Annotated in this window: 191 protein-coding genes, 4 tRNA genes and 2 riboswitches (1 of these 197 cut by a window edge); of the genes, 115 read left to right on the top strand and 80 right to left on the bottom strand. The window is 64.1% G+C overall.

The annotated features are described in order from the left end of the window. The 5 genes from V1479_RS13150 to gpt form a co-directional block, all read right to left on the bottom strand. Positions 1-729: ATP-binding protein (locus V1479_RS13150; protein WP_368803274.1), on the bottom strand; the 729-nt coding region annotated here is incomplete at its 3' end. A 300-nt stretch (positions 730-1,029) separates the two neighbouring features. Further along, a complete protein-coding gene (locus V1479_RS13145) occupies positions 1,030-4,848 on the bottom strand; it encodes a vitamin B12-dependent ribonucleotide reductase (RefSeq protein ID WP_368803273.1) in 3,819 nt (1,272 codons plus the stop codon). A gap of 688 nt (positions 4,849-5,536) precedes the next feature. Continuing rightward, on the bottom strand, positions 5,537-7,111 hold the full coding sequence (locus tag V1479_RS13140; RefSeq protein ID WP_368803272.1) for an inorganic phosphate transporter: 1,575 nt from the start codon (positions 7,109-7,111) through the stop codon (positions 5,537-5,539). A gap of 110 nt (positions 7,112-7,221) precedes the next feature. Further along, entirely contained in the window at positions 7,222-7,716 is a 495-nt protein-coding gene (locus V1479_RS13135) for an NUDIX hydrolase (RefSeq protein ID WP_173191887.1), read from the bottom strand. 160 nt (positions 7,717-7,876) lie between these two features. Then, entirely contained in the window at positions 7,877-8,374 is a 498-nt protein-coding gene (gene gpt, locus V1479_RS13130) for a xanthine phosphoribosyltransferase (protein WP_173191885.1), read from the bottom strand. Positions 8,375-8,531: 157 nt separating this feature from the next. On the opposite strand from gpt, the gene V1479_RS13125 reads away from it, so the two are divergent. Beyond that, a complete protein-coding gene (locus tag V1479_RS13125; protein WP_368803271.1) occupies positions 8,532-9,185 on the top strand; it encodes a LysE family translocator in 654 nt (217 codons plus the stop codon). A 60-nt stretch (positions 9,186-9,245) separates the two neighbouring features. Here the strand turns inward: V1479_RS13125 and V1479_RS13120 are convergent, their stop codons facing one another. Further along, positions 9,246-10,085, bottom strand: a complete 840-nt coding sequence (locus V1479_RS13120; RefSeq protein WP_368803270.1) for a universal stress protein — start codon at positions 10,083-10,085, stop codon at positions 9,246-9,248. Between the two features lie 243 nt (positions 10,086-10,328). Here V1479_RS13120 and V1479_RS13115 point away from each other — a divergent pair, with 243 nt between their 5' ends. Beyond that, complete coding sequence (locus tag V1479_RS13115) at positions 10,329-11,372, top strand: DUF2156 domain-containing protein (protein WP_368803269.1); 1,044 nt, start codon at positions 10,329-10,331, stop codon at positions 11,370-11,372. A 7-nt stretch (positions 11,373-11,379) separates the two neighbouring features. Here the strand turns inward: V1479_RS13115 and V1479_RS13110 are convergent, their stop codons facing one another. Continuing rightward, positions 11,380-12,123 carry a competence/damage-inducible protein A gene (locus V1479_RS13110; RefSeq protein WP_368803268.1) on the bottom strand — a complete coding sequence of 248 codons (744 nt, stop codon included), beginning with the start codon at positions 12,121-12,123 and terminating at the stop codon, positions 11,380-11,382. Between the two features lie 130 nt (positions 12,124-12,253). Between V1479_RS13110 and V1479_RS13105 the strand changes: the two genes are divergently transcribed. Beyond that, positions 12,254-13,219, top strand: a complete 966-nt coding sequence (locus tag V1479_RS13105) for an alpha/beta fold hydrolase (protein ID WP_368803267.1) — start codon at positions 12,254-12,256, stop codon at positions 13,217-13,219. A gap of 21 nt (positions 13,220-13,240) precedes the next feature. Here the strand turns inward: V1479_RS13105 and V1479_RS13100 are convergent, their stop codons facing one another. After that, positions 13,241-14,713 (bottom strand): PAS domain-containing protein, encoded by a 1,473-nt coding sequence (locus tag V1479_RS13100; RefSeq protein ID WP_173193587.1) that lies wholly within the window; start codon positions 14,711-14,713, stop codon positions 13,241-13,243. A gap of 295 nt (positions 14,714-15,008) precedes the next feature. On the opposite strand from V1479_RS13100, the gene V1479_RS13095 reads away from it, so the two are divergent. From V1479_RS13095 to ade, 5 genes are all read left to right on the top strand, one after another. Beyond that, a tRNA-Leu gene (locus tag V1479_RS13095) sits at positions 15,009-15,093 on the top strand. Between the two features lie 167 nt (positions 15,094-15,260). Further along, complete coding sequence (locus V1479_RS13090) at positions 15,261-16,223, top strand: DctP family TRAP transporter solute-binding subunit (RefSeq protein ID WP_280515789.1); 963 nt, start codon at positions 15,261-15,263, stop codon at positions 16,221-16,223. 98 nt (positions 16,224-16,321) lie between these two features. After that, positions 16,322-17,017 carry a TRAP transporter small permease gene (locus V1479_RS13085; RefSeq protein ID WP_173191874.1) on the top strand — a complete coding sequence of 232 codons (696 nt, stop codon included), beginning with the start codon at positions 16,322-16,324 and terminating at the stop codon, positions 17,015-17,017. Between the two features lie 10 nt (positions 17,018-17,027). Further along, the gene (locus tag V1479_RS13080) at positions 17,028-18,647 is read left to right on the top strand and encodes a TRAP transporter large permease (RefSeq protein WP_173191872.1); all 1,620 of its coding nucleotides are present in this window, start codon (positions 17,028-17,030) and stop codon (positions 18,645-18,647) included. 70 nt (positions 18,648-18,717) lie between these two features. Beyond that, on the top strand, positions 18,718-20,535 hold the full coding sequence (gene ade, locus V1479_RS13075; protein WP_368803266.1) for an adenine deaminase: 1,818 nt from the start codon (positions 18,718-18,720) through the stop codon (positions 20,533-20,535). A 12-nt stretch (positions 20,536-20,547) separates the two neighbouring features. Here ade and V1479_RS13070 read toward each other — a convergent pair whose 3' ends face one another. Both V1479_RS13070 and V1479_RS13065 read right to left on the bottom strand, forming a co-directional pair. Then, complete coding sequence (locus tag V1479_RS13070; RefSeq protein ID WP_368803265.1) at positions 20,548-21,717, bottom strand: alpha/beta hydrolase; 1,170 nt, start codon at positions 21,715-21,717, stop codon at positions 20,548-20,550. 79 nt (positions 21,718-21,796) lie between these two features. Next, on the bottom strand, positions 21,797-23,185 hold the full coding sequence (locus V1479_RS13065) for a TrkH family potassium uptake protein (RefSeq protein WP_438620524.1): 1,389 nt from the start codon (positions 23,183-23,185) through the stop codon (positions 21,797-21,799). A gap of 161 nt (positions 23,186-23,346) precedes the next feature. On the opposite strand from V1479_RS13065, the gene ilvA reads away from it, so the two are divergent. From ilvA to V1479_RS13040, 5 genes are all read left to right on the top strand, one after another. Continuing rightward, positions 23,347-24,603, top strand: coding sequence for a threonine ammonia-lyase IlvA (gene ilvA / locus V1479_RS13060; protein WP_368803263.1), 1,257 nt, complete (start codon positions 23,347-23,349; stop codon positions 24,601-24,603). Beyond that, entirely contained in the window at positions 24,600-25,139 is a 540-nt protein-coding gene (locus V1479_RS13055; protein ID WP_368803262.1) for a DUF1697 domain-containing protein, read from the top strand. The genes ilvA and V1479_RS13055 overlap by 4 nt, the downstream gene beginning before the upstream one ends. Before the next feature lie 41 nt (positions 25,140-25,180). Continuing rightward, positions 25,181-25,438, top strand: a complete 258-nt coding sequence (locus V1479_RS13050; RefSeq protein ID WP_368803261.1) for a hypothetical protein — start codon at positions 25,181-25,183, stop codon at positions 25,436-25,438. 327 nt (positions 25,439-25,765) lie between these two features. Continuing rightward, on the top strand, positions 25,766-27,169 hold the full coding sequence (locus tag V1479_RS13045) for a DEAD/DEAH box helicase (protein ID WP_368803260.1): 1,404 nt from the start codon (positions 25,766-25,768) through the stop codon (positions 27,167-27,169). 99 nt (positions 27,170-27,268) lie between these two features. After that, positions 27,269-28,480 (top strand): MFS transporter, encoded by a 1,212-nt coding sequence (locus V1479_RS13040; RefSeq protein ID WP_173191858.1) that lies wholly within the window; start codon positions 27,269-27,271, stop codon positions 28,478-28,480. Here V1479_RS13040 and V1479_RS13035 read toward each other — a convergent pair. Both V1479_RS13035 and V1479_RS13030 read right to left on the bottom strand, forming a co-directional pair. After that, positions 28,470-29,444 (bottom strand): alpha/beta hydrolase, encoded by a 975-nt coding sequence (locus V1479_RS13035; protein ID WP_368803259.1) that lies wholly within the window; start codon positions 29,442-29,444, stop codon positions 28,470-28,472. The two genes, V1479_RS13040 and V1479_RS13035, sit on opposite strands and share 11 nt — an antisense overlap. Positions 29,445-29,460: 16 nt before the next feature. Beyond that, positions 29,461-30,273 (bottom strand): SDR family NAD(P)-dependent oxidoreductase, encoded by an 813-nt coding sequence (locus V1479_RS13030; RefSeq protein WP_368803258.1) that lies wholly within the window; start codon positions 30,271-30,273, stop codon positions 29,461-29,463. Between the two features lie 183 nt (positions 30,274-30,456). Here V1479_RS13030 and V1479_RS13025 point away from each other — a divergent pair, with 183 nt between their 5' ends. The 6 genes from V1479_RS13025 to V1479_RS13000 all read left to right on the top strand — a co-directional run bounded on the left by V1479_RS13025 (position 30,457) and on the right by V1479_RS13000 (position 35,151). After that, on the top strand, positions 30,457-31,491 hold the full coding sequence (locus tag V1479_RS13025) for a cysteine synthase A (protein WP_368803257.1): 1,035 nt from the start codon (positions 30,457-30,459) through the stop codon (positions 31,489-31,491). Between the two features lie 188 nt (positions 31,492-31,679). Continuing rightward, positions 31,680-32,423, top strand: coding sequence for an alanyl-tRNA editing protein (locus V1479_RS13020; protein WP_368803256.1), 744 nt, complete (start codon positions 31,680-31,682; stop codon positions 32,421-32,423). An 11-nt stretch (positions 32,424-32,434) separates the two neighbouring features. Then, entirely contained in the window at positions 32,435-33,286 is an 852-nt protein-coding gene (gene sseA, locus V1479_RS13015) for a 3-mercaptopyruvate sulfurtransferase (RefSeq protein ID WP_368803255.1), read from the top strand. A gap of 1 nt (position 33,287) precedes the next feature. Continuing rightward, positions 33,288-33,818, top strand: a complete 531-nt coding sequence (locus V1479_RS13010) for a GNAT family N-acetyltransferase (protein WP_368803254.1) — start codon at positions 33,288-33,290, stop codon at positions 33,816-33,818. A 143-nt stretch (positions 33,819-33,961) separates the two neighbouring features. Then, complete coding sequence (locus V1479_RS13005; RefSeq protein ID WP_368803253.1) at positions 33,962-34,528, top strand: OmpA family protein; 567 nt, start codon at positions 33,962-33,964, stop codon at positions 34,526-34,528. Between the two features lie 149 nt (positions 34,529-34,677). After that, entirely contained in the window at positions 34,678-35,151 is a 474-nt protein-coding gene (locus V1479_RS13000) for a DUF1203 domain-containing protein (protein WP_368803252.1), read from the top strand. Between the two features lie 134 nt (positions 35,152-35,285). On the opposite strand, the gene ald is transcribed toward V1479_RS13000, so the two are convergent. Beyond that, on the bottom strand, positions 35,286-36,401 hold the full coding sequence (gene ald / locus V1479_RS12995; RefSeq protein ID WP_368803251.1) for an alanine dehydrogenase: 1,116 nt from the start codon (positions 36,399-36,401) through the stop codon (positions 35,286-35,288). 151 nt (positions 36,402-36,552) lie between these two features. On the opposite strand from ald, the gene V1479_RS12990 reads away from it, so the two are divergent. The 3 genes from V1479_RS12990 to V1479_RS12980 all read left to right on the top strand — a co-directional run bounded on the left by V1479_RS12990 (position 36,553) and on the right by V1479_RS12980 (position 39,977). Beyond that, entirely contained in the window at positions 36,553-37,026 is a 474-nt protein-coding gene (locus V1479_RS12990) for an Lrp/AsnC family transcriptional regulator (protein WP_173191847.1), read from the top strand. A 139-nt stretch (positions 37,027-37,165) separates the two neighbouring features. Beyond that, positions 37,166-39,142: a bifunctional 2',3'-cyclic-nucleotide 2'-phosphodiesterase/3'-nucleotidase gene (locus V1479_RS12985; protein ID WP_368803250.1), complete on the top strand. Its 1,977-nt coding sequence runs from the start codon at positions 37,166-37,168 to the stop codon at positions 39,140-39,142. A 91-nt stretch (positions 39,143-39,233) separates the two neighbouring features. Continuing rightward, positions 39,234-39,977, top strand: coding sequence for a sulfite exporter TauE/SafE family protein (locus tag V1479_RS12980; RefSeq protein WP_368803249.1), 744 nt, complete (start codon positions 39,234-39,236; stop codon positions 39,975-39,977). 20 nt (positions 39,978-39,997) lie between these two features. On the opposite strand, the gene V1479_RS12975 is transcribed toward V1479_RS12980, so the two are convergent. The 5 genes from V1479_RS12975 to V1479_RS12955 all read right to left on the bottom strand — a co-directional run bounded on the left by V1479_RS12975 (position 39,998) and on the right by V1479_RS12955 (position 44,806). Further along, entirely contained in the window at positions 39,998-41,314 is a 1,317-nt protein-coding gene (locus V1479_RS12975) for a TRAP transporter large permease (protein WP_368803248.1), read from the bottom strand. Continuing rightward, the gene (locus V1479_RS12970; RefSeq protein WP_368803247.1) at positions 41,307-41,924 is read right to left on the bottom strand and encodes a TRAP transporter small permease subunit; all 618 of its coding nucleotides are present in this window, start codon (positions 41,922-41,924) and stop codon (positions 41,307-41,309) included. Before V1479_RS12970 ends, V1479_RS12975 begins: the two co-directional genes overlap by 8 nt. A 30-nt stretch (positions 41,925-41,954) precedes the next feature. Then, positions 41,955-42,965: a TRAP transporter substrate-binding protein gene (locus tag V1479_RS12965; protein ID WP_368803246.1), complete on the bottom strand. Its 1,011-nt coding sequence runs from the start codon at positions 42,963-42,965 to the stop codon at positions 41,955-41,957. A gap of 124 nt (positions 42,966-43,089) precedes the next feature. After that, positions 43,090-44,346 carry a class I SAM-dependent methyltransferase gene (locus V1479_RS12960; RefSeq protein WP_368803245.1) on the bottom strand — a complete coding sequence of 419 codons (1,257 nt, stop codon included), beginning with the start codon at positions 44,344-44,346 and terminating at the stop codon, positions 43,090-43,092. 385 nt (positions 44,347-44,731) lie between these two features. Further along, positions 44,732-44,806 (bottom strand) — tRNA-Asn (locus V1479_RS12955). 170 nt (positions 44,807-44,976) lie between these two features. Here V1479_RS12955 and V1479_RS12950 point away from each other — a divergent pair. From V1479_RS12950 to ilvD, 10 genes are all read left to right on the top strand, one after another. Continuing rightward, positions 44,977-45,279, top strand: coding sequence for a hypothetical protein (locus V1479_RS12950; RefSeq protein WP_368803244.1), 303 nt, complete (start codon positions 44,977-44,979; stop codon positions 45,277-45,279). A 23-nt stretch (positions 45,280-45,302) separates the two neighbouring features. Then, entirely contained in the window at positions 45,303-45,791 is a 489-nt protein-coding gene (locus V1479_RS12945) for a CreA family protein (RefSeq protein ID WP_438620522.1), read from the top strand. Between the two features lie 154 nt (positions 45,792-45,945). Next, positions 45,946-46,019, top strand: a tRNA-Cys gene (locus V1479_RS12940). A 352-nt stretch (positions 46,020-46,371) separates the two neighbouring features. Beyond that, entirely contained in the window at positions 46,372-47,046 is a 675-nt protein-coding gene (locus V1479_RS12935) for a protein-L-isoaspartate O-methyltransferase family protein (RefSeq protein WP_368803243.1), read from the top strand. Positions 47,047-47,250: 204 nt separating this feature from the next. After that, positions 47,251-48,633 carry a TolC family outer membrane protein gene (locus V1479_RS12930; RefSeq protein ID WP_368803242.1) on the top strand — a complete coding sequence of 461 codons (1,383 nt, stop codon included), beginning with the start codon at positions 47,251-47,253 and terminating at the stop codon, positions 48,631-48,633. A gap of 171 nt (positions 48,634-48,804) precedes the next feature. Then, on the top strand, positions 48,805-49,440 hold the full coding sequence (locus tag V1479_RS12920; protein ID WP_438620521.1) for a PopZ family protein: 636 nt from the start codon (positions 48,805-48,807) through the stop codon (positions 49,438-49,440). A 151-nt stretch (positions 49,441-49,591) separates the two neighbouring features. Next, on the top strand, positions 49,592-52,492 hold the full coding sequence (locus V1479_RS12915) for a valine--tRNA ligase (RefSeq protein WP_368803241.1): 2,901 nt from the start codon (positions 49,592-49,594) through the stop codon (positions 52,490-52,492). A 294-nt stretch (positions 52,493-52,786) separates the two neighbouring features. Further along, positions 52,787-53,902 carry an OmpP1/FadL family transporter gene (locus V1479_RS12910; RefSeq protein WP_368803240.1) on the top strand — a complete coding sequence of 372 codons (1,116 nt, stop codon included), beginning with the start codon at positions 52,787-52,789 and terminating at the stop codon, positions 53,900-53,902. A gap of 264 nt (positions 53,903-54,166) precedes the next feature. Next, complete coding sequence (locus V1479_RS12905; protein WP_368803239.1) at positions 54,167-55,156, top strand: TerC family protein; 990 nt, start codon at positions 54,167-54,169, stop codon at positions 55,154-55,156. A 136-nt stretch (positions 55,157-55,292) separates the two neighbouring features. Beyond that, positions 55,293-57,128, top strand: a complete 1,836-nt coding sequence (ilvD, locus tag V1479_RS12900; protein WP_368803238.1) for a dihydroxy-acid dehydratase — start codon at positions 55,293-55,295, stop codon at positions 57,126-57,128. Between the two features lie 187 nt (positions 57,129-57,315). Here ilvD and V1479_RS12895 read toward each other — a convergent pair whose 3' ends face one another. Further along, positions 57,316-57,465, bottom strand: coding sequence for a hypothetical protein (locus V1479_RS12895; RefSeq protein ID WP_368803237.1), 150 nt, complete (start codon positions 57,463-57,465; stop codon positions 57,316-57,318). Between the two features lie 9 nt (positions 57,466-57,474). Here V1479_RS12895 and V1479_RS12890 point away from each other — a divergent pair, with 9 nt between their 5' ends. After that, positions 57,475-58,284 carry a tetratricopeptide repeat protein gene (locus tag V1479_RS12890; protein ID WP_173191816.1) on the top strand — a complete coding sequence of 270 codons (810 nt, stop codon included), beginning with the start codon at positions 57,475-57,477 and terminating at the stop codon, positions 58,282-58,284. 33 nt (positions 58,285-58,317) lie between these two features. Here V1479_RS12890 and xth read toward each other — a convergent pair whose 3' ends face one another. Together xth and erpA are read right to left on the bottom strand one after the other, a co-directional pair. Continuing rightward, positions 58,318-59,100 (bottom strand): exodeoxyribonuclease III, encoded by a 783-nt coding sequence (xth, locus tag V1479_RS12885; protein WP_368803236.1) that lies wholly within the window; start codon positions 59,098-59,100, stop codon positions 58,318-58,320. A gap of 4 nt (positions 59,101-59,104) precedes the next feature. Continuing rightward, complete coding sequence (gene erpA / locus V1479_RS12880) at positions 59,105-59,455, bottom strand: iron-sulfur cluster insertion protein ErpA (protein ID WP_173191812.1); 351 nt, start codon at positions 59,453-59,455, stop codon at positions 59,105-59,107. 96 nt (positions 59,456-59,551) lie between these two features. On the opposite strand from erpA, the gene V1479_RS12875 reads away from it, so the two are divergent. The 3 genes from V1479_RS12875 (at position 59,552) to V1479_RS12865 (ending at position 65,538) form a co-directional block, all read left to right on the top strand. Further along, complete coding sequence (locus V1479_RS12875; RefSeq protein ID WP_368803235.1) at positions 59,552-60,766, top strand: deoxyguanosinetriphosphate triphosphohydrolase; 1,215 nt, start codon at positions 59,552-59,554, stop codon at positions 60,764-60,766. Between the two features lie 62 nt (positions 60,767-60,828). Continuing rightward, on the top strand, positions 60,829-62,586 hold the full coding sequence (gene argS / locus V1479_RS12870) for an arginine--tRNA ligase (RefSeq protein WP_368803234.1): 1,758 nt from the start codon (positions 60,829-60,831) through the stop codon (positions 62,584-62,586). A gap of 102 nt (positions 62,587-62,688) precedes the next feature. After that, on the top strand, positions 62,689-65,538 hold the full coding sequence (locus V1479_RS12865; protein ID WP_368803233.1) for an SPOR domain-containing protein: 2,850 nt from the start codon (positions 62,689-62,691) through the stop codon (positions 65,536-65,538). A 67-nt stretch (positions 65,539-65,605) separates the two neighbouring features. On the opposite strand, the gene V1479_RS12860 is transcribed toward V1479_RS12865, so the two are convergent. Continuing rightward, positions 65,606-66,514, bottom strand: coding sequence for an SDR family oxidoreductase (locus tag V1479_RS12860; RefSeq protein WP_368803232.1), 909 nt, complete (start codon positions 66,512-66,514; stop codon positions 65,606-65,608). A 90-nt stretch (positions 66,515-66,604) separates the two neighbouring features. Here V1479_RS12860 and V1479_RS12855 point away from each other — a divergent pair, with 90 nt between their 5' ends. From V1479_RS12855 to V1479_RS12790, 14 genes are all read left to right on the top strand, one after another. Next, positions 66,605-67,165 carry a TetR/AcrR family transcriptional regulator gene (locus tag V1479_RS12855; protein ID WP_368803231.1) on the top strand — a complete coding sequence of 187 codons (561 nt, stop codon included), beginning with the start codon at positions 66,605-66,607 and terminating at the stop codon, positions 67,163-67,165. Between the two features lie 218 nt (positions 67,166-67,383). After that, on the top strand, positions 67,384-68,589 hold the full coding sequence (cml, locus tag V1479_RS12850) for a CmlA/FloR family chloramphenicol efflux MFS transporter (protein WP_368803230.1): 1,206 nt from the start codon (positions 67,384-67,386) through the stop codon (positions 68,587-68,589). Positions 68,590-68,673: 84 nt separating this feature from the next. After that, the gene (gene pip / locus V1479_RS12845; protein WP_368803229.1) at positions 68,674-69,630 is read left to right on the top strand and encodes a prolyl aminopeptidase; all 957 of its coding nucleotides are present in this window, start codon (positions 68,674-68,676) and stop codon (positions 69,628-69,630) included. Between the two features lie 27 nt (positions 69,631-69,657). After that, on the top strand, positions 69,658-70,677 hold the full coding sequence (nagZ, locus tag V1479_RS12840; RefSeq protein ID WP_368803228.1) for a beta-N-acetylhexosaminidase: 1,020 nt from the start codon (positions 69,658-69,660) through the stop codon (positions 70,675-70,677). A gap of 42 nt (positions 70,678-70,719) precedes the next feature. Beyond that, positions 70,720-71,532: a segregation and condensation protein A gene (locus V1479_RS12835; RefSeq protein ID WP_368803292.1), complete on the top strand. Its 813-nt coding sequence runs from the start codon at positions 70,720-70,722 to the stop codon at positions 71,530-71,532. Next, on the top strand, positions 71,525-72,259 hold the full coding sequence (gene scpB, locus V1479_RS12830; RefSeq protein ID WP_368803227.1) for an SMC-Scp complex subunit ScpB: 735 nt from the start codon (positions 71,525-71,527) through the stop codon (positions 72,257-72,259). The genes V1479_RS12835 and scpB overlap by 8 nt, the downstream gene beginning before the upstream one ends. A 134-nt stretch (positions 72,260-72,393) precedes the next feature. Next, positions 72,394-73,488: an ABC transporter ATP-binding protein gene (locus V1479_RS12825; RefSeq protein ID WP_368803226.1), complete on the top strand. Its 1,095-nt coding sequence runs from the start codon at positions 72,394-72,396 to the stop codon at positions 73,486-73,488. A 59-nt stretch (positions 73,489-73,547) separates the two neighbouring features. After that, positions 73,548-73,772 carry a twin-arginine translocase TatA/TatE family subunit gene (locus tag V1479_RS12820; RefSeq protein WP_173191796.1) on the top strand — a complete coding sequence of 75 codons (225 nt, stop codon included), beginning with the start codon at positions 73,548-73,550 and terminating at the stop codon, positions 73,770-73,772. A gap of 47 nt (positions 73,773-73,819) precedes the next feature. Next, on the top strand, positions 73,820-74,425 hold the full coding sequence (gene tatB, locus V1479_RS12815) for a Sec-independent protein translocase protein TatB (RefSeq protein ID WP_368803225.1): 606 nt from the start codon (positions 73,820-73,822) through the stop codon (positions 74,423-74,425). Then, positions 74,422-75,264, top strand: coding sequence for a twin-arginine translocase subunit TatC (tatC, locus tag V1479_RS12810; RefSeq protein ID WP_173191792.1), 843 nt, complete (start codon positions 74,422-74,424; stop codon positions 75,262-75,264). The genes tatB and tatC overlap by 4 nt, the downstream gene beginning before the upstream one ends. A gap of 100 nt (positions 75,265-75,364) precedes the next feature. Beyond that, positions 75,365-76,666, top strand: a complete 1,302-nt coding sequence (serS, locus tag V1479_RS12805) for a serine--tRNA ligase (protein WP_368803224.1) — start codon at positions 75,365-75,367, stop codon at positions 76,664-76,666. 2 nt (positions 76,667-76,668) lie between these two features. Beyond that, the gene (surE, locus tag V1479_RS12800) at positions 76,669-77,436 is read left to right on the top strand and encodes a 5'/3'-nucleotidase SurE (protein ID WP_173191788.1); all 768 of its coding nucleotides are present in this window, start codon (positions 76,669-76,671) and stop codon (positions 77,434-77,436) included. 5 nt (positions 77,437-77,441) lie between these two features. Next, complete coding sequence (locus V1479_RS12795; protein ID WP_173191786.1) at positions 77,442-78,089, top strand: protein-L-isoaspartate(D-aspartate) O-methyltransferase; 648 nt, start codon at positions 77,442-77,444, stop codon at positions 78,087-78,089. 111 nt (positions 78,090-78,200) lie between these two features. Further along, complete coding sequence (locus tag V1479_RS12790) at positions 78,201-79,823, top strand: peptidoglycan DD-metalloendopeptidase family protein (RefSeq protein WP_368803223.1); 1,623 nt, start codon at positions 78,201-78,203, stop codon at positions 79,821-79,823. 92 nt (positions 79,824-79,915) lie between these two features. On the opposite strand, the gene V1479_RS12785 is transcribed toward V1479_RS12790, so the two are convergent. Then, the gene (locus tag V1479_RS12785) at positions 79,916-80,791 is read right to left on the bottom strand and encodes an ATP-binding protein (protein ID WP_368803222.1); all 876 of its coding nucleotides are present in this window, start codon (positions 80,789-80,791) and stop codon (positions 79,916-79,918) included. Positions 80,792-80,972: 181 nt separating this feature from the next. Here V1479_RS12785 and yajC point away from each other — a divergent pair, with 181 nt between their 5' ends. The 7 genes from yajC (at position 80,973) to V1479_RS12750 (ending at position 89,341) form a co-directional block, all read left to right on the top strand. Beyond that, on the top strand, positions 80,973-81,311 hold the full coding sequence (gene yajC, locus V1479_RS12780; RefSeq protein WP_173191781.1) for a preprotein translocase subunit YajC: 339 nt from the start codon (positions 80,973-80,975) through the stop codon (positions 81,309-81,311). 52 nt (positions 81,312-81,363) lie between these two features. Further along, positions 81,364-83,922 (top strand): protein translocase subunit SecDF, encoded by a 2,559-nt coding sequence (secDF, locus tag V1479_RS12775; protein ID WP_173191779.1) that lies wholly within the window; start codon positions 81,364-81,366, stop codon positions 83,920-83,922. A 10-nt stretch (positions 83,923-83,932) separates the two neighbouring features. After that, entirely contained in the window at positions 83,933-84,322 is a 390-nt protein-coding gene (locus V1479_RS12770; protein WP_368803220.1) for an Mth938-like domain-containing protein, read from the top strand. Position 84,323: 1 nt separating this feature from the next. Next, positions 84,324-85,169, top strand: coding sequence for a phytoene/squalene synthase family protein (locus V1479_RS12765; RefSeq protein WP_368803219.1), 846 nt, complete (start codon positions 84,324-84,326; stop codon positions 85,167-85,169). Between the two features lie 82 nt (positions 85,170-85,251). Then, positions 85,252-85,689, top strand: coding sequence for a hypothetical protein (locus tag V1479_RS12760; protein ID WP_173191775.1), 438 nt, complete (start codon positions 85,252-85,254; stop codon positions 85,687-85,689). Continuing rightward, complete coding sequence (locus V1479_RS12755; protein ID WP_368803218.1) at positions 85,686-86,645, top strand: sterol desaturase family protein; 960 nt, start codon at positions 85,686-85,688, stop codon at positions 86,643-86,645. The genes V1479_RS12760 and V1479_RS12755 overlap by 4 nt, the downstream gene beginning before the upstream one ends. Positions 86,646-86,776: 131 nt before the next feature. Continuing rightward, positions 86,777-89,341 (top strand): outer membrane protein assembly factor BamB family protein, encoded by a 2,565-nt coding sequence (locus tag V1479_RS12750; RefSeq protein WP_368803217.1) that lies wholly within the window; start codon positions 86,777-86,779, stop codon positions 89,339-89,341. Positions 89,342-89,593: 252 nt separating this feature from the next. Here V1479_RS12750 and V1479_RS12745 read toward each other — a convergent pair whose 3' ends face one another. The 3 genes from V1479_RS12745 to V1479_RS12735 form a co-directional block, all read right to left on the bottom strand. Beyond that, the gene (locus tag V1479_RS12745; RefSeq protein WP_368803216.1) at positions 89,594-90,016 is read right to left on the bottom strand and encodes a VOC family protein; all 423 of its coding nucleotides are present in this window, start codon (positions 90,014-90,016) and stop codon (positions 89,594-89,596) included. A gap of 226 nt (positions 90,017-90,242) precedes the next feature. After that, positions 90,243-91,667, bottom strand: a complete 1,425-nt coding sequence (trmFO, locus tag V1479_RS12740; RefSeq protein WP_368803215.1) for a methylenetetrahydrofolate--tRNA-(uracil(54)-C(5))-methyltransferase (FADH(2)-oxidizing) TrmFO — start codon at positions 91,665-91,667, stop codon at positions 90,243-90,245. Between the two features lie 195 nt (positions 91,668-91,862). Continuing rightward, positions 91,863-92,003, bottom strand: coding sequence for a DUF1127 domain-containing protein (locus V1479_RS12735; RefSeq protein ID WP_173191768.1), 141 nt, complete (start codon positions 92,001-92,003; stop codon positions 91,863-91,865). A gap of 250 nt (positions 92,004-92,253) precedes the next feature. On the opposite strand from V1479_RS12735, the gene V1479_RS12730 reads away from it, so the two are divergent. The 4 genes from V1479_RS12730 to tig all read left to right on the top strand — a co-directional run bounded on the left by V1479_RS12730 (position 92,254) and on the right by tig (position 95,746). Next, positions 92,254-93,360 carry a DUF2157 domain-containing protein gene (locus V1479_RS12730; protein WP_368803214.1) on the top strand — a complete coding sequence of 369 codons (1,107 nt, stop codon included), beginning with the start codon at positions 92,254-92,256 and terminating at the stop codon, positions 93,358-93,360. Further along, entirely contained in the window at positions 93,357-93,935 is a 579-nt protein-coding gene (locus tag V1479_RS12725) for a GDYXXLXY domain-containing protein (protein ID WP_368803213.1), read from the top strand. The genes V1479_RS12730 and V1479_RS12725 overlap by 4 nt, the downstream gene beginning before the upstream one ends. Before the next feature lie 157 nt (positions 93,936-94,092). Then, positions 94,093-94,177: transfer RNA gene (locus V1479_RS12720), tRNA-Leu, on the top strand. 84 nt (positions 94,178-94,261) lie between these two features. Further along, positions 94,262-95,746 carry a trigger factor gene (gene tig, locus V1479_RS12715; protein ID WP_368803212.1) on the top strand — a complete coding sequence of 495 codons (1,485 nt, stop codon included), beginning with the start codon at positions 94,262-94,264 and terminating at the stop codon, positions 95,744-95,746. 405 nt (positions 95,747-96,151) lie between these two features. On the opposite strand, the gene phaC is transcribed toward tig, so the two are convergent. Continuing rightward, positions 96,152-97,984 carry a class I poly(R)-hydroxyalkanoic acid synthase gene (gene phaC, locus V1479_RS12710; RefSeq protein WP_368803211.1) on the bottom strand — a complete coding sequence of 611 codons (1,833 nt, stop codon included), beginning with the start codon at positions 97,982-97,984 and terminating at the stop codon, positions 96,152-96,154. Between the two features lie 115 nt (positions 97,985-98,099). On the opposite strand from phaC, the gene V1479_RS12705 reads away from it, so the two are divergent. The 3 genes from V1479_RS12705 to V1479_RS12695 all read left to right on the top strand — a co-directional run bounded on the left by V1479_RS12705 (position 98,100) and on the right by V1479_RS12695 (position 101,156). Beyond that, positions 98,100-98,504 (top strand): hypothetical protein, encoded by a 405-nt coding sequence (locus V1479_RS12705; protein WP_368803210.1) that lies wholly within the window; start codon positions 98,100-98,102, stop codon positions 98,502-98,504. A 71-nt stretch (positions 98,505-98,575) separates the two neighbouring features. After that, positions 98,576-99,793 carry an LL-diaminopimelate aminotransferase gene (locus V1479_RS12700; protein WP_368803209.1) on the top strand — a complete coding sequence of 406 codons (1,218 nt, stop codon included), beginning with the start codon at positions 98,576-98,578 and terminating at the stop codon, positions 99,791-99,793. A gap of 49 nt (positions 99,794-99,842) precedes the next feature. Then, on the top strand, positions 99,843-101,156 hold the full coding sequence (locus V1479_RS12695) for a homoserine dehydrogenase (protein WP_368803208.1): 1,314 nt from the start codon (positions 99,843-99,845) through the stop codon (positions 101,154-101,156). 9 nt (positions 101,157-101,165) lie between these two features. On the opposite strand, the gene V1479_RS12690 is transcribed toward V1479_RS12695, so the two are convergent. After that, positions 101,166-101,663 (bottom strand): LytTR family DNA-binding domain-containing protein, encoded by a 498-nt coding sequence (locus V1479_RS12690; RefSeq protein ID WP_368803207.1) that lies wholly within the window; start codon positions 101,661-101,663, stop codon positions 101,166-101,168. Positions 101,664-101,671: 8 nt separating this feature from the next. Further along, the gene (locus V1479_RS12685; protein WP_368803206.1) at positions 101,672-101,935 is read right to left on the bottom strand and encodes a hypothetical protein; all 264 of its coding nucleotides are present in this window, start codon (positions 101,933-101,935) and stop codon (positions 101,672-101,674) included. A gap of 113 nt (positions 101,936-102,048) precedes the next feature. Here V1479_RS12685 and V1479_RS12680 point away from each other — a divergent pair, with 113 nt between their 5' ends. The 3 genes from V1479_RS12680 to recJ all read left to right on the top strand — a co-directional run bounded on the left by V1479_RS12680 (position 102,049) and on the right by recJ (position 105,767). Next, entirely contained in the window at positions 102,049-102,543 is a 495-nt protein-coding gene (locus V1479_RS12680; protein ID WP_368803205.1) for a DUF2306 domain-containing protein, read from the top strand. 172 nt (positions 102,544-102,715) lie between these two features. After that, the gene (gene glpX / locus V1479_RS12675) at positions 102,716-103,693 is read left to right on the top strand and encodes a class II fructose-bisphosphatase (RefSeq protein WP_368803204.1); all 978 of its coding nucleotides are present in this window, start codon (positions 102,716-102,718) and stop codon (positions 103,691-103,693) included. Between the two features lie 292 nt (positions 103,694-103,985). Beyond that, a complete protein-coding gene (recJ, locus tag V1479_RS12670) occupies positions 103,986-105,767 on the top strand; it encodes a single-stranded-DNA-specific exonuclease RecJ (RefSeq protein WP_368803203.1) in 1,782 nt (593 codons plus the stop codon). Positions 105,768-105,834: 67 nt separating this feature from the next. Here recJ and V1479_RS12665 read toward each other — a convergent pair whose 3' ends face one another. From V1479_RS12665 to folE, 3 genes are all read right to left on the bottom strand, one after another. After that, the gene (locus V1479_RS12665; RefSeq protein ID WP_368803202.1) at positions 105,835-106,800 is read right to left on the bottom strand and encodes a patatin family protein; all 966 of its coding nucleotides are present in this window, start codon (positions 106,798-106,800) and stop codon (positions 105,835-105,837) included. A gap of 84 nt (positions 106,801-106,884) precedes the next feature. Next, complete coding sequence (hisI, locus tag V1479_RS12660) at positions 106,885-107,334, bottom strand: phosphoribosyl-AMP cyclohydrolase (RefSeq protein ID WP_368803201.1); 450 nt, start codon at positions 107,332-107,334, stop codon at positions 106,885-106,887. A gap of 19 nt (positions 107,335-107,353) precedes the next feature. Then, complete coding sequence (gene folE, locus V1479_RS12655; RefSeq protein WP_173191748.1) at positions 107,354-108,007, bottom strand: GTP cyclohydrolase I FolE; 654 nt, start codon at positions 108,005-108,007, stop codon at positions 107,354-107,356. A 237-nt stretch (positions 108,008-108,244) separates the two neighbouring features. On the opposite strand from folE, the gene V1479_RS12650 reads away from it, so the two are divergent. The 4 genes from V1479_RS12650 to thrS all read left to right on the top strand — a co-directional run bounded on the left by V1479_RS12650 (position 108,245) and on the right by thrS (position 111,511). Continuing rightward, entirely contained in the window at positions 108,245-108,691 is a 447-nt protein-coding gene (locus tag V1479_RS12650) for an iron-sulfur cluster assembly scaffold protein (RefSeq protein WP_368803200.1), read from the top strand. A gap of 9 nt (positions 108,692-108,700) precedes the next feature. Continuing rightward, positions 108,701-109,054: a membrane protein insertion efficiency factor YidD gene (yidD, locus tag V1479_RS12645; protein ID WP_368803199.1), complete on the top strand. Its 354-nt coding sequence runs from the start codon at positions 108,701-108,703 to the stop codon at positions 109,052-109,054. Between the two features lie 91 nt (positions 109,055-109,145). Beyond that, positions 109,146-109,331, top strand: coding sequence for a YegP family protein (locus V1479_RS12640; protein WP_173191742.1), 186 nt, complete (start codon positions 109,146-109,148; stop codon positions 109,329-109,331). A 182-nt stretch (positions 109,332-109,513) separates the two neighbouring features. Beyond that, on the top strand, positions 109,514-111,511 hold the full coding sequence (thrS, locus tag V1479_RS12635) for a threonine--tRNA ligase (protein WP_368803198.1): 1,998 nt from the start codon (positions 109,514-109,516) through the stop codon (positions 111,509-111,511). 38 nt (positions 111,512-111,549) lie between these two features. On the opposite strand, the gene V1479_RS12630 is transcribed toward thrS, so the two are convergent. Next, positions 111,550-112,500 (bottom strand): RgsD C-terminal domain-containing protein, encoded by a 951-nt coding sequence (locus V1479_RS12630; protein ID WP_368803197.1) that lies wholly within the window; start codon positions 112,498-112,500, stop codon positions 111,550-111,552. Between the two features lie 129 nt (positions 112,501-112,629). Here V1479_RS12630 and V1479_RS12625 point away from each other — a divergent pair, with 129 nt between their 5' ends. Beyond that, a complete protein-coding gene (locus tag V1479_RS12625; RefSeq protein WP_368803196.1) occupies positions 112,630-113,214 on the top strand; it encodes a nitroreductase family protein in 585 nt (194 codons plus the stop codon). Positions 113,215-113,216: 2 nt separating this feature from the next. Continuing rightward, the gene (locus V1479_RS12620) at positions 113,217-113,822 is read left to right on the top strand and encodes a flavin reductase family protein (RefSeq protein WP_173191735.1); all 606 of its coding nucleotides are present in this window, start codon (positions 113,217-113,219) and stop codon (positions 113,820-113,822) included. A 74-nt stretch (positions 113,823-113,896) separates the two neighbouring features. Here the strand turns inward: V1479_RS12620 and V1479_RS12615 are convergent, their stop codons facing one another. Further along, on the bottom strand, positions 113,897-114,517 hold the full coding sequence (locus tag V1479_RS12615) for an NAD(P)H-dependent oxidoreductase (RefSeq protein WP_368803195.1): 621 nt from the start codon (positions 114,515-114,517) through the stop codon (positions 113,897-113,899). An 80-nt stretch (positions 114,518-114,597) separates the two neighbouring features. Between V1479_RS12615 and V1479_RS12610 the strand changes: the two genes are divergently transcribed. Then, on the top strand, positions 114,598-115,218 hold the full coding sequence (locus tag V1479_RS12610; protein ID WP_368803194.1) for a TetR/AcrR family transcriptional regulator: 621 nt from the start codon (positions 114,598-114,600) through the stop codon (positions 115,216-115,218). An 18-nt stretch (positions 115,219-115,236) separates the two neighbouring features. Here the strand turns inward: V1479_RS12610 and V1479_RS12605 are convergent, their stop codons facing one another. The 3 genes from V1479_RS12605 to V1479_RS12595 all read right to left on the bottom strand — a co-directional run bounded on the left by V1479_RS12605 (position 115,237) and on the right by V1479_RS12595 (position 117,788). Beyond that, the gene (locus tag V1479_RS12605; RefSeq protein WP_368803193.1) at positions 115,237-116,343 is read right to left on the bottom strand and encodes a transporter substrate-binding domain-containing protein; all 1,107 of its coding nucleotides are present in this window, start codon (positions 116,341-116,343) and stop codon (positions 115,237-115,239) included. 135 nt (positions 116,344-116,478) lie between these two features. Then, a complete protein-coding gene (locus V1479_RS12600; RefSeq protein WP_368803192.1) occupies positions 116,479-117,336 on the bottom strand; it encodes an HpcH/HpaI aldolase/citrate lyase family protein in 858 nt (285 codons plus the stop codon). Further along, positions 117,336-117,788 (bottom strand): MaoC family dehydratase, encoded by a 453-nt coding sequence (locus V1479_RS12595; RefSeq protein WP_368803191.1) that lies wholly within the window; start codon positions 117,786-117,788, stop codon positions 117,336-117,338. The genes V1479_RS12600 and V1479_RS12595 overlap by 1 nt, the downstream gene beginning before the upstream one ends. A 117-nt stretch (positions 117,789-117,905) precedes the next feature. Between V1479_RS12595 and V1479_RS12590 the strand changes: the two genes are divergently transcribed. Continuing rightward, the gene (locus tag V1479_RS12590; protein WP_368803190.1) at positions 117,906-119,048 is read left to right on the top strand and encodes a DUF2336 domain-containing protein; all 1,143 of its coding nucleotides are present in this window, start codon (positions 117,906-117,908) and stop codon (positions 119,046-119,048) included. Between the two features lie 31 nt (positions 119,049-119,079). On the opposite strand, the gene V1479_RS12585 is transcribed toward V1479_RS12590, so the two are convergent. From V1479_RS12585 to V1479_RS12530, 12 genes are all read right to left on the bottom strand, one after another. Further along, entirely contained in the window at positions 119,080-119,403 is a 324-nt protein-coding gene (locus V1479_RS12585) for a BLUF domain-containing protein (protein ID WP_368803189.1), read from the bottom strand. 31 nt (positions 119,404-119,434) lie between these two features. Continuing rightward, positions 119,435-121,492: a DNA topoisomerase IV subunit B gene (gene parE / locus V1479_RS12580; RefSeq protein ID WP_368803188.1), complete on the bottom strand. Its 2,058-nt coding sequence runs from the start codon at positions 121,490-121,492 to the stop codon at positions 119,435-119,437. A 707-nt stretch (positions 121,493-122,199) separates the two neighbouring features. Next, a complete protein-coding gene (locus V1479_RS12575) occupies positions 122,200-122,733 on the bottom strand; it encodes a VOC family protein (RefSeq protein ID WP_368803187.1) in 534 nt (177 codons plus the stop codon). A 110-nt stretch (positions 122,734-122,843) separates the two neighbouring features. Continuing rightward, on the bottom strand, positions 122,844-125,645 hold the full coding sequence (gene gcvP / locus V1479_RS12570) for an aminomethyl-transferring glycine dehydrogenase (RefSeq protein WP_368803186.1): 2,802 nt from the start codon (positions 125,643-125,645) through the stop codon (positions 122,844-122,846). An 11-nt stretch (positions 125,646-125,656) separates the two neighbouring features. Then, positions 125,657-126,025, bottom strand: coding sequence for a glycine cleavage system protein GcvH (gene gcvH / locus V1479_RS12565; RefSeq protein WP_368803185.1), 369 nt, complete (start codon positions 126,023-126,025; stop codon positions 125,657-125,659). A 6-nt stretch (positions 126,026-126,031) separates the two neighbouring features. Further along, the gene (gene gcvT, locus V1479_RS12560; protein WP_368803184.1) at positions 126,032-127,135 is read right to left on the bottom strand and encodes a glycine cleavage system aminomethyltransferase GcvT; all 1,104 of its coding nucleotides are present in this window, start codon (positions 127,133-127,135) and stop codon (positions 126,032-126,034) included. Positions 127,136-127,282: 147 nt separating this feature from the next. Then, positions 127,283-127,369: riboswitch (glycine riboswitch) on the bottom strand. Positions 127,370-127,462: 93 nt separating this feature from the next. After that, complete coding sequence (locus tag V1479_RS12555; protein WP_368803183.1) at positions 127,463-127,846, bottom strand: helix-turn-helix domain-containing protein; 384 nt, start codon at positions 127,844-127,846, stop codon at positions 127,463-127,465. A 96-nt stretch (positions 127,847-127,942) separates the two neighbouring features. Beyond that, on the bottom strand, positions 127,943-128,776 hold the full coding sequence (fghA, locus tag V1479_RS12550) for an S-formylglutathione hydrolase (protein ID WP_368803182.1): 834 nt from the start codon (positions 128,774-128,776) through the stop codon (positions 127,943-127,945). 40 nt (positions 128,777-128,816) lie between these two features. Further along, positions 128,817-129,269 carry a YaiI/YqxD family protein gene (locus V1479_RS12545; protein ID WP_368803181.1) on the bottom strand — a complete coding sequence of 151 codons (453 nt, stop codon included), beginning with the start codon at positions 129,267-129,269 and terminating at the stop codon, positions 128,817-128,819. A 20-nt stretch (positions 129,270-129,289) separates the two neighbouring features. Continuing rightward, positions 129,290-130,093, bottom strand: a complete 804-nt coding sequence (locus V1479_RS12540; protein WP_368803179.1) for a hypothetical protein — start codon at positions 130,091-130,093, stop codon at positions 129,290-129,292. Between the two features lie 104 nt (positions 130,094-130,197). After that, a complete protein-coding gene (locus V1479_RS12535; protein ID WP_368803178.1) occupies positions 130,198-130,980 on the bottom strand; it encodes a DUF1353 domain-containing protein in 783 nt (260 codons plus the stop codon). Positions 130,981-131,059: 79 nt separating this feature from the next. Beyond that, the gene (locus V1479_RS12530) at positions 131,060-132,187 is read right to left on the bottom strand and encodes an S-(hydroxymethyl)glutathione dehydrogenase/class III alcohol dehydrogenase (RefSeq protein WP_368803177.1); all 1,128 of its coding nucleotides are present in this window, start codon (positions 132,185-132,187) and stop codon (positions 131,060-131,062) included. 218 nt (positions 132,188-132,405) lie between these two features. Between V1479_RS12530 and V1479_RS12525 the strand changes: the two genes are divergently transcribed. The 4 genes from V1479_RS12525 to V1479_RS12510 all read left to right on the top strand — a co-directional run bounded on the left by V1479_RS12525 (position 132,406) and on the right by V1479_RS12510 (position 138,083). After that, on the top strand, positions 132,406-133,194 hold the full coding sequence (locus V1479_RS12525; protein ID WP_368803176.1) for a YbaY family lipoprotein: 789 nt from the start codon (positions 132,406-132,408) through the stop codon (positions 133,192-133,194). 123 nt (positions 133,195-133,317) lie between these two features. Further along, positions 133,318-136,851 (top strand): DNA polymerase III subunit alpha, encoded by a 3,534-nt coding sequence (gene dnaE, locus V1479_RS12520; RefSeq protein WP_368803175.1) that lies wholly within the window; start codon positions 133,318-133,320, stop codon positions 136,849-136,851. Between the two features lie 178 nt (positions 136,852-137,029). Continuing rightward, a complete protein-coding gene (locus tag V1479_RS12515; protein ID WP_368803174.1) occupies positions 137,030-137,656 on the top strand; it encodes a LysE family translocator in 627 nt (208 codons plus the stop codon). A 196-nt stretch (positions 137,657-137,852) separates the two neighbouring features. Next, entirely contained in the window at positions 137,853-138,083 is a 231-nt protein-coding gene (locus tag V1479_RS12510; RefSeq protein ID WP_368803173.1) for an alpha/beta hydrolase, read from the top strand. Positions 138,084-138,120: 37 nt separating this feature from the next. Here V1479_RS12510 and V1479_RS12505 read toward each other — a convergent pair whose 3' ends face one another. Continuing rightward, the gene (locus V1479_RS12505) at positions 138,121-139,008 is read right to left on the bottom strand and encodes a PhzF family phenazine biosynthesis protein (protein WP_368803172.1); all 888 of its coding nucleotides are present in this window, start codon (positions 139,006-139,008) and stop codon (positions 138,121-138,123) included. Positions 139,009-139,100: 92 nt separating this feature from the next. On the opposite strand from V1479_RS12505, the gene V1479_RS12500 reads away from it, so the two are divergent. The 3 genes from V1479_RS12500 to V1479_RS12490 all read left to right on the top strand — a co-directional run bounded on the left by V1479_RS12500 (position 139,101) and on the right by V1479_RS12490 (position 143,065). Continuing rightward, entirely contained in the window at positions 139,101-139,958 is an 858-nt protein-coding gene (locus V1479_RS12500) for a LysR substrate-binding domain-containing protein (RefSeq protein WP_368803291.1), read from the top strand. A 176-nt stretch (positions 139,959-140,134) separates the two neighbouring features. After that, positions 140,135-141,793 (top strand): FAD-dependent oxidoreductase, encoded by a 1,659-nt coding sequence (locus tag V1479_RS12495; RefSeq protein WP_368803171.1) that lies wholly within the window; start codon positions 140,135-140,137, stop codon positions 141,791-141,793. 24 nt (positions 141,794-141,817) lie between these two features. Further along, positions 141,818-143,065, top strand: coding sequence for a DegT/DnrJ/EryC1/StrS family aminotransferase (locus V1479_RS12490; RefSeq protein ID WP_368803170.1), 1,248 nt, complete (start codon positions 141,818-141,820; stop codon positions 143,063-143,065). Positions 143,066-143,075: 10 nt separating this feature from the next. On the opposite strand, the gene V1479_RS12485 is transcribed toward V1479_RS12490, so the two are convergent. After that, a complete protein-coding gene (locus V1479_RS12485; RefSeq protein ID WP_368803169.1) occupies positions 143,076-144,329 on the bottom strand; it encodes an NAD(P)/FAD-dependent oxidoreductase in 1,254 nt (417 codons plus the stop codon). Between the two features lie 136 nt (positions 144,330-144,465). Further along, positions 144,466-145,065 (bottom strand): TetR/AcrR family transcriptional regulator, encoded by a 600-nt coding sequence (locus V1479_RS12480; RefSeq protein WP_368803168.1) that lies wholly within the window; start codon positions 145,063-145,065, stop codon positions 144,466-144,468. A 91-nt stretch (positions 145,066-145,156) separates the two neighbouring features. Here V1479_RS12480 and V1479_RS12475 point away from each other — a divergent pair, with 91 nt between their 5' ends. After that, complete coding sequence (locus tag V1479_RS12475; RefSeq protein WP_368803167.1) at positions 145,157-145,654, top strand: anthrone oxygenase family protein; 498 nt, start codon at positions 145,157-145,159, stop codon at positions 145,652-145,654. Positions 145,655-145,664: 10 nt separating this feature from the next. Here V1479_RS12475 and V1479_RS12470 read toward each other — a convergent pair whose 3' ends face one another. Next, positions 145,665-146,378 (bottom strand): DNA helicase, encoded by a 714-nt coding sequence (locus V1479_RS12470; protein WP_368803166.1) that lies wholly within the window; start codon positions 146,376-146,378, stop codon positions 145,665-145,667. A gap of 219 nt (positions 146,379-146,597) precedes the next feature. On the opposite strand from V1479_RS12470, the gene V1479_RS12465 reads away from it, so the two are divergent. The 6 genes from V1479_RS12465 (at position 146,598) to V1479_RS12440 (ending at position 151,312) form a co-directional block, all read left to right on the top strand. Beyond that, a complete protein-coding gene (locus V1479_RS12465) occupies positions 146,598-147,224 on the top strand; it encodes a class I SAM-dependent methyltransferase (RefSeq protein ID WP_368803165.1) in 627 nt (208 codons plus the stop codon). A 34-nt stretch (positions 147,225-147,258) separates the two neighbouring features. Then, positions 147,259-148,941, top strand: coding sequence for a cation:proton antiporter (locus V1479_RS12460; protein ID WP_368803164.1), 1,683 nt, complete (start codon positions 147,259-147,261; stop codon positions 148,939-148,941). Positions 148,942-149,019: 78 nt separating this feature from the next. Continuing rightward, complete coding sequence (locus V1479_RS12455) at positions 149,020-149,574, top strand: helix-turn-helix domain-containing protein (RefSeq protein WP_368803163.1); 555 nt, start codon at positions 149,020-149,022, stop codon at positions 149,572-149,574. 9 nt (positions 149,575-149,583) lie between these two features. Next, complete coding sequence (locus V1479_RS12450) at positions 149,584-150,120, top strand: GNAT family N-acetyltransferase (protein WP_368803162.1); 537 nt, start codon at positions 149,584-149,586, stop codon at positions 150,118-150,120. A 2-nt stretch (positions 150,121-150,122) separates the two neighbouring features. Next, entirely contained in the window at positions 150,123-150,578 is a 456-nt protein-coding gene (locus V1479_RS12445) for a DMT family transporter (protein WP_368803161.1), read from the top strand. An 89-nt stretch (positions 150,579-150,667) separates the two neighbouring features. Continuing rightward, a complete protein-coding gene (locus tag V1479_RS12440; RefSeq protein WP_368803160.1) occupies positions 150,668-151,312 on the top strand; it encodes a YiaD family glycine zipper/OmpA-like lipoprotein in 645 nt (214 codons plus the stop codon). A gap of 20 nt (positions 151,313-151,332) precedes the next feature. Here V1479_RS12440 and V1479_RS12435 read toward each other — a convergent pair whose 3' ends face one another. Together V1479_RS12435 and V1479_RS12430 are read right to left on the bottom strand one after the other, a co-directional pair. After that, on the bottom strand, positions 151,333-152,241 hold the full coding sequence (locus V1479_RS12435) for a pseudouridine-5'-phosphate glycosidase (protein ID WP_368803159.1): 909 nt from the start codon (positions 152,239-152,241) through the stop codon (positions 151,333-151,335). Positions 152,242-152,264: 23 nt separating this feature from the next. Beyond that, complete coding sequence (locus V1479_RS12430) at positions 152,265-153,218, bottom strand: carbohydrate kinase family protein (RefSeq protein ID WP_368803158.1); 954 nt, start codon at positions 153,216-153,218, stop codon at positions 152,265-152,267. A 278-nt stretch (positions 153,219-153,496) separates the two neighbouring features. Here V1479_RS12430 and recA point away from each other — a divergent pair, with 278 nt between their 5' ends. After that, positions 153,497-154,594, top strand: coding sequence for a recombinase RecA (gene recA, locus V1479_RS12425; RefSeq protein WP_173191672.1), 1,098 nt, complete (start codon positions 153,497-153,499; stop codon positions 154,592-154,594). Between the two features lie 184 nt (positions 154,595-154,778). Further along, the gene (alaS, locus tag V1479_RS12420) at positions 154,779-157,442 is read left to right on the top strand and encodes an alanine--tRNA ligase (RefSeq protein WP_368803157.1); all 2,664 of its coding nucleotides are present in this window, start codon (positions 154,779-154,781) and stop codon (positions 157,440-157,442) included. A gap of 15 nt (positions 157,443-157,457) precedes the next feature. Here alaS and V1479_RS12415 read toward each other — a convergent pair whose 3' ends face one another. The 3 genes from V1479_RS12415 to V1479_RS12405 form a co-directional block, all read right to left on the bottom strand. After that, positions 157,458-158,078 carry a DedA family protein gene (locus tag V1479_RS12415; protein ID WP_368803156.1) on the bottom strand — a complete coding sequence of 207 codons (621 nt, stop codon included), beginning with the start codon at positions 158,076-158,078 and terminating at the stop codon, positions 157,458-157,460. Positions 158,079-158,086: 8 nt separating this feature from the next. Next, positions 158,087-158,437 (bottom strand): hypothetical protein, encoded by a 351-nt coding sequence (locus V1479_RS12410; RefSeq protein WP_368803155.1) that lies wholly within the window; start codon positions 158,435-158,437, stop codon positions 158,087-158,089. Positions 158,438-158,736: 299 nt separating this feature from the next. Beyond that, complete coding sequence (locus V1479_RS12405; protein ID WP_368803154.1) at positions 158,737-159,951, bottom strand: NADP-dependent isocitrate dehydrogenase; 1,215 nt, start codon at positions 159,949-159,951, stop codon at positions 158,737-158,739. A 143-nt stretch (positions 159,952-160,094) separates the two neighbouring features. Here V1479_RS12405 and V1479_RS12400 point away from each other — a divergent pair, with 143 nt between their 5' ends. The 3 genes from V1479_RS12400 to murI are packed head-to-tail and all read left to right on the top strand — an operon-like array spanning position 160,095 to position 162,714. Next, a complete protein-coding gene (locus V1479_RS12400; protein WP_368803153.1) occupies positions 160,095-160,988 on the top strand; it encodes an alpha/beta fold hydrolase in 894 nt (297 codons plus the stop codon). 60 nt (positions 160,989-161,048) lie between these two features. After that, a complete protein-coding gene (locus V1479_RS12395) occupies positions 161,049-161,909 on the top strand; it encodes an RNA methyltransferase (protein ID WP_368803152.1) in 861 nt (286 codons plus the stop codon). Beyond that, entirely contained in the window at positions 161,902-162,714 is an 813-nt protein-coding gene (gene murI / locus V1479_RS12390; protein WP_368803151.1) for a glutamate racemase, read from the top strand. Before V1479_RS12395 ends, murI begins: the two co-directional genes overlap by 8 nt. On the opposite strand, the gene V1479_RS12385 is transcribed toward murI, so the two are convergent. Beyond that, a complete protein-coding gene (locus V1479_RS12385) occupies positions 162,687-163,151 on the bottom strand; it encodes a 6,7-dimethyl-8-ribityllumazine synthase (protein ID WP_368803150.1) in 465 nt (154 codons plus the stop codon). The genes murI and V1479_RS12385 overlap by 28 nt on opposite strands. Positions 163,152-163,233: 82 nt before the next feature. Continuing rightward, positions 163,234-163,378, bottom strand: a riboswitch (FMN riboswitch). A 266-nt stretch (positions 163,379-163,644) separates the two neighbouring features. Here V1479_RS12385 and rpsD point away from each other — a divergent pair. Together rpsD and V1479_RS12375 are read left to right on the top strand one after the other, a co-directional pair. Further along, positions 163,645-164,262, top strand: a complete 618-nt coding sequence (rpsD, locus tag V1479_RS12380; protein WP_173191654.1) for a 30S ribosomal protein S4 — start codon at positions 163,645-163,647, stop codon at positions 164,260-164,262. Positions 164,263-164,287: 25 nt separating this feature from the next. Continuing rightward, positions 164,288-165,856, top strand: a complete 1,569-nt coding sequence (locus V1479_RS12375) for a glycosyltransferase family 39 protein (RefSeq protein ID WP_368803149.1) — start codon at positions 164,288-164,290, stop codon at positions 165,854-165,856. A gap of 43 nt (positions 165,857-165,899) precedes the next feature. On the opposite strand, the gene V1479_RS12370 is transcribed toward V1479_RS12375, so the two are convergent. Further along, positions 165,900-166,925 (bottom strand): glycosyltransferase family 2 protein, encoded by a 1,026-nt coding sequence (locus V1479_RS12370; RefSeq protein WP_368803148.1) that lies wholly within the window; start codon positions 166,923-166,925, stop codon positions 165,900-165,902. 135 nt (positions 166,926-167,060) lie between these two features. Between V1479_RS12370 and ttcA the strand changes: the two genes are divergently transcribed. Beyond that, positions 167,061-167,915: a tRNA 2-thiocytidine(32) synthetase TtcA gene (ttcA, locus tag V1479_RS12365; protein WP_368803147.1), complete on the top strand. Its 855-nt coding sequence runs from the start codon at positions 167,061-167,063 to the stop codon at positions 167,913-167,915. Here ttcA and V1479_RS12360 read toward each other — a convergent pair. The 5 genes from V1479_RS12360 to V1479_RS12340 form a co-directional block, all read right to left on the bottom strand. Further along, the gene (locus V1479_RS12360; protein ID WP_368803146.1) at positions 167,912-169,153 is read right to left on the bottom strand and encodes a multidrug effflux MFS transporter; all 1,242 of its coding nucleotides are present in this window, start codon (positions 169,151-169,153) and stop codon (positions 167,912-167,914) included. The genes ttcA and V1479_RS12360 overlap by 4 nt on opposite strands. A 106-nt stretch (positions 169,154-169,259) precedes the next feature. Beyond that, positions 169,260-169,595 carry a Grx4 family monothiol glutaredoxin gene (grxD, locus tag V1479_RS12355; protein WP_173191637.1) on the bottom strand — a complete coding sequence of 112 codons (336 nt, stop codon included), beginning with the start codon at positions 169,593-169,595 and terminating at the stop codon, positions 169,260-169,262. Positions 169,596-169,682: 87 nt separating this feature from the next. After that, on the bottom strand, positions 169,683-169,916 hold the full coding sequence (locus V1479_RS12350) for a BolA/IbaG family iron-sulfur metabolism protein (protein WP_368803145.1): 234 nt from the start codon (positions 169,914-169,916) through the stop codon (positions 169,683-169,685). Between the two features lie 14 nt (positions 169,917-169,930). Continuing rightward, positions 169,931-172,132, bottom strand: coding sequence for a phosphoribosylformylglycinamidine synthase subunit PurL (purL, locus tag V1479_RS12345; RefSeq protein WP_368803144.1), 2,202 nt, complete (start codon positions 172,130-172,132; stop codon positions 169,931-169,933). Between the two features lie 137 nt (positions 172,133-172,269). Then, a complete protein-coding gene (locus tag V1479_RS12340) occupies positions 172,270-173,673 on the bottom strand; it encodes an aminotransferase-like domain-containing protein (RefSeq protein WP_368803143.1) in 1,404 nt (467 codons plus the stop codon). 90 nt (positions 173,674-173,763) lie between these two features. On the opposite strand from V1479_RS12340, the gene V1479_RS12335 reads away from it, so the two are divergent. Further along, entirely contained in the window at positions 173,764-174,009 is a 246-nt protein-coding gene (locus tag V1479_RS12335; RefSeq protein WP_368803142.1) for a DUF1127 domain-containing protein, read from the top strand. A 4-nt stretch (positions 174,010-174,013) separates the two neighbouring features. On the opposite strand, the gene V1479_RS12330 is transcribed toward V1479_RS12335, so the two are convergent. From V1479_RS12330 to purC, 4 genes are read right to left on the bottom strand one after another with little or no spacing between them, the layout of a single operon-like run. After that, positions 174,014-174,379 (bottom strand): hypothetical protein, encoded by a 366-nt coding sequence (locus V1479_RS12330; protein ID WP_368803290.1) that lies wholly within the window; start codon positions 174,377-174,379, stop codon positions 174,014-174,016. A gap of 29 nt (positions 174,380-174,408) precedes the next feature. Continuing rightward, the gene (gene purQ / locus V1479_RS12325) at positions 174,409-175,077 is read right to left on the bottom strand and encodes a phosphoribosylformylglycinamidine synthase subunit PurQ (RefSeq protein ID WP_368803141.1); all 669 of its coding nucleotides are present in this window, start codon (positions 175,075-175,077) and stop codon (positions 174,409-174,411) included. A 1-nt stretch (position 175,078) separates the two neighbouring features. Further along, a complete protein-coding gene (purS, locus tag V1479_RS12320) occupies positions 175,079-175,321 on the bottom strand; it encodes a phosphoribosylformylglycinamidine synthase subunit PurS (RefSeq protein ID WP_368803140.1) in 243 nt (80 codons plus the stop codon). A 20-nt stretch (positions 175,322-175,341) separates the two neighbouring features. Continuing rightward, a complete protein-coding gene (gene purC, locus V1479_RS12315; RefSeq protein WP_173191627.1) occupies positions 175,342-176,133 on the bottom strand; it encodes a phosphoribosylaminoimidazolesuccinocarboxamide synthase in 792 nt (263 codons plus the stop codon). Between the two features lie 260 nt (positions 176,134-176,393). On the opposite strand from purC, the gene V1479_RS12310 reads away from it, so the two are divergent. Together V1479_RS12310 and V1479_RS12305 are read left to right on the top strand one after the other, a co-directional pair. Continuing rightward, positions 176,394-176,714: a DUF1476 domain-containing protein gene (locus tag V1479_RS12310; RefSeq protein WP_368803139.1), complete on the top strand. Its 321-nt coding sequence runs from the start codon at positions 176,394-176,396 to the stop codon at positions 176,712-176,714. Positions 176,715-176,823: 109 nt separating this feature from the next. Continuing rightward, complete coding sequence (locus tag V1479_RS12305; protein ID WP_368803138.1) at positions 176,824-177,594, top strand: HpcH/HpaI aldolase family protein; 771 nt, start codon at positions 176,824-176,826, stop codon at positions 177,592-177,594. A gap of 4 nt (positions 177,595-177,598) precedes the next feature. Here the strand turns inward: V1479_RS12305 and V1479_RS12300 are convergent, their stop codons facing one another. Then, a complete protein-coding gene (locus V1479_RS12300; protein ID WP_368803289.1) occupies positions 177,599-178,147 on the bottom strand; it encodes an RBBP9/YdeN family alpha/beta hydrolase in 549 nt (182 codons plus the stop codon). Positions 178,148-178,288: 141 nt separating this feature from the next. Between V1479_RS12300 and V1479_RS12295 the strand changes: the two genes are divergently transcribed. Beyond that, positions 178,289-179,185, top strand: coding sequence for a VOC family protein (locus V1479_RS12295; protein ID WP_438620520.1), 897 nt, complete (start codon positions 178,289-178,291; stop codon positions 179,183-179,185). Between the two features lie 258 nt (positions 179,186-179,443). On the opposite strand, the gene purB is transcribed toward V1479_RS12295, so the two are convergent. The 4 genes from purB to V1479_RS12275 all read right to left on the bottom strand — a co-directional run bounded on the left by purB (position 179,444) and on the right by V1479_RS12275 (position 183,698). Continuing rightward, complete coding sequence (gene purB / locus V1479_RS12290; protein WP_368803137.1) at positions 179,444-180,751, bottom strand: adenylosuccinate lyase; 1,308 nt, start codon at positions 180,749-180,751, stop codon at positions 179,444-179,446. 77 nt (positions 180,752-180,828) lie between these two features. Further along, positions 180,829-181,554, bottom strand: a complete 726-nt coding sequence (locus V1479_RS12285; protein WP_368803136.1) for a DUF2259 domain-containing protein — start codon at positions 181,552-181,554, stop codon at positions 180,829-180,831. 61 nt (positions 181,555-181,615) lie between these two features. Beyond that, on the bottom strand, positions 181,616-182,629 hold the full coding sequence (locus V1479_RS12280) for a P1 family peptidase (RefSeq protein ID WP_368803135.1): 1,014 nt from the start codon (positions 182,627-182,629) through the stop codon (positions 181,616-181,618). 4 nt (positions 182,630-182,633) lie between these two features. Further along, a complete protein-coding gene (locus V1479_RS12275) occupies positions 182,634-183,698 on the bottom strand; it encodes a branched-chain amino acid ABC transporter substrate-binding protein (protein WP_368803134.1) in 1,065 nt (354 codons plus the stop codon). A gap of 161 nt (positions 183,699-183,859) precedes the next feature. Between V1479_RS12275 and V1479_RS12270 the strand changes: the two genes are divergently transcribed. From V1479_RS12270 to V1479_RS12235, 8 genes are read left to right on the top strand one after another with little or no spacing between them, the layout of a single operon-like run. Then, on the top strand, positions 183,860-184,357 hold the full coding sequence (locus tag V1479_RS12270; protein ID WP_368803133.1) for a flavin reductase: 498 nt from the start codon (positions 183,860-183,862) through the stop codon (positions 184,355-184,357). 16 nt (positions 184,358-184,373) lie between these two features. After that, positions 184,374-185,303, top strand: coding sequence for an AAA family ATPase (locus V1479_RS12265; protein ID WP_368803132.1), 930 nt, complete (start codon positions 184,374-184,376; stop codon positions 185,301-185,303). 6 nt (positions 185,304-185,309) lie between these two features. Beyond that, complete coding sequence (locus V1479_RS12260; protein ID WP_368803131.1) at positions 185,310-186,545, top strand: vWA domain-containing protein; 1,236 nt, start codon at positions 185,310-185,312, stop codon at positions 186,543-186,545. Between the two features lie 36 nt (positions 186,546-186,581). Then, positions 186,582-186,920, top strand: coding sequence for an XdhC family protein (locus V1479_RS12255; RefSeq protein ID WP_368803130.1), 339 nt, complete (start codon positions 186,582-186,584; stop codon positions 186,918-186,920). A 3-nt stretch (positions 186,921-186,923) separates the two neighbouring features. Further along, the gene (locus V1479_RS12250; protein ID WP_368803129.1) at positions 186,924-187,634 is read left to right on the top strand and encodes an XdhC family protein; all 711 of its coding nucleotides are present in this window, start codon (positions 186,924-186,926) and stop codon (positions 187,632-187,634) included. Then, positions 187,631-189,238 (top strand): NTP transferase domain-containing protein, encoded by a 1,608-nt coding sequence (locus V1479_RS12245; protein ID WP_368803128.1) that lies wholly within the window; start codon positions 187,631-187,633, stop codon positions 189,236-189,238. The genes V1479_RS12250 and V1479_RS12245 overlap by 4 nt, the downstream gene beginning before the upstream one ends. Before the next feature lie 42 nt (positions 189,239-189,280). After that, positions 189,281-190,177, top strand: coding sequence for an alpha/beta hydrolase (locus V1479_RS12240; protein ID WP_368803127.1), 897 nt, complete (start codon positions 189,281-189,283; stop codon positions 190,175-190,177). Positions 190,178-190,210: 33 nt separating this feature from the next. Next, entirely contained in the window at positions 190,211-190,633 is a 423-nt protein-coding gene (locus V1479_RS12235) for a DUF1330 domain-containing protein (protein WP_368803126.1), read from the top strand. A gap of 7 nt (positions 190,634-190,640) precedes the next feature. Here V1479_RS12235 and V1479_RS12230 read toward each other — a convergent pair whose 3' ends face one another. Together V1479_RS12230 and V1479_RS26205 are read right to left on the bottom strand one after the other, a co-directional pair. Further along, complete coding sequence (locus tag V1479_RS12230) at positions 190,641-191,675, bottom strand: DUF1176 domain-containing protein (protein WP_368803125.1); 1,035 nt, start codon at positions 191,673-191,675, stop codon at positions 190,641-190,643. A 63-nt stretch (positions 191,676-191,738) separates the two neighbouring features. Beyond that, positions 191,739-191,912 carry a DUF1127 domain-containing protein gene (locus V1479_RS26205; protein WP_497831760.1) on the bottom strand — a complete coding sequence of 58 codons (174 nt, stop codon included), beginning with the start codon at positions 191,910-191,912 and terminating at the stop codon, positions 191,739-191,741. A 210-nt stretch (positions 191,913-192,122) separates the two neighbouring features. Between V1479_RS26205 and V1479_RS12225 the strand changes: the two genes are divergently transcribed. After that, positions 192,123-192,599, top strand: coding sequence for a hypothetical protein (locus V1479_RS12225; RefSeq protein ID WP_368803124.1), 477 nt, complete (start codon positions 192,123-192,125; stop codon positions 192,597-192,599). Positions 192,600-192,658: 59 nt separating this feature from the next. On the opposite strand, the gene gloA is transcribed toward V1479_RS12225, so the two are convergent. Further along, positions 192,659-193,099: a lactoylglutathione lyase gene (gene gloA / locus V1479_RS12220; RefSeq protein WP_368803123.1), complete on the bottom strand. Its 441-nt coding sequence runs from the start codon at positions 193,097-193,099 to the stop codon at positions 192,659-192,661. A 221-nt stretch (positions 193,100-193,320) separates the two neighbouring features. On the opposite strand from gloA, the gene V1479_RS12215 reads away from it, so the two are divergent. From V1479_RS12215 to V1479_RS12200, 4 genes are read left to right on the top strand one after another with little or no spacing between them, the layout of a single operon-like run. Next, positions 193,321-193,914, top strand: coding sequence for a cold-shock protein (locus tag V1479_RS12215; protein ID WP_173191604.1), 594 nt, complete (start codon positions 193,321-193,323; stop codon positions 193,912-193,914). A 38-nt stretch (positions 193,915-193,952) separates the two neighbouring features. Further along, complete coding sequence (locus tag V1479_RS12210; protein ID WP_368803122.1) at positions 193,953-194,459, top strand: DUF192 domain-containing protein; 507 nt, start codon at positions 193,953-193,955, stop codon at positions 194,457-194,459. Positions 194,460-194,485: 26 nt separating this feature from the next. Further along, entirely contained in the window at positions 194,486-195,256 is a 771-nt protein-coding gene (locus V1479_RS12205) for an alpha/beta fold hydrolase (RefSeq protein ID WP_368803121.1), read from the top strand. After that, a complete protein-coding gene (locus V1479_RS12200; protein ID WP_368803120.1) occupies positions 195,253-196,119 on the top strand; it encodes an alpha/beta fold hydrolase in 867 nt (288 codons plus the stop codon). Before V1479_RS12205 ends, V1479_RS12200 begins: the two co-directional genes overlap by 4 nt. 33 nt (positions 196,120-196,152) lie before the next feature. Here the strand turns inward: V1479_RS12200 and V1479_RS12195 are convergent, their stop codons facing one another. The 3 genes from V1479_RS12195 to V1479_RS12185 form a co-directional block, all read right to left on the bottom strand. After that, positions 196,153-196,728 carry a putative glycolipid-binding domain-containing protein gene (locus tag V1479_RS12195; protein ID WP_244649003.1) on the bottom strand — a complete coding sequence of 192 codons (576 nt, stop codon included), beginning with the start codon at positions 196,726-196,728 and terminating at the stop codon, positions 196,153-196,155. Further along, positions 196,725-197,915 carry a winged helix-turn-helix domain-containing protein gene (locus tag V1479_RS12190; RefSeq protein WP_173191594.1) on the bottom strand — a complete coding sequence of 397 codons (1,191 nt, stop codon included), beginning with the start codon at positions 197,913-197,915 and terminating at the stop codon, positions 196,725-196,727. Before V1479_RS12190 ends, V1479_RS12195 begins: the two co-directional genes overlap by 4 nt. A gap of 100 nt (positions 197,916-198,015) precedes the next feature. Next, a complete protein-coding gene (locus tag V1479_RS12185; protein WP_173191592.1) occupies positions 198,016-198,819 on the bottom strand; it encodes an enoyl-CoA hydratase/isomerase family protein in 804 nt (267 codons plus the stop codon). A gap of 110 nt (positions 198,820-198,929) precedes the next feature. On the opposite strand from V1479_RS12185, the gene cysE reads away from it, so the two are divergent. Continuing rightward, a protein-coding gene (gene cysE, locus V1479_RS12180; protein ID WP_173191590.1) for a serine O-acetyltransferase crosses the window boundary here: on the top strand, positions 198,930-199,227 show its beginning. The gene runs 524 nt beyond the window's last position; only the first 298 of its 822 coding nucleotides appear in the window; the start codon lies at positions 198,930-198,932; its stop codon lies beyond the right edge, outside the window.

Raw genomic sequence — 199,227 nt, 5'->3', positions numbered from 1 at the left:
GCTCGCTGGCGCACTTCCGGGGAAAACTTGTTCGTCGTCTTGCTCATGATGGCTCCACCTTCTCAGGAGTTGGAGCCTCCGGCAAACCCGGAGCGGTTCACCTTCCATATAGGCCGTGATGCCACCACGGTTTCGTGCAGCCCGAATTTTGATGCTGGCCTGCGCCTTTTCTTCTCCTGCTGACACATGAGTGAAAACGACCTCAACCGGCGTCGAGGCCGTATCCGTCTTTAACTCGCTCTTGTGCGCAGTACGTAATGGCTCGCTAGAAGGCACGTAGTCCAGTCGCTCGAAAGAAATCATCTCTTTCGTGTTCTTCGGTGCGACGTAGCTGGCAGCTCGGGCAGCCCAATGCACCGCCTGGAGAACCGACGACTTCCCCGATCCGTTGGGCCCGACCAGAATAGTCACCAACCCAAGAGGAATTACAGCCTCCAGCGTGGCCTTGAAGTTGCGGACGGTGATCGACTCGAGACGCGTCCAGACGCGAGCGCGGCGAGATCTGGTATCCACCACTGTGAGCGATGGCTGGCTCTCAGCTAGCGCCGCGTCATATCCGGTTTCGGGTATATCGGGCACGAATGCGACCGCACTGACGATGTCGTTTGCCTGTTTGAGTTCCTGCACCTCGTTCGCGGCAGCATCCAGTGTTGGCGGCTCTACCGTTACGGTCGGCGTGGCCGAAACAGCATCAACGGACGCTTCGCGCTCGATTTCCTTTTCGTCCAAAGCAATCACTCCCCCACAATATCAAGAATGTAAGATGACAAATACCAAACGCCAATAGGTATCGATCGCAGATCCGGGCTTCGTTCACTGACACACAGACTATGCCGACTTTCGAGGTCCAAATATCGAGGTCCACTGACCTCTTTACCAAACCTGCCGCCTAGAAGCGGACATTCCGTTTTCCACCCGTAGCAGCCACTCTGCTTGGGCCGCGAAACAACATTAAACGCTCCCCAACACACTTCGGGCCCGGTCTTGCGACCGGGCCCGAAGTGTCAAGTCATTGCGTTCGTGCGCGGATCAGGAGCAGCCGCTCGTGGCGCCACAGGTGTCGCACTTTTCGCAGGTGCCGTTTCTCACCATGGTGAAGTTCTGGCACTCCGAGCAGGAATTGCCGGTGTAGCCCTGCATCATTGATTTCTGGCGGCGTTCGGCGGCCAGCGCCTTGGCTTCGCCGGCTTCTTTTGCCGCCGCGTCGGAGAAGAGGGCTTCCGTTCCGGTCGCACCTTCCTCGACGGCGATCTCCTCGGCCAGCTCCTTCGCGCGCTCCTCATAGTCGCGCTTGAAGGCGGTGGCTTCCTCGCGCTGCTCTGATGTGAGCGGCTTGAGTGCCGTCACCGTCGAGGCGGACGAGATCGCCCGCACGTTGGAACCCGCGGAAGCGACAGGAGCCGTGCGAACGGGGGAGGGACTCGAACCCCCAACCTGGCCCTTGGGCTCGGAGCCGCCGCCGGCAACGCTGGAGACCAGCTTGACCGGGGAGGCGCCGCGGGTCAGCCCCTTGGAGAAGGGCGTCGCCTTGCCTTCGTTGATGCCACGGCCGAGCGCGGTGTTGGAGAAGTCCGACGTGTCGACATGGGCGAGGTCGTTGCGGCCGATATAGGAGATCGCCAGCTCGCGGAAGACATAGTCGAGGATCGACGTCGCGTTCTTGATCGCGTCGTTGCCCTGGACCATGCCGGCCGGCTCGAACTTGGTGAAGGTGAAGGCCTCGACATATTCGTCGAGCGGCACGCCATATTGCAGGCCGAGCGAGATGGCGATGGCGAAGTTGTTCATCATCGCGCGGAAGGCGGCACCTTCCTTGTGCATGTCGATGAAGATTTCGCCGAGGCGGCCGTCGTCGAACTCGCCGGTGCGGAGATACACCTTGTGCCCGCCGACCACGGCCTTCTGCGTGTAGCCCTTGCGCCGGTTCGGCAGCTTCTCGCGCAGCGAACGCACCTCGCGCTCAACGATCTTCTCGATGATCTTCTCCGTCACCTGCACTGCCCTTGCGGCGGCCGGCGCTGCGACCAGCTCCTCGATCAGCTCGTCCTGGTCGTCATCCTCGTCCTCGATCAGCGAGGCGTTGAGCGGCTGGGACAGCTTGGAACCGTCGCGGTAGAGCGCGTTGGCCTTGAGCGCCAGCTTCCAGGACAGCATGTAGGCTTCCTTGCAGTCCTCGACGGTCGCCTCGTTGGCCATGTTGATGGTCTTGGAGATCGCGCCGGAGATGAAGGGCTGGGTGGCCGCCATCATGCGGATGTGGCTTTCCACCGACAGGTAGCGCTTGCCGATCTTGCCGCAGGGGTTGGCGCAGTCGAAGACGGGCAGGTGCTCGTCCTTGAGGTGCGGGGCGCCCTCGAGCGTCATCGCGCCGCAGACGTGGATGTTGGCGGCTTCGATCTCCTTCTTCGAGAAGCCGAGTGCCGGCAGAATCTCGAAGGCGAAGTCGTTGAGCTGGGCATCGGTGAAGCCGAGCACGTCGCGGCAGAAATCCTCGCCCAGCGTCCACTTGTTGAAGACGAACTTGATGTCGAAGGCCTGGCCGAGCGCGGCGTTGAGGGCCGCGATCTGCTCGTCGCCGAAGCCCTTGGCCTTCAGCGTCGACGGGTTGACGCCCGGCGCCTGGTTGAGGTTGCCGTGGCCGACGGCATAGGCCTCGATCTCGGCGATCTGCGCCTCGCCGTAGCCGAGCGTGCGCAGGGCCTCCGGCACGGCGCGGTTGATGATCTTGAAATAGCCGCCGCCGGCGAGCTTCTTGAACTTGACCAGCGCGAAATCGGGCTCGATGCCGGTGGTGTCGCAGTCCATGACGAGGCCGATCGTGCCGGTGGGCGCGATCACGGTCGCCTGGGCGTTGCGGTAGCCATATTCGGCGCCGAGGTCGAGCGCCTTGTCCCAGGCGGCGCGGGCATGCTCGACCAGCTCCTTCTGCGGAACGTGGTCCTCGACGAGCGGCACCGGGTTGACGGCGAGCTTCTCGTAGCCCTCGGCCTCGCCGTAAGCCGCGCGGCGGTGGTTGCGCATGACGCGCAGCATGTGCAGCGCGTTGGCCGGGTATTCGGGGAAGGCGCCGAGCTCGCTCGCCATCTCGGCCGAGGTGGCATAGGCGACGCCGGTCATCAGCGCGGTAAGCGCTGCACAGATGCCGCGGCCCTCGTCGGAATCGTAGGGGATGCCGGAGGTCATCAAGAGGCCGCCGATATTGGCGAAGCCGAGGCCCAGCGTGCGGTACTCATAGGAGAGCTTGGCGATCTTCCACGACGGGAACTGCGCCATCATCACCGAAATCTCGAGCACCATGGTCCACAGGCGCACGGTGTGCTCGTAGGCGGCGATGTCGATGGTGCCGTCGGCGTTGCGGTAGGTCAGCAGGTTGATCGAGGCGAGGTTGCACGCCGTGTCGTCGAGGAACATGTATTCCGAGCACGGGTTCGACGCGCGGATCGCACCCGCCGACACGCAGGTGTGCCAGTCGTTCATGGTGGTGTTGAAGTGCAGGCCGGGATCGGCGGACGCCCATGCGGCGTAGCCGATCTTCTCCCACAGGTCGCGCGCCTTGAGGGTCTTGTGGACCTTGCCGTCGATGCGGCGGATCAGGTTCCAGTCGGCATCGTCCTCGACGGCGCGCAGGAAGTCGTCGCTGAGCGAGACGGAGTTGTTGGAGTTCTGGCCGGAGACGGTGAGGTAGGCCTCGGAGTCCCAGTCGGTGTCGTAGGTGTTGAACTCGATCTGGGTGTAGCCCTGGCGCGCGAACTGGATGACGCGCTTGACGTAGTTCTCGGGCACCGCGTTCTTCTTGGCGGCCTTGATCTCGCGCTTGAGAGCCGGGTTCTTCGCCGGGTCGAAGCAGTCGCCATTGTCGGCCTCGCAGTTGACGCAGGCCTTCATGATGGCGGTGAGGTGCTGGCGCACGATCTTGGAGCCGGTGACGAGGGCTGCGACCTTCTGCTCCTCGTTCACCTTCCAGTCGATATAGGCCTCGATGTCGGGGTGGTCGGCGTCGACCACGACCATCTTGGCGGCACGGCGCGTGGTGCCGCCCGACTTGATGGCGCCGGCGGCGCGATCGCCGATCTTGAGGAAGCTCATCAGGCCCGACGACTTGCCGCCGCCCGACAGCTTCTCGCCTTCGCCGCGCAGCATAGAGAAGTTGGAGCCGGTGCCGGAGCCGTATTTGAACAGGCGCGCCTCACGCACCCACAGGTCCATGATGCCGCCCTCGTTGACGAGGTCGTCGCCGACGGACTGGATGAAGCAGGCATGCGGCTGCGGATGCTCGTAGGACGACTTGGACTTGGTGAGCTTGCCGGTGAAGGGGTCGACGTAATAGTGGCCCTGGCCGGGACCGTCGATGCCGTAGGCCCAGTGCAGGCCGGTATTGAACCATTGCGGCGAGTTGGGTGCGACGCGCTGGGTGGCGAGCATGTAGGCGAGCTCGTCCATGAAGGCGGCCGCGTCATCCTCGGAGGCGAAATAGCCACCCTTCCAGCCCCAGTAGGTCCAGGTGCCGGCGAGCCGGGTGAAGACCTGGCGCGCATCGGTCTCCGAGCCGTAGCGCTCGTCCTCGGGCAGGTCGGCCAGCGCCTTCTCGTCGGCGACCGAGCGCCACAGGAAGGAGGGGACGTCGTTCTCCTCGACCTTCTTCAGACGCGCGGGCACGCCGGCCTTGCGGAAATATTTCTGCGCCAGGATGTCGGCGGCGACCTGGCTGAACTGCGCAGGAACGTCGATGTCGGCGAGGCGGAAGACCACCGAGCCGTCGGGGTTCTTGATCTCGCTGACAGCCTTGCGGAATTCGATCTCCGCATAGGCCGACTGGCCAGCCTTGGTGAAACGACGTTCGATGCGCATCTTCTTCTGGTCCCTATGGTCTAAATATAGTGCCTTTCGACCGCCGACGCACCGCGTGCGCCGCAATCTCCTGACACAAGTCCGCCGCCTGCCGCCATCGCTGCCGATGACGACTCTCCCCTACCGCGAAACGCTTCCGGTTCGACGATGCCGCGAACGGCTTCCCCAACCTTCGAACGCCCCTTGGCGGGCCCCGTCTCCTGACGCCTGACTGTGATTCTCGCCGGTGAAACGCGTTCCCGACAATTCACATTATCTAGTACCGAGTGTGGGTGTAAACACTAAATATAGCGTTAACAGAAGATTTAACCACCCACGGCACAGCGCCCATGTCGCTGGTCCGACAGCGCGTGAAACGCGCGTCGGTCGGCCGCCGCGACAACGGCCGAACCCTCGAAAACAGGAACAAATCTGGAAAAAACGGCCAGGCTCGAAACTTTCCGGCCGCGCCCTCAACAGGAGCGCATGGCCCATAAAAAGCGACTCGCACCGTGCCGTCAAGAACTCGTTTCTGTAAGTTTTATGACCCCTACATCTTGTGTGGGAGAATGTGGATAGCGGGGAGAAGCGATTTGCCGGCTTGCCGTCCCGTAGCACCGCTGCCGCGCGGTTCAGTGGCATTTTGGCCACTCCACATGCCGTTACGGCAAGGGATTTTTCCCCAGGGCCGAGGTTGCGGATCGCCGGATCAGGCGATGACGTCGAGAATCAGAAAAATGCCCGCAGCCAGAAGTGCAGCGGCTGGCACAGTCGTGACCCAGGCGGTTACGATGGTGGTGACGTGGGCACGGCGCACCAGACGGCGGCGATTGATCTCTTCGCGCGAGACGGGCGGGCCGGTATCCTCGAGATCGTCCGTGGCTTCCGATTCCTGATCGTCGGGGCCGGCCGAGGCGTCGACCCCGCCGTTGCGCTCGGCACGCAGACGCTCAACCTTGCGTTCCATGTAGGCCCGGCGGCGTTTCGAGTTGGCGGTGTACCATTCGCGGAAGAAGCCGACGCCGAAGACCGCGCCGACGGCGATGTGGGTCGAGCTGACCGGCAGGCCGAACCACGAGGCGACGATAACGGTGAGCGCCGCCGACAAAGCCACGCAGAAGGCGCGCATGGGGTTCAGCTTCGTGATCTGGTCGCCGACCATGCGGATGAGCTTGGGGCCGAACAGCACAAGGCCGAAGGAGATGCCGGCGGCACCGATCAGCATCACCCAGAACGGGATCGAAACGGCGAACCCGAATTCATTGTCCTCGACCGCGTGCACGATCGCTGCCAGCGGGCCAACGGCATTGGCGACATCGTTGGCGCCGTGAGCGAAGGACAGAAGCGCCGCCGAGCAGATCAGCGGCACGTAAAACAGCTTGCGCAGCGACTGGTTGCGGTTCTCCATCGTCTCGGACTGACGGCGAACGGTAACGTTGAAGACCACCCAGGTCAGCGCGAAGCTTGCGAGGCCCAGCAAGGCAATATGCAGGCCCGACAGGCTGATAACGCGCCGAAGCCCCTTGGTGGCGAGATAGGCGGCGAAGGCGCCGGCCATCACAGCGATCAACAGAGGCACCCAGCGCCGTGCGGCCGCGATCTTGTCGTCCTGATAGATGATCGCCGTCTTGATGAAGGCGAGAAACGCGGCGGCTATGATGCCGCCAAGCAGCGGCGAGACGAGCCAGCTCAGGACGATGTTGCCCAACATCGGCCACTGAACGGATGCAATACCCGCAGCCGCTATGCCTGCCCCGACCACGCCGCCGACCACCGAGTGGGTCGTGGAAACCGGCGCGCCGATCCACGTTGCCAGATTGATCCACAAGGCGGAGGAGATGAGGGCGGCCATCATCAGGCGAATGAAGACAGCCGGATCGCCGATGGCGGCCGGATTGACGATGCCGCCGGCAATCGTGCCGACCACGTCGCCGCCCGCAATCAGCGCGCCCGCACTTTCGAAAACCACGGCGATGGCAAGCGCGCCGCCCAAGCTGAGGGCCTTCGCGCCGACGGCGGGGGCGACATTGTTGGCAACGTCGTTGGCGCCGATGTTGAGCGCCATGTAGCCGCCGATGGCCGCCGCAGCGATAATGATGACGCCGCGCGGCTCGCCAATGACGAAAAAGGATGCGACGATCGCGGTCAGCGCCAGAAACAGCAGGCCAAGGCCGGGCGCGACGAGGCCACGGGCAACGAAGCTCGTGGCTTCCTCGACATGCACAAGCTTGTCGAGATCCTTGTCGAGCGTTTCCTTGCGCGCTTCAGCGATGCTGTTGCTCATAATCGTTCCCAAGGCTCGGCCATGGCCGCCTGCCGACGGTCATGTGCGTTCCCCCGATCGCTTAGGCAACGATGTGGTGTATCACAAGCGCCGTATCGCGCGATGCGCCGTCAGGCGGCAGATTTTCGTGGATTAACGCCGAAATCCGCAATCAGTTCGCCCAGATCCTTTTCCTGAACGAGTCTCGCGGCATCCTGTGGCCGGAACCAGCGGCGAGTGCGCTTCTTGCGCTCCGGCCATTTGTCGGCCACCTGATCGACTTCCAGCGGGAAGACGTGCACCTCGCAGCGCCATTCCATGCCGGACGGCAGCATCTTGCCGTAATAGAAGCGGCCGACCTCATGGCGAGAGATAGCGCCGGAAACGCCTGCCTCCTCGGCGGCTTCGCGCGCGGCTGCTTCCTGAGGTTCCTCGCGCTTTTCCGGCCAGCCCTTGGGCAGGACCCACCGGCCGGTGCCGCGGCTCGTAACCAGCATGACCTCGAAACGGCCATCCTCGGTCCGGCGCCATGGCAGGGCCGCCACCTGCACACGACACGGCATGCCGCCGAAGAAGCGGCGAATGCTCTCCGTCAACTGCTTGCGTGTGCCGTGGCTGATGATCATCGACCGAAACCTCCGGGAGATTCGTTTGCCGTCTCAAAAAGTTTGCCTGCAATTATATAGAAGAAAAGGAGAAAATATGAAGGTTGGATAAAAATGCAGCTTCACGCCGCCGAAATCGGGCAGTGCGGCAAGTTTCGCGCAAGCTTCGAACAGGTTTCGTTCAGGCGCGAGGGTTCTCGGCGATCGGCTTCTGGTAGGTGAAGCCCATATCCCACGGGAAATAGATCCACGTATCCTGCGAGACCTCGGTGACGAAGGTGTCGATCATCGGCCGGCCCTTGGGCTTGGCGTAGATGGCGGCGAAATGCGCTTTCGGCATCATCGCACGCACGATCGCAGCGGTCTTGCCGGTATCCGTCAGATCGTCGACGATGAGGACGCCCGCGCCCTCGTTTTCCAGCAGAGAAGGGGTGATTTCCTTGAGGACCCTTAGTTCGCCCTGCTCGGTGTAATCGTGGTACGAAGCGATGCAGACCGTCTCGATCAGCCGAACGCCGAGCTCGCGCGAAATCACCGCCGCGGGCACCAGGCCACCCCTGGTTATGCACACGATGGCCTTCCAATCGCCGTTGATGCCGGCCAGCCGCCAGGCAAGCGCGCGCGCGTCGCGGTGAAACTGGTCCCAGGAAACGGGAAAGGCCTTTTCGGGAAGGGACATGAACGCACTCCGGCTCGCGTGGAATGCACCCGGGATTAGCCGGAAAGCCGCGCCCTTGGCAAGGGATCTCTGGCTTCGACAACAGATGCAAAAGCGTAATTGACAGCGCCTTTGAATGTGGGGCTTGCTGCGTGCCTGATCTTTCGAGGGACCCGCCATGGAAATCGTAATGCCTGGGGCCGCCAATCTCGGCCTGTTCTTCACTGCCGCACTGGTGCTGCTGATCGTACCGGGGCCGGCAGTGCTTTTCATCTTCGCGCGCTCGGTCGAGCAGGGGCGGATGGCCGGCATCGTCTCGATCCTCGGCATACACACAGCGACACTGGTGCATGTGTTTGCCGCGACGATCGGCCTGTCGGCAATCCTGGCCTCGTCGGCGCTCGCCTTCAGCATCGTCAAATATGCCGGTGCGGCCTATCTGATCTGGATCGGCCTGCGCAAGATTTTCGGACGCGCGGAGACCGTAGGCAGCGAGAACGGGACGCTTCCCAAGCGCGATAATCTGCGGCTCTTCCGGGAAGGGTTTATCGTCAACCTGCTCAACCCCAAGACGGCGCTGTTCTTCCTCGCCTTCCTGCCGCAATTCGTCGAGGTAGAACGCGGCCATGTCGGCATGCAGATTGCCGTGCTCGGCCTGCTGTTCACGCTGATCGGCATGGTGACCGACGGCTGCTATGCGCTTGCCGCGGGGTCCATCGGCAACTGGCTCAAGCAGAGCCCGGGCTATCTGAAGGCCGAGCGCTACGTCAGCGGTGTCGTCTTCATCGGGCTCGGGGTGACGGCTGCGTTTGCGGGCAACCAGAAGAAGTAGAACCGGAGCAGCGGGCGCTTCGACAGGCGGGGCCCGCTGCTCAAGCCTGCTGCAATTGCTCTAGCGGGACATCAGCGTGGCGACCGGCATCGACTCCAGCAGCGTGCGGGTCGCTCCGCCGAAGAAGAATTCCTTCAGCCAGGACTGGCTGTAGGCACCCATCACCAGCAGTTCCGCTCCGGTCTCGGCGATGCGGTTCTCGATCGCCTCGCCGGCGCCCACACCGCCCGACGCCTGGCTGGCGAAGGTGACGTTGGCGCCATGGCGCGCAAGGGCCGCAGCGATGTCGACGCCGGCCATGGCGCCATCCTGCTGGGCCGAATCCGTTGCGTCGAGCAAGAGGATTTCAGTCTGTTCGGCCTGCTTGATGAAGGGCAGGGCGTCGAAGGTTGCACGGGCGGCCTGCTGGGTGCCGTTCCAGGCGACCAGCACCTTCTTGAAATTTGAGTTCACGGAGACTGCATAGGGCACGAACAGGACCGGGCGGCCGCTCTCGAACAGCAGGGTCTCGACATTGGCGTGCGAACCGGAATTACCGTCCGGGTCGGCCTGCTGCACGATGATGAGGTCGCTGGCGCGCGCGGCAACGAGCGCGCTCACCGCACTGTCGCCCGACACGTTCTCCATCGCCTGCCACTCGAACGAAACGCCGTCACGGGTCGCGCGGGCATCGAAGAGCGCCTTGATTTCTTCGCTGCGCTGCTGGTTCTGCTCTGCGCTCGCGGCGATGAAGTCGGTATCCGGAAAACCCATAGGCGTGACGTAAGGAACCGGAATCGCCTCCGCATGGACGCCGATCAGGTGCGCGGAGAAGCGGTCGGCAAGCGGGAGCGCGCAATCGAGCACGCGGCCGGCATCGGCCTTGGATTGCAGCACGGCGAGGATGGTCTTGTAGGTCATGTCGGCCTCCGAAGCGTTGTGGCGGGCAGGCGGCTGCACCGTCATGGAGACAATCTGCGCCGCAGGTTCCGGTTCCGCCTTGCGCGGGATCAAACCGCAGGAGACGCCGCGTCGCAACTTTCCCCCAGAAGAATAGTGCTCCTGTCGCGCCGGCGAAAGGGGCAGCCCTTGCATGCCAGACGATGTTGTGGCGACATGATCCCAATCGTGCGTGGGACGGGCGCGCGAGCAGGGGAACGGCCGATGAGGAGCCTTCGCCTCGCGTTCGACGCGATGATGGACGCGCGGGCCGCGCCGCTCGAAGCGGCTGGCCCCGACAAGGTCGCGCGCCTTGCCCTGGTGCAGCGCCATGGCGATTTCTCGCAGGCCTATTCGACGGCGGTGCAGGAGGGTCTGCGCCATTTCGGCGACGGGCACGGCTATATCGCCTACGGCGCCAAGATGGGATCGCGGATCGCGCTCGGCGACCCCGTGGCCGAGCACGACCACTGGCCCGAGTTGATAGACCGCTTCATCGAGCAGGCTGGCCGGCCGTGTTTCGCGGAGATTTCCCACGAAACCGCGGCGATCCTGGCCGCCAGGGGCTACCGCGTCGCGCGGATCGGTTTCGATACGGCGCTCGATCTCGACTGGTACGATTTTTCGGGACCCAAGAAGGAAAAGGCGCGCTACGCGGCGCACTGGTTGAGGCGGAACGGCTACAGCATCGTCGAAGAACACGAGTTGCCCGGAGCGGCCGACGCCGTCGCGGCCCTGTCGGCGCAGTGGCGCTGCAGCCGCATCGTGCACCGGCGAGAAATGGCGTTCATGAACCGGCCTTTCCAGGCGACGCCGGATCCGCTGATGCGCCGCTTCCTGCTGCTGTCGCCGGAGGGCACGCCGGTTTCGTTACTCTATTTCGACCCGGTTTTCAGCGATGGCAAGGTCATCGGCTATGTGGCGGTGTTCAAGCGGCGGCTGCCAGATGCGACGCCGCATGCGGAAATCGGCATCACGAAGCACGCGGTGGAGATCTTCAAGCGGGAGGGGCGCAAGGTGGTGCTGCTGAGCCTGGCGCCGTTTGCCGACCCGCGCCCGAGTGGCTTTCCCGAGAGTGCTGCGTTCCGCTGGGCGATGGGGCAGCTATACCGGTCAGCGGCGGTGAACCGGCGGGTGTTCAACGTGCAGGGGCATGCGGAGCAGCGGCGCCGGCTCTACGGGCGGACGATTCCGCGTTATTTCGCATGGGGATGCGGATCGCCATTCCTGCACCTCGTGAGCCTGCTGCGGCTGTGCAAGGCGATCTGACCCGCAGTCAGGGCTTCGCCGGGCCGAGCGCCTCGACCATGGCACGCACCTCGGCGGCGGCGGCATCGAGCGTTTCCTGGGTTCGCGCGCGCACGACAAGCTCGGTCCAGAACGCTCCATCGAGATATTTGGGGTAGGAGCCGATGATCGTATCCGGATGCGCCTTCTGGATCTCGCCCAGCGGGCCGCCGATGACGCCTTCGCCGAACGGGCAATGGATAGCCGCCGACAACAATTTCTGCCCGGTCTTCAGCGTCGGCACGACATTGTCGAGCATGGCCTGGAAGATCGCCGGCACGCCGGCCATCACATGGACGTTGCCGATGCGGAAGCCCGGCGCCAGCGAGACGGGATTGTCGATGTGGTCGGCCCCGCGCGGCATGCGCGCCATGCGCATGCGGGCCTCGGTGAACTCGATGCCGCGTGTGGCGTAATGCGCTTCGAGCATGGCGTAGGCGCGGTCGTCATATTCGCAAGGGACGCCGAAGGCCTTCGACACGGAATCGGCGGTGATGTCGTCGTGGGTGGGGCCGATGCCGCCGGTGGTGAACACGTAGGTGTAGCGGGCACGCAGCGCGTTGACGGCGGGGACGATGTCGTCTTCCTCGTCCGCGACGATGCGCACCTCCTTCAGGTCGATTCCGATGGCGCTCATGACGTCCGCCAGATGGCCGATATTGCGGTCCTTGGTGCGACCGGAGAGGATCTCGTCGCCGATGACGATCATCGCGGCGGTTATGATTTCGGCCATGGAGCATTCCTTCACAGACTGGCGGCAGGCATAGCGCCGCGAGCGCCGTGCGGCAATCCCGATTGCCATCGGGGTGACCGGGGTTAGACTGGGTGCGCCAGTTCACAGTCCCCGAGAGTGCTCTTTTCCCATGTTCTCAGCCATCGTCGGCATCGTCATCGCCATCCTTGCAGCCGTCGTCATGGTCGCTGCCTATTTCTTCTGGATCACGCGTCGCCTCGCGCGCAATGCGGAACGTGCCGTGCCTGCCAACGGATCGTTCGTCACCGTCGACGGCAACCGCATCCATTATGTCGAGAGCGGCGAGGGAAGGCCGATCCTGATGATCCACGGCCTTGGCGGCACGCTGCACCACCTCCGGCGGCCGCTGATGAAAGAGTTCGGCGAAGGCTACCGGCTGATCGCCATCGACCGGCCGGGTTCGGGCTATTCGACACGCGGGGAGGGGCTGGACGGCAGGCTTGCAGAGCAGGCCCGCCAGACGGTGCGCTTCATAGAGACGCTGGGGCTGGAGAAACCGCTGCTCGTCGGTCATTCGCTCGGCGGCGCCATCGCGCTTGCGGTGGCACTCGACTATCCGGACACGATTTCCGGGCTCGCGCTCATCGCGCCGCTAACGCATTACGAGGAAGAGCCGCCGGAGGAGTTCAGATCGCTGGCGATCACATCGCCGCTGCGCCGGCGCATCATAGCAAACACCGTGGCGCTGCCACTGGCCGTCAAGAACGCCCAGAAGACGCTGGAGTTTGTGTTCGGGCCACAGCAGCCACCGGAAGACTACGCGATTGCCGGCGGCGCGATGGTCGGGCTGCGGCCGGGGCACTTTTATGCGACTTCCACGGACCTCGTGGCAGTTCGTCACGACCTGCCACGCCAGCAGACGCGCTATGGCGAACTCGCCTTGCCGGTCGGCATCCTGTTCGGCACCGAGGACAGGGTGCTCAACTACGAGCGGCAGGGGCTGGCGATGCAGGGCAAGGTCGCTGGGCTCGACCTGGAGATCGTCAACGGCATCGGCCATATGCCCCAATATGCGATCACCGCGCAGGTGGTCGCCTTCATCCGGCGCATCGCCGAACGTGCCTTCGCCAGCTGAAAGTCAAACCGGCTGCTGTGTCTAAGCGTCTTCGCCGACCGGCTCGTCCGCGTCATCCGGCAAGACGGCTTCGACTTCAAACAACAATCCCGACCTGCGGAAAGTCATCTGCGCCCGTCCACCGAGCGTCGTTGCCAGCACACCCTCAATGAGTTTCGACCCAAACCCTCTCGCTTCGGGCTCGCGAACCTCCGGGCCGCCCATCTCGCTCCAGAAGAATTTCAAGGTCCGGTGGCCGTTTCGTTCGATCTCCCAATGTATCGTGACCGAGCCGCCGGCGACTGAAAGCGCTCCATATTTGGAGGCATTGGTGGCCAGTTCATGCAGCGCGAGGGAAAAAGCGGAGACCGCCTGCTCGGTCAGAACGACGCGAGGACCACCGAAGCGGACGTCTGCTCCATTGAAGGGCTCCAGCGCCTCGGCGACGACGGTGCGCAGGTCGGCCGAACTCCAGCCTTCCTGCGTTAGTATGTCCTGCGCGGTGGAAAGGGCCTGGATGCGCCCGAATGCGATGGTCTTGGCTTCCTCCAGATCGTTGGCGGACCTTAGAGACTGGGCAAATACTGACTGGACCGTTGCCAGGGTGTTCTTGACGCGATGGTTCAGTTCGCGGGCGAGGAGCCTGCGATGCTCCTCGGCCTCCTTTCGCTCCGTTATATCCTGTGTGATGCCCGTCATGATGGGCGACGCGCCATCGCCAACCGACATCATCTGCCCCCTAGCTTCAATCCATCTGCGATCGCCATCGGGCGTACGGATACGGTATTCCACCCGCAGCTCAGTGCGGTTTTTCACCGCTTCTCTAATCGCGTCCTTCCACTGCTCGACATCCAGCGGATCGACCGCTTTCTCGAAATCGTCATAGGTAAACGGCTCATCAGTCTTGCGGCCGAAGTTTTCCTTGCAGCGAGAAGAGCTTACGAGCCGCTTTTCGTTGATATCGAGCGTCCAGGTGCCCATCTTGGCGGCATTCAAAATGAACCGTAGGCGGTCCTCCGATGCCGTCAGATCGAGAATGCGCTTCTCGATCTGATTTTCCAGCACTTCGTGCGACGAGTGCAACTCGGCGAGCCGATTGCGTTCCGGGCTGACATCGAACTGGCTCGCAAAGAAATATGTCAGCGCACCTTCTTCATCGAATACGGGCGAAATCAGCAGGCGATTCCAGAAGCTGCGCCCATCCTTTCGATAGTTGAGCAGATCTATCTCGATGGCTTCACGGCGGGCGATGGCGTTTCTGACCTTGGTGACATCGTCAAAATTGGTTCCGTCGCCCTGCAGAAAGCGGCAGTTTTTCCCCAAAATCTCTTCGCGTGTGTATCCCGTCAGGCGGGTGAAGGCGTCATTCGAAAAGACGATCGGATTGTCGGGCCGATGCGGGTCGGTGATCAACATCGGCATGCGGGTGGTGCGCACCGCCGCCGCGAACGGGTCCGTGGACGCCGCTACCTGATGCAACTCCTTCTCAATCCTGCCTTCTTCCCGACTGTTCATCACGTTCTCCGCCACGACCATGTCTACTCATTACGCAACAGGTGTGCCGGACACCATGCATTTTCGCACAGATTGGCTCACCGTAGCCGCCTGAGGCGTCATACGGCGAAGCCTCGACCATTCAACGCTTTCCACCGATCATCGGTTCAGCCCAGAGACATGTTTTTCCGGTTCCGCTTGCTGCATCGCGATTGGGAAGGGTGGGACCACACTCGGTGGGCCCGGCAAAACTCACACGCAATTTTACGCGGCTGCTGGTTGACTGACGCCGGCAAACCCAACAGAAGCAAGGCGTGCGGGCGTGGCGGAACTGGTAGACGCAAGGGACTTAAAATCCCTCGACTTCGGTCATCCGGGTTCGATCCCCGGCGCCCGCACCACTTCCGGGGAATTTCCCGCGGGCTGAGGGATTCGAACCGCCTTGATTGCGCATTGTGCCTTGCCGGGAAATCGGCAAGTATTGCCCGGCAACCATAAAAACACTCCGGGAGGTACCTGCATGAACATGCACTGGAAAATGTTCGCCGTCGCAACCGTAGCCGCCGGCATGTCGGCGTTTGGCGCGTCCGGCGCGCTGGCCAATTGCGACGACGGCGAAATGGTCATCAAATTCAGCCACGTGGTGGCAGAGAAGGGCCACCCCAAGGGCGAGGCGGCGGTGCTTTTCGCGCAGCGCGTGAATGAGGAGATGAACGGAACGGCCTGCATGGAGGTCTATCCGAACACGACGCTCTACGACGACGACAAGGTGATGGAAGCCTTGTTGCTCGGCGATGTGCAGATCGCCGCGCCGTCGCTGTCGAAGTTCGAGGCCTACACACTCAAGTACCGCGTCTTCGACCTGCCGTTCCTGTTCTCCAGCCTCGATGCGGTCAGCGGCTTCAACCAGTCCGATACGGGCAAGGGGCTGCTCACCGTCATGGAAGACGAAGGCTATACCGGCCTCGGCTACTGGCTCTCCGGCCTCAAGCAGTTTTCGGCCAACAAGCCGCTGCTGGTGCCCTCCGACGCCAACGGCCTGAAGTTCCGCATCCAGACGTCGGACGTCGCCGACGCGATGATCCAGGCGATCGGCGGATCGGCACAGAAGCTGGCCTTCAAGGAAGTCTATGGCGCGCTGCAGACCGGGGTCGTCGACGGTCAGGAAAACTCGTGGTGCAACATCTACACCCAGAAGTTCTTCGAGGTGCAGGACGGCATCACCGAGACCAACCACCAGGTGCTGGCCTATCTGCTTGTGACCTCGACCGAATGGCTGCAGGGGCTGGAGCCCGAAGTGCGCGACCAGTTCGTGAAGATTGCCGACGAGGTGACGCTGGCCGCCAACGCCGACGTGGCCAACAAGGAAGGCGCCTGCCGCCAGAACATCGTGGATGCTGGTGGTGAAATCCGCGAGCTAACGCCGGAACAGCGTGCAGAATGGGTTTCGACCATGAAGCCGGTGTGGGAGCAGTTCGAGGCCGACATCGGCAAGGACGTGATCGACGCGGCCGTGGCGTCCGGTTCCTGACAGAAATGACCATGGCGCGCCCGTCCGCGGGCGCGCCGACCATGGCCGGACGCAATATATAACGATAACCGCGCCGGCCCTTCAGAGGGGAGGATTACGTGGAGCTTCTGTGGCCGACGCTCGCGCTGCTGGCGCTGGTGGTCATCGTGTTCGCCGCCGAGCGGCGCTACCCAGAACTGGTGAGCAGGATCGAGGAGAACATCCTCGCCACGCTGCTTGCGATCATCACCTTCGTTTCCTTCACGCAGGTGATCGCGCGCTACGGTTTCAATACCGGCTGGAGCGGGGCGCTGGAGTTCACGCGCGTCATGTTCGCGTGGATGATCCTGTTCGGCATGAGCTACGGCATCAAGCACGGCGTGCATCTGGGCGTCGACGCATTCGTCAGGCTTTTGCCGTCAAACCTGTTCCGCCTGGCCGCGCTGTTTGCGGCGGTCTGCGTGTTCCTCTACGCCTTCGTGCTGCTTTATGCCGGGTGGCTGGCGCTGCTGGGCGTCGACGTGTCGACCAACTGGCGGCAGACCGGCGCGATCGGCTACTGGACCTTCATGTTCGACAGAGGCACCGGCCTCGACGACCTGAAATATCCGCTCTGGATGCAGGAGACATTCGGCCTTCAGGACCGGGTGCAGCGCTGGATTGCCTACATCATGCTGCCGGCCGGACTGGCGCTGCTGGCGCTGCGCGCGGTGCAGGGCTTCGTGGCGATCCTGCGAGGGGAACGCGAGATGCTGATTGCCAGCCACGAGGCCGAGGACCTGGTTTCCGAAGCCCGCAAGACGGCCGTGGACTGAGGTATCAGGCATGGAATCCGCGATCCTCTTCATCCTCGTCCTGTTCCTGCTCTTCATCGGCGCGCCGGTGGCCGTCGCGCTCGGCCTGTCGTCGCTGATCATCATCACCTTCTTTTCCAACGACTCGGTCTCGTCGGTGGCGCTGCAGCTCTTCACCGCGTCGCAGAACTACACGCTGCTTGCGATCCCGTTCTTCATTCTGGCCTCTGCCTTCATGTCGACGGGCGGCGTGGCGCGGCGCATCATCCGCTTCGCGATCGCCAGTGTCGGGCATTTCCGCGGCGGTCTCGCCATGGCGTCGGTGCTTGCCTGCATGATGTTTGCGGCCCTGTCAGGTTCGTCACCGGCCACCGTCGTGGCGATCGGCACGATCGCCATCGCCGGCATGCGGCAGGTGGGCTACAGCAAGGAGTTTGCTGCCGGCATCATCGCAAATGCCGGGACGCTCGGCATCCTGATCCCGCCGTCGATCGTCATGGTGGTCTATTCGGCGGCGACCGATGTCTCCGTCGGCCGCATGTTCCTGGCCGGCGTGGTGCCCGGCCTGCTGGCCGGCCTGATGCTGATGGTGGCGATCTATGTGGTTGCGCGCTGGCGCAACCTGCCGGCGGAACCGTGGAAGGGTTTTCACGAAATCCTCGAGGGCGGCAAGCAGGCCGGCTGGGGGCTGTTCCTGATCATCATCATCCTCGGTGGCATCTATGGCGGCGTCTTCACACCGACGGAAGCCGCGTCGGTCGCTGCGGTCTACGCCTTCTTCGTGGCGCTGTTCGTCTATCGCGACATGGGCCCGATGAAGGGCATACGGTGGATCGCCGAAACCGACAGCGACGGCGCGCGCGTCGGGTTTTCGGGCACGGTCTACGGGCTCGCCTTTTTCTTCGTGTGGATGATCCTGACCTTCTTCGCCACCGATGGCTGGGAGGGCGTCACGCTTTCGGGGCGGGCACTTGTCGGCGCGGTTCTTTCGCTCGTGCTGGCAATCGCCTATGTCGTCTGGCGCGATCCGCAGTCCAATCCGGGCAACATTCCAGCCTATCTCGTGCGCGGCCTGCCGATCTGGGGCCGCAATCTCTCGCTGATGGCGCGCAACTTCCTGCCCGCGTTCTTCAATGACGAGACCCGCAAGGTGATGGTCGATGCGGCGCGCACGACGATCATGCTGATGTTCATCATCGTCAACGCGCTGCTGTTCGCCCATGTGCTGTCGTCGGAGCGGATTCCGCAGACGATCACCGAGCTGATGCTCGGCGCGGGCTTCAACTGGTTCACCTTCCTGATCGCGGTGAACCTGCTGCTGCTGCTCGGCGGCCAGTTCATGGAGCCGTCGGGCCTGCTTCTCATCGTGGCGCCGGTCGTGTTTCCGATCGCGATGGAGCTCGGCGTCGATCCGGTGCATCTCGGCATCATCATGGTCGTGAACATGGAAATCGGGATGATCACGCCGCCGATCGGGCTCAACCTGTTCGTCACCTCCGGCATAACCGGCATGAGCCTGATCCAGGTTGTGCGGGCGGCGCTGCCGTTCGTGGCTGTGCTGTTCCTGTTCCTGATCATCATTACCTATGTGCCGATCATATCCACATGGCTGCCCTATACGCTGATGGGACCGGAGATCGTCACGCGGTAACAGCGACACGAAAGCGGCTGGCGGTTTGGCGCGAGACTTGGCACAGTCGGGCAAAAGGAGACACCACTCTATGCCCGCAGCCGCGAAATCCGCCTTCGACCGACCCAAATCCTGGAGCGAGGTCGCGCCGCGTCTCGTCGACGTGGCGACCGGGCGCAAGCCCGCCGATCTGGTCGTCAGGAACGGGCGGTGGGTGAACGTGCACTCCGGCGAGGTGGTGCCGGGCACCGACGTGGCCATCGTGGAGGGACGTTTCGCCTATTGCGGGCCGGATGCCTCGCACGCGATCGGCGAAGGCACCAAGGTGGTGGATGCAGGCGGCCGCTATCTGGTGCCGGGCCTGTGCGACGCGCATATGCATGTCGAAAGCGGGATGGTGACGGTGACGGAGTTCTGCCGCGCCGTCATCCCGCACGGCACTACGTCAATGTTCATCGATCCGCACGAGATCGCCAATGTGCTCGGTCTCGAGGGCGTGCGGCTGATGCATGACGAGGCGCTGGCGATGCCGATCAATGTGGGCGTGCAGATGCCGTCCTGCGTGCCGTCCGCACCGGGGCTGGAGAACGCGGGCGCGCAACTGACCGCGGCAGACGTTGCCGAGGCGATGACGTGGGAGAATATCGTCGGGCTCGGCGAGGTGATGAATTTTCCCGGCGTCGCCAACAACGACCCGGTGATGGTGGCGGAAATTGCCGAGACGGTGAAGGCCGGCAAGACGGTTGGCGGCCATTATGCCTCGCGCGATCTCGGGCTTGCCTTCCACGGCTATGTCGCGGGCGGTCCGGAGGACGATCACGAGGGCACGGCCGTCGAGGATGCGGTTGCCCGCGTGCGGCAGGGCATGAAGGCGATGCTTCGGCTGGGTTCCGCGTGGTACGACGTCGCCAGCCAGATCAAGGCGGTGACGGAGCTGGGGCTCGACCCGCGCAACTTCATCCTGTGCACCGACGACAGCCATTCCGGCACGCTGGTCCACGACGGGCACATGGACCGGGTGGTTCGCCACGCCATCGCGCAGGGGCTGAACCCGGTGACCGCGATCCAGATGGCGACCATCAACACGGCCCAGCACTTCCGCCTGGAGCGCGAATTGGGCTCGATCGCGCCGGGCAGGCTCGCCGATTTCCTCATCGTCTCGAACCTGCCGGAACTGACGATCGACGAGGTTTACGGGCGTGGGGTGCGGCTTGCGCGCAACGGACGGCTGGAAGCGGATATTCCGGCCTATGATTACCCAGCCAGCGCGAAGGACACGGTGAAGCTCGGCAAGGCGCTGACGGCTGCCGATTTCGACATCGCAGCGCCCGCAGGCGCCAACGAGGTGCGGGCGCGGGTGATCGGCGTGATCGAGAACCAGGCGCCCACGCGGGCGCTGGAGGCCGAGCTGGCGGTCGAGGACGGGCTGGTCGCGATGGACCGGCAGAACGACGTCTGCCAGATCGCACTGGTCGAGCGGCATCGCGGCACGGGTGGCGTCGTCAACGGCTTCGTCTCCGGTTTCGGCTACGTCAAGGACTGCGCGATGGCGTCGACGGTGGCGCATGATTCCCACCACATGATCGTCGTCGGCACCAACAAGGCGGACATGGCACAGGCGGCGAACCGGCTGGGTGAGGTCGGCGGCGGGGTTGTGCTGATCTCCGAAGGCAAGGAATTGGCGCTGGTTGAGATGCCGATTGCCGGGCTGATGTCGGCGGAACGCGCCGAGATCGTGGCGGAGAAGGCAGCGAAGCTGACGGCGGCGATGCGCGACATGGGCTGCTCGCTCAACAACGCCTACATGCAGCATTCGCTGCTGGCGCTGGTGGTGATCCCCGAGCTTCGAATCTCCGATGTCGGCATCGTCGACGTGACGAAGTTCGAGACGGTCGACCTGTTCCTCTAAAAGGCTGCTGGCCTAGCGCGCACCGCCGACGGCGACGTTGATGACCTCGAAGGGCGTGGTGATGATGATCTCGGCCGCCGAGCCGATCGTCTGGCCGAGGCCCTGCGCGAGGGTTTCGAGACGGCGGGTCACCTGATCGCCATCGCCGCCGAGGCTATCGTCCTCGTTGAGTCGCTGGCCGAGTAGCTGGATCAGAAGCGGATTGTCGGCAAAGCGGGCGTGATTGAGCCGGTCGCCACTCTCGAGCGCCGACACGTCGATCACGGTCACGCCGAGGCTCGCGAGGTCCTCGTCCTTGTCGTAGTCGCCGACGCGGGGACGACTGCCCGCAAGGATGGACGATACCAGCAATGCGCGGTCGTCGCGCGACACCATGACCAGGAAAGGCCGGTCCAGCTTGCCGATACGCTGAAGCTGCGTCTTGAAGACGTCGACATCGATGTCAGGCGACGCGAGCACCACGTCGCCAAGGGCGCCGGCCACGCTCTGGTCATCGGCGATGGCTATCTGGCGCAGGGCTTCCATCGTGACCCAGTTGCCCATCGAATGGGCGATGATGTCGATGCGCTTCGCGCCGCTGGCGCGGAGCAGGCGCAGCGTCTTTTCCAGGCCGTCGCGGGCGACGGTCGCGGAGTTGTTGTCGTAAATGTAGTCGACGGTGCGGCCGGTCGAGGCCCATGAGAACAGGACCGGCGTGCCGGCATAGCCGGAATCGTGGACGATCTGCGCGGCGCGATAGATCGAGCCGTCGAAAGCGGTGCGGTAGCCATGAATGAAGACCAGCGCGCGGCCATCGGTGCGCGCCAGGTTCTCGCGCAGGGCATTGCCGAAATCCTGCTCCTTGGGGAACAAGGCGATCTCGCTGGCGGCGAAGTGTTTGGACGCATCGCGCCGCGCACCGTTTCGGGGCCCCTCCAGCCTGCCTGAACTGTGGACGCGCGGTACCGTCACGTTAACGCGGGCAAAGCCGAGCTCGTCGCCGCGTCCGCCGCCATAGACCTCGGACGGATCGTCTGCCTTGGCGCGGGTCGTCGCGACCAGAATGTTGTGCGTTGCAACGATTGCGTCGGGTTCGGCCGCCAGCGCGTTCGTGAGGCTGCGCGATGGGCCGCCGGCGCAGCCCGACAGCGCCAGAACGAGGGCGGGAAACAACGCCATCAGTGCGCGCCGGAAAGCAGACACGGCAAACTCCAGTACCAACGTCCGTCTGCGGATAGCGGCTAAAGCCGCCCGCGTCCATCCGCAGTGGCAAAACTTCCGGTTACCGGCTCCAGAACGCTGGCGTGAAGATCACCAGCACGGCCAGGATTTCCAGGCGGCCGAGCAGCATGGCGAGCGACAGCAGCCACTTGGCCGAATCAGGCACGTTGGCGAAGTTGCCAGAGGGGCCAATCTGGTCACCGAGACCGGGGCCGACATTGGTCAGCGACGTCAACGCGCCCGTCAGGGCGGTCATCAGGTCGAGGCCGGTTGCGGCAAGCAGGATGGTCATGATCAGCCAGATGACGACGAAGGCCGAGATGAACAGCACGACCGCGCGCTGCACCGTGTCGTCCACCGGGCGATCGCCGTAGCGGACGCTGGCGACGCTGTTGGGATAGACGAAGCGGCGCAGACCGTTGACGAGCAGCTTGTAGAGAATGAGGAAACGGTATGCCTTGACGCCGCCGGAGGTCGAACCGGAACAGCCGCCCAGGAAGGTCGCGGCGAACGCGCAGCCGACCGCGAAGGGTCCCCACAGCGTATAGTCCTGACTGGCATAACCGGTAGTTGTGATGATCGACACGAAGTTGAAGGCGGCGTGGCTGAGCGCCACCGTGAACGGCATGCCGGTCGAAACGCGCAGATAGACCGCGACCGCCACGACGAAGGCGACGACGTAGCCAGCGAAGACGCGGATCTGCGGGTCGCGCAGCGCGTCGAGCCGGCCGGCGACAGCAAGCAGGATCAGGATCGAGAACGGCAGCGCGCCGATGAACATGAAAATGGTGCCGATCCAGAGGATCGCCAGATTGCCGGCATATTGGCCCATCGAGGCGTCATGGGTCGAAAATCCGCCGGTGGAGATCGTGGTCAGGGCGTGGTTGAGCGCGTTGAAGCTGCTCATGCCGGCGGCCGCGTAACACAGGCCGCAGATCAGCGTCAGCAGCGAGTAGATGGCGATCAGGCTCGTCGTGTAGGTAGAGAACCGTTCGAAGGGGCGGTCACCCATATCCGAAGATTCGATGCGGAAATAGGAGAAGCCGCCGACATTCAGGAACGGCAGCACGAACAGGCCGAGCGCGATCACGCCGAGGCCACCCATCCATTGCAGGATGGAACGCCACAAGAGGACGCCCGGCGGAAGGCCATCGAGGCCGACCAGAACCGTGCCGCCGGTGGTCGTGATGCCCGAGACGGTTTCGAAGAAGGCGTCGGCGACGCTGAGATCGGTCGAGGAGGCGAGCAGCGGTACAGCGCCAACAACGCAGGTGGTGAGCCACAGAAGGTTGACCAGCAGGAAGCCGAAACGCGACGAGATCGGCGGGGGGCGACCCTGGGTGGCCAGCGCGAGGCCCAGCGAAAGCCCGCCGGTGAACAGCGCGGAGAAGGCGAAGGTGCGCCAGTCGTCATTGCCGAAATAAAGATCGACCGCCGCCGGAATCAGCATCGCGAGCGAAAGATAGATCGCAAAGACCGAAGCGATATGAAGCGCGGCACGTATGGAAGAGTAATGCACGGGGGAAGAAGCCTCGACTCTGGGCGCGGCCGGAGAGTGGCGTCATCCGGCCGTTTGTGCAATAGGGCCCGCATAGCACACGGAGCCGCACCATGGCCGGATTTACACGCGATGTCGCCCGCGCGGCGGATGAGATGCGAGCGCTTTTCGAGGCGACGCCGCTTCAGGAGAATGACTATTTGTCGCGCAAGACGGGTGCGCGCGTGTTCCTCAAGCGCGAGGACCTGTCGCCCGTGCGCTCCTACAAGATCCGCGGGGCATTCAACTTTTTCCGCAAGGCGGTTGCTGCCGGACTATCGCCAGAGGCGTTCGTTTGCGCCTCTGCCGGCAACCATGCGCAAGGGTTCGCCTATGTGTGCCGGCATCTCGGCCGGCGCGGCGTCGTCTTCATGCCGGTGACCACCCCGCAGCAGAAGATCGACAAGACGCGCATGTTCGGCGGCGGCATGGTCGAGATACGGCTCATCGGCGACTTCTTTGACGAATGCTATCGCGCCGCGCTCGACTTCGCGGCAACCAGCGGCGGTCTGATGGTGCCGCCGTTCGACCATCGCGACATCATCGAGGGGCAGGCAACCGTGGCGCACGAGATCGCCGCGCAGATGCCGGAGGACGTCGAGCCGGACCTGATGGTGCTGCCGGTGGGCGGCGGCGGGCTGTCGGCCGGCGTGACGCGCTATTTCTCGGAGGGGGATACCGCACCCCGCTTCGCCTTCGTGGAGCCGCTGGGCGCGCCCAGCCTGAAGCGGAGCCTTGCGGCCGGCCGCCGGGTGAAGCTCGACATGGTGGACAATTTCGTCGACGGCGCGGCAGTGGCCGAGATCGGCAAGGAGAATTTCCGGCTGCTCAAGGGGTTCGACGAGGCGCAAGTGAGGCTGGTGCCCGAGAACCGGCTTTGCGCCACGATGATCGAGATGCTCAATATCGAAGGCATCGTGCTCGAGCCCGCAGGCGCGCTTGCGATCGATGCGCTCAAGGATTTTTCGCGCAAGGAGCTCAAGGGCAGGGCGGTCGTGCTGGTCGTTTCCGGCGGCAATTTCGATTTCGAACGGCTGCCCGACGTCAAGGAGCGGGCGCTGCGCTTTGAGGGCTTGAAGAAGTACTTCATCTTCCGCTTTCCGCAGCGGCCGGGCGCACTGCGCGATTTTCTGGAACTGCTCGGTCCCGACGACGACATCGCCCGCTTCGAATATCTGAAGAAGTCGGCCCGCAATTTCGGTTCGGTGCTGATCGGTATCGAAACGAAGGACGCGAAGAATTTCGACCTGTTGAGAAAGCGCTTCGCCGAAGGAGGCTGGGCTTTTCAGGACATCACCGAAAACGAAGTCCTGGCGGGGCTGATCATATGAGCGACACCGTCTACATCGTCCTTTTCCGTGGCGTCGGCGGCAAGACGCAGCTTCCGACGGCACCGTTGCGGGAGAAGCTGGCGGAGGCCGGCTTTCGCAATATCGCGACCTACATCAACAGCGGCAACGCGCTGGTGAAGACGCGTAAGTCCCGTGCGACGGCGGCGAAGGAGATCGCCGCGATCTGCAAGCGCGAGTTCGGATTCGAGAAGGACATCTATCTGATTTCTGCAGCGGAATGGGACGCGGTGATTGCAAACAACCCGTTTCCCGACGCCACGGAGACCCCGAAATTCCTGCACGCGGCGTGGCTGGCCGATGCGCCGGATCCCGCCAGACTGAAGGCGCTGCAGGATATTGCGCAGGGCCGCGACCGCATCGAGGTCGTCGGCAACGTCGCCTATCTGCATACGCCGGCAGGTTTCGGCACCTCCAAGCTTGCCGAGCGGTTCGACAAGGGCATCGGCGTGCCGAACACGGCGCGCAACTGGAACACCGTGCTCAAGCTGGCAGAGCTGGCTTGTGCAAACAACTGACATGCGGCACGGTCGAAACAGAGGAAATGGAGATCGCATACATGGATGCTTCTGAGGCCAAGGTATTCCCCTATTGGAGAGCCGTCGGGTCTTTCCTCCTTGACTTTGTTACGAGTTTTCTGGTCCTCGGCTACCTCTTCGCTTTTATGATAGGGCAAACGACGGAAGCAGGATTTCGTCTGACCGGCCTGCCGGCGTTCCTGGTAATCGTGCTGGTCGTCGCCTATTTCGTCGTCTTCAATCGTTTTCTTGGCGGCACAATCTGGCGCCGTATTCTCGGGGTGCCTCCAGTCCGCTGAGCCCAGCGACTTGCTGCGCTGCACAAGAAATCGGTTGCTTTCGAGGGCGAACTGCCCCATATGCGGGCCACGAGGCGCATGGGCCGGATCTGCCGGCTTTCCTTGAATGGACTGGTTGCGTCTGTTTTCTCCCTTTCCTGTCATCCGACATGGCGAGCGGCGAATGAGCCCCGCGGCACAAGGCACGCGGGCACGACAGCGCAGCCGCGCGGGGCCATGCCCCGCCGTCTTGTCGTTCCTTTACAGATTTGCTGCGGCAGGTTGCGCCCTGCCGCGATATTGCGCGGCCGCAGCCATGAGCTTCCGGCCGCCTGAAAGAAGAAGATTTTGACGAACGAAAACAACAACGCCGTGGAAACCAATGGCGGATTCGCTGCACTGGGCATTACCGGCGCGCTGCTGAAGTCGACCGAGAAGGCCGGTTTCACCGATCCGAAGCCGATCCAGGTGCAGGCGATCCCGGCGCAGCTCGAAGGCCGCGACATTCTCGGCATCGCGCAGACCGGCTCCGGCAAGACCGCCGCTTTCAGCCTGCCGATCCTGTCGAAGATCGTCGGGTTCGGCACCAAGCGGCTGCCGCGCACGTGCCGCGCCCTGATCCTCGCGCCGACGCGCGAGCTGGCCGTTCAGATCGAAGAGACGATCCGTACGCTGTCGAAGGGCCTGCATGTCTCGACCGCGCTGGTGCTGGGTGGCGTTTCGCGCTTCTCTCAGATCAAGCGCATGGCGCCGGGCATCGACATCCTGATCGCCACGCCGGGCCGGCTGACGGACCTTGTGCGGGAGGGCCAAATCAGCCTTGCCGATACCCGCTTCCTGGTGCTCGACGAAGCCGACCGCATGCTCGACATGGGCTTCATCCACGACGTCAAGCGCATCGCCAAGGCGACGCATCGCGACCGCCAGACGGCGCTGTTCTCGGCAACCATGCCGCATGAAATCGAACAGCTTGCTGCGGGGCTTCTCAAGAACCCCGTGCGTGTCGAAGTGGCGCCGCAGGGCACGACCGCAGGCGAGATCACGCAGAGCCTCGTGATGGCGCGCACCAAGCAGAAGCGTAAGATTCTCTCCGACATGCTCGCCGACGAGACGATGAAGTCGGTACTGATCTTTGCCCGCACAAAGCATGGCGCGGACCGCGTGACCAAGGACCTCGAGCGCGACGGCTTCGAGGCCGCCGTGATTCACGGCAACAAGTCGCAGAACGCCCGCCAGAAGGCGTTGAACGGCTTCCGCGAGGGCAAGGTGCGCATTCTGGTCGCCACCGACATCGCCGCGCGCGGCATCGACGTGCCGGGCATCAGCCATGTCGTGAACTTTGACCTGCCAGACGAGGCGGAAAGCTATGTGCACCGCATCGGACGCACGGGCCGCAACGGCGCGGACGGCATCGCGATCACGCTGTGCGATCCGACCGAAAGCTCGAAGCTGCGCCAGGTGGAGCGTATCATCCGCATGAAGCTGCCGGTGGCAGCCTCGCATCTCGACCAGCCGGATCCGGTTCGGCCGCGCGGTGAGCAGAACGCGCCGCGTCCGCAGGCGGCCAACGATGACCGGGACGCCGGCGAGACGGGCGAGCGCCGTCCGCGCAACGGACAGGGCAAGCCGAGAAAATTCGGCGGCAAGCCCGGCGGCAACAAGGCTTTTGCCGGCAAGCCGGGCGGCAAGAAGCCGTTCCGCGCAAAGCGCCGCAGCAATGGCGGACGCCGCCCCGCGGAACGCGCGGCCTAAACAGCGCTCGGGCTGGCCCAATTGCGCGGGCCGGCCCGATACTCTAAGGCGTTTCCTGTCGGCCGTCCGGCCGTATCGAGAGAACACGGGAAACGCCTCATGGCCGGATTGGCGGCGCTCGCGATCGCCTACGTCCTTTCGCAATTCTACCGCTCCTTCCTCGCGGTCCTGACGCCGGCCCTGATAACGGAACTGGGCGCGACGAAGGGCGACCTTTCGGTCGCGTCCGGCGCCTGGTTCGTGGCCTTCGCGCTGTCGCAGTTCGGCATCGGCGTCGCGCTCGACCGGTACGGGCCGAAGCGCACCGCAGCCACGCTGCTTGCGCTGGGCGGCGCCGGCGGCGCACTGGTTTTTGCGGGCGCGACCCAACCGTGGATGGTCATCGTCGCGATGACGATGATCGGCATCGGCTGCGCGCCGGTGCTCATGGCCTCCGTCTTCATCTTCGCACGCACCTATTCGCCGGCACGGCTGGCGATCCTGGTTTCCTGGCTTGTCGGGTTCGGTTCGTTCGGCAACGTGATCGGCGCTTCGCCGCTGGCGGCCGCCGCCGACGCCTTCGGCTGGCGACCGGTCATGCTGGGGCTTGGCGCGGTGACACTCGTGACCGCCGTAGCCGTGCTGTTCTTCGTGCGCGATCCGGCGCGGCATGGCGACGGGACGGCTGACAACGGCTTTGCCGGTTATCTGGAACTCTTCAGCCTGAAAGTGCTGTGGCCGATCCTGCCGCTGGTGGCGCTGAATTATGCGGCTGCCGCCGGCATACGCGGCCTGTGGGCCGGGCCCTATCTTTCCGATGTCTACGGCCTCGATTCACTGGCGATAGGGCAAGTGACGCTCTTCATGGCGCTGGCGATGGTCGTCGGCAGCTTTGTCTACGGCCCGCTCGATACGCTGTTCGGCACCCGCAAATGGGTGGCTGTCGGCGGCAATGCGATCGGCCTCGTGGTGCTGGTGGTGATTGCGCTCTATCCTGTGACCGACGTCGTCACCACGACCGTGTTTCTCGTGCTGATCGGATTGACGGGCGGCAGCTACGGGCTGCTGATGGCGCACGGACGCGCATTCCTGCCGCCGCACCTGACCGGGCGCGGCGTGACGATGCTCAACTTCTTCTCGATAGGCGGGGTGGGCATCATGCAGTTCGCGACCGGGGCCGTTGTTACCGCGAACACGGCCGCTGACGCGCCGGCGGCAGCCTATCAGTCGCTGTTCTGGTTCTACGCAGCCACGCTGGCGCTGTCGCTGGTCATCTATCTGGCCTGTCGCGACGCCAAGCCGGAAAAGGCGGCAGCGCAAGTCAGCGCCTGAGCGCTGAGATCCATTCGCTAATGCGCCCGGCCACGAGCGTGGTCGTCGACGGCGAGATGGCGTCGCCCGCAATGACGTGGTTGGACGGATCGTCGGAACTCTCGACGATCATCGTTTCGTGCGGCTTGCCCCAGCGGGCTGCTATGTCTCGGGTCAGTTCGGGACGCACGATCGCATCGGCATCGGAGAAAATGAAGAGCGCCGGCGCGTGGGCCCGCTCGACCACCGACTGCCGCGCAAGTTTGGTCAGGGCGGCCATCGGCAGCGTCGCAGCAGTCGGATAGCGGGTGGTCCAGTATCGCGCGTGCTCTTCGTTGACGGGTTCGAAGCCGCGTTCGGGGCCGACCACCATTTCCGCGATCTGCCTGCCCCAGGGCATGGTCAGCAGCCATGCGCCCGCGGCCTGCACGCCATAGTTTGGCGAAACGAGGACGTAGCCGGCGACATCGCGAGACAGTTCGGGCTGCGTCGCCGCCCAGGTGGCGAGTGCCGCGCCGGTGGACGTCGCTATGACGACGACCCTGTCGCCGATTGCCGGCCCTATGGCCATCGCCTCGGCGTAATCGTTGATCCAGTCGTTCAGCGAGGCTTCCGCCATTGCAGGGCCGTCGCGGCCATGACCGGCAAGCCGTGTGTAAAAGACATTCGCCCCGATCTCGGCGGCCACGCGGTCCGGCACCGGGCGCAATTCAGCTTTGGAGGCCGAAAAACCGTGGACGTAGACGATCGCCAGCGGAGTGCGGGCCTTCGATACGGGGTCGGCCCAGACGATTTCCTTCGCCAGTTCGGCGCGGAGATTGGGGACGTCTGCCTCCCGCGCGGCAAGCCAGGCGACGGGATCATCTCCGATCGCGGTTTCGTCGAACGTGATCGTCGTGTCGGTGGAGACACGCGGCCCAGTCAGGAACAGGAGGATCAGCGCGACCAGCGCGACGGCGGCGATGAGAAAGATCATCCGCACCATCGCCTCCGCTCCCGTTTCAACGCTTGGATCTGGTGCCGAAACGCCTGCCGTCCCAACCCGTGACGCGACGCATGATGCGATAGCGCAGTGCCTCGGGCAAGAACCGCATGATCCGGGTCGGCCAGACCATGCGGCGCGGGAACGCGATCTCGAAGCCGCCCTTGCGCAAGCCGCGGAGAAGCCGCCGGGACGCATCCTCGACGGCGAGCAGCCCCGGCATCGTGAAACGGTTCTTCGCCGTGAGTGGCGTGTCGATGAAGCCTGGGTTGACGATCTGCAGGCGGATGTTGAGCTTGTCGAAATCGTAGCGAAGCGACTGCGCCAGACTGTGGAGCGCGGCCTTCGAGCTGCCATACGCACCGGCCGCCGGCAGGCCGAAATAGGAGGTGACGGAGCCGATGATGGCGATCTGGCCGCGGCCGCGGTCGCGCATAAGATCTGCCACCGGCACGAGCCCGTAGATGACGCCCAGCAGGTTTACCCCGTAGGTGGTCGTGAAATTGTAGGTTTCCAGCCTTTCGCCATGTGTGGCCGAATAGATGCCGGCATTGAGCACGGCGAGCACGATCGGCCCGAGTTCCTTTTCGATCGCCGCGACCGTGCGCTCCATGCCGCGTTCGTCGGTCACGTCGCAGAAATAGGGAACGATACGGCCGCGCGCACCTGCCGCTTCCTCGACAAGCGTCAGTAGGCGTTCCTCGTCACGCGCCATCGCAGCGACCACGAACCCTTCTCGGGCGAGATCGAGCGCAAACTGCCTGCCTAGGCCGGTGCTGGCGCCTGTTATCCAGGCGACGCCGTCCTTTGGGTCGGCTCTGTACAGCGTCATGAAGGATTCCGAAGCTGGTTTCGCGGCAGGATGTGGTAACGACGCCGGCAACGCTTGGAAAGGCCGCCGGGCGACATTGGGTATCGGGATGCCGAAATAAGCAGGTTTGGCGCAAAATCCAACCTTGAAAGCAACCTTCCACGTTTCTAGGCTCGCGCAAAAGATGACGACAAGGAAAGTTTCATGACCAGTTCCGTGATCGATATCATCGGCAACACGCCGCTGATCCGGCTCAAGCGTGCCTCGGAAGAAACCGGTTGCGAGATTCTCGGCAAGGCCGAATTTCTCAACCCGGGACAGTCGATCAAGGACCGGGCCGGGCTGTTCATCATCCGGGATGCGGAGCGCAAGGGCCTGCTGCGGCCGGGCGGCGTTATCGTGGAAGGCACTGCCGGCAACACGGGTATCGGCCTGACCGTGGTGGCGAAGGCGCTCGGCTACCGCACCGTGATCGTCATCCCCGAGACGCAGAGCCAGGAGAAGAAGGACGCCCTTCGCCTACTCGGCGCGGAACTGATCGAGGTGCCGGCCGTGCCCTACAAGAACCCGAACAACTATGTGAAGGTTTCCGGGCGGCTGGCCGAACAACTGGCGAAGACCGAGCCCAACGGTGCGATCTGGGCCAATCAATTCGACAACGTGGCCAACCGCGACGGCCATATCAAAACCACCGCGCAGGAAATCTGGCGGCAGACGGATGGCAAGATTGACGGTTTCGTCTCCGCTGTCGGCACCGGCGGCACGCTTGCGGGTGTCGCGGCCGGTCTGCGCCAGAACAGCAACGCCGTGAAGGTTGCGCTGGCCGATCCGCTGGGGGCAGCGCTCTACAGCTACTACACGACGGGTGAGCTCAAATCGGAAGGCTCGTCCATCACCGAGGGCATCGGGCAGGGGCGTATCACCGCCAATCTCGAAGGGTTCGAGCCGGACTTTTCCTATCAGGTTCCGGACGAGGAGGCATTGCCCATCGTTTTCGACCTGGTGCAGGAAGAGGGGCTTTGTCTGGGCGGCTCGACCGGCATCAACATTGCCGGTGCGATCCGGCTCGCCCGGGATATGGGGCCGGGCCACACCATCGTGACCATGCTCTGCGACTACGGCATGCGCTATCAGTCGAAGCTGTTCAACCCGCAGTTCCTGCATGAAAAGAAGCTTCCGGTGCCGGGCTGGATGGAAACGACGCCGCAGATTTCGGTTCCATACGAAGACGTGGCCTAATCTTTTCGCGTTGCGCCTGTAGCCGCTGCGCTATCGGGGCGGTTGCAGTCTTGCTGTGCGTGGTGTTCTCTGTCGCCGCGAATCCGGGTCCCATGTGACCCGGGTGCGGCCGAGAGAGGACACATGGATAGCGCGACATACCCGACCGGGTTCCCCACACGCAACGCGACGCCTGCGGAGCGGGCGTGATGGCGACGACTACGCAGGCTCTCTTCCGCGAAGACTCCTACCTGAAAGCCATGGAAGCGCGGGTCGTGGGCGTCAACGACCGGGGCGGCATCCTGCTCGACCGGACCGTATTCTATGCGACCTCGGGCGGGCAGCCGGGCGACACGGGTCGACTGCGCCGCGCGGACGGCTCGACCATCGCGATTGCCGCGACGATCACCGGCGAAACCAAGGACGAGATCATCCATGTGCCGGCAGCCGGCGCGGACTTGCCGGAGCCCGGCGAAACCCTGACAGGCGAAATCGACTGGGAACGGCGGCTGAAGCTGATGCGGATGCATACGGCCTGCCATCTTCTGACGGTGGTGTGTCCGTTTCCGATTACCGGCGCCGCAGTGAGCGAGGACGACAGCCGCGTCGATTTCGACCTGCCCGATTCCGGCGTGACGAAGGAAGACGTGACCGCGCGGCTGATGGAGCTGGTGCGGGCCGACCATCCGGTGTTCACGCGCTGGATCACCGATGACGAACTTGCGGCCAATCCTTCGCTGGTGAAATCCAAGAACGTGCGACCGCCATCCGGCACGGGCCGTATCCGCCTCGTCGGCATCGGCGAGGGCGGTACGGTCGACAGCCAGCCCTGCGGCGGCACCCATGTCGCCTCCACGGCGGAGGTGGGCGAAATCCATATCGGCAAGATCGAGAAGAAGGGGCGCGAGAACCGGCGGTTCCGCCTTCGCTTCGGTCCCTTGCCGGCAAACTGACGGAGACGATGATGAGCGAAACGAGCCCCTTCGTGGTCTCGGCCGACTGGCTGCAGGAGCGGGTCGGCCAGCCCGGCCTCTCCATCGTGGACGCCTCCTGGTATCTGCCGGCGCAGGGACGCGACGGGCGCGCTGAATACGAAGCGGCGCACATTCCGGGCGCGATCTTCTTCGACCAGGACAAGGTCGTGGAGCCGCAGAGCGACCTGCCGCATACGCTGCCGCATCCGGGGCTGTTCGCGCAGTTCGCCAGCTCCATGGGCGTCGACGAGAAGGATACCATCGTCGTCTATGACGGGCCGGGCATGTTTTCGGCGCCGCGCGTATGGTGGATGTTCCGCATCATGGGCGCGAAGGACGTCTTCGTGCTCGATGGCGGCTTCGACCGTTGGAAGGCGGATGGCCGGCCCGTGACGGCCGAGCCGACGAAGATCGCGCCCGGCTTCTTCGAGGTCGATTTCGACGCCGCGCGCGTTGCTTCGCTTGGCGACATGCGTTCGATCGTCGAAGACGGCTCGATGCAGATCGCCGATGCGCGACCGCCCGGGCGCTTCGCTGGCACCGATCCAGAACCACGGCCCAAGATGCGCTCTGGCCATATGCCGGGCGCAAGGAACGTGCCGGCGCCGTCGCTTTCGAAGGACGGCAAGCTGCTGCCTGTCGAGGAACTGAGAACGGTGCTGGAGGCGGCCGGCCTCGATCTTTCCAGGCCGGTTGTCACGTCCTGCGGGTCAGGCGTCACCGCTGCGGTTATTTCGCTCGCGCTGGCATCGGTGGGCCACGAGGACAACCGGCTCTATGACGGGTCCTGGAGCGAATGGGGCGGTCGCGACGACACGCCGGTCGTTACGGGGAAGGATTGAGATGACATCGGCTTCAGCGCCTATGACCGCGCGTATCACCCATCTGGAGATGACCGCGCCGCCTGCGCATCGGGTGCAGATGCCACAGGGACAGAGACTTGCGGTATTGCGCACCAAAAACATGCCGCTTGCCTTTTACCGTTACCTCTACGAGCAGGTGGGCAAGGCGCATCACTGGCTGCTGCGGCGCGATTTGACCGATGCCGATCTCTCCGCGGCGATCCATGCCGAGCACACGGAAATCCAGGTGCTCTATGTCGAGGGCTCTCCTGCCGGTTTCTTTGAGCTCGACCTGTCGCGGCTGCCGGGCGAGGCGGAGGTGCTTTATTTCGGCATCACGCCGGATTTCCAGGGCAGGGGGCTTGCCAAGTTCTTCCTGTCGGAGGCCGTATTTGCCGCCTGGGCGCATGAGCCGGAACGGCTGGTGATCCACACCAACACGCTCGACAGTCCGCGTGCGCTGCAGCTCTACCAGCGGATAGGGTTTTCGCCCTACGCCTGGTCGGAGGAGACGGTGGAGCCGTGGGGCTGACAGTCTGGTGACAGCATCCCGCTGCGCCTGCGATTAAGGATTATGAACGGCGGACAACAGCCCGTTCAGCTTCGTTTCAGTGCGGTTTTGTCAAATTCGGATCGTGATCAACGCGCCGCCCAGCGCAACCGAAGGAGACGACCATGTTCCGTCGCACATTTATCGCTGCCATGGCGGCTGCCATCGCTTTTCCCGCCGTGACGTCCGCGCAATCAATCTCTGCACCCGACATGCCGTCGGCCGACCGTATCCTGCGCCAGCTCGAGGCTGAACCGCGGCTGCGGGTCGACCCGCAGCGGCGCGTGACGGTGCAGGAGTTCAAGCGCCGGCCCGATTTGCGCCGCGCTGCACCTTCGATCGATATCCAGTCGATCAACTTCGCCTTCGGCTCTGCCGAGATTCCCTATTCGCAGTACCGCAAGGTCGAACAGATCGCCGACGCGCTGCAGCGCATGCTCGACCGGCGTCCGCGCAGCCGGGTGCTCATCGAAGGTCATACGGATGCGGTCGGCTCGGCCTATTCCAACCAGATCCTGTCGGAGCGTCGTGCAGAAGCCCTGAAGCGCGTGCTGGTGCGCGAGTTCGGTATCCGTTCCAGCGCCCTGGAAACGGTGGGCTACGGCGAGGAATATCTTCTGGTGCAGACGCCTTACGAGGAGTGGCAGAATCGGCGCGTGACCCTGCGCAACGTCGGCTCGTTCCTGCGCTGACGCACCTTTTCCCCGCCGTGCGCTCTCCCCTCGCGCACGGTTCCAGACCCGCCGGTTCGCCGCCGGCGGGTTTCTTCATGTTTCGGGTGGCGACGCCGATGCCATCTTTCGATGGTGCGGCAGACACGAACCCTGCCGGAGACCCGAAAATGGCCCTGATCCGCTTTGTCGCCATGCCCACCGAACAGGCCCGCGCCTATCAGCGCGGCGCGCCAGACGCCTACGGCAATCCACCCGAGCGCAGGGTTTCCGATGGTTCAGGCATTCCGTGCCGCCACTGCCTGCGCCATGTTGCGGCGGGTGAAGGCTATCTGACATTCGCGTACAGGCCCTTTCCGACCCTGCAGCCCTACGCGGAGACGGGGCCGGTCTTTCTGCATGCCGCCGAATGCGAACGCGCGCCGGAAGGCGACGTGCTGTCGCCGATGTTCAGGGCTACGCCGGACTACATACTGCGGGGCTACAGTGCCGACGACCGCATCGTCTATGGCACCGGCGGCGTGGTGGCGACCCACAAGATCTGCGGCCGCGCGCACGAAATCTTCGAACGCGTGGAGGTTGCGTATGTCCACATGCGCTCGGCGCGGAACAATTGCTATCAGCTCAGGATCGAGCGGGCGTAGCCAAGAAAAAGGCCCGCCGGTGGTGCAGACCGGCGGGCCATCGTCTCCGCGCGGGAGGACTTGCGCGGAAACCTCGGTTGGCTTCAAGGCATGTCTTTTCCCCGAAACCGGTTTCCACTTTCGGGAGACATGCTTCAGGCCGCGATCACCGCCCGCGGCTCGACCATTTCGTAGCCGAGCGCTTCGGCGACGGCCTGGTTGGTGATGCGGCCCTTGTGCACGTTGAGGCCGTTGCGCAGGTGCTGATCGTCGACGATCGCTTTCAAGCCGCGATTGGCAAGCTGCAGGCCATAGTGGAGCGTCGCATTGTTGAGCGCGTGCGCCGAGGTGACCGGCACGGCGCCCGGCATGTTGGCGACGCAATAATGGATGACGCCGTCGACCTCGTAGGTGGGCTCGGCATGGGTGGTGGCGTGCGAGGTCTCGAAGCAGCCGCCCTGATCGATGGCGACATCGACCAGCACCGCGCCCTTCTTCATGCCCGACAGCATTTCGCGCGAGACGAGCTTGGGGGCCGCCGCGCCGGGGATCAGCACCGCGCCGACGATCACGTCGGCGGAGAAGCACTCTTCCTCCAACGCCTCGACGGTGGAGTAGCGCGTGTGCACGCGGCCGTTGAAGATGTCGTCGAGCTGGCGCAGGCGCGGGATCGAACGGTCGATGATGGTGACGTCGGCGCCGAGGCCGGCGGCCATCTTCGCCGCGTTCAGACCGACCACGCCGCCGCCGATGACGGTGACCTTGCCGGGCAGAACGCCCGGCACACCGCCCAGGAGAACACCACGGCCGCCATTGGCCTTCTGCAACGCCGTCGCGCCGGCCTGGATCGCGAGGCGGCCGGCGACCTCCGACATCGGCGCGAGCAGCGGCAGACCGCCGCGATCGTCGGTGACGGTCTCGTAGGCGATCGCGGTGACGCCGGACTCGACGAGGCCGCTGGTCTGCGCCGGATCGGGCGCGAGGTGGAGATAGGTGTAAAGGATCTGGCCTTCGCGGAGCTGCACCCATTCCGAGGGCTGCGGCTCCTTGACCTTCACGATCATGTCCGACTTGGCGAACACTTCCTCGGCCGTCTTCGCGATTTTCGCGCCAGCGGCCATATAGGCTGCGTCGTCGGCGCCGATGCCGGCGCCCGCGCCGGTCTCGACGAGCACATCGTGGCCATGGGTGACATATTCGCGGACCGAGCCGGGGGTGAGGCCGACGCGGTATTCGTGGTTCTTGATTTCCTTGGGGCAGCCGACGCGCATTGGCGCTATTCCTCGCATTTGACGTTATGTTCCCTGAGGGAAATTGTTAACACGCCTGCCGTGGAACGTGTTTGCGAATAGTAGTGTTCGGGACCGTCGGTTTCGTATATTCTTGCGCAAAATGGAGTTTTTGCGGGAGGAATCACGGTTTATGACCCGAGACAGGATCGATATCGCTATTCTTGAAGCTTTGCAGAAGGATGGCCGAATTTCCAATGCCGCGCTTGCGGAGGCTGTGGGGCTATCGCAATCCGCCTGTTCGCGCCGGCTCGACAATCTGGAAAAGGAAGGCGTGATACGGGGCTATCACGCGCGCCTTTCCAACGCCGCACTCGGTCACCGTATGACCGCGATCGTGCATATCTCGCTGTCTGGACAGTTCGAAAAGACGCTGGCCGATTTCGAGGCGGCGGTGAAACGCTGCCCGAACGTGCTGTCGTGCCACCTGATGTCGGGCGAATACGACTACATCCTGCGCATCGCCGCGCGCGATCTCGAGGACTATGAGCGTATCCACAAGGAATGGCTGACGGCGATGCCGCACGTCACCAAGATCAACTCGTCCTTCGCGCTGCGCGAGGTGATCGATCGCACCCATGTCGGCATGAAGCCGGATATGGCGTGAGGCGTGGGTTGGAAGGCCTGATAAGCCGGCAAAATTTCATCGGCGCGTCACGCGAAGCTGCTGGACTCATTGTTCCGACGGCGCGACACTCGTTGCGCCCCTTCACGGCCAAGAGAAAATATCCAGACGGAGAACGACAATGTTCGCGACGATACCTGCCATTTCCCGCCGCACTTTCCTGGCCGGTTCCGCAGCCGCGGGCGCGGTCGTGATGCTGCACCCGTTCTCGGCGCGGGCGCAGGCCAACCAGGCGCATCTGCGGATCATGGAAACGACGGACCTGCACGTCCACGTCTTCCCCTACGACTATTATGGCGACCGGCCCAACGACACGATGGGCCTTGCGCGCACGGCCTCGATCATCGAAGCGATCCGCGCCGAGGCGACCAACGCGATGCTGGTCGACAATGGCGACTTCCTGCAGGGCAACCCGATGGGCGACTACATCGCTTACGAGCGGGGCATGAAGGCGGGAGACATCCACCCTATCATCGCCGGCATGAACGTGCTCGGATACGATGCCTCGACGCTGGGCAACCACGAGTTCAATTACGGGCTCGATTTCATGATGAACACGATCGCGGGCGCCAATTTCCCGGTGGTCTGCGCCAACGTCACCAAGGGCCAGCTTGCCGGCAACGCGCGCGAGGACGATCTCTTCCTCAAGCCTTATGTGATCCTCGACAAGACGGTGACGGACGGCGCGGGCCAGTCGCATCCCGTCAAGGTGGGGCTGATCGGCTTCGTGCCGCCGCAGATCATGAACTGGGATTCGCGCCACCTCGTCGGCAAGGCGGCGACCCGCGACATCGTCAAGGCGGCGCAGGCCTGGGTGCCGCAGATGAAGGAGGAGGGCGCCGACATCATCATTGCGCTGTCGCACTCCGGCATGGGGCCTGTCGGCTACGAGGAGAACCTGGAGAACGCCTCGATCCAGCTTGCCGGCATCGACGGGATCGACGCGCTGGTGACCGGCCACAGCCATCTTGCTTTCCCCGGCCCGCAGTTCGACGGCGTGGAAGGCGTCGACAACGCGGGCGGTACGATCGGCGGCAAGCCGGGCGTGATGGGCGGCTTCTGGGGCTCGCATCTCGGCCTGCTCGACCTGCTCCTGGAGCGCGACGGCAATAGCTGGCGCGTCGTGAGCTCGACCAGCGAAGCGCGGCCGATCTCGGAGCGCGTCGACGGCAAGACGAACGCGCTGGTGGAAAGTGTGGCGGCGGTGGAGGACGCGGTGCGCGCCGACCACGAGGCGACACTCGCTTACGTGCGCGCGCCGGTCGGCAAGACGGATGCGCACCTGCATTCCTATTTCGCGCTGGTTGCCGACGACCCGTCGGTGCAGATCGTGAGCCAGGCGCAGGTCTGGTACATCACCGACATGCTGAAGGACACGGAATATGCCGAGCTGCCGGTGCTTTCGGCTGCCGCTCCCTTCAAGGCCGGCGGGCGCGGCGGGCCTGATTATTACACCGACGTGCCGCCCGGAGACGTGGCGATCCGCAATGTCGCCGACCTCTATCTCTATCCCAACACCGTGCAGGCGGTGGTGATCACCGGTGCGCAGGTGAAGGAGTGGCTGGAAATGTCGGCCGGCATCTTCAACCAGATCGAGGCAGGTGGCACCGACCAGCCGCTCATCAACCCGGATTTCCCGTCCTACAATTTCGATGTGATCGACGGCGTGACCTACCGCATCGACCTGTCGCAGCCGGCGAAATACACCTCCAAGGGCGAGTTGCAGAACGCCGATGCGAGCCGCATCGTGGACTTGCAGTTCGACGGCGCGCCGATCGATCCGGAGGCACGTTTCGTCGTGGCCTCCAACAATTACCGCGCCGGCGGTGGCGGCAACTTCCCCGAGATCGGCCCCGACAAGGTTGTGTTCGAGGCGCCCGACACCAACCGCGACGTGATCGTGCGCTACATCGTGGAGCAGGGCACCATTGACCCGAAGGCCGACGCGAACTGGAACTTCGTGCCGCTGGAAGGCACGACGGTGGTGTTCGAGACGGGGCCGAAGGCAGAGGCCTTCATCGGCGAAGTGACTGGCGTTGCGATCGAAGCCGCGGGCGAGGGCGAGGGCGGTTTCGCGAAGTATCGCATCACACTCTAAGGGCGCCAGACAGGATCGGCGGCAGCCGGTCCTGTGGCTCTTGTTTCCGTCGGTGTGGCGATACAATCTCTCCGCAGCCGACGGAGGCACGATGGGCGACCCTTCCACCATTCTCGCGATCTGCGCGACTTTTCTTCTGGCAGGCTTCGTCAAGGGCGTGGTCGGGCTCGGCCTGCCGACGATCAGCCTCGCGCTGCTGACAGCGGTGCTTGGGCTGCCGCAGGCGATGGCGCTGCTGCTGGTGCCGTCGTTTGCGACCAATCTCTGGCAGGCGCTTGCCGGCGGCAACGCGCTCACGATCCTGCGGCGCAACTGGCAATTCTTCGCGCTTGCGACGCTGACCGTGTGGATCGGTGCTCTCGGTCTGTCGCGGCTCGATACCAACGTGCTCGCAGGGCTGCTGGGCGTGATCCTGATCGTCTATGCCGCGCTCAACCTGTCAGGGTTGCGCTTCACCGTGCCGGCGGCGCGCCAGCCATGGGTCGGTTCCGTCTTCGGCGCGACAAACGGCGTGCTGACCGGCATGACCGGATCGTTCGTCGTGCCGGGTGTGATGTATCTGCAGGCGACCGGCATGCCGCGCGATGCGCTGGTGCAGGCGATGGGCATTCTGTTCGTGCTTTCAACCGCGGCGCTGGCGGTGGCGCTCGGCGGCAACGGCCTGCTCAGCGCGACGCTCGGTGCGCAGTCTGCCGTCGCATTGCTGCCGGCCATTGCCGGCATGGTGATCGGGCAGAAGGTGAGGGGCCATCTGTCCGAAACGCGGTTCCGCGTCGTCCTGTTCTCGGCGCTGCTGGCGCTGGGGCTCTACCTCCTGCCCAATCTCGCCGGTTGAGACCGACGGGCGGCGCTTCGTCACCGATACCAGAGCGCCAGCGACGGGAACAACAGGACCAGCACCAGCGCCACGGCCTGCAGCGCGATGAAGGGCAGCAGCGACCTGAATATGGTGCCGAGCGATATGTCGGGCGGCGCCACGCTCTTCAGGTAGAACGCGGCCGGCCCGAAGGGCGGCGACAGGAACGAGATCTGCATGTTGAGCGCGAACAGCACGCCGAACCAGACCGGATCGTAGCCGAGCTCCTTCACGATGGGCGCAAAGATCGGGATCGTCAGCAGGGCGATGCCGACCCAGTCGAGGAACATGCCGAGCACGGCCAGGATGAGCATCATCACCAGAATGATGACAATCGGCGTGTCGGAAACACCGAGCAGCAGTTCCTTGATGAAGTTGATGCCGCCCATGAGATTATAGACGCCGATCAGTGCTGTTGCGCCGATACCGATCCAGACGATCATGCCGCAGGTGCGCAGTGTCTGCATGGATGCGTCGAGCATCATCTTCATGGAGAACTCGCCGCGCAGCACCGTCGACAGGATAACGCCGACGACGCCGATGGCCGATGCCTCGGTGACGGACGCGATGCCGCCATAGATCGAGCCGAGCACGAAGACCACGACCAGAAGCGGCAGGAACAGCCCTTTGAGAAGCTTCAGCTTGTCGGCAAACGGCATCTGCTCCTGCTGGGTCGGTATCGGCGCCATCTCGGGCCGGAAATAGCCGATGGCGAGCACGTAGGTCGCATAGAGCGCGGCAAGGAGCAGGCCCGGCAGGAAGGAGGCGGTGAAAAGCTCGGCGATCGAAACGCTGGCCGACAGGCCGTAGATGATGAGCACGATGGATGGTGGGATCATCGTGCCGAGCGCGCCGCCGGCGCAGACGATGCCAATAGCCAGACGCCGGTCGTAGCCAAGACGCAGCATCTGGGGCAGCGCGAGCAGGCCGAGAAGCACGATCTCGCCGCCGATGATGCCGGACATTGCCGCCAGTACGACCGCCACCAACAGCGTCTGTACGCCGACGCGGCCGCGGATGCGCCCGCCCACCAGCCGCATCGCATCGAACAGGTCGCGCGCGATGCCGGACCGGTCGAGGATCGACGCCATCAGCACGAACATCGGGATCGACACGAAGACGTACTGCATGATGAAGGAGTAGACGCGCGTGGTGACGATCGGCACCGCCATCGGGCCGAACCAGCCGAGCGCGAAGATTAGCGCGACCAGGATGGTGACGAATGCCAGCGGCATGCCGGTGAGCAATAGCACCAGCAGCATGCCGAACATGGCAACGCTGCCGCCGCCGATGCCGAGGGACTGAAGATCAAGCATCGCCGAGCTCCTGCTCCGGGCTGCGGTTTTCATCGGTGGGCTTGCGCCGCAGATGGGCGATGGCCTGGAGCAGGAACTGGATGCACATGACGCAGAGGATGAGGAACAGCACGGCTTTTACAATCGCCGGCGTCGGGGGATTCCAGGCGCTGCCGCTGGTCTCCAGGTGCATCTGGCCGGTCGGCGTGAAGAAGGCCTTGTATGCAAAGTTCCACGCGGCCCATGCCATGAGGGCGCAGGCCGCGGCGCCGACAAGGCTGATGGCGACATCGAGGAGCCGCCTGACGCGCTGCGAGACGGAATCGTAGATCAGCACGACGCGGATATGGCGGTTGGTGCCCAGGCAGTAGGCCCCGCCGAAAGCGAAGCAAAGCGCGGTGAGGGCTGTCGTCGTTTCGTGCACCCAGATGGTGGGGGCATTGAAGACGTAGCGCATAACCACTTCGTAAAAGGTGAAGGCGGTTATGAGCAGGAAGGCCGCGGCGAAAACGGGCGCCAACGGAATCAGGAGCCGCGAAAGCGTATCGTTCGCCTCGTCCCGCACCTCCTCGCGAGGATTGTCCCCGGAAGCCATGCCGATTCTCCTCGCATTGCCGGCCGGGCCCGCCACCCGGCCGTGTCAGTCAAAGCCCGATAGGCGTCAGAGAAGTCCCGCGGACTTCAGGTAGGTCGTGAGCTTTTCGTAGACCTTCTGCGCGTTCTCCGAACGCTCGCCGTAAGGCTGCCACTGCTCCTGGGCGATCTGGCGGAACTTCTTCTTTTCCTCCTCCGACCAGGTGTGGATGGTCACGTCGCCCTGCGCGCGCAGCTTTTCAGCCACCTCTTCGTCGCGTGCGCGGATGCGCGTGGCCAGGTCCTCCGCATAGTCCTTGACCGACTGGGTGAGGACTTCCTTCAGGTCGTCCGGCATGCCGTCCCAGGTCGCCTTGGTGATCGACACCTCGTTGAGCGGCAGGGAATGGAAGCCCGGCCAGATGGGATGCTTGGCGACGTCGTGCAGACCCATGGAATCGTTGGTCGCGAGCGTGGTCGCGTCGGCGGCGCTGATGACGCCCTTGTCGAGCGAGGTGAAGACCTCCGACTGGGGCAGGTTGACGGGCGAGGCGCCCGCGGCGGCGAAGGCCGACTGCACCATGCCTTCGGGTGCGCGCATCTTCACGCCCTTGAAGTCCTCGACACTGTCGATCGGCACCTTGGACGGGATCGCCTCTGCGGTCTGGGCGGCGGGGCCGATGAAGTGCACGCCGTAAGGGGCGAGGATTTCGTTATAGAGCTCCGTGCCGCCACCGTCATTGAAGAAGGCGCGCAGTTCCTCGGGGCTCGAATAGGCACCTACCGGATTGCCGATCAGCGCGAAGGCAGCGTCCTTGCCGGTGAAATAGGAGCTGTCGGTGATATGGCCGTCGAGAATGCCGGCGCCGACGGCGTCGAGCGTTTCGTTGTATTCGACGATCGAGCCGACCGGCAGCATCTCCACCGTGATGCGCCCGTCCGAAAGCTCGCCCACGTGCTTGGCCCAGTCCTGCTGGACTTCGAAGGCGGCGGTGCCCGACGTGTCACTGCTCTGGAACTTCAGATTGTAGGTGTCCTGCGCGAACGCCGTCGTCGCCAGGAGCCCCGCGAAAACGGATGCAGCCAAAAGTTGCTTCATGATGTCTAATCTCCTCCATGAGCGTTACCCGGCGCCTGTGCGGCTGCCGCGTTTCCTCCCCGCTCTGTATACATCCTTTCACGAAGCCTTGCGGCAGATCAATAGGCGATCCCGCCGCCGGCTCTCAGGCCTTGTAGATGACCTGGCGCACGTCGATGTATTCGGCCCGGAAGCCGGCCTCGCAATAATGCAGGTAGAACTCCCACAGCTTGCGGAACCGGTCGTCGAAGCCGAGCGGCACGATCTTTTCCCACGATCCCCGGAAGCGCGTGCGCCATTCGGCGAGCGTGCGGGCATAGTCCTGCGGGAAGATGCGCTCGCGCGCGAAGGTGAGGCCGTGGTCGGCGCCCAGCGCCTTGAGGATCGACGGCGTCGGCAGCATGCCGCCGGGAAAGACGTAGCGCTGGATGAAATCCGGCCGTGCCCGATACCGCTGGAAGGCATGCTCCTTGATGGTGATGATCTGGAAGCCAGCCGTGCCGCCGGCCTTGAGGCAGTCCTTCACCTTGCCGAAGAAGACGGGCCAGTATTTCTCGCCGACCGCCTCAAACATCTCGATGGAGGCGATGCGGTCGTAGCGGCCGGTCTCGTCGCGATAGTCCTGGAACTTGATCTCGACGCGGTCGGACAGGCCGGCCCGTGCGATCCGGGCCTTGGCGAAGTCGTGCTGCTCGCGGCTGATCGTCAGGCCGGTGACGCGGCAACCGATCTCGCGCGCGACGAATTCGGCAAAGCCGCCCCAGCCGCAGCCGATCTCGAGCACATGATCGCCGGGACCGATGCCGGCATCCTGCGCCAGTGCCCTGTACTTGGCCGCCTGCGCGCTTTCCAGATCGTTGGCGCCTGTCGAATAGAGCGCCGACGAATAGGTCATCGAAGGATCGAGCCACTCCTTGTAGAAGGCGTTGCCGAGATCGTAATGGGCGGAAATGTTGCGCTTGGAGCCGGTGCGCGTGTTCTGGTTGAGCCAGTGTCGGACTCGCTGCACGGCCGTCAGCAGCCAGCTTGCGCCTCCGGCGACCGTCTCGCCGGCCTCCTCGTTGATGACGAAGAGTTCCAGCAGCGTGGTGACGTCCGGGCTTTCCCAGTCGCCGTCCATGTAGGATTCGGCGACGCCGATGGTGGCGCCGGTGAAGGCGCGGCCGGGCAGGTTCCAATTGTGCAGAATCACCTCGCCATGCGGGCCGGGGGTCTTGCCTCCCATCTCCAGCACAAGACCCTCGGGCGTGCGCACTGTGAGCGCGCCGCGCGGCAGGCCCATCGCGACCGACAGCATCATGCGCGCACGGACCGGCATGCCGCGCGTCACCTCGGCGAAGTTGGCGGCATCAAGCCTGATTGCAGACGTTTCGCCGGAAACGTCCGGAGTTGCTGCCGACATGGTTGCGTCCTCTGTGATCCGTAGCGGTACGGGCCCGCCTTGCGGCATGTCGCCCGAAAGGCAAACGTTTTCAGGCCGCAATTTGTCATGCGTTCGCGCAATTCTGCAAGAGGCTGGACCAACCGCTGCTGCCATGCCGGCAAAAGGCATTTGACGGATCTCTGCACGGCGCACCGGTGCTGCTCCGTTTTGGGACAGGCCGGCGGGCATGTCGCTTGCTTGGCTGTCTGCGTCGGCGCATGCCGGCCCTGACGGGGGTCCATGGGGCGAACGTCAGGCAAGGGTCTGCCGGGGAACGCGGGCGGGGGCGCCCCGGCAGGCTCGAAAACACCGCGGTGGGCGCTCGGGCCGAAGCGCTCTCAGATGCTGTAAATCCTGGAAAAAGTGGCTCCCCGGGCCGGATTCGAACCAGCGACCAACCGGTTAACAGCCGGTTGCTCTACCACTGAGCTACCGGGGAATAGCCTGCTCATGTGAACGGGGCAGCCTATAGCAAACAGTTTTCCGCTTTGCAAAGCGCCATTCTGCGATTTTTTCGGCTTTTTGTCATTTGCCAACTGGCTTTGGCCAAACGTGCGCCTCATATGTCGCGGACACAGCGTGCCGGCAGGGCCGGAAAGGTGGCATTGGATGGATGAATCGGAAGAAAACGAGGGCAGGACCCGCACGATCAGGTTGCTCGGCCGTGAGATCACCATGCCGCAGTCACGTCTGCTGCGCATCGTCATCGGCGGGCTGCTGGTGTTTCTCGGATGCTTCGGCTTCCTTCCCGTGCTCGGCTTCTGGATGATCCCCGTGGGCCTCGTTATTCTTTCGTACGAATTTGCCACTGTCCGGCGGTGGCGGCGCCGCTCGGAGGTCTGGTGGGCCGAAAAGCGGGGCAGGCGGCGCGCCCGTGAGCGGCAGCCGCTAGACAAGACCGACAGACGCTGATGCGCGAAACGAGGAGAGCAGGAATGCGGGCAATCAAATGGTTCGGCAGCGTCGCGATTGCGATGTCGGTGTGCGGCACGGCATGGGCCGAGCAGGTTGGCGAGGTGGGCGTCGACTGGACGGGCAACGACATCATTGTCGAGGCGATCAAGGATCCCGAGGTGGATGGCGTGACATGCCATGTCTCCTATTTTGACCGGGGCATCATCGACCGGCTGCGCAAGGGCAACTACTTCGAGAATCCGTCGGACACAGCAATTTCGTGCAACCAGACGGGACCGATCACGATCGGCGAAATCGAGCTGGGCGAGGATGGCGAAGAGGTCTTCAAGCAGGGCATCAGCCTGATCTGGAAGGAACAGGTGGTAAACCGCATCTACGACAAGGCCAACGACACACTGATCTATCTGGCCCATTCGCGGCAGGTGCAGGACGGCTCCGCCAAGATGTCGATCTCGACGGTGCCGCTGTATGGGCAAAAGGTGGAGTGGATCAACGGCAAGCCGGAATAGGGCAGACGGCGGACCGCATAGCGCCGGTCATGTCGAAGCGTTCCGTGAACCTTATTCGGAATGGCGCCGCGGATTTCTTTCAGAACGGACAGCCGGCGCTTGACGCGGTTTGCGCCTCAACCTATTGAGGCGCCTGCAAACGCGCATGCGTCGAGGCCTCGTGGCGGAGTGGTTACGCAGAGGACTGCAAATCCTTGCACCCCGGTTCGATTCCGGGCGAGGCCTCCAATTCGCGACTTCCAGGCGGTTTCTTCCTACATCTCGGCTTGTATTTTCCTGCGCAGCGGGACGACAGGCGCGTTGCCGGTTCAGCCGCATCGGCGATTGGGACGGTAAAGGGCTGGCGCCTATATCTCAAAAGATGCCCGGCATTATCCAACAAAGGGTGTTCGGCGCCCTTGAGGTGCGGCATTCGGATCGCTAAGTGCTTCATTGACGGTGCGGGCGAATTTTGTCACACCCGCGCGGAACATGTAGCACATCGTCGGGTCACGCCTTCTGGCGGACGCCGGGCTTTCCGGGAAGGCGATGTTCTATCCGATTGGGCAGAGCGCCGGCGCGGCGCCGGACGGGTTGAGACATGACGGCCGATTTCCACGAACAGCGGGTCAAGATGGTCGATGGCCAGGTGCGCACGACCGATGTGACGAATGTCGCCATTCTGAGTGCGATGCTGACGCTACCGCGTGAGGATTTCGTGCCTGCCGCCAAGCGTGCGCTTGCCTATATCGACGAGGATCTGGAGGTTGCTCCGGCGCGCGACGGAAAGCCTGCCCGCTTCCTGATGGAGCCGTCGCCCTTCGCGCGGCTGTTGCAGCTTGCCGGCGTGCGCGCGGGCGATCTCGTGCTCGATGTGGGTTGCGGAACCGGCTACTCGACCGCCGTGCTTTCCAGGCTCGCCAGCTTCGTGGTCGCGGTCGAAAGCGATTCGGAGCTTGCAGGGCGCGCCAATGAGGTGCTTGCCAGCCTTGGCTGCGAGAACGTTTCCGTGGTCGAGGGACCGTTGACAGACGGCCACGCCGCGCAGGCGCCCTACGACGTCATTTTCATCAACGGCGCGGTCGATGAGGTTTCTCCCGCGCTGTTCGACCAGCTCAACGAGGGCGGACGGCTCGTTGCGGTGGTCGGCGAGGGCAATTCGGGCTGGGCGACGCTCTACGTCAAGGAAGACGGCCTGGTGTCGCGCCGTCACGGTTTCAACGCGGCCGTCAAGCCTCTGGCGGAGTTCCGGCGCGAGCCCGCATTCGAGTTTTAGAGGACGCTGAAGTTTAAAAAGTCCTGAATTGTTACCTATCTGTAACGCCCTCGAGCGGGAAAGTGGTATAGCGTCGAGCACGGGAGCGAGCGGAATCGCTTGAATGCGAGGTCCGATAGTTATGTTGCTCGTCGTACAGCGGCGATGGATCAATTCGGTTGGGGTGCTTCAGGCAGGTCCCGTCGAGACTTTAAGAGGTGGTTCGTGTCTGTTGTTCGCAAAGGCCTTTTTGCTGCGGTTGCACTGTCGGGGGTTCTGTCCTTCGTCGTGCCGTCTCTGGCCGAGACGATTCATGGCGCGATGGCTAAGGCCTATCAGAACAATTCCAGCCTGAATTCGGCGCGTGCCGGCGTGCGCGTGACGGACGAGGGTGTTGCGATTGCCAAATCGGGCTGGCGTCCTGTGATCGGCGCGACCGGCAGCCTCACCTATACCAGCAGCAACAACAGCGGCGAGGTTCGTGCGGGCTCCTTCGGCGTGCAGATCCAGCAATCGCTGTTCGACGGCTTCCAGACGCAGAACAATGTGCGCGCCGCCGAGTCGCGAGTGCGTGCATCCAACGAGAGCCTGCGCAACAGCGAGCAGGACATTCTCTTCAATGCGGCGGCCGCCTATCTCGACGTGCTTCGCGATCGCCAGATCGCCGTCTTCCGTGAGCGCAACCTGGACTTCCTCAGCGAGCAGGTTCGCGCAGCGTCCTCGCGTTTCGAGGTGGGTGAGGGCACGCGCACGGACGTTGCACAGGCGCAGGCACAGCAGGCCGCGGCCGTTGCCCAGTTGAGCGCTGCGCGCGCTCAGGTGCAGGTCAGTGAAGCCGCCTACCTCAACTTCGTCGGCGACAGGCCGGGCCGACTGGAGGGTGCGCGGCCTATATCCAAACTGCTGCCTAACGGCATCGAAACGGCCATTGGCGCGGGGCTGAACGAGCATCCGGCCATACGTGCGACGCTGCATCTGGTCGACGCGGCCTCCTTTGTGGTGAAGGCCACCGAGGGGTCCCTGCTGCCGCAGGTGAACGCGCAGGCAGGCGTATCGAGCAGCTTCCGCGACACCAACCTGCCGGGCGTCGGTGGCGGCGCGGTGGGCGACGGAACCACCAATTCCGCATCGATCGGCCTCAACCTGACGATCCCGATCTATCAGGGTGGGCGTGTTTCGGCGCAGGTACGCCAGTCCAAGGAATCGCTTGGACAGGCTCGCATCGAGGTCGACGTCGCGCGTGACAGCGTTCGCCGGGCGGTCACGGCCGCTTGGACGCAATATGTCGCCGCGCGCGAGGTGGTGGCTGCCAACCGCGAACTAGTGTCCGCCGCGCAGCTCGCGCTCTCCGGCGTGATCGAGGAACGCGACGTCGGCCAGCGCACGACGCTCAACGTGCTCGAGGCGCAGGCCGACGTGATCACCGCCCAGATCAACCTTGCTTCTGCCGAGCGCGACGTGGTGGCCGCCAGCTATGCCATCGTTTCCGCGATGGGCAGGCTTTCGCCTGACCGGCTCGGCCTGGCCGTCGAAAACTACAATCCGCGCGAGCATTACGATGCCGTGAAGGATAAGTGGATCGGCACGCGCACGCCCGACGGCCGCTGAGGCCCGTTCCCGGCGACGCAAAAGACCCAAACTTGTGCGAAAGCTGCGCTGCGCCGCGAGAGGGGATTCTCTCGCGGCGCAGTGTCGTCTAGCCTAGGGACGATTCGGTCGCTGTCTGGCATGCAGGCGGGCGGGGCCGGCAATCGGATCAAGAAGGCGGCGATTTGAGTTATGGCACAGACCGGAAGTGCACAGCGCGAACCCTCCATGGAGGAGATTCTCGCGTCCATTCGCAGGATCATCGAGGATAGCGACACCGCCCGGCAGCCGGGCGAGGATGATGTTGCGCAGGCTGTCGACAATGCGGGAGACGAAGTCGAGGCTTTCCGCGCCGAACTCGACGAACCGGTCGCCTCCGTGGCGCAGCCGGTGGACATGGCAGGCATCGAAGCGCCATCGACTTATGCCGACAGCGTCGAGGTGAAGGAAGATCCCGCGCCGGAAGCTGCCGCTGTGCACGAACCGCAGGAGCCTGCCATGGCGGAAGCCGCATTCGAGGCCGACAGCGTCGACGTCACGCTGGACGACGAGGATCTTTCACCGACCGTCGGCGACGCGCAGGAGCAGGCCGACCCGGTGGGCATGCAGATCAAGCCTGCAATCATCTCCGATCAGGCCGGCCGGCAGGTCGCTGCCGCATTCGGCGAGCTTTCGGAAGTGTTTGCCGCAAGCCGGCGCCGCTCGTTCGACGAGATGGCGGAAGAGATGCTGCGGCCGATGCTGCAGGACTGGCTGGACAACAACCTGCCGACGCTGGTGGAAAAGCTGGTGCGCGAGGAGATCGAGCGGGTCGCGCGCGGCGGCTGACGCTTTCCGTGCGACTGACTTTGTCGACGCCGCCCACCGGGCGGCGTTTTCGTTGGCGGGAACCCGTGGCCTCCGGCGCAGTTGACTTGCCGGGGGGCTTCCGGTTTACACCGGCGCACATCTTCTTCCCGAAATCCGTTGGATCGCTTCGATGCTCGAAAAAACCTACGACGCCAAGTCCGTCGAACCCCGGATCGCCCAGGCGTGGGAGGATGCGAACGCATTCGCCGCCGGAGCGGGCTCGAAGCCGGGCGCGGAAGCCTTCACCATCGTGATCCCGCCGCCGAACGTCACCGGCTCGCTGCATATGGGCCATGCGCTCAACAATACGCTGCAGGACATCCTGATCCGCTTCGAGCGCATGCGCGGCAAGAACGTGCTGTGGCAGCCCGGCATGGACCATGCCGGCATTGCGACGCAGATGGTGGTCGAACGCCAGCTCGCCGAAAGCGGGCTGAAAAGGCGCGACATGGGGCGCGAGCAGTTCATCGACCGCGTCTGGAGCTGGAAGGAGCAGTCCGGCGGTTCGATCATGCATCAGCTCAAGCGGCTGGGCGCGTCCTGCGACTGGGACCGCGAGCGCTTCACCATGGACGACGGCCTGTCGGAGGCCGTGATCGAGGTGTTCGTCTCGCTCTATCGCGAAGGGCTGATCTATCGCGGCAAGCGGCTGGTCAACTGGGACCCGACATTCGAAACGGCGATCTCCGACCTCGAGGTCGAGAACAAGGAAGCCGCCGGCCACATGTGGCACTTCAAATACCCCTTGGCCGGGGGCGAGACCTATACCTATGTGGAGAAGGATGCCGACGGCAACGTGCTGTTCCAGGAAGAGCGCAACTATATCTCCATCGCCACGACCCGGCCCGAAACCATGCTCGGCGACGGCGCGGTGGCCGTGCATCCGTCCGACGAACGCTATGCGCCGATCGTCGGCAAGTTGTGCGAGATTCCGGTCGGCCCGAAAGAGCATCGCCGCCTGATCCCGATCATCACCGACGAATATCCGGACCCGACCTTCGGCTCGGGCGCGGTGAAGATCACCGGCGCGCACGACTTCAATGACTATCAAGTCGCCCGCCGCAATCACATTCCGCTTTACCGCCTGATGGACACGCGCGCGAGCATGCGGGCCGACGGCGAGCCTTATGCTGTGTACGCAGCGCGGGCCTTGGAGATCGCCAAGTCCGGTGAGTTGCCGGGCGAGGACGAGGTCGACGGGATCAACCTCGTGCCGGACGAATATCGCGGTCTCGACCGTTTCGAGGCGCGCCGACGGATCGTCGAGGCGATCAATGCGGAGGGGCTTGCGGTTACGATCAAGGACGACGAGGGGAACGACATCCCCTACGTTGAAAGCAAGAAAATCATGCAGCCCTTCGGCGACCGCTCGGGCGTGGTGATCGAGCCGATGCTGACCGACCAGTGGTTCGCGGATGCGAAGACGCTGGCCCAGCCGGCAATCGCGTCGGTGCGGGAGGGACGCACCAACTTCGTGCCGAAGAACTGGGAAAAGACCTATTTCGAGTGGATGGAGAACATCGAGCCGTGGTGCATCTCGCGCCAGCTCTGGTGGGGGCATCGCATTCCGGCGTGGTACGGACCGGACGGGCACGTCTTCGTTGCCAAGACCGAGAAGGAAGCGCTCGACCAGGCCGTCGAATATTATCTCGCCGTCGACACGCCGTGGCGCGACTGGGTCAAGGACCAGCTCGAGAATTTCGAGCCGGGCAACATTCTGACGCGCGACGAGGATGTGCTCGACACATGGTTCTCGTCGGCGCTGTGGCCGTTCTCGACGCTCGGCTGGCCGAAAAAGACGAAGGAACTCGACACCTACTACCAGACCGACGTTCTGGTTACCGGCTTCGACATCATCTTCTTCTGGGTGGCCCGGATGATGATGATGGGACTGCATTTCATGGACGAGGAGCCGTTCCACACGGTCTATGTCCATGCGCTGGTTCGCGACAAGAACGGCGCCAAGATGTCGAAGTCGAAGGGCAACGTCATCGACCCGCTCGACCTGATCGACGAATATGGCGCGGACGCGCTGCGCTTCACGCTGGCGATCATGGCCGCGCAGGGCAGGGATGTGAAGCTCGACCCGGCACGCATTGCCGGCTACCGCAACTTCGGCACGAAGCTATGGAACGCGACGCGCTTCGCCGAGATGAATGGCGTTGCCGGCAATCCGGACTTCCGCCCCCAGGACGCGAAGCTGACGATCAACCGCTGGATTCTCACCGAACTGACCCGCACGACCACTGCGGTGACGGACGGGATCACCGGCTATCGCTTCAACGACGCTTCCGCGTCGGCTTACCGGTTCGTCTGGAACCTGTTCTGCGACTGGTATGTCGAGCTGCTGAAGCCGGTCTTCAACGGCGAGGACGAGGCGGCCAAGGCCGAAAGCCGTGCCTGCATGGCCTATGTGCTCGACGAGGTCTACAAGCTGCTCCACCCGATCATGCCGTTCATGACGGAGGAGCTGTGGGCGCAGACGGCCGGCAAGGAGCGCGACACGCTGCTCTGCCACGCCGCGTGGCCGACGCCCGATTTCGAGGATGCTGAAGCCGCCTCCGAGATCAACTGGCTGGTCGATCTCGTCTCCGGCATCCGCTCCGTGCGTTCGGAAATGAACGTGCCGCCGGCCGCGACTGCGCCGCTGGTCATGGTCGGCGCCAACGCCACGACGCGCGAGCGCGTTGCCCGGCACGACCCGGCGATCCGCCGGCTGGCGCGCATCGGCGAAGTCGGGTTCGACGCAACGGCGCCGAAGGGGGTAGCGCAGATCGTGATCGGCGAGGCAACCGCATGCCTGCCGCTCGGCGACCTGATCGACCTCAAGGCGGAGGAGGCGCGGCTCTCCAAGGAACTCGCCAAAAACGCCGACGAGATCGCGCGCATCGAAAAGAAGCTCGCCAACCCGAACTTCGTCGCCAAGGCAGCACCGGACGTCGTGGATGCGGAGCGCGAGAAGCAGGCGGAGCTGGTCGACGCGAAAGCCAAGCTGGAGACCGCGCTGGCACGGGTGCGCGAGGCCGGGTAGCCGAACGATTCGGCTTTCAATCGACGAACAGCAGGGCCGCCATGTTGGAATGTGGCGGTCCTAGCGCATTTTCGGCTTATTGTTGCCGTAATGTGACGGGCCGTAACTTATCTCGCAATATCAATGGATTACCGGTGGTTTGTTGCGGCGAAACCGGCTCCGTAGGAGCGGTGTCGACTGCCAGGGCATGTCATCAACCGTCCGATGGTCTGGCCTACCCCCTTTGATGGAGCGCTCTCCTCGTGCATTCTCGGCAAGGTTGTGCCGAGGGAGCGGCATAGAGGAGGGATTTCCATGAGACATCATGCAATAGGTGGGGCGCTGCTTGCGGCTACGATGCTTGCAGCGGGAAGCGCGCAGGCTGGCGGCTTCTCGCGCGGCTCTGCGGATACGGACATTCTGTACGAACCGGGACAGTTCGATTTTCGCGCCGGGGTGACGTTCGTCAGTCCCAGCCGGAAGATCACCAGCGACGGTGATCCCGGCCTCGTCGGCAAGGATTACACGGAGAGCTACTTCATCCCGTCGATTGCCGCAAAGGTGCGGCTGTTCGACCCGCTGAGCTGCGCGGGCACCTACACGCAGGCCTATGGCGGCAGCGTGAATTACGAAGGGCGTCTGCTTCCCGGCAAACTGAGGGAAGAATTCACGGTCGATGAATTCGCACTGACCTGCGCCGCCAAGTTCGGCATGGAGCGTGGCAACTTCTACGTCATCGGCGGCGCCTTCGTGGAGCGCTTCGACTACGAGCGGGTGAATTCGGTCATTCCGGGCGTGGCCAACGCCAATCTCGCGCTGGACGGTACCGACTATGGCTATCGCCTCGGCGTTGCCTACGACATCCCCGAGATCGCTTTCAGGACGCAGCTTCTCTATCGCTCCTCCACGTCCTACGGGGCCGATGGCCGTTTCACTCTGCCGGCGATGGGTGTCGATGCTGCCGCCTTCGGTACCGGCAATCTCCCGCAGAACCTGGAACTCAAGATTCAGAGCGGTATCGCGCCGGGCTGGCTCGCATTCGGCTCGATCAAGTGGACGGACTGGAGCGTGCAGAACCAGCTCGCGGTCTCGGTTCCCGACTTTCCGCCGGCCGACAGCCTCGACGTCTATAACTGGAAGGACGGCTGGACGGTTACCGGAGGCGTCGGACATGCCTTCAACGACCGCATTTCGGGTCTGGCGAGCCTGACCTGGGATCAGGGCGTCAGCACGGGTTGGGACCTGTCGAGCGACACGTGGACCGTAGCGCTGGGCGGTTCGGTGAAGGACACATGGGGCGGCGAGCTACGCGGCGGCGTCGGCGTTTCCTACCTGACATCCGCAGAAGAGGTGTTTGGCGCCAACGCCGGCCGCGCGGTGGACAGCGGCTGGGCCTATGCGCTGAATGTCGGCTACAAGCTGAGCTGGTAAGCAGCACGTTTCGGCCTGCCTGGCGGCAGGCCGACCGATTTCAAAGGCCCGGGGCATGGCACCCCGGGCTTTTTTGTTTGCCGGAAAAGGACCTCAAGCAGCTTTTTCGGCTGATATTGACTGAAAGGCCTTGAATTTCTGCCGGGATAGGCCCATTTTTCCGCACAGTCACCCGGGCCGGGCCCCTCTGGCAGGCGAGGCGTCGCCTGTGATGTCGGACCGATCGACGACGCGCCCACGCAGCGCTACCGAAACTCCAAAAACATGTTTGACCATGAGTGGCTCTGGCCCGGATTCCTGGCGTTCGTCGCCTTGATCCTTTTCTTCGACCTGTTCGTCCTGCACCGCAAGGACCACGTAATCTCCACCCGCGAAGCCTTGTTCACCGTCGGCGGGTATGTCTCGCTGGCGATGCTTTTCGCAGCCAGCATCTTTTACTTCGAGGGACCGCAGCGCGGTTCCGAGTTCCTGACGGGCTATCTCGTCGAGCAGGCGCTTTCGCTCGACAACATCTTCGTGATCGCCCTGATCTTCGCCTACTTCAAGGTGCCGCAGGAAGCGCAATACCGCGTTCTCTTCTACGGCATCGTGGGCGCCATCGTGATGCGATTGTCGCTAATCGTGCCGGGTGTGAAGCTCGTCGATCAGTTCTTCTGGGTCGGCATGATCCTCGGCGTCGTGCTGCTCATCTCCGGCTACAAGATGATGACCTCGGACGGAGACATGGCCGACCCCGGCAACAGCCGGGTCGTCAAATGGCTGCGCAGCACCGGGCGCGTGACCGAGGACTACGAAGGTTCGAAGTTCCTCACCCGGCGCAACGGCGTCCTGTTCATGACGCCGCTGTTCCTTGTGCTGGTGACGGTCGAGATCACCGACCTCGTGTTCGCGATCGACTCGATCCCGGCGGTGCTGGCGATCTCCAACGATCCGTTCATCGTGTTCTCGTCCAATGTGTTCGCGATCATGGGTCTGAGGGCGCTGTTCTTCGTGCTGTCGGGCATGATGCGGGAGTTCCGCTTCCTCAAGCACGGTCTTTCGCTGGTGCTGATCTTCGTCGGTGCCAAGATGATCGTGGCGCATTGGTACAAGCTGCCTTCGGAGCTGGCGCTCGGGGTGGTGGGCGTGCTCATTCTCGGCTCCGTACTCCTGTCGATCTTCATCAAGGAGGAGCCCGACGGCGAGGAACGCACGCCGGAGCAGGTCGCCGATATGGAACGGCGCGCCCATGCCGGCGAGACCGACCGCGCCTGACCGGCGCCAGGCGAAGCCTATTGACGGCATGATGTCAGGGCCGTATCGGAGGGGAGTACCCGCCGGTACGGTCGCTGACATCGTGTCCGTTTGCCGGTAGTATAGGCCAACAAAGAAACGTTGAACTGGAAACGCCATGCCCGCCTATCGTTCACGCACCACCACCCACGGCCGCAACATGGCCGGCGCGCGCGGCCTTTGGCGCGCCACCGGCATGAAGGATGGCGACTTCGGCAAGCCGATCATCGCGGTGGTCAACTCGTTCACGCAGTTCGTGCCGGGCCATGTGCACCTGAAGGATCTCGGCCAGCTCGTCGCGCGCGAGATCGAGGCGGCCGGTGGCGTTGCCAAGGAATTCAACACAATCGCCGTCGACGACGGCATCGCGATGGGGCATGACGGCATGCTCTATTCGCTGCCGTCGCGCGAGATCATCGCCGACAGCGTGGAGTACATGGTCAACGCGCATTGCGCCGACGCCATGGTCTGCATCTCCAATTGCGACAAGATCACGCCCGGCATGCTCAATGCCGCGATGCGTCTCAATATCCCGGCAGTCTTCGTTTCCGGCGGGCCGATGGAGGCCGGCAAGGTCGTCCTGAACGGCAAGACGCATGCGCTCGATCTGGTCGACGCCATGGTTGCTGCGGCCGACGAGAGCGTAAGTGAAGAAGACGTCAAGGTCATCGAGCGTTCGGCCTGTCCGACCTGCGGTTCGTGTTCGGGCATGTTCACGGCGAACTCCATGAACTGCCTGACGGAAGCGCTGGGGCTGTCGCTGCCCGGCAACGGCTCCACGCTCGCCACCCATGCCGACCGCCGCCGGCTTTTCGTCGAGGCCGGCCATCTGATCGTCGATCTGGCCCAGCGCTATTACGAACAGGACGACGAGAGCGTGCTGCCGCGCAATGTCGCCAACAAGCGCGCGTTCGAGAATGCGATGTCGCTGGACATCGCGATGGGCGGCTCCACCAACACGGTTCTGCATATCCTGGCCGCGGCCTATGAGGGCGGCATCGACTTTACGATGGAAGACATCGACCGCCTGTCGCGCAACGTGCCGTGCCTGTCCAAGGTCGCGCCTGCGAAGAACGACGTGCATATGGAAGACGTGCACCGGGCCGGTGGCATCATGCGCATTCTCGGCGAACTGGAGCGCGGCGGGCTGATCCATCGCGACAGCCCGACGGTTCACGAGGCGACGCTGGGCGACGCCATCGATCGCTGGGACATCACCCGCACCAGCAGCGAAACCGTGAAGACGTTCTTCCGCGCCGCGCCGGGCGGTATCCCGACGCAGACGGCGTTCAGCCAGGAGGCCCGCTGGGACGAACTCGACACCGACGGCGAAAAGGGCGTCATCCGCTCGGTCGAGCATCCCTTCTCGAAGGATGGCGGCCTTGCCGTGCTCAAGGGCAACATCGCGCTGGACGGCTGCGTGGTGAAGACCGCCGGCGTGGACGAGTCGATCCTGAAGTTCTCAGGTCCGGCCGTCGTCTACGAAAGCCAGGATGCGGCCGTGAAGGGCATTCTCGGCAACGAGGTCAAGGCGGGCGACGTCGTCGTCATCCGCTATGAGGGGCCGAAGGGCGGGCCGGGCATGCAGGAGATGCTTTACCCGACCAGCTACCTGAAGTCGAAGGGCCTCGGTAAAACATGCGCGCTGCTGACGGACGGACGCTTCTCCGGCGGCACGTCGGGCCTCTCGATCGGCCATGCCTCGCCGGAAGCGGCGCAGGGCGGGGCGATCGGGCTGGTTCGCAACGGCGACATCATCGATATCGACATCCCCAATCGCACGATCGGCCTGCGTCTTTCAGACGACGAGCTTGCCGCCCGCCGCGCGGAGCAGGACAGGCTGGGCTGGAAGCCTGCCGGCCCGCGCAAGCGCAACGTGACGACGGCGCTGAAAGCCTATGCCGCGTTTGCCGCCAGCGCCGACAAGGGCGCCGTGCGCATCCTGCCGGAATAGGGCGCGTTGCCGGGCATCCGGCGATGGAATTGAACGAACGCCAGTGGCTTGCCACTGGCGTTTTTCGTTGTGGCTTTCCGGCAACACTTGTTTCGCCCCGGATAGGCTATGGTCCGGCCTTAAGGAAATTTGCCCACTTCCCGCCATAAACCGAGAGCTAGCTCACGGGCGTCATTGAACGGTGCCGTCAGAGCTGCCGGGCATAAGAAAATTCAACGCCGCAGCCGTCCGCGGCAAGGATGACGATGAAAGCGCAGATGTATCCGACCAGCAGCCATCCCATATGGGCTAGCGCGGTCTCCTGCGTGACATTCGGGTCCGGGCGGGGCTGGAGCAACAGGGTATTATGTCACTAGGTACGGTCGTCAGGGCAGGCATTGTGTGTACGGTCGCGGCCGGCGCGCTGGGTGTTGCCGCACCGCGGGCGCATGCGCTGGATCAGTCGGTTATCGGCAGCCCCGATGAAAAGCGCAGCCCGTGGGCGGTGTTCCGCCTGGGCTTCACCGCCTACCAGAGCGGCCACAAGGAGCAGGCTGTCGAAGCCTATCGATACGCCGCGGACAACGGGCAGCTCGGCGCGCGCTGGAAGCTCGCCCGCATGTATGCCGAAGGCGACGGCGTAACGAAGAACGACTATGAGGCGTTCAAGTTCTTCCAGGCGATCGCCGCGCAGGATGTGGAGCCCGGTTCGCCCGACGAAAGCTATGTCTCCGACGCGCTCGTGGCGCTGGCAGGTTATGCGCGCACCGGCATTCCCGGTACGCCGGTGCATGCGAATGCCTCAGCGGCGCAGGAATATTACATGCGTGCGGCCGCCAACTACCGCAATCCCAAGGCGCAGTTCGAAATCGGCAAGATGTTCCTCAACGGCGAGGGCGGCATGAAGTCGAGCATCCAGCAGGCTGGGCGCTGGCTGCAGCTTGCCGCCGAGAAGGGCCATGCGGGCGCGCAGGCCACGCTTGGCAACCTGCTTTTCCAGAGTGGGAAGGCGGTGAAGGGGCTGGCCATGATGACGGCCGCGCTGGAGCGGGCACAGCCGACCGACAAGCAGTGGATCCGCGGCATGCAAGAAGAAGCCTTTGCGATTGCCGGGGAGGCCGACCGCCGCACCGCTATCGCGCTGGCGCAGGACATGCTCGCCAAGGGCACCAACTGACGCCGAGCGATACCGGCCTCGAACTGCTTCCGTTTACTGAAGAATGGCGACTGCCGGGACGTGATCCGACGGCTTTTCCCAAGCGCGCACGTGCTTCTCGATCGAAGCCGCCTCGAACCGGTTCGCCGCTTCCGGCGACATGAGCAGGTGGTCGATGCGGATTCCGTTGTTCTTCTGCCAGGCGCCGGCCTGGTAATCCCAGAATGTGAATGTGTCACCGGCATCGGTGACGGCGCGGATGGCTTCGGTAAATCCGAGATATTCCAGCTTGCGCAGCGCACCGCGGGTCTCGGGCTGGAACAGGGCGTCGTTGACCCAGTCCTCCGGTCGCCTGGCATCGATCGGCTGGGGAATCACATTGTAGTCGCCGGCCAGAATCAGCGCTTCCTCAAGCTCCAGACGTTCCTGCGCCCAACGATGCAGCCGATCCATCCAGCGCAGCTTGTAGCCGTATTTGCGATCCTCGGTGATGGGGTTGCCGTTGGGCAGATAAAGCGAGACGACGCGCAGGGCGCCGTGCGGCGTGGAGAACACGCCCTCGATGAACCGCGCCTGCTCGTCCTCATCGTCCCCCGGAAGGCCGCGATTGACCTCGTCGAAGCGGAGCTTCGAGAGGATAGCGACGCCGTTGAAGCCTTTCTGGCCGTGTGTCTCGACGTGATAGCCCAGCGCCTCGATCTCCGCGCGTGGGAAGCCCTCGTCAACAGTCTTGATTTCCTGCAGGCAGGCGATGTCGGGCTGGCTGTCGTTCAGCCAGTGCACGAGATTGTCGATGCGAGCCTTGACGCCGTTGATGTTCCAGGTGGCGATCTTCATCGCGTCAGATCGAGAACGAGGTGCCACAGCCGCAGGAGGCGACGGCGTTGGGGTTCCTGATCTGGAAGGACTGGCCCATCAGGTCGTCGACGAAGTCGATGACCGAGCCGCCCATATAGACAAGCGAGAGGTCGTCGATCAGAACGGTCGCACCATCGCGCTCAATAGCGATGTCGTCATCGTTGCGCGAATCGACGAGGTCCATCTTGTAGGAAAAGCCGGAACAGCCGCCGCCTTCGACGGAGACGCGCAGCGCAATCTTGTCGGGCTCCTTGGCGAGGATCTGCGTGATCCGCTTCGCCGCCGTCTCGCTCATTTCAACGCTTTTCATGCCGCTCTTCGCGTCGACGCCCATGGCTGTCACCTTGCGTTTGCATCATCCCAATAGGTATGAAGCCGCAACGGGCAAGTCAACAAGCGGGCGACCGGGGCTTGGCATCAGGTGACGGAATTGTCAGCATCTTTCGACGGGATCGGCTTCGGCTACCGGCCGCGTGCAGCCTATGCATGCGACCCGGCTTTGACGCGCGGCCGCTTTTACGATGAACCGGAAAGCCCGACGCGCACGCCGTTCCAGCGCGACCGCGACCGCATCATTCATTCCACCGCGTTCCGGCGGCTCAAGCACAAGACCCAAGTCTTCATCGCGCATGAGGGCGACCATTATCGTACGCGGCTGACGCATTCGATCGAAGTCGCCCAGATCGCGCGGGCGCTTGCGCGTGCACTGTGCGTGGACGAGGATCTGGCCGAGGCCATCGCTCTGGTGCACGATTTCGGCCACACGCCTTTCGGCCATACCGGCGAGGACGCGCTGGATGCGATGATGAAGCCATGGGGCGGCTTCGACCACAATGCGCAGTCGCTGCGTATCGTCACCCGCATCGAGCGGCGCTATGCGGAGTTCGAAGGTCTGAACCTGACCTGGGAGACGCTGGAAGGGCTGGTCAAGCACAACGGACCACTGACAGATTGCGAGGGAAGGGGACTTGCCGGGCCGGTGCCGGCGACCATCGTCAACTTCTCCGAGCTGTTCGATCTCGAGCTGGACAGGTTCGCGTCCGTCGAGGCGCAGGCGGCGGCGATTGCCGACGACATCGCCTACAATACGCACGACATCGACGACGGGCTGCGCGCGGGGCTGCTCAGCCTCGGCATGCTTGACGCGGTTCCGCTGCCTGCGGGCATACTCGCCGCCGTGCGCGCCAAATACCCTCGGCTCGATGACGTGCGAACCGGCCACGAACTGATGCGCCGGCAGATAACCGCCATGGTCGAGGACGTGATCGGCACCGCGCGCGCGAATCTCGATGCGCTTAAGCCTCGGTCGAGCGCCGATATTCACAATGCGGGGCGGCCGGTCGTCACCTTTTCCGATGACATGGCGGCGAAAGAGAAGGAACTGAAGACATTCCTTTATGCCAATCTCTACCGCCACCCGAGCGTAATGGCGGTGCGTGAGGGCGCGGACACGATCGTGCGCGATCTCTTCGGCCACTATTTCGCCAACCCGCGCGACATGCCGGAGGGCTGGCGCGAGGGGCTGGATAGAGCGGAAGACCGGATCAAGGCGCGCGACGTTGCCGACTTCATCGCCGGCATGACCGACACCTACGCGATCAAGGAGCACCGGCGCTTGTTTGACCGGACTCCCGATTTGGGCTAGGCGAAGCGCGACTTTGCGACCGCTATGGCCGCTCCTTTCCACATTCCGACAGAGTCGTCATCATGAACATCTTCGCGGATTTCGCGACCCGCATCGCAAAGGCCATCGAAACGCTCGACCTGAAGACCCCGGCGGGCGAGCGACCCGACCTTGCGCGCGTCACCGTCGAGCCGCCGCGCGATCCCAGCCATGGCGACCTGGCGACGAACGCGGCGATGGTGCTGGCCAAGGGGCTCGGTCAGAATCCGCGCGCGCTCGCCGAACAGATCGCCGGCGCGCTTCGCGATGACGCCGACGTGGCCGCCGCCGACGTGGCAGGTCCCGGCTTCGTCAATCTGCGGCTGGCCGACGGGTTCTGGCAGGCGCGGCTCGGCGACGTGCTCGACGCTGCAACCGAATACGGCAGGTCGACTGCCGGCGGCGGCAAGAAGGTCAATGTCGAATACGTGTCGGCCAATCCGACCGGGCCGATGCATGTCGGCCACTGCCGCGGCGCGGTGGTGGGCGATGCGCTGGCCAATATCCTGGGATTTGCCGGCTACGACGTCACCAAGGAATATTACATCAACGACGCCGGCGCGCAGATCGACGTGCTCGCCAACTCGGTGATGCTGCGTTACCGCGAGGCGCTGGGGGAAAACATCGGCGAGATTCCGGCGGGGCTTTACCCTGGCGACTATCTGGTGCCCGTCGGCAAGTCTCTGGCCGACGAATTCGGCCCGAAGCTTTTGTCGATGCCGCAGACCGAGGCGCTCGCGCTCGTCAAGGACCGGACGATCGACGCGATGATGGCGATGATCCGCGAGGACCTTGCCGCGCTTAACGTCAATCACGAGGTGTTCTTTTCCGAGCGCTCTCTGCATGCCGGCAATGGCGGGGCGATCCGCACCGCGATCAACGACCTGACGATGTCCGGCCATGTCTACAAGGGCAAGCTGCCGCCGCCCAAGGGGGAGAAGAACGACGACTGGGAAGACCGCGAGCAGACGCTGTTCCGCTCGACCGATGTTGGCGACGACATGGACCGTCCGCTGATCAAGTCGGACGGCGCCTACACCTATTTCGCGGCCGACGTCGCCTACATGAAGGACAAGATCGGTCGCGGTTTCGAACAGCTCGTATTCATTCTCGGTGCCGACCATGGCGGCTACGTCAAGCGCATGGAAGCGCTGGGCAAGGCGCTGTCCGGCGGGACTGTCGATGTGACGATCCTGCTGTGCAACCTCGTGAAGCTGTTTCGTGATGGCGAACCGGTGCGCATGTCCAAGCGCTCGGGCGAGTTCGTCACGCTGCGCGAGGTTGTCGACGAGGTCGGCCGCGATCCGATCCGCTTCATGATGCTCTACCGCAAGAATTCCGAGCCGCTCGATTTCGACTTCGCGAAGGTGACGGAGCAGTCGAAGGACAATCCGGTCTTCTACGTCCAGTACGCTTCGGCGCGTTGCCACTCGGTGTTCCGGCAGGCGAAGGAGCAGCTTGGCGATAGCTGGATCGAGCGCGCCTCGATGAAGGAGGCCGCCCGGCTGCTGGTCGACGAGGGCGAAATCGCCGTCATCCGCAAGCTGACGGAATACCCCCGGCTGATCGAGGCCGCGGCCCAGGCCATGGAGCCGCACCGGCTCGCTTTCTACCTCTACGATCTCGCGCAAGTGTTCCACGCGCACTGGAATCGCGGCACCGACAACCCGGACTTACGGTTTGTTAAGGTTAACGACCCACAATTGACGCATGCCAGACTGGGTCTGGTGCAGGCCGTTTCGGATGTTTTGACATCCGGCCTTGCGTTGGTGGGTGCCGAAGCGCCTGCGGAAATGCGCTAAGGTTCACCAAACGTTCTGTCACCTTTTACCCACAATGCGCTGGTAGGGCCAACCCCAAGTGACGTCGCCGGCGTCCGACCCAGTATGAGTGCGGGAAAAAGCATGGCAGACACAAACCAGAGCAGGCGCTCGGATTTTACGGAATTTTCGGACAACGATCCCTTCGCGGAATTGACGCGCATCATGGGGCAGGCCCCAAGAGCGCCCGAGTCCGCCAAGCCCGTTGCACAGGACGATTTCGACCTCGACCTCGATCTTGAAAAAGAGCTGATGGGCGATCTCGATTTCAGGGAATTCGACGAGCCGAAAAGCGAAGAGCCCGAGGCGCAGGCCTCGGAGCCGGAGTGGCAGCATGCTGCCGAGGCCGAGGACGAGTATCAGCCGGCGCAGCACCATAGCGAGTCCCAGCCGGTCGAAGCCGCCGACGCCTCCATCGATTTCGATATGGCGGCAGAAGCCTTCGTCGAGGACGAGGTGCACGCCTTCGATCCCGAGCCGGAGATGGTTGAGGACGATGCCGTCGAGATGGCGTCGGAGCCGGAGGCGGTTGCCGCCACCAGCTCGGTACCTGTGCAAGACGACTTCGAGATGTCGCTCGAGCGCGAACTGGTTGGCGAGGACGCCCGTTTCGAAGCTCCTTCCGAAGAGCCGGAGGCCTTCGAGGCAGAAACCTACGAGGGGGGTGCTTACAACGCCGCCGAAGCTACGCGTACGGAAGAGCCTGTCGATTTCGGGGCGGAGGAATCCTCGCCAGCGTCCGCCCAGGGCGACGACGGCATGGCCGAGGTTGATATGGATTTCGGCATGCTGGAGCAGGAGCTCGCCGCTGCCGTCGAGCCTGCCATCGCGCCGTCACGCGCGATCGACCCCGCCGCCGACGACTGGCAGCCCGAGCCGTTTGCCGAAAGCGAGCCTGAAGCGACTTCCAGCGAGGAGTCATTCGGGCCGGTCTTTTTCGCGCCCGCAGATGAGACGGAACCCGCACCCGAAGAGAGTGTTGCCGCAGAACTCAGCCTTGAAGACGAGCTGAGTGCATTGCTTGGCGAGGGCTCAGCGCAGCCTGAAGCGGCGCATGAGGAGCCGCAACCGATCGTTGCGCCCGTGGCTGTAGCGCCAGTCGACGACTGGAAGCCTGCCGTCAGCACATTTGGCCGCTCGAACTTCGCGGCGATGCGCGAGACTGCGCCGGCTGCCGAGCCTGCTGAAGCGCCGGCTGCCGAGACGCTGACCGCCGAGACCTACGAGGCCGAGGAAGCGCCTTTTGAGGCCGAGGCGGACACGCCGCTCGAAGATACCTTCGCCGAGATATTCGGTCTCGATTCCGAGCCCGAAATCAAGGAACCCGAAAGCCAGCCGGAAATGCAGCAGCAGCCCGAGGCCAGCGGCGTCGAGGCGCTTGCCACATGGCAGCCTGAACGGACGTTCAGCCCGGCTGCTCCAGGGGCAGCGGCGGCGGCCAGTGCCGCGCCGGACATCGAGACCATCGACGTTGCCGAGTCCGCTCAGGCCATGGTCGACGATCTCGACATTCCAGAACCCGATTATGGCGCACCGGCGCCTTCGAACGGTCTCTACGACGATCTCGAGGGCGAGATCGCGCAGGCGTTCGGCGACATGTCCATGGACGAGCCCGCGCCGGCAGCCCAGCCGTCGAGCGCACCCGAGTGGGGTGTTGCAGCCGCGGCCACCGGAGCCGCTGCCTATGCAGCGACGGCTGCCTCCTCGGCATCGGCTGCGCAAGCCTCCCATGATCACCAGCAGCCATCGGCCGATGCCTACGCTGTCGGCGAAGGGCAGTGGCAGACGGATAACGGGTTCGCGGACGACGATTTCAACTACGAGACCGATCTCGAACAGGCGATCGCCATGTCCTCCTACGAGGACGAGCCGGTTGCCCGGACCTATCCGCGCAACCGCAACCTGATGATTGCAGCGGTCGTTGCGGGCGTGGCCGTGGTTGGCGGCGTTGGTGTCTTCGCGATGTCGCTTTTCGGCGGTGGCTCCGATGAGCCGGCTATCGTGCGCGCCGGCGACGATCCGATGAAGGTGCGGCCGGAAAATCCCGGCGGTACGACCGTGCCTAACCAGGACAACGAGGTCTATCAGCGCGTCACAGGCGGCGCCTCGGACGCGGCGCCGGAGCAGGAGCGGCTTATCAGCACCTCCGAGGAACCGGTCAATATCGAGGCCGGCAGCGAGCAGCAGGCAGCGCTCCCGTCCGCGATAGGCGAAGCTGTCGAAGAGCCGACGGCCGCAGGAAACGACACCGCCGCGGGCGAGCAGAACGTTGCCGCAGCCGCACCGAAGGCAGACGATCGCATCGAACCGGTGGCCGAGGCAGAAGGCGTTGGAGCCAGCAACGACGTGCTGGCTGTCGCGCCGCGCCGCGTTCGCACTATGGTCGTTCGCTCGGATGGCACCATGGTGCCGCGCGAGGATCCGACGCCGGCGCAGCCCGAGCAGACCAATCTGGCCGCCGCCACCGTTGGCGATGCGCAGCCGCTGGCGCCAGCAGGCGCAGACGCCCAGGATGAAGGGCCGTCGGTCGAGACACCTGCTACCGTTTCGGTCGTGCCTTCGCAGCGCCGCGAACCGCAGCAAACCGCAGCGGCCGCACCGCAGCAGCCGGTGGTTCAGCAGCCTGCAACGCAGACGCCCGCGGCAACGCCAGTCTCTGCGCCGGCCGCTGCAGCACCCGCGGCAGGGGCCAGCGCGTGGTCGATGCAGATCGCCTCGCAGCCGACCGCCGAGGGCGCGCAGGCTACCTACCAGGATCTTGCGCGTCGTTACGGCAACGTGCTGGAGGGCAGGGGCGTGAACATCGTGCGCGCCGACATCGATGGCCTCGGCACCTATTACCGGGTTCGCATTCCGGCCAACACGCGCGACGAGGCGATCCAGCTCTGCACCCGCTACAAGGCGGCCGGCGGAAGCTGCTTCGTCTCGCGCTGACGCGTGATCCTCAGCCGCGAAATATAAAGCCGCCGCGCCTCAAAGCGCGGCGGTTTTTTTATGGGCTCTACCTGTAGCCGGTTGTATCCGAGGGCTTTCCGGCTTCGCGCACTTCGGTGATGTAGCGCCATGCGTCCGGTTGCGACCCATCGAGATCGGTGAAGCCGTAGACCTGCGCGAGCTGGCCGCTGGAGAGCGACTGGCCGTTCCAGCGGGCCCGCTCGGGGTCGGCAGCGAGGGCCGCGACGGCGCGGCCGACATAGCGTGGTGTTTCGGAGATCGCGAAATCTGGCTCCTTCGCCGTGGCGTCGTGCCAGTTCTCCTCCGAGACCCCATAATGCTCCAGCATCATTTCCGAGCGCAGCCAGCCGGGCGTGAGCGAAACTGCGGTTGCGCCGTGCGGCGCGAGGTCCTTCGCGTGCGCCCAGCCCAGCCGGTTGATGGCCACCTTGGCGAGATCGTAGAAGGGCGAAATGCGGTAGTGGTCGGCGTTGTAATCGGCAGTGCCGTCGGTGACCTCGACCAGCAACCCGCCGGGCCGTTCGATCAGCAGGGGCAGGGCGTGGTGCGCTGTGATCAGGTGCGTGTCGATCGCCAGACGCAGCATGCGCAGTCCCTTCTCGAGGTCGTGTTTCCAGACGGGCGTGTCCCATTCCACGAACAGTTCGCCGCCCCAGACATCGTTGACGAGCACGTCCAGACGGCCGTGTTCGGCACGGATGCGAGACACAAGCGCGGCCACCTGGTCCGACTCCAGGTGATCGACCGGCACGGCGATGCCGTGGCCACCCAGCGTATCGACCAGCTCGGCCGTTTCCTCGATCGTCTCGGGCCGGCGATATTCCGACTGCCGGGTGCGCGTTGTGCGTCCAGTCACATAGACGGTCGCGCCGGCCGCACCGAGTTCGGCTGCGATGCCGCGTCCGGCACCGCGGGTGGCGCCGGCTACCAAAGCGACTTTGCCTTGCAGTTTCATCGTGATTTCCTCATTCATCAGTCGCGGCAGGTTGCTCCGCGCGGTTCGATTATTTATAAACAAACATTCGTTTACTAACGTGAAGGCAGCATGGCAAGACCCCGGAAGATGCCCGACGAGGCGATTTTCAACCATGTTCATGTGCTGATGCAGGAGCGTGGCGCGGAAGGCGTGACATTCGCATCGGTGGCCGAACGCAGCGGGCTTTCCGGCGCGACCCTGGTGCAGCGGTTCGGCACCAAGCAGATGCTGGTGCATGCCGCCCTGGTTCACGCGTGGCAGGGGCTGGAGGAACGCACGAGGCGTTTCGCGGAAGAGGCCGAGCGCTCGCCGCAAGGGGCGGTGCTGCTGCTTCAAAAGCTGTCCGGAAGTTACGGCGACATCGACACCTACGCCGACAACCTGCGGATATTGCGGGAGGATCTGCGCGATCCGGAGCTGCGCGCGCGCGGCGCCGCGTGGGTTGAGACACTTGTGGCGGCACTCGACCAATGTTTCGCGGCGACACCCGGCGCGCCTGAGGGCGTCGGACGGCTGATGGTCGCGCAGTGGCAGGGGGCGCTGCTGCTGTGGGGGTTCTCGCCGGACGGGGCGGTCGACCTTTTCGTGCGTGACCATCTGGAGCGGTTCGTGCGAGCGCTGGCGCGCTAGCTGGACCTTGGCGCTTGCCTTGCGGTCATTGACGGCTGCTGGTATGAGCCAGCCATTCATTCGCCGACACGACAGCCGAGTAGTCGCCATGGGTTCGAAAAAAGCAGACCGGTAAGCCGCAACAGCCTTCTTGTTGTTGCGGCGTTCTGTTCGATCCCAACCTTTCTTTAGCGACGCAGATCGCCGCCGAATCTCATTCATTCGTGCGGATTTTCGATATGCCTATCCAACAACCCCGGCTGTGGACCTACAGCCTGCCGGTGGCGCGTGCGCTGCTGGCTCCCTTCAACCTGCTCGCATCGCTTGGCATGGACATCTACCTGCCGGTGGTTCCGTCGATGCCCGGCATCCTAGGCACCACGCCGGGCGTCATCCAGCTTACGCTGACGCTTTACATGATCGTGCTCGGCGTGGGCCAACTGCTATTCGGGCCGCTATCGGACCGGATCGGCCGCCGCCCTGTGCTGATGTGCGGGGCGCTGCTGTTTGCCGGCGCGTCCTTCGCCCTGGCGTGGACGGAAACGGCGTGGCCATTCCTGGCGCTGAGGCTCGCGCAGGCGATCGGCGCGTCGGCGATGCTGGTCGCGCTGTTCGCGACGATCCGCGACGTCTATGCCGAACGGCCGGAAAGCACGGTCATCTATAGCCTGATGAACGCGATGCTGGCGTTCGTTCCTGCGCTCGCGCCTATTGCCGGGGCATTGATCGCCGGCGGTTTCGGCTGGCGCGGCATCTTCGTGGCGCTGGGATTGCCGGCCGTTGCCATGCTGGCGATCGCATTGCCGACCTGGCACGAGACCCGGCCGATACAGCGGGCGGGCTCAGGCGGGAGCGGTTTCCTGCCGATCCTGCGCAGCCCTGCCTTCTGGGCCTATACCTGCGCATTTGGCACGGCGATGGGCACGTTCTTCGTGTTCTTCTCCACGGCGCCGCGTGTGCTGATGGCCGGTGCGGGCATGAGCGAGCTGCAATTCAGCCTCGCCTTCGCCACCGTGGCGCTGGCGATGATCGTGACGACCCGGTTTGCCAAGAGCTTCGTCGCTCGCTGGGGCATTCCGGGAAGCGTGGCTCGCGGCATGATCCTGTTGCTCGTCGGTGCGGCAATGCTGCTGGCAGGCCAGCTGTGGCTGGAGCCGTCCTTCGTCGCGTTCATTCTGCCGATGTGGCTCGTGGCCGTGGGCATAGTCGTTACCACCGCGGTGACGGCGAACGGCGCGCTGCAGGAATTCTCCGACGTTGCGGGAACGGCCGTGGCGCTGCATTTCTGCATCCAGAGCCTGATCGTCGGCGTGGTGGGGACGGTGTTTGTGCTCGTCCTTGATGGCGATACGGCATGGCCGCTGATCGGCTATGCGGCCGCGATGGCGATCGTGACGCTTGCTGCCATCGGCGGGCTGACGCGGCGTGGCAAGGCGCAACGGTGATACGAGCCGGGCGGCGGTTGGCCGCCGCCCGGTCGGGCGCCTCTGGGCGATTGACCGTGCCGCCCGGCGCTATATCAAGCGGGTATGACGAAGGAACCTTCCAGGGAGCCGTTGGATTCCGGCCTGCTGCGAATGCGGGATGGAGCCGAAATCTATTGGGAGACGTCGGGCAATCCTCGCGGCAAGCCCGCCCTCTATCTCCATGGCGGCCCCGGCAGTGGTCTTCGTTCCGGCAGCTACCGCAGCCACTTCGATCTCGAACGTTATTTTCTGATCGGTATCGACCAGCGCGGTTGCGGCCGCAGCCGCCCCTCAGTCAACGAGGCGCCAGAAAGCCTGCAGGCAAATACCACTCAGGCACTCATTGAGGACATCGAAGCGGTGAGGGGGCATCTTGGCGTCGCCCGGTGGCTTGTTTCCGGCGTCTCGTGGGGCACGACGCTCGCGCTCGCCTACGCCCTGGCGCATCCGGACCGGGTGACGGAACTTGCGCTGGTTGCGGTGACGACCACCAGTCGCGAAGAGGTCGACTGGCTCACCGAGGGTATGGGCCGGGTTTTCCCGGAAGCCTGGCTGCGGTTGGAGGCAGAATCTGGAAGGACGGCCGGCGAAAGGATCGTGGAAGCCTATGCGCGGCGGCTGGCGACCGGCGAGCCGCACGAACGACAGGCGGCAGCGCGCGCCTGGAATGCCTGGGAATCGGTGCACATCTCGCTCGACCCGAACTGGACACCAATTGAAAGCCGCTTCGACGAGGCGCGGGGACTAGCCTTCGCGACGCTCGTCACGCACTACTGGGCGAATGACGGGTTTCTGCGAAATGGCGACGAGATCGTGTCTCGCATTGCCGACATCGGTCATATTCCGGCGATGCTGATCCACGGTCGCCGCGACATCAGCGGGCCAGCGATAATCGCATGGCGGCTGCATCGTTCATGGCCGGCGAGCCGGCTGCATATCGTGGAGAGCGAAGGCCATGGCGGCCCGGAATCCTTTGCGATGTTGCGTGCTGCGCTCGACGCCTTCGCCAAGGTGCGCTGAGGCCCGCGAGCGGCTATGATTCCGCGCATGAGCGAATCAAAAGCAATGATCCTTGGGGCGTCGGGCACGACGCTCACCGCCGACGAGAAAGCCTTCTACCGCGACGAGCGTCCGTGGGGGTTTATCGTCTTTGCCCGCAACGTCGCCGAGGTCGAGCAGATGCGCGACCTGACCGCCGCGATGCGCGACTGCGTCGGCCGGCCGGATGCGCCGGTCTTCGTCGACCAGGAAGGCGGGCGCGTTCAGCGCCTGCGGCCACCGCTGGCGCCGGCCTATCCGTCTGGTTCGGCGCTGGGCGCGCTCTACAAGAGCAACCGAGAGGCCGGATTGCGGGCGGCATGGCTGATGTCGCGCCTGCATGCGTTCGACCTGCTGAAATGCGGTCTGAACGCCGACTGCCTACCGGTGCTGGATGTTCCGGTCGAGGGTGCACACGACGTGATCGGCAGCCGCGCCTACGGCAAGGACCCGGAGACCGTCACCGAGATGGGCCGCGAGGCAATGGCGGGTTTGCAGGCCGGCGGCGTGCTGCCGGTGATCAAGCACATGCCGGGCCATGGCCGCGCCTTCGCCGACAGCCATCACAACCTGCCGACCGTGGATGCTTCGCTCGATGAACTGCGCGCCCATGACTTCGCCCCATTCAAGGCGCTGAGAGACGCTCCAATGGCGATGACGGCGCACGTCGTCTACACCGCCATCGATCCCGACAATCCGGCCACCACGTCGGCCAAGGTCGTTGAAGATATCATCCGTGGGGAAATCGGCTTCGAGGGGCTGCTGATGAGCGATGACGTCTCCATGAACGCGCTTTCTGGGGATTTCGCGCATCGCACGGCTGGAATTGTTGCAGCGGGCTGCGATGTCGTTCTTCACTGCAACGGCGTTATGGACGAGATGCGCGCCGTTGTGGGGCGCGTTCCTGCGCTTTCGGGCGAGGCGCTGGCGCGTGCCGACCGGGCGCTGACGGGCCTGGGCAGACGGGACGACCAGGCCGAAGCGGCCTTCAGAGAGGAATTCGCCGCCTGGTTCGAGGCGGTGGCATAGGAAACCGATTTGAGCGCGAGCGCAGACAAAAAGGCCACGCCGATGGAGCGGCTCTGGGCCGATGGCGAGGAGAGCCGTGGGGTCTCCGAGCCGGCGCTTGTGGTCGACGTCGACGGTTTTGAGGGGCCGCTCGATCTGCTCTTGCACCTGGCGCGCAACCAGAAGGTGGACCTTGCCCGCATTTCGGTGCTGGCGCTGGTCGAGCAGTACATCGCCTTCGTCGAAAGCGCGCGGCGGCTGCGGCTGGAGCTTGCCGCCGATTATCTGGTGATGGCCGCGTGGCTGGCCTTCCTCAAATCGAAGCTGCTGATCCCCAAGCAGCCGGGCGACGACGGCGAGAGCGGCGAGGAACTTGCGGCGGTGCTTCAGTTCCGGCTCAAGCGGCTGGAGGCGATGCGTGACGCGGCGGCGCGTCTCGTCAACCGCAACCGGCTCGGCCGCGACGTCTTCGCGCGCGGCATGCCGGAAACGGTGATCATCGACAAGCGCAACGAATACACGGCCTCGCTCTACGACCTGCTGACGGCCTACGCGGCGCAGCGCCAGCGGCAGGCGATCACCAATGTGCGCATCGCAAAGCGGGGCGTGTGGTCTCTCAAGGAAGCCCGCGAGATCCTGACCCGCCTTGTCGGCGAAATCCGCGACTGGACCTCGCTCGACACGTTCCTGATCCGCTACATGACAACGCCGGAAGAGCGGGCGACGGCGATTGCCAGCTCCTTCGCGGCCAGCCTCGAACTGGTGCGCGAGGGCGCAATCGAGGTTCGGCAGGATGCGCCTTTCGCGCCGCTGTTCCTGCGCGGGCGGGCCAAAGCTGCGGCCGAGCCGGCACCCGGAGAGGTGATCCATGACTGAGAGAGGCGCCAACGTCATTCCATTCGCGCCCGAGACCGGAGACGAGGCGGACATGGACAATCCGGCCGGTGGCCTGCATCTGGCCGAGGCCGTGCGCATGGCTGAAGCGATCGTCTTCGCGTCTGCCGAGCCGGTGTCGCACAAGGCGCTTGCGGCGCGCCTGCCTGAAGGCACCGACGTGCCCGCCGTGATGGAAGAAGTGCGCAGGCAATATGAAAGGCGCGGCGTCAATCTCGTGCGGGTCGGGGACGCATGGGCGTTCCGGACTGCGGGCGATCTCGCATTCCTGATGAGCCGCGACGCGGTGCAGCAGAAGAAGCTATCGCGCGCCGCGCTCGAAGTTCTCGCGATCATCGCCTACCACCAGCCGGTGACGCGCGCGGAAATCGAGGAAATCCGCGGCGTGGAAACCTCCAAGGGCACGCTCGATCTGTTGCTGGAAACCGGTTGGGTGCGCATGCGCGGGCGGCGGCGCACACCCGGACGCCCGGTCACATACGGCACAGCCGAAAGTTTCCTCGACCATTTCGGGCTGGAGGAAATCCGGGATCTGCCGGGCATGGACGAGCTCAAGGGGGCGGGCCTCCTCTCTGCCCGGATGCCGTCGAACTTCGCCGTGCCGCAGCCCGCGGCCGATCCTGACGCGCTCACCGACGACGAGGATCCGCTGACGGATATAGACCTCGAGGAGCTGGGTCTGCTGACGCCGCGCGTTACGGACGACTGACTCTTTCAAACCGGTGGAACATGGCTTACATGCTTTCCCGCGCAGCCGATCGGTTGCGCGGCATTTTTTCGTGCGAGTTGCTGCCAGCCGTCCCGAAACGCTAAGGGGATGCTGGCGGCAAGGGAAGATCGGTGATGGCGGTAGCGGCGACAAGGGTGACGGCAGGCGTTTCATTCGCCGCGCGCCTTGCGTTCGACCGGATCAGCCACGCGTTCTCGCCATCTGCTGCCACGCTGCATGATGTGTCGCTTGCGGCGGAACCCGGCGAGGTGCTGTGCCTGCTCGGGCCGTCGGGTTCGGGCAAGACGACGCTGCTGCGGATTGCTGCCGGCATCGAGACCCAGACGCGTGGCAGCGTCTATCTCAACGACCAGGAGATTGCCGGCCCCAATGTGTTCCTGCCGCCGGAGCAGCGGTCCATCGGCCTCGTCTTCCAGGATTTCGCGCTCTTTCCCCATCTGACGATCCTGGAGAATGTGCGCTTCGGGCTGACGGCTCTTTCGCGCGAGGAAGCAAAACGGGAAGCGATGATTTCGCTTGGCCGTGTCGGCTTGCAGGACTATGCGAACGCCTATCCGCACGTGCTTTCCGGCGGCGAGCAGCAGCGCGTGGCGCTGGCGCGCGCCATTGCCCCGCGTCCGGCCGTACTTTTGATGGACGAGCCGTTTTCAGGCCTCGATTCACGGCTGAAGGATTCCGTGCGCGCCGAGACGCTTGCGATCCTGCGCCAAAGTCGCGCAACCGCCATAGTCGTGACGCATGATGCAGAAGAGGCGATGCGAATGGGCGACCGCATCGCGCTCCTGAAGGATGGACGACTGGTCCAACTCGGCACGGCCGAAGAGCTTTACAACCGGCCGGCCAGCCTGTTTGCCGCCGGCTTCTTCTCGGAGATCAACGTCTTCGAGGGCAGGGTGGCCGACGGTGCCGTCGATACGCCGCTGGGCCGGTTCGAGGCTTCGGGACTGGCCGACGGCACAGAGGCATCGGTTGCGTTCCGGCTGTCTGCTTTCGATGTTTCGGCGACTGGCGGCGAGATACCGGCACGGATCGTGTCGCGCCGGTTTCTGGGTGTCGTGGAACTGCTTGAACTTGCTGTTCCCGGCGCCGATCGCCCGCTGCGGGCGCGGATCAGGTGCGGCGCTTTGTCCAGCCCGGAGCGTGAAATTTGGCTCACGGTGAGGAAAGCCGATGTGCTTGTGTTTGAAAGAACGAGCGAAAGCGCATAAATCAACCCTGAGGCCGCGGCGAGGCGGCTGAGGGAAACATTCGAAAAGAGAGCGAATTAATGGGTACCTTCTCTATCTGGCACTGGCTGATCGTTCTGGTCGTGGTGCTGCTGCTGTTCGGCCGTGGCAAGATTCCGGAACTGATGGGCGACATGGCCAAGGGCATCAAGAGCTTCAAGAAGGGCATGTCCGACGACGACGAGGCGGATTCCGCCAAGACGGTCGAGCACCGTTCCGACGAGACGGTCGCGTCCGCCAAGGAAAAGGCCGGCAAGACGTCCTGACGCGCTACCGCGCGCCGCAGCCCTTCCCGTCGCGGAGTTGACGAACGATGTTTGACATCGGCTGGCCCGAAATGCTGGTGATCGCGGTCGTATTGATCGTGGTCGTCGGGCCCAAGGACTTGCCCAAGATGCTGCGCACCTTTGGCCGGACGACGGCCAAGCTGCGTGTCATGGCCGGCGATTTCCGCAAACAGTTCGACGAGGCCCTCAAGGAGGCCGAACTCGACGATCTGAAGTCGGTCGCCGACGACATGCGCGCGCTCAATCCGAAGAACGAGATCAGGAAGGCGCTCTCGCCGATGGAAAAGGCGGCGCAGGACGTGCGATCCGGCCTCGATGCGGCGATGAAGCCGACCAAGCCCGCCGCGGCGGAGCCCGCACCAGCCGAGGCGAAGGCCGCCGAGCCGTTAAAGACGGGCGCGACCGCCATGCCCGGCGAGGCGGCAGCCGCAACGAAGCCGTCGCCCAAGGCGCCTGCGAAGGCCAACGGCGCAGCCGCGCCGGCCACCAAGAAGGCTGCGGCACCCAAGCAGGCGGCAGCCAAACCCTCAGCCAAGACGACCGCGGCCAAGAAGCCTGCTGCTTCATCTGCGAAAGCGACCGCAGCTCCGAAGAAGGCAACCAAGCCCAAGAGCGGCGGAAACGCAGCATGACCACCCCTGAAGATGACGAGATCGACAAGTCCTCGGCGCCGCTGCTCGAGCATCTCATCGAACTGCGCTCGCGGCTCATGTGGTCGCTGGGCGGGTTCTTCATCGCTTTCCTGATCTGCTTCTATTTCGCCAAGGGGCTGTTCAACCTGCTGGTTCTGCCCTTCCAGTGGGCGACCGAATGGGCGGGGCTCGATGCGTCCAAGGTCGACCTGATCTATACCGCGCCGCAGGAATTCTTCTTCACGCAGATCAAGCTCGGCATGTTCGGCGGGCTGATCATCGCTTTCCCGCTGATCGCCACGCAGCTCTACAGGTTCGTGGCACCGGGGCTCTATCGCAACGAGCGCATGGCGTTCCTGCCGTTCCTGGTGGCCTCGCCGATCCTGTTCCTGATCGGCGCGGCGCTCGTCTACTTCTTCTTCACGCCGATGGTGATGTGGTTCTTCCTGTCGATGCAGCAGGTGGGCCCCGACCAGGAAATCCAGATCTCGCTGCTGCCGCGCGTTTCCGAATATCTCGGCCTGATCATGACGCTGATCCTGGCCTTCGGGCTGGTGTTCCAGCTTCCGGTGGTCACGACGCTGATGGCGCGCGTGGGACTGATCTCGGCCGCGACGCTGGTCGACAAGCGCAAATGGGCGATCGTCATCGCCTTCGTGGTGGCGGCCGTGCTGACGCCGCCCGATCCGGTCAGCCAGATCGGCCTCGCGCTACCGACAATCATTCTCTACGAGATCTCGATCTGGCTGGTGAAGCGCATCGAGAGGACGAGGGCGCGGGAAGAGGCGAAGCGCAAGGCGAACGAGGACGAGTCGGGCGAGCCGAACCCGGCTGAGTGACCGGCGCGGGCGCTGCCCGCCGCTTGACGCTTGCTTCGAATCCAATTGCGGTTTACCCCCTCGGACGCCTTTCATGGCTCACCGAGGACGTTGCCACACCATGCTCGACATCAGATGGATTCGCGAAAACCCGCAGGCCCTTGCCCAGGCGCTGGAGAAGCGCGGGCAGTCCGGCGAGGCCGCGCGATCGGTGGTCGACGATCTGATCGCCAGGGACGAGGCGCGGCGGGCGCACCTCGTGGCGCTGCAGGAGAAGCAGGAACGCCGCAATGCCGCCTCCAAGGAAATCGGCAACGCGATGCGGGCGGGAGACTCGGCGCGCGCCGAAGAACTCAAGGCAGAAGTCGCCGGGATCAAGGAATTCATTCAGTCGGGCGAGGCGACCGAGCGCGAGCTCGACAAGGCGCTCGCCGACGCGCTCGCGGTCATTCCCAACCTCCCGCTCGACGACGTGCCGGTCGGCAAGGATGAGGCCGACAATGTCGAAGTGCGCCGGGTGGGCGAACCGAAGCGCTCGAACTCGTCGAAGGAGCATTTCGAGCTCGGCGAGGCGCTCGGCCAGATGGATTTCGAGCGCGCGGCAAAGCTTTCCGGATCGCGCTTCACGGTGCTTTCGGGCCAGCTCGCGCGGCTGGAACGCGCCCTCGGCCAGTTCATGCTCGACCTGCACGTGACCGAGCATGGCTACACCGAGGTGCAGCCGCCGCTGCTGGTCCGCGACGAGGTGCTGTTCGGCACCAACCAGTTGCCGAAGTTCGAGGACGACCTGTTTTTCGTAAAGCATGGCGACGGCCGGCTCGGGCTCATCCCGACCGCCGAGGTTTCGCTGACCAACCTCGTGCGTGAGGAGATCGTGGCGACGGACAAGCTGCCGTTGCGCTATACCGCGCTGACGCCGTGTTTCCGTTCAGAGGCCGGCTCGGCGGGACGCGATACGCGCGGCATGCTGCGCCAGCACCAGTTCTACAAGGTCGAGATGGTCTCGATCACGGACCAGGAAAGCTCGATTGCCGAGCATGAGCGGATGACGGAATGCGCCGAGACGGTGTTGAAGCGCCTCGGCCTGCCGTTCCGCACCGTGGTGCTGTGCACCGGCGACATGGGCTTCGGGGCGCGCAAGACGTACGACATTGAGGTGTGGCTGCCCGGCCAGAACAGCTATCGCGAAATCTCGTCCTGCTCGGTCTGCGGCGATTTCCAGGCGCGGCGCATGAACGCCCGCTACCGCCCCACCGAGGGCAAGGGGGCTGCATTCGTGCACACGCTCAACGGCTCGGGCGTCGCGGTCGGCCGCGCGCTGATCGCCGTCATGGAAAATTACCAGAACGAGGACGGCTCGATTAGCATTCCGGAAGCATTGCGGCCCTATATGGGTGGCATCGAGAAGATCGAGGCTGCCTGACGATGCGTATCCTTCTGACGAATGACGACGGCATCCATGCCGAGGGGCTCCAGGTGCTGGAGCGGATCGCAAGGCAGTTCACCGACGAGGTGTGGGTCGTGGCGCCGGAGACCGACCAGTCGGGCTTTGCGCATTCGCTGTCGCTGTCGGAGCCGCTGCGCATGCGCAAGGTGCGCGACAAGCACTATGCGGTGCGCGGCACGCCGACCGACTGCGTCATCATGGGCGTGCGCAAGCTGATGCCGGAACCGCCGGACCTGATTTTGTCGGGCGTCAACTCCGGCTCCAACGTCGCCGACGACGTCACCTATTCCGGCACGATCGCGGGCGCGATGGAGGGCACGCTGCTCGGCATCCGCTCGATCGCCCTGAGCCAGGGTTATTCGGTGACGGAAGAAGGCCGCACGGTGCGGTGGGAGACGACCGAGCATCACGCGCCGGCTGTGCTCAAGAAGCTGATGGGGCTGTCTCTGCCCGAAAACGTCTTCCTCAACCTGAATTTCCCCAATTGCGGGCCCGACGACGTGAAGGGCGTGACCGTCACGAGCCAGGGCAAGCTCGTTCACGGGCTTTGGCTCGACGAGCGCAAGGACGGCCGCGGCTTTCCGTATTTCTGGCTGCGTTTCGGGCGTGAGCCGGGCGAGGTGCGGGACGGCACCGATCTCGCGGCACTTCGGGCCGACCAGATTTCCGTGACGCCGCTGCACATGGACCTGACGGCCTATGCCGTGAAGGACCAGATCACCAACGCATTGGCAAAGGCCGGGTGACGGGCATGGACGAGGCGGAACGCGAGAAGTTTGCCGCCTTCCTGCTGCGCATGCGCGCTGCCGGCTTTACAGACCGGGGCCTGATCGCCGCCTTCGAGGCAACCCCGCGCGCCAGTTTCGTGCCGGCGCAATGGCGGGCCGATGCGTGGTCCGAACGCATGGTGCCGATCGAATGCGGCGAGGCGATCGAGGGGATCGACCTGCAGATGCGCGCGCTTGCAGCACTCGACCTGCAGCCCGGCTGCCGGGTGCTCGAGATCGGTACCGGCTCCGGCTTCACGGCCGCGGTGATGGCGCGGCTTTCGGCACGCGTGCTCACGCTCGACCGGTTCAAGACGCTGGTGCAGCTCGCGCGTCAGCGCCACGAGGCGCTGGGCATCTCCAACGTGCTGGCGCGGCAGGCCGACGCGGCCAACGGCGCGCCTGCCGAAGGGCCGTTCGATCGCATCATCGCGTGGGCTGCCTATGAGGAACTGCCGCGCGGCTTTGTCGACCAGCTTTCGACAGGCGGAATCATGGTCGCCGCAATCGGCCCGGCCGAGGGCGTTCAAGTGATGGAAAAGCTCGCCAAGCTCGGCAGCCGCTTCGAGCGGACGGAAGTTGCCCAGGTGCGGCTGCAGCCAATGGCGACGGGTGTGGCCGCCGCACTTTAAGTTGCAAATACCGCGCGACCTGAAATTTGCCGTATTCGGTTTAACCGACCAGTAACATTAACGCGCTTTAATCAAGCCTGTCTTTGGTATCGAGTAGCGCGGGTTGGTTTGATGCGTATCGGAGTTTCAGGCACATATCGGCGCACCCTGGCGCGCGGCGCCGCGGTGCTTCTCATCGGCGGCACGGCTGCGGGCTGCAGCTCCGACGTCAGCCGTTTTCAGGATTCGATCCTCACGGGTTCGGCTCGCCAGCAGCAGATCGCGCCGGTCAACCAGCCCTATCCTGGCGACACGGCGCAGCTCGATCAGACAACGACCGCCTCGATAGCGCCGGCACGGCGCGGCAGCGGGATTCTGAATCGCTTCGGCAGGGCGCCGCGTCCGGATGGGGACGTTCGCAGCGGTGCCGCGCAGGTCGCGGCCACGCCGATGCATAGCACCTGGCAGCAGCAACAGCCGACTTATGCCGCTCCTGCAACCCCCGCTCCGCAGCCGGTCGTCCAGCGGGCGAGCCTCGACACGACCGCGACCGGCAGTACCGCACCGGCGCCGCAACCGGCTGCGCCAGCCGTCCAGCCTCCGGTCGTGCAGGCTGCCCAGCCGGTTCCGGCTGCTCCACGCCAGCCCGAGATCGCGTCGCGCGACAACGAGGGTGGCTGGTCACGGGCAGGGGGCACGCAGGTGCCTGTCCGCCAGGGCGAAACGGTCTATAACCTCTCGCGCCGCTTCGGCGTGCCTGTCGATGCGATCTTGAAGGCGAACGGGCTTTCGAGCGCCGACGCGCTTGCCGCAGGCCAGCAGGTTATCATCCCCACCTATGTCCATTCGGCGAAGGCGCCGGTCAGCGCGCCAGACGCCAACAGCAATGTGGCGGATGCCCGGTCCTCGACGGGAAGCCGTTTCGACGTGCCGAACGATCGCGTCCCGGTTCCCGGCAAGGCGCCAGCCGAGCGGCTGGCGGTGTTGCCGCAGCAGCCCAAGCTCAAGGAAGAGCAGCCGGGTACGCAGACAGCGGCCAACGACACGCAGCGTGGCGCCGCGAACGGCCGCAGCTATACCGTCGCGTCCGGCGATACGCTCAATGCGATCGCGCGGCGAACCGGTGTTAGTGCCGAGGCGCTGAAACAGGCCAACGGCCTCTCCAGCGGCCTGATCCGCATCGGCCAGACGTTGACGATCCCGGCAGCCGGCGCTCCGGTCCAGGTCGCGCAGCGTACGGACCAGACCACGACCGGCACCGTCAAGCCATCCGCGCCCGAGCCGGTGGCGGCCTACACGCCGCCCAAGCAGGCGCAGCCGGCGGAAAAAGTCATCCAGCAGGCCTCGCTGAACCCGGAAAGCGCGCCCGATGCCACCGGTATCTCGCGCATGCGCTGGCCGGCGCGGGGTCGTGTCATCTCAGGGTTCGGCGGTTCTTCGGGTGGCAAGAAGAACGACGGCATCGACATTGCCGTGCCGACGGGCACCTCGGTGCGCGCCGCCGAGAACGGCGTCGTCATCTATGCCGGCGACGGGCTGAAAGAATTCGGCAATACCGTGCTGGTGCGTCACGAAAACGGCCTGGTGACCGTTTACGGCCATGCCAGCGAGATCAACGTCCAGCGTGGCCAGAAGGTGCGCAGGGGCGAGGAGATCGCCAAGGCCGGCATGAGCGGTTCAGCGGATACACCGAAGCTGCACTTCGAGGTGCGCAAGGACTCCGCACCGGTCGATCCGGCCGGCTATCTCGAATAGAACTCGCGAGACGACGCGGTCCGTTTCGTCTCCAGTCCGGACCGTTCGCTTACGCCCGCCTCACGAGGCGGGCGTTTGTTTGGAGCTCGCCGCTAGTCCAGCCGTTTGCCGAGCCGGCCTGCAAGGTCCTGGGTGAACTGCCAGGCGACGCGACCCGAGCGGCTGCCGCGCGTGGTGGCCCATTCGAGCGCGTCGCGGCGCAGTTCTTCCGGATCGACCTCGAGACCGTAGTGGCGCACATAGCCATCGATCATCGCCAGATAATCGTCCTGCGAGCATTTGTGGAAGCCGAGCCAGAGGCCGAAACGATCGGAGAGCGAGACCTTTTCCTCGACCGCCTCGGCCGGATTGATCGCCGTCGAGCGCTCGTTCTCGATCATGTCGCGCGGCAGCAGGTGGCGGCGGTTCGAGGTCGCATAAAAGATGACGTTGGTGGGCCGGCCCTCGACCCCGCCTTCCAGGGCAGCCTTCAGCGACTTGTAAGACGTATCGTCGTGGTCGAACGATAGGTCATCGCAAAACAGGATGAAACGGAACGGGGCGACCTTGAGGATGCTCATCAGTCGCGGCAGCGTGTCGATATCCTCACGGTGGATCTCGATCAGTTTCAGGGGGGCTTCGCCCTCGGCGCGGTCGCGGTTGATCGTCGCATGGGCCGCCTTGACGAGCGACGACTTGCCCATGCCGCGCGCGCCCCACAGAAGCGCATTGTTGGCCGACAGGCCGTCGGCGAAACGGCGCGTGTTGTCGATCAGGATGTCGCGCACACGGTCGATGCCGCGGATCAGCTCGATCTCGACGCGATTCACATGCGGCACGGGTTCCAGCAGGCTGCGCTCGGCAGACCAGACGAAGCAATCGGCCACCGTCAGATCTGTCGCGGCCGGTTCGCGAGGGCTTAGCCGGGAAACGGCTTCAATGAGGCGATCGAGCTTTTGTTCAAGCGTTTCAGGCAGTTTATCGGTCATTTCTGCTGTCTTTTCATGCTATGCGGTCATCGACATCGCCTAGCACGGGCGTCATGGGGGGAAAAGCCATGCAGGGCCGGGCGGTTACAGTTGCATTGGCGCAGCCAGCGATTATATTCCGGCCAGCTTCACGGGGGCCGGCTCGCCGGTCCCTTCGCGCATTTGTCTCAGGAGTTTGACCATGTTCGTTACCCCGGCATACGCCCAGGCGATGGGCGGCGGCCCCGATGTTTTCATAAGCATTTTGCCGTTCGTCCTCATCTTCGTCATCATGTATTTCCTCATCATCAGGCCTCAGCGCCAGCAGATGAAGCGGCGCGGCGAAATGCTGGCGGCCGTGCGGCGCGGCGATACGGTGGTGACCGGCGGCGGCCTCATCGGCAAGGTGACCAAGGTGATCGACGACAACGAGCTCGAGATCGACCTGGGCGGCGGCAACAAGGTGACGGCGCTGCGCTCCACCATCGCCGACGTGCGCGTTAAGGGCGAACCCGTCGCCAACCAGAACGCCAAGAAATAACCGTATTCGGGACGGAAGCGGTTCTTTTTCCGTCTGACCTGGACGTAACCTGATGCTCTATTTCTCGCGCTGGAAGACGATTGCGATCTGGCTGACCGTGCTCATCGCATTCGTTGCCGCCGCGCCGAACGTGATCCCGCAGTCGACACTTGCCTCGATGCCCGACTGGCTGCCGAAGCGCCAGCTCACGCTTGGCCTCGACCTGCAGGGCGGTTCGCATATCCTGCTGCAGATCGACCGGGACGACATGATCGCCGACCGGCTGGAGACAGCGCGGGACGATGTGCGCATCGCGCTGCGCGACGGGCGCATCGGCTATACGGGGCTGTCCAGTGCCGGGCGCAGCGTTCAGGTGCGGGTGCGCGACGCGGACCAGATCGATGCTGCCAAGCAGGCGGTGGCGAGCCTGATAGAGCCGGTTTCGTCCGGCCTCTTCGGCGCGGGCAGCGTGACCGAGCTGGCACTGGAGGAGCCGGAACCCGGCCTTCTGCGGTTCACGCTCACGGATGAGGGTATCGATTACCGCCTGTCGACCGCGCTCTCGCAGTCGGTCGAGGTGGTCAACCGGCGCGTCAACGAGCTCGGCACGACCGAACCCATCATCCAGCAGCAGGGTAACGACCGTATTTTGGTGCAGGTGCCCGGTCTCGACGACCCGCAGCGCCTGAAGGACATTCTCGGCCAGACGGCCAAGCTGACCTTCCAGATGGTGGACCAGTCGATGCCCGCGGCAGAAGCCGTGCAGGGGCGGCCGCCTGCGGGCACCAAGGTGATGTATTCGACCGACGATCCGCCGGTTCCCTACATCATCGAGAGCCGGGTGATCGTGTCGGGTGAAAACCTGGTCGATGCGCAGACGAGCTTCGACCAGCGCACCAATGAGCCGGTCGTGTCGTTCCGCTTCGACAATCAGGGTGCGACGCGCTTCGGGCAGGCCACACAGCAGAACGTCGGCCGGCTGTTCGCCATCATCCTGGATGACCAGGTGATCTCGGCGCCGCAGATTCGCGAGCCCATCCTCGGCGGCTCGGGGCAGATTTCCGGCAATTTCACGGTGCAGACCGCTAACGACCTCGCGGTGCTGCTGCGCGCCGGTGCGCTGCCGGTGGACCTGAACATCATCGAGGAGCGTACGGTCGGACCGAGCCTCGGCGCCGACTCGATCGAGGCGGGCCAAATCGCGGCGATCATCGCGGCCGTTCTGGTGCTCGGCTTCATGACGTTCGGCTACAGCACGCTCGGCGTCATCGCCAATCTCGCGCTGATTGCGAACATGGTGATGATCATCGCCATACTGTCGGCGCTCGGAGCGACGCTGACGATGCCCGGTATCGCCGGCATCGTGCTGACGATGGGTATGGCGGTCGATGCCAACATCATCATCTTCGAACGCGTGCGCGAGGAGCGGGCGAACGGGCGTTCCCTGATCCAATCCATGGATGCGGGGTTCCGGCAGGCGGTATCGACGATCGTCGATGCCAACGTGACGACCTTTATTGCCGCTGCGATCATGTTCTATGTCGGAACCGGACCGGTGCGCGGCTTCGCCGTGACGCTAGGCATCGGTATCATCACCACGGTCTTCACCGCCTTCGTGGTGACCCGCTGGATGGTCGCTTTCTGGATTCGCACGCGCAAGCCCAAGGACCTGCCGAAGGGGCTCATCTCCTTCATTCCGGAAGTCACCAAGTTCCGGTTCATGTTCCTCCGGAACTTCAGCTTTGCCGCATCGACCATACTGTCGGTGCTGGCGATCGTGCTCTTCTTCACCGTCAGCATGAATTATGGCATCGACTTCCGCGGCGGTTCGATGATCGAAGTTCAGGCGAAAGCCGAAGCGGCCGATGTCAGTGACGTTCGCGGGCGGCTGGAAACGCTGAACCTCGGTGAAGTCCAGGTGCAGGAATTCGGCACGCCGCGCGAACTGCTTATCCGCATTGGCACCCAGGGCGGCGGCGATACGGCGGAACAGTCGGCGATCCAGCTCGTCCAGGATGAGCTCCAGAACGACTACGACTTCCGCCGTGTCGAGGTGGTGGGACCGACGGTCTCGCAGGAACTGGCGCGCGCCGGCACGATCGCCGTCGTCATCTCGCTGATCGCGATGCTGGTCTATATATGGCTGCGGTTCGAATGGCAGTTCGCCATCGGCGCCGTTGTGACGACGATCCACGACGTCATCATGGTTGTGGGCTTCTACGTCGTGCTGGGGCTGGAGTTCAACCTGACCAGTATCGCGGCGGTTCTGACGGTGGTCGGCTATTCGATCAACGATACGGTTGTCGTGTACGACCGAATCCGTGAGAATCTGCGAAAATACAAGAAGATGCCGATCGCCGAGCTGATCGACCTGACGGTGAACCAGACGTTGTCGCGTACGGTCATGACCGGCGTGACGACGCTGCTGGCGCTGATTGCTCTGTATCTCTTCGGTGGCGAGGTCATCTCCTCCTTCACGCTGGCCATGATCTTCGGCATCATCATCGGCACCTACTCCTCGGTGTTCGTGGCGGGGCCGATGCTGATCCTGTTCAAGCTGCGCCCGGACATCTTCGGGTCGGAGGCCGAAGCACCCAAGGCAGACGCCACTGCCACGCCGACGAAGGCCTGAGCCGGGCGGAATGAGCAGCGGCATCATCATCCGCGACGCCCACTATCCCGGGCGTGCGTCGATCGAAGCCTATGGGAATGGCGGCTTCCGCTTTGCCGAGATGTCGCATCGGGGCTCCATCCTGTGCCTGCCGTCGGGCATCCATGGCTGGGAGCCGGACGATGCGTCGGGTCTTGGCGAGGACGATTTCAAGGCCGTCGTCGAGCAGGCAGCGGAGATCGACATCCTGCTCGTCGGCACCGGCATCGAGATGCGGCCATTGCCGGCCGCTTTGAAAGCAACGCTGCGCGAGGCGGGTATCCACGCCGATCCGATGTCGACGGGGTCGGCCGTGCGGACCTACAATGTTCTTCTTGCCGAAGACAGGCGGGTCGCAGCCGCGCTGATCGCCGTCGATTGAGATGACGGGCGAGAATACCGACGCGGACCTTTCAGCGCTTAGGCAGGGCGACCCCGATCGCTACCTGTCGACGCTCTACGCGGCTGCCGACAAGCGCGCTGCGCTGGCCGTTATCTACGGCTTCAATGCAGAGATCGCCGGCATCCGCGACCGTATCCACGAGCCGCTGCCGGGCGAAATCCGCATCCAGTGGTGGCGCGACGCGCTTGCAGGCGGTGCGCAAGCGACGGCCGGCCATCCGCTCGCCTCGGCGCTCTCGGACGTCATCGCCCGACACAGCCTGCCGCTGGATGCCTTCGACCGCTATCTCGAAGCGCGCGTCTTCGATCTTTACGACGATCCGATGCCCAGCCGCACGGACCTCGAAGGTTATTGCGGCGAGACGGCCTCGGCCCTCATTCAGCTTGCGGGGTTGGTGCTTGCGCCAGAGGCTGCTGCCGGTTTCGCCTCGGCCGCCGGCCATGCCGGCTGCGCTCAGGGGATTGCCGGGTTGTTGCGGCTGCTGCCGCTGCATCGGTCGCGCGGACAATGTTACCTGCCTGCGGATGTTCTGGCTGCAGCCGGAACAAGCCGCGAGGATTTCCTCGCCGGCAGCGACCGGGCTGGGACCGCGCGCGCGATTGCGGCGATGGTTGCGCTCGGCCGCGAGCATGCGGCGCAATTTGAAGCGGAGGCGAGGGGCATGCCATCCGCGCTGCGGCCGGCCTTCCTGCCTGCCACGCTGGCGCCAGCCTATCTCGATCGGGTGGCCGCGCTCGGTGATGAAGCGGCCACGCAGCCGGCGGACATTTCGGCGTTGCGCCGCCATTGGACGCTGCTGCGCCGCGCGATGCGCGGTTGGGGATAGGTGGTAATTCCCTCTTTGACGTCGTGTCGCTCGCCAAGCTAGCATTCTGCGTGGAGCCGGGCTCCGGGAGGGAATGCACAGGATGAGCCTGACGCTGCTCGTCATCATCGTCGTTGCCGGCATCGCGGCCGTCGTGATTGCCGTGCACCTGACCGGCGGCAGCGCTCGGGCGCAACTGGACGGCCAAGAAGCGGCGCGAAAGCGCTTTGCAGAGGATTTTCCCGATCTCGTTCCTGCGTCCGTCTGGCTGACCAAGGATCGGTGCGCTGCGATCCTCGGCCTGAATGGCGGCCGGATCGGGATCGTCCACGCGCTGGGCGGTAAATTTCTAACACGACTGGTGACCGCCGACGATCTTGTCGGCACGCCGCGCGCGAACGACGCTATCGTGAGGGTGCGATTGCGCGACTTCACATGGCGAGGCGGTGTCCTGGCCTTCGACGATGTGGAGGAGGCGAGGGCGGTTGAGTCCGCGTTCGCCGCGCTGCGTAAGGCCGCGCTTTGGGAGAAGGACCGATGAACGAATACCAGTTTCCGGCGGTCACGCAGCTTGCGATACCCTTTTTCGTCGCCGCCATCCTCATCGAGCTGTGGCTTGTGCGCACCGGGCGCGCGCGTGGCGAGTTCGAAACGCGCGACACGCTGACCAGCCTGCTGATGGGCACCGGTAATGTCGTTTCGGGCCTCCTGCTCGGCATCGTCTCCTACACCGCATTGCTGTGGCTGTGGCAGTTCCGGTTCTTCGACCTCGGCCTATCGGTTTGGGTGTTCGTTGTCGCCTTCCTGCTCGATGACCTGCGCTATTACTGGTATCACCGCATCGCGCATCGCGTGCGCTGGGTGTGGGCGGAACACGTCAACCACCACTCCAGCCAGCACTACAATTTGTCGACGGCGCTGCGGCAGTCGTGGACCGGGCTCTTTACCGGCATGTTCGTGCTGCAGGCGCCGCTGGTGCTGCTGGGTTTCCACCCGGCCGTCATCGCCTTTGTGTTCGGCTTCAATCTCGTCTGGCAGTTCTGGATCCACACCGAGACGATCGGCAAGATGTGGAAGCCGATCGAACTGGTTTTCAACACGCCGTCGCACCACCGCGTGCACCATGCCACCAACCCGCGCTACCTCGACGCGAACTATGCCGGGACGCTCATCATCTGGGACCGCATGTTCGGCACTTTTGTCGAGGAACTCGAGGAAGACCGCCCGCGCTACGGCATTGTCAAGAATATCGGCACATTCAACCCGCTGAAGGTGGCGTTCCACGAATGGATCGGCATGTTCAGGGATGCGCTGTCACCCGGTCTGACAGTCCGCCAGCGGCTCGGCTATCTTTTCCAGCCGCCCGGCTGGAGCCATGACGGCTCTCGCGAGACGTCCGAAAGCCTGAAGGCGGCCTATGTACGCCGCAATCCCGCAGAGGCGGGCAAACCGGGCCTGCCCCCGTCAGTGGCGGTTTCCGCTCCGGCAGCCGATTGAGCCACGCAAAGGCGCTTGTCTGTCCACAACCTGGCGCTGCGATAGACATCACCGGATGAGCGGCGTAATTGCATGCCCCATGGGAGGGAATGCAGTGCGCGCCTGCGCGCGCCAAACTGAAAGGTCGACTGATGGCTGACGCAACAGTCCAATCGCGATGGGCCGCCTGGCCTGTCCTTCTTCTCTCCCTCGTCATGCTTGTCGGTGGCGGCTACCTGCTGATTGGCGGCATCCAGCTCATCTCGCTCGGCGGCTCCTGGTATTTCGCGATCGCCGGCGCCGGCCTGCTGCTTTCGGCGTGGTTCCTTGCGCGCAACCATGTTCTCGGCCTCTATCTCTTCCTGCTGGTTTTTCTCGGCACGATTATCTGGGCGATCTGGGAGGTCGGGCTCCAGTTCTGGCCGCTGGTTTCGCGCCTTGTCGCGCCGGCCGTGCTGGGCATCCTCATCTTCCTGGCTGCACCCTCGCTGAAGCGCGGCGGTGGGCGACCCGGCCGCGCGCCATCCTACGTCGCTGCCGCTCTGCTGGTTCTGGCGCTTGCAGCCACCGGCTATCGCGCCTTCCAGCCGGTTCCGTACGTGGCCGCGACGGGCGCGCCGGAAGTCTTGGCCGAGAGCGCGGACGTGCCGGAAAACTGGCAGCACTACGGCCGCACGCCGGCCGGCACGCGCTACTCGCCCTCGGACCAGATCACGCCGGCCAATGTTGGTGAGCTCGAGGTGGCCTGGGAGTTTCGCCACGGCGACTTCCCCGTCAACGAGACCGGTTCGGGCGCGGAAGACCAGAACACGCCATTGCAGGTAGGCGATACCGTCTATGTCTGCACCGTGCGCAACGTGGTCCACGCGCTCGACGCCGATACCGGCGAAGAGCGCTGGAGCTTCGATCCGGAGGCCGAATCGCCGCTCTGGCAGCGTTGCCGCAGCGTCGGTTATTACGAATCGACCGGCAACATCTCGGCCGGCCTGCAGACAATCCGCGATGCCGAGGCAGCGGAACAGGCCGCAGCCGAAGCCGCCGAGGCAGAAGCGGCCGAGGAACTCGCCGAAGGCGAGCAGCCGGCACCGGAAGGGGAGGAACAGGCGGCTCCGGAAGGGGAGGAGCAGGCGGCGGCACCCGCCGCGGCCGAGCCGGAGGAGACCGAGGTCGCCCAGCAGACGGATATCTGCCAGCGCCGGATCGTGCTTTCGACGATCGACGCGAGGCTGATCCAGCTCGACGCCGAAACCGGCGAGCTCTGCCCGCAATTCGGCGAAAACGGCACGGTCGACCTCAAGGTCGGTATGGGCGAAGTGCGCCCCGGCTTCTATTTCCAGACGTCGGCGCCCACGGTCGCCAACGGCATCATCGTCATCGGCGGCTGGGTCGTCGACAACGTCGCCGTCGGCCTGCCTTCGGGCGTGGTGCGCGGCTTCGATGCGGAAACGGGCGAGCTCGTCTGGGCCTGGGATCTCGGCAATCCCGACATCACCCGCTTCCCGCCGGAGGGCGAAACCTACACGCGCGGCACGCCGAACGTGTGGAGCACGCCCGCCTACGACGCCGACCTCGGCCTCGTCTATCTGCCGACCGGCAATGCGACGCCCGACTTCTACGGCGCGCATCGTTCGGAGCGCGCGGAGGAGTACACCGCCGCAGTGGTCGCGCTTGACATCCAGACCGGCCGCGAGCGCTGGCATTTCCGCACCGTCAACCACGATTTGTGGGACTATGACGTGCCGTCGCAGCCCGCGCTCTACGACATTCCGGACGGGCAGGGCGGCACGCGCGCGGCGCTGATACAGACGACCAAGCGCGGGCAGATCTTCGTGCTGGACCGCGAGACGGGCGAGCCCGTCTTCGAGGTCGAGGATCGGCCGGTGCCGCAGGGTGCGGTCGAAGGCGACTGGACAGCGGAAACGCAGCCTTATTCGGTCGGCATGCCGACGATCGGGGCCGACCTGCTGACGGAAGCGCGCATGTGGGGCACGACGCCGTTCGACCAGCTCTACTGCCGCATCGAGTTCCGCAAGATGCGCTACGACGGCGATTTCACGCCGCCGGGCCTCGAGCCGACGCTGCAGTGGCCGGGTTTCTACGGTGGCATGAACTGGGGCAGCTCGTCGATCCACGAGCCGACCGGCTATCTGGTGTTCAACGACACCCGCTCGCCGCACCGAATCCAGCTCGTTCCACGAGAGGAGGCGGACCGTGCGGACGCGCGCAGCTCGCATGAGGGGCTTTCCGGCCAGCTCGGCACGCCTTATGGCGCGGCCAAGGTCACCTTCATGTCGTCGCTTGGCGTTCCCTGCCAGGAACCGCCTTACGGCACGCTGACCGCGATCGACCTGAAGACCCAGCAGATTGCCTGGCAGGTGCCGCTCGGCACGGTCGAGGACAACGGTCCGTTCGGCATCAAGATGGGTGTGCCGATGCCAACGGGCATGCCGACCGTCGGCGGCCCGGTGACAACCGCCTCCGGGCTCATCTTCTATGCCGGCACGCTCGACTACAATATCCGCGCATTCGACCTGGCGACCGGCAAGGAGGTGTGGAAGCACCGGCTGCCGGTGGGCGCGCAGACCACGCCGCTGGTCTACACCTCGCCTGAAACGGGCAAGCAGTACGTCGTCGTTTCGGCGGGCGGTGCACGGACCTCGCCGGAGCGCGGCGATTACGTGATCGCCTTCGCACTGCCCGACGCGGCCGGCGAATAAAGAAATCGTGGCGGCGCATGCAGCGATGCGCCGCCACTCTAAAGCGCGTCGCTTCCGATGGTATTCACATAGGAGCTCTACACCTGCGCCGCGTCGATTCGCATCGAACACCTCAGCGACGTCATCCTCGGGACAAGCCCGAGGATGACGTCGTCGATATGAATCCGCAAACGCGCAAGACGCTTTAGGTTCTTGTTTTCACGCATGCCTTTTCCCCGAAACCGGTTCCCACTTTCGGGAGACATGCTTTAGCTACAGCCCGAACTCGACAAGCCCGCGCGCGTCTATTCGCCAGGCCGGGTTCCAGGCGATTTCCCAGGCGTGGTCGTCCGGGTCCGCGACGTAGCCACGGAAACCGCCATGCGGCGGTGCGTCCGCCTCGCGCAGAAGTCGCCCGCCAGCTTCCAGAAGCTTGTCCATGACCGGAACGACGTTCTCGCGCTCGGTCACGTTGTGCGCCAGCGAGAACGCGCCGGGCGTCAGCAGACCGGGGCGGTTCATGTCCGTTTCCAATGATGCCTTCGCGAAGGTGCCGAGGACCAGGCCGTTCATCTGGTAGAAGATGATTTCCTCGTTTTCGAACACGGGTGTCCAGCCGAAGCCGTCGACGTAGAAACGGCGCGATCGCGGAAGATCCTCGATGCCGATGGTGATGACGGAAATCTGTTGTTGCATGTTTCAAGTCCCTACCTTCGCCGATGCACCATGCATCGGCGTTCAAGGTCTGGGGACTCAGCGCCCGAGGGCGAAGGCCAGGACCCGCTTTCGCGGGGGCCGGGCTAACCGCACCGGCCTTTCCTTTTTCGACAGTCAGGAACTAGCAGCCGGCCTGCGGCGCATCAACGGCGGTTAGCGCAGCAACTGCCGGCTCCTGACAATTGCTGCCTTATCGATCGTTGGCTTATTCGGCCGCTTCGGCTCTCGGCGAAGCGCCCAGCCACGCGCGGCAATCCGCAAGTGCGCGGGCCGAAAGGGCCTTCTTCTTGGCGATCGACTTGTCCTTGCCGCGGAACCGCCCCTCGAAATCGTCGGGTCTGAGCTTCGTGCCGGGCTCAAGCGGAGGAAACAGACCGAAATTGACGTTCATCGGCTGGAACGAGCGCTTGCCGGGTTCGTCGTCGGAACTGATGTGTCCGCCGGTGATGTGGCCGAGCAGCGCGCCGAAGGCGGTGGTAACCGGGGGAAGGGCAGGCTGCTGCTCGAGACGCTCGGCTGCGGCGAAGCGGCCGGCCAGCAAGCCGATGGCAGCGCTTTCCACGTAGCCTTCGCAGCCCGTGATCTGTCCCGCGAAACGCAGGCCGGGGCGCGACTTCAGCTGCAGCGTCCCGTCCAGCAGGGTGGGAGAGTTGATGTAGGTGTTGCGGTGCAACCCGCCGAGACGCGCGAACTCAGCGTTTTCCAGCCCCGGAATTGTGCGGAAGATGCGCACCTGCTCGCCGTGCTTCAGCTTCGTCTGGAAGCCGACCATGTTGTAGAGCGTGCCGAGCGCGTTGTCCTGCCGGAGCTGCACGACTGCGTAAGCCTTGACTGACGGATTGTGGGCGTTGGTGAGGCCCATCGGCTTCATCGGGCCATGGCGCAGGGTTTCGGGACCGCGCTCGGCCATCACCTCGATCGGCAGGCAGCCGTCGAAATAGGGCGTGCCTTCCCATTGCTTGAATTCGGTCTTGCCGCCTTCCAGCAGCGCGGCGATGAAGGCGTCATACTGCGCCTTGTCCATCGGGCAGTTGACATAGTCCTTGCCGGTGCCGCCGGGGCCGACCTTGTCGTAGCGCGACTGGAACCAGGCGACGTCCATGTCGATCGTGTCGAAATGCACGATCGGCGCGATCGCGTCGAAGAAGGCGAGGGCATCGGCGCCGGTTTCCGCCGCAATGGCTTCGGCGAGAGACGGGGCGGTCAAGGGCCCGGTCGCAATGATGGTCTTGCCCCATTCGACGGGCGGCAGGCCCGAAACCTCCTCCCGCACGATGGTAATCAGCGGATGCGCTTCGAGTTTTGCCGTCACCGCATCCGAGAAGCCGTCGCGGTCGACTGCGAGCGCGCCACCGGCCGGCACCTGGTTGGCGTCGCCGGAAGCCATGATGAGCGAGTTCGCAAGCCGCATCTCAGCGTGCAACACGCCGACCGCGTTGGTCTCGGCGTCGTCGGAGCGGAAGGAGTTGGAGCAGACAAGCTCGGCCAGCCCCTCCGTCTTGTGCGCGTCGGTGCCGCGCACCGGACGCATCTCGTGCAGGATCACGGGCACGCCCGCCTGCGCGATCTGCCAGGAAGCTTCTGAGCCGGCGAGGCCGCCGCCGACGACGTGAACGGGTTCGATTGTCATGAAGGGGAATTAGTCCGGGGACGCGGCGAATGCAAGGATCGGGCTCTTGCCTATCTGCGCGCAAAAAAACACCCGCCGGGGGAGGAGGTCCGGCGGGTGTCTTTATGGTGGCCCTCGACTGGGAGGAGGTAGTCTCGGGCCGTATCCGTCAGGGTCTGGGAGGAGGTAGACCCTGGCGAAATTCCTGAATTCTTTTTAGACCGACTTGCGGGCGACGAACGGGATGTCGCCGCGGGCAATGCCGAGGTCGTTGAGTTCGCGGTTGGACAGGCGGCTCAGCTCGTTGACGGTTTCACGGTAGCGGCGCCAGTTGCGGTAGTTGCGGACCAGGTTCATTTTGTCACCTATAAGCGTTTCTTCGAGTTCATTTGTTCTTGCGATGGTTGGAAGATAGTCGCGCCCGATCGGCTTTTGAAGTGACGATGCTGCATAGCACCAATGCGTTTTGTGCAATGCAACATTAATGGATTTAAGCCTATGCGGCGGAAGCGTGGCCGATTCGTCTATGTTGCCGGAATTCGGGCACAATTCGGCCTGCTTGTGCCTCGATACGGCGGCGCGTATCCTGCCGGCTAAGGAGTGGCCGATGGCGTCCCATGCGACCAAAGTCAAACGCGAGATCGCGCGCTGGCGAGAAGCCGGCATGATCGATGCCGCGACCGCCGATGCACTTTCGCTTGATGTCGAACGAAACGGCGGCGGCTCCGTCTCGTTTGGTTCGATCCTGTCGATGATGGCCGCGGCGCTGTTTGCCGCCGCGATCCTGATCTTCATTGCAGCGAACTGGGAAGCGATTCCCCGGCTGGCACGGGTGGCGATGCTGTTTATCGTCATTGCTGCCGGCTATTTGGGCGGTGCGGAAATGAAACTGCGCGGTCGCGAAGCCTTCGGCGAGGCGGCGTGGGTGGTGGCTGCGGCCGCGTTCGGCGCGTCCGTCGCGCTTATCGGGCAGATGTACCACATGTCCGGCGACGAGAAGCAGGCGATCTTCGTGTGGTGCGCGGGTACGGCGCTTGCCGCTGCCGTGCTGCGCTCGGGCGCGCTGACGATCGGGGCGGTGCTTCTCGGCGCGTCATGGATGGTCATGCACGCGGTCGACGACTGGGCGCTGCAGTTGCCGTCCGCCTATCTGGCGGTCGCGGCGGTGCTATACCTGCTGACCTTCTGGACCCGCAGCGCACCCGCGCGGCATCTGGTGCTTCTGTCATTGTTCCTGTTCGCCGCCTTTCTTTATGCGCGCGACGAGACCTTCGTTGCGCCAATCGTGCTGATTGCGCTCAGCGTTGCACTGTTTGCGTTTGGCCGGCTGCAGCCGGCCCAGGCCGAGCGGATGCTGGGTCTTGGTTCGGTACTGCCGGTTCAGGCGCTGGTCGGTTTCCTTACCGGCGTCGGCATCATGCAGGTGGAACTGATCGACGAGCGGGGTTTTCTGGCCGTTTCGATCGTGGCTTTTGCGGGTATCATTATCGTCCTGCTGCTGGCCGGGCGCGAAAGCAGGACCTTGCGCTGGCTTGCCTATGCGGCCTTCATCTTCCAGATCTGCTTTATCTACCTCGTGATGTTGGGCACGATGCTCGGCACAGCCGGCTTCTTCGTCGTCGGCGGGTTGGTGCTTTCGGCGCTCGCGTTCGTCATCACGCGGCTGGAGCGGCGGCTGTCCGGACCGCAGGTCGTTGAAGGAGAGTGGCTGTGAACCGCCGTACGCTCTTTATTGCCGCCGGCGCGGTTGCCGTGCTGCAGATCGGCTTTCTCACCTCGATGATCGCCGGGCGGGCCGCGATCCTGCGCAACGGGCAGGAGGTGCTGCTGTCGGTCCAGCCGGTCGACCCGCGCGACCTGCTGCGTGGAGACTATGTCACCATCGGCTACAATATCTCTTCTGTACCCACCGAGCTGTTCGCCGAGCGCCCACAGGATGAGCGCAACGGCCGCGACCGCACTGTCTTCGTGCGGTTGAGGCCCGGAGAGGACGGCATATGGGAAGCGGTCGCGGCTCGCTATGACCAGAAACCGGAGCCGGCGCCTGCCGATGGCGAACTCGACATCAGGGGCATTGCCACATCGTCCTGGTATGACGAGGCGACATTGATCAATGTCAGCTACGGGATAGAGCGCTTCTACGTTCCCGAGGGTGAGGGGCGGGCGATCGAAGGCAATCTTCGCGAGCGCGCCTTCACCATGACAGTGGCCGTCGCAAGCGACGGCGCCGCACAGATCAAGTCGCTGCATGACGGCGAAACGATGCTCTACGCTGAGCCGCTCTATTGACGCCTTGCCGCTGCGCTTTGCCGGCTCCGATAAGGTTGTCTGCGTGCTTCTGTCGAAACCGGCAAAAAATAGCCGTCTTTTGCGGCAATTTTCCTTTGAACCCTTCGCACCCGGTGATATAGAACCACGCGCTTTCAAGGGCGGAAGGGCCCGTGAAGCGGGTGTGGTGGAATTGGTAGACACGCGGGATTTAGGTTCCCGTGACGCAAGTCGTGAAGGTTCAAGTCCTTTCACCCGCACCAGAGCCACTCCCCGGCCAAGAGTTTGCAGCGGTCAGGACGGCAGTATGCCGCCCCGGCGGCGTCGATGAAGACAAAGGTTTTGAGATGCAGGTAACCGAAACGCTCAACAATGGGCTGAAGCGCCAGATCAAGGTGACCGTGCCCGCCAAGGACATGGAAGCACGGCTCATGGAGCGGCTCTCCTCGGCGAAGGACAAGGTCCGGATCAATGGCTTCCGGCCCGGCAAGGTGCCCATGCAGCACCTGCGCAAGATGTACGGCAAGTCCTTCATGGCCGAAGTCGTGAACGAGATCCTGTCGGATTCCTCCCGGTCGATCCTCGACGAGCGCGGCGAAAAGCCGGCCATGCAGCCCGAGGTCACCATGACCGAGGACGAGAAGGAAGCCGAGAAGATCCTGGCCGGCAATGCCGATTTCGAGTTTTCGCTCGATTACGAGGTTCTGCCGCCGATCGAGGAAAAGGATCTTTCGTCGCTCAAGATCAGCCGCCTCGTCTATGACGTGCCGGAAGAGGAAGTGACCGAGCAGGTAGAGCGCGTTGCCGATTCGGCGCGCAGCTACGAGCCGAAGAAGGGCAAGGCCGCGAATGGCGACCGCGTCACCTTCGATTATCTCGGCAAGATCGACGGCGAGGCCTTCGAGGGCGGTGCGGCCGAGGATTCCGATCTCGTGCTCGGCTCCAACCAGTTCATTCCCGGCTTCGAGGAGCAGCTCGTCGGCGTCAAGGAAGGCGACGAGACGACGATCACCGTTACCTTCCCCGAGCAGTATCCGGCCGCCCATCTGGCCGGCAAGGAAGCCAAGTTCGACATCAAGGTGAAGGCGATTGCCGCTCCCGGCAAGCTGGAGATCAACGACGACGTCGCCAAGCAGCTCGGCCTGGAAAGCGCCGACAAGCTGCGTGAGATCGTGCGCGGCCAGATCGAGAGCCAGTTCGGCGCCGTGACCCGCCAGAAGGCGAAGCGCCAGCTTCTCGACGCGCTCGATGAGACCTACAAGTTCGAGGCGCCGTCCAAGCTGGTCGAGGCCGAATTCAACAACATCTGGGCCCAGGTGAACGCCGATCTCGCGCAGGCCGGCCGCACCTTTGAGGACGAAGAGACGACCGAGACCGAAGCGCGCGCCGAATACCAGCGCCTTGCCGAACGTCGCGTCCGCCTCGGCCTCGTGCTTGCCGACATCGGCGAGAAGGCCAGCGTGCAGGTCTCCGACGACGAGCTGCAGCGCGCGCTGTTCGAGCAGATCCGCCGCGTTCCGCAGAGCCAGCAGCAGCAGGTCTACGACTTCTACCGCGAGAACCCGCAGGCGCTCGCCAATATCCGCGCGCCGCTGTTCGAGGAGAAGGTTGTCGACCACCTGCTCGGCGTCGTCTCCGTCGACGACAAGAAGGTCTCCAAGGAGGAGCTTCTGGCCGACGACGAGGAAGATACCGCAAAGACCGAGAAGAAGCCGGCCAAGAAGGCTTCGAAGGCCAAGGTCGCGGATGCTGGCGACGACGCCGGCGAGACCGAAAAGAAGAAGGCCGCGCCCAAGAAGAAGGCTGCCGCCAAGGACAAGGACGCCGAATAAGCGGCGCTGTCATGCGACAATGAAAAGGCCGCCTCCGGGCGGCCTTTTTCGTTTCAGGACTGCATTTGCCTGGCTGCCAAGCTTCTTGTTGGTGCGTCCTTCGAGGCTCGCGGAGCCCGTCCTCGGGCTTGCCAAAGGCAAGACCCGGGGGCTCGCACCTCAGGATGAGGGAGGTGGGTTGATCGGACGCGCACTATTGGGGACTCGATGTTCCGGCATGGATCCTCGGGTCAAGCCCGAGGATGACGAACCGGGTAGGTTACATCCCACACTTGCTACCGTTGGCGATGGTCACGGCGTTCAATCTCGTCATCCTCGGGCTTGACCCGAGGATCCATGCCGGAATGACTAAAACGCGGCCGCATTCCAAGGAACGGGGCTGCCGCCATAGCCGACGGGCAGCGCCTACACCCGCACCCGGACGTATTCGCCCGGTGCATCGGCGATCGGTTTCAGCTTCGTGCCGCCGGGCTTGCGCGCCTTGGTCGTGCTGGCGTCCTGCTTTTCGATCCAGGCTTGCCAGTGCGGCCACCACGAGCCGGGGTTCTCGGTGGCGTTGGCGACCCAGCTTTCGAAGTCGCCTTCCGGCTTGCCGCCGGTCCAGTGCTGGTATTTTTTCGCAGCGGGCGGGTTTACGACGCCTGCGATGTGGCCGGAGCCCGCCATCACATAGTCGACCTCGCCGCCGAAGAAGCGGCAGCCGAGGAACACCGAGCGGGCCGGGGCGATGTGATCCTCGCGCGCGGCGAGGTTGTAGACGGGGATCGTCACATCGGCCAGCGACAGGGTGCGGCCGGCAAGCGTCATCTTTCCCTGGATCAGATTGTTTTCGAGATAGCAGTTGCGCAGGTAGAAGGAGTGGTTTGCCGCGCTCATCCGCGTGGAATCGGAGTTCCAGTAGAGCAGGTCGAACGGCATCGGCTCCTTGCCGCGCATATAGTTGTTGACGACATACGGCCAGATGAGATCGCCGGCGCGCAGCATGTTGAACGCCGTCGCCATCTTGGTGCCGTCCAGAAAACCCTTGCCCTCCATCGAGCGCTCGAGCGCGGCGATCTGTTCCTCGTCGACGAAGACCTTGAGGTCGCCGGCATAAGTGAAATCGACCTGCGTGGTGAAGAACGTGACGGATTTGATGCGCTCATCGCCCTCACGCGCCATCAGTGCGAGAGCCGCCGCCAGCAGCGTGCCGCCGACGCAATAGCCGATCGCGTTGACCTCGCGCTCGCCGGTCGCTTCCTCGACCGTGTCCAGCCCGAACTGGATGCCCTCGCGGATATAGGCCTCCCAGTCCTTGCGCCCGTGGCGCTGGTCGGGGTTGACCCAGGAGATGACGAAGACCGAATGGCCCTGTTCGACCGCCCAGCGGATGAAGGATTTCTCCGGGTTGAGGTCGAGAATGTAGAACTTGTTGATCCAGGGCGGACAGATCAGCAGCGGGCGCTTGAGCACCTTGTCGGTCGACGGCTCGTACTGGATGATCTCGGCGACGTCGCTGCGCGCGATCACCTTGCCGGGGGTCGTCGCGATATTCCTGCCGACCTCGAAGCTGGAATTATCGGCCTGCCTGAGCTTGAGGTCGCCATGGCCGGCGGCGATGTCCTCGGCCAGCATCTTCATGCCGCGCACCAGGTTCTCGCCGTTGCTCGCCACCGTCTCGCGGAAGATTTCCGGGTTGGTGAGCAGGAAGTTGGACGGCGAGATCGCCTGGGTGATCTGCCTCACGTAGAACTGCGCCTTGTGGCGCGTGTGGTCGTCCAGCCCCTCGGCGTGCTCCACCAGGTCGCCGGCCCAGCGAGAGGTGACCAGATAGGCCTGCTTGATGAAGTCGAAGAAGGCGTTCTGGCCCCATTCCGGGTCCTGGAAGCGCTTGTCGCCCTTCTCTGGCTTCACCGCATCCTCGATTTCGGTGTCGTTCATGCGCCGGATCGCGTTCGACCAGACATCCATATAGCCGGAGAAGAGCCTCGTCTGGGCCTCAAGCGCGCGCGCGGGATCGGAGAGCCAGTATTCGGTCAGCTTGGAGAAGGTCTTGACCATGTCGGTCATCGGCTCGGCCATGGTGTCGCGCACCTCGCCCTTCTCGCGCGGTTCGGTCCATGCGGCGGCAGCCTTGCCGGCTTCCTCTACGGCGCGAGCAAGGTTGACGGCAAAGCGTTCCGGGTCCTTGATCAGATACTGATCGACCGAAGAGTGTTGTTTTTTCTGGTCGCTGCCCGAATCGTCGCTTTTGGCCATGCTATACGTCCGTCCTCCCTGGAGCGTTTTGTTGACACAATACCATGGGACCCAAGGGCAGCATACCGCTGGTGCGTGTCGGCCCGAGCATCTATAAGTGCCATAAGGTGGAAGAATGACAGCGCGGCGTATCCTCGACATTTTTGCATTCGGCGGCGCCGCTATGGCGATTGCGCTTGCCGGCTGTACGACGACCAATTTCGCCGATGCGGTGCCGGAGGCCGCGCTGCAAGCGCAACCCGCCGCCGCCGACACGCAGTCGGCCGCAGGTGTGGCACCCGCCGATACGGCGCCTGCTTTTTCGCAGCCCGGCACCTATCCCAATCTCAATATCATACCCAAGCCCGCCGCATCCCAGATCACATCGCGGCAGAGGTCCGAAACTGCGAGCGAACTTCGCGAAAAGCGCGCGCAGGTGGCGGCGCAGGGACGGGGCTCCGCGCCGAACAGCAGCGCCGAGCTTCGCCGGCTGGGGCGCAGCCACGCAGCCGAGGCCCTGCGCGAAATCGAAGGCGAGTGACGCTATCGACCGATTCCCCAAACGGGTGTATAGGCCGCGTCCTAACGCCCCCCATGCAACGGGATCTCCCCATGGAAGAGTTTCACAAGGTTCGTCGGCTCCCGCCCTACGTGTTCGAGCAGGTCAATCGCCTCAAAGGCGCGGCACGAGCCAATGGCGCCGACATCATCGACCTTGGCATGGGCAATCCCGACTTGCCGACGCCGAAATCGATCGTCGACAAGCTTTGCGACGTGGTGCGTGACCCGCGTACGCACCGCTACTCGTCGTCGCGTGGCATTCCCGGTCTGCGGCGCGCGCAGGCGGCCTATTATGCCCGCCGTTTCGGGGTGAAGCTCGACCCAGAGCGGCAGATCGTTGCCACGCTCGGCTCCAAGGAAGGCTTCGCCAACATGGCGCAGGCGATCACCGCGCCGGGTGATGTCGTTCTGTGCCCGAACCCGACCTATCCGATCCATGCGTTCGGCTTCATCATGTCGGGCGGCGTTATCCGTTCGATGAAGGTCGAGCCGGACAACGATTTCATCCCGGCGCTGGAACGCGCCGTACGGCACTCGATCCCGAAGCCGTTGGCGCTGATCCTGAACTACCCGTCGAACCCGACCGCGCATGTCGCGTCGCTCGACTTCTACAAGGACGTGGTCGCCTACGCGAAGAAGAACGACATCATCATTCTGTCCGACCTGGCCTATGCGGAGATCTATTTCGACGGTCCGCCACCGCCGTCGATCCTGCAGGTGCCGGGCGCTCTGGATGTCGCCGTGGAGTTCACCTCGATGTCCAAGACCTTTTCCATGCCCGGCTGGCGCATGGGCTTCGCGGTCGGCAACGAGCGGCTGATCGCGGCGCTGACGAGGGTGAAGTCGTATCTCGACTATGGCGCGTTCACGCCTATCCAGGTGGCCGCGACGGCGGCGCTGAACGGCGACGGCTCGGACGTCGAGGAGGTGAGGGGGGTCTACCATCGTCGTCGGGACGTGATGGTTGATGCGTTCGCACGTGCGGGCTGGCAAATCCCGGCGCCGGCAGCGACGATGTTTGCCTGGGCGCCGATCCCGGAATCGTTCCGGCACCTCGGTTCGCTGGAATTCTCCAAGCTGCTGGTCGAGAAGGCCGATGTCGCGGTCGCGCCCGGCATAGGCTTTGGCGAACATGGTGACGATTTCGTGCGCATCGCGCTGGTCGAGAACGAGCACCGCATCCGCCAGGCCGCCCGCAACATCAAGCGTTTTCTCGGTTCTGCCGGGGAAGCGCCTGACAACGTGGTCGCGCTGAACGCCAGGCGCTGATCGCGATATCTGACCGAACTGACTGCCGAATATGAAGGATGCCGGGGGCATGAGCGAAGCATTGCGTGTTGGAATTGCCGGGTTGGGCACCGTCGGTGCCAGCGTGGCCCGCGTCCTTGCCGAGAAGGCCAGCGAACTCACCCGGCAATGCGGCAGGCCGATCGCGGTCACCGGTGTTTCGGCCCGCACGCGCGGTCGGGACCGCGGCGTCGACCTTTCGGACGCGCAATGGTTCGACGATCCCGCTGAGCTTGCCGCCTGGGACGGCATCGACGTTTTCGTCGAGCTGATCGGCGGCGACGAAGGGCCTGCGCTGGCCTGCGTGACCGCGGCGCTGGAAGCCGGCCACCATGTGGTGACGGCCAACAAGGCGCTGCTGGCCCGCCATGGCCTGGCGCTTGCCAAGATCGCCGAGGCGAAGGGCGTGCTGCTCAACTACGAGGCGGCGGTGGCTGGCGGTATCCCGGTCATCAAGACCATGCGCGAAGCGATGGCCGGCAATGCGGTCACGCGTGTGTTCGGCATTCTCAACGGCACGTGCAACTACATCCTGACGCGCATGGAAGCCGAAGGCATCTCGTTCGAGGACTGCCTCAAGGACGCGCAGCGGCTGGGCTATGCGGAGGCAGACCCGACCTTCGACATTGAGGGGCACGATACGGCGCACAAGCTGGCGATCCTGACCAGCCTTGCCTTCGGCAGCCGCATCTCGGCCGACGACATCTATATGGAAGGCATTTCCAATATTACCCAGGCCGATATCCGCGCAGCGGGCGAACTCGGCTATCGCATCAAGCTGCTGGGCGTCGCGCAGCGCACGGAGAGCGGCATCGAGCAGCGGGTGCACCCGACGATGGTGCCGACGGCGTCCGTCATCGCGCAGGTTCACGGCGTGACCAACGCAGTGGCGATCGAGACCGACATTCTGGGCGAACTGCTTCTGTCCGGTCCTGGCGCCGGCGGTAACGCGACGGCGTCGGCGGTTGTCGGCGACGTGGCCGACATTGCCAAGGCGAGGCCCGGTTTCCAGCATGGCCCGGTGTTCGGCCGGCCGGTCAAGGAACTGACGCCTTACAAGAAGGCGCGCATGCGCACCCATGAGGGCGGCTATTTCATCCGCCTGACGGTGCATGACCGTACCGGCGTCTTCGCCGCCATCGCCAAGCGCATGGCGGAGAACGAGATTTCGCTGGAATCGATCGTCCAGCACGCCAACGGCGCGAACACCGAGAGCCAGAAAACGGTGATCCTTGTCACGCACGAGACTACGGAAGCGGCCGTGCGCAAGGCCGTCGACGCGGTCACCAAGGACGGCCACCTCGTCGACAAGCCGCAGGTCATCCGCATCGAACGGGCGGCCTGAGCCGAGGGTTCAGGCGAGCCCCGCGTCCTTTACCGCGCCGATACGGTTGCGGCTGACCGGCAATTCGGCGCCATCAGACATGCTCAGAATGAGCCGACCGTCGCGACGCGTGGTTCCGGTGACCGCGTTGCTGGCTACCCAATAGGACCTGTGGATTTGCAGGCCTTCGACGGGCGCCGTCTCGTCGACGGCGTCCGACATGCGCATGAGGATGAGTTCGGAACCCTTGTCGGTCACGACCTCCACGTAGTGATCCTGCATGGAAAGATAGAGCAGCTTGCCGCGCAGCCGGGGCTGCAGCCTCTCGATCAGCTTTGGCCGTTGGGCGCTGGGTTGCGCAGGCGCCGGCGCGTGCGCCAGTCGCGCGGAGAAGAAGGCTATCACGCCGGATGACACCGCGGCGATGGCCATGACGTAGAGGGTCAGCGGCAGCAGGAATACCACGTCCGTGCCGTAGACGAGGCGGTTCAGCACCCAGACGAAAAGGGCGACCGGCACGCCGGCCATGGCACCGATCAACGCGAAGCCGGCAGGACCGGGACGCCCGGTGAAGATGAGCTTCTCCAGCAGGGATACGACGGCGAGCCCAGGAAGTAGGTCGAAACGACGATTGCCGCCCAGTAGGCGAGCCTCGCGGGAAGGCGCAGGCTTTCGTAGGTGCCGAACGGCCCGACCATTCCCAGAACGAGTGCTGCGCCGGCCAGCGCCGCCCATGGCAATGGCGACGCCGCGACGCGCTGCATTTCGCGCATCGTGAATTGCAGTGCGTTGTCTTTCACGAAGCAGATCCGGCCTTTGACGAAGTTCGATTTGAGGAAACGCGGTCGCGGCTGGCAGGTCAAGCGTGGCGCAGGGACGAACCTGCGACGCATTGAATACAAGGACCTGATCCATGACCCTCGCACCGCTTCAGAACGCCAGCTTCGCCATACAGATTCATGTTGCCATTGCCGTATTGGCTTTCCTGCTGGGCGGCCTGGTTCTTTTCAGGGCGAAGGGTGACAAGGCCCACCGCATGGCTGGAAAGATCTGGGTGGTGCTGATGCTTGTGGTGGCCATCACGTCCTTCTTCATTCACACCATCCGGCTCGTCGGCCCGTGGAGTCCAATCCACCTGCTTTCGATTGTCACCTTGTGGTCCCTGTATAGTGGTATCCGCGCGGTGCGGCGGAAACGCATCCTGGAACACCGCAGAACGATGCAGAGCCTCTATCTCGGTGCGCTGGTCATTGCAGGCGGTTTCAGCTTCCTGCCGGGTCGGATCATGCACGAGGTGTTCTTCGACGGGCCTCATCCGTGGATGGGAATGAGCCTGGCGGCGGCGATTGCGGCGGTTGTGCTCTGGCTCGCATGGCGCAGCTTCCTTGCACGACGTCTTTCCGCGTGACCGGGCCTGTGAGTGGTCGGCCGGGTATTTCGATGCCGGTTGCGGAGTGTCATCAATATTCAATCGATTGATGTTTCAAACCGCGCTGAAACGCCCTTGCGGCCCGCGTTCCGCTTTGACAGAACGGGTGCGCCCGATCGGGTACATACAGGATCCCACGCAGGAAATGACGATGGCCAAAGCCGCTTCACCCGGTCTCGACCGCATCCTTACCCTCGAACTGGTGCGCGTCACCGAGCGCGCCGCGGTCGCTGCTGCACGGCTGCGTGGACGCGGCGACGAGAAGGCTGCGGACCAGGTGGCCGTGGACGCCATGCGCTCGGAGCTCAACCGGCTGCCGATCCAGGGCACGGTGGTGATCGGCGAGGGCGAGCGCGACGAGGCGCCGATGCTTTACATCGGCGAGGAAGTGGGAACGGGCGAGGGGCCGGGCGTGGACATCGCGCTCGATCCACTCGAAGGCACCACGATCTGCGCCAAGAACCTGCCAAACTCGCTTGCCGTGATCGCGATCGCCGAGAAGGGAAGCCTGCTCTACGCGCCCGACGTCTACATGGACAAGATCGCTGTGGGGCCGGGCTATCCGGCCGGCGTGGTAGACATCGACGCTTCGGCCCAGGAGAACATCGAGAACCTCGCCAAGGCGAAGGGCGTGTCCGTAGGCGAAATCACTGCCTGCATTCTCGACAGGCCGCGCCACGCGCGACTCATCGAAGCCGTGCGCGCCACTGGCGCGGCGATCCGGCTGATCGGTGACGGCGATGTCGCCGGCGTCATCCACACCACCGATCCGGATGAGACCGGTATCGACATCTATCTCGGCACCGGCGGCGCGCCGGAGGGCGTGCTGGCCGCTGCGGCGCTGCGCTGCATCGGCGGCCAGATGCAAGGGCGCCTGCAGCTCAACACCGAAGAAAAGATCGCGCGGGCGGCCAAGATGGGCATCGCCGAACCCAACAAGGTCTATGCGATGGACGAGATGGCGCGCGGCGACGTGCTTTTCGCCGCGACCGGCGTGACCGACGGCAACATGCTCGCTGGCGTGAAGTTCGGCCGCGATTCGATCCAGACGCATACGATCGTGATGCGCTCATCCTCCGGCACCGTGCGCGAGATCAAGGCGCGGCATCAGGATCTGGACAAGTTCTGATGCGTTTGTGGGGGGGGCGTCCTTCGAGGCTCGCTACGCTCGCACCTCAGGATGAGGGACGTGGTTTGATCGAACCTGCTCACTGAGGGCTCGCTTTGCCCGAACTTCAAGTTGAAGGTGGTGATTTGTCGAACCCACTGCGTTGTGGGCCCGGTGCAAAACCTCCCTCATCCTGAGGTGCGAGCGTAGCGAGCCTCGAAGGACGCAGGAAAGCAAAGAAGAGCGAAGCGCTGGAGAACTTTGAAACCCACCCTGTTTCTATCTATCTTCGGACCGTGAACGGGCGGGAGACATGACGGAACGGCGCTTTTTCCTCGACGTACGCCAATCGGCGACCGGGCTGGCGTGGGCCCACAGGCTCGACCAGCGGCAAGAAAACATCGCCATGGCGATCGCTCAGAGCCACGGCGTGCCCGACATCGTGGCGCGCGTGCTGGCGGGGCGCGGGGTCGACCAGGACGGAGCGGCGCGCTTTCTCGATCCGACCATCCGCGACCTCCTGCCGGACCCGCGCTCGCTGACCGACATGGAAAAGGCCGCCGCGCGCATTGCCGATGCCGTGGCACGCCGGGAAAAGGTGGCGATCTTCGGCGACTACGATGTGGACGGCGCGGCATCCTCCGCGCTGATGAAGCGCTTCTTCGCCCATTACGGGATCGATGCCGAAATCTACATACCCGACCGCATTTTCGAGGGTTATGGGCCGAATCCGGAAGCCATGCGCGAACTCGTTTCGCGCGGCGCGCGGCTGATCGTGACCGTCGATTGCGGCACCAACAGCGGGCCATCCATCGATGCCGGTAACGAGGCGGGGGCCGACGTGGTCGTGCTCGATCATCACCAGGTGGGCGGCGCACTGCCAGCGGCGGTCGCCATCGTGAACCCCAACCGCGAGGACGACCTTTCCGGCCAGGGGCATCTGTGCGCGGCGGGCGTCGTGTTCGTCACGCTGGTGCGTGTCGTGGGCCTGTTGCGAGAGCGCGGCCACGGCGCGCCGCCGCCTGATCTGCTCGGTTGGCTCGACCTCGTGGCGCTCGCCACCGTCTGTGACGTGGTGCCGCTCGTCGGCGTCAACAGGGCGTTCGTGGTCAAGGGCCTGCTGGCCATGCGGCGGCTGGGCAATGCAGGCCTGTCTGCGCTGTCGCGGGTGTCTCGCATCGGCGAGCCGCTCAATCCCTATCATCTTTCGTTCATCCTCGGGCCGCGCATCAATGCGGGAGGGCGCATCGGCGATGCAGCGCTTGGCAGCCGATTGCTGGCCGGTGACGATCCGGTCGAGGCCCGTACCATCGCCGAGACGCTGGACAGGCTCAACAGCGAGCGCCAGACGCTCGAGCAGGTGATGCTGGAGCAGGCGCGCGCGGAAGCCGACGCCGAGCTTGCCTCCGGCAACGGCCCGGCGGTCATCGTCACGGCGAGCGACGACTGGCATCAGGGCGTGGTCGGCCTGCTTGCGGCACGTCTGAAGGAGCATGCGCGCCGGCCGGCCTTTGCCATCGCGTTCAACGCCAATGGCGTGGGGTCCGGCTCCGGCCGCTCGATCCCCGGCTTCGATCTTGGCCGTATGGTGCGGACGGCCGTCGAACGCGGCCTGCTTCTCAAGGGTGGCGGGCATGCGATGGCGGCGGGCATTACCGTCGAACGCGCCCGCCTGGGCGAGCTGAGGGCCTTCTTCGAGGAATGGGCGGCGCAGGATGTCGCCAAACTGCGCGACGGCGAAGCGCTCGAGGTCGACGCGGCCTTGTCGGCTGATGGCGCGAATTTCGATCTGCTCGACGCCATCGAGAGTGCTGGCCCCTTCGGTGCGGGGCATGCGCAGCCGGTGCTGGTGTTGCCGCGCCATACGATTGCCGACGCGCGGCAGGTCGGCACCAACCATATCCGCGTCGATCTGCGCTCGCAGACCGGGGCGCTTATGCAGGCGATGGCGTTTCGCGCGGCCGACACCGATCTCGGCAATTTTCTCTACGCCAATCGCGGCCGCACCGTGCATGTGGCAGGCACGATCTCGTCCAACTGGTGGAATGGCGCGCGTTCGGTTCAGTTCAGGGTGCTCGACGCCGCGCTGGCGTGAACCCGGCGATTGCCTTCAACTTGCGCCCGGATGATGTGGTCCGGCTTCCCGCAAATGGCTCAGCCCGTCAGCCCAGCACCGTCTGCAGCCGTTCCAGCTCGCCGAGCTGCGCCTTCGTCACTTCATAGCCGAGGCGGATAGCCTCGTCGGCGCGGTGGAATTCCGTCAGGCCAATATGACCGAGCTTCGGCAGCAGCGCCAGGTCCGGCGGGTCGCCGGCCATGCGTGCGCGCGAGATGCGGTCCTGGATGATGTTGAAGGCCTCGACCATCACGCCGGTTATGCCAAGACGCGCTTCCCGCTCGCTCGGCCCCTTGTCGACCACAAGCGCCGTATCCGTTTCGCCATCCGGCGCGTCGGCGCTGTGCTTGATGACGGCCGCGCGGCCGAAGAGATCGTAGTGGAGGTTCACCGCGACGACGAGCGGCTGCTCGTGCGCGCGGCAGACCGACACCGGGACGGGATTGACCAATGCGCCGTCGACCAGCACGCGCTTGTTGCACGCAACGGGTTCAAAGACGCCGGGCAGGGCGTAGGATGCGCGCATCGCGGTGATCAGCGAGCCGCTCGACAGCCAGATTTCGTGGCCGGTGCGAATTTCTGCCGCCACGCACACGAATGGTTTCGGCAGGTCGGCAAATGTGATGCCGGACATGTGTTCCTGCATGCGCGCCGTGAGCTTCATGCCGCCGAAGAGGCCGCTGCCGCCCAGATGGATGTCGAGAAGGCCGAAGATGCGCCGCTTTGTCAGGGAGCGGGCGAACTCCTCGAGTTCGTCGAGCTTACCGGCCAGATAGCAACCGCCGACCAGTGCGCCGATGGAGGTGCCGGCGATCATGTCGATCTGGATACCGGCCTCGTCGAGCGCGCGGAGCACACCGATGTGGGCCCAGCCGCGTGCCGCACCGCCGCCGAGCGCCAGCGAGATGCCTGATTTCCTGATCGGCTTCGGTTCCGGCGGAATTGGGGCCGCGGGGAGGTCTCCGCCGTTCCCACCTTCGTGCCTGCTACGCAAAGACGCCCATTCGAGCATCGCACTTCTCCCTATCCCGCGCGGATTATACCTAACGGGTCGTATCGAAATGATGAATCTTTTAGCGGTAGAAGGCCGGGACGATTACGCCTTGTGGGCGTACACCGTCTCAGGGTCGAAGCGTGCCGTATCGCCATCGCTGACGAGCGTTGCATTGCCATCCTCGAATTGCACCGTCCTGTAGAAACAGGAACGCCGCCCCGTGTGACAGGTTGCATCGTGTCCGCCGACCTTCACCTTCAGCCAGACGACGTCCTGATCGCAGTCGGTTCTGATCTCCGCGACCCGCTGGACATTGCCCGACGTCTCGCCCTTCTTCCACAGACTGCCGCGCGAACGCGACCAGAAATGGGCAATGCCGGTTTCCAGCGTCAGGGCGAGCGCTTCAGCGTTCATATACGCGACCATCAGCAGCTCGCCATCACCAGAATCGGTGACGACTGCCGTGACCAAGTCGTTGCTGTCGAAGCGCGGCGTGAAGGCGACGCCTTCCTCGAGTTCGGCCTTGTCGGCCGACGGGGCTGGGAAATCCATGATGAGACTTTCCGGCCGCTCAGGCCGTCAGGCCGTTGCGAACCATCATGATGAAGCGTGCCTGCTCCTCCGGCTGCTCTTTGAACGCGCCGGTGAAGGTGGTGGTCAGCGTGGTCGAACCCTGCTTGCGAATGCCGCGCATGGCCATGCACATATGCTCGGCCTCGATCATCACGGCAACGCCGCGCGGCATCAGCACATCCTGGATGACACCGGCAACCTGCGCGGTCATCGCTTCCTGCGTCTGCAGGCGATGGGCGAAAATGTCGACCGTGCGCGCGATCTTGGACAGGCCGACGACCTTGCCGTCGGGCAGATAGGCGACATGCGCCTTGCCGATGATCGGCACCATGTGGTGCTCGCAATGCGAATGGAACTGGATGTCCCGGACCAGCACCATATCGTCATAGCCCTGTACCTCCTCGAAGGTGCGGCCGAGCTCGTCGGCAGGGCACTGGTCGTAGCCGGAGAACATCTCGCGGTAGGCCTTGGCCACGCGCCTGGGCGTATCGACGAGGCCTTCGCGGTCCGGGTTATCGCCGGTCCAGCGCAGCAGCGTGCGAACGGCGGCCTCGACCTCTTCCTGCGAGGGGCGGTCGGTGACCGGCTTGTCCATGTAGTCGGGCTGGGAGGTTTCGGGGCGAGGGGGGAAGTTCTTGACGATGGCATCCATGAAAGGCGTCTCCCGTAGTCCCTTTCTACGAAGGGACGAGTTGAACGGACCACAGCCTTTCGCGGAAAAGTCGGACTGTCCGAAGTTCCGGAAGCGGCGTGCATTCCTTCTGCAGCCGTCGGGCTCTTCCCGACTTGTTGGCGGCAGGGTCACTCCATTATATATGTGCCAATACGACGAATGGAAGACGCGGAAGCGGCAAACCATCCTCTCCCCGCGCCGTCAGGTTGGAAAACCATGATAAACGACGTCTATAACGCGAAAATTCTCGGTTTTGCGGGAAATATCGCGCGCATCGGCAGGCTGGAGCGTCCCGATGCCACAGCTACGGCGCATTCCAAGCTTTGTGGCTCTACAGTGGTGGTCGACCTGACGATGGACGGCGACACTGTCACGGACTTTGCCCACGACGTGAAGGCATGCGCGCTGGGACAGGCATCGTCCTCGATCATGGCGCAGCATGTGGTGGGCGCTACCGCAGCCGAGCTACGCGAGGTGCGCGAGACCATGCTGAAGATGCTGAAGGAGAACGGGGCGCCACCGGAAGGCCGCTTCGAGGACCTGAAATATCTGGAGCCGGTGCGCGACTACAAGGCTCGCCATGCGTCGACGATGCTGACTTTCGACGCCGTGGTCGATGCGATCGGCCAGATCGAGAAGCAGCGCTCCGGCGAGGCCGCCTGAGGCGGTTGCATGGCTGATCACAGGCATCGAGCCGGCCGCAACTATGCGGGTCCGTGGCGGCGTACGCCGGGTCGCCTGATCGGGACCGGGCTTGTCCGGTTCTACCAGCTCACCCTTTCAGGCTTTATCGGCAATTCGTGCCGTCACCTGCCGACCTGTTCCGAATATGCCTACGAGGCGATCGCGCGGCATGGATTGTGGGCCGGCGGCTGGATGGGACTGTTCCGCTTCGTGCGCTGCGGGCCTGGCGGAACGCATGGCCTGGACCCCGTGCCCGAGCGGCTGGAGAGGCGTTACGTCTGGTACCTGCCGTGGCGTTACTGGGCGATAAGCCGGAAGCAGATGGAAAAAACGGCCCCGTAATCGAGGTTTAGGCGCCCGGTGGCTTGCCGTCGCCGCCTGCCGCTGGCAATTTGCGCGTGTTAATTGACGTAGCGAGAGAGGGGAGGCCTGCATGGCTCACAAGTTCGAAATCTACAAGGACAAGAAGGGCGAGTTCCGCGTCCGCTTCAAATACAACAGCGAGATCATGTTCTCGACCGAGGGCTATACGTCCAAGGCCAGCGCGCAGAACGCGATCGACTCGATCAAGAAGAATGGCCCCGGCGCGCCCGTCGAGGACAACAGCGCGGAAGCTTGACGCCTGCGGCCGCCCGACACCGGGCTGCCTCAACAACAAGGCGCGTCGGCATCGCGGGTCTTTACCTGCGCCGGCGCGCCGCTTATGTAGCGGGCCTGCCGTCGGCTGGCCTGACACGGACTGCCACGGCTGATCACCCACACCACCTGCGCTCGTTTGCAGGACTGGATAGGAGAATACCGATGGCTTCCGTTTCCCTGACATTCCCCGACAAATCCGTGCGCGAGTTCGATGTCGGCACCACCGGCCGCGACGTTGCCGAGTCGATTTCCAAGTCGCTCGCCAAGAAGGCGGTTGCGATTGCGATCGACGGCACGCTGCGCGATCTTGCCGACCCGGTGACCGCCGGGAACATCGAGATCGTCACCCGCGACGATCCGCGCGCGCTCGAGCTTATCCGCCACGATGCGGCGCACGTGCTGGCAGAGGCGGTGCAGGAGCTGTGGCCGGGGACGCAGGTGACCATCGGCCCGGTCATCGAGAACGGCTTCTATTACGACTTCGCGCGCAACGAGCCGTTCACGCCGGACGATTTCCCCGTCATCGAGAAGAAGATGCGCGAGATCGTCGCGCGCAACCGCCCCTTCACCAAGGAAGTGTGGGAGCGTGATCGCGCGCGCAAGGTGTTCGCCGACAAGGGCGAGGCCTACAAGGTCGAGCTGATTGACGCGATTCCGGAAGACCAGGATCTCAAGATTTACTTCCAGGGCGACTGGTTCGACCTGTGCCGCGGGCCTCACATGGCGTCGACCGGCCAGATCGGCAGCGCCTTCAAGCTGATGAAGGTTGCCGGCGCCTACTGGCGCGGTGACGCCAACAACCCGATGCTGACCCGCATCTACGGCACGGCATGGGCAGACCAGGCGCAGCTCGACCAGTATCTGCACATGCTGGAAGAAGCCGAGAAGCGCGATCACCGCCGCCTCGGGCGCGAGATGGACCTGTTCCATTTTCAGGAAGAGGGGCCGGGTGTCGTCTTCTGGCATGCCAAGGGCTGGAAGATGTTCCAGAACCTGATTTCCTACATGCGTCGCCGGCTCGGTGACGACTATCAGGAGGTCAACGCGCCGCAGATTCTCGACAAGAGCCTGTGGGAGACCTCGGGACACTGGGGCTGGTACCAGGAGAACATGTTCGCGGTGAAGTCGGCCCACGCCTTTACGCACCCGAACGATCCGGAAGCCGATCAGCGCATCTTCGCGCTGAAGCCGATGAACTGCCCCGGTCACGTGCAGATATTCAAGCACGGCCTTAAGTCCTACCGCGACCTGCCGATCCGGCTGGCCGAGTTCGGAAACGTGCATCGCTACGAGGCTTCGGGCGCACTGCACGGGCTGATGCGCGTGCGCGGGTTTACCCAGGACGACGCGCACGTCTTCTGCACCGAGGAACAGCTCGAGGCGGAAATCCTCAAGATCAACGACCTGATGATGTCGGTCTATGCGGATTTCGGCTTCGAGGAGATCGAGGTGAAGCTGGCGACCCGGCCCGAGAAGCGTGTCGGCACCGATGCGATGTGGGATCACGCCGAGGAGATCCTGCGGCGGTCGCTTGCGCGCATCGCCCGCGAGGACAACCGCATCAAGACCGGCATCAACGAGGGCGAGGGCACGTTCTACGGACCCAAGTTCGAATATACGCTCAAGGATGCTATCGGCCGCGAGTGGCAGTGCGGCACGACCCAGGTCGACTTCAACCTGCCGGAGCGGTTCGGGGCGTTCTACATCGGCGCGGATTCGGAGAAGAAGCAGCCGGTCATGGTGCACCGGGCAATCGCCGGTTCGCTCGAGCGTTTCCTGGGCATCGTCATCGAGAGCTGTGGCGGGCACATGCCGCTGTGGTTCGCGCCGCTGCAGGTCGTCGTCGCCACCATCACCTCGGATGCGGACGAGTATGCGCAGCGGGTGGTGGCGCGGCTGAAGGCCGCTGGGCTTTCCGCCGAGGCCGACCTGCGCAACGAGAAGATCAACTACAAGGTTCGCGAGCACTCGCTGGCCAAGGTTCCGGTGATCCTCGTCTGCGGCCGCCGCGAGGCGGAGGAGGCAAGCGTCAATGTGCGGCGTCTCGGCTCGCGCGATCAGGAATCGATGACGCTGGACGCGGCAACCGCCATGCTGGTGGAGGAGGCCATGCCGCCGGACCTGAAGCGCAAGAAGCTGGCTGCGGAGGCAGCCGCCTGACAGTTGATGGGGGCGGGCAGCAATGCCCGCCTTCTTTTCTAGCCGTCTCCGTCGTCTTCGACGGCAAGCACTTCGACGTCCTGGTTGTGACCGGCCACGACCTTGAATTCGCGCTGGTAGATCCTGTCGCGGTTCTTGGCGACAACCGCGTACTCGCCTTCGGCAAGAACCATCGAGGCGAAAGCACCGACGCTTTCGCGCACGATGTCGCCCGAATCGGTCAGCACCGCCCAAGATGTATCGGCGATGGCTTCGCCGCCTTCCTCGCGCACAAGCTTCATGGTCAGCTCGGCGGCCTTGTGCTCGACGGTCGCTTCGGTGAGCCGGCCTGCCTCGACATGGATGTCGGAGCGAATGACGGCATTGACCTTCCCGTAGGTCGAGACCACGTGATAGGTGCCGGAATTGAGCCTGACGACCGTGTTGGGTTTGACGTCGGGGATAATCAGCGGACGCTCGCCGGTGGCGTCGGGCTGTTCGTCATAGATCGAGAACCTCAGCTTGCCGGCGGGGATCCGCATGCCGCCGGAAAGAACCGCGTCGAGCTTGAGGCCGCCGGCATCGAGCACGATCGATTCGACCCCCGCATCGCGCGCGACGGTGATACGCTTGGTGGCGCCGGCGCGTCCGAAGGATGCGTGGACGAGATAGCTGCCGGGCTCCAGCGAAAACACTCCGGACCCGCCTTGCGAGGAGGCGACGAGCGGCAGCTTGCCTTCGCTATCGGCCTGCGGGCGGAATACGCGCCATACGAGGCCGCGTGTGATCTCGGGCCCACCCTCCGTGAGATGCGCCGAAAGCTTCACCTCTCCCTGGCCGCTGGTGGCGAGCGGCCCCTGGGTGGTCGGCGGGGCGAAACTTGAAAGGCCGGGGACCTCCAGCCCATCGAGAACGTCCGTATTGTCCTGCGCCGCCGCGGAGACCGCGACAAGCGCAATGCCGCCGGCGAGAATCGTTCTGGTGAACAGTCTGGAAACGTCCCCTATCATGGCTTGCGTTGAAGCCCAGGGCGATGGCAATTTCAAGGCCATAATTGCGTGCCGTCATGGCCGCACCCGGTCCAGGCATCCGGCTCCCGGTCGGTACCCATCACTGCAGCCGTTTCCAGGAGCATCCGATTGTCTTCCTCCGTCATCGATTTCATGCTTGCGCGCAAATCCGCGCCGATCCCCGAACTTAACGAACCTGCGCCGTCCGACGAAGAGATCAGGACGATGCTGACGATCGCCTCCCGGGTGCCGGACCACGGCCGGCTGGCACCATGGCGCTTCATACTCTATCGCGGCGCGGCGCGGGACCGCATCGGCGAGATGCTGGCCGCCCGCGCCGAACAACGCGAGGGACCGCTGACGGATGGCCGCCGCCAGCAGGAACTGGCTCGTTTCTCGCGGGCACCGCTCGTGATCGGGGTCGTATCGGTGCCGCGAGAGAACCCGAAAATCCCGCAATGGGAGATGTTCCTGTCGGGCGGCGCTGCGGCGATGAACCTGGTGATTGCGGCCAACGCGCTCGGTTACGGCACCAACTGGATCACCAACTGGTATTCCGACGACGAGGAAGGCCGGCGCATTCTCGGCCTCGCGCCGCAGGAGCGCGTCGTCGGTTTCGTGCATATCGGCACCTTCTCGGGCGACGCGCCCGAGCGGCCGCGCCCCGATGTGGACACGCTTTATTCGGAATGGTCCGGCCCCTGGGAGGCGTGAGCATGTTTTACGAACCGTCGAAGGGCCATGGCCTGCCGCACGATCCTTTCAAGGCAATCGTCGCGCCGAGGCCGATCGGCTGGATTTCGTCGCTCGGAGCCGATGGCTCCCTCAATCTCGCGCCCTATTCCTTCTTCAACGCGCTCGGCACGCATCCGCATCTCGTGATGTTTTCCTCTGAAGGGCAGAAGGACAGTGTCAGCTTTGCCGGCGAAACCCGCGAATTCGTTGCCAATCTTGTCAGCCGCGACCTGGCGGAAAAGATGAATGCCAGCGCCGTCGATGCGCCGCGCGGCGTTTCGGAGTTCGACTATGCGGGCCTCACTCCGGTGCCGTCATCACTGGTGGCTCCGCCGCGCGTCGGCGAAGCGCTCGCCGCACTCGAGTGCAAGGTCACCGACATCCTTGAGCCGAAGGGGCTGGACGGCCGCCCGGCCGGTAACGTCATTGTCTTCGGCGAGGTTGTCGGCGTCCATATCGACGATGCCGCGCTGACTGACGGGTTGTTCGACATCGTCAAGGCGGGTACCGTGGCCCGTCTCGGCTACATGGATTACACCGCCGTGTCCGAAACGTTCCAGATGCGCCGGCCGCGTTGGCAGGAGTGAACGTGGTCACTTCGGCTGCCGGGGTAGTCTTCGGCTGATTTGGCAATGAGGGTAGCCTGGTTGCGGGCAAGGCTTCACGCTGCCCGCGTCATTGTCCCCGCTTCCGGATGCCGGGATGCGTTAATGCCGATCGTGCAGGCTTTCTCGAGGTGTTCGGCCAGGTCGTCCACGTCCGATCGGAGCAGCAATTCGGACGTTTTGACGGGTGCGCCGCAATAGTCGAAGATTCCGTGATCTATCTGGGTCTTCATCGCACCGAAATAGCCGTGGCGGGCATAGGTGCGCTGCGAGGCGCCACCAATTGCAACGAGATGCACCGGCAGGTGCCGTAGGCGCTTCACGAGCCGGCCGTCCGCGCCTTCGTCGTAGGCCCATCCATTTGCGAATACACGGTCTATCCAGCCTTTGAGCAGGCCCGGCATCGACCACCAGTAGACCGGATAGACGAGGATCAGCGCATCGGCGCGGTCGATACGCGTCTGTTCTGCAAGCACGTCCGCTGACGGCTGCGCAGTGCGCAGATGCACGCGTATGTCATTTGCCGTGAAACGCGGATCGAACCCTTCGGCAGCAAGATCGGCGATTTCCCAGGAATTGTTCGGGTCGGATTGCGCGAAACCTTCGGCGACTTTTGCAGCAACGGTGTGAACGAATGAAACGGACTTGGGATGGGCAACGACGACGAGCGCGTGCATGGCTAAAACTCCTGCTGCGGTGATTGCGGAAGGTTGCGTGTTCTTATATACTTTTAGTAAGTTACTTTTGGTATATAGCGATGTCAAGTTTGGAAACCGACAATCGAGAAACACAGCGCACGGTACGGCGCAGGCTCTCGCGGGAGGAACGCCACCGCCAACTTCTCGATTCCGCGTGGCAGGTTATCCGCTACGAGGGAACCGAGGCGTTGTCGCTCGGGCGGCTTGCCGAGCAGGCGGGAGTCACGAAGCCTGTCGTCTATGACCATTTCGGCACGCGGGCGGGCTTGTTGTCGGCACTCTACCAGGAATTCGATGCGCGCCAGACGGCGCTGATGGATGCGGCCCTCCGGGATTGTGAGGCGACGCTGGAAGGCAGGGCAGGCGTCATCGCCTCCTCTTACGTCGATTGCGTGCTGGCGCAGGGACGCGAGATTCCCGATGTGATCGCCGCACTTGCCGGCTCGCCGGAGCTCGAGGCCGTCAAGCATGACTATCGGCTGGCGTTCATCGAAAAATGCAGGCGCCTGCTTGCCCCGTTTACCAGCGGAGGCGAATTGGGTCAGGCCGGGCTATGGGCAATGCTTGGCGCCGCCGATTCCTTGTCGCATGCAGCGGCGATGGGCGAGATCTCGTCGTCGCAGGCCAAGGAGGAACTCGTTGCGATCATCGACGGAGTCGTAAACCGTGAACGCAACTGACAGCATGGCCGATCTGCGTCAGTCGCCGAAATAACGCGCCCTGATTTCCTCGATTACGCCGTTTTCGTGGGCCCCGATCAGCTCTACCGTCAGCGGTCTCGTGAGGTTGCTGCCTTGTGGCAGGGCGAAGCCGTATTTGTCCGGCTCGAAGATGGGGCCGACGACGGTGACCGGCTGCTGGGGGTTGCTGTGCGCGTAGTATTCCAGCACCGGCGCGTCGGCGATGACGGCAGCGACACGCCCTTGCACCAGCGCATCGACGGCCTCGCCGAGGTGCGCGAAGGTGCGCGCATCCATGCCGGCACGGCGAGCATATGTTTCGGCGACCGAACCGGAGAAAACCGCGACGGGACGGCCAGGCAAATCCTCAACCGAGTTGATCTGGTTCGTCAGTGAAAGCGTCGTCATCACGCTCGTGACCGACGACGTCACATAGGCCAGAACGGCGACGCCGCAGACCAGCCACAGCCCCTGCCATATGCGCCCGACCCACCCGAAGAGGTTGCTGCGCGAGGGCGGCTTGCCGGAGGTGGCGACCGACATGACCGTGTAGAAGCTTTCCGCGATGCCATCCCGCCAGCGTTGCGGGAAGTTCTTGTCGAAGCGCCGGTCAAAAAAGGTCAGAAGAACCGTCGCGGCCAGTATTGTCGCGACGATCCATCCATAGGCACGCAAATGGCCAGACGATTGAAGTCCGGCGATAACGTCCCAGAAACCGGCGGTGCGCTCCTCGTTGACCATGATCCGCAGCCCGGCGTCGAACCAGGGATGGGTGAAGTCGATGCTTTCAGCGCGGTCGCGGGTGATCGTCAGATTGGTGACGGCTACGTCGATCAGACCGTTCGCGGTGGCGGATACCAGTTCGCGCAAGGTGTCGAGTTCGACGTAATCGGCCTCGATGTCGAGATCGGCGGCCAGTCTCTCCCAAAGGTCGATGGACATGCCCTTGAAACTCTCGCCGTCTTTCATCACGAAAGGCGGGCTCTCATAGACGCCGACGGTGAGCCTGCCTGTCTGCGGCTGTGATTGTTCGCTCTCCTGGGCTGTCGCAATGTTTGCGAAGGCAAATGCGAGCAGGGCGGAAAAAAGCGCGACGAGGGCCGGGCGGCGACATTCATGCCTCATCGGTATACCTCCGGGCAGGTTGACTCGCGCGCCTTTCTAACGGGCAGGTTGCGGCGGGCCAACCCTCGGGCGGATAAAACCCGCGCGCTCGAATGAACCGGGCCTGACTTCCGGCAGGAAGATTGCCGTCACCCGTCAGAGCGCCCGTGCCAGAAGCCGTTCCGCCCGCTTGAGGTGAGGGCGGTCGTACATCTTGCCGTCTATGCCCACCACGCCCGGATTGCCCGCCGCCGCGAAGGCTGCGACCACGGCACGGGCATGAGCGACCGCCTCCTGCGACGGGGTGAAGACCTCGTTGATGATCGGCACCTGCGCCGGATGGATCGCCATGCGACCGGTGAAGCCATCGCGCATGCCTTCGAGGCAGTCGCGCCGGAATGCTTCTTCGTCGCGGAAATCGGGGAATACGGTGTCGATCGCCGCCACTTCCGCCGCGCCCGCGGCCAGAATGGTGGAGACGCGTGCTAAGCGGAACACGTCGGTATAGGCGCCTTCGTCGTCTCGCGTGTCGGCCGCGCCGATCTCAGCGGACAAATCCTCCGCGCCCCACGTCAGGCCCGCGAGCCGCGCGCCGGCGTGGCGGTAGGTGGCAGCGTTCAGCGTGCCCAGCGGCGTCTCGGTTATGATCGGGATGATCTTCGTCACGCCGTCGGCGAGCCCGTTTTCGGCTTCGTGAACGCGCAGGCGAACCGCGAGGCGCCCGACATCGTCGGCGCTGTTCGATTTAGGCAGCATGACGCCTGCGGGCGCGGCCTTCATGACAGCGGCGAGATCGTCGTCGGTCAGGCCGGTCGAAAGATCGTTGACGCGGACATAGATCGACGGCCCGTTTCTTTCCGATGCGATGAATGCCGTCGCAGTTTCGCGCGCGGCCTGCTTGTTGTCGGCTGAAACGGAATCTTCCAGGTCGACGATCAGCACATCGGCGCCGGATGACAGGCCCTTGGCGAGCTTGCGCTCCGAATCGCCGGGGACGAACAGCAGCGAACGCATCAGGCAGGCCTCTTCTGCACCATCGTTTGCCGCAGGCAGCGGGCGACGAGATCGCCATGCTGGTTGTAGGCGCGGTGTTCCATCTCGACCACGCCACGGTCGGGCTTCGACTTGGATTCCCGCACCGAGCGGATTTCGGTTTCGACCCGGATCGTGTCGCCGTGGAAAACCGGATGCGGGAAGGACGTATCCGTCATCCCGAGATTGGCGACGATCGTGCCGAGCGTGGTGTCGTGAACGGAGATACCGATCATCAGGCCGAGCGTGAACAGCGAATTGACGAGCGGCTTGCCCCATTCCGACTTTGCTGCGTAGTCGAAATCGATGTGGAGCGGCTGCGGGTTCATGGTCATGACCGAGAACAGCACGTTGTCGCTTTCCGTCACCGAACGGGTCAAAGCGTGGCGGATGACCTGCCCGACCTCGAACTCCTCCAGATAAAGCCCAGCCATGGAAATTCCCTCCCTGCGGCTATGGTTTCCGGTCGGTTAAAAGGCATGGTGAACCGTTCGTAAACCATTTTTCTGCAGCGTCCACCGGGAGTTGAGCGAGGTCGGGCGCAGGCGTAGATGGTCATCAGACAGTTTCTCAGATGGGTCGGCAGTGCGCGGGTTGCAGAGCGAGAGGCGGCCGCAGCCGCGCTGGCGCGTGCCTTTGTCGATCACCAGCTTCCCTTTGAAGACAGGTGCGAGGCAGAGGCGGCGCTGACGCTCCTGCTCGACGACCCGTCACCCAAGGTGCGCGCCGCATTGGCCGATGCGTTGTCGATGAGCCGCTACGCGCCGCCGCAGATCATCGCCGCGCTGGCTTCGGACCAGAAGGAGGTTGCGGCCCCGGTTCTGGTACGTTCGCCGTTGCTTACCGATGCGGATCTGATCGACCGGGTCGCGGCGTCCGACGGCCCGATCCAGAGCCTGATTGCGGGACGTGCGTCGGTTTCCATGAGCCTGGCGGCGGCGATAGCCGAAGTGGGCGAACTAGAGGCCTGTGTTGTTCTTGCCCGCAACGGCGGGGCGGACATCGCTTCGCTGTCTTTTCGCCGGATGGCGGAGCGCCATGGCCATCAGGCCGCGCTGCGCGAAACACTTTTGAACGACCGGCGTCTGCCGGGTGACTGCAGGCACATGCTGCTCGTCAAACTTGGCGAGGCATTGAAGACGTCGCCGCTGGTGATTGCGCTAATGGGGCAGGCGCGTGCCGAGCGCGTTACCCGCGAGGCGTGCCAGCGCGCTTCGCTGACACTGCTCGACAAGACCGCGCGTGGCGAGCACGCCGCGCTCATCGAGCATCTGCGTCTGCGTGGCGAGCTCACGGCCAGCTTTCTCATCCGCGCGATTGCGCATGGCAAGGTGGATTTCTTCGGTTCCGTACTGATGGCGCTGACTGGCCAGTCCGAGGAACGTGTGCGGGCGATCCTGGCCTCCGGCCGGGATGTCGCCGTGACGGCTCTCTTCCGCTCGGCCGGCCTTGTCGAAACGCTGCACGCGGTCTTCCTGCGCGCGCTCAAGGTATGGCGAGAGGTCGCCACCGGAAAACGCGTCGCCGGGGCGCAGGAGGTGACCTGGCTGATGCTGGGCGAGGTCAATGCCGCGCCAGGGCAGTCGGGGCCGAGTGAGCGCGACCGCGAAACGGCCGCCCTGATCAAGGCAATTCACCTTGAGGTTCTGCGCGAGAATGCGCGCTCCCATGCACTGGCGATTGCGGCGGCTTGACGCGCACGACGCGCAATCCCTGAATGGTGCGCTACGCGGCGTAGGCGGCGACGACGATGTCGAGCATGCCGCGACGAACCATGCCCCAGTCATCGAAAGTGGTTGCGTCGATGCCGTGGCGTACGAGCTCTACGATGCCGGAGTGCCGGTCATCGCGCTTGATGGACGCGAACAGCGCATCCACGGCGGCGTCCGGACCTTCGAGAATCTGGCACACACGCCTGTCCTCGACGGCAAGTATGCCGGTGATGCCGTGGCTTGTGTTGAAGGCGGCAGCCTTGTCCACGAGCGCGGCAAGTTCGGCCTCGGTCACATGCTGCTCGAGAGTGGAGACGTAGACAATCCTCAGAGGCATGGTGATTTCCTGATGTACGAAAGGCGGCTGCTCAGATGTCGAGCTCTTCGACGAACTCGGCACGCTCCTGGATAAAGCGGAACCGGGCTTCGGGCTTGGTGCCCATCAACGCGTCTACGGACGCGCGCGTCCCTTCCGGATCGGTCTCGTCCACATCGACCCGCAGCAGCGTGCGCTTGCGCCGGTCCATGGTCGTTTCCTTGAGCTGGTTTGCCATCATCTCGCCAAGGCCCTTGAAGCGGCCGATCTCGATCTTGCCGCGGCCTGTGAATTCGTTCTTCACGAGCTCGTCCTTGTGGGCGTCGTCGCGCGCATACATCGTCTTGCCGCCCTGGCTGATGCGATAGAGCGGCGGCACGGCCATGTAGAGATGGCCGCCTTTGATGAGCTGCGGCATCTCCTGATAGAAGAAGGTAATCAGCAGCGAGGCGATATGCGCGCCGTCGACGTCGGCATCCGTCATGATGATGATGCGGTCGTAGCGCAGGTCCTCGTCGCGGTATTTCGAGCGCGTGCCGCAGCCCAGCGCCTGGATGATGTCCGCGATCTGCTGGTTGGCCGAAAGCTTGTCGTGGCCGGCGCTGGCCACGTTCAGGATCTTGCCGCGCAGAGGCAGCACCGCCTGGCTGGCGCGGTCGCGCGCCTGCTTGGCGGAGCCGCCGGCCGAGTCGCCCTCGACGATGAAGAGTTCTGCGCCTTGCGCCGCGCCCTGCGTGCAGTCGGCCAGCTTGCCGGGCAGGCGCAGCTTGCGCACCGCGCTCTTGCGGCTGACTTCCTTCTCCTGGCGGCGGCGTACGCGTTCATCTGCGCGCGCGATTACCCAGTCGAGCAGCTTGGAGGCTTCCTGGGGATTGTCGGCGAGCCAGTGGTCGAAGGCGTCGCGGATCGCCGTCTCCACGATGCGCTGGGCTTCCACCGTCGCCAGCCGGTCCTTGGTCTGGCCGACGAATTCCGGTTCGCGGATGAACACCGACAGCATGCCGGCAGCCGAGATCATCACGTCCTCGCCGGTGACGACCGAGGCGCGCTTGTTTCCGACCAGATCCGCATAGGCCTTCAGCCCGCGCGTCAACACGTTGCGGAAACCCATCTCGTGGGTGCCGCCTTCCGGCGTCGGAATGGTGTTGCAGTAGGAGTTCAGGAAGCCGTCGCCGCCATACCAGGTGACAGCCCATTCCATGGAGCCGTGGCCGCCCTGCTTCTCGCTCTTGCCGGCGAAGATTTCGCGCGTGACCTGAAAATCAGAGCCGAGCGATGCGGCCAGATAATCCTTCAATCCGCCGGGAAAGTGAAAGACGGCCTTTGCCGGCGTCTCGTCCTTTTCAGGGATCAATGCCGGGTCGCACGACCAGCGGATTTCCACGCCGCCGAAGAGATATGCCTTGGAGCGGGCCATGCGGTAGAGCCGCGCCGGCTCGAACTTCGCGCTCTTTCCAAATATGTCCGCGTCGGGATGGAAACGGGTGCGCGTGCCGCGCCGGTTGTGCACGTCGCCGAGGTTTTCCAGCGGTCCCTGCGGTACGCCGCGCGAGAAGCGCTGACGGTAGAGCTTGCGGCCGCGCGCGACCTCGACTTCGAGCACGTCGGACAGCGCGTTGACGACCGAGACGCCGACGCCGTGCAGGCCGCCGGAGGTTTCGTAGACCTTGGAGTCGAACTTGCCGCCGGCGTGCAGCGTCGTCATGATGACTTCGAGCGCCGACTTGTCCTTGAACTTCGGGTGCGGGTCGACCGGTATGCCACGACCGTTGTCCGTGACGGTGATGAAGCCTTCGGCGTCCAGCTCGACCTCGATGAAGGTCGCATGGCCGGCGACGGCCTCGTCCATCGAGTTGTCGATCACTTCGGCGAAAAGGTGATGCAACGCCTTCTCGTCAGTGCCGCCGATATACATGCCCGGCCGCCGCCGCACCGGCTCCAGCCCTTCCAGAACCTCGATGTCTGCCGCGCTGTAACCTTCGCTACCATCCTTCTGCTGCGGCTGCTTTGCCTTGGCGGCCTGCACCAGCGGGTCTGCCGGGCGGTCGGGCGCGCGCTGCGGGGCAGGGCTGTCGGCGAGGTTGGCGAAGAGGTCGTTTGCGTCGTCCATGAATGCCTGTCGTTCGATCTGCCGCGAATCACCGCCGATACTGCCATGGTTCGGCGGCCAAGGCGACGGGAGTTCCTGATACGTTCGCGCCGGGGGTCGCGATCGCGTCGAATGGCTACAATTTTACGGATCGGTGTTACCGAAGCCTAACCAGCCTGACGAATAAGCCCCTTTTGTGCCGCTTCAGGGGACAAATTTGTTCAGCTTTCGCCTCCAGCTTCGCCCGTAACACAAAAACGGCAAAAGTGCAGGGGCAAAGGCTGTGAAACACGGAACTATGGCAACGGTTGGAAGCGGCGCGGTGCCGGCCACAGTGGACACAACGCAGGCGGACGGACTGCCGCGTTGGCTACGCCGGTCACTGATTTTTGCGGCTGCTTTCGCGCTGGCGTTCGGCGCGGTGCGACTGGCGCGGGCGGAGACTGACGTCACATCCGCACAATCGCATATGCTGACACATTCTGCGCCGGTCGCGGGCGAGCCGATTGCCTAAAGCGTGTTGCGCGTTGGCGGATTCATATCGACGACGTCATCCTCGGGCTTGTCCCGAGGATCTGCCAACCTGTCAGAGCAGTAGATCCTCGGGACAAGCCCGAGGATGACGTCGCTGAGGTGTCCGATGCAAATCGACGCGGCGCAGGTGTAGTGCTCCTATCCGAATACCATCGGCAGCGACACGCTATAGCTCCGAACGGCTTCTGCGGGCATCAGCCTTCGAAGGCCGCGCGCAGTTGCGCGATGTCGAACTTCTTCATCTGCAGGAACGCGGCGGTGACGCGCGCGACCTTTGCGGAATCGGCATCCTGCATCATTTCCAACATGGCGTTGGGCACCACCTGCCAGGACAGGCCGAACCTGTCCTTCACCCAGCCGCAGGGGCCTTCCTGGCCGCCTTCGCTGAGCCTGGCCCAGTAATAGTCAACCTCTTCCTGGTCTGCGCACGGAATCTGGAACGAGATCGCCTCATCAAAGGTGAAGTGCGGCCCGCCATTGAGGCCGACGAAATCCTGGCCATCGAGCGTGAAAGCGACGGTCATCACCGTGCCTTCTTCCTTGCCGTGGATTTCCTTGCCTTCGGCGCCGTAGCGACTGATCGTCCTGATGTGCGAGTTGGGGAAGATCGAGACGTAGAAGTTGGCTGCATCCTCCGCCTTGTCGTCGAACCAGAGACAAGGAGTGATCTGGCGCAGAGGGCTGTTCTTGTCCTTGGCGACGGAGCGCGGCGCGGTGCGGGTTTCCATGGGTTTTCTCCTCATCCTCGTATGGGTTGGAAGGGCAGGGGCATGCCGCCCCTGCCACCCGAGGACGTATCGCCGCCGGTCATTCCGACACGCGGCGGGAGAAATTGCGCTCAGCTCGCCAATGCTTCCACAGGCGGGCAGGCGCAGACGAGGTTGCGGTCGCCGCCGACATTGTCGATGCGGGAGACCGGCGGCCAGTATTTTGCGGCGAAGTCCGTTTCGCCAGCGGGGAAGGCTGCGACCGAACGCGGATAGGCATGAGCCCACTCATCGGCCATGGCTTCGGCCGCGGTGTGCGGCGCGTTGACGAGCGGGTTGTCATCCTTCGGCCAAGAGCCGTCGGCGACCTTGCCGGCTTCCGACGCGATGCCGATCATGGCGTCGCAGAAGCGGTCGAGCTCGCGCTTCGGCTCGCTTTCCGTCGGCTCCACCATCAGCGTTCCTGCCACCGGCCATGACATGGTCGGCGCGTGGAAACCGTAGTCGATCAATCGCTTGGCGATGTCTTCCACGGTTACGCCCGCGCTGTCCTTCAGCACGCGCGTATCAAGGATGCACTCGTGCGCGACACGGCCGTTACGACCCTTGTAGAGCACCGGATAGTGGGCTTTCAGGCGCTCGGCGACGTAGTTGGCCGACAGGATCGCCGTCTCCGTTGCACGCTTCAGCCCTGAAGCACCCATCATGCGGATGTACATCCAGGTGATCGGCAGGATCGACGCCGAGCCGAAGGGGGCTGCGGCCACCGCCTGCTCGGTGCCGCCTGCCACGTGGCCCGGCAGAAAGGGTGCCAGATGTGCCGCGACGCCGATCGGGCCGATGCCTGGCCCGCCGCCGCCATGCGGGATGCAGAAGGTCTTGTGCAGGTTCATGTGGCAGACGTCGGCACCGAGATCGCCGGGCCGGGCAAGGCCGACCATGGCGTTGAGGTTGGCGCCGTCGAGATAGACCTGCCCGCCATGCTCATGCACAAGCGCGCAGATGTCGCGAACGCCTTCCTCGAACACGCCGTGCGTGGAAGGATAGGTGATCATCAGCGCGGCGAGCCGGTCCGCGAACTGCGCGGCCTTTGCCTTGAGGTCGTCGACGTCGATGTCGCCGTCTTCCGTACATTTCACCACCACCACGTCCATGCCGGCCATGGCAGCACTTGCCGGGTTGGTGCCATGCGCGGAGGAGGGAATGAGGCAGACGGTGCGACCCGCATCCCCGCGCTCGCGGTGATAGCGGCGTATGGCGAGCAGGCCCGCATATTCACCCTGGCTGCCGGCGTTGGGCTGCAGCGAGACGGCGGCGAAGCCAGTGATTTCGGCAAGCCAGCCTTCCAGCTCGTCGATCATCGCGCGATAGCCTTGCGCATGCGCTTCGAGCGCGAAGGGATGCAGATTGCCGACATTCGGCCAGCTCACCGGCATCATCTCGGCGGCCGCGTTGAGCTTCATCGTGCAGGACCCTAGCGGGATCATCGCGCGGTCGAGCGCGAGATCCTTGTCGGCAAGCCGGCGCAGGAAGCGCATCATTTCCGTTTCCGACCGGTTTTCGTGAAAGACCGGCTGGGTGAGGAAGCCCTTGTCGCGCGCTTTGCCTGGCAGCGAGGCGGAGGCATCGTCCGGAATCGAAGCGCCGAAGAGCCCGCCGATGGTTTGAAGATCGGCTTCGTTCGAGGTCTCGTCGAAGGTGATCCCGATCCGGTCGGCGTCGATCACGCGCAGCAGAAGCCCGGCCTTTTCCGCTTTTTCGGCGATGTCGCGCGCCTTTCCGGGAACCGTGACGGTCACCGTGTCGAATATCGCGATGCCTGCGATTTCGACGCCCGCCGCAGATAAGCCTGTCGCGAGCCGTGCGGCCAGCCCGTTTACCCGCCGCGCGATCGCCTGCAGCCCTTCGGGGCCGTGCCAGATCGCGTAGGCGACGGCCATGTTGGCAAGCAGCGCCTGCGCGGTGCAGATGTTGGAAGTCGCCTTGTCGCGGCGGATGTGCTGTTCGCGCGTCTGCAGCGCGAGGCGGTAACCGGGCCTGCCATGCGCGTCGGTCGACTGGCCGACGAGCCGGCCCGGCATCAGCCGGGTAAGCTGGTCGGAGACCGCGCAATAGGCAGCATGCGGGCCGCCATAGCCCATCGGCACGCCGTAGCGCTGCATGGAGCCGACCGCGATGTCCGCACCCTGCGAGGCCGGCGTCTCGGTCAGGGTCAACGCCAGTGGATCGGCGACGAAGATGACGATGGCGCCGGCTTCCTTCGCCCTTGCGATCGTATCCTTGTGGTCGCCATAGACGCCATGCGTATCAGGCCACGGCACGATGACGGCTGTCGTCTCCGCGCCGATCTCGTCGGCGCCGATATTGATGCCGAGCGGTTCCGCGCGCGTCCTGACGACGTCGAGAACCTGCCCGTGCAGCGCACCGGCAAGAACCACGTCGTTGCGCTTGGAACGGTGATGCCGCCACGCAATACCGACGGCCTCGGCAACGGCGGTCGCCTCGTCCAGCAGCGAGGCGGAGGCCACCGGCAGGCCGGTCAGCTCGCTCACCAGCGTCTGGAAGTTGAACAGCATCTCCAGCCGGCCCTGGCTGATCTCGGACTGGTAGGGCGTGTATGCCGTGTACCAGGCCGGGTTCTCGAACAGGTTGCGCTGGATGACCGGCGGCACGTTCACGCCATGGTAGCCCGCACCGATGAAGCTTTTCAGCACGACGTTGCGGCCCATCTTCTCGCCAAGCTCGGCGAGAGCCTCGGCTTCGCTTGCGGGCTCCGGCAGGTCGAGAGGGCGGTCGAGCCTGATCGACTTCGGCACCGCCTGGGTGATGAGGGTCTCGACCGATGGAACGCCGAGGGCGGCGAGCATGGCGCGTACGTCCTGCGGGCCGGGGCCGACATGACGGTCGGCGAAGATGGCTTGTCTTTCGTTCATGATTTCGTCCTTCAGCCGATCAGCGCCTTGTAGCCGGCCTCGTCCATCAGGCCCTCGATCTGGCTTTCGTCGGCAAGCTTCATCTTCCAGAGCCAGCCGTCCGCTGCCGCCGAAGAATTGACCAGCGCCGGGTCGGACGAAAGCTTGTCGTTGACCTCGGTGATCTCCCCGTCGGCCGGTGCGTAGACGTCGGAGGCAGCCTTGACGGACTCGACCACCACGGCCGCGTCGCCCTTGGATACGGCTTTGCCGACCTCGGGCAGTTCCACGAAAACGAGGTCGCCGAGCTGCTCCTGCGCGTAATCCGTGATGCCCACCGTGGCGACACCGCCCTCGACGCGCAGCCATTCATGATCTTCGGTGAAATAGGTGGTTGCCATCGGGGTTTATCCTTTGCGGTAGCGATGCTGCGTGAAGGGAAGGGGGTGAACGTCGATCGGCACGCGGTTGCCGCGCACCTCTGCGAAAAGTCTGCTGCCAGGCGCCCCGAGGGTGGCGGGGACGTAGCCCATCGCGACGGGGAAACCTGCCGAAGGGCCGAAGCCGCCGGAGGTGACGCTGCCGGCCGGATTGCCGTCAGCGTCGAACAGGTCAGCGCCCGCGCGCACCGGCTGGCGGCCTTCCGGCTTCAGTCCGACGCGCTTGCGCCGTGGCCCCGCCGTTATCGCTGCGCGCAGGGCGTCTGCGCCGATGAAACTCCCGTTTTCACGCAGCGGCTTGGCGATCGCCCACATCAGGCCGGCATCGACCGGCGTCGTCTCGGGCGTAATGTCCTGCCCGTGCAGGCAGAGCCCGGCTTCGAGCCGCAGACTGTCGCGGGCTGCAAGACCGATCCATTCGACGTTTTCGTCGGCAAGGAGAGCTTCGGCGAAGGCTTTCGCCTCGGCCCAGGGCAGGGCGATCTCGAATCCGTCCTCGCCGGTATAGCCGGAGCGGCTGGCAAACCAGCCTTCACGCGGCTCCAGGCCGTGCATGAAGGTCAGTGCCGAAAGATCGAGGCCGGCTCTGGAGAGTGCGCCTTCGGCTGCAGGCCCCTGCAACGCCAGGAAAACGCGCTCAAGCGGCTCGATCGTGCAGTCGAAGGACGCGGCGACCTGTTTAAGGTGCTTTTCGTCTGCGACCGCGTTGCCGGCATTGGCAACGACCATGAAGCGTTCCGCTCCGAGGCGGGTGACGATGAGGTCGTCAAGGATGCCGGCCTCGTCGTTGAGGAAGAAGGTGTATTTCGACTGGCTCTCGGTCAGCGCCTCAGGATCCAGCGGGCATGCGCGCGCCAGCGCGGCGGCCGCCTGTGACCCTGTCACGAGGAACAGTTTCATGTGGGAAATGTCGAAAAGGCCGGCCTTTTCCCGCGTGTGCAGGTGCTCCTTGAGCACGCCGAGCGAGTAGGTGATCGGCATCGACCAGCCGGCAAACCCGCCGAAGCGCGCACCGGCGGCTTCGTGCAGGTCTTTCAGCGGCAGTTGAAAAAGTTCGCCCGTATCGGTCATTCATCCTCCAGAACAGCACCAACCAGCCGCTGAAGCGGCAGTTCGCGCCCCTCTGTCGGAAGCCTGAGAGACTTGGTACGACCGGAACCCTGTCGGTCGCCCTTACACCTTCGGCGCGGGGTTTCCCCCGACTTTCCAGAGCGTCTTGACCGGCCTACGGTTCTTTTGCCTGAGAGATTTCGGGCGATTTCCCCTTCGGCGGCAGCTTTCGCTGCTCTCTCCCGCAAGCCGGCAGGGCATCGCTGCCCAGGACGAGTCGTTTCTAGCCGATGCGAGAGGCGATGTCACCTGCTCGCAACGCTTATCCCGATCAGTCGATAGAGACCGTCAATCGTAGGCGGCCATGCGGCCCAGATCACGCTCGATCTGCCCGATAACCTCGGCAGTTTCCTGGTGCAGGCGCTTGAGGCGATCGAGTTGAAAGGCGACGCTTTCGGCCAGTTCGGCCCCGGTATCCTCGATAGGCGAGGTGCCGACGCCGTAGAGCAGCCATGAGAGGCTGACATTCAAGACGCCTGCCAGCATGGAAAGCCGGTTGGCGCGCGGCTGGGAGCGGTCGCTTTCCCATGCCTGGATGGTCGATGACTGCACGCCGATGCGGCGGGCAAGTTGTGCAGCGGAAAGGCCGACTGCGTCCCTGGCGCGCGATAGCCTGCCGCCGAGCGTGTCTGTATCGGGAATGTCGGAATAGATCGTCGCGGTGTCGGGCACCCACCCACCTCCTTGTTGTGGTGAAATCGCGCCCGCATGACACGCAGGCTGCGCGGCTAGCATAGGGATCGGTCGGGCAGGCGCAACCCTTGGAGGTCAGACAAGCCGCTGTGCGTGCCAGCGCAGGTGGTCATCCATGAAGGTCGAAATGAAGAAATAGGAATGGTCGTAGCCTTCGCGCATGTTCAGCGAAAACGGAATGCCGGCCTTGTGGCAGGCATCCTCGAAAAGCCAGGGGCGAAGTCCGTCGTCCAGGAAACCGTCGGCCTTGCCCTGATCGATCAGGAACTCCGGGAAGCGCGCGCCGTCCTCGACCAGCGCACAGGCATCATAGGCGCGCCAGGCTGTTTCGTCTTCGCCGAGATATTTCTGGAAGGCGGGTTTCGACCAGCCGGCTGTCGATGGCTGCACGATCGGTGCGAAGGCGGACGCCGAGCGGAAGCGGTCGGGGTGTTTCAGTGCAATGGTCAGCGCGCCATGGCCACCCATGGAATGGCCGAAAATGCCCTGGCGCTCCATATCGGCGGGAAATTCGCGCGCGATCAGCGCCGGCAATTCCTGCGTGACATAGGAATACATCCGGTAGTTCCTGGCGTAGGGCGCCTCGGTCGCGTCGACGTAGAAGCCGGCGCCGGCGCCGAACTGCCAGTTGTCCTTTTCATCGGGCACGGCTTCGCCGCGGGGGCTGGTGTCGGGACAGACGACGATGAGGCCCAGTTCGGCCGCGAGCTGCCGATATTCACCCTTGTCCATCACGTTCTGGTGCGTGCAGGTCAGCCCCGAGAGATACCAGAGCACGGGCAGGGGGCCCTGCGCGGCCTGCTGCGGCACGAAAACGGCGAAGGTCATGTCACAGGCGCAGGTCTCGGAGGCGTGAGAATAAACGCCCTGAAGGCCGCCGTGGGAGAGGGAGGTCGATAGAGTTTTCATGGACCCGGGGTAGCCGATGTGACGCCCGCTGTCGACACGCTCACGCGACCTTCATCGCCCGCCGCACCGTCTGGTCGAGCGCCGACAGGAAGGCGGAGCGGTCGCGCGCCGAGAATCCGGGGTTGAAGCCCCTGATTTCGCCGGTCTCGCGCAGATGCTGCTTCAGGTCGCGCATCGCCACAGCCATGCCGATCGATTCCGGCGAGAACGGGCGCCCGGTCGGCCCCAGCACATGGACGCCGAGCGGCACGAGGCGCGCGGCCAGCGGCACGTCCGCCGTGATTGCGATGTCGTTGTTCGCGGCGTTTGCGACGATCCAATCGTCGGCCGCGTCCGCGCCCTTGGAAACCACGACGTTGCGAATCATTGGATCGCGAGAGGGGCGCAGGCCGCCATTTGAGACGAAGGTCACCACGAGCTCGTGGCGCGCGGCGACCTTCACCACCTCGTCCTTGACTGGACAGGCATCGGCATCGACGAATATCTGCGGCATGCTCGCCCTTGGCTGGTCGGCTATTCGGGCAGGTGACAACGCACGAGGCGTGCAGCGGTGCCACTGCCCGGCTGCCCTATCTCCAGCGTGTCGTCATCCGGCATCGTCAGCATGATCTGGCGCTCCTCGGTATCGCCTTCCGCGATACAGGAGGCTGCAAGCGTTGTCGAACCGCCGGACATCGCCGCTTCCTCGAAGTTGCACACGCTTTCATAGCGGCGGATCGTCGTCGGAGTGATGACGGCCATCATTTCAACCGGCTCCACGTCGATCGCGCCGCATGATGCCGCATCGCCCGCCCAGACGCCGACATAGGCGGGGCCAACGCCGGCAGGCCCGGCCCGCGCGGCGGCGCGGGTGTCGGCGCGCAACTGGTCCGGGGGTGCAAGCACCGCTGCCGGATCGCCAGGCGAGGTCTCGATCGCGCTGTCGGATTCCTCGATCCTGCGTTGCAGCATCTCGACGCCCGATTCGAAATCGCGCAGGGCCTGCTTGCCGATCTCGTCCAGCGACGCACCGATATCGCGCGCCACTTCTCCAGCCCTGTCGAGAGCCGGTCCGGCGTCTTCCAGCAGGCGCTCGGTCCGTTCGCGGGCATCGCGCGCCAACTCGCCGGCGCCCTGAAGAATGGCGTCGGCGCCTTCGCCGATTTGGCGCATCGCGCGATCGGTGCGCTCCTCCTCGCTGGGCGCAGCCTCCGGTGCCTCGACGGTTGCCGGTGGTTCCTCGGTCTGGACCACCGTCTCCTGTTCATCGCTGCATGCCGCAAGCGCCAGCAGTGAAATGCCGGCCAGCAGAAGCAGGCCCTTGTTGCGGGTTTTCATGATGTTGATCTCGCCCTTCGTCGCAAACGCCCTTCAAGCGCAAAATGCGCGGAGACGTGCTGCGGTTCCCCTATGAGGGGCGATGCATGCCATGTCCAGCCCGCCTAGCGGTCCGGAAGCTCGATGCTGCCCTCGGGCACGGTCGCATTCGCCAGCAGGGCCAGCGCCTCGATTTCCTCTTCCGTCGGTGCTTCGATCCGCACCGCATCCTCAAGCCGTTGGTAGTTTTCGGCCGTCGGCACCCTGCGGAACTCGGTAAGCGTTGCGTAGGTCACCGGATTTTCGATCTCGGCGATGCTCAGCACCTCGTCGACGCGACCTTGCACGGAGGTGCCGAGACTTTCCTCCAGCGTGAAGGATTCGAGCGTCGCGATAAGCTCCTCGGATGTGTCGAAACCCGCCACGGGGACTTCCGTGCTCAATTCGTTGAGTTCGTTCGACGGGGCGCCGCAGGCTCCGGTAAATGCCGTATAGGCCCGCACGGCGAGATATTTGCTGTAGCGTTCGGGATTGGTGACGCCATCGGCCTCCATGGCATCCCGAAACATGCGATGCACGTCTTCGGCGCGTTCCGTGCGAAGATCGCAATAGTGGTCGTGGATCACCGAGGCACGGCGATAATTGCCGACGAAGGGGGAGCCGGCGAAGGTCCACAGCGCGCTGGGGATGGAGGCCCCGTCGATCTTGGCACCTTGCGGCACATTCCAGACCCGGCCAGCCTTGTCCCTGAAGGATACAGCCGAGACGAGCTGCATCTGGCGATGGCGATTGGCCGGGTCCGAGAGCCAGCGGAACTCAAACGTTCCGCTGAACTGCGCGGATGCCGGCGTAGAAAACGTGCTGAGAACTGTCGAAGCGGCTGCAAGTAAAATACCAGGACGCCACACCTCTGCCTCCCGCGTGCTTCTGCTTTCACCTCGGTCGTATCGATATCACATTTGTCTCAACCGGTACATCGGGCGGCTTCTAGTACACCACGACGCTTCGAATGCTCTCGCCGGCATGCATCAGGTCGAAACCCTTGTTGATGTCCTCGAGCTTCAGGGTGTGGGTGATCATCGGGTCGATCTGGATCTTGCCGTCCATGTACCAGTCGACGATTTTCGGCACGTCGGTACGGCCACGTGCGCCGCCGAAGGCGGTGCCTTTCCACACCCGGCCGGTGACGAGCTGGAACGGCCGCGTGGAGATTTCCTGGCCTGCGCCGGCAACGCCGATCACGATCGATTCACCCCAGCCCCGATGAGCGCATTCAAGGGCCTGGCGCATGACCTTCACGTTGCCCGTGCAGTCGAACGTGTAGTCGGCACCGCCGATCTGGTCGGCCCCGCGCTTGGTCATATTGACGATATGAGCCACTACGTCGCCGTCGATCTCGGTCGGATTGACGAAATGCGTCATGCCGAACTTCTCGCCCCAGGCCTTCTTGTCGTTGTTGACGTCGACGCCGATGATCATGTCGGCGCCGGCAAGGCGAAGGCCCTGGATGACATTGAGGCCGATACCGCCGAGCCCGAAGACGGCCGCTGTCGCTCCGATCTCCACCTTGGCGGTGTTGATGACCGCGCCGATGCCCGTCGTCACGCCGCAGCCGATGTAGCAGATCTTGTCGAACGGGGCGTCGGGGTTGACCTTGGCCACCGCGATCTCCGGCAGGACGGTGTGGTTGGCGAAGGTCGAGCAGCCCATGTAGTGGAAAATCTTGTCCTTGCCGATCGAGAAGCGCGAGGTGCCGTCCGGCATCAGGCCCTGGCCCTGGGTCGCGCGGATGGCGGTGCAGAGATTAGTCTTGCGCGACAGGCAGGACGGGCAGGAGCGGCACTCGGGCGTGTAGAGCGGGATGACGTGGTCGCCCTTCTTCACGCTGGTCACGCCGGGGCCGACATCGACGACCACGCCGGCACCCTCATGGCCGAGGATGGCCGGGAATATGCCTTCGGGATCGGCGCCCGACAGGGTGAACTCGTCGGTGTGGCAGATGCCGGTCGCCTTGACCTCGATCAGCACCTCGCCCTCGCGCGGGCCCTCGAGGTCCACCTCCATGATCTCCAGCGGTTTTCCGGCGGCAACTGCGACGGCGGCGCGTGTCTTCATGGGGCGATTCCTCTTGGCGTTTCTTGTCTTGCGGCAACTTTTCAGGAAATGCCGCCTGCATCAAGCGCGGTGTCGCCCAATGGAACGCGTCTGGCAGGCCGGCAAATTGTCACATCGAAGCCCTTCAGATGTCGTCATGCGGCGGCTGCGGTACGGTCGGAACGATCTTTGCCACAATGTTGGGGTTTGACGCTGCCAATCAGTCAAGGAGAGCTTTCATGTCGCAAACCCAATTCACGCGCCGCACTCTGCTGGCCCTTTCGGCGGGCGCCCTTGCCGCGAGTGCGGTCTCTGCCCGCGCCGACGCGCCCGACGCGCAGGATCGTACGATCGAAGGCAACGTCGTCTATCGCGAGCGCATGATGTTGCCGGCCGGCGCACGGGTCGAAGTGGAGCTGGTCGACGTCTCGCTTGCCGATGCGCCCGCAACGGTGATCGGACGCACCGAGATCAAGGATGCGACGGCGAGCCCGATTCCCTATCGGATCAGCTACGACCCCGCTTTGATCGAGCCGCGCCACAGCTATGCGTTGCAGGCGCGCATCCTTGACGGCGACACGCTGATGTTCATCAACACCACCCGGCACTCGGTGCTGGGCGACGGGGACGAGGCTGGCCCGGTGGAGATCCGCGTCGAGCGCGTCGCAGCGCAGCGGGACGGCGCAGCGGCGGATTCGCCGGTCGGCAGGTGGCTGGCGGAAGACATCCTTGGCGGTGGCGTCATCGACAATGCGCAGACGACGCTTGAAATTGCCGAAGACGGGCAGGTGTCCGGTCGCGGCGGCTGCAACAGCTATGGCAGCACTGCCTCCATCGAAGGCGAAAAGCTGACCCTGAGCCCGGTCGTCGCGACGCAGATGGCCTGTCCTGAGGCGCTGATGAACCAGGAACAGAAGTATTTCGATGCGCTTAGCCGTGTTGCCGCCTTCCGACTGGTGCCCGCCGAACAGAAGCTGCTGCTGCTCGATGCCGACGGTGAAACCCTGGTGCGTCTTGCCGCCATGTAGGCATGGTTCCCCCCGTCGATTGCATGTTGACGGACGGGCAGGGTGGCCGATCGGGACTCGACGTGGCTGGCGCAATTGGGGACTATTGCGCCAGCCCTCCCTTGAGTCTTCGATTGGATGAAAATGGCCGAACGACCCTCGCGCGATCCGATTCTACGCGAAGCACAAGGCGCTGCCGGGGCAGTGGCGACCCCGGCCGCGCGGCCCTTCGTTCACCTGCGGGTTCACTCGCCCTATTCGCTGCTGGAAGGGGCGCTGCCGCTGGGCAAGATCATCGGGCACGCGGTAAAGGACCGGGCGCCTGCGATTGCCGTGACCGACACCAACAATCTGTTCGGTGCGCTGGAATTCGCCCAGAAGGCGGTGAAGGACGGTGTGCAGCCGATCATCGGCTGTCAGCTCGACGTGGCCTTTGCCGATGCTTCCAGCGAGGGGCAACGGCATAACGGTCACCGGCGCCAGGGCCCGGCGGTGGAGCCGCTTGTGCTGCTCGCCGCGACCGAAGCCGGCTATGCCAATCTCGTGCGGCTGGTTTCCCGCGCCTATCTCGACGTGCCGGCGGGCCTGCCGCCGCATGTCGACGCGGACTGGCTGCCGGCGCTTGCCGACGGCATCATCTGCCTGACGGGCGCCGCGCGCGGGCCGGTGGGTGCGATGCTCAAGGCCGACAGCCGCGCGCAGGCCGAGGCGCGGCTTCTGTTCCTGAAGAACGCTTTTGGCGACCGTATCTATGTCGAATTGCAGCGCTATCGCGGCTACGACAAGGCCGTCGAGGCTTCGACGATCGACCTTGCCTATGCGCACGACCTGCCGTTGGTGGCCACCAACGAGGCTTTCTTTCCAGCCGCCGACGACTACGAAGCGCATGACGCGCTGCTGGCGATCGCCGAGGGCTCGGTGGTTGCCGTCGACGACCGCCGCCGGCTGACGCCGGACCATCATCTCAAGTCCCAGGCAGAGATGACGGCGCTTTTCGCCGACCTGCCGGAGGCGATCGAATCCACGGTCGAGATCGCCATGCGCTGTTCCTATTACACGCAGACGCGCAAGCCGATCCTGCCGCGCTTTACCGGCGCGGACGCGGCAGATGCCGAAGCAGCGATCGAGGCGGAGGCGGAAGAACTGGCCCGCCAGGCGCGCGAGGGGCTGGACAAGCGCCTTGCCGCGCATGGCCCGACGGAAGGCTACACCGAAGCGGATTATCGCGAACGGCTGGAATTCGAGATCGGCATCATCACCCGGATGAAGTTTCCGGGTTACTTCCTGATCGTTGCCGACTTCATCCAATGGGCCAAGGCGCACGAGATTCCCGTCGGCCCCGGCCGTGGTTCGGGCGCAGGCTCGCTGGTCGCCTATGCGCTGACGATCACCGACGTGGATCCGCTGCGCTTCTCTCTGCTGTTCGAGCGCTTCCTCAATCCCGACCGCGTGTCGATGCCCGACTTCGACATCGACTTCTGCCAGGACCGCCGCGAGGAGGTGATCCGCTACGTGCAGGAGAAGTACGGCCGCGACCAGGTCGGCCAGATCATCACCTTCGGAACGCTGCAGGCGCGCGCTGTGCTGCGCGACGTCGGCCGTGTGCTGCAGATGCCCTACGGCCAGGTCGACCGGCTGTGCAAGATGGTGCCGGCCAACCCCGCCAACCCGGTCAAGCTGAAGGATGCGGTGGAAGCCGAGCCACGCTTCGCCGAGGAGGTGGAGAAGGAGCCGGTCGTGCAGAACCTGCTCGACACGGCGATGAAGCTGGAAGGGCTGTATCGCCACGCCTCGACGCACGCCGCCGGCATCGTCATTGGCGACCGGCCGCTTTCCGAGCTGGTGCCGATGTATCGCGACCCGCGCTCCGACATGCCGGTCACCCAGTTCAACATGAAGTGGGTGGAGCAGGCGGGGCTGGTGAAGTTCGACTTCCTCGGCCTCAAGACGCTGACGGTGCTGGAGACCGCGGTCAAGCTCATCCGCAGGCGCGGCGTCGACATCGACCTGTCGTCGATCCCCTATGACGACCCCGAAACCTACGCGATGCTGTCGCGCGGCGAGGTCGTCGGCGTGTTCCAGGTGGAATCGGCGGGCATGCGCAAGGCGCTGATCGGCATGAAGCCCGACCGCATCGAGGACATCATCGCGCTGGTGGCGCTCTACCGCCCCGGCCCGATGGAGAACATCCCCACCTATAATGCCCGCAAGCATGGCGAGGAGGAGATCGCCTCGATCCACCCCAAGATCGACCACCTGGTGAAGGAGACGCAGGGCGTCATCGTCTATCAGGAGCAGGTGATGCAGATCGCGCAGGAGCTTGCCGGTTACACGCTCGGACAGGCTGACCTCTTGCGCCGCGCCATGGGCAAGAAGATCCGCGCCGAGATGGAGAAACAGCGCGGCATCTTCGTCGAAGGTGCGACCGCGCGTGGTGTGGCCAAGCCGCAGGCGAACTTCATCTTCGACCTTCTGGCGAAGTTCGCCGACTACGGCTTCAACAAGTCGCACGCCGCCGCCTACGCCATCGTCTCCTACCAGACCGCATATCTGAAGGCGCATTATCCGGTGGAGTTCCTGGCAGCGTCGATGACGCTCGACATGAACAACACCGACAAGCTAGCCGATTTCCGCGCCGACGCGATGCGGCTCGGCATCGAGGTGGTGCCGCCGTCGGTGAGGACTTCGCACCGGCCGTTCGAGGTCGGCGAAAACCGCATCTACTACGCGCTGGCCGCCATCAAGGGTGTCGGCGAGGCGGCCGTCGACCACATCGTGGAAAAGCGCAAGGAGAAGCAGTTCGAATCGCTTGAAGACTTCTGCTCGCGCATCGACCCGCGCATCGTCGGCAAGCGCGTCTTCGAAAGCCTGATCGCCGCCGGCGCCTTCGACTGCTTCGGCCACGACCGCGCCTCGCTGTTCGCCGGACTGGAGCGGATGATGGGCATGGCTGCGCGTGCTCAGGAAAACGCCGCCTCCGGCCAGTCCGACATCTTCGGCGCGGCCCTCGGCGCGCAGCCCGAAAAGCTGGTGCTGCCGCCTTGCGAGCCGTGGCTGCCGGCCGACCGACTGCACCGCGAATTCGCGGCCGTCGGCTTCTATCTCTCGGCGCATCCGCTCGACGAATACAAGGCGCTGCTTGAAAAGATGCGGGTGCAGAACTGGGCGGAGTTCCAGGCGGCCGTGAAGCGCGGGGCGACGGCCGGCCGGCTTGCAGGCACGATCACCTCGAAGCAGGAGCGCAAGACCCGCACCGGCAACAAGATGGGCGTCGTCAACTTCTCCGACACGACCGGCCAGTTCGAGGCGGTGCTGTTTTCCGAGACGCTGGCGCAGTTCCGCGACGTGCTGGAGCCGGGCCGTTCGGTCGTCATCACCGTTGCGGCCGAGGACCGGCCTGAAGGCGTCAACCTGCGCATCCAGACCGCGCAGGCCCTGGAGGACGAGGCCGTGCGCCACCAGAAGGAAATGCGTATCTACCTGCGCGACGCGACCCCGGTCGGCACCGTCGCATCGCAGCTCGGCACACGCGGCGAGGGGCAGGTCTCCTTCATCGTCATCAAGGGCGAGGGTCAGGGCGAGATCGAGGTCGCACTCCCCGACCGCTACCGCATCACCCCGCAACTGGCCTCCGCGATGAAGGCCGTGCAGGGCGTGGTGGAAGTGGAGCTGGTTTAAAGGCCGGGGTCTTGCAGGGCGCCGGCGATTTCTGCTTTCCTCGCTTCACCGTCTTCGAATTGTCGCCTGAAATCAGACGTTTTCAGATCGCTCTTCGCCTCATTTACCGTCTGAATGTTTCTTGTTTTCAGACGCCGAATGTGGATTGCTGATCTGCGGTGTATAGAGGACAGCTAAAATGATCGACCAGACGGTGCTGATAACCTACTCGCTCATTGTACTCGGGTTCGTTTTCATTCCCGGGCCCGCAACCCTCCTCACAGTCGCCCGCGCCACAACGTCGGGTACGAAAGTGGGGATTGCAACGGGGGCAGGAATCACCGCTGGCGACATCATCCACACGGTCATGGCCGTTGCTGGAATTTCCGCGATCATTGCTGCCTCCGCGACACTGTTCAGCATCGTGAAATATCTTGGAGCAGCCTATCTCGTTTACCTGGGCTTTAAGGCTATTCTGGACAAGGCTCCAGTCGATCTTGGGCAGGGGCGTCTCCCGATCACCGCGCCGCAGGCTTTCCGTCAGGCAATACTCGCCGAAGTTCTGAATCCCAAAACAGCACTCTTCTTCCTGGCATTCCTACCTCAGTTCGTCAGGCCAGAGAACGGTCACGTGGTTGTACAACTCACCATTCTCGGTGTGTTGTTCGCAGCAATCGGGTTTTTCAGCACAATCGTGTACTCGGTCGCAGCCGGGTGCCTCGGCAGCTTCCTGCGTCGCAACCCGGCTGTTCTGAAATGGCAAGGCAAGGTTGTCGGAGGCATCTACTGTGCGCTTGGCGCACGTTTGGCGCTACAGGACCGGTAAGAGCCTTTCCTGGATCTATTGGCCGCCTTCCGCACGCCGTTGCCCCGTTATGGAAACACGACCATGACGGTGGTCGAGGACTAGTACGGCGCCGGCGCTCGTCGCCAATGCGACAGCAAACCTTTGGCCGGTCCGTGCCGCCCGCCCTCAGGGAATGGTGTGTTTCAGCACGAACGCATACCTGCGTCATGTGTGCTTGCTCCAGTCTGGCGGGCGAAAAGAGGCCACACGCGGACTGACCAACGCCCAGCACTTCTTCATCGCCGAGGCCGGTCACGGTGCTCTCGCCTATCGCGATTGCGTGAAGGACATGACTGCGGCCTTCATCGATAATCCGGCGCGGAAACTTGGAGACCAGTGCGTCAAGGAGACGGCGGTGCAGCCATTCTACATCGCGCCCTGGGTCAAAGCGGAGAAGGCGGAATAGTGCGGTGCAGGCGAGACCGGCCCCATCTCGCCGGTCTCTAGATGAAAAGGCCGCCGCGCATCACCACCACTCCGGCTCCCGAGAGTTCCGGGTCCGGCACGAGCCTGAGGCGAAGTATGCTCGGGCGGCCCATCTTGGTGCCTTGCTCGATTTCGATCGTCTCGCCCATGAGCCCTTCGCGCGCGAGATAGGCCGCCAGAGGCCCGGCTGCCGTGCCGGTGGCTGCGTCTTCCCACAGACCAACCGTCGGATTGAAGAAGCGCGCATAGGCTTGATCGGGTGACGCGGGATCGAATGCGTAGATGTAGCAGCCTTCGCCACCGACCGAGGCAAGGACATCGAGAAGCGCTTCTGCTGACGGCTTAGCGCGATCCACGATCGTGCGATCCCGCACGCGGACAAGCAGGTGCGCGGCGCCTGTGCCAGCCACCCGCGGTCGCGGTTCGACCAGTATGTCTTCTGCCTGAAGCTGGAGAGCGGAGGCCAAGGCAGCGGGCTCGTCGAGCGGTGAAAAGAGATTGAGCCGGGATTGCCGCATGCGTCCGAAGATGCGTCCGTCGATCTTCTCCAGCACAATGGGCAGAACCTCGCCGGCAATTTCCTGATGAAACGTGCGGGGCGTGTCCAGGCTGCCAAGCCGGCCTTCTTCGGCCAGCCAGAGCCATGCTCCGAGCGCGTTATGACCGGCGCCGCCCACCTCGGCGCCTGCCGCCGTGAACGAGCGGAGTTTCCTATCCGCCCTGTCACTGCGCATCACGAAGGTCGTTTCGGCCTGATTGAATTCTCCGGCTATCCGGCGCATCTGCGCCTCGGTGAGCGCATCAGCGTCTTCGACAACGGCCAAGGGGTTGCCGGTCAGCGGGGCATCGGCAAAAACGTCGATCAGTCCGGCCGGCAAGGCGCCGGCATGCGATTGCAGGGTCAAAGCGAAACTCCTATTCTTTCGCCTGACATTGCCTGAGAAAGCCTTTGTTCCTAAACGCGCATTGCTTGCCGTAACCGAAAGGGAAACTTGTCATTCGGCCATCCCTGGAGTCCCTGCGTGTGCTGGAAATGTGCGTCGCTGCTGGCAGCTTTGCCGCCGCGGCCGATCGTTTGTACCTCAGTCCGGCTGCTGTAAGCCTGCGGATACGCACTCTCGAAACGGAGCTAGGCCAGGCGCTCTTCATGCGCGTGGGTCGCCGCGTCGTTCCGACGCCGGCCGCGACGGCACTGGCGAGCCGGGTTCGGGGGGCGCTGAACGACATTGCGGATGCACTCGACACGTTTCAGGCCGCAACGCCGGCGCTCCGGGTCACCGCGCCGCCGACATTCGTGTCGCGGTGGCTCGCACCGCGTCTTTCCGGCTATGCCGCGCTCGGCAGGCCCAGCATCGAGCTCGACGTGTCGTCGGACGTGCGCGAGCCGAATACCTTCGACGTGGCGATCAGGACGGGGCGGGGCGGCTGGGCCGGGCTGGAGGAACACCCGCTGATGCCAGTGGACGTAACTCCGATGGTCGCGCCGGAGCTGCTTGGGACAAGGACACTTTCCACGCCCGAGGACCTGGCTCACTTCGAACTGTTGCCCCATCCCGACTGGGAGCATTGGTTTTCCGAGGCGAAAAGCCGGCCGCCGCGGGACCTGCGGTTTGTCGGCGTCGACTACCAGATATTCGAGCTGAGCGCGCATGCAGCACTGGAAGGTAGGGGTGTTGCGTTGTTATCGCCAGCGTTGTTTCGACCGTTTCTCGCCGAGGGTCGCCTCGTAGCGCCGTTTTCCACTGTGTTGAGCGGACCGGAATGGTATTTCGCGCTGATGCGCGAGGGGGATTCCCGGCCTGCACCGCAGGACTTCTGTTCATGGTTAGGCGATCAGGCACGCAACGCCGCCTGAGAAATGCCTCTGGCGACCGGGCTGTAGCGACCTGCCGTCAGGACGTGCTCTTCCTCCGATTTGCGGACCTGCGTACCTCTCGACAGGCGAGGCAGTGCGACGGACATTCGTGCGACTAGTAGAGGATTCCCACACGATCGATCCCGGACGGGCCAACCGGGCAGGGGTGGTTGGCGATGCTGGCAGACAGGCAGGACGGGCTTTCCGGCCGCGATCATAATATCTGTATCATCGGTTCGGGGCCGATCGGCATCGTCACGGCGCTTGAACTGGCGCGCCAGGGCCAGGCCGTTACGCTGCTGGAGTCCGGCGCACACATGGCCAGCGTCGAGGCCTCCCGGCATTCGCGGGCCGAGATCGTCGGTACGCCGAAGCACGCTGACATGATGGTGGCCGTCCAGCGCAGTCTCGGCGGCACGTCGAACCTTTGGGGTGCCGGCTGCGTGCCGCTCGATCCGATCGACTTCGAACGCCGGCCCGGCCTGACCGATGCATCCTGGCCGCTCGAATATCGCGATTTCGCCCGCTATTTCGCCGATGCGTGTCGCTATGCCAATTGCGGTCCGCCCGTTTTCGAAGACGAGCCGCCGGGTGTTGACTTGGGTGATCGCGCGTTCCGTTGCTCGAACCTGATCCGCTTTGCCGATCCCTCGAGCTTCCGCATTGCGCATGAAGCCGAAATCATGCGTTCGCGCCGTATCGCCCTGCATCTGGATGCAACGGTAACGGGCATGGAACTCGCCACCGACGGCCGCATAGCGTCGGTGACCGTGCGTCGCAGGACCGGTGAGGTCGCCACCGTAAAGGCGAAGGTCTTCATCGTTGCCTGCGGTGGCATTGAAACCGCCCGACTGCTGCTTGGTGTCCAGCGCACTGCGCCCGGCCGTTTCGGCGGCCTCGATGGTCCGCTCGGGCGTCATTACATGGGCCATCTCTCCGGCGAGATCGCGCAGATGCGGCTTTCCAGCGGTACGCTCGATGCGGGCTTCGATTTTTTCAGGGGAGCGCACGGCCGCTACGCGCGCCGGCGCATTATCGCTTCGGACGACGTCCAGCGCCGGGAGAATGTGACGAACATTTCCTTCTGGCCATTCATGCCGCCCTTCCGCGACGCGGCTCACCGCAGTGCGGTGCTGTCGCTGGCCTATCTCGCGCTCAGCATGCCTGCGGTCGGCCGGCGTCTTGTCAGCGAGCACCTGCGGGAACGCAACTCGACGCCGCGCGCAGCGGTCGCGCCGCATCTGGGCAACCTGGTCACCGGGCTGCCGGAGCTGCTGCGTTTCATGCCGCGCTTCGTGCACGGGCGTTTTCTCGCCGATACACGGCTGCCGGGACTTCATGTCCGCAATGCGGGGCGGCGCTACGGCGTCCACTATCATGCCGAGCACCTGCCGCATCCAGACTCGCGGATCAGCCTTTCCAATCATCAAGACGAGCTCGGCATGCCGCGGGCGCGCATCGACATGCGGGTGTCCGAGGCGGACGTGCTGCCGATCATCCGGACCCACCAACTCCTTCGCGACTGGGCTGCGCGCACCGGGCTCGGCCAGTTGGAATGGCTCTGTGAGGAACACGACATGGCTGCGCGCGTGCTGGCGCAGGCGCCCGACGGCGTTCACCAGATCGGGACGGCGCGGATGGGTGCGAACCAACGCGCCGGCGTTGTGGATGGCGACTGCCGTGTGTTCGGATCGTCAAATCTCTTCGTTGCGGGCAGCGCGGTCTTCCCGACCTCCGGTCAGGCAAACCCGACCTTTTCGGCCATCGCGCTCGCCGTGCGTCTTGCACGATATGTCGCCGCCGAAGTGCCGACACACTCTTTTGCGGCAGGATGAGGATTCAAACACGAGGTCAGAAAGATGTCAGCGACGCCCAAGCAGGTTATCTACCCGATGCGTTATCTTCGCCCGTTGTGGGAGAATCCGGCCGATGCCGAGGCTGCGTTCAAGAGCCGCCTCGCTGACTTCCTGGGCGGTGGCGTCGATGTCGTTCCGTTGGGGCGGGCCCGTGCCGGCATCCACCTTGCAGCGAGGTTCGCGCGGCTACGTACCGGCAACCGCAGCCGGGTGGTGATGCTGCCGCATACCATTCCCGATGTCATCAACATGGTGCGCTTTGCAGATTGCGAGCCTGTCTTCGTCGATACGTTGCCGGATTCGACGAATGTCGATTTCGACCATCTGACAGAGGTCGTCGACGACAAGACCTGCTGCGTCCTCATCACGCACTACCACGTCAATCAGGAGCGCATCGGCGACATAAGGGAGCTTTGCAGGCAACGGGATGTGATGCTGTTCGATGATTGCGCCATTGCGCTGGAAGGCGACTATCAGGGGCGGTGCATGGGCGCGACCACGGATGCGAGCATTTTCAGCATGTCAGGCTTCAAGTCGCTCAACTATGTCTGGGGCGGGGCGCTTGCGACCGACCGCGAGGACATCGCGGCCTATATGAACGACGAACTGGCTACTTTCCCCGAACTGACGCCGGCCCAATACAAGGAGCATATGCTGGCGGTGCTGAAATACGATCTGGCGACGCGGCCTGGCATTTTTTCGGGAGTCACCTTCCCGGCGATCCGGCGCAAGTCTCGTGTTGGCTGTGGGCAGGAAGCGCTATGCTTCGTGCGGCGCGAAACGGAAGCGATCGAGGAAACCGTTCTGAGCCGCCCGCGGCCGGGCGTGCTGGGCGAACTCGTGCGCAAGCTGGATACGGTAGGGCAGCGGCTCGCACACCGGCGCATGATTGCGGCGGTCTATGACCGGTTCTTCGCTGACCGCAGGGTAGCGCCCGAGGCCAGCGACGCGGTGCGCGCAGGCTCGTGTTTCACCTTCTATCCGATACTCGTCGCTCCCGAACGGCGCGACAGGATTTACCGGCAGATGATCGAGCGCGGCTACCATATCGGGCTTTCGGTGTATCCGAACGCCCATGAGACCGAGGCGTTTTCGAGTGTCAGCGGCCGTTCGCGCAACATTTCGAGGCTGGTGCGCTCAATGGTGTCGCTGCCGACGCATCCCAAGGTAACGCGCGACTATGCGCAGGCACTTGCCACGATGCTTTCGAAAATGGCGTGCCATTTCGTGCCGGCAATCGCGTTCGTCTGAACCCGTCGCCTCAACGCCGCAGCGTCTCCTTCTGGGTGATGAGCCGCGCGGAGTTCTGGCCGGACAAGTAGCTCCATAGCCAGCTTATCGAGACCATCAGCCGCGATCGGCCGCCTATCAGGAAATAGATGTGGGCGATGCCCCACACCCACCATGCCAGCAAGCCCTTCATCTGGAAGCGGCCGAAGTCGATGATGGCGGCGTTCTGGCCGATCGTGGCAAGATCGCCCATATGCCGGTAGTGGAACGGGGCGCGTGCGGCCTTTCCGTCGAGCCGGCTGCGGATGAGCCTGGCGGCGTATTTGCCCTGCTGTTTGGCGGCGGGTGCTATGCCGGGCACCTGCCTGCCGCCGGACTCGACATTGGCGGTATCGCCGAGCACGAAAATGGCCGGGTCGTCCGGCAGTGCGAGCGTGTCGGTGACCTTGACGCGGCCGGCGCGGTCGGCCTCGGCGTCCAGCCATTGCGAGGCAGGAGAAGCCTGCACGCCCGCTGCCCAAATGATGGTACGTGAGGGAATGGGCTTGTCGCCGAGCATGATGCCTTCGGCCGTGCAGTCGGTCACCGGGACACCGGTCAGCACCTCGACGCCCCGCCGCTCGAGCGCGCGCGTCGCATAGTCTGCCAGATCCTCCCTGAAGGCCGGAAGGATACGCGGACCGGCTTCAATCAGCAGCACCCGGGCGCGATGTGTGTCGATATGCCGGAATTCGCGCGGCAGGATGCGGTGCGCCAGCTCGGCGATGATGCCGGCGAGCTCGACGCCCGTTGCGCCGGCTCCGACGACGGCGAAGGTGAGCTGCGCTTCCCGCTCGGCCTCATCGTCGGTCAGTTCGGCGCGCTCGAAGGCAAGCAGCAGCCGGCGGCGAATCGTGGTGGCATCTTCCAGTGTCTTCAGGCCAGGTGCGTCCGCCTCCCAGTGGTCATTGCCAAAATAGGCGTGGCGCGCGCCGGTCGCGACGACCAGCGTGTCGAAGGGAATGCGCGTGCCGCTGTCCAGGACCACCTCGCGCGCAACGCGATCGACGCCAGTGACGGTGGCAAGCAGGGTTGTGACGTCTTCGCGAGACCGCATCACCCGGCGGATCGGCCACGCGATCTCGGAGGTTGCCAGCAGCGTCGTGGCAACCTGATAGAGCAGGGGCTGGAACAGGTGGTGATTGCGCTGGTCGATCAAGGTGATGTCGCAGCCCGCGCCCTTGAGACCCTGTACAAGCTGCAGACCGGCAAATCCGGCTCCGACGACGACCACCCTGTGTTTCATGCATCCGTCTCCGCTTCATGCGAACTGCTGCGCACAGTACCGTTGCGATAGCCACTTAGCACTTGCAGCATTTTTGACCAGTCCGATGGCGCACTGCGGCACAGGGCTGTCGGCGAAAACGCTACAAGCCGAGCGATCAGCCGCTGCAGAGTTTGCGAAATGCCTGCAGCGCTTCTTCCGACCGCGCGCTTACGACAGCCTTCGAAGGCGCCGGTACGGCATGGATGACGCGCCTGATCTGCTGGTCGCCGATCAGCAGGCTGATGAACCATTCGGCAGCCGTGCGGGCAGAGGGCGCGACGATCGAGCGGTTCGTTAGACCCCGGCGCATCAACTCTTCGATCAAGGGCAGGACCGAGTCGCGCCCGCCTGCGGCCAGCGCCGCGCCCAACTCGCCGCTTTCGTCGGCCGCCGCGGCCCGATTGAGCGAGATCGCGCGCTCGCCGAGGAGCATCGACAGGAGTATCGGCGCGATCGTCTCCAGGCTCTCCAGAGGATCGGCGCCACGGTCGAGTGCACGCTTCAACTCCGTTCGCGTCGCTTCGGCGTTGCTTTCGACCATGGCGCGAAACAGACCCCGCTTATCGCCATACCAGCGATAGAGCGTTTCGTTGGAAGCCTTGGCTTCGCGGGCCACGGCCAGCATCGACGCGCCGCGATAGCCGCGCGCGCGAACCACCCGATATGCCGCCTCCTCGATCTCGGCCTGGCGCTCGGCCCTTGCTTCGTCACGCATCAAGATCCCCGCTTTCTCATTGACAATAAGCGTACACGACTATACGTCTCGGTAAAGGCGTACATAAATTTACGGATTTGGAGAGGCTGTCATGTCGAGGACCGAAACCACACTTGCCGTCGTGTCGATCCTGTTCTGCGGCGCGATCTTCGGGTTTTTCTACGCGTGGGTCTGCTCCACGATGTGGGGGCTGGACGCGACGGATCCGCGCGTTGCTATTGCGGCCATGCAGGCGATGAACGGCTCGGTGCGCAATGCCGTGTTCTTTCCCGCCTTCTTTCTGACGCCGGTCGTGCTGGCGGTCACCGCAACCGTGTTTTTCCTGCGCAGGCGCAAAGTACCGGCAGGCTGGTTCGTTGCGGCGGCGCTCGTCTATCTCGTCTTCGGGCTGTTTCTGACCATGAGCGTCAACGTGCCGATGAACGAGGCTCTGGCCGTGATTGCCGTGCCGGACGACATCGAGGCCGCCCGGACGATCTGGCAGGACTATTCCGAACGCTGGCAGTTCTGGAATCAGGTTCGAACAGTTGCCTCCGGCCTGTCGCTGGCATTGGCTGCCATAGCGCTCGTCCAAGGCGGCCGGGCATGAGACGGGCTGGTCAGCTTCGGCCTGTTTCCCCGAGGTGGATGCGACCGGCGTTCAGGAAGCACATCCGGTCGAACAGCGTCAGGTCGAGCGGGTTCGGTAGCCGGATGTCAGCGGCATCTGGAAAAGGTTTTTCTGCCGGGTCGTAGGCACGGTCGATCTGGGAAAGAACGGCAATGGTCAAGCCTCGCCGATCTGCGAAGGATTTCAATGCCGCTACCTGCACCGCCAGTTCCGGGTTGGTGCGTTTCTGATCCAGCAGTTGCAGATAGTCGATCACCGCAAGGGTGCCGCGCGGCGCGTCTGCCAGCCTGGCGATGATGTGGTCGGCGCAAATCCCGTCCGAGCCGTCGAACACAAAGAGGTCCGCATCGAGCGACGGGTTGGTGCCCAATGCGCGAAACCGGTCGATTACGTCGCGTTCGTTGTATTCGAGCGAGAAGAAGAAGGCGCGGCGTCCCGCTTTCATGGCCTCGATCGCGAGCTCGAGGCCGAGCAGGGTCTTGCCCTGACCGGGCCGCGCTCCCAGCAGGACAAGATCGCCGGCGTTCAGCCGCGCGGATAATCCCGCCGCCGGCCTGGCCGCACGGGCGGCAAGCAGGCTCCAGCTTGAATAGCCTTCGCGATGAGCGACCCTGTCGAGGGCGGCGTGAAGTGGAATGCGTTGCTCCCGCGCCAACAGCCGCGCGTTGCGTTTGAGACGATAAATCGGTGCCGAAAGGATCATCGGACAAAACCTCCTGATGCGAGCGATGCCTGCAATCCCTCCTTATGCGGGTGCTCGACCAGTCGGTTCGAGGGTTCGTCGCCCTGCATGAAAAATGCTTCCCCGTCGGGAGGGTGGAGGCGCGGGCGGCACCTAGTGGGCAACATAGCCGATTCGAGCGAAGGATGCCTTGTGCAAAGTCGATTTCGGGCGGTAGCTAGGCGTAACAGGAGAGGGGCCATGAGCGAGCGACAGGCGCATTGGCAGCGGGTCTACACAAGCAAGGAAGAGAACCAGCTAAGCTGGCACGAAGACGCCCCGGCGCTATCGCTGGTTTTGCTCGGCGAGGCCGGCCTGCGGCCCGAGATGGCTGTCGTCGACATTGGCGGCGGCACGGCGCGCCTCGTCGACGCGTTGGTGGCGCGCGAGCAGACGCACGTTACCGTACTCGATCTCTCACCAGCAGCGCTCGAGACCGCAAAGAAGAGGCTGGCCGGCGCCGGGAATGTCGAATGGGTCGCTGGAGATGTGACAGAATGGCAGCCGAAGCGGCCCTATGACCTCTGGCACGACCGTGCCGCGTTTCATTTCCTGACTGCGCCTGAGGACCAGCGAGCCTACATGCGGGTGATGGCGCGCGCCTTGAAGACGGGCGGCAGGGCCGTGATCGGCACTTTTGCGCTAGACGGTCCCGAAAAATGCAGCGGCCTGCCGGTGGCGCGTCACGACGCGGCGAGCCTTCGGGCGGTTCTGGGCGAGGGGTTCTCGCTGATCTCGACACGCAGGAATGAGCACACGACGCCATGGGGCGCGGTGCAGCAGTTTCAGTTCGGCACCTTCGAAAAGCTGCCCCAGCCTTTGGCTTAGTTGCGACAAACGGCCCACGGGCAAAGAAATGGACATGACCATGGAGTATTCCGCCTTCGGCGAAATCGCCCTGTTGCTTGCCGTTGCCGCGGCGGTGGGGCTGGTCGGTGTGCTGCTGCGCCAACCGCTGATCGTCAGCTTCATCGCTGTCGGGCTTGCGGCAGGGCCTTCGGCATTCGACCTCGTACGCTCGCATGCCGAAATCGAGCTGCTCGCCGAGCTCGGCGTGGCGGTGCTGCTTTTCCTGGTCGGCATCAAGCTCGACGTGAAGCTGATCCGCTCGCTGGGCGTCGTCTCGCTGACGACGGGCCTGGGGCAGGTGGTGTTCACCTCCGTGATCGGCTTTGCCATCGGTCTGGCGCTTGGATATTCGCCGACGGACAGCCTCTACATCGCCGTGGCGCTCACGTTTTCGAGCACCATCATCATCGTGAAGCTTCTGTCCGACAAGCGCGAGATCGATTCGCTGCATGGACAGGTCGCGCTCGGCTTCCTGATCGTGCAGGACCTGGTGGTCGTGCTCGCGATGATCGTGCTTTCCGCCGTCGGCGTGGGGACGGCCAGCGGCGGCGAGGCCGGCGGTGTAGGCGCGATCCTTCGCGTCGTGGCAAGCGGCGTCGTGCTGGTGGCCTTCGTGCTCGTTTTCGTCCGTTTTATCGCAGACCCCCTGACCGAGCGCATGGCAAGCGCGCCCGAACTGCTGATCTGTTACGCGATCGCGTTAGCTGCATGCTTCGCGGCAATCGGGGAGGCGGCGGGTTTCGGCAAGGAACTCGGCGGGCTGCTGGCCGGCGTCGCGCTCGCCTCGACACGGTTTCGCGACGCGATCGGTGCCCGGCTGGCACCGCTGCGGGATTTCCTTCTGCTGTTCTTTTTCATCGCGCTGGGCACGGGGCTCGACATCGGGCAGCTCGGTTCCGACCTGCCGGCCGCGTTCCTGTTTTCGCTGTTCGTGCTTGTCGGCAACCCGCTCGTCGTCCTTGCGATCATGGGAGCGATGGGATTTCGCAAGCGCACCGGATTTCTGGATGGCCTGACGGTGGCGCAGATCAGCGAGTTCTCCTTGATCTTCATTGCCATGGGGGTGTCACTCGGCCATCTCGATGCCTCGATACTGGGGCTCGTCACGCTGATCGGCATCGTGACCATCGCGCTTTCCACCTACATGATCACCTATTCGCACCGGCTCTACGCACTTTGCGAACCGCTCTTGTGGCCTTTCGAGCGGCGGACGTCGCATCGCGAGCAGGCAGCGGATTCGACAACCGGTACACGCTACGACGTCATCCTTTTCGGGCTCGGCCGCTTTGGCACGGCGATAGGGGCGCGGCTGGCTGCGACAGGCGCGAAGGTTCTGGGCATAGACTTCAATCCGCAGGCCGTGCGACAGGCGCGGGCCTTGGGCATGGACGCCGAGTTCGGGGATGCCAGCGATGCCGAATTCCTGGCGTCGCTGCCGCTGGAACATACCGGTATCGTGGTATCTTCGACGCCGGCCCATGAGACCGGTGTCACGCATGACGATGCAAGACTGCAGCTTGTCGGCGCGCTGAGGGCCAGCGGATACGGCGGGCGGATCGCGCTGACTTCGCACAAGGCGCAGGAAGTGCCGGCACTGATCGCTGCGGGCGCGGACTTGGTGCTGGAGCCGTTTCAGGATGCCGCGGACCAGGCAGTGGAACGACTGGTTCAGCACCTTCCAACCGCAGAGGCATAACAGGTAAGTCTACAGCCCGGCCACTTGACTGCATCTCATATTTGGGAAATATTCTCCTTTATGAGAGATGCGCGGAACATGGCGGATTCGGTCGATCAATTGATTGCCCAGCGGCTGAAGGCGCTGCGCGGCGAGCGTGGCTGGTCGCTTGATGAACTGGCGGCGCGCAGCGAGGTCAGCCGCGCGACCCTGTCGCGGCTGGAAAATGGCGAGACCAGCCCGACCACGGCCGTGCTCGGACGGCTTTGCTCGGCTTACGGGATGACGCTGTCACGATTGATGCTGATGGTGGAAGAGGGGTTTGCGCCAGTCGTGCGGCAGGCGGAACAGCCGGTTTGGAACGACACGGAGGCGGGCTTTCTCCGCCGTTCGGTCTCGCCGCCAGCCACCAATCTGGCCGGAGAGGCGCTTGAGTGCCAGCTCGAGCCTGCGACCCGGCTCGACTATGACGGGCCGCCGCGGCAAGGCATGGAGCATCACCTCTATCTGCTGGAGGGGGCTCTGGAGGTCACCGTCGAAGGGCGAAGCTACAGTCTCACGCCCGGGGATTGCCTGCGCTACCAGCTTTTCGGGCCAAGCAGCTTCGTGACTCCGCAGGAACGCGGGGCGCGTTACGTTCTCTTCATGGTGTGAGACAAGCGAATGACAGACCACCGGTTCGAAATCCTTGCCTGCGATGCCGCCATGCTTGAACGGCGCATTGGTGAATTCTCCGCCCTGCTGCAGGCCTGCGTGCATGATGGCGCGAGCATCAGTTTCATCATGCCGTTTTCGATAGACGATGCCGAGGCATTCTGGCGCGGTAAGGTCGCGCCGAGTGTTGCTGAGGGCTCCTCGCTGCTTCTCGTGGCGGAAGCGGAAGGCCGGATTGCCGGCAGTGTCCAGCTCGACCATGATACGCCGCCGAACCAGCCGCACCGCGCCGAGGTGCGCAAGCTTCTGGTGCATCCGGACTTCCGCCGCCGCGGCCTTGCGCGCGCCTTGATGGCCGAGCTGGAAGCGCACGCCCGCCTGCTCAGGCGCAGCCTGCTGACGCTCGACACCCGCACCGGCGACCGCGCCGAGCCGCTGTACGCTTCGCTCGGCTATCAGACGGTCGGCGTGATCCCGAACTTCTGCCGCGATCCTTTTGCTGCCGACAAGCTCGACGGCACGACCATCATGTACAAGGCTCTCTGAGGATGCAGCATCCGTGGCTGGTGCTGCTGGCATTCGCCGCGGGCGCGCTGCTTTCCGCGCAGGGGCCAATTCTCACGCGTATCGCGTTTCACGCCGGCGGGCCGATACAGGCCGCGACCGTCGCCTTTGCCGTCGGCCTTTGCGTGCTTCTGGCAGCCGGTGTGCTCGCAGGAACCGGCGTGCCCCGGCTGGGCGCAGTCGTGAGCATGCCCGTCTGGCTGTGGGCGGGCGGCCTTATTGGAACCGGGCTGCTTCTGCTGACGCTTTACGCGGTGCCGCGCATCGGCGTTGCGGCCTTTGCCGCTGCGGTCGTGTGCGGGCAGTTGCTGGCGGCGCTCGCCTACGACCATGTCGGCGCCTTCGGCATCGAGCTGCGGCGGGTCGGTTTGCGCGAAATGGCGGGGACAATGCTGCTGCTTGCCGGCCTTGTAATGATTGCCTGCGGGCCGCGCGACTGAGCGAAGGCCGCAAGCCGGGATTTTGCCGCATTCTGTGCTAGAACGAGCCGGGATTCGCGGAATCGCGACATTCAGGAGAGGGTATTCACATGAAGAAGATGATGATCGGCATGGCTGCCGGTGTGTTTCTGGCTGGCTGCACCACCAACCCCTATACCGGCGAACAGCAGGTTTCACGTACCGCAGGCGGCGCGGCGCTCGGCGCGCTGGCGGGCGCGGGACTGGGCACGCTGGCTGGCGGCGACGACCGCCGCAACGCGCTGATCGGGGCGGGCATCGGCGCGCTGGCAGGCGGCGCGATCGGCGGCTACATGGACCAGCAGGAAGCGGAACTTCGCGGCTATCTGCAGGGTACCGGCGTGTCGGTTACCCGGCAGGGCAACAACATCGTGCTCAACATGCCGTCAAACATCACCTTCGCCACCGACCAGGACCAGGTGACGCCGGCATTCTACAACACGCTCAACGCCGTGGCGCTGGTGCTCAACAAGTACAATCGCACGCTGGTCGACATCAACGGCCACACGGACTCCACCGGCAGCGCGCAGCATAATCTCGGCCTGTCGCAGCGCCGTGCGTCCTCAGTGGCGACCTATCTGGGCCAGCAGGGTGTCGATGGACGCCGCTTCGCGATCAACGGCTTCGGCGCTTCGCAGCCGGTTGCCAGCAATGCCACGCCGGACGGACGCGCGCAGAACCGCCGCGTCGAGATCCACCTCGTGCCGATCTCCTGACTGGCAACGCGGAGGCCCGGCTAGAGGGCCTTCGCGATGCGGGCGGCCAGGCGGGCGTTGTTCTCGACCAGCGCTATGTTGGTCGCAAGGCTCGCGCCGTCCGTCAGGTCCAGCATCCGCGACAAAAGATAGGGTGTCACTGCCTTGCCGGTGACGCCCTTTTTATCGAGCTCGGACTGGGCCGCAGCAATGTGAACCGCCATGGCCTCGGCGGGGATCTCGGCGTCCGCCGGCACAGGATTGGCGATCAGCATGCCACCGGAGATGCCGAGCTCGCCTCGCGTGCGCTGGAAACGCGCGATCGCTTCCGCACTGTCGAGACGCAGCGGGGCAGGGAAGGGCGAGGTACGCGACCAGAAGGCCGGCATGACGTCCGTGCCGAAACCAACCACGGGTACGCCCCGCGTCTCCAGCACCTCCAGCGTCTTTTCGATGTCGAGTATCGCCTTGGCGCCGGCGGAAACCACGATGACGGGCGTGCGCGAGAGCTCATCGAGATCGGCCGAAATGTCGAAGCTCTTTTCGGCCCCCTTGTGCACGCCGCCGATGCCGCCTGTGGCGAACACGGAAATCCCGGCCATGTGCGCCGCGATCATGGTCGCGGCGACCGTCGTGCCGCCGGTGCGCCCCTCGGCGACCGCGAAGGCCAGATCGGCGCGCGACAGCTTCAGCGCGCCCTGCGTCTGGGCAAGCGCCTCGCGTTCGGTTGCCGACAGGCCTATCTTCAGGCGTCCGTCCACCACCGCGATGGTTGCCGGGGTCGCGCCTTCCTCGCGGATGATCTCTTCCACCCGCGCCGCCATGGCATTGTTCTGCGGCCAGGGCATGCCGTGGGTGATGATGGTGCTTTCAAGCGCCACCACGGCGCCACCACCGGCGAGCGCTGCGGCAACCTCGGGGGCGACATCGATATGTTCGGGGGTCGGCATGCGGGTCTCCTTGTTCGAGGCGCTCATGCCATGGGTGCGGGGTGTCCGACAAGCGCAAGTGCCGCCTCGAATGCCTCGTCGTCATAATACGCCACCACCTGCGATGCCTCGACTGTCAGCCGGGCAGCGGCCATGCCGTGGCGAAGCGCTTCGGCGAAGCCGAGGCCGCGCATCAGGTGGGCCACCGTCACGCCGGCGATTGCATCTCCCGCTCCGGTGACGTCGGCTACGAAGCGTGCAGGGGAGGGAGCGATGGTGAAAATGCCGCCGGGGTCGAACGCCGTCAGCGGTGCGCCGCCGGATGTGATCACGCCACGGGCGAGTCCTTTTCCGCGCAGAACCCGCGCCGCCTCGACAATATTCGCGCCGCTCTCGAGACCTGCAAGCGTGCGCGCCTCGTTGGCATTCATGAACAGGCACGAAAGCCGCGCCAGAACGCCCGCGAGGCGCCCGACCTTGGCTGGCGAGATGCCGATTGCAAAAACCGGCAGGCTGCCGGCGTGATTGACCAGCGCCTCGGCCGCTGTTGCGGGCATGTTGGCCTCGCACAAGACGGCATCCGCACCTGCCACCGCATGGCGCACCTTGCTGCGGCGGACCTGTTTCGGAAAGCCGATATCGTAGAGGCTCATGTCGGCGAAGCCCGCGATCAGTTCGCCTTCGGCATCGATCAGTGCGGTGTAGCTCGGCGTCGTCCTGTCGAGGAAGACTGCAGACAGATCCTCCACCGAAACGTCGGCGATCGCACGCGCGACGGCGTCTGCGGCCACGTCGCCGCCGCGCAGCGACAGGATCGAACCGTCGACGCCGTGGCGTACCGCGTTGCGCAAGGCGTTGAAGGCGCCGCCGCCGACTTCCTCGCTCATGGTCCCGGGATTGGACGCGGCCGGCACGTAGGCGCCGGCAAGACGGCCGCGGCGGTCGATGTGAGCCGCTCCGGCGGCGAAGAGTCTGGGGCGGATCATGAGTGGAGACATGTTGGATCGAAGAGCCGCGACACTAGGAGGCGCGCGTCATCCCGGCAAGCGGGATCGGGCGAATCGGACCATGCAGGAAGCCCTGCACCGGCGGCGAAATATCTTTGGCAATGTAAGGGGCTGCAAGAGCAACGGGATTGGACAAAAATGGAACGTATTCAGAAAATCATTCTATTTCAACAATTTGAGACCCCTTGCCAAACGTGAACAAAAAAGGTACAAAAATTCCAGGGACACCGGACTGACCGGCTTCGCTCAAGACCAAGGGGTAAGGTATCATGGCTCAAAATTCATTGCGGCTTGTTGAGGACGGTTCGGTGGACAAATCAAAGGCTCTGGATGCAGCGCTCTCGCAGATCGAGCGCGCGTTCGGCAAGGGTTCGATCATGCGGCTCGGTGCGAACGAGCAGGTGGTCGAGATCGAAACGGTGTCGACCGGCTCGCTGGGGCTCGACATCGCGCTTGGTGTGGGCGGACTGCCCAAGGGGCGCATCATCGAGATTTACGGACCGGAAAGCTCCGGCAAGACGACGATGGCGCTGCACACGGTGGCCGAAGCGCAGAAGAAGGGCGGCATCTGCGCCTTCGTCGACGCCGAGCATGCACTCGACCCCGTCTATGCGCGCAAGCTGGGCGTGGACCTCGAGAACCTGCTGATCTCGCAGCCTGACACCGGCGAGCAGGCGCTGGAGATCTGCGACACGCTGGTGCGCTCCGGCGCGATTGACGTCCTTGTCGTGGACTCGGTCGCAGCACTGACGCCGCGCGCCGAAATCGAGGGCGAGATGGGCGATTCGCTGCCCGGCCTGCAGGCTCGCCTGATGAGCCAGGCGCTGCGCAAGCTGACCGCTTCGATCTCGCGCTCCAACACGATGGTCATCTTCATCAACCAGATCCGCATGAAGATCGGTGTCATGTTCGGCTCGCCCGAGACCACGACCGGCGGCAACGCGCTCAAGTTCTATGCCTCGGTGCGTCTCGATATCCGCCGCATCGGCGCGGTGAAGGATCGTGACGAGGTGGTCGGCAACCAGACCCGGGTCAAGGTGGTCAAGAACAAGCTGGCGCCGCCCTTCAAGCAGGTCGAATTCGACATCATGTATGGCGAGGGCGTATCGAAAACCGGCGAGCTGATCGACCTTGGTGTCAAGGCCGGCATCGTCGAGAAGTCGGGCGCCTGGTTCTCCTACAATTCGCAGCGCCTGGGTCAAGGCCGGGAGAACGCCAAGCAGTTCCTGCGCGACAATCCCGATACGGCGATCGAAATCGAGCTGGCGCTGCGCCAGAATGCCGGCCTGATCGCGGAAAAATTCCTGGAGAATGGCGGGCCGGGCGACCAGGACGGCAATGAAATCGACGAGGCTTCCGGCATGTAGTCCGGACACGCCGTCATCCTGTTATTGTTACCGCAACCGTCGGCAGACCCTGCCGGCGGTTGTTTCGTTGTCGTGGCTGGTTTGTGCGGGATTTCTGGACAGTCGGATTCGGCAGCGCTAAAAGCCAAACCCACATCCGATCCAAGGCCGCGGCGGGTTGCGGCCCCTTCACGAAGGCATGAGCATGAGTGGCGTCAACGACATCCGGTCGACCTTTCTCGACTATTTCCGGAAGAACGGACACGAGGTGGTGGCATCATCGCCGCTCGTGCCGCGCAACGACCCGACGCTGATGTTCACGAATGCCGGCATGGTGCAGTTCAAGAACGTCTTCACCGGGCTGGAGTCGCGGCCTTATTCGCGGGCCACGACGGCACAGAAGAGCGTGCGCGCCGGTGGCAAGCACAATGATCTCGACAATGTGGGCTATACCGCGCGGCATCTCACCTTCTTCGAGATGCTCGGCAATTTCTCGTTCGGGGACTATTTCAAGGAACAGGCCATCGAGCTTGCCTGGAACCTGATCACCAAGGATTTCGGGCTGTCGAAGGACAAGCTGCTGGTCACGGTCTATCACACCGACGACGAAGCAGCCGACCACTGGAAGAAGATTGCCGGCTTTTCCGACGACCGCATCATTCGTATCGCCACCAGCGACAATTTCTGGGCGATGGGGGATACCGGCCCGTGCGGCCCGTGCTCGGAAATCTTCATCGACCGCGGCGAACACATCTGGGGCGGCCCGCCCGGATCGCCTGAAGAAGATGGCGACCGCTTCCTTGAGTTCTGGAACCTGGTCTTCATGCAGTTCGATCAGCCGGAACCCGGCGTCCAGGTGCCGCTTCCGAGACCGTCGATCGACACGGGCATGGGGCTGGAGCGCATGGCGTCGATCCTTCAGGGGGTCGATAGCGTTTTCGAGACGGACCTTTTCAAGGGGCTGATCGAGGCCACGGCATCGGTGCTGGGCAAGCGGCCCGAGGCCGGCAACGTCGCATCGTACCGCGTGATCGCCGATCACCTGCGTTCGTCCTGCTTCCTCATAGCGGATGGCGTGCTGCCGTCGAACGAGGGGCGCGGCTATGTCGTCCGTCGCATCATGCGCCGCGCCATGCGCCATGCTCAGCTTCTAGGCGCTTCGGAGCCCTTGATGTACAAGCTGGTGCCGGCGCTCGTGCGCGAGATGGGCAGCGCCTATCCCGAGTTGGTGCGCGGCGAAGCGCTGATTACCGAAACGCTCAAGCTGGAAGAGACGCGCTTCCGCAAGACGCTGGCGCGCGGCCTGGGCCTACTCGCGGATGCTACTGAGACGCTCGGCGCCGGCGATCGGCTCGACGGCGAGACGGCCTTCAAGCTCTACGACACCTATGGTTTCCCGCTCGATCTGACACAGGACGCGCTGCGCCAGCGGGATATCGCGGTCGATACCGCTGGCTTCGATGCCGCGATGGAACGCCAGAAGGCGGAGGCGCGCGCGAGCTGGGCCGGTTCGGGCGAAGCGGCGACCGAGACGATCTGGTTTGGCGTGCGCGACCGTGTCGGGGCAACCGAATTCCTCGGCTACGATACCGAAACGGCGGAAGGCGTCGTCACCGCACTGGTGAAGGACGGGCAGGAGGTGGCGTCGGTCGCGACCGGTGAAGAGGTTGCCATCGTTGTCAACCAGACGCCGTTCTATGGCGAATCCGGCGGCCAGGTGGGCGATACCGGCACGATGACCGGCGAAGGCTTTTCGATCGAGATCATCGACACCCAGAAGAAGGGTGATGGCGTTTTCGTTCATTCCGGCCGGGTGTTGTCAGGCACCGTCGCCAAGGGCGCGTCGGTGGAGATGAAGGTCGACCACGCGCGCCGCACGAAGATCCGCGCCAACCATTCGGCCACCCATCTCGTGCACGAGGCACTTCGGGAGGTGCTGGGAACCCATGTGGCGCAGAAGGGCTCGCTCGTCGCGCCCGACAGGCTGCGCTTTGATTTCTCGCATCCCAAGCCGATTTCGGCCGCGGAACTGGAGCGCATCGAGACCTACGCCAACGAAATCGTGCTGCAGAATGCGCCGGTGACGACACGGCTGATGGCCGTCGACGATGCGATCGCGGAAGGCGCCATGGCGCTGTTCGGCGAGAAATACGGTGACGAAGTGCGGGTCGTGCGCATGGGCACGGCACTCCATGGCGACAAGGCGAGCAAGCCCTATTCGGTCGAACTCTGCGGCGGAACGCATGTTTCGGCGACCGGCGATATCGGCATCGTACGGCTGGTTTCGGAAGGCGCGGTTGCATCCGGCGTGCGCCGCATCGAAGCGCTTACGGGCGAGGCCGCGCGCCTGCACCTGGACGAACAGGACCGGCGGCTCAAAGCAGCGGCTGCGGCGCTCAAGGTCGCGCCGGCGGATGTGGTTTCGCGTCTCGAAGCCGTCCTCGACGAGCGTCGCAAGATGGAGCGCGAACTGGCCGATGCGCGCAAGAAGCTGGCGCTTGGCGGCGGGTCCGCTGCAGGCGGCGGCAATGAGGGCGAAAGTGTGGGCGGCGTCGGTTTCCTCGGCCGCGTCGTTTCCGGCGTTTCGCCCAGGGACCTGAAGCCGCTCGCCGACGAGGGCAAGAAGTCGCTGGGCTCCGGCGTCGTGGTCTTCGTGGGCACCTCGGATGACGGCAAGGCCAGCGTCGTGGTGGGTGTCACCGACGATTTGACCGGACGGTTCTCGGCTGTCGACCTGGTACGCCAGGCCTCCGCCGCGATCGGCGGGCAGGGCGGCGGCGGCCGCCCCGACATGGCGCAGGCCGGCGGCCCCGACGGCTCGAAGGCTGCCGATGCCGTCGCCGCGATCAAGGCTGCTCTGGCCGGTTGAGTCTCGCCTACACCGTCATGCCGGGCCAGGGTCCAAGTTTTCTGGACCTTGGTCCGTGCTTGCCGGGGCGATCCTGTGCCACAGCCGCCAGCCGATGAAAATTGTCACGACAAGCGCACCGATGGCCCAGCCAGCATTCGCGATCATTTCTGCGATTCCGGAGATGTAGCTGCTGAAAAGAAAGCCCAGCGTGAGGTACGCTGCCACCCAGATCGCCTCGCCGCCGAGACCCCATATGGTGAAGGCAGGCCATGGCATGCCGGCAGCTCCGCTGGTCAGATTGATCCATGGCCCTGCCGGGCTGACCAGCCAGCGACTCAGGAAGACGCTGGCGCGACCCCATCGGCGGGAGAACTCTCTGGTGGTGGAAAGTCCAGATGCAATGTAGTCGCTGCGCCCGGCAAACCTTTCGAGCCTGCCGCCGAGTAGTCGCCCGGTGAGATAGCCAGCCTGGTCGCCGGCGACAGCGCCACCGATTGCCCATCCGAAGGCCTCAAGGGCACTGAGGTCCGATGCGGCCAGCAGAGCGCCGACGCTCATCAACACGATCGATGTCGGCAGTGGCAGTCCGAACTGTGCGACGGCCAGCGTGATCGCCATGCCCACGAGGCCGTAGGAAACATACAGATCGGTCACCAGATCGATCACGACGCTTCGGCTTTCGCGCGTGCTATAGCCGCTTCGATCTCGTCGATCAGCGTGGTGACCGGCACCCCGCGATCATCGGCGATCCGAGCAAGGGTTCTTCTGTCCGGCTCGTCCGCCTCAAGGCCAAGCATGCCGCGAAGGTGGCTGCGGTCGATGTCGTAGGAGCGGGCGATGTATCCGACCGTCATCCAGTCTTCGATTGGCACCTCTCGATGGGTAGCCCAGTAAGTGTAGAAGACGATCGTGCGGCCCAGGAAGAAAAGGGTCAACGCCCCGGCTATGACGAACGCGATGCCGAGCGCCCTGTGCCGGCGCCATGTCAGGCCAACGATATCACGCCAGTTCATGGGGCTTTGCCTGATTGTTTCCGCGCCGCAGGTTGCTTAGGCCACAGCGATCACCCTACCATTATCTTCAGCGATGGGAGCGCGGCAAGCGCGATACCTGATGAGCCGTGCCGTGCTTCGGCTCACGCGACAGGAGCAGAATGTGCAAGGGCAGGCGTTTCCTGTCGCACAAGACCGGCTGAGCGACACAGCCGCCTGCCGGTCCTAACCGCCACAAGTCAAGCCAACCGCAGTTGCACGGCCTGAAACAAAAAGGGCGGCATGAGGCCGCCCTTTCCGCAAATATCGTGGGTCGTCGCTTACGACGCCATCGCCTTCTTGAGGTTCTCGTCGATCTTGTCGAGGAAGCCGGTTGTCGACAGCCACGGCTGATCGGCGCCGATCAGGAGCGCGAGATCCTTCGTCATGAAGCCGGATTCGACCGTCTGGATGCAGACCGTCTCCAGCGTGTCGGCGAAGCGCTTGAGCTCTTCGTTGCCGTCGAGCTTGGCGCGGTGGGCGAGGCCACGCGTCCAGGCGAAGATCGAGGCGATCGAGTTGGTCGAGGTCTCCTCGCCCTTCTGGTGCTGGCGGTAGTGGCGGGTCACCGTGCCGTGGGCGGCTTCCGCCTCAACCGTCTTGCCGTCCGGGGTCATCAGCACCGAGGTCATCAGGCCGAGCGAGCCGAAGCCCTGCGCGACCGTATCGGACTGAACGTCGCCGTCGTAGTTCTTGCAGGCCCAGATGTAGCCGCCGGACCACTTGAGGCTTGCAGCCACCATGTCGTCGATCAGGCGGTGCTCGTACCAGATCTTCTTTTCCTTGAAGGCGGCCTCGAACTCCTGCTCGTAGATCTCCTGGAAGATGTCCTTGAAGCGGCCGTCATAGACCTTGAGGATGGTGTTCTTGGTCGACAGATAGACCGGCCAGCCGCGCAGCAGGCCATAGTTCAGCGAGGCGCGGGCGAAATCGCGGATCGATTCGTCGAGGTTGTACATGCCCATGGCGATGCCGGCTGCCGGCGCCTCGAACACTTCGTGCTCGATGACCTGGCCATCCTCGCCGACGAACTTCATCGTCAGCTTGCCCTTGCCGGGGAACTTGAAGTCGGTCGCCCGGTACTGGTCGCCATAGGCGTGACGGCCGACGACGATCGGCTTGGTCCAGCCGGGGACGAGGCGCGGCACGTTCTTGCAGATGATCGGCTCGCGGAAGATGACGCCGCCGAGGATGTTGCGGATGGTGCCGTTCGGCGAGCGCCACATCTTCTTGAGGCCGAATTCCTCGACGCGCGCCTCGTCGGGCGTGATGGTGGCGCACTTGACGCCGACGCCGTGCTTCTTGATGGCGTTGGCCGCGTCGATCGTCACCTGGTCGTCGGTGGCGTCGCGGTTTTCCATGCCCAGATCGTAATATTCGAGATCAAGGTCGAGATAGGGGTGGATCAGCTTGTCCTTGATGAACTGCCAGATGATGCGGGTCATCTCGTCGCCGTCGAGCTCGACGACCGGATTTTCCACCTTGATCTTCGCCATAGGAAATGCCTCGTTTCTGGGAGTGGGGACGGGACGTCCCGCAGGTTTCGAACTGGAAATGCGGCCCCTATAACATCGGGCGGCGGGAAGGCAAAGCCATGCGGCGGATCGAATGCGGTCCGCGCGCCATGTGGAGGAAACGAATGGAATTGCGCTTCCTGCAACACGATGCCGGTGCAGTCTCGCTCAACGTGGCGATGGCAGGCGAGCCGGACGCGCCGCTGGTGATCTGCCTGCATGGCTTTCCCGAATACTGGGCGGCCTGGGCCGACGTCATGGCTGCGCTGGCCGATGATTTTTGCGTGGCGGCACCCGATCAGCGCGGCTTCAACCTTTCATCGAAGCCAGAAGGCGTCGAGCGCTATCGCGTGAAGCATCTGGTCGGCGATCTCGCCTCGCTCGCCAACAGGCTTTCGCCGGATCGACCCTTCGTGCTTGCCGGCCATGACTGGGGTGCATCGGTCGCCTATGCCTATGCGATGGCCTATCCGGACCGCGTTTCGCATCTGGTGATCGCCAATGGCGTGCATCCGGTCTGCTTTCAGCGTGCGTTGCTGGAGGACGAGGCCCAGCGGCAGGCCAGCCAGTATATCCATCGGCTGCGCGCCGAAGACGCGGAGGCGCTTCTGTCGCAGGACGATTTTCGGCGACTGATCCGCATGGTCGAGGGATTTTCCGCGGCCGATTTCTTCGATGATGCGATGAAGGCGGCCTATCGCGAAACCTGGCGACAGCCGGGCGCGCTGACCGGCACGCTGAACTGGTATCGCGCGTCGCCCCTCGTCGTGCCGGCGCCGGGTGAGACGACCGGCCACGCGATGATCCTGGATATGCCGGAGGATCAATTCGCGGTGCCGATGCCGCATCTGGTGCTGTGGGGGGAGGCGGATCAGGCGTTGCTTCCCGTCTGCCTCGAAGGGCTCGATCGCTTTGCGCCGCGATTGACCGTTCAGCGGATTGCCGGCGCAAGCCATTGGGTGCTGCACGAGAAGCCGGACACGGTGGCGGACGCGATGCGGCGGTTCATCCTTGGCTGAGCCCGTTCCGTTTTCCGTCAAACTGTGCCACTGGAGCAGGCTTTCAAGCCGGGGAGAACAATGGCAGGCACCGCGCGCGAGAAACAGTTGATCCAGGAAGGACCGGCGATCGTGCTCGTCGAGCCGCAGCTCGGCGAGAATATCGGCATGGTTGCGCGCGCGATGGCCAATTTCGGTCTGGCGGAGCTGCGCATCGTCAATCCGCGCGATGGCTGGCCCAGCGACAAGGCGCGTGCGGCGGCATCCAAGGCCGACCACGTGATCGACGGCGTGAGCGTGTTTGCGTCGCTGCCGGAGGCCATTGCCGACCTGAACTATGTGATCGCCACCACGGCGCGCGAGCGCGATGGCTTCAAGCCGGTGCGCGGACCGGTGGAGGCCGGCCGGATCCTGCGCGAGCGTTTCGTGGGCGGCCAGAAGACCGGTATCCTGTTCGGGCGGGAGCGGTTCGGGCTTTACAACGACGAAGTCGGCCTTGCGGACGAGATCGTGACGTTTCCGGTGAATCCAGCCTTCGCGTCCCTCAACATCGCGCAGGCGGTGCTGTTGATGTCCTATGAATGGATGAAGTCCGGGCTGGAGAGCGAGACGCAGACCGCGTTCGAGGGGCCGCGCATGGACCCCGCGCCCAAGGCTTCGCTTCAAGGGCTTTTCGATCATCTGGAAGAGGCGCTATCGGTGCGCGGTTATTTCCGTCCGCCGACCAAGAAGCCGAAGATGGTCGACAATCTGCGCGCGGTTCTGACACGCCCCGGCTTTGCCGAGGCCGAGATCAAGGTGCTGCGCGGCGTGATCTCCTCGCTCGACTATTTCTCGCCGAAGGAGCCGCGCGGTGCGGCCTATCCCGAGCGCAAGGCGACGGCCGACGCCAAGACCCATGCAGCCGACGGTGCGAAAAGCGGAGAGCGTGACTGTGAGTGAGCGCCCGGTCCTGCTGTTCGATTCGGGTGTCGGCGGGCTGACGGTGCTGCGCGAGGCCCGGGTGCTCATGCCGGACCGCCGTTTCGTCTATGTCGCCGACGATGCCGGGTTTCCCTATGGCGACTGGGAAGAGGCCGCGCTTCGGGCGCGGATCGTCGAACTGTTTTCGAAGTTGATTGCCGAGCACGATCCGGAAATCGCAGTGATCGCCTGCAACACGGCCTCCACACTGGTGCTTGCCGACCTGCGGGCGGCATTCCCCGATACGCCGTTTGTCGGCACCGTTCCGGCGATCAAGCCGGCAGCCGAGCGGACCCGCTCCGGGCTGGTCTCGGTGCTCGCAACGCCGGGCACTGTGAAGCGCCAGTACACCCGCGACCTCATCCATGAATGGGCAGCCAAATGCCATGTCCGGCTGGTCGGCAGCGTCCGGCTCGCCGCCTTGGCCGAGGCTTATATGCGCGAGGGTTTTGTCGACGAGGAGGCCGTGCGTGCCGAAATCGCCCCATGCTTCATGGAGGAGGGCGGCAGGCGCACGGATATCGTCGTGCTGGCCTGCACGCACTATCCCTTTCTCGTCAATCGCATGCGCAAGACGGCGCCGTGGCCGGTCGACTGGATCGATCCGGCCGAGGCCATAGCCCGCCGCGCCCTGTCGCTGCTCGCGCGGGATGACCGGCCGCGCCGGAACGGATTGCCGGAGCAGCCGGACATAGCCGTCTTCACCTCGCAGTCTCCGGCGCCGTCCGTCGTGAAGCTGGTGCGAGGCTTCGGGCTTCAGGCGGCGACATCCTCCACCACCTGACCCTGAGCGGCCAGCGCTGCGCGGGTCTTGCCGATCATCAAGGCCGCCCGGGCCGCCTCGCGACCCTTCTCGACGAAGTGCGCGCGGTAGATCTGCCGATGGTGATCGGTCTCCTGATACTGATGCGGGGTCAGCGACACCGAAAGGACCGGGACGCCGGTGTCCATGCCGGCGCGCATCAAACCGTCGACGACGGCCTGCGCAACGAATTCGTGGCGATAGATGCCGCCGTCGACAACGAACGCGGCCGCTGCGACGGCCGCATAGCGGCCGCTGGCGGCAAGATCGCGCGCCAGCAGCGGCATTTCGAAGGCACCGGGCACGTCGAACACGTCTACCTGCTCGGCGGGGACGAGTTCGCAGAAACCTTCCAGCGCACGCTCGACAATATCGGCGTGCCAGTTGGCTTTGATGAAGGCATAGCGGGTGGGTGTCATCATGATCTCCTTTGGCAAACAGACACGTCACCCAAGGCGATCACGAACGGCGGCGACCATGCGCATTGCGCCAGCCTCGACCGTGCGTTCTCTTTCATCCGGACTATGACCGTCGGCTCAGGCATCTCACCTGATCTGCTGACCCTTCCTCGCGGAAGGCGCTCGCGGGCTCGCGGCAATCGCCGCATACCGCCGGTGGGGATTTCCGCCCCGCCCTGAGAACGGTAAAAGTGTAGGATCGCCGGGGGCGAACTGCAATGGCGAAATGCTCGATTGCGCCACGCGCGCGGCGCGTTGACAAACTATCGGCTTTGCCATATCCCACCGCCAGCGCCGGGCAGCAATGTCCGGCGGTTCACTGACGTGTCCCGTGGGCATCTTCGCAAAGCGTGCGTGGGATGCCCTGTCAGGCTCCGAAAAAGGGGGCCAGAGGAGGGCGCGTTTCCTTGATCCGATGTGTGAACATCGGGTCGCAACTTTTTGAGGAAATGCGATGAGCAAGCGCGAATCCGCCAAGTACAAACTCGATCGCCGCATGGGCGAGAACATCTGGGGCCGTCCGAAGTCCCCGGTCAACCGTCGTGAATACGGCCCCGGCCAGCACGGCCAGCGCCGCAAGGGCAAGATGTCCGACTTCGGCCTGCAGCTCCGCGCCAAGCAGAAGCTGAAGGGCCATTACGGCGACATCTCCGAAAAGCAGTTCCGCAAGACCTACGAGGAAGCCGACCGTCGCAAGGGCGATACGCCGGACAACCTCATCGGCCTGCTCGAATCGCGCCTGGACGCGGTCGTCTACCGCGCCAAGTTCGTGCCGACGATCTTCGCCGCGCGCCAGTTCGTCAACCACGGCCACGTCAACGTCAACGGCCGCCGGGTGAACATCGGTTCCTACCGCTGCAAGCCGGGCGACGTGATCGAGGTTCGCGAGAAGTCGAAGCAGCTCGTCATCGTGCTGGAGTCGGTTCAGCTCGCAGAGCGCGACGTGCCGGACTACATCGAGGTCGACCACAACAAGATGGTCGCAACCTTCAATCGCGTGCCGGGCCTGGCTGACGTACCGTTCGCGGTGCAGATGGAACCCAACCTCGTCGTCGAGTTCTATTCCCGCTAAGCGTCCCTCAAGCGAAGGACAATCGATGGCGGAACCACGCACCGAACCGGTCTCCGCCATCGGCGCCCGAGGGCTTTCGAGCCCTCCGGGCGGTGTGTCGTTGTGGGTGCTGGTCCTGCTGGCCGTCTATGTCGGCTTCTGGACCATCCAGCGCGACTTCGCCCAGTACAATCTCGACCGCCACGGCGACATGGTCGAGAATTTTGCCTGGGGCATTACCTGGCAACTCGGATACCAGAAGCATCCACCGCTCTTCGGCTGGATCACGGCGCTCTGGTTCGAGATATTTCCGCGCACCAACGCGGCTTATTATCTTCTTTCCACCGTGAACATGGCCGTAACGGCATGGGCGATGTGGCTCGTGTCGCGACGGTTCCTGACGGAATGGCAGCAGGTCATCGCGGTAGCGATGATCTTCGTGATGCCGCCGCTCAGTTTTCACGCGCTGGACTACAACGCCAATGCGGGCATGATGCCCTTCTGGACGCTGGCATTCCTGTTCTATCTGCGGACGATCGAGAAGCAGCGACTGCTGGACGCCTGCCTGACCGGGCTGTTCTGCGGGCTGGCGATGCTGGCGAAATATCACTCTCTGGTGCTCGCTGCCTCGCTTGCCGCGCACATGATCTGGGATCGCGAGACGAGGCCCTTGCTGAAGACGGCGCTGCCGTGGGCAGCGACGGCAGTCGGTGCGTTCGTGGTCGCGCCGCATGCATGGTGGGTGGTTCAGTCGGGCTTCAGGACCGTTACCTACGCCGCCGAGCAGGGCGACGGAACCTTCATATCCGCGGTGGGCAGTGCTGCGGACTTCTTCATCGCGTTCCTGCTCTATTCGTTGCCTGGCGTGATCGTTGCGCTTCTCTACTGGCGCAAGCGGCCCGGCCGGGCGATCATCTCGATGCCGGAAGGCTGGCGCGGCCTGCCCGCGACCGTGCAGGGGCGTGCGCTGCTTTTCATCGGCCCCGGTTCGCTCGTGCTGACCGTCGTTTTCGCTCTTGTGCTGAGCGCGCAGCTGTCCTCGCTGTGGGTGATACCGTTCTTCTTCACCGTTCCTATCCTGCTCGCGCTTGCGGTCGCGCCGGGCAACGCCGTTCATATCTGGTATGCGGCGCCCGCTGCAGTGATCGTCTTCTGCGCGGCCATGGCGGCTGCGACACCATGGCTGCGCGGCGACCTGCTGGAGCGCGCGACGTCCAATACCGTGGAGCCGGTTGCCGAGCTTGCCGGCATGGTGCAGGAGCGCTGGCATGAGGAAACGGGCTCGCGGCTTGCTATTGCAGCATCGCCGGTCGATTTCCTGGCCAACAGCCTGTCTTTCTACGCTTCCGACACGCCTTACGCGGTCGAGGGCAACCTTGATACGTCGCCGTGGGTGACGCAGGCAGACATCGAGCGCCAGGGCGCCGTCTTCATCTGCCGCGCGCCATCGGACGCAAGTGGTTGCGATGCCGCCGCCGCGGGGCTTCTGGGGCGTGTCGATTCGACCACCGAGCTGACCATTCCCGCAGTGGAAGGTGCAGGCGGGCCGTCGCGCTGGGGGTACACCGTTTTCTTCCGCTATCCCGAGACGCCGGCACATGCCTCGGAAGGCTGAGGGTCTCGACCCGTCAGCCCGCTACATCGCCTCGGCCAGCCGTTTATCGTTCGCTTTGTTTCGCCGGTTTGCGGACCCTTGCACGCGACTTGGGCTTTTCAGAAGACGGGATGCCGTGAACGTCGCGCACGACGTAGAGCGGGCGGCCGCGCACCTCCTGCGAGATACGGCCGACATATTCGCCCATGATGCCCAGCGACAGAAGGTTGAGGCCGCCGAGAAGCAGTATGACGACCATTGTCGAGGCGTAGCCCGGTGTGTCCGCACCCCAGATCATCGTGCGGACGACGAGAAACCCTGCATAGATGAAGGCGCAGAGGCCGATCAGCAGCCCGGCAACGCTCCAGATGCGCAGTGGGGCGGTGGTCGATGCAATAAGCCCGTCGAGCGCAAAGCGGATCAGCCGGCGGTACGACCACTTGGTTTCGCCATGCAGCCGGGCAGGGCGCTCGTATTCGACGTCGACATTGCGATAGCCGACCCAGGAATAGAGCCCCTTCGTGAAACGGGACCCTTCGGCGAGCGTGTTCAACGCATCGACCACAGCCCGGTCGAGCAGCCGGAAATCGCCGACATTGCGCTTTATGGGAATGTCGGAGGCAGCATTGTAGAGCCTGTAGAAAAGCCTGGCGGTCGAGCGTTTGAACCAGGTGTCCTCGCGCCGGCTGGAGCGTACGCCGTTGACGACCTCCGCGCCCTTGAGCCAGGCTTCCACCATCGCGGGGATGACCTCCGGCGGATCCTGCAGGTCCACGTCCATTGGGATCACAGCGTCACCCTCCACGTGGCTCAACCCTGCCGCCAGAGCAGCCTCCTTGCCGAAGCTTCGCGACAGACGAATGAGCTTGATGGACGGATTGCGTTCGCCAGCCTCGATCGCGATACGGGCGGTGTCGTCCGAACTGCCGTCGTCGATAAAGACGATCTCATAAGGACGTCCGCCGAGCCTGTCGCGACAAACCGCCTCCAGAATCGGCACTGTGCGCTGGAGGAACGCGGGAATCGCGTCTTCCTCATTGAGCACCGGCACGATGACGGACAGGGCGGGGGATTGCGATGCTTTGGCCATGCGGGATTTGTTTCCAGAGGCTTCGTCCGGGGCTCTTAACAGCGGCCAGCTATCCCCGCAACAACCGTCTCCCGCGTTGCACGGCGCGGACGGCTGTGCTTTGTGGCCCAATCAGCAAACAGGCCTCGAGGCGAGATGCAGACGCTTGAATTGAAACAGCAGGAACCCGAGGAAAACGCTACGGCCGATTTCGCCCTGTTCCGCAACGCGCCGTCGTCGGTCGAGTTCAACAAGCTCCGCAAGCGGCTGCTGCGCGATACGCGACAGGCTCTCGAAGACTTCTCTATGGTGAAGCCGGGCGAACGCTGGCTGGTGGCGCTTTCGGGCGGCAAGGATTCCTATGGCTTGCTGGCGATGTTGCTCGATCTCAAATGGCGGGGGCTGCTGCCGGTCGAGCTTCTGGCCTGCAATCTGGATCAGGGGCAGCCGAATTTCCCCAAGCACATCCTGCCGGATTACCTCACCTCCATCGGGGTCGAGCACCGGATCGAGTATCAGGACACGTATTCCATCGTCACCGAAAAGATCCCGGAAAACCGCACCTACTGTTCGCTGTGCTCGCGGTTGCGACGAGGACATCTCTACCGTGTTGCGCGCGAGGAGGGCTGCGCCGCGCTGGTGCTGGGACACCACCGCGAGGACATTCTGGAGACGTTTTTCCTCAACCTCTTTCACGGCGGGCGGCTGGCAGCGATGCCGCCCAAGCTCGTCAATGACGAGGGAGACCTCACCGTCCTGCGACCGCTCGCCTACTGCGCCGAGGCGGATCTGGCACGATTCGCCGAGGCGATGGCGTTCCCGATCATTCCCTGCGACCTGTGCGGCAGTCAGGACGGGCTGCAGCGCAACGCGATGAAAGCGATGCTGGAGGATATCGAACGCCGGATGCCGGGGCGCAAGGACACGATGATCCGGGCGCTCGGCCATGTGCGGCCAAGCCATCTGCTCGACCGCACGTTGTTCGATTTCGCTGCGCTCGGCAGCAGCTAAACTGGCGGATTCTGGGACTGGAACAGCCGCCCCTTCTCTGCGATCAGCACCATGACGAGCGCGAAGGCGGCGGCAAAGAAATAGCCTGCCGCCATGGGCATGACCGTGCCGTCGAACGCCTGGCCGATCGTCGCCCCGATCAGCCCACCGCCGACCGTCTGCAGAAAGCCCTGGACGGATGATGCCGTGCCGGCGACATGGCCCAGCGGCTCCATCGCCAACGCGTTGAAGTTCGCGCCGATCCACGAAAACTGGACCATAGCCAGCGCGAAAATCGTCACGAAGGCCCACAACGGCATCGAGCCGAACAGGGTCAGCACGAAGGCAAACGCCGTCACTGCCGTGAAGCCCAGCAAGGCGCCGTGTGCAAGCCGCCGCATGCCGAAACGGCCGACCAGCCGCGAATTGAGGAACGACGAGACTGCCATGAGCCCGGCAACGGCGGCGAAATAGACCGGGAACATCGCGCCGACGTCGTAAATCCCCACATAGATCTGCTGGGACGAATTGATGAAGCCGAACAGCGCGCCGAAAATCGCGGTGAGTGCGATCGTGTAGCAGATCGCGGGGCGGTTGGTGAGCACGATGCGGAAACCGTCGGCGATCACCCTGGCCGTAAACGGGCGGCGGAATTCGTCATGGAGGGTCTCGGGCAGCCTGAAGAGCACCCAAAGCGTGATCGCAAGCGAAACGACCGTCATGAACACGAAGATCATGTGCCATTCCGAAAACAGCATGATGACCTGCCCGATGCCCGGGGCGATTACGGGCACGATCATGAACACCATGAACACCAGCGACATCACTTCGGCCATGGCGCGCCCGCCATAGACGTCGCGAACGACCGACATCGCGATGACGCGGGTCGAGGCAGCACCCAGGCCCTGAATGAAACGCATCGCCAGGAGGCCGGCGAAACTGGGCACGAAGACGCAGACTGCTGCCGCCCCGACATACACGAACAGGCCCACAAGCAGCGGTGTGCGGCGCCCGAAGCGGTCGGAGATCGGACCGAAGAAAAGCTGGGCGAGGCCGAAACCGGTGATGTAGGCGGTGATGACGTACTGGCGCGCGTTTTCATCGGCGACGCCCAGGCTGGCGCCGATCTCCTGCAGGCCCGGCAGCATGATGTCGATGGCGAGCGCATTGAGCGCCATGAGCCCGGCGGCGATGGCGATAAGTTCCCAGCGCGGGATGGCGAGCGCCGGCGTTGGCGCCGTCGAGGTTGTTTGGTCCATGGCGATTGTTCCAGACGATGATCGAAAAAAGAAATGCGCCGGCGGACCGGCGCATGCTCGTCGTGGAACCCCGGAAAGCCGGGATTCGGATATAATTAGAGGCGCGTCAGGCTGCGCCGCGGACGGTGACGCCCTTTTCGGTCATGAAGCCCTGAAGCTCTCCGGCCTGGAACATCTCGCGGATGATGTCGCAACCGCCGACGAATTCGCCCTTCACATAAAGCTGCGGGATCGTCGGCCAGTTGGAATAGTCCTTGATGCCCTGGCGAAGTTCGTCGGACGTCAGAATGTTGACGCCCTTGTAGTCGACGCCGAGGTAGTCGAGGATCTGCACCACCTGACCCGAAAAGCCGCACTGCGGGAAGCCGGGTGTGCCCTTCATGAAAAGCACCACGTCGTTGCTCTTGACTTCGTTGTCGATGAATCCGGCGATCTCGCTCATCTGGCTCGTCCTTTCTGGCCGGGTTCAAGGCCCGGCGGAATGTTTGGCTTGCCCCTATCTATTGCACAAGCGTGCGGGGCGCAATGTTCAGTCAGGTATGCTGGTCTGCAGCGCCAGGGCATGAAGCACACCACCCATGTTGCCTTTCAGCGCTTCGTAGACCATCTGGTGCTGCTGCACGCGGCTTTTGCCACGGAAGCTTTCGGCGACGACTTCGGCGGCATAGTGGTCTCCGTCGCCGGCAAGATCGCGGATCGTGACGACGGCGTCCGGAATGCCTTCCTTGATCAGCCGTTCGATCTCGTGCGCGTCCATTGCCATTGCAAATACCCCGTTTACTGCCCCATGAAAGCCGGAAACCAGCCTTCGTGCGCCGTCTTCAGTTCTGCTACCGATATGGCACGCGCCATGCCGAGCTTCAAGGATGCGCCGGCGGTCGTGCCGATCCGCACACAGGCGATGCCGGGTTCGGCGGCGAGCGCGGCGAATGCGTGTTCGGGCATCGTGAGCACGTAGCGCCCCTGATCCTCGCCGAAGAACACTTCGACCGCATTGCCTTCCGGCGCGGTGATCTCGGCGCCGATGCCGGAGGCCATCGCCATTTCGGCGAGCGCGACGGCGAGCCCGCCGTCTGAACAGTCGTGCGACGCGGTCGCGATGCCGCTGCGGATCAGCTCGCGAACGAAGTCGCCTGCGCGCTTTTCATGGGCCAGGTCCACAGGCGGCGGCGGGCCTTCGCGGCGCCCGAGAACGTCGCGCAGCAGCGCAGACTGGCCGAGATGACCGCCCCACGGTCCCGGCGCGCCGACCAGCACGATGGCTTCGCCCTCGGCGGCGAAGCCGACGCGCGCCATCTTCGACCAGTCGTCGATGAGCCCCACGCCGCCTATGGTCGGGGTCGGCAAGATGCCGCGGCCGCTGGTCTCGTTGTAGAGCGAGACATTGCCCGAAACGATCGAGAATTCCAGGGCGCGGCAGGCTTCGCCGATGCCCTTGATGGCATGCACAAGCTGCCCCATGATTTCGGGCCGCTCGGGATTGCCGAAATTGAGATTGTCGGTCGCAGCCAGCGGCAGCGCACCGGTGGCGCTGAGGTTGCGCCAGCATTCGGCCACGGCCTGCTTGCCGCCCTCGAAAGGATCTGCCTCGCAATAGCGGGGATTGACGTCGGACGAGAAGGCAAGCGCCTTCGTTTCGTGGCCTTCGACGCGCACGACGCCAGCATCGCCGCCCGGGAGCTGCAGCGAATTGCCTTGAATCAGCGTGTCGTACTGTTCCCACACCCAGCGGCGTGACGACTGGTTCGGCGAGCCGAGCAGCGAGAGAAGCGCATCGGCGATGTCGATATTCGGCAGATCGCCGCCCGAAAGCGGGGCAGGGACCTTCGGCTCCACCCACGGCCGATCGTATTCGGGCGCTTCGTCGCCCAGTTCCTTGATCGGAAGGTCCGCGACCTCCTCGCCCTGATGGAAGACGCGGAAGCGCAGGTCGTCGGTGGTCTCGCCGACAATCGCGAAATCGAGACCCCATTTGCGGAAGATCGCTTCGGCTTCCTGCTCCTTTTCCGGTCGCAGCACCATGAGCATGCGCTCCTGGCTTTCCGACAGCATCATCTCGTAGGCCGACATGCGCTCCTCGCGCACCGGCACCCTGTCGAGATCGAGACGGATGCCGAGGTCGCCCTTGGCGCCCATTTCGACGGCGGAGCAGGTGAGGCCCGCCGCTCCCATGTCCTGAATGGCGATGACCGCGCCGGAGGCCATCAGCTCGAGGCAGGCCTCCAGCAGACATTTTTCGGTGAACGGATCGCCAACCTGCACCGTCGGGCGCTTTTCCTCGATGGATTCGTCGAACTCGGCCGACGCCATCGTCGCGCCGCCGACGCCGTCGCGGCCGGTCTTGGCGCCGAGATAGACAACGGGGAGCCCGACGCCCGATGCCTTCGAATAAAAGATCGCATCCGTGTCGGCGAGGCCCGCGGCGAAGGCATTGACGAGGCAGTTGCCGTTATAGCGGGCGTCAAACTGCACTTCGCCGCCCACCGTCGGGACGCCGAACGAATTGCCGTAGCCGCCGACGCCGGCGACCACGCCTGAAACGAGGTGGCGGGTCTTGGGATGGTCAGGTTCGCCGAAGCGTAGTGCGTTCATGGCAGCGACCGGGCGCGCGCCCATGGTGAACACGTCGCGCAGGATGCCGCCGACGCCGGTGGCCGCGCCCTGATAGGGCTCGATATAGGAGGGGTGGTTGTGGCTCTCCATCTTGAAGACCACGGCCTGCCCGTCGCCGATGTCGACAACGCCGGCATTTTCACCGGGACCCTGGATGACGCGCGGGCCGGAGGTCGGCAGGGTCCGCAGCCACTTCTTCGAGGATTTGTAGGAACAGTGCTCGTTCCACATCGCCGAGAAGATGCCCAGCTCCGTGAAGCTCGGCTCGCGGCCGATCAGGTCGAGGATGCGCTGATATTCGTCCGGCTTGAGGCCGTGTGCGGCAACGAGTTCCGGCGTGATCTTGACGTCGTTGGGGATGGTCATAGGCAGCGGTCGGTTCCGGTGAGAAGGCCTGATGAGTCTCAGGGCTCCCCATAGCGCGTGCGGCTGCAAGGATACAGTCGTCTGGAGCCGAAAAACGTCGAAAACCGCAGAAATTGCTGCGTCTGGGTGCGGGGCGTTCAGCCGTAGCTGTCGTAACCCGCCATCGGATTGTCGAGCAGCGAGCGCAGTCGGTCAAAACCGTCCTCGGCGTCGGCACGCGGCAGCGACGAAAAGCCGACGCGCACGCGATGGTAAACCTGCTCGGTGCGACCGCTTTTGAATTCGTCCTCGTCGTCGATCAGCACACCCTCGTTGGCGGCAGCCTGTCGGAAGGTTCCGGAAAGCCATGGCTCCGCCAGTTTCAACCACAGGAACGGCGCGTGACCGTGGGAGGCAAAGTCGTGACCGGCAAGGCGCTCGCGGGCGAGCTTTTCGCGCAGCTGAAGCTCTGCGGAGACACGCGAGCGGATTGCATCGGCCTCACCCGAAAGCACAAGGCGCGCCGCAAGCTCGCACATCAGAAACGGGTTTCCGCCGGTCAGCATCTTGTAGGCGACCTGGACGCGTGGAGCCATGTGCGGCGGGCACGCGACCCAGCCGGCGCGAACGCCTGCGGCGACCGTCTTGGACAGGCCGCCGACGTGAAACGTCCGCTCCGGGGCCAATTCAGCGATCGAAACCGGCTGTTCTTCGAGCAGAGCGGCATAGATGGCGTCTTCCACCAGCCAGACATTGTGCTTGCGTGCGATTTCAACGATCGCCCGCCTGCGGCTTTCGGGCATGACCGTGAGGGTCGGATTGTGCAGACCGGGAATCAGGAAGGCCAGCTTCGGGTGCTGCTGCGCGCAGAGCCTTTCGAAATCGCCGGGGTCGGTGCCGTCGCCATCAGCACCGATGGAGACGATGCGCCGGCCGATGAGGTTGGCGCTGCGCGCGATCGACGAATAGGTGAGCTGGTCGAAGGCAATCCGGTCGCCCGGCGCCGTCACGGCGGCGATGACGGCCAGGATCGCCGCATGCCCACCGAGCGTAGGAACGATCGTATCCGGCGACGGCCGCCACGCGCCCGTCGTCAGCCAGCGGGTTCCCGCGTCGAGCCAATCGGGAGCAGGGGCCCGCACATAGTTCACGATGGCATCAGGATACTGACGGACGATCTGGTGACCAAGCTCGCCGATGATCGATGCCTGGCCCACCTCGGGCGCTGCGGTGCTGTCCATGCGCAGCTTGTCTTCGCCGGGAACGGCGCTGCGTGTGCCACCCAAGGAGATCGGTATTGGAACCGCATCGGGTTCGCCATGGCCGAGAACATATGTGCCGCGCCCGACCTCGCCGCTGACGAGCCCGCGCTCGCGCAGCAGACCGTAGGCACGGCCCACGGTTCCGATAGTCACACCGAGATCGTAGGCGAGGTCGCGCTGCGGCGGCAGCTTGGCGCCAGACGGCAGGACGCCCCGGCCGATATCGGCCTCGATGCGGTCGGCCAGACGCGCATAAAGCGGGCCGGAGCCGTGCGAGAGGTCTGGGAGCCAATTTGTCATGGTGTCAATTTAGTATATTGCACCCCATTGGGAGTCAATCCAAATACCGCATCCGGCCATCAAGCGCGGCTTGGACCAAGGACTGGCACAATGAAGACAATTCATGCAATGCAGAAGAACAATGCGCCAGAGATCGTCACTCTGCGCCGCTGGAGGCAAGAGTATCTACGCCGGGTCGCCGGCGCCTTCTGGCGCGCGATACGGGAGATTCGCGTTCGCGCCGAGCGTCAGCGCAGCCGTCGCCTTCTGCTTGAGATGACCGATGCGCAGTTGAGGGACATCGGCGTTTCGCGACCCGATGCAGCTAAGGAAGCCAGGCGGACGATCTGGGATTAGGTTTTCAGGCGCAGGCGCTGTCGCCGCCGGACCAGCGGCGCACGTCGCCCGCGATACGCGAGCCGTCCTGCTGTTCAAGCAGCGGACCGAAGGTGGTGACGGCGCCGGCGCTACCTTCCGCCTGAACCACCAGCAGCGGCTTGCCGCCGAAATTGCCCTTGGGAACCAGCAGGAAGCGCGGCCTGCCGCTGAACGAGTTCAGTTCGTTTGCAAAGCTGTAGTCGCGGAACGTCGGATCGCCGCTGGCAAACCAGCAACGATGGGCTGCAATCGCCACCTGCTCCATGTTGCGAAGAGCGGCACTTTTCCCCGTACTCGGTGCAGTTGGCTGGCTGGATTGCGACTGGCAGCCGGCGGCCAGCGCGAGCATGGTCAGAACAGCGACGCCGGCGGCCAGCTTCACGCAGCGGCTCCCAGCACACTTTCGAACAGCGCGCGCCCATCGTTGCCGCCGTGCGCGGCCTCGATCAGGTTTTCGGGGTGCGGCATCAGGCCAAGCACGTTGCCGGTCCCGCTCACGATGCCGGCAATGTCGTTGATCGAGCCGTTGGGGTTGGTCCCCTCGGCATAGCGGAACACGACCTGGCCTTCGCCCTCGATGCGGGCGAGCGTTTCCGGATCGGCGAAATAGTTGCCGTCGTGGTGCGCGACGGGGCAGCGGATGATCTGGCCCGGTGCGTAGCCGCTCGTAAAGGCGGTGTTGGCGTTTGCGACCTGAAGCTTCACTTCGCGGCAGACGAATTTCAGCGATGCGTTGCGCATCAACGCGCCCGGCAGCAGGCCGGCTTCGAGCAGAATCTGGAAGCCGTTGCAGACGCCCATCACCATGACGCCGCGTTTTGCCTGCTCGGCGACGGCGCGCATGACCGGCATGCGCGCGGCGATCGCGCCGCAGCGCAGGTAATCGCCGAAGGAGAAGCCCCCCGGAATGACGATCAGGTCGACATCCGGGATCTCGGTGTCGGTCTGCCAGACGGTCCGGGGCGGCTTGCCGCCGATCTTGGTCAAGGCCGCGATCATGTCGCGGTCGCGATTGAGGCCTGGGAGAAGGACGACGGCGGCTTTCACCTCAAGCGATCTCCACCTGATAGTTTTCGATCACCGTGTTGGCGAGCAGCTTCTCGCACATCGCTTTGAGGTCGGCCTCGGCCTTGGAGCGGTCGGCCCCTTCCAGTTCGAGGTCGAAGACCTTGCCCTGGCGCACCGAGGCGACGCCGGAAAAATCGAGCGCGCCGAGCGCGCCCTCGATTGCCTTGCCCTGCGGGTCGAGGACGCCGTTCTTGAGGGTGACGGTCACTCGGGCCTTGATCATATCTGCACGTTTCCCGGCGGTTAGTGGACGCTGCCCTTGTCGGGCTTGGACGAGACGAGAACAGGTCCTGTCGGGCGAGGCGGCTCGTTCTCGTTCATGATGCCGAGGCGGCGGGCCACCTCCTGATAGGCTTCGACGAGGCCGCCCATGTCGCGGCGGAAACGGTCCTTGTCGAGCTTGTCGTTGGTGGCGGTATCCCAGAGACGGCATGAATCGGGCGAAATCTCGTCGGCGAGAATGATCCGCATCATGTCGCCTTCGTAGAGGCGGCCGAACTCGACCTTAAAGTCAACGAGCTGGATGCCGACACCGAGGAAGAGGCCCGACAGGAAGTCGTTGACGCGGATGGCGAGCGCCATGATGTCGTCGATTTCCTGGGGGCTCGCCCAGCCGAAGGCCGTGATGTGCTCTTCGGAGACCATTGGGTCGTCCAGCGCGTCGGCCTTGTAGTAGAATTCGATGATCGAGCGCGGCAGAACTGTGCCTTCCTCGATGCCCAGCCGCTTGGCGAGGGAGCCGGCGGCGATGTTGCGCACCACCACCTCGAGCGGGACGATCTCCACCTCCTTGATCAACTGCTCGCGCATGTTGAGCCGCTTGATGAAGTGGGTCGGGATGCCGATGCGGTTGAGGTGGGTGAAGATGTGCTCGGAAATGCGGTTGTTGAGCACGCCCTTGCCGTCTACCACCTCGTGTTTCTTCTTGTTGAAGGCGGTGGCGTCGTCCTTGAAGAACTGGATCAGGGTGCCAGGCTCGGGTCCTTCATAGAGGATCTTTGCCTTGCCTTCGTAAATGCGTCGGCGACGGTTCATGGCGATCTCTGTCTTGCGAGCCGTGCGGGGCAGGGCTCCTGTTGCGAGGCCCGCGTGGCTCAGGCTTGCGGAATATAGCGGCTCTCTAGCGCAATCGCACGGTTTCCTCAATCGGCATTTCCCCGGCTGTCGACCTATCCAACGCCAAATGCCGCAGCGGCGAAGGCCAACTGCGTATTGACCGCGGGGCAGCCATTTGATTTGAGGAACTGGAACATAATTCGGCGTCCGGATTCGACGCCCAGCCGGAGGATGCACCTATGGCCAGCATGGACGACCGCAAGAAGGCATTCGAAAACAAGTTTGCCCACGACGAGGAACTGAAGTTCCGCGCCATGGCCCGCCGCAACAAGATGCTGGGCCTGTGGGCTGCCGAGAAGCTGGGCAAGACGGGCGAAGCCGCCGAGGCCTATGCGAAGGAAGTGATCAACTCCGACTTCGAGGAAGCGGGCGATCACGATGTCTTCCGCAAGGTGCGCAAGGATTTCGACGACGCGGGTGTCGACCAGTCGGATCACCAGATTCGCCGGACCATGGACGAACTGCTCGATCAGGCGATCGAACAGGTCCGTAAGTCCTGAACCACGATCGCGATGTATGAAGAACCGCCCGCTTGCCGGGCGGTTTTTCTTTGCCCCGTGGTCGGCGATCTGGTTCAATCGGGCCCCACGCCACGAGGATTTCTCATTCATGTCGCTCGCATCGCGCCTGTCAGCAGGCGAAACCGTATTCACCGCCTGGTCCGGGGTTCCCGACGCCTTCACCGTGGAGGCTCTGGCCGGCGGGCCATTCGATGCGGTGACGCTCGACATGCAGCATGGAGGGCACCACGAGGACAGCGTTCTGCGTGCGCTGCTGCCGATCACGGCGGCCGGCAAGCCGGGCCTTGTGCGCATTCCCGTGGGGCGGTTCGACATGGCCAGTCGCGCGCTCGATTTCGGGGCCGAAGCCGTCATCGCGCCGATGGTCAATTCGCTGGAGGATGCCAGGCTCTTCGCCGCGGCGATGAAATATCCGCCAGTCGGCCAGCGTTCGTGGGGGCCGACCTATGCGATGTCGCGCGGAAAGACTGCCGATTCGGCGGCCTGGCTGGCCAATGCCAATGCCGACACGCTTGCGCTTGCGATGATCGAGACGCGCGAGGCACTCGCCATCCTGGACGATATTCTGGCCGTGCCGGGCATCGACGGGGTGCTTGTGGGGCCGTCTGACTTTTCGATCGCCTGGAGCAACGGCGAAACGATGAACCCCGGCCTGGAAGACATGATGCAGGCGATCGGCGACATCGGCAGGCGCACGCGGGCCGCCGGCAAGCATGCCGCGATCTACGTCGTCGATCCGACGCTTGTCGGCCGCTATGTCGAAATGGGCTTCAGGCTGATCGCGATGGGCAACGAGGCGCGCTACATGGCATTGGGCGCAGGCATGCTGATCGAAGCCGCACGGACGTCGATCAAATAGCCGCTCAGAGCCTCGACATGAAATGCGCGAAGGTCAGCGAGCCTTCCGGCCACGGACCATGGCCCGATTCCGCGTTCAGGTGACCGGATTCGCCGGCGTCGATGAATAGCGAACCCCAGGCGGCCGCAATATCCTCTGCAACCTCGAACTTGCAGAACGGGTCGTTGCGGCTGGCGACGGTGATCGACGGAAACGGCAGTGGATCGCGCGGATAGGGCCCGAACGTCATCAGGTGCTTCGGGCGGATCGATGGGTTGGCAACATCGGGCGGGGCGACGAAGAACGCGCCGGCCACCGCCTTGCCGCTTTCAGCAAGTGCATGGATTGCCGTCGGGATGCCGAGCGAGTGGGCGACCAGCACGACGGGGCGATCGGCCTGGTCGATGGCGCGGGCCGTGGCCGCCACCCAGTCGTCGCGCACCGGCTTGGACCATTCGGCCTGCTCGACGCGGCGGGCGGTCGACAGCTTCTGTTCCCAGCGCGATTGCCAGTGGTCGGGCCCCGAGTTGGTGTAGCCCGGTATGATGAGTATGTCTGCGTCCTTGACCTTCATGGCCGGCCATGTAGCGAGCCTGCCGGCCGGTTGCAACCGTCGCCGGTGAGTGAACGGCGTGTCGCCCGAAGCATGCTTGCGCATCCCATGCCGGCGCACGATCTTTGCTGCGACCAACAACGTCTCGCGGGACATTGACGGATGAAACTCACGAGACGCCAGATGACGGGCGGCATCGCCGCGCTTGCAGTCACAGCAAGCGCCTTGCCGGCCCGAACGGAGACAGCAATGGAAAACCTTCCCTTTGCGGCCACCACCCCGGTGAGTATCGGCCGCGTCGGACTGATGGCGCGCGACGGCTCGCGTGTTGCCGATTACTACAAATCGGTCCTCGGCCTTACGGAGCTTCGCCGTGCCGGCAATGTCGTCGTGCTTGGCGCCGGCGATCGTGAATTGCTTGAAATCGAGGAATGGTCGGCGCTTCGTCAGGATGATCCGCGTTCCGCGGGACTTTTCCACACGGCCTTTCTGCTGCCGACGCGCAAGGATCTCGCGCGCTGGACCCGACATGCCATCGATACACGCATTCCGGTGGACGGTGCCTCAGACCACTTGGTGAGCGAGGCGATCTACCTGACCGACCCCGAAGGCAACGGCATCGAGATTTATGCCGACCGGCCGCGCGAAAACTGGATTTTCGACGGTCCGTCGGTGCGGATGGCCACCGATGCCCTCGACGTCGCCAATCTCATTGGCGAACTTTCAAGCGACGAGCCCGAATGGAAGGCTGCGCCTGACAAAACGGTGGTCGGCCATGTGCATCTGCGCGTCGGCGACGCCACGACCGCCGAACAATGGTGGAGGGAAGAGCAGGGTTTCGACACGATGCAGAGCCTTGGCGGGCAGGCGGTGTTCCTGTCTTCAGGCGGCTATCACCACCATATCGGGGCCAATTCCTGGCGGAGCAGGGGCGCAGGGCCGCGTGAAATGGATCGAACCGGGCTTGGCTTCGTGGAGCTGTTATCGAAGGACGCAACGGCGGAAACCGCTTCGCGCGACCCTTGGGGCAACGAAATCAGGGTGCTGCCCGCCGGGTAATGCTGCACCGGCGAGAGGAATATGTCGTGCGTCCTTCGAGGCTCGCTGCGCTCGCACCTCAGGATGAGGACGGTGGTCTGTCGAACCCGCAACGATGAGGACGGTGGTCTGGTCGAACCCGCAACGTGGCGGGCTCGAGGCATATCAACAAAACAGCCCTCAAGCCCGCGAGTTTGCCGGGGTTGATGCACAACATCCCTCATCCTGAGGTGCGAGCGGAGCGAGCCTCGGAGGACGCACCGCCCGGCGGTGCAACCCTCAGCTTTCGCCGAAAACGCGCTTGAAAATCGTGTCGACGTGCTTGGTGTGGTAGCCGAGGTCGAATTTCTCACGAAGGACGTCTTCCGGCAGTGCGGCGCGAACGTCGGCGTCGGCCAGCAACTCCTCGAGGAAGTCCGCCCCGTGCTCCCACACCTTCATCGCGTTGCGCTGGACGAGACGGTAGGAATCCTCGCGTGAAACGCCAGCCTGCGTAAGCGCCAGCAGCACCCGCTGGGAGTGGATCAGCCCGCGGAACTTGTTCATGTTTTTCAGCATGTTGTCCGGGTAGACAAGGAGCTTCTCGACCACGCCTGTCAGCCGCGCCAGCGCGAAATCGAGGGTGATCGTGGCATCCGGCCCGATCATGCGCTCAACCGACGAATGCGAGATGTCGCGCTCGTGCCAGAGCGCTACGTTTTCCATCGCAGGCAGCGCCATGCCGCGCACCAGACGGGCGAGGCCGGTCAAGTTCTCTGTCAGGACCGGATTGCGCTTGTGCGGCATGGCCGACGAGCCCTTCTGACCGGGTGAGAAATATTCCTCGGCTTCAAGCACTTCCGTCCGCTGCAGATGGCGGATTTCGGTTGCCAGCCGCTCGACCGACGAGGCGATGACGCCGAGCGTGGCGAAGAACATCGCGTGGCGATCGCGGGGGATGACCTGCGTCGACACCGGCTCGGGCGTCAGACCGAGCTTTTCGGCGACATGTTCCTCGACGCGCGGATCGATGTTGGCGAAGGTGCCGACCGCACCGGAAATGGCGCAGGTGGCGATTTCGGCGCGGGCATGCACGAGGCGCTCGCGGCACCGCTCGAACTCCGCGTAGGCCTGCGCCAGCTTGACGCCGAAGGTCGTCGGCTCGGCATGGATGCCGTGGCTGCGGCCGATGGTAACGGTGTCCTTGTGCTCGAAAGCGCGCTTCTTGAGCGCCGCCAGCAGCGCGTCGAGATCGGCCAGCAGCAGGTCGGTCGCGCGCGAAAGCTGCACCGAGAGGCAGGTGTCGAGCACGTCGGACGATGTCATGCCCTGATGGATGAAACGCGAATCCGGACCGACAAATTCGGCAAGGTGGGTGAGGAAGGCGATGACGTCATGCTTGGTCTCCCGCTCGATCTCGTCGATGCGCTCGACGTCGAATTTCGCCGCGCCGCCTTTTTCCCAGATCGTCCTGGCTGCTTCCTTCGGGATGACACCGAGTTCGGCCAGCGCGTCGCAGGCGTAGGCCTCGATCTCGAACCAGATCCTGAACTTGGTTTCCTGCGACCAGATGGAAACCATTTCGGGTCGCGAATAGCGCGGGATCATGAGGCTCGTCCTGACTGCGTGGGAAGGATGCGCGCTCCCTAACAGAGCCGCGCGGATTCCTCAACGCGGCAGTTCGCTCAGAGTTTGCCCGGCACCGCTATCCAGCGGTGATCCGGTCCCTCGAAGCCGACGGAGCGGACCGCGATCAGCGCTGCGAAGACCGGATCGCCGCCTTCGGGGAAGAATGTCTGGACCGCTCCGATGCGATAGCCGAGCGGGCAGTTGCGGCTGGAAGGAATGGATGTGTCCTCATGCAAGAGCGATGCGGCTTCGCCAGGCGCGACGCCGACCCGGATCAGGCGGTAGCCCATCACGGTGCCGAAGGATTCGCAGAGTTCAGGACCTTCAAGCGCGAATTCCTCGAGACGCAGCTCGAGCGGCGTATCGATTACCGGGAAGACAGCGCGTGGATTGACCGCCATACGGTGAGGATCGCCGGACAGTTCCGTGACCGGGCTGGCACCCGCGGTGAGGCCACGATTGGCCTTGAGCTCGGCCTGCGATGCGATCGCCTCGCCCTGCGAACGCGCCTTTGCGCGCGCGTCGTCTAGGGACGCGGTTTCGTCATCGATGCGCACGCGGATCGGCGTGCCGGGCAGGAAGCTGTCCGTTGCCGTGTCGATGTAGAACCGGTTGGCATAAGGGAAGCCCGAGCCGTCCTGGATACCGAACTCCTCGAACGCGAAGACGCCGCCATTTGCGGTGAAGCCGAGAATGTTGAGTTCGGCCGTGTCCCCGGCGCGCGCTGATACGGCGCAGAACTGAGTGGCGGTAAAGATGGCAATGGCTGCGAACAGTCTCATCGGGGCGCTCCGTCGGCTTTCAGGATGAGGATGGCCCGCAAACGTGCAAACGGCAAGCCATTCAGCCGCGGCGCGAGCTCCAGACGGGAAAGAGATCGTTTTCGGCGGGGGTGGCGGCGTGAACACCGCGCGCGATCGCGCGTGCCATCGTTGAGCCTGCCACCGCTGAAAGCTCCATTGCGCCGAGTTCATCCAGCTCGATGCCGCTGGCGCCGGTCGAAAGCGCGAAGACGAGATCGCCGTCGGCTGGCGTATGGGCAGGCCAGATGGCGCGCGCGAAACCGTCGTGGGCGGCGACCGCGAGCCTTTTAGCTGCCGCCTTGGTGAGGACCGCATCGGTGGCGATGACCGCAATCGTGGTGTTGCCGCCCGGTTGCGGTTCCGCGTCGAACTTCCAGCGTATGTCGGCTGCGTCTGGCGGCAGCGGCGAGGGCAGGCCCAGTCCGCCGAACTCGTCGCCGATCTCGAAAGGTGCCGCCCAAAAATGCGCCGAATGGCCGACTGTGACGGACCCAACGGGATTGGCCGCGACCAGAGCGCCGACCGTGATCCCGTTAGTGAGAATGGTCGAGGCCGAGCCGAGCCCGCCCTTGAGGCCGGAGGACAGTGCGCCGCAGCCGGCGCCCGTGCTGCCGAGCTCAAAATCGACGGATGCGTTGCGTGCCGCTACGTAGCCGAGGTCGCGATAAGGCGGGTAGCGGCCCCACTCCTTGTCGCCGCCATTGATCAGGTCGAACAGGATGGCCGCCGGCACGATGGGGACCCGCTGGCCGCGCACCTCGACGCCCACTCCGTCCTCGCGCAGTGCGGCCTGCACACCTGAGGCCGCGTCCAGCCCGAAGGCCGAGCCGCCTGAAAGGACCAGCGCATGGATTTCCTTCAGCGAATTATGGGGCTCCAGCGCATCGGTTTCGCGCGTGCCCGGCGCGCCGCCCAGAACCTGAACGGCCGCGACGGCAGGGCGGTCGGGAACGACGACGGTTACACCGGTCTTGAGGCGCCAGTCCGCCGCATTGCCGACGCGCAAGCCGGCGACATCGGTGATGAGGTTCTTCGGTCCGGTCCGGAAAGGCATACGATCACTCTACGGGAAGAAAGCGCTCGCCGTCGTAACGGAGGAGCTGGAACAGGTTCTCCGACAGATCGCCCTTGTCGTCGAAGGAAAGCGTGCCGATGAGGGTATCGAAACCGCCTGCAGACAGGACATCCGCGATTGGCCTGCTCTCGGCGTCGGCAGTGGCTAGAGCCTGTATGGCGATCTCAACGGAGACGTAGGAGGGAACCACGTAACCTTCAGGTACGATGCCTGCCTCCGTAAAACGCTCAACAGCTTCCTCGTCCAGCATCTCCGCCCATTCCGGCATGCCGATCATCAACGTTCCAGGCGCCAGCGGAATCTCGCCGGCAGCGCGCAACGCGTCTCCGCCGGCAATCGTCGGTTCGTAGTCGAGGCCTGCCGCATCGCGCTCGATGATGGCGACGTCGTCGCTCTCACCACCGACGAAGATATGAGTGGCACCTGCCCGGCGCAGCCGCCCCACCAATCCGACCTGGTTGTCCGATTGGGGACGGTACGTATCGACGAATACAGGTTTGAGGCCCGCCAGTTCCACGGCGAGCCGAAGCGACTCGGCCAACTCACGCCCGTAGATCGTTCCATCGTCGACGATGGCGAAGAGTTCGTCGCGCCAGCGCGAAACGAGAATGTCCGCGACGGCGGCGAGTTCGGCATCGGCGCGTGGTGCCGCGCGCCACACGAGCCAGCCCTCGCGGGTGCGGCGATCGGTAATCCCGCTGTTACGCACGCCCGACGTTACGACGGGAATGCCGGCGTCGCGCAGCAGCGGTAATGCCGATTCCAGCGCTTCCGAGCAAAGAAAGCCGACGGCGATCTGGACTTCGGCCTCTATGAAGGCGCGGGCAGCGCGCTCTCCGCCGGGTGCATCGCAGGCGTCGTCTTCAACGATCAGTTGTTGGCCACCCAGGCGCGCTGCGATCTGCGCGCCGTCGCGCATCTGCTGACCCAGCAGCGCCAGCGGTCCCTCGAGAGGCGCGGCAAGCCCGATGCGCGCGGCCGCCGCATGACCGATGCCGGCCAACGTTACGACGCAAGCCAGTAGCAGTGATGGGAGGGAGTGACGCATGAAGCTTTGCCGACGCCGTCAATTCGTGGAAAGTGCGTCAACTTGGTAAAGGCTGGCGGGTGAGGGCGCAACAGGCTAGAGCGGGGCAGGGGTCGGTGCGGCGCTTGGTTGCATGCTCGCCGGAACCTATATGCGGTCGGGATGAAAATGCGGGAAACGCGGTGCTGAAGAAGAATGCTGTTGAGCCACGGCTTTATCGCGAGGCGATGAGCCGTTTTGCGGGTGCGGTCCACGTGGTGACGACCGACGGCCCTTATGGGCGGCGCGGCGTGACGGTGATCGCCGCATGTTCCGTCTCGGACGATCCGCCGACGATCCTGGTCTGCCTCAATCGCGTCAAGACGGACAATGACTGCTTTGCACAGAACGGCGTTTTCGCGCTGAACACGCTGGCGACGGAGCAACGCGCGCTCGCCGACGCGTTCTCCGGCCTTACCGGCCTGTCGCAGGAAGAGCGCTTTGCGCTAGCCCGATGGGAAACCGAAGCCTCGGGCGCGCCCGTCCTGCCCGGCGCGCTTGCCACGTTCGATTGCCAGCTCGTCGAGGCGAAGGATTTCGCCACGCATCGCGTGCTGTTCGGCAAGGTGACAGGTGTGCGGATCGGCGGTAGCCTTGATCCGCTGATTTATCACCAACGCGCCTACCGTATTCTCGGATAGGGCATTCGGAGAGACCATGGCCGATACAAAGCCGCGCCCGGTGCCGGGATCGATCGACGAGACGGTCGAGATGCTTGCCGGCGCGGATTATGTCGCCGACCGCGCTCTGGCGACGGTGCTTTTCCTGAGCCTGCGCATGCAGCGGCCGCTGTTTCTCGAAGGCGAGGCGGGTGTCGGCAAGACCGAGATCGCCAAGGTGCTGTCGTCGGCGTTGGGTCGCAGGCTGATCCGCCTGCAGTGCTACGAAGGGCTCGACGTCTCGTCGGCGGTTTATGAATGGAACTACGCCGCGCAGATGATCGAAATCCGCATGGAGGAGGCGACGGGCGAGACGAGCCGCGTGGCGATGGAGCGCAACGTCTTTTCCGAGAAATACCTGATCCGCCGCCCGGTGCTCGACGCGCTGACGGGCGACAAGGGTGCGGCACCCGTCTTCCTGATAGACGAGCTCGACCGCACCGACGAGGCCTTCGAGGCGTTCCTGCTGGAAATCCTGTCCGACTGGCAGGTGACGGTTCCGGAACTGGGCACGATCCGCGCTGCGGAGCCGCCGCTGGTCATCATCACCACAAACCGCACGCGCGAGATTCATGACGCGCTGAAGCGGCGCTGCCTCTACCACTGGGTCGATTACCCGGACGCTGCGCGCGAGCTGGAAATCGTCCATCGCAAGGTGCCGCATGCCAATGCGAGGCTTTCGGCCGAAGTGGTTTCCTTCGTCCAGAAGCTTCGCCAGATCGACCTGTTCAAGGCTCCAGGCGTTGCCGAAACGCTGGACTGGGCCGGCGCGCTGACCGAGCTCGACAAGGTGGCGCTCGATCCGGAAACCGTTTCGGACACGATCGGCGTGCTGCTGAAATATCAGGACGACATCGCGCGCATCGGGCAGGGCGAGGGACGCCGCATCCTCGACGAAGTGAAGGCCGAGCTGGCCGCGGCGGAATAGCCTCCGATGGCCGAGACGACGATACCTGCGACGGCCGACCCACAGGGGCGCATCGCCGACAACATCGTCTATTTTGCCCGCGCCCTGCGCAAAGCGGGCATGCGGGTTGGCCCGGCGGCCGTTAAAGACGCCATCGAGGCGGTGCTTGCAGCGGGCATTGGCGGGCGTGACGATTTTTACTGGACGCTGCATTCCGTGCTGGTGAACCGGCGCGAGGACCACGCGACCTTCGACGAGGCGTTCCGGCTTTTCTGGAAATCGCGTGAGCTGATCGAAAAGATGATTGCGATGTTTTCGCCTGTGGCGCCTGACAGCCGCGAAAGGGAGAAGAGCCGGGCTGCGGAAACGCGGGTTGCCGACGCGATGTTCGAGGGCCATCGCAAGAACCAGCCGATTCAGGAACGCCCCGAGATCGAGATCGACGCGCGTTTCACCGTTTCCGGCAACGAAATCCTGCGACAGAAGGATTTCGCGCAGATGACGGCGCGTGAACTTGCCGAAGCGAAACGCGTGATCGCCGGGCTGAAACTGCCGCATGACCGCGTCGCGACCCGGCGTTTTCGGCCGGACCCGCACGGTTCGCGCCATGATGCGCGTGCCATGATGAAGGCGGCGCTGAGGACCGGCGGCGACCTGATCCCGCAGAAATTCCGCTCGGTGCGCGAGATTCACCCGCCGTTGGTCGTGCTGGCCGATATTTCCGGCTCGATGAGCCAGTATAGCCGCATCTTCCTGCATTTCCTGCATGCGCTGAGCGAAAGCCGCAGCCGGGTTCACACATTCGTCTTCGGCACGCGGCTGACGAACCTGACGCGGCAGTTACGCCGGCGCGATCCCGACGAGGCGCTGGCCGAGTGCGCGGCGTCTGTGAAAGACTGGTCGGGCGGCACGCGCATCGGCGAGACGCTGCGCACATTCAACCATCAATGGTCGCGGCGTGTGCTGGGGCAGGGCGCCATCGTGCTTCTCATAACCGATGGGCTGGAACGCGAGGATACCGTGCTGCTCGAACAGGAGATGGCGCGATTGAAGCGGTCCTGTCGTCGGCTCATATGGCTCAACCCGCTGCTACGTTTCGACGGGTTCGAGGCGCGTGCGCGGGGCGTGCGGGCGATGCTGCCGCATGTCGACGAGTTCCGGCCCGTCCATTCGCTGGAGGCGTTGTCCGATCTCGTGCAGGCGCTTTCGGCCTCCCGCTCGCGCGAAGCAGACCCACGGCAATGGCTGGGTCTTGGCAGGTAGGCGCCTGCGTGACCATATTACGGCTGGAGGCTTCCAATGACCCAGGTTGCGACACCCGACGAAGCACGCGATCCGCTGATGATCGCGGAGGAATGGAAGAACGAAGGCAAGGACGTGGCGATCGCCACGGTCGTCGAGACCTGGGGCTCCGCGCCCCGTCAGGCCGGGAGCCACCTCGTGATCGACGCAGACGGCAATTTCCACGGATCGGTGTCCGGCGGCTGCGTCGAGGGTGCCGTGGTGGCGGAGGCGGTCGACATCATCTCTTCCGGAACGCCGCGCATGCTGGAATTCGGCGTCGCCGATGAGACGGCATGGCAGGTAGGGCTTTCTTGCGGCGGCCGCATCAAGGTTTTCGTCGAGCGTCTGGGCTGAAGCATGGACCCGACCGTTCTGAACACGCTGAACGCCGAGCGCCGCGCCCGTAGGGCCGCAATTCTCGTGACTGATCTCGGAGATGGATCGAGCCGTATAGTGCGCGAGAGCGATACTGTCGCGGGCGGGCTTGGCGAGGCGACGCGGCAGGCCTTTCGCACGGGGCGTTCGCAGGCGATCGAGGTCGATGGGCGCACACTGTTTCTGAATGCACATCTGCCACCACCGCGTATCGTCGTCGTCGGGGCGGTGCATATCAGCCAGGCGCTGGCGCCAATGGCGCGTCTGGCTGGCTTCGATGTTGAAATCATCGATCCGCGCACCGCTTTCGCGACGCCGGAACGGTTCCCGGAAGTCGAGCTGCATGCCGAGTGGCCGCAGGATGTGCTGGGAAGAAAGCCTCTTGATGCGTTCACGGCCTTGGCGGCAGTGACGCATGATCCCAAGATCGACGACTTTCCGCTGCTCTCCGCGCTCGAGGCCGGGTGCTTCTATGTCGGTGCGCTAGGCAGCCGCAAAACCCATGCAAAGCGGATTGAGCGTCTGCTGTCGCAGGGAGCCACGCAGGCCCAGATCGACCGAATACACGCACCCATCGGCCTCGACATCGCTGCGTCGAGCCCGGCAGAGATTGCGGTCGCGGTGCTTGCGCAGATCGTGCAGACCCTGCGCACGCGCGGCACCGAACGTGCCGAGGCTGCGGCTACCGAATGAAGTTCGGGCGGATCAGCCTCGACGACGCGGAAGGCGCGGTACTCGCCCATTCCGTAGCTGTGGAAGGTCGGAGCTGGCGCAAGGCAACCGTGCTGGGCGCCGACGATGTCGCTGCCATGAAGGCGGCGGGGCTGAACGAGGTCATCGCTGCGGTGCTGGAACCCGGCGACCTCGACGAAAATGCCGCTGCAACGCAGATCGCCGACGGCCTTGCCGCACCGGGCATCGAAGTGCGGCGCGCGGCGACCGGCCGCGTCAACCTGCATGCCGAAAAGGCTGGATTGTTCGTTGTCGACCGCGCCGCCGTCGATGCGATCAATACAACCCACCCGGCGATCACGCTTGCCACGCTGCCGGAGTTCGCGCCCGTGAGCGCGGGGCAGATGCTGGCGACGGTGAAGATCATTCCCTTCGCGGTGGCCGGAACGCTGGTCGAACGCGCGGCCGACATCGCAAGATGCGGGGGTGTCATAGGACTGCACGGCTTTGAGCCCCGGTGCGTGGGGCTTGTACAGACCGTATTGTCGTCGGTCAAAACGAGTGTGCTCGAGAAGACGGCACGGCTGACGGCGGAGCGGCTCGCACGCTCCGGCAGCGTCATCGTGCGTGAAACGCGTACGCGGCACGACGACAAAGAGGTGGCGGAGGCGATCACGGCTCTCAAAGGCGAGGCAGACATGGTCATCGTCTTCGGGGCATCGGCGGTATCGGACCCTGATGACGTGATCCCGGCAGCGATAAGAGGCGCGGGCGGCTTTGTCAGCCGTGTCGGCATGCCTGTCGATCCGGGCAACCTGCTGGTGCTTGGCGAACTGGATGGGCGGCCGATCGTCGGGGCACCGGGCTGCGCACGCAGCCCCAAGCTCAACGGTTTCGACTGGGTGCTGGACCGCATCATGGCCGGTCTGCCGATCGGAGACCGCGAGATCGCCGGCATGGGTGTCGGCGGCCTTCTGATGGAGATCGAGACGCGGCCTCAGCCGCGCGAACCGCGGCCGTCACGCAAGGCTGTGGTGGATGCGGTGCTGCTGGCGGCGGGACGCGGGCAGCGCATGGGCGGCCCGAACAAGCTGCTGTCACGGATTTCCGGCCAGCCGCTCGTTCGGCATGCGGCTCAAGCGCTTTCAGATTCGGGGGTGCGCAGCGTCGTTGTCGTCACCGGTCATGAGGGAGATCGCGTAAGGGCGGCCCTTGGCAGCTTCGATGTGCGCATGGTCGACAACGCCGGCTACGCCAGCGGTTTGGCGTCCTCGCTCAAGACCGGGATTGCGGCGCTTCCGCAAGACGCCGCGGGTGCGTTGGTCGCGCTTGGCGACATGCCGGAGGTAACTTCGGGCCACATCGACATGCTCTTGCAGGCTTTCGTTCGGGAGCATGGCAATGCGATCATTCGCGCTACCCATGCCGGGAAGCGCGGCAATCCCGTCATCCTGCCACGGTCGCTGTTTGCTGCCGTGGCGACGCTCGAGGGCGACACCGGTGCGCGGCAGATCGTCGAAAGCAGCGAGCTGCCTGTGATTGACGTCGAGATTGGTGCTGCCGCGAGCCTCGACATCGACACGCCGGAGGCGCTGGCGCTGGCAGGTGGCGAACCTGCCGACTGATGCTCTGGCCTGGCGCGTCACTCTTCGCTTAGAGTCGCACTCATGAGTCCATCGCTCCTTTCGGGTATTCTGAAAACGCTCGCGGTCGCGTTTTGCAGCGCGCTCCTTTCCACGTCCATCGCGCAGGCCGAGTTGCTCGCACCTTTCAAGGACGACCTTTTCGCCTATCCGCATGTGCTCAGGCAGGCAGACGACGGCCGCTACATGGCGGTCGACTACCGTTCCAAGCGCGACATCAATCAACGTGACGAGATACCGGAGCGGCGGGTCAGCGGGGGCTATGTCGACCTTTCTGTTCGGCGGGACCAGCAGGATCTAATTGCCACCACAGAGGTCGCGCGCATGCCGCACATGGCCGTCGGGCGGCAGCAGAACGCGCGGTTCATCGTGGTCTATCTGTACGGGCAGGGCGGCAACCGGCGCCAAGGCATGGACGACTTCACTTTCGGTGGCAATTTTAACCGGATCAAGAATCTGGCCGTGCGCAACGGCGGCCTCTACCTCACGACCGACTTCTCGGATTTCGGGGCGACGGGTGCGCGCCAGGTCGCGAGCCTGATCTCGCTTTATGCCGCGCACTCGCCCCAGGCGTCGGTGTTCGTTGCCTGCGGTTCGATGGGCGGGGGTATCTGCTGGCGACTTGCCGACAACGAGCGCGTGGCGCCACGCCTTGGCGGGCTGCTTCTGCTCGGCTCGCACTGGGACGAAGGCTTTCTTTCCAGCCGCGCCTTCAAGCGCAAGGTGCCGGTGTTCTTCGGTCACGGTGGAGACGACAGGGTTTTCCCCGTTGAACAGCAGGAACAATTTTTCCGGTCGATCCTGCAGAAATCACCCGGCTATCCGGCGCGTTTCGTACGCTTCGAGACCGGCAGCCACGGCACGCCTATCCGCATGTCCGACTGGCGCGGCACGCTGAACTGGATGGATGCATCGAGGTGATGATCATTTGACTGCAAGTGGAGGAGTATCCGCATGAGCGAAGGATATGTCGACCCGACGCGGGAAACGTTCGGCGCGTTTCGTCGGCTGGCGGAGGAGGGGCCGATCCACATGCTCAACCTCGTGCGGCTGCGTGACAAGGCTGTGTATCCAGACGGTCGCGCGGCGACGGGGGCGGAAGCCTACGCCGCCTACGGTCGCGAGAGCGGGCCGATCTTCCGCCGTGTTGGCGGCCGTATCGCATGGTCGGGCGATTTCCGGCTGATGCTGATCGGTCCGGCGGAGGAGCGTTGGGACCGCTGCTTCATCGCCCAATACCCGTCCGGCGCGGCATTCGTCGAGATGGTCAAGGACCCCGACTACCAGAAGGCGGTGATCCACCGGCAGGCGGCGGTGCTCGATTCGCGCCTGATCCGGCTCAACCCGCGCGAAACGGGGCAGGGCTTCGGTGAGTGAGCGCTGGCTAAGGAGCCGATTCGTAGTCGACTATGACTTCCGGATTGATCTCGCCGTCATAGGAGCCGTCCACTGCGTAGTGAACGAGCCTGAAGGTTCCTGCCTTGAATTGCCAGGTGCCTGACGCGCCCGCATCGCCCACGCCGCGCCATTTCGAAAATTCCGTGATTGTCAGCGTCGCCGGGTCAAAGGCTGAATTTACGAGGTCGGCAGTCGCGCTGAATCCTTCGAGGGCAATGTGGTCCACCGCGCCTTCCCGGTCGTCGTCCACATAGTGAATGTCGAACGCTGGCTTGGCGAAATGCAACGGTTGGACGCCGTCGTCTTCGGTAAAGAGATAGTAGAGGTGCGATTCGTTATAGGCGCCGCGATAGCAGAGGAAACGGAACAGCCGTGCCGCGCGTTCCGGCTGATCGTCGTCGTCATGTTCGTAGCGGAAGGTCAGCGTGTAGTTGTCCGGTTCCGCGTCTTCCGCGTCGAATGCCGGGGCGATGTCGCATTTTTCGACGGCTGCGGCATCGAATATCGCCTTTGCGCGCTCGGCGACCGGGTCGAGCTGAGGCAGTTCCTCGCCGTCGCCGCATTTACGCGGCAACGCCTCGCCGAGTTCCGCGTCGCTTGGGCGGAGCGTGGCGCTTTCGATGTGCATCGGCTCGAAGGCGTCGCCGGCAACCGACGGGTCCTGCAGGCGCATCGTGTAGCACCCGGAGAACACCCGGGCTGAGCCGTCGCCGGCTTGCGCGCGAATCGCAACCGGAAGCTGATAGTAGAAGCTACCCGCCGTGCCTTCCTCACGCGCCAGTCCGGTGATCAGCTCCACATTCTGTGTGTCCGCATAGCCTGCGGCGTAGGCCTCCAGATCGGCGGCTGGCGGTTGGGCGAAGTAGCTCCACGCGCGGGCATATTCACGCCTGTTGATCGCGTTGTAGAGCGAGCGCATGAGCGCGGCCGGGCTGGAACGGTCGTCGATATAATCCGCATCCTGCGCAAAAGCCGGAAATGCGGTCGCGGCAAGGATGCAGGCAAGAGCTGGGCGAAACATCGTCGGTCTCCGTGGTTGACGGAGAGTAACGCTTCCCCCGCGAGAGGAGAAGAAGGCTCTTGCCTAGGATAGCTGCCTTTTGGCCGCTTCCCTCGCGATCCTCGGGAAATCAGCCGGTTTGATGCCGATATCCGCACGATCCGCCGGGCTCATCGATTCGAGCAGGGCAAGCGTTGCGCGATATCGTTCGGCTTCTGCCGGACGCGGGCGGACGAAGAACTCAGTGAAGAACCCCATGTCAGGCTCCCTTCGGTTTGTCCTCCCGATAGCTGAATATAGATGTCTTCATCGGAATTGTGCAGTGCAGCATGTGCATGGCTGCCATGCGAGCGCTTGTCTGGCGGAAATGCGGGATCGCGAAAATCCGCACGAATTTGAGGGAACCTTTTTAACCGGATGCGCTTAGCGTGAATAACGGTCGCAAACGCCTGGGAACGGGAGACTTCGGTGGGCGCAAATGCGGAACTTGATTTTGGTGCGCTGCTGGATCAGCTGCTCGCTGCTACGGCCGATACCGAGTTCGACGAGCCGGAGGGCGGCGTTGCGCCGTCGCTGCGTGTCGACATGCTGGCCCAGATAGAGCGGCTTCAGGCTGAAAACGTTGCGTTATTTCCGGATCGTGCGATGCGCGAATACGGCGACAATGCTGAACAGTTCCAGACCAAGACGGAAAAGCAGGCGCCGCAAAGCCCTGCCAACCTGCAGCCGGCGCTGGAGGATCTGTTTTTCCTCGACCCTGATTCGATCTCGCGTGAACTCGGGATCGGGCCAAAGAGCAAGCCGGACGAGCTCGATCGTGCCAGACGCAGCTTTGCCCTGCGTTATCACCCGGACCGTATGCCGGAAGAACTTCGCGAGCGTGCCGCCCTGCGCATGCAGATTGCAAACATGCTGATTGACGAGGCCAAGCGCGGGAAGCGCTGAAGCTTCGCGATACGCTGATGGCAGAGGGCCGCCCTGTTGATGCGGCCCCAAGCCTTTTCCTACCAGCTTCCCGTATTTTCCATCGATGCCCAGGGCTCGGTTTTCGGCTTGGCCGGGCCTTTCTGCAGCAGTTCAATCGAGATGCCGTCCGGCGACCTGACGAAAGCCATGTTTCCGTCGCGAGGCGGACGGTTGATCGTGACGCCGTTGTCCATCAGGTGCTGGCAGGTGGCGTAGATGTCGTCGACCTCATAGGCCAGGTGGCCGAAATTGCGTCCGCCCTGATAGTCTTCCGTATCCCAGTTATAGGTGAGTTCGACCAGCGGCGCCTTTTCGGCGATGCCGGTCTGTTCGTCTTCCGGCGCCGCCAGGAAGATGAGCGTGAATCGCCCCTGTTCGTTCTCGATGCGGCGAACCTCTTTGAGGCCCAGCTTGCGGCAATAGAAATCGAGCGAAGCGTCTACGTCCTTCACGCGGACCATGGTGTGCAGATAGCGCATGATTGTTCCTGTGGGTGGGTCGTGTTTGCAGGCATGATATGGAGCAGGCCGCCACCCGGGGCAACCGTCAGCGTGATAGGCGGGGCTTATCGAAGACAAACCACAGTATTGTCAGCCGCGAAATGTTGAAAAATGCTAAGCGGCTCTTGCTAACCCACGATTGCACGGTGTTATCCTGTCGATCAGAATCACTTGGCTGAATTGAAGAAAGGTGTGTCGGGATGGGGGACAAGGCCTCTTCAGAGAGGCGCTACGCGGCCATTGACGAAACCTTGGGTCCGGATAACGGAGATGAGGCAGCGCTCGCTGAAATTTCGGGTGCGATCAAGTGGTTCGATGTCGCCAAGGGTTACGGGTTCATCCTGCCGGACGAGGCGGGGATGGGCGATGTGCTCCTCCATGTGACCTGCCTGCGCAAGGACGGTTTCCAGACTGCGCTTGAGGGCGCGCGCGTGGTTTGCCTCGTTCGCAGGGGCGAACGTGGCCTTCAGGCTTTCAAAGTCCTCTCCATGGACAACACCAATGCGGTGCACCCGGCCGAACAGCCGCTGGAGCGCACGCATGTCAGCGTGACGGCCGAGAGTGGTCTCGAGCGGGCGCTGGTGAAGTGGTTCAATCGCACCAAGGGCTTCGGCTTCCTGACGCGCGGCGAGGGAACCGAGGACATTTTCATCCACATGGAAACCCTGCGGCGCTACGGATTGACCGAGCTGCGTCCCGGCCAGGTGGTGCTGGTGCGCTTCGGTAAGGGGGACAAGGGCCTTATGGCCGCCGAAATTCACCCCGATATGGGAACCCTGCCGGTCGCGCATTGATGCCAATTCCTTCCGGCCGCCGGCAGGCAGGATGGTCCATGTTGCGTTTCGCCCGAATATTTCTGATTTTCATCGCCGCGTCCCTTGCCATGGGGGCGCCGCAGGCGTTGAGCGAGATTCCGGTTGCCGAAGGGCAACCGATGATGCTGCCGACCAGCCCGGACGCTCTTGTGGTGGAGGCTGAAGGCGGCGAGCAAAGCTTCACGATCGAGGTGGCGGACACCGACCTGAAAAGGTCCGCCGGACTGATGTTCCGCACCAGCATGGGCGACATGCATGGCATGCTGTTCGTATTCGAGCAGACGCGCCCCGTGTCTTTCTGGATGAAGAACACGCCGATGCCACTGGATCTCGTGTTCATCGGTGATGACGGGCTGGTTGCGGCGGTGCTGCCCGGCGAACCGTTCTCACTCGCTTCCATTGGTCCCGATGTACCTGTTCGGTTCGTGCTTGAACTGAAACGCGGCACGGCGCAAAAGACCGGCATTTCCGATGGCGTGCGCATACGCCATCCGCTCATCGACCAGGTCGCGGGCGCAGGTTAAGCCGCGCTGCGGAGATATTGCCTTTCATGCAGACCTTTTCACACGACGGCTTCGAGATCGCCTTTATCGATCGGGAGCCTGCGAGCGGCTCCGGCGAGCCCGTGCTCCTTATCCATGGCTTCGCGTCCAGCCATCACGTCAACTGGGTTGCCCCCGGCTGGGTGAAAACGCTGACGGAAGCGGGCTATCGCGCCATCGCGCTCGACAATCGCGGCCATGGTCGCTCGACCAAGAGCTACGATCCCGCCGACTACACGCCCGATATCATGGCCGAGGACGCGGCCGCGCTGCTCGATCACCTCGGCATCGGCAAGGCGCATGTGTTCGGCTATTCGATGGGCGCGCGGCTCTCGACCTTCCTCGCACTGGCGCACCCGGAGAAAGTCGCAACGCTGATCCTCGGCGGGCTGGGCTACGGCATGGTCGACGGGGTCGGCGACTGGGACCCGATCGCCGAGGCGCTTGTGGCGCCCGACCCAGAGGCGATCAGCCATCCGCGCGGCCGGATGTTCCGCACCTTCGCGGACCAGACAAAGAGCGATCGAGAAGCGCTTGCGGCCTGCATCGAGACGTCGCGCGAGCTCGTCGCCGAGGACGAGCTTGGCCGCATCCGCCAGCCCGTGCTCATCGGCGTCGGCACCAAGGACGACATTGCCGGCTCTGCGCAGAAACTCGCCGCGCTGCTGCCGGATGCCGAAGCTTTCGATATCGAAGGGCGCGACCATATGCTGGCCGTCGGCGACCGCTCATGGAAAGCGAAGGTGCTGGAATTCCTGAAGGACCATCCGATTACATGACACCAACACCGATCGAATTCGCAGGCGCGGAGGGCAATCGGCTTGTCGCCGACCTCTGGGACGGACATGGACAGCCGGTGCTCTTCCTGCATGGGGGCGGACAGACCCGCCGCGCGTGGGATGCGACGGCAAGGCGCGTCGCCGAAAGCGGCATGCGCGCCATCGCGGTTGATCTGCGGGGGCATGGCGAAAGCGAATGGGTGCCGAGCGGCAATTACAGCTTTGCCGACTACGGCGCCGATGCCGTGGCGCTCGTGCGCCAGACGAAGGAGCGGTTTCACGCAACGCCGGCGGCCGTTGGCGCCTCGCTTGGCGGGCTTTCGATGCTGATCGCGGAGACGCGGCACGGTCCGCTGCTCGATTCGCTCGTGCTGGTTGACATCACCCCGCGCATGGACCCGGAAGGTGTTGCCAAGATCCAGGGTTTCATGGGCGAGCGGATGGAAGAGGGCTTCGCGACGCTCGAGGAAGCAGCCGAGGCAATCGCCGGCTATCTGCCCAACCGCAAACGCCCGCGTTCGCTCGACGGCTTGCGCAAGAACCTGCGCCTAGGATCGGACGGCCGCTATCGCTGGCACTGGGATCCGGCCTTCATGACAAGCGAGCGCAACATCAACCTGCATGCGCGCGAGACCATGGAGGAAGTGATCGAGGGCCTGCCAGAGCTGCACCTCCCAGTATTGCTGGTGCGCGGCATGCAGTCCGAGCTGGTGCATGAAGAATATGCCAGGGAGTTCGTCGAGACCGCACCGTCGGCCAGCTATGTCGACGTCGGCGGGGCAGGGCACATGGTGGCCGGTGACAAGAACGATGTCTTCAGCGCCGCGGTGCTGGACTTCCTGAGCGACCGCGCGGCGGCTTAAGGCAGGCAGCGAAGACGCAGTGGCCGCCGTTACCTACGACGCTTGAGCCGACGGCGAACCAATGGCTTCCCAAAGCCCGGGATAGGCGGTGATGAAGCCGATGTCAGCCACCTCCAGCGTTGCTTCATAGTCGAAGCGCGGTGCGGTGTAGGCGTAACGCAAGCTATCAATGCGGCGATAAGTCTGGTCGAGTTGTTCCAAGCGCAGCGCAGGGAAGGCGAGATAGGCGGCGGGGGCAGGCGTTTCCTGCCCGACCGAAAGTACGAGACGCCTTATCGGCAGGATGTTGGTTGCCGGGGTGAAGCCGAGGTCGAGGTCGACAAGTTCGGCCGGTGCATCCTGATCAACGCCGTTGATCTGCCATGCGCCATTCGCCGAGCGTCCGATCTCCAGCTCGATCGGCATGTCGCCGAGCCATCCGGATACGGTCGCACTGCGCGTGCGCCATCCCGTATCGCAGGAGACCCGGTACCGCAGACAGGTTGGCTGGCTTTCGTGGAGAAAGGTGGCGACACCCTCGATCGACCAGCCGTCGTCGACCGGCGAAAGCCGGCAGCAGTCATGGCCTTCCACGTCGAGCCGACGCCAGAAGATGACATGCGTGCTCATCGCATCCATCCATCGATAAACTCGACACGGCCGACGCCGGCGAACCGTCGCAGGCGTTCGAGCTCTGCCTCGAGCTTCGAGACAAGCGCCTTGGAGTTGCGCACACCGGCTTCCGGCCAGAAGGCCCGCACGACGAGCGCGTCGCTCTCGCGATCGGCCTTGACGTCGATGCGGCCCACCGCCTGCTCGCCTCGCAGCACGGGGTAGACGTAGTAGCCATATTGCCGCTTGGCTTCGGGCACGAAGATCTCGATGCGATAGAAGAAGCCGAACAGCCGCTCTGCGCGCGCACGGTCGCGCAACAGCGGGTCGAACGGGCTCAGGATGCGTACACGATCCTGCACTTCGTTAGCCTCAATCGCAGCCTCTGCCGCGCCGGGCAGCGCGAAACAGACGCGGGGCTTGCCGTTGCCGACGCTCTCAACACGTACCGGCACCAGTTCGTCGCGATTCCTGGCGATCCATTCGTCGACTTCAGCCGGCGTCAGAAGTGCCCAGAACGCAGCGATCTCGCCCCGAGTGGCAAAGCCGAGGCGCATGAGCGCCTGCCTGCATGCCCAGTCGACGAAGGCATCGTGCTCGACTTCGTCGCGCCGGTGATCGTCGGGGATCACCCGCTCCGTCAGGTCATAGACCTTCTGGAAGCCCTCACGGCGGGCGATAGCCAGGTCGCCGGTGCGCCACAGGAACTCGAGCGCGGCCTTGGAGGGATGCCAGTCCCACCAGCCGGAGGAAGGCTTGTCGCCCTCGAAGTCGCGCGCCATGGCCGGGCCGTTGTCGGCAATGTGAGCAAGCACGCGTGTGAGGTCGTCGTCGAAGCCTTCAGTACCGAAATGGCCCTTCCAGCGTGTGCGCAGCCGCTGCTTCTCCCGCTCGAAGCGGTGCCGCCAGTAGGGGAAGAAGGCGCTGGGGATGATCGACGCGTCGTGGGTCCAGTTCTCGAACAGCGCGCCGTCCTTTTCCACCAGCGTCTGCAGATCGCGGCGGCGGTAGGTCTGGCTGCGCGAGAAGAGGATGTGGTGATGCGCACGCTCGAGCACGTTGACGCTGTCGACCTGTACGAATCCCAGATCGGCGATGGTCGCGGCCAGTTCATCCTTGCGCATCGGGCCGGTCCGGCTGCCATCGAGGCCGCAAAGGGCAAGAAGATGGCGGCGGGCCTGGCGGTTGGAAACGAGAATCGTCATGGCTGGAGCTTACGAGCGGTCATCGCTTCATCCACCCGAAAACCGCCATTCGGGCAAGTCGGGATGCTGACAAGATGCTGGCAGGAACCACCCGCCGAGTTCAACGGCCCTGGAAAAGCGCTCTTCGCTTTTCACGGAAGGCCAGTCGGCCCTCGGCATAGTCGGCGCTTTCAAATGTCTCGTCGCCAAGCTTACTCGCAACGGCCGCATCCGCTGCGCTGCCTGTCAGCGTTGCTCGGATCGAGGCCTTGGATGCCTTCACGGACAGCGGTGCGTTGGCCGCTATCGTTGCCGCGAGTTCGGTCGCGCGCAGGTCTAGGCCGCCAGGTTCCACGATCTCCAGCAGGAACCCTGCGTCCAGTGCGGCTTGCGCGTCGAGGCGTGCAGCCGAGAAAGTCAGATATTTGGCCAGTTGCGGCCCGAGCGCTTGAACGATGTCGGCCATGGCGTCGACGGGATAAGCGAGGCCAAGCCGTGCGGCCGGAACGCTGAACAGCGCGGTGGTGGACGCGATCCGCAGGTCGCACGCAGCCGCCATGCCGAACCCGCCACCGAAGCAGATGCCCCTGATCGCCGCGATTGTGGGAACAGGACAGTGCCGGATGGCGGCGAAGGTGGCGGAATTTTCGGCCTCGTATTGGCGCGCCTTTTCCGCACTGCCGCGAACGGTATCGAACTCGGTAATGTCCGCCCCGGCACAGAAGTCGCTCCCGGCGCCGGTGAGAATGACGGCACGTATCGTGGAATCGCCAGCCAGCCCCTCAAACAGGGATGTCATGGCCCGCCACATCGCCTGCGACATGGCGTTCTTGCGGGCGGATCTCTCGATCGTGACGGTCACGACGCCGTTTTCGGCGCGTGCCACGTTGAGAAACTCGGTTTGCGCGATTACGTGATCCGGCATGCGACCAATCCCATTGAACGCGCGTTCAGGAAAATGCGGTTCATTTGACACTGCAAAGGGATTATGGTTCGCACCGGCCCAAAGCAAGGCGTTTGACACGGGAGGTCCCGATGAGCAGCAGCAGCGTGGCGCGATCCGAGGCGATCCAGCCTGTCGATCCGATCTGGTCGGCGGTCCGGCGCGAGGCCACGGAAGCGGTTGAACGCGACCCGCTCTTGGCGGCGTTTCTCTATTCGACCATTCTCAACCACGACAGCCTCGAGGGCGCCGTCATCCATCGCCTGTCGGAACGGCTCGATCATCCCGATGTCGGGGCCGACCTGATCCGCCAGACCTATGCGATGATGGTGCGCGAGACGCCGGAATGGAGCACGACGGTTCGCGTCGACATCCAGGCCTATTACGACC

It is taken from the genome of Neoaquamicrobium sediminum (assembly GCF_040970315.1).
GTDB classification, from domain to species: domain Bacteria; phylum Pseudomonadota; class Alphaproteobacteria; order Rhizobiales; family Rhizobiaceae; genus Aerobium; species Aerobium sediminum.
Note: the sequence above shows the minus strand (reverse complement) of the source record. Positions and strands in the feature narration are given on the sequence as shown.

Coding starts and splice junctions, on each gene's coding strand:
- V1479_RS13090 (WP_280515789.1), top strand. CDS start 15,261: ATGTCGGCGTTTGGCGCGTCCGGCGCGCTGGCCAATTGCGACGACGGC.
- V1479_RS12790 (WP_368803223.1), top strand. CDS start 78,201: ATGCGTATCGGAGTTTCAGGCACATATCGGCGCACCCTGGCGCGCGGC.
- alaS (WP_368803157.1), top strand. CDS start 154,779: ATGAGTGGCGTCAACGACATCCGGTCGACCTTTCTCGACTATTTCCGG.
- V1479_RS12545 (WP_368803181.1), bottom strand. CDS start 129,269: ATGCCGCAGATATTCGTCGATGCCGATGCCTGTCCAGTCAAGGACGAG.
- V1479_RS12980 (WP_368803249.1), top strand. CDS start 39,234: ATGGGCGACCCTTCCACCATTCTCGCGATCTGCGCGACTTTTCTTCTG.
- V1479_RS12855 (WP_368803231.1), top strand. CDS start 66,605: ATGGCAAGACCCCGGAAGATGCCCGACGAGGCGATTTTCAACCATGTT.
- V1479_RS12730 (WP_368803214.1), top strand. CDS start 92,254: ATGGCGTCCCATGCGACCAAAGTCAAACGCGAGATCGCGCGCTGGCGA.
- V1479_RS12595 (WP_368803191.1), bottom strand. CDS start 117,788: ATGGCTGGGCTTTATCTGGAGGAGTTCGAGGTCGGGCAGGTCATCCGC.
- V1479_RS12820 (WP_173191796.1), top strand. CDS start 73,548: ATGGGTACCTTCTCTATCTGGCACTGGCTGATCGTTCTGGTCGTGGTG.
- V1479_RS12430 (WP_368803158.1), bottom strand. CDS start 153,218: ATGTCTCCACTCATGATCCGCCCCAGACTCTTCGCCGCCGGAGCGGCT.
- purC (WP_173191627.1), bottom strand. CDS start 176,133: ATGAACCGTCGCCGACGCATTTACGAAGGCAAGGCAAAGATCCTCTAT.
- sseA (WP_368803255.1), top strand. CDS start 32,435: ATGAGCGAAACGAGCCCCTTCGTGGTCTCGGCCGACTGGCTGCAGGAG.
- V1479_RS12205 (WP_368803121.1), top strand. CDS start 194,486: ATGCAGACCTTTTCACACGACGGCTTCGAGATCGCCTTTATCGATCGG.
- V1479_RS12575 (WP_368803187.1), bottom strand. CDS start 122,733: ATGGAAACCCGCACCGCGCCGCGCTCCGTCGCCAAGGACAAGAACAGC.
- V1479_RS12445 (WP_368803161.1), top strand. CDS start 150,123: ATGCAGCATCCGTGGCTGGTGCTGCTGGCATTCGCCGCGGGCGCGCTG.
- V1479_RS12860 (WP_368803232.1), bottom strand. CDS start 66,514: ATGAAACTGCAAGGCAAAGTCGCTTTGGTAGCCGGCGCCACCCGCGGT.
- V1479_RS12440 (WP_368803160.1), top strand. CDS start 150,668: ATGAAGAAGATGATGATCGGCATGGCTGCCGGTGTGTTTCTGGCTGGC.
- V1479_RS12260 (WP_368803131.1), top strand. CDS start 185,310: ATGGCCGAGACGACGATACCTGCGACGGCCGACCCACAGGGGCGCATC.
- V1479_RS12495 (WP_368803171.1), top strand. CDS start 140,135: ATGCTGGCAGACAGGCAGGACGGGCTTTCCGGCCGCGATCATAATATC.
- V1479_RS12590 (WP_368803190.1), top strand. CDS start 117,906: ATGGTCATCAGACAGTTTCTCAGATGGGTCGGCAGTGCGCGGGTTGCA.
- V1479_RS12340 (WP_368803143.1), bottom strand. CDS start 173,673: ATGACAAATTGGCTCCCAGACCTCTCGCACGGCTCCGGCCCGCTTTAT.
- scpB (WP_368803227.1), top strand. CDS start 71,525: ATGACTGAGAGAGGCGCCAACGTCATTCCATTCGCGCCCGAGACCGGA.
- V1479_RS12465 (WP_368803165.1), top strand. CDS start 146,598: ATGAGCGAGCGACAGGCGCATTGGCAGCGGGTCTACACAAGCAAGGAA.
- ilvA (WP_368803263.1), top strand. CDS start 23,347: ATGGCCGGATTTACACGCGATGTCGCCCGCGCGGCGGATGAGATGCGA.
- V1479_RS12335 (WP_368803142.1), top strand. CDS start 173,764: ATGAAGACAATTCATGCAATGCAGAAGAACAATGCGCCAGAGATCGTC.
- V1479_RS12245 (WP_368803128.1), top strand. CDS start 187,631: ATGAAGTTCGGGCGGATCAGCCTCGACGACGCGGAAGGCGCGGTACTC.
- V1479_RS12945 (WP_438620522.1), top strand. CDS start 45,303: ATGCGGGCAATCAAATGGTTCGGCAGCGTCGCGATTGCGATGTCGGTG.
- V1479_RS13020 (WP_368803256.1), top strand. CDS start 31,680: ATGGCGACGACTACGCAGGCTCTCTTCCGCGAAGACTCCTACCTGAAA.
- parE (WP_368803188.1), bottom strand. CDS start 121,492: ATGGACGACGCAAACGACCTCTTCGCCAACCTCGCCGACAGCCCTGCC.
- recA (WP_173191672.1), top strand. CDS start 153,497: ATGGCTCAAAATTCATTGCGGCTTGTTGAGGACGGTTCGGTGGACAAA.
- V1479_RS13005 (WP_368803253.1), top strand. CDS start 33,962: ATGTTCCGTCGCACATTTATCGCTGCCATGGCGGCTGCCATCGCTTTT.
- V1479_RS12525 (WP_368803176.1), top strand. CDS start 132,406: ATGTCGCAAACCCAATTCACGCGCCGCACTCTGCTGGCCCTTTCGGCG.
- V1479_RS12585 (WP_368803189.1), bottom strand. CDS start 119,403: ATGCCTCTGAGGATTGTCTACGTCTCCACTCTCGAGCAGCATGTGACC.
- secDF (WP_173191779.1), top strand. CDS start 81,364: ATGCTCTATTTCTCGCGCTGGAAGACGATTGCGATCTGGCTGACCGTG.
- V1479_RS13105 (WP_368803267.1), top strand. CDS start 12,254: ATGTTCTCAGCCATCGTCGGCATCGTCATCGCCATCCTTGCAGCCGTC.
- V1479_RS12300 (WP_368803289.1), bottom strand. CDS start 178,147: ATGAAGGTCAAGGACGCAGACATACTCATCATACCGGGCTACACCAAC.
- V1479_RS12735 (WP_173191768.1), bottom strand. CDS start 92,003: ATGAACCTGGTCCGCAACTACCGCAACTGGCGCCGCTACCGTGAAACC.
- phaC (WP_368803211.1), bottom strand. CDS start 97,984: ATGGCCAAAAGCGACGATTCGGGCAGCGACCAGAAAAAACAACACTCT.
- V1479_RS12890 (WP_173191816.1), top strand. CDS start 57,475: ATGTCACTAGGTACGGTCGTCAGGGCAGGCATTGTGTGTACGGTCGCG.
- V1479_RS13110 (WP_368803268.1), bottom strand. CDS start 12,123: ATGGCCGAAATCATAACCGCCGCGATGATCGTCATCGGCGACGAGATC.
- V1479_RS12305 (WP_368803138.1), top strand. CDS start 176,824: ATGTCGCTCGCATCGCGCCTGTCAGCAGGCGAAACCGTATTCACCGCC.
- purS (WP_368803140.1), bottom strand. CDS start 175,321: ATGATCAAGGCCCGAGTGACCGTCACCCTCAAGAACGGCGTCCTCGAC.
- V1479_RS12470 (WP_368803166.1), bottom strand. CDS start 146,378: ATGATCCTTTCGGCACCGATTTATCGTCTCAAACGCAACGCGCGGCTG.
- V1479_RS12835 (WP_368803292.1), top strand. CDS start 70,720: ATGGAGCGGCTCTGGGCCGATGGCGAGGAGAGCCGTGGGGTCTCCGAG.
- V1479_RS12185 (WP_173191592.1), bottom strand. CDS start 198,819: ATGCCGGATCACGTAATCGCGCAAACCGAGTTTCTCAACGTGGCACGC.
- V1479_RS13135 (WP_173191887.1), bottom strand. CDS start 7,716: ATGATCATCAGCCACGGCACACGCAAGCAGTTGACGGAGAGCATTCGC.
- V1479_RS13000 (WP_368803252.1), top strand. CDS start 34,678: ATGGCCCTGATCCGCTTTGTCGCCATGCCCACCGAACAGGCCCGCGCC.
- V1479_RS12455 (WP_368803163.1), top strand. CDS start 149,020: ATGGCGGATTCGGTCGATCAATTGATTGCCCAGCGGCTGAAGGCGCTG.
- V1479_RS13100 (WP_173193587.1), bottom strand. CDS start 14,713: ATGAACAGTCGGGAAGAAGGCAGGATTGAGAAGGAGTTGCATCAGGTA.
- purB (WP_368803137.1), bottom strand. CDS start 180,751: ATGATCCCGCGCTATTCGCGACCCGAAATGGTTTCCATCTGGTCGCAG.
- gcvP (WP_368803186.1), bottom strand. CDS start 125,645: ATGAACGAAAGACAAGCCATCTTCGCCGACCGTCATGTCGGCCCCGGC.
- V1479_RS26205 (WP_497831760.1), bottom strand. CDS start 191,912: ATGGGGTTCTTCACTGAGTTCTTCGTCCGCCCGCGTCCGGCAGAAGCC.
- V1479_RS12385 (WP_368803150.1), bottom strand. CDS start 163,151: ATGACACCCACCCGCTATGCCTTCATCAAAGCCAACTGGCACGCCGAT.
- V1479_RS12705 (WP_368803210.1), top strand. CDS start 98,100: ATGACAGCGCGGCGTATCCTCGACATTTTTGCATTCGGCGGCGCCGCT.
- V1479_RS12330 (WP_368803290.1), bottom strand. CDS start 174,379: ATGCTCGCGCTGGCCGCCGGCTGCCAGTCGCAATCCAGCCAGCCAACT.
- V1479_RS12630 (WP_368803197.1), bottom strand. CDS start 112,500: ATGATAGGGGACGTTTCCAGACTGTTCACCAGAACGATTCTCGCCGGC.
- gloA (WP_368803123.1), bottom strand. CDS start 193,099: ATGCGCTATCTGCACACCATGGTCCGCGTGAAGGACGTAGACGCTTCG.
- V1479_RS12370 (WP_368803148.1), bottom strand. CDS start 166,925: ATGGCCAAAGCATCGCAATCCCCCGCCCTGTCCGTCATCGTGCCGGTG.
- V1479_RS12450 (WP_368803162.1), top strand. CDS start 149,584: ATGACAGACCACCGGTTCGAAATCCTTGCCTGCGATGCCGCCATGCTT.
- V1479_RS12700 (WP_368803209.1), top strand. CDS start 98,576: ATGGAAGAGTTTCACAAGGTTCGTCGGCTCCCGCCCTACGTGTTCGAG.
- rpsD (WP_173191654.1), top strand. CDS start 163,645: ATGAGCAAGCGCGAATCCGCCAAGTACAAACTCGATCGCCGCATGGGC.
- V1479_RS12910 (WP_368803240.1), top strand. CDS start 52,787: ATGAGACATCATGCAATAGGTGGGGCGCTGCTTGCGGCTACGATGCTT.
- recJ (WP_368803203.1), top strand. CDS start 103,986: ATGACGGAACGGCGCTTTTTCCTCGACGTACGCCAATCGGCGACCGGG.
- V1479_RS12265 (WP_368803132.1), top strand. CDS start 184,374: ATGGCCGATACAAAGCCGCGCCCGGTGCCGGGATCGATCGACGAGACG.
- V1479_RS12770 (WP_368803220.1), top strand. CDS start 83,933: ATGAGCAGCGGCATCATCATCCGCGACGCCCACTATCCCGGGCGTGCG.
- V1479_RS12350 (WP_368803145.1), bottom strand. CDS start 169,916: ATGGCAATGGACGCGCACGAGATCGAACGGCTGATCAAGGAAGGCATT.
- V1479_RS12405 (WP_368803154.1), bottom strand. CDS start 159,951: ATGGCGAAGATCAAGGTGGAAAATCCGGTCGTCGAGCTCGACGGCGAC.
- pip (WP_368803229.1), top strand. CDS start 68,674: ATGACGAAGGAACCTTCCAGGGAGCCGTTGGATTCCGGCCTGCTGCGA.
- V1479_RS13030 (WP_368803258.1), bottom strand. CDS start 30,273: ATGACGCTGTACAGAGCCGACCCAAAGGACGGCGTCGCCTGGATAACA.
- V1479_RS12750 (WP_368803217.1), top strand. CDS start 86,777: ATGGCTGACGCAACAGTCCAATCGCGATGGGCCGCCTGGCCTGTCCTT.
- V1479_RS12915 (WP_368803241.1), top strand. CDS start 49,592: ATGCTCGAAAAAACCTACGACGCCAAGTCCGTCGAACCCCGGATCGCC.
- V1479_RS13140 (WP_368803272.1), bottom strand. CDS start 7,111: ATGAGCAACAGCATCGCTGAAGCGCGCAAGGAAACGCTCGACAAGGAT.
- V1479_RS12965 (WP_368803246.1), bottom strand. CDS start 42,965: ATGAAGCAACTTTTGGCTGCATCCGTTTTCGCGGGGCTCCTGGCGACG.
- serS (WP_368803224.1), top strand. CDS start 75,365: ATGCTCGACATCAGATGGATTCGCGAAAACCCGCAGGCCCTTGCCCAG.
- V1479_RS12230 (WP_368803125.1), bottom strand. CDS start 191,675: ATGTTTCGCCCAGCTCTTGCCTGCATCCTTGCCGCGACCGCATTTCCG.
- glpX (WP_368803204.1), top strand. CDS start 102,716: ATGGCCAAAGCCGCTTCACCCGGTCTCGACCGCATCCTTACCCTCGAA.
- V1479_RS12530 (WP_368803177.1), bottom strand. CDS start 132,187: ATGAAGACACGCGCCGCCGTCGCAGTTGCCGCCGGAAAACCGCTGGAG.
- folE (WP_173191748.1), bottom strand. CDS start 108,007: ATGGATGCCATCGTCAAGAACTTCCCCCCTCGCCCCGAAACCTCCCAG.
- purL (WP_368803144.1), bottom strand. CDS start 172,132: ATGACCATCCCCAACGACGTCAAGATCACGCCGGAACTCGTTGCCGCA.
- V1479_RS12610 (WP_368803194.1), top strand. CDS start 114,598: ATGTCAAGTTTGGAAACCGACAATCGAGAAACACAGCGCACGGTACGG.
- V1479_RS12360 (WP_368803146.1), bottom strand. CDS start 169,153: ATGGACCAAACAACCTCGACGGCGCCAACGCCGGCGCTCGCCATCCCG.
- argS (WP_368803234.1), top strand. CDS start 60,829: ATGAACATCTTCGCGGATTTCGCGACCCGCATCGCAAAGGCCATCGAA.
- V1479_RS12665 (WP_368803202.1), bottom strand. CDS start 106,800: ATGCTCGAATGGGCGTCTTTGCGTAGCAGGCACGAAGGTGGGAACGGC.
- V1479_RS12485 (WP_368803169.1), bottom strand. CDS start 144,329: ATGAAACACAGGGTGGTCGTCGTCGGAGCCGGATTTGCCGGTCTGCAG.
- ade (WP_368803266.1), top strand. CDS start 18,718: ATGCCCGCAGCCGCGAAATCCGCCTTCGACCGACCCAAATCCTGGAGC.
- V1479_RS13010 (WP_368803254.1), top strand. CDS start 33,288: ATGACATCGGCTTCAGCGCCTATGACCGCGCGTATCACCCATCTGGAG.
- fghA (WP_368803182.1), bottom strand. CDS start 128,776: ATGAAAACTCTATCGACCTCCCTCTCCCACGGCGGCCTTCAGGGCGTT.
- V1479_RS12250 (WP_368803129.1), top strand. CDS start 186,924: ATGGACCCGACCGTTCTGAACACGCTGAACGCCGAGCGCCGCGCCCGT.
- grxD (WP_173191637.1), bottom strand. CDS start 169,595: ATGAGCGAGATCGCCGGATTCATCGACAACGAAGTCAAGAGCAACGAC.
- V1479_RS12640 (WP_173191742.1), top strand. CDS start 109,146: ATGGCTCACAAGTTCGAAATCTACAAGGACAAGAAGGGCGAGTTCCGC.
- ald (WP_368803251.1), bottom strand. CDS start 36,401: ATGCGCGTCGGCTGCCCCAAGGAAATCAAGAACCACGAATACCGCGTC.
- yajC (WP_173191781.1), top strand. CDS start 80,973: ATGTTCGTTACCCCGGCATACGCCCAGGCGATGGGCGGCGGCCCCGAT.
- V1479_RS12825 (WP_368803226.1), top strand. CDS start 72,394: ATGGCGGTAGCGGCGACAAGGGTGACGGCAGGCGTTTCATTCGCCGCG.
- V1479_RS12375 (WP_368803149.1), top strand. CDS start 164,288: ATGGCGGAACCACGCACCGAACCGGTCTCCGCCATCGGCGCCCGAGGG.
- V1479_RS12400 (WP_368803153.1), top strand. CDS start 160,095: ATGGAATTGCGCTTCCTGCAACACGATGCCGGTGCAGTCTCGCTCAAC.
- V1479_RS12295 (WP_438620520.1), top strand. CDS start 178,289: ATGAAACTCACGAGACGCCAGATGACGGGCGGCATCGCCGCGCTTGCA.
- V1479_RS12490 (WP_368803170.1), top strand. CDS start 141,818: ATGTCAGCGACGCCCAAGCAGGTTATCTACCCGATGCGTTATCTTCGC.
- V1479_RS13040 (WP_173191858.1), top strand. CDS start 27,269: ATGGCCGGATTGGCGGCGCTCGCGATCGCCTACGTCCTTTCGCAATTC.
- dnaE (WP_368803175.1), top strand. CDS start 133,318: ATGGCCGAACGACCCTCGCGCGATCCGATTCTACGCGAAGCACAAGGC.
- V1479_RS12515 (WP_368803174.1), top strand. CDS start 137,030: ATGATCGACCAGACGGTGCTGATAACCTACTCGCTCATTGTACTCGGG.
- tatC (WP_173191792.1), top strand. CDS start 74,422: ATGACCACCCCTGAAGATGACGAGATCGACAAGTCCTCGGCGCCGCTG.
- V1479_RS13145 (WP_368803273.1), bottom strand. CDS start 4,848: ATGCGCATCGAACGTCGTTTCACCAAGGCTGGCCAGTCGGCCTATGCG.
- V1479_RS12410 (WP_368803155.1), bottom strand. CDS start 158,437: ATGAACTGGCGTGATATCGTTGGCCTGACATGGCGCCGGCACAGGGCG.
- V1479_RS13125 (WP_368803271.1), top strand. CDS start 8,532: ATGGAAATCGTAATGCCTGGGGCCGCCAATCTCGGCCTGTTCTTCACT.
- gpt (WP_173191885.1), bottom strand. CDS start 8,374: ATGTCCCTTCCCGAAAAGGCCTTTCCCGTTTCCTGGGACCAGTTTCAC.
- V1479_RS12760 (WP_173191775.1), top strand. CDS start 85,252: ATGAGCCTGACGCTGCTCGTCATCATCGTCGTTGCCGGCATCGCGGCC.
- V1479_RS12985 (WP_368803250.1), top strand. CDS start 37,166: ATGTTCGCGACGATACCTGCCATTTCCCGCCGCACTTTCCTGGCCGGT.
- V1479_RS12690 (WP_368803207.1), bottom strand. CDS start 101,663: ATGGCCGGCGTGCCGGTCGCCCTTTTCGTCTGGGTGCTGAACCGCCTC.
- V1479_RS12755 (WP_368803218.1), top strand. CDS start 85,686: ATGAACGAATACCAGTTTCCGGCGGTCACGCAGCTTGCGATACCCTTT.
- V1479_RS12795 (WP_173191786.1), top strand. CDS start 77,442: ATGGACGAGGCGGAACGCGAGAAGTTTGCCGCCTTCCTGCTGCGCATG.
- V1479_RS12255 (WP_368803130.1), top strand. CDS start 186,582: ATGACCCAGGTTGCGACACCCGACGAAGCACGCGATCCGCTGATGATC.
- V1479_RS12935 (WP_368803243.1), top strand. CDS start 46,372: ATGACGGCCGATTTCCACGAACAGCGGGTCAAGATGGTCGATGGCCAG.
- V1479_RS13115 (WP_368803269.1), top strand. CDS start 10,329: ATGAGGAGCCTTCGCCTCGCGTTCGACGCGATGATGGACGCGCGGGCC.
- ttcA (WP_368803147.1), top strand. CDS start 167,061: ATGCAGACGCTTGAATTGAAACAGCAGGAACCCGAGGAAAACGCTACG.
- V1479_RS13055 (WP_368803262.1), top strand. CDS start 24,600: ATGAGCGACACCGTCTACATCGTCCTTTTCCGTGGCGTCGGCGGCAAG.
- V1479_RS12680 (WP_368803205.1), top strand. CDS start 102,049: ATGACCCTCGCACCGCTTCAGAACGCCAGCTTCGCCATACAGATTCAT.
- yidD (WP_368803199.1), top strand. CDS start 108,701: ATGGCTGATCACAGGCATCGAGCCGGCCGCAACTATGCGGGTCCGTGG.
- V1479_RS12950 (WP_368803244.1), top strand. CDS start 44,977: ATGGATGAATCGGAAGAAAACGAGGGCAGGACCCGCACGATCAGGTTG.
- V1479_RS12460 (WP_368803164.1), top strand. CDS start 147,259: ATGACCATGGAGTATTCCGCCTTCGGCGAAATCGCCCTGTTGCTTGCC.
- V1479_RS12215 (WP_173191604.1), top strand. CDS start 193,321: ATGGGGGACAAGGCCTCTTCAGAGAGGCGCTACGCGGCCATTGACGAA.
- thrS (WP_368803198.1), top strand. CDS start 109,514: ATGGCTTCCGTTTCCCTGACATTCCCCGACAAATCCGTGCGCGAGTTC.
- V1479_RS12600 (WP_368803192.1), bottom strand. CDS start 117,336: ATGCGTTCGCTGCTGTTCGTCCCCGGCGATTCGGAGCGCAAGCTCGCC.
- erpA (WP_173191812.1), bottom strand. CDS start 59,455: ATGGGCGTCGACGCGAAGAGCGGCATGAAAAGCGTTGAAATGAGCGAG.
- gcvH (WP_368803185.1), bottom strand. CDS start 126,025: ATGGCAACCACCTATTTCACCGAAGATCATGAATGGCTGCGCGTCGAG.
- trmFO (WP_368803215.1), bottom strand. CDS start 91,667: ATGACAATCGAACCCGTTCACGTCGTCGGCGGCGGCCTCGCCGGCTCA.
- V1479_RS12785 (WP_368803222.1), bottom strand. CDS start 80,791: ATGACCGATAAACTGCCTGAAACGCTTGAACAAAAGCTCGATCGCCTC.
- V1479_RS12990 (WP_173191847.1), top strand. CDS start 36,553: ATGACCCGAGACAGGATCGATATCGCTATTCTTGAAGCTTTGCAGAAG.
- V1479_RS12605 (WP_368803193.1), bottom strand. CDS start 116,343: ATGAGGCATGAATGTCGCCGCCCGGCCCTCGTCGCGCTTTTTTCCGCC.
- V1479_RS12200 (WP_368803120.1), top strand. CDS start 195,253: ATGACACCAACACCGATCGAATTCGCAGGCGCGGAGGGCAATCGGCTT.
- V1479_RS12235 (WP_368803126.1), top strand. CDS start 190,211: ATGAGCGAAGGATATGTCGACCCGACGCGGGAAACGTTCGGCGCGTTT.
- V1479_RS12280 (WP_368803135.1), bottom strand. CDS start 182,629: ATGCCTTTCCGGACCGGACCGAAGAACCTCATCACCGATGTCGCCGGC.
- V1479_RS12190 (WP_173191594.1), bottom strand. CDS start 197,915: ATGACGATTCTCGTTTCCAACCGCCAGGCCCGCCGCCATCTTCTTGCC.
- V1479_RS12435 (WP_368803159.1), bottom strand. CDS start 152,241: ATGCCGACCCCCGAACATATCGATGTCGCCCCCGAGGTTGCCGCAGCG.
- xth (WP_368803236.1), bottom strand. CDS start 59,100: ATGAAGATCGCCACCTGGAACATCAACGGCGTCAAGGCTCGCATCGAC.
- V1479_RS12765 (WP_368803219.1), top strand. CDS start 84,324: ATGACGGGCGAGAATACCGACGCGGACCTTTCAGCGCTTAGGCAGGGC.
- V1479_RS12960 (WP_368803245.1), bottom strand. CDS start 44,346: ATGTCGGCAGCAACTCCGGACGTTTCCGGCGAAACGTCTGCAATCAGG.
- V1479_RS12865 (WP_368803233.1), top strand. CDS start 62,689: ATGGCAGACACAAACCAGAGCAGGCGCTCGGATTTTACGGAATTTTCG.
- V1479_RS12745 (WP_368803216.1), bottom strand. CDS start 90,016: ATGCAACAACAGATTTCCGTCATCACCATCGGCATCGAGGATCTTCCG.
- hisI (WP_368803201.1), bottom strand. CDS start 107,334: ATGGATTTCCCAGCCCCGTCGGCCGACAAGGCCGAACTCGAGGAAGGC.
- V1479_RS13080 (WP_173191872.1), top strand. CDS start 17,028: ATGGAATCCGCGATCCTCTTCATCCTCGTCCTGTTCCTGCTCTTCATC.
- V1479_RS13025 (WP_368803257.1), top strand. CDS start 30,457: ATGACCAGTTCCGTGATCGATATCATCGGCAACACGCCGCTGATCCGG.
- V1479_RS13120 (WP_368803270.1), bottom strand. CDS start 10,085: ATGACCTACAAGACCATCCTCGCCGTGCTGCAATCCAAGGCCGATGCC.
- V1479_RS12975 (WP_368803248.1), bottom strand. CDS start 41,314: ATGCTTGATCTTCAGTCCCTCGGCATCGGCGGCGGCAGCGTTGCCATG.
- surE (WP_173191788.1), top strand. CDS start 76,669: ATGCGTATCCTTCTGACGAATGACGACGGCATCCATGCCGAGGGGCTC.
- V1479_RS12195 (WP_244649003.1), bottom strand. CDS start 196,728: ATGAGCACGCATGTCATCTTCTGGCGTCGGCTCGACGTGGAAGGCCAT.
- V1479_RS12650 (WP_368803200.1), top strand. CDS start 108,245: ATGATAAACGACGTCTATAACGCGAAAATTCTCGGTTTTGCGGGAAAT.
- V1479_RS13050 (WP_368803261.1), top strand. CDS start 25,181: ATGGATGCTTCTGAGGCCAAGGTATTCCCCTATTGGAGAGCCGTCGGG.
- V1479_RS13035 (WP_368803259.1), bottom strand. CDS start 29,444: ATGGTGCGGATGATCTTTCTCATCGCCGCCGTCGCGCTGGTCGCGCTG.
- V1479_RS12905 (WP_368803239.1), top strand. CDS start 54,167: ATGTTTGACCATGAGTGGCTCTGGCCCGGATTCCTGGCGTTCGTCGCC.
- V1479_RS12920 (WP_438620521.1), top strand. CDS start 48,805: ATGGCACAGACCGGAAGTGCACAGCGCGAACCCTCCATGGAGGAGATT.
- V1479_RS12695 (WP_368803208.1), top strand. CDS start 99,843: ATGAGCGAAGCATTGCGTGTTGGAATTGCCGGGTTGGGCACCGTCGGT.
- ilvD (WP_368803238.1), top strand. CDS start 55,293: ATGCCCGCCTATCGTTCACGCACCACCACCCACGGCCGCAACATGGCC.
- cml (WP_368803230.1), top strand. CDS start 67,384: ATGCCTATCCAACAACCCCGGCTGTGGACCTACAGCCTGCCGGTGGCG.
- tig (WP_368803212.1), top strand. CDS start 94,262: ATGCAGGTAACCGAAACGCTCAACAATGGGCTGAAGCGCCAGATCAAG.
- V1479_RS12395 (WP_368803152.1), top strand. CDS start 161,049: ATGGCAGGCACCGCGCGCGAGAAACAGTTGATCCAGGAAGGACCGGCG.
- V1479_RS12480 (WP_368803168.1), bottom strand. CDS start 145,065: ATGCGTGACGAAGCAAGGGCCGAGCGCCAGGCCGAGATCGAGGAGGCG.
- V1479_RS12615 (WP_368803195.1), bottom strand. CDS start 114,517: ATGCACGCGCTCGTCGTCGTTGCCCATCCCAAGTCCGTTTCATTCGTT.
- nagZ (WP_368803228.1), top strand. CDS start 69,658: ATGAGCGAATCAAAAGCAATGATCCTTGGGGCGTCGGGCACGACGCTC.
- V1479_RS12310 (WP_368803139.1), top strand. CDS start 176,394: ATGGCCAGCATGGACGACCGCAAGAAGGCATTCGAAAACAAGTTTGCC.
- V1479_RS12275 (WP_368803134.1), bottom strand. CDS start 183,698: ATGCGTCACTCCCTCCCATCACTGCTACTGGCTTGCGTCGTAACGTTG.
- V1479_RS12285 (WP_368803136.1), bottom strand. CDS start 181,554: ATGAGACTGTTCGCAGCCATTGCCATCTTTACCGCCACTCAGTTCTGC.
- tatB (WP_368803225.1), top strand. CDS start 73,820: ATGTTTGACATCGGCTGGCCCGAAATGCTGGTGATCGCGGTCGTATTG.
- V1479_RS12620 (WP_173191735.1), top strand. CDS start 113,217: ATGTTTTACGAACCGTCGAAGGGCCATGGCCTGCCGCACGATCCTTTC.
- V1479_RS12240 (WP_368803127.1), top strand. CDS start 189,281: ATGAGTCCATCGCTCCTTTCGGGTATTCTGAAAACGCTCGCGGTCGCG.
- V1479_RS12210 (WP_368803122.1), top strand. CDS start 193,953: ATGTTGCGTTTCGCCCGAATATTTCTGATTTTCATCGCCGCGTCCCTT.
- gcvT (WP_368803184.1), bottom strand. CDS start 127,135: ATGACCGATACGGGCGAACTTTTTCAACTGCCGCTGAAAGACCTGCAC.
- V1479_RS12475 (WP_368803167.1), top strand. CDS start 145,157: ATGTCGAGGACCGAAACCACACTTGCCGTCGTGTCGATCCTGTTCTGC.
- V1479_RS12540 (WP_368803179.1), bottom strand. CDS start 130,093: ATGAAAACCCGCAACAAGGGCCTGCTTCTGCTGGCCGGCATTTCACTG.
- V1479_RS13065 (WP_438620524.1), bottom strand. CDS start 23,185: ATGCTGATTCCGGCGGCGGTCGATCTTTATTTCGGCAATGACGACTGG.